This is a genomic window from Halorubrum sp. BV1 (assembly GCF_000746205.1).
Taxonomy (GTDB): domain Archaea; phylum Halobacteriota; class Halobacteria; order Halobacteriales; family Haloferacaceae; genus Halorubrum.
In genome coordinates, this window is record NZ_JQKV01000001.1 from 385403 (window position 1) to 616088 (window position 230686).

A 230686-nucleotide genomic window follows, 5' to 3' on the forward strand; every position below is an offset into this window, starting at 1 on the left:
CCGAGCACCAGCGCGTCGTCGGGTGCGTTCCACGTCGTCAGCGGTTCCGGAAGCGCGTCGAACGCCGCCGCGAACGCCGGCGCGTCGATCTCGGTCGTACGGCTGACGAGCGACGGGGACGACGTCGAACGCGCCTGTTCCATTGCCGTGAACTCCGGGCCGAGGAACCTTTATCCTGACTATCGGGGGAACCCACCGCCCGTCGAGAGGCGCACGATCCACCGTCTCATCCCGTCGACAGGCGCACGATCCACCGTCTCATCCCGTCGACAGGCGCACGATCTACCGGCTCGTCCCGTCGACACACGATTCGTGACTCGGCTCGCGACCGCTAGCTGTACCGCTCTTCTTTCCACGGGTTCGCCGTGTCGCTGTACCCGCGCTTTTCCCAGTACCCGAGCTCCTTCTCGGTGAGAAACTCGACGCCTGTGACCCATTTTGCGCCCTTGTACGCGTACTTGTGAGGGGTGACGACCCGGATCGGTCCGCCGTGGTCGGCGGGGAGGTCGCCGCCGTCGTAGCCGTACGCGAACAGCACGCCGGGCTCGGTGCACTCGCCGAGCGGAAGGTTCGTCGTGTAGCCGTCGAGCGCATGGAACACGACGTGGGAGACGTCGTCGTCGAGCCCGGCACGCGCCGCGATCTCGGCGAACTTGACCCCCGTGAACGTGCAGTCGAACGTGCTCCAGCCGGTGACACAGTGGAAGTCCTGTCGCTGCGTGACGGAAGGGAGGTCGCGGAACGTCGCAAGCGAGAACGATTGGGGCTCGTCGACGGCACCCCACACCTCGAAGGCGAACGAGTCCGCGTTCCACGCCGGCGTCTCGCCCTTCGAGAGCACCGGGAAGCGGTCGGTCTCGCGTTGTCCCGGCGGGAGCCGGTCGTCACCGTACTCCCGATAGAGGCCGGTGAGATCCGTCGTACCGTCGGCTGCGGCGTCGGTCATGCGTGCCGATCGGCGGCGTACGCACCTATCGGTGTCGCTCCAGACCGGAACCCGACACTCTCACGCAGCGGACACATACGCACACGCTCACTAATACGAATATTCTAAAACAGAGTTAAAAGAATTCAAAGTATACTTCTGAACTGTTCTACTTTTGTTTTCGTATATCCACATCCTCGACGCCACATTTATATACCCATTGCCATTACTCCCCGACAGGAAATGCCACGAGTGGAGATAACTGTGCCGGAGCATCTGGAGATGCAGATCGCCCAGATGGTGGAGCAAGGGGAGTTCCTCAACCGAGAAGAAGCGGTCGAAGAGCTTCTGTCGACGGGAATCAAGGCGTACAAGACCAGCGGCCCCCGAGACGACGAAGAGTCGAGTGGCTTCGAGGACGAGGGGATGATGGGTCACGAAGACGAGTACGTGTTCTGACTGGCGGCGGTCGGACCCGGTTTACCGCACACAGCGATCCCGACCGCTAGTACCGACGAAACCGTGCGTGCCCCCCTCAACAACGCTTAAAGGGGCAAGGACACGTATCTGCGGGTATGCACAAAGACGAGCTGCTCGAACTTCACGAACAGATGGTGACGATAATGGAGCACTTCCGCGGCCACGAGACGGTCGACGGCTCGCTTTTCGATCCGTACGACGAACTCGACGTCGACCCGTCACACGTCCACAAGTCGAAGAGCGAGCACAAACACGCCGTGTTCGTGCTCGGAAACGCCCTCGCGAACGCGATGAGCGAAGACGAGTTCTCGCCTGCGGGCCGCGTCGGAAAGCGGATGAAAGAACTCGCCGACGACGCCGAAAACAAGATCTGAACGGCGGTTTTACCGAGAATCGAGGAGACCGCCTCGCGCTTCATCGCGGGAAAGATAGCAAGCCGGTGCGCTGGCTTTCTCCGATATCCCGGCGCGTCTCTACGGTTCCAAGCGGTTCGGGTCCCGCGGGAACATGATCGCCTCTTTGATGTTCGAGAGCCCGGCGACCTTCTGGACGAGCCGGTCGATACCGAGTCCGTAGCCGCCGTGGGGCGGCGTGCCGTAGCTCAGCGCCTCGATGTAGAACTCGAAGTTGGCCGTCTCGACGCCCTCCTCCTCCATGACCTCGACCATACGATCGACGTCGTGTTCGCGCTGGCCGCCCGACGACAGCTCCTGTCCCTTATAAATCAGGTCGAACTTCCGAGACGCGATGTCGTCGTCGTCGACGTCCTGCATGTAGTAGAACTTCTCGTCTGGGTAGCCGACGACGAAGAAGGCGGGGTGTCCCTGCTCCTCGAAGTGCTCGCCGAGCAGCTTCTCTCCCTTCGTGTCGAGGTCGGTCGGATCGTCCGGGAAGTGACCGTACTCGGTTTCGAGGATGTCGAGAGCCTCCTCAAAGGTGATCCGCGGGAAGTCGTCTTCTGGCACCTCGATATCCACGTCAAGTAAGTCTAGTTCGCGCTCGGCGTCCTCGACGACCGCGCGAAGCGCGTAGCGGAGCGACTCCTCTTGGACGTCCATCACGTCGTCGTGGTCGTCGATGTACGCGAGTTCGACGTCGAACATCGCGATCTCGGAGACGTGTCGGGAGGTCGCGAAGTCCTCCGCGCGGAACGCGGTGCCGGTCTCGTAGACGGCCTCGTAGCCGGAGGCCATGAGCATCTGCTTGTACAGTTGCGGGCTCTGTGAGAGGAACGCGTCTTGGTTGTAATAGAGGATCGGGAACAGCTCTGCGCCTCCCTCGGCTCCGCCCTTCGAGATGAGCGGCGTTTTGATGTCGACGAACCCCTCGTCGTCGAACCACTCTTCCATCGCCGTGATCAGCTTCGAGCGCAGAGTGAACACGGCGAGCGTCTCCGGTTTCCGGAGGTCGAGCGCGCGGTTATCGAGCCGGGTGGAGAGGTCGACCTCGATGTCCTTCGAGATCTCGAGCGGCAGCGGCGAGCCCGCCTCGTCGATGACTTCGTACTCGGTCGGCGCGATCTCGACGCCGCCGGGTGCCTGATCGCTCTCCAGCGGCTCGCCGACGACGCGAACGACGTCTTCGGCTCCGACGTCTTGGACCGCCTCGAACAGGTCCGGCTCCCGCTCCTCTTTGAACACGATCTGGATGAGCCCTTCGCGGTCACGTACGATGAGGAAGACGAGCCCTCCCAGATCGCGGATCTCGTGGACGTGGCCGGCGATGGCGACCTCGTCCGCGTCCGGTTCGACGTCCGACGTGTGGATACGCTCGATCATGGAGAGTGAGTTACGTTCCACTGGTCGGGCGGCCATCATAGGCCTGTCGTCTCGCCGCGACAGAACCCGACGCGCTGAGTCGTCTCGTCGGCACTCTCCGTCGCGGTCACCCGTCGATCGCCGCGCGAATCTGCGCTTCCGCGCGTCGGAGCACCTCCCGCACAGCGATCCCCGTTTCCGCTGCGACCGCGGCCGCGTCGTCGTACTCGGCGCTGACGTCGTAGACCTCGCCTCCAGCGGTCGATGCGACCTTCACCGAGACCTCGTGGTCCGCGCCGTCGAGAGAGAGCGTCGCGGTTTCGAACTCCCGCTCGGCGATCCACCGGTGGCTCGCGCCCGACTGTCGGACGCCGAGCGTCCCCGTCTCGCGGGCGAGCGTCTCCGCGACCGCCTCGACGTCGTCCGGGCGACAGATCGCCTTCACGAGGTGGCCCGGCCGCGACTTCTTCATCGTCGTTGGGACGACCGTCACGTCTTTCGCCCCGGCCCGCGAGAGCGTCTCCTGGAGCCCGCCGAGCACCTCCGGCGTGGCGTCGTCGAGGTTCGTTTCGAGGACGGCGACGTCATCGCGGACGAGGCCGTCAGCGTCCCGACCCCGCTCGTCCGCGGCGGTGCGATCCTCGCCGTCGCCGACGAGGACGCGAAGCACGTTCGGGTGCTCGGGAAACGTCGCGTCGCCGGCACCGTACCCGACCTCGTCGACCGCGAGGTCCGGGACCGAATCGACACCATCGGCGACTGCACCGAGGATGGCAGCGCCCGTGGGAGTCAACAGCTCGGCGTCGATGGAACCGCCGCGGACCGCGAACTCCGCCCGAGTCGCGATCTCGGCCGTCGCCGGGGCAGGGACCGGATACACGCCGTGTGCCATCGCCACGTCTCCGCGCCCGGTAGCGACCGGCGTGGTGACGACGCGGCGCGGGTCGAGGTCGTCGAGGAGGAGCGCCGCACCGACGACGTCGGCGATCGCGTCGTCCGCGCCCACCTCGTGGAAGTGCGTCTCGTCGAGGTCCGTGCCGTGGACCGACGCCTCGGCGCGGCCGAGCAGCTCGAAGGCATCGAGCGCCGTCGATTCGACCGATTCGGGGAGATCCATCGATTCGACGAGCGCGACGACCTCGGCGTAGCTTCGGGTGACACCCGCGCCCTCGGCGAGGGTGTGAGTGTGTCCGTGGTCGTCGTGGTCGTGGGTGTGAGTGTGTCCGTGGTCGTCGTGGTCGTGGGTGTGAGTGTGATCGTTACCACCCTCGGACGGCGTGATATCGTCTTCGTCACGGTCAAGGAGCACGTCCACGGTCGTCGCGCGTATGCCGTTTCGCGTCGTCTCTCCCACCTCGTACCGGACCGGCAGCCGCTCCGAGACGGGGTCGAGCACGGCCGGGTCAGCACCGGCCGCGATCAGGGCGGCGCATATCATGTCGCCGGCGGCACCGGTTCGGCCGTCGAAGACGAGCGTTCGCATGGAGCATCGGACGCGAGCGGCGGACAAATACCTCCGGATTCGACTGTGACGGCCCACCGAATACGCCCGACCCGCGTCGCGGCTCGCTTCGCTCGTCGTTCCGTGCTACGACGTTCCGGGATCGAATCTTCCGATCGACTCCCGCTGCTCGCGGATTGCTCGCAGCAGGAGTGCGGGGGAAGGGATTCGAACCCTCGAACCTCTACAGGAGCGGATCTTAAGTCCGCCGCTTTTGGCCAGGCTCAGCCACCCCCGCTCGGATTCGGGTTCAAGCGGCGGGGTCAAACCCCTTTCGGATGACCGTGCGAAGAGACAGACCGACCGCCAATCGTCGACCGGACGACGACGTATCGCCGGTCTACCAGTCGACCGAGAGCGTCCCGTCGCCGTGCGGGTCGGGCGCGATCTCCTCGTCCGTCCGCCGGTCGACGACGTGGATCACGCCCTGTTCTTTCTTCGCGGGACACACCTCCGCAGCACGGATGTTCTCGTCGAGTTCGTCCTCGCCGATGTAGTACGACCGCGGCTTCGCCATGCCGCTCTGGATGTCCATCACCCAGTTGTCCGCGACCTCCGCGCACTTGCCCGCCCCGAAGCACTTGTTGGCCTCAAAGACGACCTTGTACGGCTTCTCCTCGACCGGCGGTCCCTCGCCGCCGATGTCGCTCGCTCGAACGACCTCGTCGCGGTCGGTCTCCGATTCGGCCTCGTCCGTGTCCGCCGGCGTCTCGTCGGCGTCGATCATACCTCCCGTCGACGCCGACGCGACTTTCGTCTGTCGATCGTTGCCACCGCATCGATGGCTTTCTCGGTCAGCTCTACCCGAGGGAGTTCCGAGCCCCGCCGTCTCACCAATGCGCGTCGAGTCCGTCCTCGGGCCCCTCGACGATCTCGTAGCTCCCCTCCGTCCAGCCGTCTTCGACGAAGACGAACACGCGCCCGCCGGCGATCTCGGGGTCAGCGATCACTTCGTTTCGCTGTCCCGTCCGACCGACGACGACGCCGGGGAACACCTCCTCGTGTTCTCCCGCTTCGACCATGACGCGACCGACGCCAGAGTCCTCCAGTATCTCGTCGTTGGTGTTGTAGTCGTTAACGTAGGTCATCACGCCCTCCGTCTCCGTCGGGTCGGTAACGAGGACGTGCGTCTCCTTGCCCGGACCGGCCGTCACCGACCCTTCCACGGACTCGGGAACGCCGCGGTAGAGGGTGGTCCGCCCGTCGAGGTACTCGACGACGACGCCCTCCTCCCGGAGGTCGATCCCGATCGACGTCGGCGGAACGTCGCTTCGCGAAGGCGCTGACATACGAACCGGTCCGAGCGCGCGCCTCAAAAGCGACGCGGGACGCGCCGACTGGCGGCGGGCGCATGTCGATAACGGCCAACAGAGCGGTAGATGAGCGAGCGGACGTCTGACGCCACCGCGGATCGCCGCCGTGAGAGACTCGCCGTGATCGCTACCTCTTTATTCGCGCTCGCGAGCCGTGAGTGCATGGAGGGACGGGCAGCGGCGCTCGGAGCCGGCACCGTGTTGAACGCGCTTGCGACCGGTACCGGCGCGGCCTTCGGTATCGACGTCGAGACGCGTGCGACGGTCGCGCTCGACCCGGACAGCGACGCCGTCGACGGGACGATCGCCGAGGACGCCGACGCCGACACCGACCTGATCGAGCGCTGCGTCGCCCTCGCGGTCGAGCGCTGGGGTGACGACGAGGGCGGCACCGTCCGCACCGACAGCGACGTGCCGCTCGCGGCGGGGCTCAAAAGCTCCAGTGCGGCCGCTAACGCGACCGTCCTCGCGACTTGTGACGCGCTCGGCCTCGAGATCGGCGACGACGCCGACGATCCGTCCGTCGACGTGACCCGACTCGAGGCCTGCCGGCTCGGCGTCCGCGCCGCCCGCGCCGCCGGCGTCACCGTCACGGGTGCGTTCGACGACGCGGCCGCCTCGATGCTCGGCGGCGTCGCCGTCACCGACAACGGGAGCGACGAACTCCGATCCCGCGATCCGGTCGACTGGAACGTGCTCGTGTGGACCCCGCCTGAACGCGCCTACACCGCCGACGCCGACGTCGGCCGCTGTGAGTCCGTCGCGCCCATGGCCGACCTCGTCGCGGACCTCGCGCTCGACGGGCGATACGCCGAGGCGATGACGGTCAACGGCCTCGCCTTCTCGGCCGCACTCGGGTTCGACGCGGACCCCGCGGTCGAGGCGATGCCGCACGCGTCGGGCGTCTCGCTGTCGGGCACCGGGCCGAGCGTCGTCGCCGTCGCGGACCCGGACGACCCCGAAACCGACCTCGACGCTGTCGCCGACGCGTGGGGCGACCGGCCCGGCGCGCTGCGACGAACGACCACCAGAAACGACGGCGCGACCGTTCTCCGAGAGTGACCCAATGAGCGAAACACCGACCCCCGAAGAGATGAGTCTGGACGAACTGCGCCGCGAGATAGAGGACATCGACCGAGAGATCGTCGAACTGATCGCCCGTCGGACCTACGTCGCCGACACCGTGGCGGCCGTGAAGGCCGACCGTGACCTCCCGACGACCGATGAGGGGCAAGAGGAGCGCGTGATGGAGCGCGCCGGCGACAACGCCGAGCGCTTCGACGTCGACGCCAACCTCGTGAAGGCGATCTTCCGACTTCTGATCGAACTGAACAAGGTCGAGCAGCGGGAGAGTCGCTAGAGTTCTCTCAGGCCGAGGCTATATTCGATCGCCTCGTCCGCTTCCTCCATACTATCCATATGGTTTTCGCTCGGAAACGAGCTGAGAGGGGACAGGTCTCCGACGATATGCGTGACTTTCGTTCAGCGTTCGACAGTATGTATCTCGGTTGCCTGAACAGGTCGAGAAACGAGGGAACCGCTAAGCGCAGGCGGCTTAGTTCACGCTCTTCGAGAGTTCTGCCCCAGCTTTGAACTTCACCGTATCAGTGGAGTTCGCCTCTGTGAAGTGAACAAGTCGTCCCTGCTGAGCAATCACCACAGGGACATCGTTCGTTCCCACCTCTTGCCGCGTCTCTCTCCCCGGCCGCTTCCGAAGGATAACGTCTTCACCATCTGCTTCTGAAAGCACACGTTCAGTAACTGCGTCCGAGAGCCCTCCATCGAACAACCGGGCTCCTCGTCGCTCTCGGTCTCCCGAAAGGCGACGGGCCATCACATCACCGTACCCATCACCATCCAAATCACCAGTGCCAACACCGATGACTTCCGTCGGTCCCGCGACAGCCACGAGTGTGACCGAGTTCTCGTAGAGACTGCCATCGTCGATGACCCACCCACCCGAGTAGATGTACTGGTCAGCATTCTCACAGCGGCGCACGTACAACACCGCAGGGAACGGCGACGGACAGTCCGGCGGCGCGACCATGACCGGACACACAAGCGTCGACGTAACCGCGCTCTCACCGCTCTCAGAACCCCACTCATCGAAGTCAGCGGGTTCTGAAGCCGCCCCATCAGCACTGACCGCGAGGGTTGGTGTCGTCTCCGTAGCCTGTGGCGGGTCGTTCTGTACGGTGACGGTGATCGTCCCGGTATTGCCTGATGCTTCGAGGTGAATGCCCGTGTCGACTGGTCCGGAGACGGCAGAGAGGAACGTGTCCGAGTTGTACAGCGAATTATCCTCGACCATGAGGCCCCTGTTGAGGACGTTTTCCCCGCCGACTGCATCCCCTTCGTAGATCGGGCTGGGGTCGTCTTTTTCATTGGAGACCCTGTTGTCCCCCCACGCGTAGACGTGTCCATCGTCGTCGGTTCTTCCAGTCACGTACTCGATGATGCGGCGCGGCGTGAGTTCGTCGACGAGTGCGACGTTTCCAGCGGAGAGTCGAGCGTCAGGGACCGTGATGGTGAACTGCTCGCTGAGTATGGGTTCACCAGCGAGGTGCGCGTAGAGAGCACCGATATCTTCGGGGCTTGCTCCAGTCAGTTCCTGTAAGTGAGAATTGCTGAGTGACTCTTCCGCGGTATCTTCCAGCGATGATTCGAGGAGTTTGATGTCTCCTTTGACGATTTCTCGTACGTCGTGAACGACTTCGTTAGCGGCCTCCCACTCGCCGTTGTCGATGTGGGCGGCTGCCTGCTGGACCAGTTTCTTTCGGCCGTCTGCGTGTTCCCGGACGGTCACACACACGTCGTCGGAACAGCGCTCTAACGTGGCTTGTATGTCTTCGATGGTGCCACCCATATCTGCGAGGCCGCGCCGTCCCGTGCGTGCGGAGCGCTTGCTGATGGAGTCGGCAGTCGCGTTCGTCTGAGAGAGGAGTGTGTTCTCCAGGTCTACTGCGTTCGAGCGGAGTTCGACGGTGTCGTCGAGTCCGTCGGCGTCTGAGTCGTCGTCGGGTCCGCGGATAATCGATTTGTTGCTCCGACTGTTGTTGTAGTTGGCCCGGTTGCGTCCAATACCGCCATCGTTGTAGTCGAAGCAACAGGTGGCTGCAGTTGCGGTTGCGGTCACCCACACTTCGAGTTCGATCTCGTCGGAGACCGGGCCGACGTCTGCGGAGAGTGTTGGCGTTAGTTTGTATACGATTGGCTCATCAATTGGCGACGGACCCGTGTACCCTCCAATACCTGCGAACGGTGCCGCGGGTGAAGCTCCGGTATCGGTCGTCGCACTCGCAACGCTGTCAAGGCAGCCGCTGAGCGCACTGATGGTCAAGAGACCGCCTGCGGTGAGTAGCTGTCGACGGCTCGTTCTCATAGCCGGGATATCCCGCTTCGAACGGTGCGCTCGTTTAGACTCCATCTCTGTGTGGTAAAGACCCTCACCCATCATAAACACTCTTATAAAAATTATATGTCAAATGTCGGGATTGTACACTCATCGAGGCGTTCTCACGCTTCGTCGGACGCGTCACTCCATTCCTCGGCGAGTGCCACCGCACTCTCGGAGGCCTCCCGATGGGCGGCCGCCAGCTCTTCGTCGTCCGGCCGGTCTGGCTCGACCTCGACGACGGCGACGGCTCCCCGGCTGTTTTATCGATTTCAGTGGCCCGCACGGCGCGGAACAGCGAGAGAGCCGGGAAGGCGAGTTCACCGCTGATACGCCGCGTTCGGCCACCGACTGATCGAGCCCCTAGAGAGCGGTTTCAGCGGGATTCACCGCCTCGCCGTCGAGACGTCCCGTTGTGAGCGTCCCCTCGCGGCGAAGCGTCACTGTTTATATCGCCTCGCCTCTGGTTGCGGCAATGAGCGTTCCATGCGTCGCGGTCGCGCGCGAGCGCGGCGAGCACGTTCGCGAGCAACTCGCCGACCGCGACGCGCTCGACGGGGACCACGAGATCACCGTCGACGGGGACACGATCTACATTCCGGTCACGGACGCGAAACGCGTTCCGGACGGCCTCAGAGACCGGATCGAGACGCGCGACGTCGCCGAACGCGATCGGCAGAAGACGCCGGCCGACATTCTCGGATTCGAGCCCTCGGTAGAGCGACTCGGCGACATCGTCATCGTCGACGAGGACGACGCCGACCGCGCCGCCGCGATCGCTGACGCGGTGATGGCCTCCGATCTTCCCTGCGAGACGGTGCTCAATCGCGCGTCACCCATCGAAGGCGAACTTCGCGTTCGACGGTGGGACGTGCTCGCCGGGGACGGCACCGAGACGGTCCACCGCGAGTACGGCCACGAGTTCGCGCTCGACGTCGCCGAGGTGTACTTTTCGCCACGGCTCGCGACCGAGCGCCACCGAGTGGTGACGCAGGTCGGCGCGGACGAGACGATCGTCGATATGTTCGCCGGAGTCGGTCCCTACGCGGTTCCGATGGGGAGTCGCGGTGCCGACGTCGTCGCCTGCGATCTGAACGAGACGGCGATCGAGTACCTCCGGGAAAACGCCGAGCGAAACGGCGTCGCCGATCGAGTGACCGCGGTCGCCGGTGACGTCCGCGAGGCGGCGACGGCGTACGCCGACACGGCCGACCGACTCGTGATGAATCTCCCGCACTCCGCCGACGAGTTCCTCGATGCGGCGATTGCGCTGGCAGGCGACGACTGCGTGCTCCACTACTACGACATCCAACACGAAGACGACCCGTTCGGTCCGGGGACGGACGCGATACGCGCCGCCGCCGGCGACGAGTACGCGGTGGACGTGGACACCGAACGGGTCGTCCGGTCGTACGCGCCCCACGAATACAACGTCTGTTTGGACGTCAGACTGACGCGGACGTGATCGGGCTAGGCCCGGTCGTCAGTGAAATGAGAGGGTCTAGAGGGGTGGCAAAGGCAGATTCGCCGCCCGCCCGGGGTATCACGGGGCGGAACGGCGTCGGGCCCGTCACATGACAAGAGTCCACGGCCCGTGACCGGTCGAAGTCAGAGGCGATTGTGCGCTTGACACGCCGGTAGCGTTGGCCACGCGGGTGCCGTGGGGATCACTCGCTGGGGAGAGTGGCACGTCGGATCGCCGTGGGGGATGCGATCGACGCGGTCGTCGACGCCCGGTACGGGCTCCGACCGGGCACACACCGACGAGGGAGTCGATCCCCGCCATCGCGGCATGCGTTCGGTGTCATCACACTTCGGTAAAACTTCGACCACATATTTATGCTTTTTCCTTATATACTACGAACAATTCTCTGAATACCTATTTGTATGTAGTGCTATATCTGTTATTCCGAAACGAATGGTTCTTGAGACGAGACCGACCGATCGGAACCACAGATCCGGTCGGCATCGACTGCCACTCACCGCCGCCACCGTTTCGGAACCCTTATTTTTCCGTTCGGGAATGGTCATATACGCGCCGGAGTAGCTCAGCTGGCAGAGCGATTCCTTCGTAAGGAATAGGCCGAGGGTTCAAATCCCTCCTCCGGCTTCAACCAATTCGTTTACAACCCCACGGCTAAACCGGGATTGTGATACTCCTCGGGGTTACGCTCGGAACTCTCTAGAGCGTCATACGGTTTATCAGCCGGCGGCTTCGGGAACGGAGGTGACCGCGTAGATGGCGGTCTCGTCCGGGGCGTTCTGCGGGGCGTTCGGTTGTACCGAGAGCGCTGAGCACGTCATCGATCATCCAGACCACGGTGAGCGTGTCGTCTGCGACGACCACGCCGACGCCGGCGAGGCGGTCGGCGATGTCTGAGGACGACCTCTCCGCACGCGACGCCCTCGCCATCGCGCAGCTCGCCGATCTCCTCGTCGACGAGGCCGATGTCGAGTTCGCTCCGACCGGGCGGGCCATCGCACTCGCCGGCGACGCCGTCTCAGAGTAGACTCCTTTTGCAGTCCTGTCGCTGCTCGGCGTGACTTCTCCGAGCGGCTGATAAAATAGCGGAGCCGGCCGCACTCAGCCGGCTAGAGGCATCAGCGGTGTTTGCTACGGATCTCGCGAGCGGCCTGCTCGTCGCTAGCACTCATTTTCCCACCGTTCATTTGCATGGTGTCTATCATGCTCTTCTTTCGAAATTAATTCGATATTTTCGGGTCTGTTATCCCATGGTATCCCGTTCTGATGATGAACATCCATGTTGTGTACCGAATCGAACCTGTATTCTGACACTGCTAACAATCTGTGAACGTAGACCTGGCTGTGGCTTCTATTGAATGAATTAGCCCAGATCTCGTACCCGCTCTTTTTAGTAGAAAACGATGCCGGACCTTCCGGAGCGCTCTACGCATTTCTGTGTCCGGGTCATGACGCTCTATACTGTGCCGATCAAGCCATCTAATAACTTGTGATCGCTGCACAGTTGAATTCATCTGCAATTGGCGATGGGCCGTTTGTTGCCATCGGAAATATATTCGATACATCGTTTGGGCAGAGCCAAGGCATCCCGACAGCAGCACTCGCTGGGGCTGGTCCCGCGGTGTACTGGGGTAATGTCCACAATGCCACGAAAAATGTCTCTCTGGAGATTAACGGAACGAACGGCCTCTCAGATGTCCGCGTTGGTGCGAATTATATTCCGAGCGGAATTGATAAGAAAAACTCGCCGTCAAACCTAATTGTCGTGAACGGGTTGGCCGACGAAAGTGCAAACCAAGAAGAGCCGACAGCCGCAAACTTTACCGCCGGTGATGTTGTGACGTTCCAAGACAGTGGCGACGGATTTGGCAATGGTGTGTATTTGCTGAAACAGGACAGTTCGACGTGGGGGAATTTGGTATAGACAGATTGTTCACATATATCCAAGATCTCGAAGCTGTTCTTCAACCCTGTCGTCTTTAATATCTTTAGATTCCCACTCAGCAACCGAATATTCAAATTCGTAATCTTCGATGTCTCGTTCACCTTGCATATCAGAATCAACAGAAAACCATGGAACCTCGCGAACAATGCGATGAGCAGAGTCCGGGTGGAAATAGCGACCTGTTTCTCCTAAGAATTCCCCATGGTCGGCAGTGATATATGTTGGACACGACAGAAACGACGCCAACCGGCTGGCCTCACTTATAGCGTAGCGGACATTGCTTCGATATGCTTGGCGCAATTCTTCGTCGGGGATCCGTCCCTCACTAACTTGGTCTGAAATTAATCTTCCTGGTGGTGTAATATTATATTTTTCTAAGTCATAAAAATCGATATCAAACGCGTCAGCGGCGGCTTCAGTCATCTTTCCTCCCTGGTTTTTTTCAAGCCAATCTTCTTTATTCAATCCTAAGATTGTATCAGATTGTTCGCTTTCCGCTCGTTTAAACGGGTCCATCTGTGTTTCTCCAATATACGGGAAATGCGGAGGAATATAGTGAACGATCATACGGGTCTCTGAAGATGATAATACGTTGTTCAGAGCTGCTTCCGTTACTGCCTCGGCCCGCATCCCTGTCAGTTTATGATCCCACTCATGTTTCCAGACGTGAATTATATCTTTGAATGTCGCTTCCGCCGACCATTCGCTGTCGCTATGAGATAGATTAGATATTTGTGGCGTTGCGGAAATATACGTCAAATCATAATAGTCAGTAAACACATCTCTAAAGAATTTTTTTGTATAGGGGACTGGGCTCCAGGCTCTGCGGCAATCACCTCTAATAAAATCGGAGTATTCTTCAGAAAAATAGTCGTAACGGCACGCATCTAAAACGATTATACAAAATTCATCTTGAGATGATGTTACTGAATGGATGAGTTGGTCAGTTTGAGAAATATTATTAGCCCGACAGTATAATTCCGACTGGAATTGCGTACGATATTCCGAAATTTTGTTCTGAACAAATCCAGGAATCTGAGAAGGATTCTCAGCTCCGTTCTTTACAAGTGATGGGATATTCATGTGTGTAAACCAGCATCCATTATAGTAGTAGTTGACGATATGATTCATAATTCGTAGTGGTGTTAAACACAACCGGGCTTGTTTCACGATAAGCGGCACTAAATGAATTACTAACTCCTGAGTGATCGGGGTTTAGTCCTCACATCCGTTTCTCTTGCGACGATAAGCCGACGCTAGAGCCGACACGATCGCCGCCGAAATCGCCGGCATCGACGCCGGTGTGACAGAAACTTAACCTACACCAGTAGCGGCAGGGTCCGCGCTGTCGGTTAAAACTGCCTTGGGTCCGGAGCATCATGTACACGCTGCTGGCGTTGACCATCGACACGCTGAGTCGTATCGCTATCGAGCACGCCGCTCTCATCGGGCCTGCGGTCGGGCTCGCGCTCCTGCTCGCGGCGCGACAGTACCTCGGCCGGTGGCCCGAACTCTGGCGATTCCGGCGCGCGGTGCTCCCGATCGTCGACCAGCTGGCCGACAGCGACTACGACGACGAGCTTGACGTCGTCGAGGTCGTCGACGCGCTTCGCCGTTTCGGCATCGAGGGCGGTCCCGCACCACATGCAGAGGTCGTTATCGGCGGGCGTCTTGCGGTCACACCGGTGACAGACGACCGGCGCGCTGACCTCGTCATCCTCATCAACGTCGACGTCGATGCCGTGCATGGCCGCGAACTTCGACTCTTGGGTTTCCCCGGAGAACTTTGCGACGTACCGAGAGATGACCGGCGAGCCACGGGCGCGCCCCTGCCGGTCCTTGATGAACGCCTGCGACTTCCTCTGCTTCGAGAGCCAGTAGGCGTTCGACTTCCGGAAGTTTGTCGGGGTCACGGGCGCGTCGACCTCGGCGCGCCCTGCTGCCTCACGGAAGATCTTCAAGAAGAGCTGGTAGCTGACCCGCTTCGGCTTGTTCAGGTGGCTCCAGACGTAGTCGTCGCCCTCGCCGGGATGTTCAGCTTGCCAGCGCGAGACCCAGGGGATCGACCGGATGAGGTGGACGTCGTGTTCACCAAGCTTCCCGTCGACGCGGACCTTGATCGAGTGCTCGGAGTCAGAGATCTGGTCGAGCGTGAGGTCGTGGAGCTCACCGCCGCGGAACCCACCCTCGAACTGGAGGGCGACGAGCGCCCGGTCGCGGTCGTTGTGACAGGCGTCGATCATCGGACGGACGTGCGCGTCCCAGTCGAGCATGTCGGCCTCGTCGGGCTCGGGCTGGTAGTCACCCGTCGTCTGGGTAGAGATCCAGTCGTGCGTGTCGGGGATCTCCTCGCCCCGGGTCGTGTGCTTCGCGAACATCCGGAAGGCGACGCGGTAGTCGCGGTTCGTCTCCTGGCTCCCCTCCTCGATGTCGTAGGTGTCGTGGATCCAGCGGACGACGACCTTCGCAGCGTCCTTCGCCGCGTCGAAGTCGTCATCCTCGCGCTCGGGGAGCACCGAGTCGACGAGGTCGACGTCAGCGTGCTCACTCGCTCGGGTGTTGTGACGGAGCATCTTCTCGTGTCGGTGCCAGCCGTACTCCTCACGGCGGAGCTTCAGTTCGTCGGAGAACGCGAGCAGCAGGTCGCGGTCGGCCTCGCTCCCACCGCGCTCGCCGGCCTGGAGCTTGTCGCGAAGCGTGTCGACGGCGTCCTTCGCAGCCATACTACCCCTGGCTGTTAAACCTCTGGTTGAAAGCCCTCCTCCGGCTCTCACTTCACTTCGTTCTGCAAGGGAGTACAAAAGACACGTACCGGCGCTGATACCCGGTTTTGTATTTGGATCTCCTTGGAGAGCGATATTTGACTCGGTCTCGCGAATGGGATTGTCGCCAACATTTGATTCGCGAACGAGGCCGCGGGCAACCTGTTGTACGGTTTCAGCAAAGGAGTGTGATCGGTCGTCGTCAGGGTGGTTAGTGAATAGGGTGCTGCGCCTTGCGATTATCCTAGAGTAAGTCGAGACCGGCGAGACGCTCTCTGTGTGAATCCTTCGATAAGCGGAGGTTCAGAACGATTAGCTAGGGACAATAGCCACCGTCTTTGAGTTAGACTGCTTTTCCCATCGACGAGCGAGCAGATAGGTTGGAAGAAGGAGTACCACAGCTAGTGTTCCGATTGAAATTCCCACCCCCACAAGCGCATCTCCAGAGAGCGAGCCCTGCGTTATCTGACTCCCGACACCGGAGAGGGTGAACAAGACGAACAAGCCGTAGCCTACGTACCGCGTTTTGGTCGCGCGCGAACGGAGTTTTTCGCCAGGATTGTGTCCACATGAGTCACAAATGACGTCATCTTTTTCAACACGAGCCCGGCAGGATTCACACACAGGTGGGCGCTGTGACCCACAGTGGGGGCACCCCTCATCATCCAATTGCTTTCCGCAATCAGGACAGTACGCTCGCGGCGCGTCACACTCGACGCAGTACCATGTGTCCGTGCCCACAAGGCCACCACATTCGCCACACTCCTCGTCCATGTGCCCACAGCTTGGGCACTTCACTCCGTCCGTCACTTCCGTTCCGCATTCTGGACAGTAGAATGACATATATGTTGAGATTAATTTCCGAGGTTACCGAGGAGCTGTGCAGCCTTGCTGAACGAATTCACTTCTTTGACCTCGTGTTTCGAGGCGACCGGACGGATGCCCTGGCCCATTACGCCGACGCTACCGCCTTCGATGTACTCGACGTTGTTTTGTGGGTAAATCCGAACAGCCCCATCTTTCAGCGTGACTGTCACCCACTCGCCGCCACCTTGGTGGTAGCGGATCCGACTGGCTCGCAATGGCGTATCTTTCCCCTCAAGATGGAGGAACACGTCTCCGTCATCCTCGGCAGTGACACCACCAGCCTCAGTTATTTCTGCACCACACTCCCGGCAAAAGTCCTGATTTGTGTTGATCGTGGAACCACACTCAGAGCAAATTGCCATACACACTGTACTCTACGGAACCCATAATAAAATTTAGTTCACATTTATGCTTCTTTATATGAGTATTGTGGTATTGACACGAAAGGCTCCACCGAGATGCGGCCGCGGAATTTCACGCGGCAATCGACAGCACTGAATTCGATATTGCGCACACAACGTCCCGACGGTGTCGTCGCCACAACACGGACGACAGGACGTTCGTCGAACGCGCGTATGTGGATGAACGCCACAGGAAGTTGTTGTGGAGACCTCGCTATTCTGTCGAAAGAATCCCGGAGATTCGATGGTACACAGTGTTAGAATCCACGAACAGAACGCCAACGTGGTGCCCATCGAGCGTTCGCGGCACGCTCGATATGGGTAGGGTTTTCCGGCGTGCGGTCTTCCCTGTGGACATGGCACGAGACGTTTCCGATCCCGACAATCCGCAGGTGACGCTTCAGACGAATCACGGCGACATCCTCGTCGAGCTGTTCGCCGACCGCGCCCCGAAGACGGTGGAGAACTTCCTCGGGCTGGCGCGTCACGACCCCGCCGCAGACGCCGACCCCGCTCGCGACACGAACACCTGGGAGGATCCCGAGACGGGCGAGACGCGGGGCGACTCGCTGTACGAGGGCGGCGTCTTCCACCGCGTCATCGACGACTTCATGATTCAGGGCGGCGACCCGCAGGAGAACGGCCGCGGCGGCCCCGGCTACCAGTTCGACGACGAGTTCCACGACGAGTTGACCCACGACGGTCCCGGTATCCTCTCGATGGCGAATTCCGGACCGAACACCAACGGCTCGCAGTTCTTCATCACGCTCGACGCCACGCCGCACCTCGACGGAAAACACGCCGTCTTCGGGCAGGTCATCGACGGGATGGACGTCGTCGAGGAGATCGGTTCCCTCCCCACCGACCGCCGCGACGAACCGCGTGACACGGTCGAGATCGAGGACGTCACCGTCGACGAGTAGCGTCGCTCATCCACCGAACGTCGGCCCGGTCTCGGTCCACCGACTGTTTCTCACACACTTGTGGCCCGGCGTCGCTGTCGCTCCGCGAGCGGCGTCACTCTCGGACAACACAGCAAAAAACGCAGAACTCAACGCGCGTCGTGCGCGGAACCCGATTACTCGAAGAGTTCGACGGCCTGTTCGTAGCGGGCGGCGGGTTCGGTCCAGTCGACGACCTCGAAGAAGTTGTCGACGAACTCGCCGCGGGCGGGGCCGTAGTCGTGGTAGTAGGAGTGTTCCCACACGTCTAGCGCGAGGATTGGGTGACCGCCCCAGATAGCGCCCTGGTCGTGTTTGTCTACGACCACGTTGCGCAGTTGGTTCGAGAACGTGTCGTACACCAACAGCGCCCAGCCGCTCGCGCCCGAGGCCGCGGCCTCGAACTCGCCTTTCCACGCCTCGTACGAGCCGAAGTCCTCCTCGATTCTATCGGCCAACTCGCCCGAGGGCTCGTCGCCGCCCTCGGGGCTCATGTTCTGCCAGAACAGGTCGTGCAGAATGTGCCCCGACGAGTTGTGCGTCACGTTCCGGATCGCGCCGGCAGACGACGAGAAGTCGCCCGCCTCGCGGTTCTCTTCGAGTGTCTCTTCAGCGGCGTTCCACCCGTTCACGTACCCCTGATGATGGGTGTCGTGATGCCATTCGAGCACCTGCTCGGAAATGTGCGGCTCCAGCGCGTCGTAGTCGTACGGCAACGGATCGAGTTCGTAGCTCATCGTTGTATCACCTGTTACCAACATGTGCCGGAAACCTGTTAAAGATAATGCGGCACCTGATACCACACGTCACTGGAGGAGAATACCACTGATTTTCCAACTGGTGAGTGGTACGCTCGCAGTTCAGGCAGAATATCGGCCCGCCGCGGGATCGTTCGTCTCAGTAGCACTGTACCATGGCGTAACCATGAATGGTTACATAAAACGCGAAACAGCGTGGACGGTCCTCTCTCGAGTCGCGAAGATGCGCCGCGTGCACTACGGTGGGACTGGGATTTGAACCCAGGAAGCCGTGAGGCTACCTGCTTTCAAGGCAGGCGCAATAGGCCGCTCTGCCATCCCACCGCGATGTGTGCTATCGCCCCAACGGTCGTGTGCCCTCGGCGGTCCGAGGGCGGGTCGGGCGGTGAGTGCCCGCCGGTTCGCGCAGACCGACTCGCGCGTGACTCGGCGATATCCTCCGCCACGGGGCGTGTGAAGACTGACTGTCGCGACAAAGTTGAAGCTATCGTTGTGTGGTCTTCCGCTTGCGATCCAGGGGAACAGAACCGTAGACAGCCGATGTTGCGCTCCGATCGACCGTCGGGGTACCGGAAACCGGCACTCTTCGCCGAACGACCACGCTTTTTATCCGCTGCAGCGAGTCCATCGCCATGAGCGAGAGCGACCCCGACGTCGTCGTGTTGCGACAGACGATCCACGGTTCGGACGCCCGCGACCTGACCGCGGCGATCCGCGAGCGCCTCCCGGAGAGCACGGTCGCGATGGCGCGGACGCCAGACGAGGAGCGCGAGCTGCTCGAAACGGCTCGGATCGCCGTCGGACTCCACATCGACGAGTCGCAGTTGGCGGCCGCCGAGAATCTCGAACTCTTCGCCTGCGTGTTCGCGGGGACGGGCCACCTTCCGCGGGACGCCCTCGCGGACCACGGCGTCGCGGTGACGAACGCCTCCGGCGTCCACGGCCCAAACATCTCCGAGTACGTCGTCGGCGCGATGGTGACCCACGCTCGGCAGTGGCAGCGGGCCCACCGCCAGCAGGCTCGCCGCGAGTGGCGGAACTACGAGACGACCGAGGTGTACGGCTCCACGGTGGCCGTCGTCGGACTCGGTGCGATCGGGCGCACCGTCGTCGATAGGCTCGACGCCTTCGACGCCGAGACGATCGGCGTCCGCTACTCCCCCGAGAAGGGGGGACCGACCGACGAGGTGTACGGCTTCGACGAGTTCCACGAGGCGATAGCCGACGCCGAGTACGTCGTGCTCGCGTGTCCGCTCACGGAGGCGACGCGCGGGCTCGTCGACGCCGAGGCGCTCCGCACGATGCGCTCGGACGCGATCCTCATCAACGTCGCACGCGGTCCGATCGTCGACACCGACGCGCTCGTCTCCGACCTCCGGAACAGCCGAATCGGCGGGGCGGCCCTCGACGTCACGGACCCCGAGCCGCTGCCCGAGGACCACCCGCTGTGGGGACTCAGCAACGTCACGATCACGCCGCACAACGCGGGCCACACACCGCACTACTACGACCGTGTGGCGGAGATCCTCGCGGAGAATGTCGACCGACTCGACGCCGGCGACGAGTTGAAAAATCGGGTCGCGTGATCGACCGGTCGGGACACGCCCGACCACCGCGAGTCCGTCAGCGTCAGCGCCGACCGCCTAGAGGTCGAAGCGGTCGAGCGTCATGACCTTGCTCCACGCGTCTGTGAAGTCCTGCACGAACTTCTCTTCGCCGTCTTCGGCACCGTAGACCTCGGCGACGGCGCGGAGACGGGAGTTCGAACCGAAGATGAGATCGAGCCGGGTCGCGGTCCAGTCGACCTCGCCGGTCTCGGGGTCGCGGAGCTCGAAGATCTGCTCATCCTCGTCGACGGGCTCCCAGTCGCGGTCGAAGTCGAGCAGGTTGACGAAGAAGTCGTTCGTCAGCGTCTCGGGCGCGTCGGTGAACACGCCGTGGTCCGAGTCGTCGTAGTTCGCGTCGAGGACGCGCATCCCGCCGAGGAGCACCGTCAGCTCGGGGACGGACAGCTGGAGTAGCTCTGCTCGGTCGACCATCTCGTGTTCCGGCTCGTGAGGCAGGTCCTCACCGAGGTAGTTGCGGAAGGCGTCGACTTCCGGTTCCAGCACCTCGAAGGACTCCTCGTCGGTCTGCTCCTGCGTGGCGTCGACGCGTCCCGGCTCGAACGGTACCTCGACGTCGTGACCGGCCTCGGCGGCGGCCTGCTCGACGGCGAGGGTGCCGCCGAGAACGATGAGGTCGGCGAGTGACACCCGGACGTCGTCGTCGCGCGAGTCGTTGAACTCGGCTTGGATCGCCTCGTAGGTCTCGATCACCGACGCCAACTGGTCGGGCTGGTTGACCTCCCAGCTCCGCTGCGGTTCGAGGCGGATGCGCGCGCCGTTCGCGCCGCCGCGCTTGTCGCTGTGACGGAACGTGGAGGCGGACGCCCACGCGGTCTTGACACGGTCTGAAATCGAGAGGTCGGACTCCGAAATTCGGTCTTCGAGGTCGGCGATCTCCGCCTCGCCGACGACCTCGTAGTCGGCCTCGGGGAGCGGGTCCTGCCAGATCATCGTCTCTTCGGGGACCTCGGGGCCGAGGAACCGCTCCGGCGGACCCATGTCGCGGTGGATGAGCTTGTACCACGCCTTCGCGAACGACTCCTGGAACTCCTCGGGGTCGTCACGGAACTCCTCTAAGACCGCTCGGAAATCGTCGTCGTGTTTCAGCGCCACGTCCGTCGTGAGCATCATCACGTCTTCCTTGTCCGAGGGGTCCTGAACGCCGGGCGCGGCGTTGTCGAGTTCGTCGTTTTTCGTGGTCCACTGCCACGCGCCGCCGGGACCCTTCTCCGGCTCCCACTCGTAGCTGAGCAGGTTGTTGACGTAGCTCAGGTCCCAGACGGTCGGCGTGGTGTTCCACGGCCCCTCGATACCGCTCGTGATCGTGTCGGGGCCGTTCCCCTCGCCGAACTCGTTGTCCCAGCCGAGCCCCTGCAGATCGATCGGGGCGTCCTCGGGTTCCGGTCCGAGGTTGTCGCCGGAGTCGGCCCCGTGGACCTTCCCGAAGGTGTGGCCGCCGGCGATGAGCGCGACCGTCTCCTTGTCGTTCATCGCCATGTGGCTGAACGTGTCGCGGATGTTGTCCGCGGACCCCTCAAGATCCGGCTCGCCGTTCGGGCCTTCCGGGTTCACGTAGATGAGGCCCATGACGGTGTTCCCGAGCGCGTCGTCGAGGCTGCCCTCCTCGGTGAACCGCTCCGCCGACATCGACTCCCACTCGTCTTCTGGCCCCCAGTCGACGGCGTCGTCGGGTTTGAAGTCGTCCTCGCGGCCGCCCGCGAAGCCGAACGTCTCGAAGCCCATCGATTCGAGGGCGACGTTCCCGGTCAAGACGATCAGGTCGGCCCACGAGAGCTTGCGACCGTACTTCTGTTTGACCGGCCAGAGCAGCCGCCGAGCCTTGTCGAGGTTGACGTTGTCCGGCCAGCTGTTGAGCGGCGGGAGACGCTGTCGTCCGCCGGACGCGCCGCCGCGACCGTCGTGCGTCCGGTAGGTCCCGGCGCTGTGCCACGCCATCCGGATGAAGAGCGGACCGTAGTGGCCGTAGTCGGCCGGCCACCAGTCCTGTGACGTCGTCATCACGTCTTCGATGTCGGCTTTCACCTCATCGAGGTCGAGTTCTTCGAACGCCTCGGCGTAGTCGAACTCCTCGTCGAGCGGTCCCGGGTTCCCGGCGTGCTCGTCGAGAAGGTCTAACTCGAGCTGGTTCGGCCACCAGTCGTTGCGGACCCCAGACATCACAGGGACTCCTCCGATCCGTTCAGATACGTGCCGCGAGTGGATTCGTGAGACATACGTCTTCGGAATAAGCTTGCCCGACCGCGAATAAAAATGTGGCTACTTACCCCGTGTGAAACGCGGCAAAAAGAACCACCATTGTGAATGTGAAAAAGTTTCTTCGCACATGTCGAATCGCTTGAGTTCACACCGCGGTTCGGCTACCCGACCATCGCGCTGCAGGAAGAGTCGATCGAGTCGTCTACCGGGGAGTTCTTCTCCGATCTCGCACACGGCAACAGGCCAGACGTAGAGGTGCACAACGGGTATCAGATCGCGGTGCGGGTCGTCCTCCCGCCGTTCCCGTTCGACGACGAGAAGACGTACGACGAGAACTCCCGGAACGCGGCCGTCGTCTTCCAGACCGAGAGTCGAGACGGGATCCACATCGAGGACGCAAAGCAGGTCGAGGGGCAGTGGCGCGTCGCGGGCGGCAACGGGATGCCGATCGTCGTGACCGGTAAGGGCGAGACGATGCAGACAGCACGGGAGCAGGCGTACGACCGGATCGACGACGTCGTGATGCCAAACATGTACTACCGCGACGACATCGGCGAGCGCTGGGTCGACGGCGACGGCGACCGGCTCCAGGCGTGGGGATACCTCGGGCCGGCCGACGCGTGAACGGTCCCCGCCGACCGCGGCCTCCACGACTTTTTAACGGTCGGGGTCTCTACGTGCGGTATGGCGAAGTACTCGACGGGCGGCGGCGGCGGCGGCGACGACGGAGACGCCTGTGAACTCTGCGGGCGCGAGACCACGGATCTCGAGCGGGCGACGGTCGCCGGCGCGAAGCTGCTCGTGTGCTCCGACTGCCGCCCGCACGACGACGCCGGGAACGCGCCCGGCGGTCGCGGCGGATCGAGCGGCAGCGGGAACACGAGCGGCAGCCCGGGCGGCGCGAGCGCCGGGACGAGTGGGACCGAGAGCCGGAAGAAGGAGTTAGCCCGCAAGCAGGCCAAGATGTACGACTCCGCGGCGGGGGATTCCAAACACTGGGAGGAGGGCGGAACCAACTACGAGTCGGATCGCCTCCCGTACCTCGTCTCCGGATACGGCGACGACGTGGCGGCGGCCCGCAGAGACGCCGGCCTGACGGTAGAGGAACTCGCGGAGGAGCTCGATGTCGACGACGACGACGTCTTCGCCGTCGAGGACGGCCGCGCCGCAACCGCCGGCGTCGGCGGCTCCGTGGTCCGCGCGCTCGAAGAGCGGCTCGGCATCGAGATCGTCGACGAGTGACCTCGATGACGGAACCCGCGGTCGGACCGGGAGACTGCTGACGGTCGAACGCGTCGACGCGGCGGGTACAGCGATCGGGTCCGGGTTTCCCGTCGCTCAGGGCTCGCTCGGTGCCGGGACGGCGATCACGGGCACGTCGGCACCGAGTATCACGTCTTGGGTCACGCTCCCGAAGACGGCCTTCCCTGAGGGGCGACGCTTCCGCCCGGAGACGCAGATCGCGTCCGCATCGATGTCCGTGGCCGCCGCGAGCAGTTCGTCGGCCGGATCGCCGCTCGCCTCGTAGTGAACGCAGTCGACCCCGGCGTCTTCCAGTGCCTCTCGCGCCCGTCTGACCGCCGCGATCTGGTGGACCGACGCCCCCTCCGGGTTGTCTCGGAACACATGACAGAGATGTGCGGTCACCGCGTCTGCGCGCGCCGGAAGGTCGGCGATGGCGTCACCCTGTGCGGTCGCGCGACCGTCGTCGGCGTTGTCGATCCCAACGAGCACGTCGTACATGGTCGACGGTTCAACGAGGTGGTTCATAAATCGTACCGGCGTCCGGTCGACGGTCGCGCGGACCTGGGTATTCCGGCGGGCTTCGTTTCGCATCGCTGGCTTCGTCTCGTATCGCTGGCTTCGTCTCGTATCGCTGGCTTCGTCTCGTGCCGCCGGTTTTTATCTAGTGCCGCCGAAGGGTGTCCCATGATCACGGTTAAAGACACCGTCCACGATCACATCGAAATCGACGGTGTCGCAGCCGACCTCCTCGATACGCCCGCGGTCCAGCGGCTTCGGCACGTCAAACAGCTCGGGACGGTCCAGCTCGTGTACCCCTCCGCGAACCACACGCGGTTCGAGCACAGCCTCGGCGTCTACCACCTCGCCAGCCGCGCGCTCGATCACCTCGGTATCGAGGGTGTGCAAGCCGACCGGATCGAGGCGGCCGCGATGCTTCACGACGTCGGACACGGACCCTTCAGTCACAACCTCGAAGCGCTTACACACCGGCGGACTGGAAAGTACCACGACGACGTCGACGAACTCCTCGCGAGCGGTGCGGTCGGCGAGGTGCTCCGCGACCACGGCCTCGACCCCGAACGGATCGCCGGGCTCGTCGCCGGCGAGGGGACGTACGGTCAGCTCGTCTCGGGCGAACTCGACGTGGACCGGATGGACTACCTCGTCCGCGACGCCTACCACACCGGCGTCCCGTACGGTACCATCGACACGGAGCGGTTCGTCCGCGAGCTGACGTTCGCGACGCTCGCGGACGAGGCGAACGGCGGAGGCCGAGACGGAGCCGATCGGAGCGGGCTCGACGATCGGGGCGTGTTCGACGGCCGGGACGACGGTGGACCGACGCTCGTGTTGGACGAGGGGAACGTGCAGACCGCAGAGAGCCTGCTTCTCGCCCGGGCACTGATGAATCCGGTCGTCTACACGCATCCGGTCGCGCGGATCTCCAAGGCGATGTTGCGCCGCGCCGCGAGCGACCTGCTCGCCGAGACGGCGACGACCGCGTCCGAGTTGCGCCGGATGGACGACCACGACTTCCTCGCCGCGATCCGCGACTGTCCGGTCACCGCGGACATCTCCCGGCGGTACGACGAGCGCGACCTGTACAAGCGCGCGGTGTGGGCCGAATACGGCGACGTCCCCGACCGGGTACACGACGCGTCTCACGGCGACGAAGTGGCGCTCGAACGCGAGATCGCCGCCGCAGCCGGCGTCGACCGCGAGCACGTCGTCCTCGACGCTCCGCCGGAACCGTCGATGCGCGAGTCGACAGCGCGGGTCACGGTCAACGGCGACGTCCGTCGGCTGGAGCGGCAGTCGCCGCTCGTGTCGGCGCTCCGAACCGCCCAGCGCAACCAGTGGCGGCTCGGCGTGTACGCGCCGGAGCCCGCGACCGATCGCGTCGGGCGCGCCGCGGCCGACGTGCTCGGACTCGATCCCGACGCGCTCGTGACAGAAGGCAGGCGGGCGATGCCGACGACGCTCGACGAGTTTTGAGACTGTCGGGCGCGTTCGAGGGCGATCCGTGCCGTGACGTTTTAATCCCGCGCTGGTCACCCTCGGGTATGCACCTCGAAGGGACGATCCTCCGCGGTCCCGACTTCGACCCCGTCGAGGGACGGGTCGTCGTCGCCGACGGCGAGATCGTCCGGATCGACGCGACGGCGGTCGACTCCGACGACGTGATCCTCCCGGCGTTCGTCAACGCGCACACGCACATCGGCGACTCCATCGCGAAGGAGGCGGGCGAGGGGCTCACGCTCGACGAACTCGTCGCGCCGCCGGACGGGCTGAAACACCGACTGCTGCGCGCTGCGACCCACGAGGAGAAGGTCGCCGCGATGGCCCGCACCCTCCGGTACATGGAGTCGACGGGGACCGGAACGTTCCTCGAATTCCGCGAGGGGGGCGTCGCGGGCGTCGCCGCGCTTCGGGGCGCGATCGCGGGCGAGGACGTCGCGTTCGGCGAGCGCGCGATCGAACCCGTCGTCTTCGGCCGCGACGATCCCGACGTGCTCAACGTGGCAGACGGCTACGGCGCGTCGGGTGCCCGCGACGCCGACTTCGACGCCGTCCGATCAGAGGCCCGCGAGGCCGGCAAGCTGTTCGGCATCCACGCCGGCGAGCGCGACGCGGACGACATCAACCCGGCGATGGATCTCGACCCCGACTTCCTCGTCCACATGGTCCACGCCGAGCCGATCCACCTCGATCGGCTCTCGGACCGGGACACCCCCGTCGTTGTCTGCCCGCGGTCGAACCTCGTGACGAACGTCGGCGTGCCGCCGATCCGCGACCTCACAGACCGGACGACCGTCGCGCTCGGGACCGACAACGTCATGTTGGACTCGCCGTCGATGTTCCGAGAGATGGAGTTCGCGGCGAAGCTCGCCGACCTCCCCGCTCGCGAGGTGCTCCGGATGGCGACGGTCAACGGCGCGGCGATCGGCGGGCTGAACTGCGGCGTGATAGCGGAGGGGAGAGACGCCGACCTGCTCGTGCTCGACGGCGACTCCGACAATCTCGCCGGCGCGCACGACCTCGTCCGCGCGATCGTCCGTCGGGCGGGCGAGGCGGACGTCTCGCGGGTCGTGATCGGCGGCGACGAGGTCGTTCCGCGGAGCGACTGACCGACGCCCGTGTCCGGCGTCCGCGGCGTCGCGGCCGCGCTCGCCTCCTCCCGGCGACGGGCTGAAACCCTCGCCGTCCGTACCGTTCGTATGGCACCGTTCTCGCTTCTCGGCGGACTCGTGGTCGGACCGGTCGTCGGACTGCTCGCCACGCTGGCGATGGACCGCGTTATGCCTCGGCTTCCCGAGGGGACGACCGCGCCGCGGGTCGCCGCGGGCGTCCTCACCGGCGTTCCGGTCGGAGACGCGCCGGGGCGGCTCGCGACGTGGGTCCACTACGTCGCCGGCGGCGGGTCCGGCATCCTGTTCGTGGGACTGGTCGCCGCAGCGCGGGCGGTCCTCGGCATCGGAACGCCCGCGGCGGCCGTCGTCGCCGCCCCAGTCATGCTCGCGCTGATGGTCGGCTTCTTCGCGCTCGTTCCGCTCCCGCGCGCGGAGGGGCTCCCGCGGCAGCGGCTCGCACCGATCCGTCGCGACTGGGCGCTCGCGGCCGCGGCGTATGTCGTCGTCGCCGCCGTCCTCATCGTCGCAGCCGCCGGGGTCTGAGGCCGACCGCGGTCTAACTCGGCCGGCGTGAGCGCGGCGAGAGCGACGGAGAGAAACGGTTTAGTCGGCGTGTCGTCCCGCTACGTGCATGCACGCCATCACTCGATCCGGGTGGATCGAGGTCATCTCGGGGTCGATGTTTTCCGGGAAGACCGAGGAGCTGCTCCGTCGTCTCCGGCGCGCCGAGATCGCCGGACGGTCTGTCGGGGTATTCACGCCGGCGGTCGACGACCGGTACGGCGAGACGACGATCGGGAGCCACGCCGGTCGACAGTGGGAGGCGACGGTGGTCGACAACGAGGGTGAGGGACCGCGCGACATCCTCGACGACAGACCGATTGCGGAGGTGATCGCGATAGACGAGGCGAACTTCTTTTCGAACGCGCTCGTCGACGTCTGCGAGACGCTGGCCGACGGTGGCAGCCGCGTGATCGTCTCGGGGACCGATCAGACGTTCCGCGGCGAGCCGTTCGAACCGCTCCCGCAGCTGATGGCGACCGCGGAGTACGTCGACAAGCTGCAGGCCGTCTGTTCGGAGTGCGGCGAGCCGGCTTCGCGGAACCAGCGGCTCATCGACGGAGCCCCCGCCCACGCCGACGATCCCACGATCCTCGTCGGCGCGGCGGAGTCCTACGAGGCGCGCTGTCGCGACTGCCACGTGCTCGTCACTGGGAGGTCGGACGACTGATCAACCAGCGGGTCGTGCGAGTCTGCCGGCGTCGCGTCTCATCCGCCGGACCGGTCGGTCACGTCCCGATAGGCCCAGAGGTGTCCGTCTCCCTCCGGCAGGTCGATCGGTCGGTAGGTCCGGCGGAGGGTCCGGCCGTCGGCCAGGTCGATCCGTTCCCCTTCGACAGGTTCGCGGTCGGCGAGGATCGCGTCGATCCGCTCGACGAACCCCTCAGGATCGGCGAAGAGTTCGCTTATCTCGATCGCGAACTGCTCGCAGTCGCGCCCCTGCGCGTCGACGGGGTCGCCCGGAATGTCGAAGATGTCGTAGAGCCTGTCGTTCACCCGGATGACTCGCCTGTCCGCGTCCTCGACCAACATTCCGACGGGGAGGGTGTCGAGGACCGTCGAGAGGACCGCGTTCGTCCGTTCTATCTCTCGTTTGCGCTCCGTCTCCTCCGTGACGTCCTCGAACTGCGAGAACACTCGGATCACCGCATCGTCGTCGTCTGTCACCACCTGATTGTGCCACGCACAGCGGATGCGTTCCCCGTCGCGTCTGACGTTCTCGTTGACGCTGCTGTATCCGCCCTTATCGGAGAGCAGGTCGCGTTCGAGCGCCGCGACGTGGCGGTGCATCTCTCGCGGGACGAACGGGAGCCACGTTCCGCCGACGAGTTCGGCCTCGTCGTACCCGAGGATCTCCTCTCCGGCGGGATTCACGCGCTCAATCTGAAACGTCTCGTTGTACTCTATCGTCCCGAGCGGCGACTGCTCGATGTACCGCGAGAGTCGCTCTTCGCTCGCGGCGAGCGCACGCCGCGCACGGTGTTGGTCCACCGCGTTCCGAACGCGGTTGGCGAGGACGGCGTACTGGTCGCTGCCGGCCTGTTTCTGGATGTAATCAGTCGCGCCAGCCGAGATCGCCTCGCTCGCGATCTCCTCTGAACCCTTTCCGGTGAACAGCACGAACGGGACCTCGAAACCGCGGTCGCGGACCCGTTCGAGGAAAGCCAGCCCGTCGGCACCCGGCATCTCGTAGTCGCTGACGATACAGTCGATCCGCTCCGTGTCGTCTCCGAGAACGTCCAAGGCGGTCTCGACGTCCGTCTCGGAGCGGACGTGGAACTCCTCGTCGAGCCGTTCGAGGTACGTCGCAGCGAGGTCGAGAAAGCTCGGCTCGTCGTCGACGTGAAGGACACGGATGCCCGGTTCGCCATCGCCGTCCGGCCGGCTGGGCGCCCCCGTCATTGCCACACACTACCACGACAGCAGGGATATACGTTCGGGTCTCCGTTCCCGCGATTCGCTGTCGCGTTCGTCGGTCGAAAGAGCCACGGGGCCCGCCGCCGAGGCGTCCGCATGGAGTACGAGGAGCCGAAGTTCTTTCATGTGATGCAGTACGCGGGCGCGGCCGACGGCGACGTCATCGACATGGTGAGCGGGAACCCCGACTGGGAGCCGCCGGCCGCGCTCAGAGAAGCGCTCCGGGACTACGCCGACCTCGCGCCGGACGCCTTCCAGTATCCGCCGAGCGAGGGGCTCAGAGAACTCCGCGAGGCGATCGCCGAGCGCCGCGCGGTCTCCCCCGACAGGGTCGTCGTCACGAACGGCACCGGCGAGGCGAACTACCTCGCGATGGCGCGGGCGTTCGACCGCGACGCCGGCGACGAGGCGCTTCTCACCGACCCCGTCTACCCGTACTACCCCGGCAAGGTCTCCATGCTCGGCGGGGAGGCGACGCTCGTTCCGACCGAGCGCGACGGCGACCTCGACGTTGCGGCGCTCGACGCGGCGGCGAGCGAGGAGACCGCGCTCTTCGTGCTCAACACGCCGAACAATCCGACCGGTGCCGTCTACGACACAGAGACGATCCGGGCGGTCGTCTCGATAGCGGACCGGGTCGACGCGCTCGTGTTGGTCGACGAGGTGTACGACCACTTCGATTTGTCCGGTCGGTTCGAGTCCGCGCTGACGCTCGACTCCGACCGGGTGATCGTCACGAGCGGCTTCTCGAAGTCGATGGCTATCACGGGGTTCCGCGTCGGCTACGGGGTGTTTCCGGCCGATCACGTCTCGGCGGCGAAGACGCGACACATGCTCGTGAACGTCGCGGGCGCGCGCCCCTCGCAGTACGCCGTGACTCACGCGCTCGCCGAGACTCCTCCCGGCTACTACGCGGACGCGCGCGAGTTGCTCGCCGACCGAGTCGACGCGTTCACCGACGCGCTCGACGCCGCCGGTGCGGAGTACACCCGCCCGGAGGGAGCGTTCTACGTGCTCGCGCGCTTCGACGAGTTCCCCGGGACGATGGCGAACGTGAAGCGACTGATAGACGAGGTCGGCGTCGCGGGGATGCCCGGCGAGGCGTTCGGCCCCGCGCGAGATGACTGGATCCGGTTCGCGCTGGTGACGCCGCGCGCGGCCGAGGCCGCGGAGCGGCTCGCCGACCACTTCGGCGGATGAGCCGTCGGAACCCGAAGGAACCGCACGAACGTCGAACACGCATATGAATCCGGTTGCGAACGCACACCTCTCCGCCGGCCCGGTCGGTCGCCCGTGCGTGTGTGTTCCTCACACGGCCCCGCATGCTGTCGGTTCTCGCTCGTTTCGGGCGTGGGTCGACCCCCGGTCGCGTCGGGTCGAATTTGCGATCGCCACAAAGGTTAAGTCCCTGACCCTCTTGTCGACAGTCGATGACAGACATCACGGAGGCTTCGTCGGACACCCCGGCGGATCGAGTTCTTCCAGGGCACGATAGCTTCTAACATCGATATCGGTCCTGTACGGATCTTCGACACGACGTTACGAGACGGTGAACAGTCACCACGGACGTCGTTCAGCTACGACGAGAAACGCCGCATAGCGGCGACGCTGGACGACATGAACACCCACGTCATCGAGGCGGGGTTCCCGGTCAACTCGGACGCGGAGTTCGAGGCCGTGAGCGATATCGCCGCCGCGACGGACACCACCGTCTGCGGGCTGGCGCGGGTCGTCGAGGGCGACATCGACGCCGCCATCGACGCCGGCGTCGAGATGGTTCATGTGTTCGTCTCCACCAGCGACGTACAACTGGAGGATTCGATGCACGCGACCCGCGAAGAGGCGAAAGAGCGCGCGGTCGACGCCGTCGAGCACGTCAAAGACGCCGGCGTCGAGTGCATGTTCTCGCCGATGGACGCCACCCGGACGGATCCGGACTACCTGATCGACATCGTCGAGGCGGTCTCCGATGCCGGCACCGACTGGATCAACATCCCCGACACCTGCGGCGTCGGGATGCCCACCAGCTTCGGCGAGACGGTGAAGGCCGTCGTCGAGGCGACCGACGCGCGCGTCGACGTTCACACCCACGACGACTTCGGGATGGCGGCGGCGAACGCCATCATGGGCTTCGAGAACGGCGCGCATCAGGCGCAGGTGTCGGTCAACGGCATCGGCGAGCGCGCCGGCAACGCGGCCTACGAGGAGGTCGTGATGGCCGTCGAGTCGGTGTACGGCGTCGACACCGGAATCGACACGACGCAGATCACGAAGCTGGCACGGATCGTCGAGGACGCCTCGGACATCCCGGTGCCGGCGAACAAACCAGTCACGGGGCGGAACGCGTTCGCTCACGAGTCCGGCATCCACGCGGCGGGCGTCATCGAGAACGCCGACACCTTCGAGACCGGCGTGATGACCCCAGAGATGGTCGGAGCCGAACGCGAGTTCGTGTTAGGCAAACACACCGGCACCCACAGCGTGCGCAAGCACATGGTGGAGGCCGGCTTTGACCCGACGGACAGTGAGGTCCGACACGTCACGAAGCGCGTCAAAGAGTACGGCGCGGGCAAGCGGCAGGTCACCGCCGGCGACGTCGAGCGGTTCGCGGAGGAGGCCAACGTCGACCGCACGGAAGAGGAGGTCAGGATCTGATGCCCGCGTCCCTGACGGGAGCGTCCGCCGAGCGGCGGCGGATCGACTACTCGCGGATCGAACGTCCGCGAACGGCTCGCAGGTCGGCGACCCGATCTGCGTGCGGCCGGTCTGCCCGACAGGGATTTATACCACGAACGCGTTGGTGCGAGCGAGATGCGACGGAACACCGACGCCCCGACGACAGCCGCCGTCGAGGGAGCCGTCGCGCGGATCATTGTAGGGGTCTGACCCCCTACACTACCCCTTCTACACCGGCGCGAGGAATCGACGAACGCCACCGGACGGGCCGCCATGCGCGCACCGTCCCGGCGCTCGGACCGACCAAATCTCACACGCGCGAGATGTTACATCGAACACCACCACGACAATGAGCGATACAGCAGCACAGCCACGAGAGGACCCGGACGGGTCAGAGGAACCGACAGAGGGATCCGGCGACGCCGCCGACACCGGCGCAGAGACGGTGTCGACGGGTGCCGACTCAGTGGTCACCGCGCTGGAGGCCGCTGGAGCCGAAACGGCGTTCGGCGTTCAGGGCGGGGCTATCATGCCGGTCTACGACGCGCTGTACACCTCGTCTATCACGCATGTGACGATGGCCCACGAACAGGGTGCCGTCCACGCGGCCGACGCCTACGGCGTCGTCACCGGCGACCCCGGACTCTGTCTGGCGACGTCGGGACCGGGCGCGACGAACCTCGTCACGGGGATCGCCGACGCCGACATGGACTCCGACGCGATGCTGGCTCTGACCGGCCAGGTGCCGACGGAGTTCGTCGGCAACGACGCGTTCCAGGAGACGGACACGATAGGCGTCACGCGTCCGATCACGAAGCACAACTACTTCGCCAGCGGGGCCGACACCGTCGGCGACACCGTCGGCGAGGCGTTCGAACTGTCGCGGTCCGGTCGCCCCGGACCGACGCTCGTCGACCTCCCCAAAGACGTCACGCAAGACGAGACCGATCGGACGCCCGGGACGGCAACCCCGCCTCCGGGGAGCGACCCGGATCCGAACGCCGACCCCGACGCGGTCGAGGAGGCCGCTCGTGCCATCGAAGCGGCGGAGCGTCCGCTCTGTCTCTTCGGTGGCGGCGTAATCAAGGCCGACGCGAGCGACGCCGCGCGCACGTTCGCCCGGACATACGATATCCCGGTTACGACGACGATGCCCGGAATCGGGAGCTTCCCCGAAGACGAGGACCTCTGCCTCTCGTGGGCGGGGATGCACGGCACGGGCTACGCCAACATGGCGATCACGCACACGGACTGTCTGATCGCGGTCGGCACCCGGTTCGACGACCGGCTGACCGGCGGGATCGACACGTTCGCTCCCGAGGCTGAGGTCGTCCATGTCGACATCGACCCGGCGGAAATAAGCAAGAACGTCCACGCGGACTACCCGCTCATCGGTGACGCCGGACACGTCCTCGATCAGCTGACTGCGGCGGTCCGGGAGGCACCCGACGCGTCGGCGTGGCGCGAGCAGTGCGCCGAGTGGAAAGAGACGTATCCGCTCACGTACACGACGCCCGAAGACGAGCCGCTGAAGCCGCAGTTCGTCGTCGAAGCGTTCGACGAGGCGACGGACGACGACACCATCGTGACGACCGGCGTCGGGCAACACCAGATGTGGGCCTCCCAGTTCTGGACGTACACGGAGCCGCGAACGTGGGTCTCCTCGCACGGACTGGGGACGATGGGGTACGGCGTGCCCGCCGCCGTCGGCGCGCGCGTCGCGGCCGATACGATGGGGGAACCTGACCGCGACGTGGTCTGTTTCGACGGCGACGGTTCCTTTTTGATGACCATGCAGGAGCTGTCGGTCGCCGTCCGCGAAGAGATGGACGTCACTATCGCCGTGCTCAACAACGAATACATCGGGATGGTGCGCCAGTGGCAGGACGCCTTCTACGAGGGTCGGCACATGGCGTCCGACTACACGTGGATGCCCGAGTTCGACAAGCTCGCCGAGGCGTTTGGCGCGTTAGGCCTCCGCGTCGACGATTACGACGAGGTCGCGCCCGCGGTCGAGGAGGCGCTCGACTACGACGGTCCCGCCGTGATCGACTTCCACGTCGATCCGGAGGAGAACGTGCTGCCGATGGTGCCGAGCGGCGGCGCAAACGGGCAGTTCGCCACCGCGGAGGACCAGCTATGAGCGGCGACTCCGCCGCCTCGGAGACCGGCGCGCGGCCCGACGCGGACGCGCGTCCGGCACCCGACGAACAGCCGGCACCGGAAGAGCGACCGCACCCCGAGGGGCGACGGAACCTCGAAGGGATCCGCATCGACCCCGTCGTGGAGGCCGAACACGAGTCGCGCCGAGCCGTCATCTCGGCGCTCGTGGAGGACGAACCGGGCGTGCTCGCCCGGGTCTCCGGGCTCGTCTCGCGTCGGCAGTTCAACATCGAGAGCCTCACCGTCGGACCGACGACCGTGGACGGTCATTCGCGGATCACGATGGTCGTCGAGGAGACGGACCCCGGCATCGACCAGATCGAAAAGCAGATGGCGAAGCTGAAACCGGTTATCTCCGTCGGGGAGGTCGCCGGAAACGCCGTCACCGCCGAGCTGGTCTTGTTGAAGGTGCAGGCAGACGACCCGGCCGCGGTCCACGCGGTCACGGAGATGTACGACGGCCGGACGCTGGACGCGGGGCCGCGGACGATCACGGTCCAGCTCACCGGCGACGAAGCTCGGATCGACGACGCGCTCGACGCGTTCAGGCAGTTCGGTATCATCGAGATCGCCCGGACGGGACAGACCGCGCTCGCGCGCGGTGACACCCCGACGGCGCCCGGAGAGAAACCCGGAACGGCCGGCGAACCGACCACACACGACGACTGACAACACACATCATACACATGAGCGACAACGACATGCAGACGGTCGAATCCAACGTATACTACGACGAAGACGCCGACGGCGAGGCCATCGCCCAGAAGACCGTGGCCGTGCTCGGCTACGGATCGCAGGGCCACGCCCACGCACAGAACCTCCAAGAAAGCGGGATCGACGTCGTCGTCGGCCTCCGCGAGAACAGTTCCTCGCGGGAGGTCGCCGAGAGCGACGGGCTCGACGTGGCGACGCCGGCGGAGGCGGCCGCGGAGGCCGACATCGTGAGCGTCCTGCTGCCAGACACGGTGCAGGCAGCCGTCTACGAGAACGCCATCGAACCGAACCTGGAAGCGGGAGACACGCTGCAGTTCGCGCACGGGTTCAACATCCACTACAACCAGATTCAGCCGCCGGAAGACGTCGACGTGACGATGATCGCGCCGAAGTCGCCCGGCCACATCGTCCGGCGGAACTACGAGGACGACCAGGGGACGCCGGGACTGCTCGCGGTGTACCAGAACGCGACGGGCGAGGCCCACGACGAGGCGCTCGCGTACGCGGCCGCGATCGGGTGTACTCGCGCCGGCGTCGTCGAGACGACGTTCCAAGAGGAGACCGAAACGGACCTCTTCGGCGAGCAGGCCGTCCTCTGTGGCGGTATCGCCTCGCTGATTAAACAGGGCTACGAGACGCTCGTCGAGGCGGGGTACTCCCCCGAGATGGCGTATTTCGAGTGCATGAACGAGATGAAGCTCATCGTCGACCTGATGTACGAAGGCGGGCTCGGCGCGATGTGGGACTCCGTGTCTCACACCGCCGAGTACGGCGGCCTCACCCGCGGCGACGAGATCATCGACGATCAGGTCCGCGCGAACATGGAAGAGGTCCTCGAAGGCGTCCAGAACGGGACCTTCGCCCGTGAGTGGATCTCGGAGAATCAGGCGGGTCGGCCGTCGTACACGCAGCTCCGCAACGCCGAGAAGAACCACGAGATCGAGGCCGTCGGCGAGGAGCTTCGCGGCCTGTTCGCGTGGCAGGAAGACGAGGAAGAAGAAAGCGAAGAGTCGGCAGAGGTGACCGCGTGATGGGCGTAGGCGGCGTCACGAAGCGAACTCGAGCGACCCAAGCCGACGCGGGTGATCCCCGATGAGCGAGGGGACGCTGTATGACAAGGTGTGGGACCGCCACAAGGTGACTGAGCTACCGACCGGACAGGACCAGCTGTTCGTCGGCCTCCACCTCGTCCACGAGGTCACCAGCCCGCAGGCGTTCGGCATGCTGAAAGAACGCGATCAGGAGGTCGCGTTCCCGGAGCGGACGCACGCGACGGTCGACCACATCGTGCCGACCGGCAACCGCGACCGACCGTACCGCGACGAGGCCGCAGAGAGCATGATGGCCGAGTTAGAAGAGAACGTCCGCGGGTCCGGCATCGACTTTTCGGACCCCGACTCCGGCGATCAGGGGATCGTCCACGTCATCGGTCCGGAGCAGGGGCTCACCCAGCCGGGTATGACGATCGTCTGTGGTGACTCGCACACGTCGACGCACGGCGCGTTCGGTGCGCTGGCGTTCGGGATCGGTACCTCGCAGATCCGCGACGTGCTGGCGACGGGCTGTGTCGCCATGGAGAAACAGAAAGTCCGAAAGATCGAGGTCACCGGTGAACTCGGCGAGGGCGTCACCGCCAAAGACATCATCCTGACTATCATCGGGAAGCTCGGCACCGACGGCGGCGTCGGCTACGTGTACGAGTACGCCGGCGAGGCCATCGAGGACCTCGGGATGGAGGGACGGATGTCGATCTGTAACATGTCGATCGAGGGCGGCGCTCGCGCGGGGTACGTCAACCCCGACGAGACCACTTACGAGTGGCTGAAAGAGACCGACGCCTTCGCCGACGACCCCGAAGAGTTCGAGCGGCTGAAGCCGTACTGGGAGTCGGTCCGCACCGACGACGACGCGGAGTACGACGACGTCGTCACCATCGACGGGTCGGCCATCGAACCGACCGTCACATGGGGGACCACGCCCGGGCAGACTGCGGGCATCACCGAGCCGATCCCGGACCCAGACGACCTCCCCGAAGAGGATCGAGACACCGCTCGCCGCGCACAAAAGCACATGCGCGTCGATCCGGGAGACACGATGGAGGGGTACGACATCGACGTGGCCTTCCTCGGGTCGTGCACGAACGCGCGCCTGAAGGACCTGCGGGAGGCCGCGGCGTTCGTCGAGGGCCGTGAGGTTGCAGACGACGTGCGCGCGATGGTCGTTCCCGGCAGTCAGCGCGTCCGCGACGCCGCCGAGGCCGAGGGCCTCGACGAGGTGTTCATCGAGGCGGGCTTCGACTGGCGAGAGCCCGGCTGTTCGATGTGTCTCGGCATGAACGACGATCAGCTTGTGGGCGACGAGGCGAGCGCCTCCTCGTCGAACCGGAACTTCGTCGGCCGACAGGGCTCGAAGGACGGGCGGACCGTGCTGATGAGTCCGATCATGGTCGCGGCCGCGGCGGTGACCGGCGAGGTCACAGACGTCCGCGAGATGGAGGAGGTGGCGACCGTATGAGTTCGCCCGAGTTCAGCGCCGGCGAGGCTCCGGCCGAGAAGGTGACCGAGGTCACGGGGACCGGAATCCCGATCCGCGGGAACGACATCGACACCGACCAGATCATCCCCGCGCGGTTCATGAAGGTCGTCACCTTCGACGGGCTGGGCCAGTTCGCCTTCTTCGACCAGCGGTTCGACGACGAGGACAACGAGAAGGACCACCCGTTCAACGAAAAGAAGTACCAGGGCGCGAACGTGCTGGTCGTCAACGCCAACTTCGGCTGCGGATCGTCTCGCGAGCACGCGCCGCAGGCGCTGATGCGCTGGGGGATCGACGCGGTCGTCGGCGAGTCCTTCGCGGAGATCTTCGCGGGCAACTGTCTCGCGCTCGGTATCCCCACTGTCACGGCCGACCAGGAAGATATCGAGGCGCTACAGGACTTCGTCGAGGAGAACCCGGACGCGGACGTCGACATCGACGTGGCCGAAGAGACGATCACCTACGACGACACGGTGATCGACGCGACGGTCCACGACGCCCAGCGGAAAGCGCTCGTCGAGGGGGTCTGGGACACGACGGCGCTGATGGGCGCGAACGCGGAGGCTGTCCGCGAGACCGCGCGCTCGCTGCCGTACGTCCCCGACGAACACATTCCCGAACCCGCGGCGGGGGACGGCGCGTGAGCTACGAGATCGCCGTCATCGAGGGCGACGGGATCGGCCACGAGGTCGTGCCTGCCGCCATCGACGTGCTCGACGCGCTCGACGTAGCGTTCGAATTCGTCGAGGCGGAAGCGGGCGACGCGGTGGCAGCGGAGACGGGCGACCCGCTCCCGCAGGCGACCTACGACCTCGCCGCCGACGCCGACGCGACGCTGTTCGGCGCGGCCGGCGAGACCGCGGCAGACGTCATCCTCCCGCTGCGGGAGGCCGTCGGCTCGTTCGTCAACGTCCGGCCGGCGAAGGCGTTTCCGGGCGTCGACGCGGTCCGACCGGAGACGGACGTCGTCTTCCTCCGTGAGAACACCGAGGGCGTGTACGCGGGCCACGAGGACCGGCTCTCCGATGACCTGTCGACGCTGACGCGTGTCGTCACTTCCTCGGCCTCCCGAGAGCTCGCCGAGTTCGCCTGCGAGTTCGTCGAGGACGGCCGCGGACCGGAGCACGGAGACGGGTTCACGGTCGCGCACAAGGCGAACGTGATGCGCGAGACCGACGGGCGGTTCCGCGAGGAGCTACTCGACGTCGCCGCAGAGCGCGGCGTCGACGCCGACGAGGAGTTGATGGACGCGTTCGCCACGAAGCTCCCGCTCGATCCGACCCAGTACGGCGTCGTCGTCTGTCCGAACCTCGCGGGCGACGTGCTCTCAGATCTGGCCGCCGGGCTGGTCGGGGGGCTCGGTCTCCTTCCGTCTGCGAACATCGGCCACGACAACGCGCTGTTCGAGCCGGTCCACGGGACCGCGCCGGACATCGCTGGCGAGGGCGTCGCGAACCCGACCGCGGCGATCCTCTCTGCCGCCATGCTGGTGGAGTTCCTCGGCCACGTCGAGGAGGGACAACAGATCCGCGACGCCGTGGAGAGGGTGCTCTCCGACGGTCCCCGAACCGGAGACCTAGGCGGGGACGCGACGACCGACGAGGTCACTGCGGCCGTCGTCGAGCGGCTGTAAGCCGGACGCGGCGCGATTTTTCACGGTCGAGGTCGGTCGGTCGCGTGCAAACCACAAGAAAGGAAACCCTGCGGCCCCTCGACTCGGGTATGAGCAACTACTCGGTCGCGATGGAAGCAGCCTGGTTGGTCCGTGACGTCGAGGAGACCGACGACGCGATCGGCGTCGCGGTCAGCGAAGCCGGCAAGCGACTCAACGAGACGGACAAGCAGTACGTCGAGGTCGAACCCGGCGTCACCGGCTGTCCGGCCTGTGGCGAGCCGTTCGACGCTGCCTTCCTCGCCGCGAACACGGCCCTGGTCGGACTCCTCTTGGAGATCGACATCTTCAACGCCGACAGCGAAGAGCACGCGGAGCGCATCGCAAAGAGCGAAGTCGGCGGCGCGTTACGCGACGTACCGCTCGAAGTCATCGAGATCGTCGAAACAGAGGGAGACGACGAAGACGCGTCGGACGAGTAACGTCGCGGTCCGCTCTTCGATCGGTCAGTCTACTTGAACCGGAACGTCTCTAGGTTCTTCGGTGCGAACGTCCGCATGTTGTAATCATGATACAGCGCGGAGGAGAGGTCCTGCACGGACCGCTCGTCGCCGTGGACACAGAGCACTTTCTCGGGACGCGGGTTCATCGTCTTCACGAAGTTCTCTAAGCCCTGTCTGTCGGCGTGGCCGGAGAAGCCGTCGACGACTTCAGTTCCCATTTCGAGGGTGAGCGTGTCGCCGCGGCCGCCGCCGCCCCAGCCGTCGACGGGGATCTCGTCCCAGCCGTTCTGGATCCTGCGGCCGAGCGTCCCCTGCGCCTGGTAGCCGACGAACACGAGGTTCGAGTCCGGGTCGGGACCGATGTGGCGGAGCCACGACATGATCGGCCCGCCCTCGATCATCCCCGACGTGGAGATGATGATGCTCTGGTCGCCGTCTGCGACCTCCTGTCGCTCGTCTTCCCCGGCGTCGATGTGGTTGAACTGGTCGGCGAGGAACGGGTTCTCGTCCTCGTGGAAGATCCGGTCGCGGAGTTCGTCGCGAAGGTACTCGGGGTAGGTGGTGTGGATCGCGGTCGCCTCCCAGATCATCCCGTCGAGGTGGACGGGCATCTCCGGGATCTCGCCCTCACGCATCGCCTCCTCCAGGACGAGCATGATCTCCTGAGAGCGCCCCACGGCGAACGCGGGGATGACGACTTTCCCGCCCTGCTCGTACGTCTCGTTGATTACTTCCTTGAGCGCCTCCTCGGAGTCGGCCTGATCGGTCTGGTAGTCGTCGCGGCCGCCGTAAGTGGACTCAAGAACGAGCGTCTCGACCCGCGGGAAGTCGTTGACCGCGCCGTTGAACAGCCGAGTGTCCTCGTAGTGAATGTCGCCGGAGAACGCGACGTTGTAGAGGCCGTCGCCGATGTGGAAGTGCGTGACTGCGCTGCCGAGGATGTGTCCCGCGTTGTGGAAGGTGAGCTTCACGTCGGGAGCGACGTCGGTGACGTCGCCGTACTCAAGCGGGATGGTGTGTTTGATCGCCTCGCGGACCTGCGCGGACTCGTACGGGGGCGTCCGGCCGTCTTTGGCGGCGACGTCGAGGTAGTCGAGCGTGAGAAGCCCCATCAGGTCGCGGGTCGGCTCGGTGGTGTAGATGGGACCGTCGTAGCCGTATTTGAACAGGAGGGGTAAAAGCGCCGAGTGGTCAAGGTGGGCGTGCGTCAGGATGACGGCGTCGAGGTTTGCCGCGCCCGCGCCGAGCGCCTCCGGAACTTGGAGGTACGGGACTTCGCCTTCTGCGCCGGGTTTGTCGCCGCAGTCGATGAGGATGCGCGTCTCCGGCGTCGAGAGGATGAACGCGGCGCGACCGACCTCGCGACAGCAGCCGAGCGTCGTGATCCGGACCCACTCGTCGTCGGACATCTCCTCGCGGTGGATCTGGCGGCCGACGCGCTCTAAGATGTCGCGGCGTTCCTCGCGTTCGTTTTTGAGGAATCCGCGCACGTTCGAGACGGTCGAGGACTCGATCGGCGGCGTTCGCACGACCTCGGGGGTCCAGCCGACTTCTTGGGTGATCTCACGGAGCGTGGAGCCGCGTCGACCGATCACCATGCCCGGCTTCTCGGCTTCGATCACGACCTCGCCGGTGTCCTCGTGAAAGTCGAGGGACGTGACGCCGGCTTCTTCCGGGATCACCTCGCGGACCTCCTCTTCGGCCCGGCGCGGGGGCGAGAGCGCACTCGGGTCCGGGCGCACCGTGATCCGCTTGCGGAGCTTAGAGGCGAGCCGCCGGATCAGGTCGCCGTCGCCGGCGAACCGCTTCGGGTCGCGCGTGTACACGACCAGCTCTGGTCCCTCGTACTTGACGTCGGTGACCGTGATGTCGTTCGGAATCTCCTGTTCGATCTCTGATTTCAGTGTATCGAGTTGCTTATCGACTTGACTCATATCTTACCGCGGGTCGTCTGGGTCGCCGCCGCCGTCGAGTCGCAAACGGTCGACCGTGACGGGATAGGCATAATGGCAGTACTGTCCGTAGGTGGTTCCGTGCGGGAACAGCCAGCCAAAAACCCGCTTGTCTCAAGGTTGTCCCGGCCGTTATAAAACCCTTCGCAAAGGGCAAGCCCCCGGAGAGTGAACCGCGTGGCATGCGTGTCACTCCCGAGACGGTCCGTGCCGAACGCGACTGGGTCCGCGACCGTGCCCCCGTCGTCGTCTCGCTGATAAACGACGCCCGAGACCGACTGGGTCGGCTCTTCGAGACGGAGGTGGATTCGGTCACCGTCGAGGCGTACCGCGGAGAGGTCGATACCGTGTTCGCCGACGGCGAGGTCTCGGTCAACGTCGCGGGGCTCGTGGGGATCCTCCGCGACCTCGACGTCGCGGACGACTACCCGGGGTTCGTCGTCGACGAGGTGCTCGGCCGCGAGCTGGCGGCGACGATCGCCGGCGGGAGACCGCTCTCGCTGCTCGCGCAGGCGACGTTTCACTTCGTCGACGTGCACGTCGACGGCGATGTCTCGGAGCGTGTAGACACCCAGGACGGCGAGCGCGCGGACGACGGGCGCGTTCCGGGCTCCGCCGGCGCGGACGACCTCGACGCCGCGCTTGCGGCAGGCTTCCAGACGCGCCTTCCGGGATGGGACTGGCGAAAGAGAGAGAGTCCGTTCGGGGTCGCGAGGGACTGATCGAGCGTCGCGACTGCCGCGGCGTCAGGAGACGAGCTTCCGGATGAAGTCGTACCCGGCGTCGAGCACCGCGTCAGGGAGGAACCGCGCGAGGACGCCGACGCGGGCGGCGGTCCCGGGCTGGACGCGCGCTGGTGGCTGCGTCGCACTCGCGGCGTTCACGACCGCGTCGGCGACAAGTTCCGGCTCGACCGACCCCGGCCCGTCGCCGCCGACGAGCGTGGCGTCTTCGAACAGGGCGTACACGTCCTCGTACGCGCCGGTTCGACCTGCTTCGGAGTCGGCGTCTTGCGCGTCGCCGCTTCGACCGCCAGCCTCGCGCTCGACGCGGTCTGCGAAGTTAGTCCGAACGGGTCCGGGCTCGACGACCACTACGTCGATCCCGTGCGTTCCGACCTCGTTTCGGAGCGCGTCCGACATCGCCTCGATCGCGAACTTCGAGCCGCTGTAGACGCCGCCGCCGGGGAACGAGACGCGGCCGGCGACCGACGAGACGTTCACGATCGTCCCGTCGCCCTCGCGCCGCATGCTCGGCAGCACGGCCCTGATCAATCGGTGCGGGCCGTACACGTTCACGTCGAACTGCTCGTGGACCTTCTCGGTCGGTACGTCCTCTATCGGACCGAACTGGCCGTAGCCGGCGTTGTTGACCAGCGCGTCGATCGATCCCGTCTCGTCGAGGACGCGGTCGACGACGCGGTCGATGTCGGACTGGTCCGTCACGTCGAGGGTCGCGATCTCACAGCCCGCCTCGCCGAGCGTCTCGATGTCCGCCGGGTTCCGCGCCGTCGCGTACACGGTCCATCCCTCGTCGGTGAAGGCGTGCGCCGCGGCGCGGCCGATACCGGAGGAACAGCCGGTGATGAGTACCGTCTTCTGCACGCCTCGGCCGTCGGTCCCCGGCGGCATAACTCTCCCGACCGGCCGGCGTACAAGCAGACAGCAGACGCGGCGGACGCCGACACGTGACAGAGGTGTTACGCGTCGTCGTCCGCGTCCTCGGCGTCGTCGTCGTCCGCATCTTCAGCGTCGGTTTCGTCTGCATCCGCTCCGTCGGCCGCCTCCTCCGCGAGCAGGTCGTGGTCGGCGAGGATCGCTTCGATCTCGTCTACCGACCGCTCGGTGTAACCATCTTCGACCGTGATCGTCGCGACGCCGACGCCATCCGGCGAGAGCTCGCCGTCGTTCGACTGCGCGAGCGTATCGAGCGCCAGCCCGACCGCCTCGTCGGTGCCGATGCCGTCCTCGTACTCCGCTTCGAGGTAGTCGCGGAGGTCGCTCCGGTTGGAGCCGATCGAGAGCGCCTGCCACTCGTAGGGGGTCCCCGAGGGATCGGTCTCGAACAGACGCGGCTCGCCGTTCTCGATTCCGCCGACGATCAGCGCAACGCCGAAGGGACGCGCGCCGCCGACCTGCGTGTACTGCTGGATGTGGTCGGTGATGTTCTTTGTCAGCGTCTCGATCCCGACCGCCTCGCCGTAGCGCAGACGGTTGACCTGCGCCTGTCGGCGCGCGAAGTCGATGAGCTGACGGGCGTCGGCGACGTGGCCCGCGCTCGCGACGCCGACGTGGTCGTCAGCCTTGTGGAGCTTCTCGATGCTCGCGGGCTCCATCAGCGGAGATCGGGCCCGTTTGTCTGCCGCGAGGACGACGCCGTCCTCGGCGCGGACGCCGACGCTCGCCGTCCCGCGCTTCACCGCCTCCCGGGCGTACTCGACCTGATAGAGTCGGCCGTCCGGAGAGAAGATGGTGATGCCTCGGTCGTACGCCTGCTGTTGGGATTGACCCTGCATGATATCACTCGATGTCGAACATCGTCGCGCCGACGTGTCCCGACTCGGTCCGCACGTCGCACGCGTCACCACGCACGACCGCGGGCCGCTCGGCGTCCTCGAACGCGACGTCTCGCTGTGTCGAAGTACCGCCCGCGCGACCCATATATCTTTCCTCACAGGCACGTACCGTCCCCGAGATCCCTCGCACTCGGATCCCGACCGGCTCGCCGTCGACCTCGCTCACGCACGCGATCGACGCCCGCGCCTCGGCGACGTGACCGTGCCGAACGCGGACGACAGCCTCGCCGCGGCCGTCGGCGTACGCGAACGAGAGCAGAGAGAGGTCGGAGTCGGCGCTGCCGGCGTCGCCGACGAGGTTGCCGGCGGCGTACCACAGCGCGCGCTGGAACGCCCGCCGACCCACGTCGGCGTCCGGCCACGTCTCGATGCCGACGGCGACGTACCGCCACCGCGGTCTGAGGTGTTTGGGGAGGTGTTTCATTCGCGAGTCACTCCGAGTCGTCTGTCGATCCGCCTCGCGCCGCGAGCGCGTCGCCGCGCTCCGCGACGATCACGGCCACCTGGTCGTGGACGCGCTCGACTGTCGTCACCGCGAACCCCTCGCTCGTGAACGCCTCGACGAGCGTGCCGACTGTCGCCGGGTCGTCGACCTCGGGGCCGTAGAAGGGGGCCGCAGGATCCGGCTCCTCGAAGAAGGCCACGTCGCCGAGCACGATCCGCCGCGCTCCGGTGTCTGCCATCACACGGATCGCCTCGCGCTTCTCGTCGTCGGCGAGGTGGTGGAGCGCGAAGTTGGAGGTGACGACGTCGACCCGCTCGTCGGGATCGACATCGGGCGAGCGGAACTCGCCGTACGCGAATTCAACGTTCGACAGTCCCGCCTCCTCCGCCTTCCGTCGCCCCTCGTTCATCATCCCCTCGCTGATGTCGCGGGCGAGCACGCGGTCGGCGTCGGGCGCGACGGCCAGCGCGATCGCACCGGTGCCCGCCCCGAGATCGAGGACGGTGTCCGTGGGCGACGGCTTGGCGTGTTCGATAACGAGGCTCGCGGACGCGTGGTACTCGTCGCTCTTCGAGTCGTCGTACTCGTCGGCCATCTCGGAGAACCGCGTCGCGTGTTCTTCAACCGTCTTCTTCATACCGTCCACGTCGGACCCCCGGCGCTATGAAGGCCTCGGAGCGTCGTTCCCGAGTCCGGGCCGCGATCTCGCCCCACGCACCGAGCCCCTCGCGGACCCATTCGGGATCGAACCCCACCGCCTCCGCGGCGGCGACGACCTCGCGCGGGGCCCGTAGTTCGAGGTGGGAGGCGGCGTTCGCGCTCACGACGTGCGGGGCGTCGTAGGCGGCCACGATCTCTCTGAGCTTCCGGAGGTCGGCGAGCGCGCGGACGCGCTTGCCGCCCGTCTCCCGGAACAGCGGCCCGAGGTCGAACTCCACGTGGACGCCGTTGTCTCGGGCGGCCTTCGCGAGGACGTGGTTGAATCCGCCCGACCCCGCCATCGGTCGGGCGAGCACGTCGACTCTGGGTTCCTCGACGGCGAACCGGTTCAGCGCGTCGTCGCCTCCGACGAGACAGACGACGGTGTGTTCCGGCCGGTAGTTGCCGACCGACCCGGAGGCGCTCGTCGGGTCGTCCGCGTCGATCTCGACCGCGTCGACGACGTCGACGCCGTACTCCTCGCCGAGAGCGACCGGGTCGCGCGCACGGTCCGGAGACGCCTGAGCGCCGTCGGCGGCGTCGGCAGTGGGGTCGACTGCGTCACCCGTCTCGCCGCGGTCGGTACCCGGATCGACTCGGACCGGATCGAGCGCCTCCCGCGTCCGGACGACGATCCCGTCGTAGCCGTACCGCGCGGCGGTGGCGGCGTGGCGCGCGACGGTCGCGTCGCCGTCGGGGTGCGCGTGAACGGCCTCGTACATGGCGTCTCCTTTCGCCTCCGCCCGTATCGTCGTTGCGCTTTCGCGGCGGGGTCGCGCGACGAACGCGTTTTTACCTCTGCCTCACGACCTCGTCGCATGGCCGCCGACCTGGAGGAGAAGACGGACCGGTACGAGCGCATGCTCGCGGACGCGCTCGCGCTCGCGGAGCCGCGACCGCCCGCGTCCACGCCGCTCGGCGCGGCCGCGGCCGACGTGACCGAGATGGCCGAGTCGTACCTTGAGGACGGCCGCCACTTTCGCGAGGCGGGCGACCCGGTCAACGCGCTCGCCTCCTACTCGTACGGCTACGGCTGGCTCGACGCCGGCGTTCGGATGGGCCTGTTCGCGGTCCCGGACGACACCGAGCTGTTCACGACCTGACCGGTCGACTGCGGCCGCGGCCGCGCAGAGTCCGGTCTCGCGCGTCGTCGTAGCGGTCACGCGTCTCCGAGCCGCGAGCGCGCCGCGTCCGGCGCGTCTCCAACGACCTTGATCGGATCGCCCTGCTCGATCGCTCCACCCGAGACGATCCGCGCCCGGAGTCCGCCCCGGTGGACGAGCGCGTCGCGGACTCCCTCGCGGGCGAGGTGACGTTCGAGGTACGAGCACGGCTCGCACAGCTCGACGCCCTCACAGACCGCGTCGCCGACGCGGAACCGCACGCCGACGAGGCGGTTGCAGCCGACGCCGGCTGTCGTGAGGTTCCGCCGGTGTTCGTCCGCGCCGACGGGGATCCCGTAGTCGCGCTCGACGGCGTCGAGCGTCTCGCGTTCGATGAGCGATATCTCCCGGCTCACGTCGCGGGACGACTGCGAGTAGGTCCCGCGGTCCAGAAAGTACCGGTCGCCGCGCAGCCCGCGGCCCGAGACGGCCTCGACGCTGTCCCGCGCCTCCATGGGCGCGCCCGACTCGGGTGCGGTGTGGACGGCCGCCACCCGCCCGGTCATGCGCTGTATCCTCCGACCATGCGTGTGTCTCACGACCACGGTGGAGAAAGCGGTTGCGCCGTGCGACTGACTGCCACAGATCTGAGCCGCCGCCCGGTCCGACTTCGCGCTCACTCTGCGTCCTCACTCTGCGTCCTCACTCTGCGCGCTCTCGGAGCGTTCGCAACAGCCCGGCAGTCCCATCCATGTACGACTCCGATAAGACGGTGTCTGCGGCGTCGCGGGCGGTCGCGTCCGCGTTGGCGACGGCGTAGGACTCGCCGGCGACGGCGAACGTGGAGGCGTCGTTCTCGCTGTCGCCGATGGCGACGAAGTCCGCGGGGGCGAGACCGAGCCCGTCGGCGACGCGACAGAGGGCTTGTCCCTTGCTCACGTCCGGCGATTTGACGTGGTAGGCGTAGCCGGTGTCGACGACCTGCACCTCGTCGCCGGCGTCGGCCGCAACCTCGCGCAACAGGCGCTCGTCGGCGTCGAGAGACAGCGCGACCTCCGTCTCGCGCCAGCGGTTCACGGTGTTGCCGTCGCCCCAGCCGATCTCGCCGCCGCGCGCCTCGAAGGCCTCGACGACGGCGCGGGGCACCGCGGGATCACCGAGGATCGACGCGTCGCCGTCGACGTACGCGACCCCGCCGTTCTCCGCGATCACGGTCTCGGCCCGGCCGAGGAAGTGCGCGAGCGCGACCGGGTACGGGAACGCCTTGCCCGTCGCGAACACGACCGGCGCGTCCCAGTCGGGAAGTAGTTCGAAGACGCGAGGGTCGATCCGGCCGCTCGGCGTCGTCAGCGTCCCGTCGATGTCTAACGCGAGGGGCGGAGCCATACCGCGGATCGGAGCGACCGAGCCAACTGTCTTGCGTTCGGCGGCGAACGGTGATCCACCGCGGTTGCGGCGGCCGACCGCAGTTGACGGAGCGTTATCGAGGGCGGTCGAACAGTTCGCGGAACACGAGCGTGGGGAACCGCGGAACGAGCCGGCTCGGCGGGCGACCCTTGCCGTCGCTCCGGGCGACGGTCACTCGGTCGAGGAGGCCGGCGTCCGCAAGCTCGTAGAGGACGCGGCGCACGGTCGAGGCCGACAGGTCGACGGTCGGCCGCGAGGCGATCGTCTCGGTCGCGGCGCTCACCGACTTCCGGTCCGACTCGGGAAGACTCACGAGTTCGTAGAGGAGGCGTATTCGGCTCTCCGAAAGCGAGAGGACGCGTCCGAGAGCGACGCCGGGTTTCGTGATCTCCGCTATGCCCGCGTCGAGGTCGCGCGGCCGGATCGTCGACGCTCCCTCGCGCTCGGCCGTGACCGCAGCCCCCGTGATCGCCGCGAGCGCGTCGTGTGCGTCCCCCTCAGCCCACTCGCTGACCTCTCGGATCTGGTCGTGGGTGACCGCGTCGCGGCCGAGACCGGTCGAACACCGGCTGGTCAACAGCTCGACGAGGACGTGCCGGCGGTACGGCTCGAAGGCGACCGACTCCGACGCCTCCCAATCGATCGCGTCCGGCGACTGTCGACCCAGACACACCGGGACGATCCCGCTACCCACCTCGTCGAGCCACTCGACGACGGTCATCGGAGCGGGCGTCTCCGGCTCGTTCACATGGTCGACCGCGACGACGAGGTCCGGCCCCGTCCGCATCGCGCTGCGGAGCTTCTCCGCGAGTCCCTCCGTGCTGACCCCGTGTTCAGGCACCGGTTCGTCGCTCACCGCGTCGAGCGTGGCGTGGTACAGTCGGAACCGCGTGGCTGCCAGCCGCGCGTCGACGTAGACGAACCCGGGAAGCGTCGGCTCGATCGCTCGGGTCGACGTCTGGATCGCCTGCCGCGGGCCGCTGTGCGCCGCGAGCCGACCGAACAACGCAGAGACGATCGCGGACTTCCCGCTCCCCTTCGGACCGTGGATGTAGGCGCTCGGCGGGAGTCTACCGGAGAAGGCCGGCTCGAAGACGTCCAGCAGCCGCTCGAAGGCCGGCCCCCGACCGACGGGAGAGTCGACGTGAGAGATCGGCGAAACGGCTTCGAGATCGACGAGGACGCCGGCACCGATGTCGTATCCGAGCCGGCGCTCGATCCGGTCGTCGATGTTCACGGATCACCGTCCCTCGGCCGGGAATAAAACCCGACCGGAGCGCTGTCGGCGTCCCCCGAAGCGTCGCTCGCGGCGCTGTCGGGCACGTCGGCTGGCGATTCTCGAACGTGGCGTCTCGGTGGGTCCTGTGGCGTAGTCATGTGCGTCTCGGTGGGTACTACACGGTTCGCGGCTCAGCGTCTCCGAGCCGCGACGGACGGCCGCGGGGACGTTCCGGCGACGCGCGCCGCGGTGGTCTCGCTCTCGGCCGTGAAACGGCCTCGCGATCGTCCTCAGAGGTAGCCCGCGTTGGGCAAGATTCCGAGGATGGAGAGGATCGCCACGGCGACCATCGCGATGGCGATAGCCATCGCGGGCGGGTCGACGTGCGTGCCGGAGTGCGAGTAGAACAGCCGCTGCGTGACCTCACCGAGGAGGCCGCTCACGGCACCGAAAGCACCGGCGGCGAGCAGCGCGACGACGCTCCCGGCGATGGGATCGACCACGACCGCGCCGACGGCACCGATCAGCGTGATGTGGTGGGTCACCGGGAAGTTCTCGACGCCGAGCTGCAAGAACAGCAGGCTCATCGCAGAGATCGCGTAGCCGAGGAAGATACTCCCCGTCTGGATCCAGATGTAGCCGCCGAGAAGGCCCCCGACGACGCCGATAACGGCGACGTTCAGCCACTTGTACTGCTGGGGGAGCCACGGCTCCGTCGCGAGCCGGCCGGCGTGTTCTTCCGGGCCGCCGTCCGCCTTCGGATGCGACTCTTCGTTCTCGAACGGCGACATATCGAGGTAGCCGGAGCCGTTCGGCGACCCGACGATCGGGTACCCGAAGGCGGCCCGAGCGATGAACGCGCTCAACACGACCGTGAGCGCGATGGAGTCGGTCACGCCCGTCCCGCTCACGACGAGCAGGCTCGCCGACAGCTGATTGATGACGACGCCGAGCACGCCGAATATCGCGCCGACGGCGAGGATGTCCGGCTTCGTGCCGAACGCGTACAGGATGTTCTTTCCGAAGTGGTAGTCCCAGCCGGCGGGCTCCATCTCGGGGTACTTCTTGCCGGCGTACGCCGAGGCGGCCACGCCGCCCGCGAACGCGATGTGCGGCCCGGTGATCGCCCCGAAGCCGATGACGCCCGTAATGCCGGCGGCGAGCTGTCCGGGTTCGATGGCACCGATCTGGCCGGTCACTTGCCGCTGCAAGATCGCGACACCCTCACCGAGGAACACGACGAAGCCCGTGAAGACGAACGCCGGCAGCGCGCCGATCGCGGCACCGAACGCGCCGCCCGCGAGCGCGGTGATGATGAGGAGCAGGAACTGCTCGACCGGCATTCCGATGACCGGGACCGTCAAGAGGAGTCCACTCATGATCTATTCCTCCTGTGCCCAGTCGAGAGACTTTTCGACGGCGTCGCCCCAGCGGTCGTACAGCGGGTCGACCTCGGACTGGCTCTTTTCGGGCGTGAACTCTCGGTCGACCTGCCAGTTGTCGCGGAGTTCGTCGACGGTGTCCCAGTAGCCGACGGCGAGCCCGGCCGCGTACGCGGATCCGAGCGCGGTCGTCTCGTCGACTTCCGGTCGCGCGATGTCCGTCTGGATGATGTCGGACTGGAGCTGACAGAGGAAGTTGTTCTTCACCGCGCCGCCGTCGACGCGGAGGCTCGTCGTCTCCACGCCGGAATCGGCCTCCATCGCCTCCGCGACGTCGCGCGTCTGGTAGGCGATCGATTCGAGCGTCGCGCGGACGATGTGCTCCTTGCTTGTGCCGCGAGTCATCCCGACGATGGTGCCGCGGGCGCGACCGTCCCAGTGAGGCGCGCCGAGCCCCGTGAACGCCGGGACCATGTAGACGCCGTCGGTCGAATCGACGGACCGCGCGAGTTCGGCGGTCTGTGCGGCGTTGTTGATCAGATCGACGTCTTCGAGCCACTCGATTGCGGCACCGGTGATGAATATCGACCCTTCGAGCGCGTACTGAACGGGCTCGCCGGACATCTGGAAGCCGATGGTCGTCAAGAGTCCGTGGTCGGACTCGACGGCGTCGGTGCCCGTGTTCATCAGGTAGAAGGAGCCGGTCCCGTAGGTGTTCTTCGCGTCGCCCTCGTCGAAGCAGGTCTGGCCGAACAGCGCGGCCTGCTGGTCGCCCAAAGCGCCGGCGACGGGGATTTCCTCGCCGAGGAAGCCGTCCGCGTCGGTGTGGCCGTAGTACTCCTCGTCTGAGGAGGGGCGTACCTCGGGCACCATCTCCTTCGGTACGTCGAACTCCGCCAGCAGTTCGTCGTCCCACTCTAAGTCCCGGATGTTGTACAGCATCGTCCGGGACGCGTTCGTGACGTCTGTGATGTGATTACCCGTGAGGTTGTAGATGAGCCACGAGTCGATCGTACCCATCACCAGTTCGCCTTCGCGGGCGCGGTCGCGGAGGTCGCCGCCGCGGGAACTCTGCATCTTGAGCGGCTCCGCGTTGTCGAGGATCCACTCGGTCTTCGTCGCAGAGAAGTACGCGTCGGCTTCGAGGCCGGTCTTCTCGCGAATCTCCTCGACCATGTCGGCCTCCTGTAGCTCCTCGACGCGGTCGGTCGTTCGGCGGTCCTGCCAGACCAAGGCATTGTGAACCGGCTTTCCGGAGTCTTTGTCCCAGACGATCGTCGTCTCGCGCTGGTTCGTGATCCCGATCGCATCAAGCTGGTCAGCTTCGAGGCCGGCGTCAGCGAGGCCGTCGAGCACGACCTGTTGTGTGTTCTCCCAGATCTCGATCGGGTCGTGTTCGACCCAGCCGGGATTGGGGTAGATCTGTTCGTGTTGTTCGTAAGCGTTCGCGACGACCTGCCCGCCGTGGTCGAACACCATAAAGCGGGTGCCAGTCGTCCCCTGGTCTATCGCACCGACGTACTGTGTCATGTGTTTGATCCCTCCTGTGGCGCTGGTCCGGTTCCGACAGCGACGGTCGCAAACGGCGTCGCGGTGGTCGTTCGGACCACCCTCGCCGTCCGGAACACGCCGCGGCGTCCCCCCTGCGGTACTCGCCGCAGACGCCGCGTTCGGCAGCGAGACCGACTCACCGGCCGAACGCGAGTACGCTCGCCGTCGCCGACGCAACATATCTTCACGGAAGCTACCACGCCGTTCGTGAACATAACGTACTACCATAATAAACTTCCCGTTAAAATCTCGATCGAGCGCCGTATGAAAAAGAGAGTATATAAGAGCCGCGGTGGGGCCACCGGACAACCCATATGAACATCTCGTATCGTTACCCGAGGTCGCAGGTAGGAGGTAAAGTAAAGTAGGCAGGGGCCAAGCGACACACATGGACAGACAGGTGGACGTCGTCGTCGTCGGTGGGGGGTCGACGGGATGCGGCGTCGTCAGGGACCTGGCGCGACGGGGGGTAGAGGTGGTCCTCGTCGAGAAGGGGAACCTGACGCACGGGACGACGGGTCGCATGCACGGACTGTTACACAGCGGGGGACGGTACGCCGTCTCGGACCAGAAGAGCGCCCGCGAGTGTATCGAGGAGAACCGGGTGCTCCGCGACATCGCGGCCCACTGCGTCGAGGAGACCGGCGGGCTGTTCGTGAAGCGTCCGGAGGACTCGGAGGAGTACTTTCAGGAGAAACTGGAGGGATGCCGCGCCTGCGACATCCCCGCCGAGGTGATAGACGGCGAGGAGGCGCGGCGGCGCGAGCCGTACCTCGCGCGCGACGTGGAGAAGGCGATCGCCTTACCCGACGGCGCGGTCGACCCCTTCCGACTCTGCGTGTCGAACGCGGCCGACGCCCGCGAGCACGGCGCGCGGATCGAGACCCACGCGCCGGTCACCGACGTGCTCGTCGAGGACGGCGAGGTCGTCGGCGTCGAGATCGAACACGAGACGGGGCCCGGCAAGCGGGTCCACCGCGAGCCGGGGACGACGGAGGAGATCCGCGCGCGCCACGTCGTCAACGCGACCGGCGCGTGGGCGGGAAACGTCGGAGAGATGGCCGGCGTCGACGTGGAGGTTCGCCCCTCGAAGGGCGTGATGACGGTGATGAACACCCGGCAGGTCGACACCGTAATCAACCGCTGTCGACCCAAGGGCGACGCCGACATCATCGTCCCTCACGAGACCGCCTGCATTCTCGGAACGACGGACGAGGAGGTCGACGACCCCGAGGACTACCCCGAGGAGGACTGGGAAGTGGATCTGATGATCGAGACCCTCTCCGAGCTCGTGCCGGAGCTCAAGAACGCCCGGACGCTCCGGTCGTTCTGGGGCGTCCGGCCGCTGTACGAGCCGCCGGGAACCGGAACCGAAGATCCGACCGACATCACGCGCGACTATTTCCTCCTCGATCACGGCGACCGCGACGACCTCCCGGGGATGACGACCATCGTCGGCGGGAAGCTCACCACGTACCGGATGATGGCGGAGTCCATCTCCGACCACGTCTGCGACGCGCTCGGCCACGAGGCGACCTGTGACACCGCCGACGCACCGCTCCCCGGCTCCGAGAGTCCGGCGCGGATGAACGAGCTGATGGACGAGTTCGGCCTCCGCTCGCCGGTCGCCCGACGGTCGGGCCAGCGGCTCGGATCCCGCGCCGACGACGTGCTGGAGGGCGTCGACCCCAACCCCGTCGTCTGCGAGTGCGAGGGCGTCACGCGCGCGGAGGTTCGAAATGCTATCGACGAGGCCGGCAGCGACCTCAACGCGGTCCGGCTCCGCACCCGCGCCTCGATGGGTAACTGTCAGGGCGGGTTCTGTTCACACCGGATCGCCGCGGAGCTGGCGCGAGAGTACCCCGAACCGGTCGTCCGCGACGCCGAAGACGAGCTGTATCAGGAACGCTGGAAGGGACAGCGGCACGCGCTGTGGGGCCGGCAGCTCTCGCAGGCGATGTTGAACCACCTGCTGCACGCGACGACGATGAACCGCGACGGCGACCCGGCGGGCCTCGACGGCGCGGTGGACTTCGACGCGTTCGACGCAGGAGCCGACGCCGACGCGGCCGGGTCGGACGCCTCCGAACCCGCCGGAACCGCCGCGGCCGACGGCGGCCGAGTCGGCGAGAACGCCGGGAGCAGCGGGGTGACCGATGGCGATCGATAGCGACGTCCTCGTCGTCGGCGGCGGGATCGCGGCGATCACGTCTGCTGTCGCGGCGGCCCGCGAGGGCGCGGACGTCCGGCTCGTCTCGCACAAATCGAGCACGCTCCGGCAGGCCTCCGGACTGATAGACGCGCTCGGGTACGTCCCGGCGACGGAGCCCGCGACGCCGCTTCGCGAGGGGCCGCCGACGGCGGGCCGCGAACTCGACCGCGACGAGTGGCCGGACCCGGAGGGGCCGCTTTCCGACCCGTTCGAGGGGATCGAACGGCTTCCCGACTCGCATCCGTACCGGATCGTCGGCGCGGAGGCGCTCCGCGAGGGGCTCGCGCTCTTCGACGACCTCGTCGGCGACGCCTACCGCGGTGGCCACACCGACCGCAACGCCCTCGTTCCGACGTTCGGCGGGAGCGTGAAGCCGACCGCGCGGTACCCCGCGGCCGCCGAGGCTGGACTCGCGAGCGACAACCGGCCGACGCTCATCGTCGGGTTCCGGTCGCTCACGGAGTACGACGCGCGGGCGTTCGCGGGGCGGCTCGAGGCGGCCGGCGTCCCGTTCGACGTCGCCGGCGCGGAAGTCGAGTTCGTGGAGGCGTTCCGCGCCGACACGAAGGTGACGCGGATCGCGAAGGCGCTCGACCACGACGAGGAGATCGACGGGACGCCCGCTCGCGAGGCGCTCGCGAAGGCGGTCGCGCCGCACCTCCACGACGCCGAAGACGAGGCGGGCGGCGTCGAGCGCGTCGACCGCGTGGGGTTCCCGGCGTTCCTCGGGGACGACCGGGGGAACGAGGTGCGCGCCGAACTCGCCGACCGGCTCGGTGCGGACGTGTTCGAGATTCCGATGGGGCCGCCGAGCCTGCCGGGGCTCCGGCTCGAAGACCGGCTGTACGACGCGCTCGCCGACGCAGGCGTCCGGTTCGAAACCGGCAACCCCGTCGTGGGGATCGACGCGGCCGCGGACGGGCGAGTCGAGGCCGTCGGCGTTGACCGGAAGGGCCGGGAGACGCCGTACGCCGCCGACGCGTTCGTGCTGGCGACTGGAGGGCTGGTCGGGAAGGGACTCGACTCCGATCGGGATGGGGTCCGCGAGCCCGTCTTCGACCTGCACGTCGACCAGCCCACGGACCGCTACGAGTGGTTCGTCGACGACGTGTTCGGCGACCAGCCGTACGCCCGGTTCGGGGTGCGCCCCGACGAGCGGTGTCGGCCGCTGGACGCGGACGGGGAGGTACAGTACGAGAACGTCTTCGCGGCCGGCGGGGTCGTCGGCGGCGCGGACGTGGCGAGAGAGAAATCCGCGAGCGGGGTGTCGCTCGCGACCGGCGTGACGGCCGGACGAGAGGCGGCGACGGAGGCGAACGAATGACACGAGACACACAACGCGGCGGTGACGACGGCGGACGGGAGACGACCGACGAACCGGGAGACACGACCGACGGATCGGAGGGTGCGACCGACGGATCGGACGAAACGCCGCACCCGGAGCCGGGTGTGCCCCGGGTCGGCCGCGACGAGCAGCCGTCGATCTTCGTCCCGGACGAGGGGGACTCGGCGGGGGGAGACGCGGCGGGGCTTTCGGACCGCGCCGCCACCGACGGCGGCGTCGAGAGCGCGACCGGCGGCTCCGACTCCGCGGACCTCGATCCCGACGCCTACGACCCGGTGGACGTGTTCCCCGGCGGCGACCTCGATCTCAGAGAGGGCGCGGACTCCTGTTACAAGTGCACGAGCTGTGACACCTCCTGTCCGGTCGCCGAGGTCGACGAGGAGTTCCCGGGGCCGAAGTTCCAAGGCCCGGAGCAGTGGCGGCTCAAGCGCAAGGACGACCACGACATCGACGAGTCGATCACGTCGTGTTCGAACTGCATGCGGTGTGACTCCGCGTGTCCCTCCTCCGTGCCGCTCTCGCAGATGCACAACGAGGCGCGCGGACAGTTCGTCGAAGAGCAGATGGAGAAGCTCTCGCGGGAGTACATTCGCAATCGGATCCTCTCGAACTACCGCTTTTTCGCCTCCATCGCGAGCAAGGTCCCGCGGCTGGCGAACGCGGCGGCGAAGATCCCGGGCGCGATGACGATAGGCGAGAAGGTTCTCGGAATCGCCGGCGAGCGCGACTTCCCCGAGTTCGCCACCCAGACGTTCCGCGAGTGGTGGCGCGAGCGCGGGGGCGCGCAGGTCGAGAACCCGGACAAGCGGGTCGCGTACTTCCACGGCTGTTACTCGAACTACAACACCCCCGAGGTCGGCAAGGCCATGGTGCGGGTGTACGAGCACTTCGGGTACGAGGTCATGGTGCCGCCCCAGAAGTGCTCCGGGACGCCGATGTTCGCGAACGGAATGCTGAAAGACGCCCGGAGACACGCGGAGACGAACGTCGAGAACCTCGTCGAGGCGATAGGCGAGGGCGCGGACGTGATCGCGTCGTGTACCTCCTGTTCGCTCTCGCTGCGACAGGAGTACCCCGAGCTGTTCGACATCCACGGGATCGAGGACGTCTCAGAGCACACCTTCGAGGCGCTCGAATACCTCCGTATCCACGAGGATCTGGATGACGAGCTGGCGGGCACCGAACTCGCGGACGAGCAGTCGTTCGCGTACCACGCGCCGTGTCACGCCCGCAACCAAGGGCTCTCCCGACAGGCCGTCGAGACGTTCCGCGACGTGGAGGGCGTCGAGATGGAAGACGTCGGCGACTCCTGTTCCGGCATCTCCGGGACCTACGGCTGGAAAGAAGAGAAATACGAGAAATCGATGGAGATCGGCGCGGAGATGTTCGAGCACATGGAGGACGCCGAAGGCGACGTGGGGATGACAGAGTGTCCGACCTGCGCGATGCAGATGGAACACGGCACGGGCTATGAGATCAAACACCCGCTCCAACTGCTCGAAGACACCGTCGCCTGAGGGAGTCGACAACCGAGAACGGGACGGTCTGTGAGCGGTTCGTCAACGCCGAAACCGTGTGATTCCGCGGACGTCTTCCGCTGTTTTTCAAACCGGATAACCACGAGCCAATACTTATGCCGGATTCACCCGGAACAACGTTTCGTGACGCTCGAACAGCTCCTCGATCGCTTCGGCAGCGTCGAGCGATCCCTCGTCGTGGTCAACCGAACCGACCCCGATCCCGTGTTGAACATGCTCGTCGACACGTTCGGGGACACCGGGGTGACCGTGGTCGACGGACGAACGGTGGGGGAGCCGGCGGACGGCGAAGAGTCGGCGGACGGCGAAGAGTCGGCGGACGGCGAAGAGTCGGCGGACGGCGAAGAGTCGGAGACCGAGAGCACGGACGTCCGGAAGCAGGCGGACGGCGCGGGAGCGGAGGGAGAGGATGCAAGAGCGGACGGCGCGGGATCGGAGGCGGGCGGCGGAACCGTCTCCACCCGGGCGACGCGCGACGGCGGCCTCGCCGCGAGCGAGTTCACCACGGTACAGACCTCTGGGGGCGCTCCCGGTTCCACGCCCGACCTCGTGATCGACGCGGAGGAGCTGCGCCGGAACGACGCGGTGTCGTTTGACGGCGAGAGTCTGGCCGACGTCGAGAACCTCGCGCTCCTCGTCGAGGGCGACGAGGTGGTGGCTGGGTCGACGCTCGGCGAACTGGGCGACGCGGTCCTTTTCGTCAACTCCGATCTGTATATCACGGGCAGCCGCCCCATCGCCGGCCTCGATCTCCCGGCCGTCATCTCCGGGCTCGACGACACGCTGTTCACGCTGCGCGGCTACCCCGAATCGAACAGGCAGAAACTGCTTCTCATCACCATCTCTCGGTTCATCGAACGCGCCGCGTGGATCGCCGGGGACGGCACGCTCCGCTCGTCGTTCCAGCGGCTCTCCCGTCTCGACGACGAGGTCGGAACCCGAGACGTGTACGAACGCGTCGCCGGCGGCGGAGTCGAGACGCACCTCTACGGTGTCCCCGACGACGTGCCGAACGGGATCGACGCGACCATCCACAGCGGCTACACGCCGGATTACACCGACAGCTGGTTCGTCGTGTATCGACCGCCCGACGGGCCGCAGCCGGTCGATCCGGAGGCGGGTGCCGATATCAAGCGCGGGGTCGAAGGCGGCGTGGCCCTCCTCGCGGTCGAGTCAGAGCCTCGCGTCTGGCGCGGACTCTGGTCGTTCGAGCCGGATCGCGTCCGCACGATTCACCGGTACGTCGAGCGAAACCTGTAGCCGACGGAGACGCGCCTCGCGACCGGTCGCGGCGAGGGGCGGGTAAATACCACGTCGTTCGCGTCGTGAATCCAACCCGTGAGTTCATATTCCCCGAGCGGTGACGGTCGGTCATGTTCACGGAGCGGTCGGACCTCCTCGCGGGCGACGACCCACTTCGCGGCTACGGAATCGCGGTGACGCCGGGCCGGGAGGGACCGCTCCTGTTCGTCGCCGGCTACGGAGAGCCGAACCGCCTGTACGCCCGCGACGGCGACCGCTTCGTCGACACCGCCTGTGGGATCGTCGCCGACGGGACCCGCCACGGGATGGGCGTCTGCGCCGCCGACCTCGACGCCGACGGCTGCGAGGAGGTGTACGTTCACAACTGTGCGAGAGGCGTCGACGGCGGCGATCCGGACCTGCTCTTGAGCCGTGTCGAATCGGACCGGTTCCGCTGGACCGACGTGTTCGCGCTCGACGTGAACGCGGACCGGCTCGACGTCCGCGCGGGCCGGTCTGTGGCCGCGCTCGACCGGCTCGGAACGGGACGGTACGGGGTCGCCGTCTCCGGGTACGCCGCGCCGCTCGCGTTCTACGAACTCGGCGACGACGGCGAGATAACGGACATGGCAGAAGCCGTCGGTCTCACGGTCGACGGCGGCTGCCGCTCGCTGCTCTCAGTTCCCGACTGCTCCGGCGAGGGCGACCTGTTCGCCGGTGTCGAACGGGGAGCGAATCGGCTGTTCCGGAACGACGGTGGTCACTACGACGGGTCCGCCGATATCCCGGCGCTCGCGGACCCGTCCGGCGACACTCGTGGTGCCGCGCTCGTCGACGAGGGCGGGACGTTCGCGTTCGCCATCGGCAACGAGGGCGGGCCGAACCGGCTCCTCCGCCGGACCGGCTCCGGATCGTTTTCGGACGTCGCGACGGATTCGCTCCGCGGTCCTCACCGCGTCCGAACGGTCGTCGCCGCCGACTTCGACAACGACGGCCGGGAGGAACTGTTCTACAACGCCGCCGGGGAGCCGAACCGGCTCTACGAGCGCGTCGGCGAGCGATGCGTCGAGCGCGCCGGCGGCCACGACACGCGCTGGCGGCGCGTCGACCCCGGACCCGCCGCCGAGCCGGACGGGTTCGGCACGGGTGCGGTCGCCGCGGACCTCGACGGCGACGGTGTCCTCGAACTGATCGTCGTCCACGGCGAGGTCGCCGCACAGCCGATCTCTGTGTATCGGCATTCTGACGCCGCAGACGCCGACTGGCTTCGGCTCCGGCCGTCGACTCGGTATGGAGCCCCCGCCCGCGGCGCGGTCGTCACCCTCGACACGACGGCCGGGACCCAGTGTCGCGCTATCGACGCCGGCGGGGGCTGTCTCTGTCAGACCGAGCCGGTGGCGCACTTCGGCCTCGGAGACGCGACGCCGGTCAGCGCGACCGTCCGCTGGCCCGACGGACGCGAGCGGACCCTGACAGACCTCCCGACGAACGCGTCGATCGGCGTCGAACACCCGTCGAACCTGGCCGTGACGCGACGGCGCGGCGGGCGAGTCGGGGGGTCGTCCGCGGGGCGGTGACCTCGAAGCGACAGTCGACCTGTCCGCCGGCGACCCGCCGCCGCTTATAATCCCGCGTCCCGATACGCCTGTATGGACGGAGACGCCACCGTCGTCGGCGGCGGGCTAAGCGGGCTCGTCGCGGCGGCCCGGCTCGCGGACGCGGGCGCAGACGTGACGCTTTTCGAACGCCGCCCGACGGTCGGCGGGCGCGTGCGGACCGAGACGGTCGACGGGTTCACGCTCGATCGCGGCTTTCAGGTGCTTTTCACCGGCTACCCCGCCGTCGAGCGCGAGCTCGGATCTGACGGGATCGACGACCTCGATCTCCGGCGGTTCGCTCCCGGCGCGACGATCTGTCGGCCGGGGTCGCGCGCGGTGCTCGCAGATCCGATTCGCGACCCCCGGCACGCGCTCGCGTCGCTGCGAAACGACGAGGTGTCGTTCTCGGATAAGCTCCGGACGCTCGCGCTCCGGTACGACCTCGACCGACGAGACGAACGCGACTTCTTCTCCGGACCGGACGCGTCAATCCGCGAGTACCTTCGGAGTTGGGGATTCGCCGACGAGTACCTCGCGAACTTCGTCGAGCCGTTCTACGGCGGGATCACCCTCGACAGAACGCTGTCGACCTCGAAGCACGTCTTCGAGTACACGTTCCGCGCGATGAGCCGCGGCTCGATCGGCGTGCCGGCCGCCGGCATGGCGGCGCTTCCGGAGGCGCTCGCCGCCCGGGCGCGGTCGGCGGGCGTCGAGATACGGACCGGCGCGGCCGTCGAGTCGGTGCGGACGGAAGAGGGCGGGCGACTCCCGTTTCGGAGCGGATCGTCCGACGCCGGACGCGCCGTCGTCGAACTCGAAGACGGCTCGACGCGCGAGAGCGACGTGGTCGTCGTGGCCGCGTCGCCGCCGGAGGCCCGGAAGCTCACCAGCGTCGACGCGATCCCCACGGAGGGCGTCCCGAATGTCACCGGCTGGTACGCGCTGCCGGCGGACGCGGCCCCAGAGTCCGGATCTCGGATCCTGCTCAACGCCGCCGGCGAATCGCCGAACGCGGTCGTGCCGATGTCGACGGTTGCACCGGAGTACGCGCCCGACGATCGGGCGCTTCTCGCGGCGACGTTCCTCGGCGACGGCCCGCTCCGCCGCCCCGCGGACGCGCTCCGCGACGACGTCCGCGACGCGCTTCACGCGTGGTTTCCGGGTGAGGACTTCTCGGCGCTGGAGACCGTCGACGTCCACCGGATCCGGTTCGCGCAGTTCGCGCAGCCGCCGGGCGTCCACGCGACGCTCCCGGGCGCAGACGACCCCGAGGGACCGGTCGTGATCGCCGGCGACTACACGGAGTGGTCGTCGATTCAGGGAGCGATGGAGAGCGGGCGGACGGCGGCGGAGGCGGCGCGGGCGTATCTGTAGGACACCGGCTAGCGCTTGCTACCCGTGTTCCCGCCTCCCGCTACTCCCGCAGGAACGCGTCTTCGCCGTGTTCATCGACGGCGGCGAGCAGTTCGTCGCGCTGGCGGCGGAGTTCCGGCGGGAGTTCGGCGTAGGCGTGATCGAACATGTCCGCGGGGTCGGCCTCGATCGACTCCGCGGCGTCGATGGCGTCGGCGACGATCTCGTCCGCCTCCTCGTGGATCGCCGCGACGCCCTCGTCGTCGATCCGGCCCGTCTCGCGGAGGAACGTCTCCATCCGATCGATCGGGTCGAGCGCGCGCCACGGCTCGACCTCGTCTTCGTCGCGGTAGACGGTCGGGTCGTCGGCGGTCGTGTGCGCGCCGAACCGGTACTCGACGAACTCGATGAGCGCGGGACGAGGGGGGGCGTCGTCGGACGCAGTGGCGTCCGAACCGTCGCCGCCCGCCCGCGCTCGCTTCGCCGCCTCACGCGTGACCGCGTAGCTCGCCAGCGGGTCCATCCCGTCGACGCGGACGCCGTCGAAGCCGTACGCGTCCGCCTTCTGTGCGAACGTCTCGCTCGCGGTCTGGTCCGCCTCGGGGATCGAGATGGCCCAGCCGTTGGCGTGACAGCAGAACAGCGTGGGGGTGTCGAACACGCCGGCGAAGTTCATCGCCTCGTGGAAGTCGCCCTCGCTCGTCGCGCCGCCTCCGAAGTGACAGGCGACGAGCCGGTCCTCGTCGCGGTAGTCGAACGCCCACGACGCGCCGACCGCGTGCGGAATGTGCGCCGCGATGCCGATGTTCAGCGGGAAGACGTTGCCCGCGGCGATGGCCTCCGTTCCGACCTCGTGGCCCATCCAGTAGGGGAGGTACTCGGTGAGCAGGTCGCGCACGACGATCGCGCCGTGCTCGCGGTACTGGTAGCTGATGAGATCGCGGTCCGCGAGCGCGTGCGTCGAGCCGACGGCGGACCCCTCCTGTCCCGCACAGGGCGCGTACGTCCCGATTCGCCCCTGCCGCTGGAGGCTGACTGCACGCTCGTCGAACCGCCGAGTGACGACCAGATCGCGGTAGATCGCGCGGAACCGGTCGTCAGTGAGGTCGGGAACGGTCGCGTCCGGGAGCGGACGTCCGTCCGCGTCGAGCACCCGAACCACATCCTCGTCGGCGAGCGGGTCGGTCCCGTGTTCGTCCATGCCGGATCGGTGTGCGCCGAGGTCAAAGGAGTTAGCGGTCGAACGGACACGGGGGACCGGTCGAACGGACCGCGTCGTCGACAGTCGGACAGACGAGCGTTTTTGCAGGATTTATACCGACCGCGCACCCTCTCCCGGTATGATATTGTCGGACGCGGACATCCTCTCCCGACTCGCGGACGGGGACCTCGCGATCGAACCCCTCGACGACATCGACCAGCAGGTCCAGCCGGCCAGCGTCGACCTCCGGCTCGGCGAGCGATTCTTAGAGTTCCAGCGGACCAACATCCCGTGTATCCACCCGACGGAGGCCGACGAGGTCGGCGAGTACGTCACGGAGACCACCGTCGATCAGGGCGACGAGTTCATCCTCCACCCCGGCGACTTCGTCCTCGGCACGACCGCAGAGCGCGTCGCGATCCCGGACGACCTCGTCGCGCACGTCGAGGGGCGCTCGTCGCTCGGCCGACTCGCGATCGTCGTGCACGCGACCGCCGGGCTCTGTGACCCCGGATACGAGGGACAGATCACCCTCGAACTCTCGAATCTCGGGACCGCCCCCGTCGCGCTCTCGCCGGGGATGCGCGTCTCACAGCTCACGTTCACGGAACTCAAGTCGCCCGCAGACAGACCGTACGGAGCGGAGCGGGGCTCGAAATACCAGAATCAGGACGGCCCGCAAGCCTCGCGGATCGGCGATGATCCGGAGTTTTCGGGCGACGGTCCGGAGGGCGACGCTCGATGAGGTTCATAGAGGAGGTCGTCGTCGACGAGTTCCTTCCGACCGTGCGCTCGATGCTCGCCGAGGACCTCCGCGAGCGGGGGTTCACGCAGCTGGAAGTCGCTGACGCGCTCGGGATCTCGCAGTCTGCGGTCTCGAAGTACGCCCACGGCGAGGTCGCCAGACACGAGCGCGTCGTCGCCGACGACCGCGTCCGCGACCTCGTCGACCGCGTCGGCGAGGGGCTCGCCGCCGGCGACCTCACGCCCGTCGGCGCGCTCGTCGAGATCGAAGTGCTGATCCGCCGACTGGAGGAGGGCGACCTCCTCGCCGACCTCCACGAGGAGGCGATGCCGGCGCTGTCGGACGCCGACGTCGAGTTCTCGGTCCACGACCCGGACAGCGGACTCCGCGAGCGCGAGCGCGTCCTCGGGTCGGTCCGGCGCGGGCTCCGCACCCTGACGAACGCGTCGGGATTCGCGGGTCTGATCCCGAACGTCGGCGCGAACGTCGTGGAGTGTCTCGACGATGCGACGACCGTCGACGACGTCGCCGCCGTCCCCGGTCGGCTCGTCGACGTGAAGGGACAGGCGATGGTCCCGGGCGAGCCGGAGTTCGGCGTGAGCGAGCACGTCGCGAGCGTCCTACTCGCCGCCCGCGAGGCCGGCTCGACCGCCCGCGGCGCGGTGAACCTCCGGTACGATCCAGAGACCGTCGAGACGCTCGCCGACTCGTACCCGACCGTCGAGTTCGACCCGGAGCGCCCGACGCACGAGGCGGTGCGGGAGGCGGTCGCGGCCGCCGATCTCCCGGCCGACAGCGACGACGGAACGCTCGTCTGCTATCAGACCGGTGCGGTCGGCATCGAGCCGATCATCTACGTCCTCGCGCCGACTGCGTCCGAGGCGGCCGCGATCGTCCGGAAAATCGTGTGAGCGAGACGCGGCGGTCCGCGGCTCTCGTCTGGGGGTAGCCCGTGATCGGTCTTCATTACCGTCCCGGTCGAAGACATCGTATGAGCGATCTCGACGCGGTTCGGATGGACGCAGACGAGCGCGACGAGTTCCTCGGACGGGCGGGAACGGGAGTCCTCTCTCTGTCGACGGCCGACGGCGATCCCCCGCACTCGGTCCCGGTCTCGTACGGGTACGACCCTGTCGAGGCGGTGTTTTATTTCCGGCTGGCCGTCGGAGAGGGAAGCGGAAAGGCGGAGCCGACGGAGCGCGACGCTACGTTCGTCACCTACGGAGAGCGCGGCGATCGGTGGGAGAGCGTGGTCGCGAGCGGCCGGTTGGTGTCGACGGCGGACGAGTCCCTCTCGACGGAGGCGCTCGCCGGGCTCGAACGGACGAGTCGGATCCCGATGGTCGACGTCTTCGGCGAACCGACGAGCCAAGTGGCGTTCGAGTTCTATCGGCTCGATCCCGACCGGCTCACCGGTCGGGCCGAACGGTCGATGGAGCCCTGACGAGCACCTCTCGGACGCCGTCGCGAGCGGTCGCGGACGGCGCTCGTCCGCGCGGCCGGGTGCGGGCTCGGCACCGATGGGGCGATCCGCCTCGATCGGACCCGGAAATCAGCGGGCTTTAGGCCCGTATCCACGATAACACGATCAGACCACATGAGCCACGACGACTTCCCCACCGACCACCCGGCGGTGGTGACCTGTGGGTTGCCGTACGCCAACGGCGACCTCCACATCGGCCACCTCCGCACCTACGTCGGCGGCGACGTGTTCAGCCGCGCGCTCAACCGCCTCGGACAGGAGACCGCGTTCGTCTCCGGCTCCGACATGCACGGCACGCCAGTCGCGGTCAACGCCGAAAAGGAGGGCGTCTCGCCCGAGTCGTTCGCGCTCGACTGGCACGAGACGTACGCCGAGACGTTCCCGAAGTTCAACGTCGAGTTCGACAACTACGGCCACACGCACGACGAGACAAACACGCAGACGACCCAAGGGCTCGTCCGCGACCTAGAGGAGGGCGGTCACCTCTACGAGAAGGATATCATGGTCGCGTACGACCCGGTCGACGACCAGTATCTCCCCGACCGGTACGTCGAGGGGACCTGCCCGTACTGCGGCGCGCACGCCCGCGGCGACGAGTGCGACGAGGGATGCCAGCGCCACCTCGAACCCGGCGAGGTCGAAGACCCCGTCTCGACTATCTCCGGGAACCCCGCCGAGTACCGCGAGCGCACGCACAAGTTCTTCGAGGTCTCGGCGTTCGCCGACTACCTCTCCGACTTTCTCGACCGGCTCGAAGGGACCTCGAACGCCCGGAACCAGCCCCGCGAGTGGATAGAGCAGGGACTCCAAGACTGGTGTATCACCCGCGACATGGACTGGGGGATCGACTACCCGGGGGGCGAGGCGACGGAGTCGCCTCGGGGAGGCGGTGAAACCGCCGACCACGACCTCGTCTTGTACGTCTGGGTCGACGCGCCGATCGAGTACATCTCCTCAACCAAACAGTACTCGGGGCGCGTCGGCGCGGACGCCTTCGACTGGGAGGCGGCGTGGAAAGAGAACGCCAGCGACGAGCACCCGGAGGGCGGCGAAATAATCCACGTGATCGGCCGCGACATCATCCAGCACCACACGATCTTCTGGCCCGCCATGCTGGAGGCGACCGGTCACGCGGAGCCGCGCGCGGTGATGGCGAGCGGGTTCGTCACGCTCGGCGGTAAGGGCTTTTCGACGAGCCGCGACCGCGCCGTCTGGGCCGACGAGTACCTGGAGGAGGGATTCCATCCCGACCCGCTGCGCTACTACCTCGCGACCAACGGCGGGTTCCAGCAGGACGTGGACTTCTCGTGGGAGAAGTTCGCAGACCGCGTGAACACCGAACTCGTCGGGACCGTCGGCAACTTCCTCTACCGCTCGCTCCTCTTTGCCCACCGCAACTACGATGAGGCACCGATCGCCGAGGCGACGAGCGACGAGGTCGAAGAGCGAATCGAGGAGGCGATAGCCGCCGTCGAGGCAGCGGTCAACGACTACTCCGTGCGCGCGCTCGGCGACGCCGTCACCGGCCTCGCGCGCTTCGGCAACGAGTACATCCAGCGGAGCGAGCCGTGGAAGCTCGTCGACGACGAGCCCGAGGAGGCCGCGCAGGTCATCCACGACTGCGTCGCGCTCGCGAAGGCGATCGCGGTCCTCTTCGAGCCGATCGCCCCCGAGAAGTGCGAGCGCCTCTGGGACCAGCTCGGTGAGGACGGCTCCGTCCACGAGGTCACCGTCGAAGCCGCTCGCGAGGGCCCCGCGGGCGACCTCGCGGAGCCGACCGAGCTGTTCGCACAGATCGAAGACGAGCGCGTCGAGGCGCTGAACGAGAAGCTCGAATCGCGCGTCGCGGAGGCCGAAAGCGACGACGGCGAACGCGATGCGGACGACGGCGGAGACAGCGACAGCACCGACGACGGCAGCGGAGACCACGACGACACCGACGACATGACCGACATCGAACCCCTCAGCGACGACCGCATCAGCTTCGACCAGTTCCAGGAACTCGACATCCGGGTGGGCCGGATCGAAGAGGCCGAAGGCATCGAGGGCGCGGACGACCTCCTCCGTCTCCGCGTCGACCTCGGGGCGGAGACGCGGACGATCGTCGCAGGGCTCAAACAGCTTCACGACGTCGACGACCTGCCCGACACGAAGGTGATCGTCCTCGCGAACATGGAGAAGGCGGAGCTGTTCGGCGTCGAGTCGAACGGGATGGTGCTCGCGGCGGGCGAGGAGGCGGACCTCCTCACGACCTACGAGGACGCCGCTCCCGGAACGAAAGTGAAGTGAGACGCGGTCCGTAGACCGATTCTCGTGCCGGGTCGCCCGCCTCAGGCGTCGAGCACTTCGATCAGGTTCCCTTCGGGGTCGACGACGAACAGGATAGTCGTGCCGCTCGACGTGGTCCGCGGCGGCGACAGCGTCTCGACGTCGTCGTCGAGGTCGGCGTAGAACGCCTCTACGTCGTCGACGGAGAGCCCGAGGTGGACCGCTCCCGGCCGGTTCAGTTCGGGGTCGGGCTCCGGCTCGCCTCGCGGGTCGTACGCCACGAGTTCGACGATCGCGCCGTCGGCGTCGAGGTGCGCGAACGACGCGGACGCCCCCTCCACGCCGACCGCCTCCGCGAAGGCATCGCCGCCCACCGGGAACTCGGCGACGACGTCGAGCCCGAACGTATCGGTGTAAAACTCGACCGCGCGGTCGAGGTCGGAGACGGTGACGCCGACGTGGTGTGCGGTCGGATCGGACGCGGACGGTGGATCGGACGCAGGCGAGGAGTCGGTCACAGATGGTGAGTCGGTCACGGATCGGCGATCGGCGACGGCGGAAAAAACGGTGTCGACCTGTCTTACATCCCCATGTCAGCGGCGGCCTCGGGGACGGGGAGGTCGCCGACCGCGACGCCGAGCAGCTCGGCGGCGTGATCGAGTGCCATGTCGAAGCCGTAGTACCGCTCCAGTTCGTCCCCGTCGGGTCCGGTCCGGACCTTCAGCATCGCGTAGCCGTCGACGTTCTGGGCGACCGTCGCAGTCCCGCCGTCTGCGAAAAAGCTGAGCAGTCGCTCGCCGTTCGTCTCCTCGTAGCGCGCGGTGATCCCGTTCGCCTCCGCGGCCGTGGTGTCTCCCATACGCGCGACACGGACCGAACGCTGTCGTATCTGTCGGTTCCACTCACGGTGGTTCCATCTGCTTTTTTCTCCGCTACGTCCGCTCCGTCGAGTGACCGTCGCCGCGCGGGTCGACGGCGACGAGGGTGCGGCCGGGGCGTCGCCGCGCGGGTCGACGGCGACGAGGGTGCGGCCGGGGCGTCGCCGCTACCGCGGGTCCCAGCCGTGAAACGACGTGCCCTCCTCTAAGTCGAGATCGAAGGCGTCGATCATCTGTCCGAGCGCACCGTAGGCACCCGCTATCGCGGCGATTCCGACAACCGCGTCGTCCTCGTACAGCGCGGCGATCTCGGCGTGGACGATCGCATCGACCTCGTTGCGGGCCACCGCCAGCGCGTACTCTAGAAGCGTTGCCTCGTCGTCGTCGAGCGAGGCGAGGTCGCCACGTCCGACCGCGGCGATGTCGTCGTCGACGATCCCCACCTCGCGAGCGATGTTGACGTGCTGGTGCCACTCGTATCGGTTTCCCGCCTCGGCGGCGACCGCGAGGATCACGAGTTCCCGTTCTCGGTCCGTGAGTCCGCTGTCCGTCCACAGCGATCCGAAGAATGACCGGAGTCCGACGAGCACGTCGGGGTTGTTGCCGATCGACTCGTAGACGTGCATGGGCTTCCCCTGCAGCGACGACTGGAGGAGGTCCTCGTGTTCGTCCGGGACGTCAGACGCGTCGGCGTATGGTACGCGGGCCATAGTCCTCTCTCACAGAGCACGGGGATAGCTGTGTGCGCCTCGGTGGCGTTGGCCGGGACTGTCGATGGCGGGTCTCACCGGGGGCGACGGAGGCGATCGCGGCCGCGCGCTGCGCGTCTCGGCGTCGGCGATGGTAACCTTAAGGGGCGAACCGACCCAACCACGCGTAATGAACGCTGAGGTATCGCGGCGGCGGGCGTGGCTGATCGCCGCGCGGCCGCAGACGCTGCCCGCGGCGGCCGCGCCCGTGATCGTCGGCGTCGGACTGGCGGTCGACGCCGGCGTGTTCGCCCCGCTTCCCGCGGTGGCGGCGCTCGTCGGTGCGGCGCTGATCCAGGTGGGGACGAACTTCGCGAACGACTACTACGACGCGATCCAGGGCGCGGACACCGACGACCGCGAGGGGTTCACCCGCGTGGTCGCTAGCGGACTCATCGAACCCCACGAAGTGAAGCGGGCGATGTGGCTCACGTTCGCGACCGCGATCGCCGTCGGGACCTACCTCGTCGCCGTCGGCGGCGTCCCGATCCTCGTGATCGGGCTCGCGTCCGTGGCCGCCGGTATCGCCTACACGGGCGGCCCGTACCCGCTGGGGTACCACGGGCTCGGCGACGTGTTCGTGTTCGTCTTCTTCGGCGTGATCGCCGTGACGGGCACCTACTACGTGCAGGCCGCGGCGCTCGCCGCCGGCGCGTTCCCGCTGTGGGTTCCGCCCGGAACCGTCACGCCCGCCGCGGTAGCCGCCAGCCTCCCGATCGCCGCGCTCTCGACGAACATCCTCGTCGTCAACAACGTCCGCGACCGCGACGAGGACGCCGAGACGGGGAAACGCACCCTCGCGGTGCGGTTCGGCTACCGATTCTCGCGCGCGCAGTTCTGCGCGCTGCTCGCGCTCGCGTACGCCGTCCCGTTCTGGTTCGTCGCGAACGGGTACGGGTTCGCCGCGCTCCTCCCGCTCGTCACGCTCCCGATCGCCGCCGCGGTCGCCCGGACCGTCCTGACGGAGACGGCCGGCGACGCGCTCAACCCGGCGCTCGAATCGACCGGCAAGCTCCTCGCGGCGTACGCCGTCGCGTTCGCCGTCGGGATCGCGCTGTGACCCGGGCGTCGCTGCGCCCGTTCGCGCTCGAACTGGCGCGCCCGCTCGACACCGCCCGCGGACCGATCCGCGAGCGCGAGGGGTACGTCGTTTCCGTCGCCCCGGACGAGACGGAATCGGCCTCCGCGACCGGGATCGGCGAAGCGACGCCGTTGTCCGGCTGGACCGAGTCGCTGTCGGCGTGTGACGCCGCGCTTCGGGACGCGGGGGCCGACGAGAGGCTCGCCTCCGATCCGCTCTCCCGCCTCGACCCGAGAGAGACGCCTGCGGCCCGCCACGGACTCGCGCTCGCGCTCGCGGACGCCGCGGCCCGCGACGCCGAGCGGTCGCTGTCGGCGGAACTCGCCGCGGACCGTGACCTCCCGTCTCCGAGCGAAACGGTGTCGGTCAACGCAACGATCGGCGACGGCGACCCGACCGCGACGGCGGCGGCCGCGAGCCGCGCCGTCGACGAGGGGTTCGACTGTCTCAAGGTGAAAGTCGGCGCGCGGTCGGTCGACGCGGACGCGGCGCGGCTCCGCGCGGTCCGCGACGCCGTCGGTGACGCGGCCGCGCTTCGGGCCGACGCGAACGGCGCGTGGGACCGGGAGACGGCCCGAGAGGCGCTCGATCGGTTCGCGCCGCTCGACCTAGCGTACGTCGAGCAGCCGCTCCCCCCCGCCGACCTCGACGGGGCAGGTCGCCTCCGGGCCGACGCACCGGTGCCGATAGCCCTCGACGAGTCGCTTGCCGACCACGACCTCGACGCGGTCCTCGACGCCCGTGCGGCCGACGTGATCGTGGTGAAACCGATGGCCTTCGGCGGACCAGATCGAGCGCTGTCCGCCGCGGTGCGAGCTCGCGCGGCCGGCGTCGATGCGGTCGTCACCACGACGATCGACGGGGTCGTCGCGAGGACCGCCGCGGTCCACGTCGCGGCCGCGATCCCCGACGTGTCGCCCTGTGGCCTCGCGACCGGGTCGCTCCTCGAAGACGACCTCGCTCCCGATCCGTGTCCGGTCGCCGACGGGACCGTCGCGGTGCCGAGCGGTCCGGGACTGGCGGGCGGGGCGTTCGACGGGCTCAGGTAGGCGGCGGGGCGCGCAAGCCGGGAGGCGATAGCCGGTCGCGCTGACCGCGCCGACGGCGACGCTCGCGCGGGAACGGACTTTTACTCGCGACCGCCGAACGGCCGCGTATGAGCGAGTGGACAGACGCGATCGTCGGCGAACGAATGACCGTCGACACCCAGTTCAACGACCGCGTGGCCGAGTCCCGATTCACTAGCCAAGAGTGGGGCCTCATCATGACCGCTGTCGAGTTCGAAATAGAGAACGCCGGCGATCCGGACGCGGCCGGCCTGGTCGCCGACACGTCGAACCTTCCGACGATCATGCCGGAGCTGGAGAACGTCAGGTCACAGGTCGCGGCGATGGGCGGCGCGCCGGGTGGGTCCGGCGGCAGCGAGTCCGGCGGAGGGGTCGTCGACTCGATCAAGGGCGCACTCGGTCTCGGCGGGAGCGGCGGCGACGGCGTGTCTGACGAGGAACTCGACGCGGCCGAACGGCTCGTTCAAGAGTACGCAGACGAACTGCAGGCGCACTTGGAGGACGTCGGGAAGTGGGAGCAGGTTCGTATCGCCTACACGGAGTGAGTCGGCGGTCGAGCGGGGAGCGCCGACCGTCAGTCGAACGGGTACCGAGCGGTCGACCCGCACTCGCGACAGCGGACGACGACGCGCCCCGGGCCGAGTCTGATCCGGCTCGTCTTCCCCGGACGCAGGTACACGTCGCAGTCGTCGCAGGTGCGCCGCGAGAACGCGGCGGGGACGCCACAGCGGTTCCGCTCCGCGATCCGGCGCGCGAGCGCCACGTACCCGCGGGCCCTGTCGTACTCGTCGTCGACGACCGCCTCGCGCGCCAGCGCGAACAGCCGCTCGATCCGTTCCGACGGGATCCCCATACGCCGTTCGGCGGGGCCGACCGTCAAAATCGTTGTCATCGGCCGCCGTCTTGGCCGGGCGACTCACTCTTCGCCGTCCCGTCCGACCCGCACGGCTTTTTACCGACGCACGCGAACCGGGTGACATGAAAGAATCTCTGATGGACGTCGTCTGTTGTCCGCTCGACAAGGCCGACCTCGACCTCGACTCCGACGAGCGGGACGGATCGGAGGTGCTGCGCGGGACCCTCACATGCACCGAGTGCGGGGAGACGTACCCGATCGAAGACGGCATCCCGAACCTCCTTCCTCCGGACATGCGAGACGAGGCGGCCGCTTGAGCCGGTGGGAAGCGAGACGCCCACCTGCGTAGACGCGCACGGTGAATCGTACTGCATCTTTTTTTAGTGTGAGTCCGTCGGCCCACATGTGCCGACACTCGTCGTCGAACTGAACGGAGATTCGGTCCACGAGATACGGGCTCCGGACCGTTTCTCGGCGAGCGGTCCGTTCCCTATCGCGTTCGAGAACCGAGGACGCTCGACACACGTCCACATTCACTTCGACGACGATCTCAATCGGGTCGCGTCGGTCGACGAGACGAACCACTTCGTCGACGACGAGGCGACGAGACACGTTCACGTGTCCGTCTCCGCCGCTGATCTCCGGGAGCCGATCCGCGGTAAGCTGAAGATCGTCACGGGGTACGGCTCGGAGACGCGGTACGTGGACGTACAGATCGACCCGCCGGCCGACGCCGAGGCCGATACCGTCGCGGTCGACGAGACGTTCACGAAGCCACCGGAACGACCGCCGGAGACGCCGACGAGACAGCGCATCGAGAACGCGCTCGACCGGTTCGTCGAACGCGGCGGCGTGCCCGCGGCCCTGCTCGCGCTCGTCGCCGTCGTCGCGGGTATCGCGGTTGCGCTCACTATCGACAGCGCGATCGTCTCGCTCGCGGTCGGCGGCGTCATCGCGGTGTCGGTGATCGCCGCGTTGCTCGCAGTGTGGTGACAGCACAGTTCACATCGCCTGCTGGGTGGTGACAGCACAGTTCACATCGCCTGCGGGGTGGGGTCTTTCTCCGGGGTCTCGACGGGGGCGTTCGGGATCCGCGCGCTTTTAACTGTTCCAGCGGAACAGACATCCATGAGCTTCGAGAAGGAAGACGAGGTCGTACTCCACGACAAACACAGCGAGTACGACGGCGAGACGGGCACGATCACGCAGGTCATGGAGACGATGTTCGGCGACGCGACCTACACCGTCAGCTTCGAGGACGGTCAGGAGACCGGCGTTCCCGAGGAGTCCCTCGACGCCGTCGAGAGCGACGAGTAACGCCCCCCACCGGTTTACTTCGTAATGCCCACAGTCCCGTTCCACTACGTCGATCTCCGCGCGTTCGCGTACGCCACCGAGGACGAAAAGCGGGTCACGGACGCCCTCCGCACGTTCCTCCCCGAAGACGCCGAGATCGACCGCGTCGAGAACGTCGGCCACCACGGCGACCGCATCGTCGTGCTCTCCGCCCGCGTCGAGAACGCCGACGGGATGCGTCACGTACTCGACGCCCTCGCCGACCTCGACGACGTCGAACGCGTGATCGACGAACTCGACGACCGCGTCGACGACAACTGCGCGCTCTTCTTGCGCGTCGACAAGCAGGCCGCCTTCCGCGGCGACGTCCGACTCGGCCCCGGGATCACCGTTCGAGCGAAGGTGGAGGCGTACCCGGCGAAACAGCCCGCAGCCGTCGAGAACGCTCGCGAAACGCTATCGCGGCTGGCCGATGGCGACGGTGACGGACCGGGTGCGACCGACCCGGACGACACCTGATCGGACGACGCCGGATCGGACGACGCCGGATCGGACGACGCCGGATCGGACGACGCCGGATCGGACGACGGGACCGTCCGACCGCCGTGGGTTTTTCACCGCACCCACCGTTCTCCGCAGCATGAGCGATCCGTTCGTTGTCGTCGGTGCGGACGCGGCCGGCCTGAGCGCCGCCAGCAAGTTCCGCCGGGAGGCACCCGATCGCGAGGTCGTCGTCTTCGAGAAGGGACAGTGGATCTCGTACGCCTACTGCGGAATGCCGTACTTCATCGAGGGGCGCGTCGAGCGCATGTCGAACCTGCTGTCGCTGTCGCCGAGCGAGGTCGACGAGCGTGGGATCGACCTCCGGCGGGGCCACGAGGTGGTCGCGGTCGACCCCGACGCGAAGGCGGTCACGGTCGCGACCGCCGACGGCGAGCGAATCGAGCAGCCGTACGGCGACCTGCTCGTGGCCACGGGCGGGCGGGCGACGACCGGTTCGTTCGATGTGCGGGGGCTCGACGGCGCGTTCACCCTCCACGATATGGACGCCGCGGCCGCGATCGACGCGTACGTCGCCGACCCCGCGGAGTACGACCCCGACCGCGCGGACGTGAGCGCCGTCGACCGCGAGCGCGTCGAGCGCAACGCCGCGATGGACGCACCGGAGACCGCCGCGATCGTCGGCGGCGGGTACGTCGGCGTCGAGATGGCGGAAGCGCTCACCGAGCGCGGGCTCGACGTGCACCTGTTCCACCGCTCCGGTCACCTCCTCTCGGACTTCGGCGCGGCCGTCGGCGAACGCGTGGAGGAGGCGCTCGCCGAGCGCGGGGTGACGGTCCACACGAACGCCCCCGTCGACGCGATCGTCGGCGACGATCTGGTCGAGGCGATCGCGTACGGTCAGGAAGGAGAAGACGGCGACAACCTGACGCTCGCGGTCGACATGGCTGTCGTCGGTGTCGGTATCCGCCCGAACACCGACCTCCTCGACGGCACCGGCGTCGACCTCGGCGAGGGCGGGGCGGTCAGGACCGACGAGTACGGTCGGACAACCCTCCCGGACGTGTACGCCGCCGGCGACTGCGCGACCGCGCGCCACGCGGTCACTGGCGAGGACGCGTGGATGCCGCTCGGGCTCACCGCGAACCGAGCGGGGCGAGCGATAGGAGCGACGGCCGCCGGCGATCCGACGCCGGTCGGCGACATCGCCGCCACCGCCGTGGTGAAAGCGTTCGACATGGAGGCCGGCCGCGCGGGGATCCTCGACGACACGGCGGCCCGCGAGGCCGGGTTCGACCCGGTCCGTGAGACGGTGACCGCGGGATCGCGGTCCGGCTACTACCCGGGCGCGGCCGCGACCGACGTGACGCTCGTCGCCGACCGCGACACCGGTCGTCTGCTCGGCGGGAGCATCTCCGGACCCGACCGCGCCGCGGTCCGGATCGACACGGTTGCGACCGCGCTCGAAGCGGACATGACGGTCGGCGAGGTGGAGCGACTGGATCTGGCGTACGCCCCGCCCTTCAGCCCCGTGTGGGACCCCATACTCGTCGCGGCGAAGGTGCTGAACGGGAGCGTGGAGTAGAGAACGCCGTCGGAGGCGGAGAACGCGACCGACACGTTCACCCGTTCGACCCGCGGTCAGTCGTCCGCGGCCGCACCCGACGCGTCCGGGCCGTCGTCGTCGGCCGACGAGGAGCCCGCAGTCTCGTCGGTATTCGATCCGATTCCGGCGATCGCGCGACCGAGAACGGATCCGACGACGCCGACCGCGACCGCGCCGGCGACGGCGGCCGCCAGCGGTTCACCGAGCGCGACCGCGAGCGAGATCCCCTCATCGACCGGCAGTGCGTACGCCGTCGGTCCGATCGTCCTGAGGAGCGCGGCCGCGAGGGGGCCGTACGCGAGCGCCGCGGCGGGGAGGACGCCGCCGCCGGTCGCGCCGAAGGCGGCGACGCCGACGACGGTCACCGCCGTGACGACGGCGGCGGCCGGCAGGGTCGTCGCGCTGGCGGCGGTCGACGATGCGACGCCGAGCGTGGCGAGGATGTCCGCTCCGAGCGCGACGACGTCAAAGGCGACGTACGAGACGCCGAAGCCGGCGGCGCTCCACACGGCGGCGCGCTCGAACCGCGCGTTTCCGAGGAGAGCACGCACGAGCCGGGAGGAGTCGGAGCCGTCTGTCATTCCGGACGCGTCGCACCCCGGCCCTCTCGGTCGGGGGTGAGGTGGCCGTGTTCGTCGATCTCGCCGGCGACGATCCGCGTCGAGGAGATGCGCTTGCCGTCGTCGGCCTCAACGTGGTCGACCACGACGACGTCGAGGGGCTCGTGTCCTCGCTCGGTGCGGATCTCGTTTATCCGTTTTCCGCCGTCTTTCGTTTCAGGCGAGACGATGAGCGCGTCGAACTCCGGTTCGACGGCGATGCCGGTCGGTTCGGTCAGTTCGCGGATCGCGTACTCGCGACCGTATTGCTCCGCGCGCGGCGCGAGTTCGGATTCGAGGTCGCGCTTCCGGCGGTCGTACGGACGGACGTACCGCTCGACGTGTCGGGTCTTCGGCGCGAGTTCGTCAGAGGTGAGCCCCACGGTGACGTCCCCCAGCTCGAACGCCCGTTCGAACAGCTTCCGGTGGCCGTCGTGAACGGGATCGAACGTACCCCCCAGCGCGACGTTCATGTCCATCCGTTGCGCGGGCAGGACTTAAATGGTCACGAAGCCGGAGTCCCGAGGTGCGTCGGCAGCGCGCTCAAAAGGCGCACTCGGATCGGCGCGTGTCGGTGTCAGCGGTCGTCCGAATCCGACTCGTCTGCCGCCTCCTCGGTGGTGGACTCGTCATCCGTGCCAGAGGCGGCGTCGCCGACGGAGATCTGGACGGGGTCTGCGTCGCCTTCGGGTGATTCTCCGCCGAGCCGCCGATCCAGGTTGAACACGGCGTTCAGCTCTCGCTGGACGTCGCCGACGACGCCGCGAACCAACTCGCTCGGCGCGATCGCTTCGTACTCGTAGGGGTTGTTGCCCGCCCCGCTCGCCTCGCGCTTGTCGCGCTCAACCGTCCCCTCGTCGTGGAGTTCGGCGAGCGCCTCTCGGACCGTGCTCGGGTAGAGTCCCGTCCCGTCGGCGACCTCGTCGCTCGTGCTCTGTGGATTGTCGCGGAGATAGACGTAGATTCGCGCGCGCGTCTCCGTGTCCAACAGCCACGAGAGGAGGTCGACGACGTTGTCGTCGAACTCTTGTACCGCCTTGTCTGCGCCCTCTCCGAGCCGTGCTTTCGTCCTTCGAAGCTCCTCGCGGGTGCGTTTCGTCGGGGACTCTTCGCCGTCGACGTCGTCCGTAGTCATATCCGGAACTGGGGTCCGCTCGCTCAAAAGGGTTTCTCGTCGTTTCTGTGACGACGGAACTCGACAGGCCGGTGGCGAAGGCTACGGTGCGACGATCAGGTCGGCACACAGCGCGTCGACGCCCGCCTCGTCTCGGAGACGTCGCTGCCGCGCCGCACCGCTCTCCGACTCGTACACGTCGCGAATGCCGGAGACGCCCAGCCGGTCGCACTCGGCGTCTACCACCTCGCCGAGCGATATCGTGGACTCGCCGTCCCGGTCGACGAACGACGCGTCGTGGCCATGGCGGATCGCCCGCCACTTGTTCTCGTCGAGGAGTTCCCGCCGGAGCGGATCTGCCGAGCGCTCCCCGTCCGCGTAGCGTTCGGCGTAGTCGACGACGAGCGCGTGGACGTACTCGACCAACGCGAGGGTGACTCCGGGGTCGCGCTGGGCGTCCGGCGCGCGAACCTCGACGGTGCCGTGACCGGTGTGCGGGCGCACGTCGAACCAGAGTTCGCCGCGGTCGGCGATGGAGTCGGTCTCGACCATCCGGCGCTCGTATCGCTGGAACGCCTCGAAGTCCGTGAACGCCGACGGAACGCCGGTGTTCGGGAGGTTCTCGAACACCTTCGCGCGAGCCGACGCGAGGCCGGTGTCGAAGTCGTACCAGTACGGGGAGTTCGCCGACAGCGCGAGCAACACGGGACAGTGCCACCGGAGCCGGTTGGCGACCCACACCGCCTTGTCGGCGTCGTCGACGCCGACGTGGACGTGTAACCCCGCGGTGAGATTCCGGTGTTGCGGGTACTGGATTCGGTCCAGCTGGGCCTGATATCGGGGTTTTTTGACGTGTTCCAGCTCTCGCCACTTCGCGGTCGGATGGAGCCCCGCGGCGGCGATCCGATAGCCGTCGTCGGCCGCGTGGTCGACGAGGGCGCGACGCACGGTCGAGAGGGCCGATTCGGCGTCACTCGGATCCTCGATGAGCGGCGTCTGCGCCTCGATGGTGCAGGTGAAAAGCTCGTGGTCGAACCCCTCGGGGATCTCCGGCGGGGGATCTCGCCCGTAGACGAGGTCGTCGGTTCCGGACGTCGGGCGGCCCTCGGCATCCACGATGTAGAACTCCTCTTCGATGCCGAGCGTCCCCATCCGAGCGAACGCGTCCCGCGAACCGAGGTCCATTACCCGTCCGTTCCGCCCCCGCGCTCTTATATCGATTGGAACCCGAAACGCGGAACCGGTGCTGTGAGGGTATCTTCCGAGAGCGTGGCCGTGCCGCCGCTCACCACGCCTCGCCGCTGGCCAGATCGACGTCGGCGTCCGGTTTCGCGGAGGGGCAGATGTCGGCGAGCACGCACTCGCCGCAGTCGGGATTCCGCGCGGTACACACCGCGCGCCCGTGGTCTATCATGAGATGTGTGAATTGTTGCCAGTCGCTCTCGGGGACGATCTCGAGGAGGTCCTGTTCGATCTTCGTCGGGCTCTCTTCGTCGGTAATTCCGAGCCGCCGGGTGAGCCGCTGGACGTGGGTGTCGACGACGATCCCCTCGACGACGTCGTGGCCGTGCTGGAGGACGACGTTCGCCGTTTTCCGTCCGACGCCCGCGAGATCCGTCAGCTCCGACATCGTGTCCGGAACCTCGCCGTCGTGTTTCTCCGCGATGTCCGCACACGCAGAGCGGATGTACGACGCCTTGTTGTTGTAGTAGGTGATGGAGTGTATCGCTTCCGCGAGTTCCTCTTGGGGCGCGTCGGCGTAGTCTTCGGGCGTCTCGTACGTCTCGAACAGGTCGGCACACACCGTGTTCACGCGCTCGTCCGTACACTGCGCCGAGAGGATCACGGCGATGAGAAGCTCCAGCCGGTTCGAGTAGTTGAGCGAGATAGTGGAGTCGGGATACTCCTCGTAGAGCCGGTCGAGGACCTCCGCGACCTGGTCTTCTCGCGAGTCGAGTGGCGTGCCCATGCTTATCACTCCGCCTGGGCGACATTGAACGATCCGGATGCGGGTCGGCCACCTTACCGCCGCCCTGTTAGGCCGCGCCGCGAACGACGGCGTTGGAGTGCGACCCGACAGATACAGGCCCGGTCCGCGACTGGATCAGTCGTGTCTCGCCCCGGTGACGCCGACTCCCGCCCGCCCGTCTACCATCGCCGCACGCGCGAGTTCTACTCGCTTTGGATCGCGGCGACGACGACGTACGGCGTCGGCGACATCGTCTCGACTATCGCGTTCCTGCGGTACGTTCCCGCCGTCGACGAGGCGAACCCGGTGGTCGCAGTCGCGGTCGACGCGTTCGGGCTCGCCGGGCTGGTCGCCCTGAAGCTCGTCGTCTATCTCGCGATGCTCCGGATTAGCGTTCAGGGCGCGCGTGAGGGCGACACCCATCTCTATTATTTTCCCCCCGTCTTTCTCACGCTCGTCGGCACGCTCCTCACCGCGAGCAACCTCCGTCTGCTCTGGATGGCGTGACGCCGCCGTCGGCGTTTTATTCGATGACGACGAACGCCCACTATGGAGACGGAGACGACCCGCCAGCGCATCGCCGAGGCGCTCCGCGAGGGCGCGTCGACCGCGAGCGACCTCGGCGCGTCGCTGTCGCTGCCGACGCCCGTGGTGTACGACCACCTCGACCACGTCTCGCGGTCGGTCGCAGAGAGCGACGGGACAGAGCAGTTCCTCGTCGCGCCACCGGAGTGCCGCGCGTGCGGGTTCGACGGCTTCGACGACCCGGTCAACGAACCGTCGCGGTGTCCCGAGTGCAAGAGCGAACGGATCGCGGAGCCACAGTTCGTGATCCGGTGACCAGACGGCGAGGGCGCTTCGACCGCCTACAGTTCGTCCAGATTCGACCGCCTACAGTTCGTCCAGAAGCGTCCGAGCGGCCGCGGACGACGACCCCGGCCCGCGGCCGGTGATCAGGTCGCCGTCGACGGTGACGCTCTCGTCCGCGTCGAGTTCGGCGTCCCAGTTTGCCCCGGCGAGCACGACCTCGTCTTCGACCCAGTAAGGGAGCTTCCGGCCGTCCGGCAGCACGTCCTCGTCGTCAACGATCCCTTCTTCCCACTCGTTCGGGAAGCCGGTGACGTCGCGTCCCTCCACGAGCGGCGTCCCGTCGGCCTCGCGGGTAAAGGCGAGGATGCCGACCGCGTGACAGACGACGAGCGCGACGCCCTCGTCGCCGGCGATCGTATCGAGCAGGAGCTGGCGGGCGTGCCGGTCCTGATTCACGTCCCAGACGGTGCCGTGGCCGCCGGGGAACACCACGGCGTCGTAGCCGTCGGCGTCGACGCTCGCGAGCGGTGCGGGGTCGGTGAGTTCCGGGTGCGTCTCGTCGACCTCGCGGAACTCGGCCGCCGCCTCTTCGCCGCCGGCCGCGTCCGGCTCCAGCGAACGCTCGTCGACGACCGGCGGCGACCCCGAGGGGGTCGCGACCGTCACGTCGACGCCTTCGCTCTCTAGGGTCGACAGCGGCTCGATGCACTCTTCAGCCCAGTACCCCTCCTCGCTCACGACGAACAGCGCGCGTGTCATGTGGTCGTGCATTCACGCGCTCGGCATAAAAGAGGCCCGCGACCGGCAGCGACGTGGGGGGTCGTGAGTCGTATATCCCGACGTCGCGTCCGGCGCGGCGCACGTTCGGTGCCGTCGAACTCGCTGTCTCCCGTCAGAACGCCGAGCTAGTACTCCTCGTACGCGAGGTTCATCATCCACTGTGAGAAGGCGTCAGCCTGCGGGTCGACTTCCTCCTCGCCGATGAACGGCGACAGCATGTCGCCGGCCATCAGAAGCGAGAAGTCCAGATCGCGGGGTGCGGGCTCCAAGTAGTAGGTGTTGTGGCCGTCGTAGACGGTCTCCTCGCGCTGGATGAGCCCGGACTCCGCCAACGCCTCCGCGATGCGGCTCCCCTTCCGCGAGGAGACGTCGAGTTCCTTCCAGAAGTCGCTCTGATGGATGCCTCCGGTCTCGCGGATGAGGTCGAGGCCGTCGCGCTCGTCAGCGGACAGGTCGGCCTCGAGTTCGGTCGCGCTCATACTCTGACAGCCGCCCGCGAGTCGCTTAAAACTGGCTTTCCGCGCCGTCGGCGTCGTCCACACCGCTCCCGCCGTCGGCGTCGGCGGTGCCGAATCCGGCCGGAAGCGACACGGCCGCCGGATCGGTCTCGCAGGGCGGGCCGTCCGCGTACGCGAACGCGGGGTCGGAGCCGGTCCGGATCCGCGTGAACGACACCGTCCCGAACCCGTCGCCGTGGAGACACGCTCCGTACTCGTGGTCGGAGAGGACCTCGCCGGCGCGGTCGAGCCACGCGGTGGCCGACTCCTCGGAGTCCGGAGCGAGCGCGTCGGCGACCAATCGCGTGCTCTCCGCGCGTTCCTCGCCGAACTCCCGCCGTCGCTCGGGGACCGCGAACCGCTCCGCCCCGTTGACCACGCCGCCGACGTTGCCGACGACGTGGACACCGGGGTCGAGTCGCGTTGCCGTGAGCGCGCCGTCGTACGCGAGCAGGAACGCCGACCGCGCGTCGGCGAGCACGAGGTTGAAGCCGTCGTACGCGCGCTCGTCTGTCTCTCGTTCGACGATGCGACGGGCGTCGTCCGCGGAGTCGGCGTCGAGGCAGTCGCGAACGAGCAGCCCGCGGGACCGGTCCCCGTCGCGGTCGGTATCGAGCCAACGGTTGGTGACGGCGACGACGAGGCCGCCCTCGGTGAGGCCGATCCACGTCCCGCCGGCTTCCGCGTCGCGCGGGGCGACGTACCGGCCAGCGCCGGCGTCGTCGGTGGGGGCGGCGGCAGCAGCGTCGGTGGGAGCGCTGCCGGAGACAGCCTCATCGTCGGTGTCGCCGACAGCACCGTCACCGGTGCCGGTCTCGCCGCCACGGATCGCGGGCGGCTCTGCGGGGCGGTTCAGGACCTCATCTCGGTTGGCGGCGAGCGCGACCGGCGCGCCGTCGAAGGCTCGCCACGCGAGCGTCAGCGTGCACACGGTACCAAGCTACGCGGGAGCGAGGGAAAATCCCGCGGTCGGTCACCGAAGCGCTCTGACAGCCGGATCGATTCTTTACTCACAATAAAAGAAATCTTTTGGTGGGTGACCGCATACGCCGGTGTATGAACGCGATCGCCGTGTATGAAGGGGCCGACGAGCCGGTCGTGACGGAGAAGCCGCGACCGGAGCCTGCGGCCGGCGAGGCGCTCGTCCGCACGCTCCGCGTCGGGGTCGACGGGACGGACCACGAGGTCATCGCCGGCGGGCACGGGGACGCGCCGGCGGGCGAAGACCACCTCGTGTTGGGCCACGAGGCGGTCGGCGTCGTGGAAGACCCGAACGACACGCCGTTCGAGGCCGGCGACGTCGTCGTGCCGACGGTCCGCCGGCCGCCGAACGGCGCGAACGAGTACTTCGCTCGCGGTGAGCCGGACATGGCACCGGACGGCGAGTACCACGAGCGCGGGATCGTCGGCGCGCACGGGTTCATGGCCGAGTACTTCACCAGCCCCGCGGCGTTCCTCGTCGAGATCCCGCCGGCGCTGGCCGAGTGGGGATTCCTCGTCGAGCCGATCTCCATCACCGAGAAGGCGATCGAACACGCCCACGCCAGCCGGTCCGCGTTCCACTGGGAGCCGGAATCTGCGCTGGTGCTCGGCAACGGGTCGCTCGGGCTGCTCACGGTCGCGACGCTCGACGAGTCGTTCGACCGAGTCCACTGTCTCGGCCGGCGCGAGCGTCCGGACCCGACGATAGACATCATCGAGTCGCTCGGCGCGACGTACGTGAACTCGAACGAGACGGCGGTACCAGACGTGCCGGACGTCTACGAGCCGATGGACTTCGTCTTCGAGGCGACCGGCTACGCCCCGCACGCCTTCGAGACGATCGAGGCGCTCGCCCCGAACGGCGTCGGCGCGCTGCTCGGCGTCCCCGGCGACTGGGAGTTCTCGGTCGACGGCGGGCGGCTCCACCGCGAGTTCGTGCTTCACAACAAGGCGCTCGTCGGCAGCGTTAACTCGGGCACCGAGCACTTCGAGGCGGCCGTCGAGTCGCTCTCCCGCTTCGATACCCGGTTCCTCGGCGACCTCGTCACCGGCGTCTACGGCCTCGACGAGTTCGAGGCCGCGTTCGCGGATGACGACACGACTATTAAAACGGCGGTCGAATTCGACGCATATGAAGAACGTTGACGACCTGATAGACAGCGCGGCGGAACTCGCGGAGCGGGGCCTCTCGAAGGGGGAGATCGCGGACGAACTGAACGTCTCGCGCGAGACGGCGAGCTGGCTCGTCGAGCGCGCCGGGGGGAACGACACCGCGGAGGCGGCGGCGTCCACGTCGACCGCCGACATCCACGTCGACTGGTCGGCGCTCGGCCGAGACTCGACCCGGCTCCGATACGCCGCGAGCGCGATGGCGGACCTGCTGGCGAAAGAGGGCGAGGAGGTGGACCTCACCGTCGGCATCGAGAAGGCGGGCGCGCCGCTCGCGACCGCGGTCGCCGGCCAGCTCGACACAGACCTCGGAACGTACGCGCCGGCGAAACACCAGTGGGAGGAGGGAGACATCGATGAGCACGGCGGCGGCTTCTCGCGAAACTTCGCCGGGATCCGCGACCGCGACTGCTACGTCGTCGACGATATCATCACTTCGGGGACGACGATGCGCGAGTCGATCGACGCGATCCGCGAGCAGGGCGGCGAGCCGGTCGCCTGCGTCGTCCTCGTCGATAAGCGCGGGTTCGACGAGATCGACGGCGTGCCGGTGTACTCGCTCGTGGACGTCGTGCGCGTCGACCGCGAGGAGTAGGCTCGCGGCGTGTGCGATCACAGCGGTGTGCCGACTGCGATCGCCTCTGCGGCGTGTGCGGAACCCATTTGCCTCGCCGTCGCGTACGGGTTCCCATGACGTTCAGTCCCGAAGCCGACGCCGACTCCGAAGAGATCGAACAGCGCGTCGAAGAGACCATCGCCGACAACGACGTGGTGCTTTTCATGAAGGGGAACCGCCTGATGCCCCAGTGCGGCTACTCACAGCGCGCGGTCGAACTCATCTCACAGCACGTCGAGGAGTTCGAGACGGTCGACGTGCTCCCCGCGCTCCCGCAGTACCGCGAGGCGCTCGAATCCCACAGCGGCTGGGAGACCATCCCGCAGACGTTCGTTGACGGCGAGTTCGTCGGCGGCAGCGACGTTCTCGGCGAACTCGAAGAGCGCGGCGAGCTGGCCGCAGAGCTCGGAGCCGAGTGACCGTCGCGCGGATTCGCGTTAGCGGGCGCGTCCGAGACGCGCCAGTGCGTCCGATCGACGATGCTCGAAGGGTAGGCCATATAAACCCACGGCACCTACGTCAGGTAGGTGCAGCCGTTGCCGCTGTCGGTCCGACGACCGGTTCGATTCCACCTCACCCACCCAACAATGACAGGCCGCGTGTTCAGACTTCATTCGACGCTCGAACTGCCCCTCGAAGACGTTGAGACGTTCTTCGAAGAAGATCCCGATCTGCCCGCGGAGATCGACGACATCGACATCACGCGTCGAAACAACACTCTCATCATCAAAGCCCTGTCCGACGACGAGTCGATAAGCAAATACACCCCGACGGCACAGCTCAAGGCGTCCGTCACGGAGACCCGCGTGTGGGAAGAAGAGCCGCCGCGCGCCGGCGGCCCGCAGTGGATGGACGACGAGGAAGAGGAGATCCCCTCCGAGCTTGTCGAGTTCGCGTGTTTCAAAGGCGACCGCGAGACCGTCCTTCAGAACACCGCGCTCCAGTATCCCATGTTCCTCGTGCTCCGCGAACTGGCGCTGCTCTCGGAGAAGGGCACGCTGACCGCGATCACGGAGGAGGGAGACGAGCTGGAGGCGACCCGCATCGTCGAGGGTGAGGCCCGCCCGGCCAGCATCGAAGTCGTCGAGAGCCCACAGGGAGCGGGCGACGGGGACGGCGGCGTCAACTGGCGCGACAACGAGTTTATTTCGGACTGACTAGCTTGTCGAGCAGTCGCGCGATTTGACGGCCGAGACCGACCGATCGGTATCTACGAGCGTGACGGGAGCATCTCGGTCGCGACGTCGGCGAGGCCCGCGGCGTCGACGCCGCGGAGGCGCTCGTCGCCGAGTTTGAGCCGGAGCCGGGGGCGACCGACGTCGATCGGGACTTTCTCCGTGTCGACGAGTCCCGCGTCTTCGAGTCGCGTCTTCGTCCGCGAGAACGTTGCCTTCGAGGCGATACCGACGTCTTCGCCCCACTTCGAGATATCATAGAGGAGCACGTCGTTTTTCGCGGCCACGAGCAGCGAGGCGGTCACCTCGTCAATGACGTCGGAACCGCGGGCAGCCTCGACCGAGGCGAGGAGCGCGTCGAAATCGTCCCGCGTGGCCTCGTCGATCTCGGCCGCCATCGTCTCGCGAACGCGGCTGATCGCCGGGGTTCGGAGGTCGTACTCCGCGGCGTCCTCGAAGGACGCGCGGTTGGTCTCGAACACCTCGGTGACGAACTCATCGTCGTCGGTCGACAGCGCCGCGACGCGCTCGTCGGCGCTCACGAGCACGACGAGCTTCGACGGCGACACGAACAGGGCGTTGTCGACGTCGTCGGGAAGCAAGCGAATTCCGAGCGTCTCGTCCGCGACGAGGTCGGCGGCCGTGGACGCGGCGAGGAAATCGTCCATCACGCTCGCGAGCTCGCTGTCGGTGGCCAGCATCGACATCGGCGGCAGGTCCTCGCGAGTTGTCGCCGCCTCGATCAGCGACGCGATCGTCTCCGCCGACGGGTCGACGACAACCACTTCCTCGTCGTTCCCGACGAAGGCCGCGTCGAGGACGCGTTCCACGTCGGCTTCTAATAAATTCGATACCATAGATGTCTTCGAATAAATGGCGTATGTATATTTAATATTAACGGGAGGTGGTGAGTGAACAATTGCGAATAGCGTCTGAGCGGGGCGAACACGGCATATCGGCGGAGTTCGTAGCGCGGCCGCAAGCCGCGTCGCCGCCGCCCGTGCGACCGGTCCCCGTCCGGCGGCGTTACGCAAGGATTAATGCGCGATCGGACCGGCGTTCGTGCATGGACACAGAGCACGTCCGGGACGTCGATCCGGCGGTCGCCGACGCGCTGGCCGGCGAACGCGACAGACAGGAGCAGACCCTCGCGATGATCGCGAGCGAGAACCACGTCAGCGAGGCGGTCTTAGAGGCGCAGGGGAGCGTCCTCACGAACAAGTACGCCGAGGGGTATCCGGGATCCCGGTACTACGCCGGCTGCGAGTACGCCGACGACGTAGAAGAGTTAGCGATCGAACGCGCGACGGAGCTGTGGGGCGCAGACCACGTCAACGTCCAGCCGCACTCGGGGACGCAGGCGAATCAGGCCGTCTACTACGCGGTGTTAGACCCCGGCGACAAGATCCTCTCGTTGGACCTCACCCACGGCGGTCACCTCTCGCACGGTCACCCGGCGAACTTTACCGGACAGATCTACGACGTGGAGCAGTACGAGGTCGACCCCGACACCGGCTACATAGACTACGAGGGGCTGCGCGCCGCCGCGGAGTCGTTCAACCCCGACATCATTGTCTCCGGATACTCCGCGTACCCGCGGACGGTCGAGTGGGACCGCATTCAGGCGGCCGCCGACGCCGTCGACGCCTACCACCTCGCGGACATCGCCCACATCACCGGGCTCGTCGCCACCGGCGTGCATCCCTCACCGGTCGGGATCGCCGACTTCGTCACAGGTTCGACCCACAAGACGATCCGCGCCGGCCGCGGCGGGATCGTGATGTGCGACGAGGAGTTCGCCGACGACATCGACAAGGCCGTCTTCCCCGGCGGGCAGGGTGGCCCGCTCATGCACAACATCGCCGGCAAGGCCGTCGGGTTCAAGGAGGCGTTAGCGCCCGAGTTCGAGGCGTACACCGAACAGGTCGTCGCGAACGCCCAAGTCCTCGCCGAGACGCTACAGGACCACGGTCTCTCTCTCGTCTCCGGCGGCACCGACAACCACCTCGTGCTCGCCGACCTCCGCGACTCGCACCCGGACCTCCCGGGCGGCGACGCGGAGGACGCGCTCGCCGCCGCGAACATCGTCCTCAACGGGAACACGGTGCCGGGCGAGACGCGGTCGCCGTTCAATCCCTCGGGGATCCGCGCCGGCACCGCCGGGCTCACGACTCGCGGGTTCGACGAGGACGCGATGGCGGAGGTCGGCGATCTCATCTACCGGGTCGTCGACAACGTCGAGAGCGACGACGTGATCTACGAGGTCGGCGAGCGCGTCGCCGAACTCTGCGAGGAGCACCCGCTGTACGAATAGGTATGTCTCAGTGATTCCCTCGACCGGATCCGTGCGTACAAAGTAGGGGCGTCCCCGACTGGTCGATATGGACGCCCCGTCGTTCCTCTCGGATCGTCTCGACCGCGCCGCCGCGCCGCTCCTGATCGGGGATCTGCTCGCGTTGATGGTCATGTTGACCATCGGTACGCTCAACCACACCTCGATCGGGTTCCTCACGGCGAACCCCCTATACCTGCCCGGAGTCTACGCGCCGTTCCTGATCGCGTGGATCCTGATCGCCCCGCTCGTGGGCGCATACTCCGCCGGGGCGGCGGAGACAGCGAAGTCGTCGGTGCCGCTCGCGGTCCGGTCGTGGATCCCGGCCGCCGTTCTCGCGCTCGCGCTCCGCGCGTTGGTCTTCCGTGGGGGCGCAGAGGTGAGCTTCGCCGTCGTCATGCTCGTGGCCGGATCGGTGTTCCTCGGCGGCTGGCGCGCGCTGTACTTCCGCGTGCGGTAGGCCCGTCGCGTCCGGTCGCTCTCCGCACCCCCTCGTTTCTCGACTCCGGACGACCCGTCCTAGAAACCGACCCCACCCTCTCCTGATGCGCTCTATAACTTATGGATCAATTTTCTGTACTCACACTCAGCGTAACGGGGAACCACGAGAAAAATTTAATAGTCATTTTGTCTTAGATCCAAGCGAGTATGAGTGGGTACTACGACTACGTCCTCGGACTCATTCCGGCCGCATTGATCGGCGTGACTGCGACGCTCTATCTGGCCGGGGTGCCGACGACGGCCGCGCTCCCCGGAGGCGCGCTCGTCGCGGGGGTGATAATGGTCCACGCGATGTTCGTCCGGGCTCCGATTCGGCCCAGTGACGTGGGCGGTGCCCGGTCAGACGGAGGGCCGCGAGAGCCGACGACCGGCCGGGCGTCAGACTGAGCACGCGGTCCCTGCAGGGTTTAGTTCCCGGGGCCCGACGGTTCGAGTATGACCGACACGCTGTTTCTCACGAGCGCCGACATCGACGACCTCGCCGAGCCGACCGACTACGTGGCGGTCGTCCGCGACGGCTACCGGCAGGTCGGCGAGGGCGCGCCCGCAGAGCCGCGGACGCTGCTTCCCAACCGCGACCCCGCCGGCATGTTGACGACGTACGCCGCGATCCTCCCGGAGACGGGCGCGATGGGCGGGTACACCTACTCGGCCGGGTTCGGTTCCCGCGACGCCTGGTTTATGACGCCGCTCTTCGACGCCGACTCGGGCGAGCCGCTCGCGCTGCTCGACGGCGCGTCGATGAACCCGTTCAAGACCGGCGCGGCCGGTGCCGTCGCCGTCGACGCGCTCGCTCGCGAGGACGCGACCGAGATCGCCGTGATCGGCAGCGGCGCGCAGGCCCGGGGTCAGCTCGCGGCGACCGCGACGGTCCGGGCCTTCGAGTCGGTCCGCGTCTTCTCCCCGACGGCGGAGAGCCGGGAGGCGTTCGCCGCCGCGTTCGATGACCGCCTCGACGCGACGGTCTCGGCGGTCGAGAGCGCCGGAGCGGCGGTCGACGGAGCGGACGTGATAATCACCGCGACGACGGCGAGCGATCCTGTGATCGAGGACACCGACGTCGCGCCCGGCGCGCACGTCACCGCGATGGGGCAGTACGATCCGGAGAAGAACGAGCTACCGCCCGAACTCGTCGCTCGGGCCACCTACGTTCCCGACATCCGCGAGCGGGCGACGCAAGACGCCGGCTCCTTCCTCGCGGCGCGGTCTGCCGGCCTGATCGGCGACGACCACGTCGCGGCAGACCTCGGTGAGGTAGTGGCCGGCCGACATCCGGGACGGACGACCGACGAGGAGGTCACGGTGTTCGACTCGGGCGGGACCGGGATCGAGACCGTCGCGGCCGCGCACATGCTCTACGAGCGGGCGACGGACGCGGGACGGGGCGAGACGATCGAGTTCGCGCCCGCGAGCGAGGCGCTCACTGGCGAGTGACGCGGGTCAGAGCACCCGCTTACCGAACGCGCTCGCGGCGAGTTCCGTCGCGAGTTCGGCCGTCTCGTTGTGCTGGTCGAGCGTGGGATTCACCTCGACGAGCTCCATCGATCTGAGGGAGGCGGTCTCGTCGACGATCTCCATCGCGCTGTGGGCCTCTCGGTAGGTGACGCCGCCGCGGACGGGCGTCCCGACCCCGGGCGCTTCGTTGGGATCGAGCCAGTCGAGATCGAGGCTGACGTGAACTCCGTCGACGTCCGCGGCGGCGGTCGCCATCGCCTCCTCCGTCACGGCCGTGATCCCGCGCTCGTCGATGTCGGACATCGTGTAGACGGTGAACTCGCGCTCGCGGAGGAGGTCGGCCTCCGCGCCGTCGACGGATCGGAGGCCGACTAAGGCAACGTTCTCCGGAGAGAGGCCCGGCGCGTTCGCCCACTCGGTGTCGGCGAACGCGCCGATCCCGAGCGCGGCCGCGAGCGGCATCCCGTGGACGTTCCCCGACGGCGTCGTCGTCGGAGTGTTGAGATCGGCGTGGGCGTCGAACCACACCGCGCCGATCTCGGCGTCGCGCGCCGACCCGACGAGCGACCCGATGGCGATCGAGTGATCCCCGCCGAGCGCAAGCGGGACGCTGCCGGCCGCGAGCGTGTCGCTCACCTCCTCGGCGAGGCGGCCACAGACATCGGCCGTCTCCCCGAGGAACTTTGCGTTCCACTCGCTCGGGGTGTCCGCGTCCGGGTCGCGCTCTTCGGCGCGGGGGACGGCGAGGTCGCCCGCGTCGACCGGGTCGATCCCCGCCCTCTCCAGTTGATCGGCGAGGCCGGCGTATCGGATAGCTGACGGCCCCATGTCGACGCCCCGCCGGTTCGCCCCGTAGTCGGTCGGCGCGCCGATGATCCTGACTGTGGTCATACCCGAACGCCGGACGCGCCGGCGCTTGAATTGTCGGGGTCGGGAAGCGAGCGTACTCTCGGCGACCGCCGTGCCCGTCTCGGCGACCGCACACCGTTTTCACGCTGGGCGTCGAACCGCGGGGCATGAGCGACGCCGGGGACGACCCCGCAAACGGCGTGGAGTCCGAGAACGAGGCGGCCGACAGCGACGCGGAACCGGACGAGTACGATCCGACCGACATCGATCCCTCGTCCATCACGCCGATGGCGGGGCTGATCGTCGTCGCGTTCACCGGTGCCGTGATCGGGCTGGTCGGGGCCGCGGTGTCGTTTTTCACCGCCGACCTCGGACTGGCGCTCGTCGGCGTCGGCGTCGTGGTCGCGCTGTCGAGTCCGATCGCGTACCTCCGGCTCCGCAGACGCTACGGAAGCTAGCGGTGCGTACGTGTTTTTATAACGGGGTTCCATCGCATTTAAGCGGTACCGACCTGTATTCGGTCGTATGTCATCGATCGAACTCACATCGAGTCAGAAGAGCATCCTCTCGGCCCTCATCAACCTGTACGGGGAACAGGAAGACGCCGTCAAAGGCGAGGCGATAGCCGAGGAGGTCGACCGCAACCCGGGCACAATCCGGAATCAGATGCAGAGCCTCAAAGCTCTCCAGCTGGTCGAGGGCGTACCGGGGCCGAAAGGCGGCTACAAGCCCACCTCGAACGCGTACGAGGCGCTCGACATCCAGCGGATGGACGAGCCCGCCGACGTGCCGATCTTTCACGAGGGCGAGGAGCAAACGGGCGTCAACGTCGACGGGATAGACCTCTCCAGCGTCCACCACCCCGAGCTGTGTCGCGCCGAGATCCACGTCCAGGGTTCCGTTCGCGAGTTCCACGACGGCGACTCCGTCACGGTCGGCCCGACGCCCCTCTCGAAACTCGTCATCGACGGCACGGTCGACGGCAAAGACGACACCGCGAACGTCCTCATCCTCCGCATCGACGACATGCGCGCGCCCGACGAGCCCGCCGAACACTGAACGCGAAGCACACTACCGTCTCCGACGCGGGTGAGCTACCCCGCTGCACGCGGCCGGAGCGTCTTCTCTCTCGCTCTCTCTCGATTTTCGCAGATCAGAACCGCCGCTCACAGTACGCGTCGACCAGAGGCGGCGGTGTCGCTGGGTCACATCGTGTAAAACACAACGGCGGAATCGGGTCAATCACCGAACATGATTCGCGTGTGTTCGACCCGAAGCGCGTTCGCCGTCTCCTACATGTCGCCGAACGCGCTGACGCCGCGTCCGGCCGAGGAAACCTTGGCGATCCAGCGCGTGGCGATGGCCTTCTTGAGGAGCTTCGCGGGCGTGCCGCCGAACGTCTGGATCGGCATCCCCATCACGTCGTGTGCGACGGCCTCCTCGCCGACGGAGATGACGGTGCCTTTGTCCTCGTGCGTCCACGACTTGAGGGGCGCGCCGCGGGCGGCGCGCGCGAGGTTCTCGCCGGCGACCTCCGCGGCCTGCCAGGCGGCCTGTGCGGTCGGCGGAGCCACGTCGTCGTCCCCCTGCTCGACTAAGGCGGTGTCGCCGATGGCGAACACGCGGTCGTCGCTGGTGGTGAAATCGGAGCCGGCGTGGACGCGATGTGAGCGCTCGTCTTTCTCGACGTCGACGTCTTCGATCTCCGGCTGTCCGGTGATGCCGCCGGTCCAGATCAGCACGTCGTAGTCCAGTTCCTCGGGCGCTTCGTCCTCGCCGCCGCCGAGGTAAACGGTGTCCTCGTCGGCCTTCGAAATGAAGTCGCCGGTGCGGATGTCGATGTCGGCGTCCTCGACTCGCTGACGCAGCGCGCCCTGTATCTGCGGGTCGTTGTTGGGGAATATCTCGTCGAGTCCCTCGACCAGCGTGACCTCGATCGGTGCGCGGTGTTTGTCGCGGTACTCGGCGATCTCGCCGGCGGTCTGGATTCCGGAGAGACCGGCACCGCCCACGATGACCTCGACCGGATCGGAACGCGTCGCCTCCGCGGCGGCCGAGCGGATGTCCTCGTGGATCGCCTTCGCGTCGTCGAGGCCCTTCAGCTGGTGGGCGTTCTCTTCGAGCCCCTCGATGCCGAAGAAGGCCGTCGTGGATCCGACGGCCAAGAGGAGGTAGTCGTAATCGACGGTCGTCCCGTCGTCGGTCTCGACGACGCGGTCGTCGACGTCGACGTCGACGACGCGGCCCTGCACGAACGTCGACTCGGGTGATTTGATCTCGTCGACCGGGATCGTGATCTTGTCTTCGACCGCGGGGTTGCGGATCGCGCGGTGGACCTCGTGGAGCACGAGGTGATAGTCGTGTTCGGATATCCAGGTGAGTTCGGCCTCGCCCTCGCCTACCTCGTCTTCGAACGCCTTCACTGCCCCGGCACCGGCGTACCCGGAGCCGACGACGACGATCTGGGTAGTCATGCCTGCCAGTCCGACGCGCGCGGGTAAAGTCGCTTTGGAACGGTCGCGATTCGATCGATTACAGCGACAATCCGGCGTGCCAGCGGTCAGCGCCGGCCTCGCGTTTGACCTCGTCCATGCGGGCGAGAAGCGCCACCGCGAGACTCGCCGTCTCGGACGCGCGCGCCTCGCCTTCCGTCCGGAACTCGCCGGTGGCCCGGTTGGCGTAGACGGAACAGACCGCCCCGGCCCGGAGTCCGTAGACGCTCGCGATCGTGAGGATCGCCGACGCCTCCATCTCGATGTTCTTCACGTTCGCCTCTCGCAGTTCCGCGACCAACTCGTCCGACCCGGCCGCCTCGAATCCCTCGAAGCCGGGACGGCCCTGCCCGGCGTAAAAGGAGTCGGCGCTCATCGTGACCCCGGTGTGGTAGTCGTACCCGAGCCGCTCGGCGGCGGCGACGAGCGCGGAGACGACCTCCCCGTCGGCCGCGGCCGGGTAGTCCTCGCGCACGTACTCATCGCTCGTCCCCTCCTGTCTGACCGCCCCGGTCGTGATGACGAGGTCGCCGACGTCCATCTCCGGCCGGATCGCGCCGCAGGAGCCGACGCGAACGAAGGTGTCGACGCCGACGCGCGCGAGTTCCTCGACGGCGATGGCGGCGGACGGCGAGCCGATTCCGGTGGAGGTCACGGAGATCCGCGTGCCGTCGTAGCTCCCGGTCGCGGTGCGGTACTCGCGGTGGGAGGCGACCTCCTCGGCGTCCTCCCACAGCGCGGTGATCGTGTCGACGCGCTCGGGATTTCCGGGAAGGAGGACGGCGTCGGCGACGTCGTCCGGTCCCACCTCGACGTGGTACTGTACCTCGTCGCTGGGATCTTCGCTGTCGCCGGGGCTCGCGCCGCGCTCGTCAGTCATGTCCCAGAACCATCGTCGAGGCATTTAAAAGGAGTTCCGGCTCGGAGAGCGGTTCCCGATCAGGGTGCCTGCGCCGATGGCCGCGCTTCGAACTCACCGGTTCCGCGCGTCGTCGAGCGTGCCCTCGTGTATCGCGTTCGGCAGCAGTTCGCCGAGCGTGTACTCGCTCGTCTCGCCGTCGCCCTCGTCACAGACGACGAGGAGGTCCGCGGCGGCGAACTCGGCGAGCGTCTGCCGACACATCCCGCAGGGGGTGACGCCGTCGCGAACCCCGGAGGAGACGGCGATCCGGTCGAACTCCCGGTGGCCGTTCTTCACCGCCTCCGCGACCGCGACCTCCTCGGCGTGGAGGCTGTTGGAGTAATTTGCGTTCTCGATGTTACAGCCCGTGTACACGGTTCCGTCCGCGGTTCGGAGCGCGGCACCGACGCGGTACTCGGAGTACGGGACGTGCGCGTCACGGAGCGCGTCGCGGGCGACTTCGATCAGGTCGTCCATGTTCGACGGAGTCGGGCGGCGGACCGATAACGGTGGTGTCCCGTCGGCGGGCTCGATCGAGCGGGCCGCCGCCGCACCGCGGCGGTCACCTGCCGGCGATCCCGAGCGCCTGTATCGTCGGGAGTTCCCAGCCGTACGCGACCGCGGCGAGCCGAGTCCCGACGGTCACCGCGGCGCACGCCGCGGCGGCGGTGCTCCCCGGAAAGCCGACGGCGGTCACGAGCCAGTACGCGCCGCCGCCCAACACCGCACAGCTCGCGTAGAAGTCGTCGAAGAGGATGAACGGGGATCGATCGAGAAGGATGTCGGCGAACGCGCCGCCGCCGACCGCGTTGATCGTCGCAACGGCGACGACGCCAAACGCCGACACGCCCGCTCCGGTCGCGACGATCGCCCCCGTCGTGGCGAACGCGCCGAGGCCGATGGCGTCCGAGACGACCGTGATCGGGTGGGTGTCCGGCGACGCGAGCACGACGCGCAACCCGACCGCGAAGCCGACGCCGAGCAGTCCGAGCCCGATCTCGATCGGCGACTGCAGCGCGAGCGGCACGCGCGTCACGAGGAGGTCACGCGTGACGCCCCCGACGAACGCCATGGCGAGCCCGACGACCGTGATCCCGAACAAATCGAACTCCTCGCGGATCGCCTTCGTCGACCCGACGAGCGCGAACGCGATCAGGCCGACCGTGTTCATCACGGCGAACGGGTCGCCGAAAAGCACCGTGAAGAGATCGGTCGTCACTGGACGCATATCGGCAGACAGGCGTCTTGAAGGCTGTGTTCGGCGTCGACCCGCGCGACGGCGGTCGACCGGCGCGACCCCGCCCGCCTCACCGCCCGGTGTCGTACTTGTACGTCGCCGAGTCGGGGTCGATGCCGAAGTCCTCCGCCGACTCTACCGTGTCGTCGTCCGCGGCGTCCGCGGGCTCAGCGGCCTTGAACGCCTCGCGGAACCGGTCAGCCATCGAGAACTCGTCGACGGCGAGTTCGAGCCCGGTGACGCCGCCGCCGAGGAACTCCCGCTTCTCCGTCAGCCGGTCGGAGAGCGCGGGCGGGAGTTCGTCGGTGTCGACGCGCTTGAAGCCGAACTGCGTCAGGTACTCGGGCTGGTCGGTGAGCACGTACACCGTCTCGAACCCCTCGGCGTCGGCGGTGTCGACGAGCCGCTCGACGACGTGCGCTCCGACGCCGCGGCCGCGCCACTCGGGGAGCACCCCGATCCCCGTGAGTTCGATCCGGTCCGCTTCGTCGTCGTCGCCGCGGTGGAGACGGAGCCGACCGAACCCCGCGCGGTCGCCGGAGTCTTGGTCGACCGCGATCACGTAGTCCCGCGACCGGAAGGCGACGTCGTCGAGCCCGAGCCGCTCGATCGCGTCCAGTAACCACGCCTCGTCACGGTTCTTGGCGTCGCGGACGTACATACTCGAACGTACGCGGGGGCACGTAAAAACGGTTCCCCGGAGCGGATCGCGGGACTGGCAGGGGATCGATCGCCGGTTGTCCGCCCAATCGGGCTCAGATTCCTTGGCCCATCAGGTGGCTCCGAAGCACATCCGGCGTCTTGAGCCCCGCGTCGCTGTTGAGGAGGACGACCGTCTCCGTGCCGTCGAAGAAGTCGTCCTCGGCGAGCGCCCACGCGCCGGCTGGCGCGGCACCGCCGGTCGCGCCCATCTCCATGACCTCATTTTGTGCGACGGCGACCGCGCTCGCGAGCACGTCCTCGTCTGCGACGCCGACCGCCGTCCCGCCGCTCTCTCGGATCGCCTCCAGCGCGGCCGCCCCGCCCGCGGGGTCTGCGATCTCCAGCTCGCCGCAGATCGTGTCTGGCGTCTCCCACGGCTCGGGCTCGTCGAGGCCGCGCTCGAACGCGGCGGCGATCGGCGCGCAGCCGGCCGCCTGCGCCGCGACGACCTTCGGCCCCGTCTCGATCGCGCCCACCCGCTCCAGCTCTCGGAAGCCTTTGTGAACCCCGGCGACGACCTCGCCGGTGCCCGTCGGGACGACGACCACGTCGGGGGCCGCACCGAGGTCGGCGACGAGTTCGAACGCGAGCGTCTTCACCCCGTCGTGGCGGTACGGCGTCGCGAACTCGCCGAGGTCGGTGTACTCCGTCTCCAGCTGGTCGTCGACCGCCTCTGCGGCGTCCGGGAACCGCCCGCCGACCACGCGCATGTCGCCGCCGTGGACGTTCGTCATCGCCTTGTTCGAGAACGCGCAGCGCGAGGGGACGAACGCGTACGACCGGAGGTCCGCCCGGCCCGCGTACGCCGCCATCGACTGCCCGGCGTTGCCGGGGCTCGCGCACGCGAGCGGCTCCACGTCCGCGCCCGCTTCCGCCCGAGCCGCGACCGCGGTGAGCGCGACCGAGAGCCCGCGGTCGAGCACGGTACCGGTGGGGTTCCGTCCCTCGTCTTTGACGTACACCGCCTCGACGCCGAGCTCGTCCGCGAGCCGCTCAGTCGGTACGAGCGGCGTGGCCCCCTCGCCCGCAGAGAGCGCCGCGTCGGCAGAGAAGGGGAGCAGGGCGTCGAAGCGCCAGTGACCGCGCCCGGCTCCGGCTGGACCGTCGCGCCCCGGCGACAGAAGCGCCTCGGGATCGACCGCGTCGTAGTCGTAGACGGGGTCGAGCCCCCGCGCCTGCTCGTCGTCCGGAACGCTCGTCGGGTCGGCCGTCTCGTGGACGCGTCCCGACGCGCGGCTCTCCAGCCCGCGGAACGCGGCCGTGGTCTCGATCGGCTCCGTCGGATCCATACTCGCACTTTCGGCGGCGGCGACTAATCGCTTCCCTCTCGACGGTGCGTCGCCGCTCTCGGCTCGCGCGACCGAAGCGGTCGCGGCCGCGCGAGCGGGTCGCCCGTAACGGACCCGACTGCCGGCCCGACGGACGCACCTTTTAGGTCGTCGGGCGTCCCGGAGTCGGTATGATAGACCGGCTGCTCGGTCGGGCCGAACTCAAAGAGCGGATCGCGGAGCTCGAAGAGGCGAACCGCCACCTCGAACGCCGCGCCGAGGCCGAAGAGGAGCGGCGCTCCGACGCCGTCGCCGACCGCCAGCGCGCCGAGGAGCGCGTGAACGAACTCGAACACCGGATCGAATCGCTGGAGGAGCGGCTGGAGCGAACGGGCGGCGACGAGGCCGCAGTCGAGTTCCGTCGCGTGAGCGACGCGCGCGGCACGCGCCTCGACGACGCACTCGGGAGGCTTCGGGCCATGGAGAGCGACAACCCCGAGGGACTTCTCACGGCGTTCGTTCCCGACGCCAACGCCGTCCCGGAGAGCGTCTCCGACTGGTTCGGAGAGCGGACCGCGCTGGTGCGGCGGGCCGCCCCCGCGGTGGTGCTCGCGGACGACACCGGTGCGGTGAGCGCCGCGATCACGCCGGCCGTCGAGCCGGCGGCGTTCGACGGCTGGGACGACCGGTTCCGGCTGGAACAGTCGTGGTTCCGGCCGACCGGCCGACTCGTCTTCGCGGTGGTCCGCTCGGACACCTTCGCGCTCGGCGTGTACGAGGACGGCGAACGCGTCGACTTCGAGGGGTTCACGTCCGAAGTGAAGTCGGCGCACTCGAAGGGCGGGTTCTCGCAAGGGCGGTTCGAGCGCCGGCGCGAGGGACAGATCGACGAGCATCTCGACGACGCCATCGACGTGATCGCCGAGTACGCGGAGGATGAGACGGTAAACGGGGACGACATAGACCGAACGATCGTCGTCGGCGAGCGGAGCGTCCTCGGTCGAGTTCGCCAGCACGCGGACGTCACCGACGTCTCCGACGCGACTGGGAGCCCGAGAGACGCGCTCGACGACGCGTTCCGGGACTTCTGGACGGCGCGGATCCACGCGATCTGAACACAGAACCAGCTAGAACGGTGCCTCGGGGCCCTCGTCGCCGTCGCCGGGGTCGGGGGTGGCCCCGGACTCGTCGTCGGGTCGCTCGCCGGAATCGCCATCGTCCGACGTGGCGACCACGTCGACGCCCTCGCGTCCCCAAGCTTCGAGCCCGCCGCGAAGGCTCTCGACGCGCGCGTCCTGCGCGTCGGCGTAGCTCCCGATCAGCTGTGCGGCCTGCTGGCTCGCGATCCCGTGGGGACAGACGGTGACGACGCGAGACGCGCCCGAGAGTTCCGTGATCCGAGTCGACAACTCCGGGAAGGGAATACACTCGCTCCCCGGAATGTGTCCGCGGTCGAACGCGCGTCGGTCGCGGATGTCGACGATCCGCATCTCGCGCCGCTCGTCGTCGGACAGCGCCGCGAGGTCGGCGGGGTCGATCTCGTCGACCATCAGGGGAGCGGACAGAGGCTCGCCGTGACCACGGCGCGCTCGTCGGTGTCGTTTCTGAGCCCGTGGACGACGCCGCGCTCGTTCGGCACCACCGCAGGGGCCGCGAGCGGCTCGGACGCGTCGCCGCGGATCACGGTCGGCTCCCCGTCGATCACATGGAAGACGTTCGTCGCGTCGCCGTGCTCGTGCGGGTCGATCGCGGCCCCGGGGCCGAGGACGAACGCCTTCACGAGCACGTCGTCGGTGACGACCAGTTCGGCCGTCTCGACCGCGCCCCGATCCGGTTGCAGGTCGTCGACCGCGTCCGCGTATCGGTCCATCGTCATGACCGCCCGTCCGCGGCGGTGACACCTAAATCATTCGCGCGCGGCGGGCGGCAGCGGGTCGGCGTGGTCGGCGATCGCCTCGGCGACGCGGTGCGGCTCCTCGTGGACGACCCAGTGAGTGGCCGTCTCCAGCGTGAGGAGCCGCCCGTCGGTGCAGTGCTCGACGCTCCGTCCGGCCATCCGTCTGGTGAGGAACCGATCTCTCGCGCCCCAGATAACGAGCGTCGGGACCTCCACCGTGGTCCGTTCGGGCGAGGGGCGCTCGCGGACGATCGCACGGTACCAGTTCACCATCGCCTCGAACGCGCCGTCGCGGTTCCACGCCCGGCGGTACCGCCTAAGATCCTCGTCGTCGAACGTTCCGGGCAGACTCGACTCGCGGAGACCGCGCACCGCGAGCCGCCAGTTCCCGGCGCGGGCGACGGCCTCTGGCACCCTCGGAAGCTGGAACGCGAGGACGTACCAGCTCTTGAGCCGCTGGTCCCACGAGCCGCGAAGCTCCCGCTCGAACACGGTCGGGTGCGGAACGTTGACGGCAACGAACTCCGAGACGCGTTCCGCGTGGTGGAGCGCGAGCCACCAGCCGACCGCCGCGCCCCAGTCGTGGCCGGCGACCGCCGCCGTCTCCCGCCCGTAGGCGTCGATCAGCCCGACCACGTCCCGCGCGAGTTCGCCGATCCGGTAGTCGCGCACGGCCGGCGGCTTCTCGGAGCAGTTGTATCCGCGCTGGTCCGGGACGACGACCCGGTAGCCCGCGTTCGCGAGCGGCGCGATCGCCTCGTGCCAGCCGTACCAGAACTCGGGGAACCCGTGGAGTAAGATTAGGAGCTTCCCGTCTTCGGGACCGGCCTCGACAACGTGGAGCCGGACCCCGTTCGTCTCCACAGCTCGCGACTCGCCGGGTACCGAATCGGGGATCTCGTCGCCCGGAACCGGCTCGGCGAGGATGTCGACATCCCGCACGGCAGATGCGTCGATTCCGTCGTTCGGGCCAGTTCCGTCGTTCGGGCCGGTCCCGTCACTCGGCTCGCCGCCGGCTTCGCGCATACCGGATGGTCGGTCGCCAGCGGCAAATAGGTACGTTCGTGTGCGGGGGTCGGTGCAATCGAAATCCTCAAGCCGCTGGCAATCGCCCGTTCGGGTAGACTAGCGATTCTGACGCTCGGCCCGGACGCGGTGGAGATGTCGCCTGCGGCGGACGGGACAGATCGGACGACACCGGATCGAACCGGGACAGCGCGGATCAGCTCGGCTCGACCGGCGAAGCGAAGTTCGGTCGGGCCGGGGGGGTCCGTCGCATCTGTCCGGGTCGGCCGACGTTTCGGCCGCGTCGGAACGCGCGGATCGCACACCATGGCATCGAACACGTCATCACCGGACGGGACAGCACCGGAGGAAACGAACGGCTCGGCGGGCGACCTCGACAGCGCCGGCGCGTCGTCGGAACCGGACGCCGACCGTCCCGACGTCTCGAACGTCCTGCTCGTCACGATCGACTCGCTCCGGGCAGACGCGATCGCGCCGTACGACGATGACCGCCACTCGCCGGTGTTGCAGGGCCTCGCCGACGGCGGCACCGTGTTCGACAACGCCTTCGCGACCGGCAACTGGACGCCCTTTTCGTTCCCCTCCATCCTCGCTTCCGAACCCGTCTTCGCCCGCAACGGCGACATCGGCGTTCGGGGTGCCGAGACGCTCGCGTCCGTGCTCTCCGACGCCGGGTTCGCGACCGCGGGATTCAACGCCGCGAACGGCTTTCTCACCTCCCATTGGGGGTATCCGGAGGGGTTCGACGAGTTCGAGCCGTTCGTCACGAGCGTCGGATCGAGCCGGTACAGCCGGTACCTCGCGGCGCATCCGACCATCGAGGCGTGGATACAGCTCGCGACCTCGCCGATCCGCCGGCTCGGCTCGAAGTTCCGCGGCGAGAGCGACGACCGACCGTTCCTCGACGCCTCGCGGATGTTCGACGTGGAGGACGCCGCGACGGGGTTCATCGACGACACCGACGACCCGTTCTTCCTCTGGGTCCACTACATGGACACCCACACGCCGTACGTGCCCGCGCCGCGATACATTCGCGAGGTGTCCGACGGGATCGTCGGAACCCATCGCATGCTGCACGCGCACACCCGAACGAGCCTCGGTTGGGAGGTCGGCGAGCGGACCCTCCACGAGCTGCGGACGCTGTATCAGGCGACGGTCCGACAGGTCGACGCCAGCGTCGGACGGTTGCTCGACGCGCTCGATGCGGCCGGCATCGCCGACGAGACCGCGATCGTCGTCGCGGGCGACCACGGCGAGGAGTTCCAAGAACACGGCCACCTCGCCCACTACCCGAAGCTGTACGACGAGCTCATCTCCGTGCCGCTCATCGTGAACGCCCCCGGTACGGACGGCGGCCGCCGCGTCACCGAACACGTCGGGCTCGACGCCGTTCCCCCGACCGTGGCCGACCTCTTGGGCGTCGACGCGCCGGACGACTGGCGCGGCGAGTCGGCCGTGCCGGCGGTTCGTGGCGAGGGATCCCTCGACGACGACCCCGTCGTCTCCGTGACGGTGCGGGGCGAGGAGGTGACGGAACAGCCGATCCCGCGGTCGATGGCCGACGGCGACCTGCTCGTGAGCGTCCGCGACGCCGAGTGGACGTACATCGAGAACGTCGACGAGAGGGACACCGAGCTGTACCACAGGCCGTCAGATCCGACACAGCAGGCGGACCTGTCCGCCGATCCGACCGAGGAGCAGCGGGCCGTCATCGAGCGCTTCGCGCCGATCGCCGCCGAACACGCCGCGGAACTCCGTGACCGAGAGGCGGAGGCCGCGGCGGCGAGAGACGACGGAGACGACGTCGACGCCGACCTCGAGGCCCGACTGGAGGCGCTCGGGTATCGGTGATGCTACGGGCGATCCTCCGCGACCTCGCGAGCGGACCGATCGCCGTTCAACTCCGTCGGTTCGTCATCGTCGGCGCGGTCACGGCCGGGATTCAGATGGCGCTCTTGTGGACGTTCGTCGACGCCGCGGGGGTGAACTACCTGATCGGCGCGACGGTCGCCATCGAGATCACGATCGTGTTGTCGTACGTGTTCAACAACGCGTGGACGTTTCAGGCGAGTCAGAACACGGGAGTCTCCGAGTACCTCTTCGGGCTTTTCAAAACGAACCTCGTGCGCGGGACCGCGATCCCGATCCAGCTCGCCGTGCTCTTCGCGCTCGTCGAGTGGGCGGGAATCCTGTATCTCGTCGGAAACGCCGCCGCCATCCTCATAAGCGGCGTCTACCGGTTCGTGCTCGACGCCCTCTGGACGTGGGGGTGACCCGTCTCCGGCGAGTCGGCCGGCTCACAGCGGAAAGGAGGAAGCCGACGACGTCACTCGGTGGTCACTGACAGCACGCACGTTTACCAGTCTGGTGGCTGTACGGGGTCGCATGCCAGACCCGACCGCGGACTTCGACCCGGAAGCGCCGGAAGAGCGCGAGGTGGCGGGCGAGGCGGCGAGCGACCGCTCCGATTTCCTCTCGCTCATGGCACACACGTACCGCGGCGAACTCGGACGAACGACGTCGTGGCGAACTCGAATCGACCGGACGACCAACTGGGCCGTCGTGTTGGTGGCGACGCTTCTCACCTGGGCCTTCTCGGGAGGCGCACGGCCGCACTACGTCCTGCTCGTCGGCGTCGCGATGGTGACCGTGTTCTTGGGGATCGAGGCCCGCCGCTACCGCGTGTACGACATCTGGCGCTCTCGGGTGCGGCTGCTCGAAGAGAACGTGTTCGCGAACGCGCTGGATCCGGAGGGAGTCAAACAGCGCAACTGGCGCGAACTCCTCAGCGATGACCTCCGCGAGCCGGCGGTGAAAACGCCGCTCGTCGAGGCGGTGTCACGGCGGCTCCAGCGCGTCTACTTCGCGTTGATCTCCGTGCTGATCGGGTCGTGGGGCGTTCGGCTGACGGTGTTCGCGGAGTCGTCGGCCGGAGTGGTCGAGGCCGCGGCGGTGGGACAGCTACCGGGCGGCGTCGTGCTCGCGAGCGCGGGGCTGTACTACGCCGCCGCGCTCGGGCTCACGTTCTGGCCGGGACGCCGGCGAGCGAAGGGCGAACTCCAGTCGCGGCCCGATACGGACGAGTGGAAGTGACTCCGGGGACAGTCCGTCGGCCGCCGGCCCGACACGGTCGGGACTCGCTCGGTCAAAACGGGAGCCGCGGTTCGAGCCGCGCGACGAGGTCCCGCACGGCCTCTTGCTTGTAGTAGCCGACGACGGACGCGAGGACGACGATCCCGATGAGCGCGAGCGCAGAGCGGAACCGCCCGCCGGCCAGTTGTCCGCCGGCGTAGACGGTTATCACGTACGCGGGGAGACGGCCGACGCTGATGACGGCGATAAACGTCGGGAGCCGCCACTTCGTGAGGCCGCTCAAGAAACAGATCGCGTCGTCGGGGAGACCGGGGATCACCACGAACGCGAACAGCCCGGGGACGCCCACGGTGTCGACGAAGCCGTCGAATCGGGCGACCACGTCCTCGTGGAGGACGTCCTCAACGAACGAGCGACCGAAGCGCTTAGCGAGCGAGAAGGCGATGGCGCTGCCCAGGAGGACGCCGATGAGACTGTAGACGGTGCCCGCGACGGAGCCGAAGAGGTACCCGGCGACCAAGGCGACGACCTGCCCCGGGATCGGCGCGACGATCACCTGGAGCGCTTGGAGGAGCACGAACACGAGCGGGGCGAGCACGCCGAACTGACGGAGCCACACGCGGAGGGCCTCGGCGTCGGTGATGAACGCCGCGTACTCGCGGACGAAGAGGTAGAGGGCGGCGAATGCGGCTGCGACGACAGCCAGCGCGAGTAGTCCCCGACGGCGGTCCGACGCCGAGGCGAAGAGTTGCATCCACGCTACCCACTGTCACGGGTCGTATTGAAGCTTGTCAAACTGCGAATCGCTCGCTCGCGCGAGTGGCCGGCCGCGATGACCGGTCACACCCGACGTACGGAAAACCCGACGTGCGGAAAACCCGACGTGCGGAAGGTACATATCGTCCGTCGCCCAACCGTGATCCATGCCATCGTCGCTCGCGGACGACCCGGTCGACCCGCCCGAGGAGAGCGCCGAGCCGCTGACCGAGACGGAGTACGCCGAGTACCTCGACGCCCTCGGCGACGCATGGGAGGTCGTCGACGGCCACCATCTCGAAGCGACCTACGAGTTCGACGACTTCGCGGCGGCGCTCGCGTTCACGAACGAGATCGGCGAACTCGCCGAAGCGGAGTGGCATCACCCCGACATCTCACTCTCGTGGGGGGAAGTCGGCGTCGAGATGTGGAGCCACGATGTCGACGGACTCGCCAAGTCGGACTTCGTGATGGCGGCGCGCATGGACCGAATCTACGAGGGTGAGTGACGAGAACGACAACGGACGGGTTTAAAACCCTCCCGTCGAAACTGGAGTGCAATGAGTGCGAACGTCTTTCTGGTTCCGATCGATCCCGAAAACTTCGATCGAACGGTCCGGTCCGCGGTCGATCTCACCGAGTACGACGACCGCCCCGACGCCCTCGATGACGTCGACGAGGCCCGCCTGTGGGCCGTCGACGACGATAGCGGCAACGGCTCGACGTTCGACCGGATGGAGTCCGGCGACCTCCTCCTGTTCTATCACGACGGCGAGTACGTCGCGACCGGCCGCGTCGGCACGACGTTCGAAGACGACGACCGCTGGGTCAGCGGCACGTTCTGGACCGCGTTCCCGACGACCCGCGTGTACACCGTCACCGACTTCACGGCCGTCTCCGCTCCCAAGCGCGCCGTCAACGCGCTCTTCGACTACTCCAAGTCGTACACTCCCGGATTCATGCGCGTCGCGGACAGCCGGGTGACCGCCGACCTCTCGTCTATCGAATCGGCGATCGACCACTACACGAAGCGGAACGCCTAGCCCACGCGCCTCGAACTGGCGCGGGTGCGACCCGAGTCTGGCTCGATTTCTACGATGCGTCAAGCCGCCTCGAACAGCGCCTCGTACGCCGGCCCGTACGCCGACGCCACGCGGTCCGGGTCGCCGCGTTCCTCGCCGCCGAGCGCCGGCAGGTCGACGGTCGCGAGCGGGTCGATCATCCCCGTCACCGCGTCCGTGTGCTCCTCGCGCGTTCCCTCGCGGGGGCTTCCCGACGCCACCGCCCGCGCCTTCGCGTATCGGCCTCCGGCGTAGATCCGCGCTCGCCCCGGATCGACGACCGCGACCGCGTCGGGGGCGACCGGACCGTCGCGCGGAAGCGGGTCGGCGACGTCCGCGTACGACTCGACGACGACGGGGACGCCGCCCGCCGCGGTCGACGCGGCCCGCTCCGCGAGGCGGTCGAACGCCGGGAGGTACGCGGCCGCCATCACGTCGTTGAACGCGCTCACGCTCTCGACGCGAGCCGCGTCCGCGACCGGGAGCCGGTCCGCAAGGTGGTCCGGGATCAGGCCCGCCGACTCGGCCGCGCCGTTGACGACGAACCGGGTCTCCGTCGCCGCCGCGGCGTCCGCCGACGTGTCGTCTCCGATCGCCGTGGGCGTGGTCACCCGGTCACAGAGGAATGTGCGGTCGGCGTCACCGAGCATCCCGGTCCGGTCCGGCGTCGGCAGCCACAGCCGGTGAACCGGGTTTATCGACTCTGGCGTGATCACGTCGGCGGCATCCGCGAGCGGTCGCGTGCTCGCGGCCGCGAGCCGTCGGGCGTCCTTGCCGTAGAGGCGTCCCGACTCCGCCGCGATCCGGTAGTCGTCGTGGTCGAACCAGAAGTCGTTGCCGGCACGGGGCTTGACGCCGACGGCGTCGCCGACGCGGTCGGCGAGGGCGCGCACGAGGCCGGTCGAGAACGTCGTCTTGCCCGCGTCGATTCGCGCTCCGCCCGCGACGAGAAACACCGGCGCGCCGTCGCCGCGCTGTTCCCCGCTCACGACTCGGCGGGGTCGGCGTCGGTCGTCTCGTCACTGTCCGGTTTGTCACTGTCCGGTTCGTCACTGTCCGTCTCGTCGTCGGTCGTCGCTTCGGACGCCGACTCGGCGGCGGCCGGATCGAGGCCGTAGTAGCCGGGGCCGTCATCCGAGAGCGGCTCCGCTATCACCATGTCGTCGGCGTGGCTCATCACCCACGGGATCGCCCAGTCGATCAGCACGGCTTCAGTGTCGGGATCGACGTCGGCGCCCGGCTCCAGCCCCTGAAGCAGCCGGCCGATCTCCGGGATCGTGTACATCAACTCGGGGTCGAACAGCTCCGCGGGCTCGTAAAACTCACACGGGAACGTCTCCTCGAACGCGTCTTTCGGTTCGGGCATGCGCGGGGCTACGGTCGCGGCTCCGTAAACGGTGCCGATAGACGTCGACGGACACGGTGATTGGCGTCGACGGACACGGTGATTGGCGTCGGGGGACGCGTCGATTGGCGTCGACAGATACAGCGATTGGCGTCGGGGGACGCGTCAGTGGGTGTCGACGGACAACCGGCCGCGTCGCCGGCGATCTCTCCCCAATTCAGAAGATGTTCGCCTGGTCGTACACGGAGATGCCGGTGTCCGTGATGTCGTACGGCTTCGTCTCCCGGGAGTGGTTCGCGTCGCGGATCTTCTGGATCTCGACGGCGAGCCGGGTCTCGCGGAAGTCCGACCCTCGGACGTACTGCAACACGAACACCGCGTCGGTCAGGTACTCGACGATGCCGTGTCGGGAGGCGTACGGCGACGCGTCGCTGGCCTCGGAGGTGAGAAGCGTGGTCACGCCGGCCTCCTTCAGCGACCGGGTGAACCCGAACACCTCGGAGCGGCGCTTCGCCGGGTGATCGTACATCATCTCCAGAAGCGAGACGGAGTCGAGCACCAGCCGGTCGGCGTCGAACTCGGCGATGAGCCGTGTGAGGTCGTTCCGGATGGAGGCGAGCGAGTTCGCCATCTCGATGGGGTCGATGGCGACGACCGCGAGCCGGTTTCCGGCGGCGTGCTCCTCGAAGGACCATCCCTTTTCCGACGCCGTCGACAGGATCGACTCGCGGGTCTGTTCGAGCGTGATGTAGACGCCCTTGCCGCCGGATTCGAGCGCGTCGTTGAGAAACTGAAGCGCGAACGTCGTCTTGCCGGTACCTGCGCCCCCGATCACCGAGATCAGTGACCGAGCGGGGATCCCCCCGAGGATCATCTCGTCGAGCCCCTCGATCCCGACGTCAACGCGCGGGATCGCCGACTCGAACTCCTCGGGGTCGACGTCGAACTCCGCGGGATCGGCGGTGTCCGCCCCGACGGGTCCGGTCGTCTCGCCCGCGCCCCCGCCACCGAAGTTCGCGAATCCGAAGTCGTCGTCCGACGAGGGTGACGTCTCTCGGTATCCTCCGAACGGATCGGTGTCGTCGGCCGTCTCGCCTTCGAAGGGATCAGGATCGTCGGCGGTTTCACCGCCGAACGGATCGGTTTCGTCGGGCGGTTCGTCGTCGAACGTCGTGCCGTCGTCACCGGAGGCGTCCCCGGCGTCGGCTGCCGTCTCGGTGGGTTCGGCGTCTCCCTCGTCGTCTCCGGACGTCGCTCGGAATCCGCCGAACGGGTCGTCTTCGACCGGTCCGTCGCCCGCATCGGCTCCGTCGGGATCCGACCCCGCCGCGGCGTGGGGGTCGCCGCCGCCGTCGCTGTCGGACCGCTCCCCGGCATTGACTCGGTCGTCGTCAGCGGTGTCGCCGGGGGCGTCGGCGCGGTCGTCGCCGTCGGACTCCTCGTCGAGATCGCTGAGCGCGCGCTCGAACCAGTCGTCCTCCTCGGTCATCGTCCCAGTCGGCCGTGAGGGGTCGACATGTGACGGGCAACGAGGGCGCACGGCTTGAAGCTTTCCGGGAGCGCGGGTCACCCGACGGGTCGGCAGTGGAGAAGTCGCCACACCGGGCGATGTCCGCACCCTTTTGTTCGCCCGGTCGAATCGGTGGCGCATGGACGTAGGCATCGTGGCGCGAAAGGGGAGCGACCGAGCGGTCGCGGTCGCCGCCGATCTCAGAGACGCCGTCACCGCGGCCGGCGCGTCAGTCTGGGTCGACGCGGAGACCGCAGACGCCCTCGACGGAGCGGCCGACGGTCGCTCTGTCGAGGCGCTTGCAGACTGCGATCTCGCAGTCGCCGTCGGCGGGGACGGGACGTTCCTCTTCGCCGCGCGCAACGCCGGCGACACGCCGATCGTCGGGATCAACCTCGGTGAGGTGGGCTTTCTCAACGCGGTGTCACCCGAAAACGCTACGGAGGCGGTCTGCAACGAGGTCGAAGCGTTCGCGCGCGGTGAGATGGCCGTCCGCGAGGTGCCGCGGCTCGCCGCCCGGTCGGGCGCGTGGACGTCGGTGCCCGCGGCGAACGAGATCGTCATTCAAGGCGGCCGCCGCGGGCCGGGAGCCGGGATCGACTACGTGGTCCACGTCGACGGCTCGCGGTACACCGGCGGCCACGCGGACGGGGTCCTGATCGCGACGCCGACCGGCTCGACCGCGTACAACCTCTCCGAACGAGGGCCGCTCGTCCACCCGAGCGTGAGCGGGCTCGTCGTCACCGAGATGGTCGCCGAAGGCGGGATGCCGCCGCTCGTGACCGACATCGACTCGACTATCTCCGTGTCAATCGAGGGCGACGAGGCCGTCGTCGTCAGCGACGGCCGGAACGTGACCGAACTCGACGCGCCCGCCGAAGTAACCGTCCAGCGGACCACGCCGCCGATGCGGATCGCGGGACCGCCGTCGGACTTCTTCGAGGCGCTCGGGAAGCTCTCGTGAATCGGCCGGGCGACCCACAAAGCGTTTATCCTCCGAAGGGAGACCCCGTCTCGTGACTCGTCGGGCCGCCACCACGGGGTACGCCGCCGCAGCCGTCGCCGTCGCCGTCTCGGTCGCGATCACGTGGACCGCGTCGCCGGCGGCGGTTACCGGCCCGCTCACTCGCCTCGCGGATCGACCGGCGTTGTTCGGCGTCGCGCTGGTGGGCCTCGCCGCGGTTCGGCCGGCGATAGCGTGGCCGACGACGCTGCTCTCCGCCGCGGTCGGCTTCGGGTACGGATGGCCCGGCGTGCCGGTCGGCGTCGTGCTCGTGACGGCGACCGCGATACCCCCGTACGGACTCGCTCGGACCGGCCGGGCACGGTCCCCCGACGGCCGCGTGGGACGCGTGACCGCCCGCGTCTGTGACGCCGGCGAGCGACTCACCGCGGTCGCCGGGAGCGCGCGCACAGTGGCCGCGGCGCGGCTACTCCCCCTCCCCTCGGACGCCGTCTCGCTGGGTGCCGGCGTCGCGGGCGTGCCGCTCCGCCCGTTCCTCGTCGGCACCGCAGTCGGTGAACTGCCGTGGGTGCTCCTCGGCGTCGCCGTCGGCGTCTCGATCGACCGGCTGGCGGCCGGCGACCTCTCAGTCGTCGACCCGGCCGCACTCGTCGCGATGGCGAGCGCGGGAGTGCTGCTGCTCGCCGGGCCAGTGTACCGAACCGTCAGCGGAGAATCCGCTGCGACGGCGTGACCGTCGCACGCGTGAGGATACGCGCGCCAACGGCGCAATTCGTCGCGTAGGTGGGACGTTCGACCGCCCGAACGCAGTCGCCTGCGTCAGCCGGTCGAACCGAATCGTGTGCCTCTGCTCGGGGACCGACGCGAGCGTGCATTCCCCTGGTCCCCTACTCCCGGGACCGCTCCCAGCCCTAACCCCGAAGTCGCCGTCATGCGAGCCGTCGCCGGCCCGGAGTCGCGCGACTTCCACGGGGGACCGAGGGGCGTGCACGCCGATCGCGAAGCGCGGACGAGACGCGCGTCGGTGCGTCTCGCCCGCACCCTGTCGTCGTTACCCGTCGGCGGCGCTGCCGTCACCGCCGTCGCCATCGTCGCCGCCGTCGGTATCACCGTACGAGACCTCGATCCCGCTCGGGACGGGACGGAGCAGGTACGAGCCGGTTCCCCGGCGGACGGGGGCGAAGTCGGCAGTGAAGGTCGTTCGGGTGTTCTCGCGCACCTCGAACGCCTCGTTGAACGTGAGCGGGGCGTTCCCCGGGAGATCGACCGTCGCCTCGTCGCCGCCGGAAAGCGTCCCGTCGACGGCCGAGACGTCGAGCTGGAGGAACTGATAGCTGCCGACCGACAGCTCTCGCTCGTCGATGAGCTGCGTTTCGCCGTCCTGTAGCCGGACGAGGTCAGCCTCCTGTGGCTCGTCGAACTCGAGGTACTCGCGGCCGGCCGGCTCGGACTCGCCACCTCCGTCGTCCGACTGGGTTCCACCGTCGCTCGTCTGATTCCCGTCAGCGTCCGAGTCTGCCGCACCATCCGCGTCGTCGGTCTGATTGCCGTCGGCACCGCTTTCTGCGCCCTCGGGACCGAGCCAGATTCCCTCGATGGTGACGACGAGCGACTCGAAGTCGGCGATGTCCGCCGGCTGGTCTGTCACCCGAGTCGCCAGCGTCCCGGTCGCCGTGCCGATGCAACCGGCGAGGCCGGCGGTCGCGAGCGCAGCGGCACCGCTGGCCTGCAGATAGCGCCGTCGACCGAGCGTGTCGGCGGCGAGCGGCCGATCGGACACGCTAGGCACCCCCATCGTCTGGTGCGTCACCGGGATTCGCGTCACCCGCGATGTCGCTCACGGTGTCACCGAGACCCTCGACATCGCCGGAGAGGAAGTCGGTGACGCCGGAGAGGATCTCACCGACGAAGTCGGGAACCGGCTCTGGGAGGTCGCTCGGCGGGCCGGCGGCGGTCGCGTCCGCCCCGCCGCCCGGTGCGTCGGATGGTCCGGGCGCGGCGGAGACGGCACCGGCCGCCGCGCCGGCTCCGATCAGTGCGGTCGCGACGAGCGCGGCGAAAAGCGTCGTTCGAATAGCGTTCATGGGCACCTCCCGCTCGGGGCGCTACCACCTTCAATACCGCAAGCCGTTCGCCCGTTTTTCGCCCAATTAATCCGATTTAACCGTCGGAAACGCGGACGAATGCAGCGTTCGAGCGGATCCCGGTTCGCATCACGTCCGTGTCGCGAGGGGACTCACCGCAGGTCATCCCGATTTGCGGAGTGAATCGCACGACTCAGAGGGGCCGTTTTCGGAACCAATTGGTCGTGTCCGTTCTTCCGCTTGGGAGGGGATTTCTCCAGCTCAGCCACTTCGTTGGAACTGCTTAGCGGTCGGTGAGACGGGCTTCAAGCCGGTCGAGAATTTCCCAGAGCAACGGTACTGGCCGGAGACTATTGAAAGAGACCGCCTCGTACTCGTATTCATCGCCCGGTGAGAGACGTTCTTGATAGTGTGTCCGTCCAGCCACATGCGGATTCGGCTCGTGGTGCCACCCACAGTCGAAGCCTGAACTTTCGCTGTAATGAAAGGCGAACTCTGGGTCTGCGTCAGCAGCCTCGCCCGCGTACCAACGAAGGGTGAGTGTTGCCTCGTCTGCGTTGCTTCCGAGAATAGCAGGGTCAAGTGTCGCAACGACACGGATGAATTGGCCGGGCGGCTCCCCACCCGCATGTTGGACGGCAGGGTGTCGCTCAATCGTGCGTCTGAGTTCGAGGAGAATCGTGTGCGATGCCTGTCCGGGGTCGTAGCCGCCGTCGAACGCGAACATCCAGTCAGGCAGGTGCCGGGGTACTTCCAGCGTAGTCAGAGTAATGCTCGATAGCGTCCTCTACAAGTTGGAGACGATACGCGATGATGTCCCAGTCGTTCGCAGTCCGGCGCATCTCTCGTGTTGCCTCGGCAGTATCGGCATGTGCCGCCCGCTCGCGAAGGTCACTCGGTGAATCCGCGTCGTACTCGGTCTGCCACTCCTCGACCTGCTCTTGTAGGTCGCCACGCAGTTCGAGAAGGTCGTCGCGAGTCCGGTCGTCGAGGAGGTTGCGGAGAGCTTGCATTCGCGTGTAGAGCGGGTCTGGTTCATACCGGGTCGCGGTCCCTCCGGTAGCGGTTCGGAGAACGTTCATCTCGACGAGGCGCTGGAGATGGTCACGCGCAGTGTTTCCCGCGACGTGGGCCTGCTCTGCAATCCAGTCGGCCGGTTTGGGCTCGGAAACTGTAACGGCGACTGCGCGCACGCGGTCGAAGGCGCTCTGGTGCTCTTTCCAGAGTTCGGTCCCTGATTCATCTGTCATACGTAGCGGTTGGCGCTAGACTACAATAATTCTATTGGGAATACAAACTATTGAACAAGAACGATGGCGGAGGTGGCGAGCTGACCGCTAGAGAGGCTGAAACGTTCTCCAGAAAGTCAATTTCCAGTAGCTTTATTATGAACTGCGGTAATATTGACTCTAGTAAATCGCACGACGGAGGAGATGGGGATGACGTGGCATAATGAACTCTACTCCAATATCGGAGGAAGGTTTAAATACACCACGTCGCCGTCTGTTGACTCCTAGGTGTTATGCGGCAGGATGGGCGCTGCAGGCTCATAGGCCCTCAGACGCTCTTAGAATTCCTCTCGTTCGGTTTGACGAACGGAGAGAAATCGCGGCGTTCAGATCGACACGTTATGGGTTCGCGACTCACGACTATGAGTCTCGAGCCAATCGATCCGGAGACAGCACTCGAGCTGTACCTCACGGACAAGGAAGCCGAACTCGCTGAGAGTTCGATCCAGTCGCACAGGTACCGCCTCAAGCACTTCCTGCGTTGGTGCGAGATGGAGGACATCGATAACCTCAACAATCTCACCGGTCGCAAGATCCAGCAGTACCGCCTCTGGCGGCGCGACGACGGTGACCTCTCTGTCGCCAGCGAGAAGACTCAGATGGACACGTTGCGCGTGTTCATCCGCTGGGCCGAGTCAGTCGACGGCGTCGAGCAAGACCTCTCGACGAAGGTCCGTTCGCCGTCGATGACGCCCGAGCAGAACACCCGCGACGAGATGCTGGAAACAGAGGAAGCCAAAGCGGTTCTCTCGTACCTTGCTAAGTACGACTACGCGTCCCGCCAGCACGTCACCGTGGCGTTGATGTGGCATACAATGATGCGTGTCAGCAGCGTCAACGCGCTCGACGTCGATGATTACAACCCCAGCGAGCAGTATCTTGAGGTGCGTCACCGTCCCCAGACGGACACCCCGATCAAGAACAAGAAAGACGGTGAGCGCCTCGTGGCGCTCTCCGACGACATCTGCATGCTGCTCGACGACTGGATCGAAGAGAAGCGACCGAACGTTACTGACGACTTCGGCCGTGAACCGCTTGTTGCATCGAGACAGGGTCGTGCGCACAAGACTACGCTCAGGAAGTACGTCTACCAGGCGACCCGGCCGTGCTTCCGTGGAGCGGAATGTCCTGAAGATCGGGATTCAGAGATGTGTGAGGCTGCTGTCGACGACCAAGAGGCGTTCAATTGTCCCGCAAATGTCAATCCCCACGCCATCCGTCGCGGCAGCATCACGCACTCGCTCAACAGCGACCTCCCGGACAACGTGGTGAGTGACCGAGCGAACGTGAGCCCCGCGGTCATCGAACAGCACTACGATCGGCGCACCGAGAAAGAGAAGATGGAACAGCGGCGCGACTACTTGGACCGGCTCTGAGAACAGGCGTTTTCCCTAATTTTTCGATGACCTGTTGAGCCTCACTCTGGGAACTGCTGGCGAGAGGATGAAGAGGTGAGAAATGAGTCCGAGTCTAAGCAGAGGAGAGCCACACATCTCCCTATGAGTTTGCTCGCAGCACTGGCAATACGCTGATGGGGAGGTGTACGAGCGCAAGACAGTCCGTTGCCCGTTTAGATCCTAGCTCGGGCCGCTATTACCGACGCCTGCATCCCACGTGCTACGTCGACCAGAGTTCGTGGATCCGCACTTCGATTTCGTCGAGAACGAACGTGAGCATTTCTCGGTAGTCCGCTGGCCAGTCAGCGTTGTCGCCAAGCATCGGTGCATCCGGTGGCGGATGGTAGTGGTCTCGTGTGTTGTGAGGGTTCGGGTGACGATCCCAGCGGCATTCCCACTCGGAGTCTTGGTGGACCTCGCGGTAGTGAATCTTACAATCGTCGTTCGTGTACCAGCGCACGAGGAGAGTGGCTTCTTCGACGTCGGTTGGATAGTAGGTATTCGAGAGTTGTACTCGAAGTACGAGATGGCCTTCAGCGTCCGTGATCGTCGCGTCTGCAACTTGAGCTGTGGTTTCGAGACGCTCTCGAAGGTACTCGAGGATCTGGCGATCTATCGGTGCAGGGCTCCCCCCATCACCGGCTGGCGGAACCATCTAACTCGGTGCCTGCTCCCGGTCTCCTGTTCCCGCGTGTCGCTGACGAGCACGTTCGTAGAGCTGGCGCTCATGTCGTGCCGTCGCCCAGTCTCCGAGGTCACCGTACACGTCGTCGATTGTTTCATGTTCGTCGCTCTCCGCGGCAGCGACCGCATCAACGTCAGCCGGGCTATCGGCGTCGTACCGCTGTTCGTACTCGTGGATGCGGTTGGTGAGTTCTCGAACTCGCGCTTGTATCTCCTCACCTGAGTGGTCGGCTGCGAGGTCGTTGACGCGACGCCACTCGAAATACGAATCGTTCCGTTCGTAGGTCGTTGGGCGCCCCTCGTGCTGGGTGACGATGCCCAGCTGCGCGAACCACCGGAGATACTTCCGTGCGGTTTTCGGATCGCAATCGACGCGCTCAGCGATTCCGCTTGCCGCTGTCGGCTCACGTGTCTGGAGGATCGTCGCGTAAATTTGCTGCTCGACATCGGTTTCTCCGAACGGATCATCGAAACTGGGTGGCCCCCCTTCCCGCTCAGAGTTGCTCATACCAGAACCCAGGCTTTCTGGGGTTATATTTCTTACTTCAAGGAATTATTTCCTCTGAGCGGTGAGAACACAGCGACAGATCCTGTTTCATTGGCCGAGTTCTACATTCAACCATCTTCAGGGCTTGAGTGCCTCAAAACCCACTCAACCTAGACGATGAGCGCGTGAAGGTCTCATCAGTATGTGCGGACCAGGATCACAGAAACCGTACCGAGACCCCATACTGTTCAGGTAGCTTGTCAATATTCACTTGGACTACCAGGGGATGTTCTCGCGTGTTTGCATTCGCTACGGCTTCCAAGATTTCCTTCTGATCTCGTTCTAACTCTGCGTACTTTTCCTGACTTTACTTCAATGGGAAAGAACGCTGATTCGGTCATCAGCTTCCACTGATCCTGAACGTGACCCTCGGGTGATCTTGTAACCTCATTTTCACGGTGTGCAGGGATCCACTTCGCAGAGAACGCTCCATCTGTCCGAGTCGAAATATAACCACCATCTCCTGTTGACAAGTTCAGGTAGGTCGCGTGCTCGTTAGGGATGCGTATGGGCGTATTCTCGGCTACTTCGTACTCCTCTTCAACGAGCGTCTCAATGGCTTCCTCAACCGGGTGTGGTATCGTTCGACCATGAAGCACGAGCGTTTCTCCGATCGACCCTTTCTAGTTCGGAGTGACGTCAATGGTATCCATGTCAACGAAACACAGCACGAGACTCTATACTATTTTGGTGATCAGCGGTTCAGAGTATGCTCCTCAGAAAGACGGTCTACTGAACACGATATTCACACTCTATGAACCTTTATTAGTTGACAGCCGGCTCTTTCCGTCGTGTCATTTCTCCGGGCTAAACCGATTGACGACCTCTACGAGGAAGTCGCCGGGTACGACCTCGTTGTGGTCCCAGACGCGCCACTGGCCAGCGCGTTGAATCGCCGTATCGACAGGCCACATCTCGGCTCGTTCGCAATTACACCCCGCCGGCTGGCCGCGGGTCGCCGCGAAGAAGCCGAGGACCGCATCGCCTTTCTCGAACTCATTGAGCAGACTGATTTGGACTGGAAGCGCGGCGCCTACGCCATCGGCAACATCCTCCAGTGCTGGGAACACCACGGCCGTCTCGAGGCGATCCTCGACTACGACGCGTACGTCGACACCGCCACACGCCAAGCCGTCGAATACATCGCCGACCTCGAGACGACATCGCGGCGACTTACTGAGTATCGTATCGACGACGACCGGGACGTCGCCATAGTTGGGTACGACCAGCTGACCCAACTGGAGCGCTCGATCCTCCCAAACGACTACGATACGTACGATACGTTCGGGGAGCAGGAGTTCAACCATCCACGGTTCCACATCTTCGACTCCTCGACGGCGATCGTCGACACAGTCGTCGACGCGGTCACCGAGGAGAACGCCGGCGACGTCGCCGTCGTGCTTGATCAGGGGAGTGAATTCTCTGCACTCATCGAGTCTGCCTTCGAGGCCGACGACATCCCATTCTACGGTGGTCCCGGCTTTGTCGACGATCCCGACAACCGCACGTTCGTTCAGTTGCTTCGTGCGGGGCACGGCGGCACCGACACCCGCGTCGGCGAGATACGACCGCTCCTCGCTCGACTCGACGTCTCGCTGGATGTCGAACACGACGAGAAACGGCTGTACGAACTCGACGACCGCGAACTGGATTGGGTTGTCGACTTCTGTGACCACATCGAGAACCGGACGTTCGCCGAGGCGCTCGACAGATTCGAAGACAGGGCAGACTGCCGACTCGACGCGTTCCGCGACGAGCTGGAGACGCTCGGCATCGCCGACACACGCGCAACCGAGCGCGCCGTCGACCAGCTCGTGTTCTACCTCCAGAGCTACGAGGTCCCCGTCGACCGCGAGAACAAGGGGGTGTTGCTCGCCGACGCGAAGTCGGCCGCATACGTCGACCGCCCGGTCGTCTTCTATCTGGGTCTAGACGAGGACTGGACGCACTCTGCCCCACGGCGACCTTGGGTCGACCAGGACGCCCAGTACACGCGCAACATCCAGCAGTTCCAGCTCCTCCTCCAGAGCGGGGCGACGCAATACTACCTCGTGCAGGACGCGAAGGGCGGCTCGCCGGTGACGCCGTGCCTGTACTTCGAGGAACTGCTCGACGAGGAGTTCGAGCGCTTCAGCGACCTGCCTTCGGAGACGCACACGCGACGGTTCGATCGTCCCGGTGGCGGCTTCGAGAAGGAACCGGTCGACGCCACCACCAGCGAAGTCTCGACGATCAGCCAGTCGAGTCTCGGCACGTACGTCAACTCGCCCCGCGACCACTTCTTCAGCAGGCTCGTCGACGGCCCCGACAAGGACTACTTCAAGGAGGGAAATCTCTTCCACGACTTCGCCGAGTTCTACATTCACCACCCGAACTTCGTCGATGAGGACGTCATCGACGACGTTGTGGAGTACATTCTCGAAGAGACGCGACCATTCGTCCGGTCGGTCGACGAAACGACTCGACGGACGAAGTACCGAGCTGGCCTTGAAACCATCGTCGCGTTCTTCGAGGAGAACACGCCGGTCGACGGCGAGTTCCTCACCACCACGAGCGACTGGGGAAGAAACGTCTTCGCCGAGCGCTTCGACAGGCCTGTCGACTCACCCATCACTGAACGGTGGTTCGAGAACGATGACCTGGGTCTGAAAGGCAAGATCGACCTGATTCACTCGCCGTCGCGGCTGGTCGACCACAAGAGTGGCCGTCGCAAGAGAGCCTCCCAGGTCGTCAAGAATTCGTCGCTTGACCCGCCCAGCGATTCCCCGAACTTCCAGGCACTGCTGTATCTCACGCACTGGCGCTCGCAGTATCCCGACCAGCAACTGGAGTTCACGTTCTTCCACTTCCTCGAGACGCTCGACGACGTCGTCGCGGGCGAGGTCGACCTCGACGACACGCTGACGACGGTCTCGTACCACCCGATGCCGTTCGACGAGTACGCTCGCTCGAAGGCCTTCTTCGACGAGTTGATCGAGGACGGCGCGAACAACTGCCAGAAGACGCTCTCGCAGGTGGACTACGAGGACTACGCTGCGGTCTTCGACGAGACTCCTCTCCCGGAAACAACTGACAGCGACGAACTCATCACGTCGGCGTTCGGCGAGGAATTGACGGCACGAATGAAGAACTGCGTCGGCGACTACAAGTACGTCGAGTCGGGCTGCAAGCAGGCGATGCGCCAGTTAACGCGCGTCCGTGGGCAGGCCTTCTTCGAGGACGACCTCGACGCGTTCGAAGCGTTCGTCGACGAGCGGCTCGAGGAGTTGAATCGCCGGCGCGCTGGAGAGGAGCGCTTCCCGGTCGAAGGACTCGGCGGCGAACCAAACTACCGCTACGTGGACAACCGCGACCTACTCTTGGAGGGCGACCGATGACTGACCTCGAACCGAACGACCAGCAACAGGAACTCATCGACAGCACGGACGGTCTCCACCTCGTCGACGCCGGCGCCGGCACGGGCAAGACGTTCACAGTGACGCGCCGCTACGCCAACATCGTCTCCCAAGATGGCGTCGATCCGGAGGACGTTCTCTTGGTGACGTTCACGAACAACGCGGCCGCCGAGATGAAAGAGCGCATCGTCGGGCACTGCCACTACGGGATGCGCGAACTCGCGGACGCGCCGATCCAGACGTTCCACTCGCTGTGCCACGACGTCCTCGAAGAGCACGGTCACGCCGCGCCAACCTACCTCGGCATCGACGACCGCATCACCGGGTCAACGCGCATCATCGAGGACGAGCTCGTCGAGCAAGCGCTGTTCGGCGAATTCATCGATCGATTCAGCGACAACCATCCCGAGTACGACGACGTCTTCCGCGCGCTCTCGAACCCGGACGAACTGCTCGATCTCATCAATCAGCTCGCAGCGAAGGGTGTGTTCCCCAACGCCGAGGGCTGGTACAGGGACGGCGAGCAGCAGCTCGACGGCGACTTCGCAGCGTTCAAACGGCAATTCGACGACCTGAACGAACCGCGGAACGGCGGGAGCAAGCAGTCGCTGCTCCGGTCGAAACTCGGCCGGTACGACCGGAACAAGACCTACCTGCCTGATGCACCCGAGAAATCGGAAATTCGCGGGAGCGGCAAGCAGGTGCCCGACGACCTCGCACGGCGAGTCTTCGAGGAGGACCGGGAGGAACTGAAGCAGTTCGTCCACGACTTCTACCACGAGTACCTGCGGTTTGCGCTGCGGCGGAACTACCTGAACTTCGGGATGCTCCAGTTGTTCGCGTTCGTCCTCCTCTGTGAGAACCACGAGCTGCGCGACGACGTCGCGTTCGACTACGTGATGATCGACGAGTTCCAGGACTCCAGCGAGATCCAATTCAAACTTGCACTCCTACTCGCGGGCACGAACAACATCTGCGTCGTCGGAGACTGGAAACAGAGCATCTACAGCTTCCAATACGCCGACGTCGACAACATCGTCGAGTTCGAAGACCGCCTCGATCGGTTCGTTGACCAGCTGAACAGCGACCACGAACGCATCTCGTTCCCGACGAGCCCCGTCACCACCATCGAACTCGTCGAGAACTACCGCTCCACCCAGGAGATTCTCGACTTCTCGGAACACGGCCTACGAGTCCCTGCGGCGAATCGCGACGATGTCGACGTTGAGGCGGTCGACGACCGGATCGTCTCGCTGGAGTCGAACGCGGACCACGAGAACACCACTATCGAGGCTGTCCAGAGCGACGAGGAGCAGGAGGCGGTGCTGGCAAAGATCCAGGAGATCGTCGACAACGAGGACTACCGCGTCGAGGACGAGGACGGTGGTCCCCGTGCGCCGCAGTACGGTGACATTGCGGTGCTGACGCGCACTCGTGACTTCGGTCGCGAGTTGCTCGGGACTGCCGAGGAGTATGGCCTTCCGATGGCGTACGAGGGTGGTATCGAGCTCTTCCGAACTGACCAGGCGAAGCTCTTGCTCGCCTGGCTGCGCATTCTCGAAGACGACATCGACCGCGGTTGGGCAGTCGTACTCGAGCGAGCGGGTTATACGCTCGACGAGATCGACACGATCCTCGAGCGCGAGGTGTACCCCGAGAACGTGGCGGCGTTCCGCGAGGAACTGCGGTCGATGGAGACGCTCGGCGGCGTCGCACGGCGCGTGTTCGCCCGCTATGGCTACAACGGACCGACCGCCGACGTTGTCCTCCACACGCTCCAGTCCGTCCACAACGCTACCACACAGACGCGTGGCGACCTCATCCGGTTCATCGAACGTGCGATCGAGGCTGGGAGTACCCATGAGGTGCACGCCGGCGCCGGCACGAACTCAGTGACTGTCCAGACGATTCACGCCACGAAGGGTCTCGAGTACCCCATAGTCATCCTCGCGAACATGAACAGCGGACGCTTCCCGCCAGGCGGCGGTGGTGGTGGAGTCATTCGCTACGACGATCCTGTCGGCTTGCGTCAGCGCAAAGTATACTCTGAGGAAGCGCACGGGATGCCACACGTCTTCGACAACTGGCAGGCCGACGTCCTCCAGAAGTGTTTACCCCGTGATTACGATGAAGAACGCCGTCTCCTCTACGTCGCCATCACGCGGGCAGAGAGTCACGTTGTCCTCACCGCTGGCGAGGACCCCAACACCTTCATCGAAGAACTCCCGGTCGAGGTAGAGACAGTCTCCCCCGACGTCGCAGAGACCACGCAAGAGGGCTCGGAACAGACTGCGCTCCAAGTCGAGATGTCGGTCCCAGAGGGCCCACGAGGACACACTCCGCACACACTCATGCGCGACGAGGTGTTCGAGGACGTCGAGGGTGGCCGAGGAACCGACTTCGGCACGAAGGTACACGACTTCGCCGAGGCTTATGCACTCGGTGAGAACGTCGAACCACGAGACGTCGACGAAACGAACGTCGCGCGGTTCATCGACAGTCTCGATGGTGAATTGTTGGTCGAAGAAGACGCGCACCTTCCGCTCACAGTTGACGGCGAGCGCGTGACTATTTCCGGCGTTGTCGACCTCGTTCACCTGACGCCGAACCGCGTCGAGATTGTCGACTACAAGACTGACCGCGGCCGGCACGGTGAAGCGGAGTACCGCAAGCAACTGAGCGTTTACTACCACGTTGCTAGCGAGGTTTACCCAGACCGTGAAATCGCAGCCAGCATCCTGTACACGGAGACAGGGAACCGTCAGGACATCGACCCTCTCTCGCTCAATGATATTCGCGATCTAGTATCAGAAACCAGAAAGTCATCGATACATGCCTTCGACCAAGGAAGTAACCGAAAACGCTAGGTCAGAAGCCGACCGTTTCAGATGGCGCTGTTCGAGATATTGGTCGTGACGTCCCATCGGTTCCGGTGTTTTCGTGTTAGGCACGCCCCTTCGGTTCCGATGTAAATCGGAATTTCAGGCCGTCTGCTGCCCAGTATCGGTGATCTATCTAAGAGGGTCGTCTCGGTGTCCTTGATTTTCGGCATTGCACATACCTCGACAATATTGGCCAGCAGCAATAGAACGTCCCACAACTTGTGGTAATATGGTGATTTCATTTCAAAGATAGAGTCATCATTTCGCGACGGTTGCTCTCTTCGAACACTTCGACGGCGGTGTGTCCGCAACCTACGCCTCTAGGAACAGCACGTCGCGAAGGTCGAACATCGGCGCAATGTCGTCGACCGCGTACTCGCTGAGCACGCGCTCGAGCTCGTCGGCGTCCGCGTCAACAAGGCCCTCCCGTGCGGCGAGGTACATCTCGCTAAGCTCGGGCACGCGCTTATTCGTCACGACCACGCAGTCCGGGCATGTCGTCTCGGGCGGTCGCTCGCCGACGGGCTCCTCGCACGCGTCCTCGAGACTCTGGCGATGACCGTGAGCGGCGACGATGTCGTTCATTAAATCGTGGTGGTCAGCGCTGTCGAACACGCGATGCACGTCCCTGGAAAGGTCGGTCGCACCGAGATTGTCGGCAAAGATCGACGCGCGCCCCGGATGTGCCTTATGTCGAACTGCACGCCGTTGTACGTCACGATCGTGTCGACGTGGCGGTCGTCGACACATGACAGAAGCTCGGATAGAAGACGATCCACGCCTCTCCGAACGACATCTCTGTGCTTCTGAGCAACAGGGCCGGTTCCCTCCGTTAGCGGCGTCATCTCTTCTCGCTCTGGAGACGTTTCTTCAACGAATTCCTCCAACCGTTCGTGATCTCGCCTGGGTGCATATGAGCAGGTGCCCACTCAAGTCGGGTCTACAACAGGGGAGAACCCCACCCCTAGTTTGGAGTGAGCTACAACGGGCGAGAACCCCACCCCTAGTTTGGAGTGAGCTACAACGGGCGAGAACCCCACCCCTAGTTTGGAGTGAGCTACAACGGGCGAGAACCCCACCCCTAGTTTGGAGTGAGCTACAACGGGCGAGAACCCCACCCCTAGTTTGGAGTGAGCTACAACAGGCGAGAACCCCACCCCTAGTTTGGTAGCATAGTTTCCAAGCAGAGCATACCCTGGCGGTATATAAATAACGGAGCCGTTGGTTCCTTCCAAAGTTATAGTCCACTGGGGTGGCTCCAATCTTGCGATTAACGACGGAACCGATGGGGTGTGTCTCGGTAAGTATCTGACTGTGGATTAAGAACGACGGAACCGATGGGGTGTGTCTGAGTGAGCATCCGGATAATAACCGGGAATGACGGAACCGATGGTTCCTTCAAAATTTATAGTCCATCGGGGTAGCTCCCATCTGCGATTAACGACCGAACCGATGGGGTCTCCCCGGTTGAATTAGACGGGACATCTGACCGGTATCTCAGTTCAATTGTCTATGGCGGACAATTGAATTACAGTCTCTGGAGAGAACCCCCTATTTATCCGCTCTGCCACAGTTGTATCCGTTATGAGCGATCCCGATGAATCGTTGCAGGAACGAACGCGACGCGTGCAACTAATCCTGGCAGCTATAGCAGAGAACCCTGCTCTCAATGAATCTCTGCGCGAGCCGACAGAAGAGACTGTAGAGAGGCTCAATGACGCATTAGTTGAGGGGGTTGAGGAGCCACCTGCCCCAAATAAATTATTTGATGAGGAGCCAATCGATCCCCCGGAGACGGATGGGCCTCGACCACTTGACGAGCTCTTTGCCGATGACTCCAACTAATGGTAAATCAAGTCATTATTTAATTTCAAAATACACTTGACAGACTTTGTCAGTAGTCCTCAGTAAGGGACAGGAACCGCTTACTGAACACGGAGGTTGGATACACCAAAATATCAAAACTTTTATGTTGGAATTATGTTATTATCCAAACACAACAATCTCTTCCACAGTCACTCATTCTCTTCGCCGGTCTGTGCAGCAATATCAAGACCAAACAGTCCGAGGAGCAACTTGCCTAACAACGATTCAAGCGCTGTAATTGCTTGTGCTACATCTGTCGCTGGTTGCGCTCCGGGCCCCACGAACGGCAAGAAGGTGCGAATACTGTATAGCAGGCCTGTACGAAGAGTTCGAACGATCGCATTCACCTCAGTTATTGAAGCTGGATATGTGACCGTTGTCCCCGATGCCACAATCCCAAGTATCGGGTAGACCAACGCGAACAGCAATATGGCCAAAAGTGAAACGGCTAGTGCTCTGAACGGATTGCGGCCATAACGGACTGCGAGGTTTTGTAACCTCAGTATCAGATACTCTCCCCACCTGCGTTCCTTCCAAGCAAGACGTTGTTCAAGACGACGTCGTCGCACCGCGTAATCTGTTGTACGATCATCAAGGAGGTTCTCCGAGTGAACACGCTCTAATCGTCGATAAACGTTGATAGCCTCAAGAAAACCTGCTTGTTGATTGGTATTATCTTCTCTGGCCGGATCACCAGGGACGTATGAATCAAACTCTGTGCCACTATTTAATCGTGCGCCAGCAAACCGCGTTCCACCAAGCCGCGATTCTCCGAAGTCAGCGTTGAATAGGTCTGCACCCCCGAGGTCAGCACGGTCAAGAAACGCGTTTCGAATATCGGCGTCCATTAGATCAACGTCTTGCAGGCTTGACCTCTGGAGGAACGCCTCTCTGACATCTGCATTGTTGAGTCGTGCATTATCAAGTCGTACTTCCTCCATCGAAGCCATAGAGATGTCGGCGTTGCTGAGGATTCCTTCTCTGAGATCTGCGTGTTGGAGATTTGTCATAGATAGTGTTGCTTTTTGTAAATTGGCATTCCGTAAGTCTGCTTGCTCAAGAATCGTCTCATCTAAATTCACGTCTCGAAGATCCGTATTCTGAAGACTTGCGTTCTTGAGGTTTGTTCTGGTCAGCGTTGCTTCCCGTAAATCTGCGTTCGAGAAGTCCGCTTGCACAAATTGTGTTTCCTGAAGATTTGCTTCTCGTAAGTCTGCGCGCCGAAAACTTGAATCACTCAAATTGCAGTGTCGGAGGTCTGCCTGCCGAAGGTCGGCCCGTCCAAAGTCACAGGTAGTAAATCGTGCGGCCGTGAGGTCAGCGTTCTGTAGACGTCCACGGCGAAAATCGGCATCAACGAATTCAACATCTGGGAAGGTGAATTCAGTAAGATCAACACCGGAAATGTCTGCCTCGTACACCGTTTGCTGCTTGCTGGCCGCTTCCTGCATAGCTGGAATAACCGTGTCGCGGGTTCGATGGAGTTCTTCCGTCGTGTGAAACGTACATCGTCCATCTTCAAGCGAGGAGAGACCACATTGGTGCGAAGTGTCGTTTCTATATACAGTATGCAGACAACCGTCTGTCATGATCTATCGTGTGCTGGAGCTATAGAATGATAAAATTGTCCAGTCTCAGTCTCTGTCACCAGTTCTGGTTGTCAGGTGTCATGTTTTGAGTTGTGATACCGATAGCTATCACAGGCAGCCACAAGATGCGCCCAGTTCATTCAGCACGATCGCTGCACCCAATCACTCAGTAAAGGTTGTAATAAGACCACTCAAACGAAATTCTGCAAATCGCGCGTTAGAATGCATCTACAACGAGGTTACGACGGAACCTATGGGGTGTGGGTGGGGTGTTTCAAGAGAAATTTGAGCGAAATTCTGCAAACCTCACGCCTCAATGCTTCTACAGCGAGGTTACGACGGAACCTATGGGGTGTGGGTGAGGTGTTTCAAGAGAAATTTGAGCGAAATTCTGCAAACCTCACGCCTCAATGCTTCTACAGCGAGGTTACGACGGAATCTATGGGGTGTGGGTAGGGTGATTCAAGAGTGATTTGAGTGAATACCTGTAAACGACAAGTTCCAGTGCTTCTACGGCATGGTTACGACGGAACCTGTGGGGGGTCTATCGATAGATTTGGTTCGATCTATGATAGGAAGCTGAGTTCACTTGTCTACGACGGACAATTGAATTACAGTCGAATCCCAATTGGAACCCTCGTTGGTCAAATAATTTAGTATCTTTTGGAGGACCCCATCTCTTGTTAGGTAGAACAATCGTCCCAAGTAGACTTTTAATGTCATAACTGCTTGTGGAGTATAATGAGCGATTCCTCGGATGATGATTATACTCTTGAGCAGGCCAAAGAGGACATTGACATCCTCCGACGGGTTGAGGACGAAACCGTCGAAGCGATTGAGAACGCCGAAGAGGAAGCAGTCATCGAATTCTTGATCGAGGACGAAGGATTGGACATCACCCACGATGGCGAACGTGGGCTGGGGAAAGTTCGTCGTGCCGTCCTCGGGTCGACCGTTGCATCGGACGAACTCAAGCGACTTGTGAGCCTTCGTGGTGATGAGACACCAGAAGACGTTCTCGTGCCTCGAGACGTCAAACGAAACGCCCAGGTTGCGCTCGAAGCCGGGAAACCGGTTGTTCTGTATGGCCCGACCGGAACCGGAAAGACAACGTTCGCAAAACAACTTGCGCGTGAGACGTGCGTCGGCTACACGCTCAATACCGCCACTCCCTCCTGGACGCCTTCAGACATCATCGGCGGAATCAGCCCTGACTATTCTGGTGAGTCGCTGAGCTACCGCACGAAGCTCGGCTGTGTGTCCGAGGCCGTCCAACGTGCCCGTCGGTTCGACGTTGAGTATGGGGTCATCCTGGACGAAATCACACGGGCAGACATCTCGAAGATTTTCGGCCCGCTTTACACAGCCATCGAGAATCCCCACCAGACTATCTTTGAGACCGACGAAGGCGAGACGATCGAGCTCGACGAGCGCGTAAACATCATCTGTACGATGAACATGTCCGACCGAACGGTCAACGAGCTCGACAACGCCATCACGCGTCGGTTCGCGATGATTGAGCTCGATGAGTACGAGGAGGACAAGCGCCGTCAACTCTTCAAAGACTGGCTCAACACCCACGTCAGCGGCCACACCGACCTTGACGAAAGCGAACTCCTTCGACTCTTCGAGCGCGACTACCAGGGGATCAACCACGGCAACGAGTCCACGTCACAGGGGTCGATTATGCGGTTCGGGCCGATGCACTACCGTGACGTCGCGATCTTCCTTGGCGTCGGCTGTCGAGAGGGCGGTGCGTACGAACACGATCAGACGAACGCCGTCGGCCAAGCGTTCCAGACCTACATTGTGCCCCGACTGCTCAACTCGGCGGCGTTCCCGCAGGTCGAACGTATCGCAGAGCACTATCGCGCCCTGAACGGTGAGTTCGAAGAATTCGACCTCGCCCCCGCTGCCGAACTGGCGGAACGGGAACTCGAACAGGAACGCCGCCAGATGGGATCCTACGAGTAATGAGCACCGTCGACGAAGTGTACGAGTTCGGGCAGGACACCTTCAACGTCCCCGAGCGGGGGGAGATTCGCATAGAGGGGTGTCCGTCCAGCATCACCGACCAACTTCGTCGTGCGTCGTTCACCCAGGAGAGTCCGGGCGTCTTCACCAAGAGCCAGGAAGCCCTCGACTCCGACCAGGAGTACGAAGTCGTTACCGTCACCGTCGACGGGGAGCACGACGAGACCCTCCACGTCGAAGCGACCGACATCATCGGTGTCGTGAGCCTCACGCCGTCGTCGAAGATACTGGTCGATCCGAAGATTGAGTGGGAGCACATCTTCGACATGCTGCTAGCCGTCTACGACCAGAATCGGTCGATCGAGTACCACGGCATCCCACTTCAGGACTTCCTGTCCGACGACATCGACCTTGACGACGTGTTCGTGGTGCTGGCGATCAATTACCTCGACGGTCTGGAAACCATCGAACGCCACGGCTTCATCCGCGACCTCATCATTCGCCGGGTGGACAGCCTGGACGGCCGCGGGGAGATTGACGTCGAGCAGACGCTCCTGAACCACGCACGCGGGAACCTCGAGCCTCACTGGATCCGTAACGAGATCGAGCACAACAACGCCGCGAACTCACTGCTACACTACGCTGGGAAGACGCTCCTGCGCCTCTTCCAGCAAAAGTCAGCAGAGAACGACCACCCGGCTTACGACCGTATCTTCTCAGAGGTGCACCGGGAGGTCGAGCGACTGGAGAGCATGGGCGTCGACAGCAGCCTGGACCGGATGGACGAGTACCGTCGCATCACTCTTGACGACCTACCCAAGCAACGGCGGTACTACCAGAAGGCGTTCGATGTCGCGAAGGCGGTCATGTCCTCGTCGCTCGGTCAGCAGCTACGCCAAGGGCCACGCGAGCTGGTGGTGGACTACGTCCTCAACATGGAGTCGCTGTTCGAGCAATACTCACAGGTGGTCATCGAACGCGAGCTCAACTACATCAAATCCTACGATCACCTTGGCGAGCTCGACGACATGACACCTGTGCGTTCCCCGTCGGTCAATCCCTTCGAGGGGGAAAACGAGGTCTACCACCAGCCAGACCACGCGCTCCAAGAAGGAGAAGAAACCATCGCGATTCTCGACTCGAAATACTACGCCGAAGGGCACGACCCAGTCAAGGAGTCGCCGTCCCGATCCCGGCTGTTCAGTTACGCCTACCTGCTCCACGCCGACCGACTGGGCTTCCTCTGTCCCCTGCTGACGCCGCGGCGTCGCCGTGTCGTCCAGACCGGGGCAGAGCTTCAAATCGTCTCACCAGAGGACGGGTTCACGCTCGACAGCTACGACGAAGTCGTCCACGAGTACCTGCACGACGTGCTCGTCGACGACTATCCAGAACTCGAGGCCTTCCGTGCAGTCGCCGAGAACCAACTCTGCCTGGACGCCGCCGACGAAGGCGACCTCAGTGAGGCGAAGGCTATGAGTGGCCCATTCGCGTTCAAGGATTCGCGGGACTTCTCGCTCCGGGTCGTTAAGGCCGCTGCTGACGAGCACTCGTGGAACGTTCGGAACCGGTACGACCTCGAACAGGACGGTGAATGGACGCGCGAACAGATCGAAACGCGGTGTGACCGGCGATACGAGCACACCACCACCTGTGTTCCTGTGTTTTGCCGAGACCACGGCCAGGAGTGGATCGACCTGTACTTCCTTCAGAACGGCACTGACGAGGTCGACAAAGAAGGTCCGTTGAAGCTGATCTAGGAGATCGACAATGTATCCAACACCGTACCTTTGGACCGCTCATAACGGACAGACCCACGTATTCTACGACAACCACCAGCCCCCCGGTGTTGGATTCGGTTGGTCGAGCCTCTGCGAGGAGTTGGACGTCCCAATCGAGGGAGAACATTTCGAGCTGGATGAGGACGTAACTGAGTCGTCCATCACCTGTCGACGGTGCCGGGAACGAATCGACCTCTCGTCTGTGAATCCCTCGGGCGACGAGACAGCGGCGTTACGAGGATGTTTGATCGAAGTACACCGTGACGAACAGGGCGGTATTGATCACGCTCGTCGTCTCTGCCGGGGAGGCCCACTCCATTACGAGATTCCGTTCGAACCAGAGTCGTTCACGGGTGACCTTCACGACCAAGTCGACGACGTCTGTGGAGACTGCTGGCAGGGCTACGTCGAACACCAGTGGAGTAGTGATGTCGAAGGTGGGCAACTCCAAGTCGAGGTCTGGACAGACGAAGGGGAGCAAACGTACTACGCGGCTTCTGCTGAGGCGATAAACACCGGCCCCAAGGCAATGTTGCGTCTAACAAGTGAGAATGGCCTCGAACGCGAGGTTCCACGCGAGGAAATCGGGTCGATTACGCTGACACCCGCTCAGATTGTTGATTACTGAACGGTGAGGCGCTTAGAACGGCGCTACGAGCCAGTCGCCCTCCTCTTTCCGGTCGAGCTGTGGACCGAATACCTCCTGTAGTGGGTAGAGTTCGTCGTTATACCGAAGGTCGTAGGTTTTCCCGCGCCGGTGGAACGAGCCTTCGACGACGAACTGTACGGTCGGACTCTGGTACTCGAGGTCGTTCGCACGACGGTCCATCGCGCGTGCGAGGTCGGTCGCCTGGTCGCCGTCCTCGAACGCCTCGCCGAGACCGACGACACTGACCTTGTCAGGCACGTCGTCGTCTTCGAGACATTCGATAAACTCTTCGACCGGGATCTGGTGATCGAACGTATCGTACTTCCCTTCGATGACGATATTGTATCGCCCGGGAATCTGACCTGGGCCTGCCATTCTTACTTGGAAGTGACCCTGCCGCGTTAAGTAATTGTACTGTCAGTCCTCTTCCTTCGAGTCGGACTCAGTAGACAGCGGCGTACCAAGTGGGCGCTGTTTGTCCTGTTGGACATCATCTTCCTGAACCATCTGGTTCATACTCATGTCCCCGAACTCAGAGACGACCTGACGAACTCGATCTCGGGTGGCGACGAATGAATCGTCTAAGTATAGCTTCGTTCGTTCGAAGCCACTCATGTATCGTTCTCCCTTCTCGGTCTCCCTGACATCACGCGACTGGCCCTCTTCGTTAGATTCGAGCATCCTCATATCGAGATACCGCTGCACCGTTTTCGACAGCCCTTCATCGAACGGTCCCCGTTCCTTGACCACGTGTTCGACGTCGGTTTCTTCAGCCTCACGCCGATACCGATCCAGTAGCTTGTGGTATTTCCCTCTTCCTTCGATCTCACCACCAGCCTCGTGCAGCAGTAGAAGTTCTGGATGGTGGTCGTCGTCACTCATAGGTATTCCTCAAGGGTCGAGTCTTCGGTTTTAATCCGTTCCAAGGAGACGATCTCAGACTCGTCATCTCTAAAGTGTGACTGAACCCGATCGAGTGGGGACGTCAGAATGACCTGAACGTCCGCATCTCGTAGGTATCGTGCGGCCGCATCCTGAATGTCCGATTCCAAGTTCGTCAGCGGCTCGTCGAGGATTAATACCTCCCAGTTATGGGCATCCTCACTCTCTTGAGCGAACCTCGCCAAAGTGAGACCAAAAGCCAGGTTTGCCAGTCGCCGTTCACCGCTACTCAGTCGATCGTACGACCGAGCCCCCTCTGAACCAGTACCTGGGAATTCCAGTTCCCCTTCGGACGTGATTCCAACGTCCGTCCCCAAATTAGGGGCGATGCTCTTGTAAACAGATGACAGGCGGTCAGTGAACTCTTCCCGGATCTCGTCAAACGCCTCCTGCTCAAGACGCTCTGCCTCTTCGTCTGCCAGTTCAGCGGACTCTTCAAATGCAGATAGTAGTTGACGTCGCTGAGTCAGTTTCTCTTCGAGTTCCTCTTCCTTGGACTTGGCCTGTTCTAGCTCCTGCCGGTGATTCTCCAGCTCACGAGTGGTTCTCTCCTGGAGTTGGTCTATGTCGTGATCAGCCTGTTTAAGCGCGGTTCTGACGAATTGGTTCAGTCCTTCCAGGTCTGGTTCAGACTCCTGTAGTTCCGTGATTTCCGCCTTCACCGAGGCCAGTTCTTCTTCCAACTCACTAATCTCATCTTTCAGCTCGTCCACCTGTGTATCTGCCTCGTCCACCTTCTCACGAAGCCGTTCACGAAGTTCTGAGAGGTCCCGTGGTCGACCGCACTGCGGGCAGTTACTCGGCAATCGATTGCGTGCCACTCGCTCCTCGACCAAGCGACCACAGACTGGGCAGGTGAACTCCTCGATCGCGTCGATGATCAGGTCGTTCACCTCCTGTGTATACCGGGAGGCATCACTGAGTTCTCGGCGCTTTTGTTTGAGAGTGTCCTCCAGCGTGCGCCGTTTGTCATATAACTCATCGAGGCGTTCAGCGACCTCGTCTTTCTTCTGAAGCCGAGCGCTGATGCTCTCGATCTCGCCAGAATCGATGAGTCTCTGTAGCTCTTCGATGTCCTCAATCCTGTTTTCGGTTTGCGAGATCGGGAGGGAGTCCAACTCCCGCTCGAGCTGATTAACGCTCGGTCGGTCTTCCCCTCGGCGTCGGATCTCTTTCAGATGCTCGGTTTCGGCTCTGGCTCTTCGGTGTCGCTCGATTTCAGACTGGTGCTCACTGCTCAGTACGCTTCGTATCCTATTCAGCAACTCTTCTCCATCCAGTCTACTGATTGGCTGGTCTGCTGGATTTGAGGGGATGAACTGCAAACGGACGGTTCTATCTGGCCCGATGAACCGTTCTACCCCCTCGTTGGCATCGAGCGTCCCGTCTTCGTGCTCGTACCGGTGGCGTCGTTCACGTAGTACCGCGTCTGAGTTATCGAAATAAGCACTCACCTCGCTACGTTGGCCCGGTGTGACCCCGAACGTTCCAGAACGACCATACAACGCGTAGAGTAGTGCGTTGAATGTGAGCGTCTTTCCAGAGCGATTTCCACCGTATAACAACAAGTCCCGGCCACCAACGGCCCTTTCGTTGATGATCGGACTTTCATCGATTGCGAAGTTCTCGATTTTGAGTCTACTGATTTTCATAGTTTTCTTCGTATGGGGTTGAGAGTTCTTTTGCCAGCCTGTTCAACTCACGATAAGACCGGACGCTCAGTCCTCTGAGTAGGATAATCGACAAGAGAAGGCCTACCACAATGCCCTGCCATCCAATTGCGAGGTATCCAGTGATTGGTGCAGCGACCGCGTTAATGACACCCGCAAGAATGGAAACGTGATGGCTGTACGCCTTCTCGTCATAGTCGTCGATTGCGTCCTGTGTTTCCTGCGAGGCGGAATGCCAGAAGTCGCTTTCTCCGGTTATCCGGGCGATGGTTTCCGTGGACCGCTTCAGGTTGCCTCCGGCCCAGTATTCGTTCAGCCTGTGGTTCAGAACAACGACCGCGAACATGACGACGATTGCAGGGACGGCAGCCGCGACCAGAGCAATGCGGTCTGAGGTGATCTGTGGGACGTCCCAATAAAGGGACACAAACAGGGAATGGAGGTAGAGAGAAAGCGCACCCCACCCACCATTCTTCACCTGTGACGGAATTCCCATTCTCCAGACAGACCAATGACCAAGATAATCATAAACGTTCTGCACGTTAACATCTTGATCCCGTCTATACAGCCGCTCGCCACTTCACGCTCGCGACGACGGCCCCGATCAACACCGTGAACCCGATACTCACCACCACTTCCTCAAATCCCGATGCAGTGAGGAACTCGTTCAATGGGAACGGTGTGAGCTTCGCGATATAGTAGTCGAGGGCAATCGACAGAGCGGCGTCTACCGACTGCTTCACGGCGAATGCATTGAGAAACTCCCACCCAGTCAAAATTCCACTTCCGAAGACGTACATCGGGAACGTATTCAGGAACACCACCCCCACGAAGTATTTCACCATCCCCGTGTTGTAGCCCATACCGCGAGAAATGGTCGAATTATCTAAGTTTTTGTGGTGGTGACGAAGCACTGCCTGCTGTATCTGGCGAAACGAAAGAAGTGAGAACGCGTTAGTAGCTCGTGATGTCGCGGTCCCCGAGCACCCGCGTGTACGTGTCATCACCGGTCACATCGGCGAGGCGACCGGCGAGCTCACGCAGATCGTCGTCGACGCCCCACTTGTCGACGTAGTTCTGGACCGACTGGCCCTTCTCGTATCGGTAGCGGAGGAACTGGAGCTTGTCGAGGTTCGAGAGGTGTTCGCCGCCGTCACCGTTGACGCGCTCCTGGATGTACGCCTGGCGCTTCTCGTTGTCCCAGGTTCCGAGTTCGAAGCCGTCGTCCTGGTTGTAGAGGCACATCTCCTTGAGGTCCTCCGGGGCAGCGTTGGTCCCGCGACAGAGCTTGTTCACGTCATCGAAGGACGGGTTCGACGTGTCTAGAAGATCGATGAAGACGTCCTCGACCCCGATGTCGCTGGCCTCCTGGATGATGCCGTAAATCTCCTGGACGACCTCCTTCGCGGACATGATCTCGCCGTCGCGCTGGACCTTCCCGTGGTGCTTCGAGTATTCGCGGAAACAATCCCCCATCTCCATGACACCAATGTCTCCTCGAGATAGTTCCCGATCACTTACTTCCAGCCGTCGTCGTGTTTGTTTCGCCGTGCGGTAGATACGTCGACGTAGCGCGTTCCAGCTAACTGGCTCTGTCTCACCAGATGGCCGTGCCACAATTATAATATCGAAAGAAACTGATTCACCCTCAGTAAGCTTGTATGAAGCACGATTAGTATCGGCCGTTACGGGATAGGTCGCAGTGACCTCGAAGTTGACATCACATATCGCCTCCAGTAATTCGCCCCAAGACTCTGAACCGCTGTGATGGTACGTGAAGACTAATGCACCATCAGGCTTGAGAGCAGTATTGATCGTCGCAAAAGCCTCCTTAAGCTCTTTCTCAAAGTCTTCTTCTGTCTTCCCTTCTGCTGGGTTCGCTACGATACTTTCCGCTCGTGGTGTTGTATCTGGCTCAAATGCGGAATAATCATCTGCCAGAAGTTGCCGAAGCCAAACATAAAAGTAATTCGAGGTCTCTGAGTATATCAAGTTATTGTAATAAGGTGGGTCGGTAAGGACAGCATCAAATTCGTCCTCATACTCCAGATCCCTTACATCACCACATGATAGTTCAAAGTCAGGGTCTATGCCTTCTCCAAATGGAGCGGTTTTCTTTGTTTCCCCATCTTCAACGTATCGCTCTACAGGATTATTAGACCATTCAACTGCCTTTGTTACCATATCCCATGACTTTTGGAAAGTACCGCGGCCATATTTTGTACCCCATACGTTGTTTTCAACAAATTCTTTCTGAGGCTTGTACGAGTTTTGTTTAAATATCCCCTCCACCTTATGACCCTGGAAATTATAGATAGTAAACATATTGTTGAACATTAGAGAGTCGGAAAATGCCAACAGGAGATATTCGCGAGCATTCTCATCCTCGATATTATCAATAGCTCGCAGAAGCTCTGAGAGACAAAGTAATTGACGCTGATTGAATAAATCTGTCCAGTTCTCATATCCATGGCGCAGAACGACATGTCCACCACCAATACTACCTTCAAAAGCGGTACTGTTGGTGAGTATTCCTAATGGTATCTCCTGCTGTGGAACGTATTCACTAAGCTCCGGCCGTGTTTCCCACTCTTCTACAGCCTGTTCATATCGATCTAGATCGCTTTCGTCAGCTGATTTATAACCCTTTACTTCACTCCGACTTAGGCCATTGTCATCACAATGTTGGCAGTAATACTCTATTGCATATAACCGAGGCTGATACCCTCCCTGCTCACGAACTGCATCAATTACACTATATTGCTGTCCGCAATCTGCACACGAATAATTTGTCCCATCTGAATTACCGTCTTTAGGAACGAACGTCTCGCCGCATTCTTGGCAAGAACACTCACTACGCCAGTCATCGATCTTGATTATCGACTCGCAGCCGGGACAGAGGACGTTATAAAGGTCGCTATCATCGTATCGTCCCTTTGCAACCCTATAATCCTTGAATAAGGATACTGTATTCCCACAGGAGACACAATCAAGTTCATTCACCCATAAATAATACATTACATCAGCCATCTCGTCACAGTTCGGACATTCTGTTTCATAATAACTAGATAGCTTCTCCTTGACTTCCGCCTTGACCTTGTTGAAAGCACTCTCAAGCTCGTCAACACTAGAGCTACCGGCTTCAAGCTCTTTCTTTGTTACAAACCAGGCAACTGGATTCAAATCATTCCCAACCACATCCGCCCCGAACCTAGCCGATTCAAGTAAGGAAGTTCCCCCACCCATGAAGGGATCTAGAACCTTCTTATCCTCAACCTGCACGTCCTTTTTGTAAAGATCCCAAAGTGAGGATGGGTCTTGTAAGTTCACCTGCTGAATTCTTTGCTCAACCGACCCATCACTCGTGTAACTACCTAGTTGTTGATTTCCGCCAGGCTCACGAATGGAAATCTTCTCGGGGTTATCAAGGAGAGTGTAGAGACATATCGTTCGGAAAACCGCACCAAGTCGACGGGCCCACCATTTATGCATCGTGTAAGGCGGACGATAGTGTCGCTTAGCTCGGTTTTCTCTATCCACGATTTCATTAACCCGCTCAATCGGATAGCCCCGCTCAATGGGTAGTTCTTGTCGACCGCTACGATCTGTAGACTCCGATGACTCCTTAGACATTAGTTCTGGAAGCTAATTTCGATTTTCAGGCTCGACGCCTCATCTGGCATGTGTTCGAACAGGTCCTGGACCTTGGTGTAGTCCTGACCGGAACGCAATGTCAGACTCACCTGTGACCGCTCGACGTCAGCGGTCCCCTGCAAGGCACTGGGTATGCCCTCTCTGTCGGGCAACATGAATGTGACGTCACCGTACTCGACTTCGCCCTCTTTGTGTTTCTTTCGCCACTCGCTGCGCATCGCTGAGACATCGTCGCCGTTGAACTCGAACCGCCAGCCACCGGGGCCAGTATCGGGCTTGCGGAACGGGTAGCCAGGCACCCAGTCGGACGCGTCGTCGGAACCGGTCGGGCCGACGACGTACGCTGGGTCCTCTTCGCGACCGAGGTTCTGCAACAGATACGTCTTCACCATGTCCTCGGTGACACTGCTGTCGAACCGATCTGCGATCTTGCTCACCGTGAACTGATCGCCCTCGTCGAGATCGTCGATGTAGTCGAGGATCTGGTCGCCGATGCGGTCGGAGACCGTCGGCACCAGCTTGACGGCCGTCGGATCGCGGTCACCGAGCGAGCCGAGATACCGTCCGCCTGCCTCAAGCACGTAGTCGTCGACGAGGTAGTCGTTCACTGCCTCGCGGGCGGCTGTCTCCGTCTCGTCCGGCGGGAGTAACACCGTTTCGTCGGCGCGAATCTCGCCGATAATCGTGTCGAGGTTCGCGTACCCCTCCTGGTCGATCGCCTCTTCGATTCTGTCGGCGATGTACGACGCACCGACGGTAGTCGCACCACCAACGTCGCGAAGCGTCGCATCTGACTGCGGCTTGTCGAGGATTTCGTTGCCGCGCACCACTATGTACTGGTCTTCCTTATTGCTCAGCCGACCGATGGCGCGCATCACGACGTCGTGGCTGTCGCCGTCGATCCAGACGTTGCCGTCTTCCAGCAAGTCGAGCTCGAAGTCACCGATGTCGATGGCGGTTGTCCCGCTCCCGAAACGCTGGCGAAGTTCCTGCTCGACGTCGTCGACGCCCCAGAGGTCTACTTTGTCTTGATGGACGAGTACCGTGTCCAGGGAACTTCCGGAAAGGTCGTCACGGAAGCCACTGGAGTCTCGGGCGAGGACAGGCTTGTCACTCAGCGCTTCGACAGTGGCGTTCAGAACGTCGTTTGCACTTCCCGGGATCGGAAGTTCGGGATCGCGAAGGAACTGCTCATAGACGTCCTCGATAGCTATCTCTCCTTTTCGGTCGAGCAGGTCCTCGACGATCGGCCAGACGTGTGACTGGAGGTCGAATGGATCGGCAGCCGCCGAGTCGGTGATGTTCGACGCGTCGAGTTCTGCGCCGTCGAGGACGAAGACGTCCAAGTCCATCGGAGCGGCAAGGTCGAACTCGTTGAGCAGATCGTCGCCGTCCAGGACTTCCCCGTAGAGCAGCTGGAGTTCCTCACGAAGCTCGTTTTCCTCCTGCTCTTTCATACCCTGGATAGAGTCGCGAATCTCCTCATCGAGCGACTCGTCGGCGAGCACCTGCCGTGCACCCTCGATGTATCTCGCCTTGTCGATGTAACGGGTGCCCGACTCGATGGCCTTGTCACCGGACGGCTGGACGAACACGAGCGTATTGCGCCACTCGCGTCCGCGGCTGTCGTTCGTGATGACCTTCTTCACTTCCTCCTGCGTCCACTGGTCGTCCTTCACCACCACCTTGACCTCGCGGTCGTCCGGGATGTTCTGAATGTCGTCGGTTCGGAAGCCAACTGGGAATGCGTTCGAACCGAAGATGTCGGTGATGTAGTCTGCGACTTCGGCCTTGGCCGACGTCTCAGAAACGTCCGTCGCGGCGTTCCGGATGAGTGCGTTGGGGTTCTGTCGGTCGCGAATCGCGTACTTGCCGTTGAGCTTGTGCAGATGCCAGGCGACGCCGTGCAAGCGCTCGAGGTTGAGGACTACGTCGGAAACGAGGTCACCCGTCTGGTAGGCTCCCATGACGATTTCCGAGGGGTTCGCTCCCTCGCCCTCGCTAGGCTTCAGGGAGTAGAGGAGAATCGTGTTCAGGATACGCCGACCGTGGGGAACCTCATCTTGGTCGATGCGGCTCTTGATGTCACCCGTCGCCGCGTTGAGGCGCTCGTAGTTGAGTTTCGCCAATTCGTCCTCGAACTCGATGGCGTCGATGTCACCGTGCGTGATGAGATCGGTCTTGTCCCGCATCTCGAGCAAGACCTTCGAGAAGAGGTAGATCATCCCGCGCGTGTTCTGGTTCCCCTCGTCGGCGTAGTACCGCGTTTCGAGGGCGTCGAGGAGTACGGGATGGAACGGGTAGAGGTCGTGCATCTCCGACAGTAAGTCGTCGGGGAGGTCGACGTGGTCAGACTGGTCGTAAGCGTCGAAGTACCCATTGACAATCTCCCGGGCAGCGCTCTCGTTGATAGAGTCGATCAGGCGGTGGCGCAACACTTCGCGCTTGTCCACCTGATTGTTCATGTTAACCTCGACCGCCTGTTCCCGATTCAGGATGTCGTGGACCTCAGATCCCTCGCGCAGAACCGAGACGATAGTGTAGAGCTCGAGGTCAGAGAGCGCCGTCGACTCGAGGAGCGATTGGAGGAACGCCTTGTTCGCACTCTTGCGGTCACCCTGGAGCGTATCGAACCAGTCTTCCAGTTCGTCGACGAAGAACGCGACTGTCTCATCGCCGACCGCGTCTTGGATCGTCTGCATGTCGGGGTAGCCACCCGACTCGTAAGTACCCGGGTCGTATTCGAGGGCCTCGAAGAACGGTTCCCAGAGATACTCGTACTGCTCGTTCTGCATCGCGACCGTGATTGGGGTCGCGGACTCAGGCAACGCATCTTCGAAGCCTTCGATGGAGTCACCAGCCCAAGTGCCGGCTGCGGTGGAGTCGTCGAAGCAGTGGTACAGCGCCACCATCTGGTGGGACTTACCACTGCCGTACGGTCCGTAGAGGATGTGCGTGCCTCGGGGGTCTTCCCCAGTCAGCGAGTCACGCAGAATCGACAGGGCTTCCCTAAGCCCCTGTGTCATCAGCGTGCGGTCGAAGAAGAGTCCGGCGTCCGACTCGAACTCGTTCTCGTCGTCCACGTTGTAGAGTTTTACTTGTCCGTCGATCTGTCCCTCCTCTCGAAGTTCACGGCTCAGGGTGACCGTGTCTGCGAGAGTCCGGGACAGGGCTTCTGATTCAGCCATAATCTGATACTTAAACTGAGCGGCACAAGCCGGCATAAACGCTGTGGTGAGTCCCCAACTACCCGACGGCGGTCAGTCTATTAGCTGGGTGTCGGCGTCCTCTAGCCATCAGACAAAATCCCCCGCTTGCTGGAGAGTCACACAACGTATATGACCGACGGTTGACTTTGCCGGCACATGGACGGCTACGACCTCGTAGACGTCGAGGTCACTCACGAGGATAATGACGATCTCTTTGACGCACTAGAAGACTCCAGTGGTGGTGACGAGCATCTCCAGACGCTTCAGGCGGTTCGTCTCCAAGCCGGCCAGCCGGATTCAGAACTGCGGTCGCTGAAGCAGCTCGACGAGGACTCGGTTAAGCTCCTCGAACACCAAGTCGACGCCGCGTATCGTGCCCTCTTCGAGATGGATGGGAAGGCGCTCCTTGCCGATGAAGTCGGCTTGGGGAAGACGATCGAGGTCGGGATGATACTGAAGGAGATGCACTTCAGGGACACCGATGACTCGGTGCTGATTCTCACGCCCGCGCAACTGGCCAAGCAGTGGCAGGGCGAGATGCTGGAGAAATTTGGTCTCGAGTTCGTGTGCAACTACGATGACGAGTTCGAGGGATTCGATGCCCATAAGCACATCATCGCGAGTATTGACACGGCAAAGAGCGAGCGTCATCGTGCGACAGTGCTCAGCCGTAACTGGGACGTGCTCGTCCTCGATGAAGCCCACTACGTCAAGAATGAGGAAACGGACCGATACGATCTCATCGACCAGATTTCCTACGACTACGCGTTCTTCCTCACCGCGACGCCGATTCAGAACGAACTTACCGACCTCTACAACATCGTCTCACTACTCCGGCCCGGACTGTTCGGGACACGCGACGTCTTCCACCACTACTTCGTCAACAGCAGTCAGGAAACCTTGGTCAATCGCGAGGAATTGCAGGATCGACTGAACAAGGTGATGATCCGCAACCGGCGGGCTGACACAGACATCGACTTCACGGATCGAACCATCGACACTCGAACCTTCGAACCGACCCGCAAAGAGCGAGAACTCTACCAGGCAGTCTCTGACTACGTGCAGGGCGCATATAGCGAAGATCAGGGCCAAAAGCTGGTGTTGATGCTCCTTCAGAAGGAAGTCGTCAGCAGTCCCGCGGCGCTGAAACACACAATCGAGAAGCGCCTACACGACCAGTCAGAACTCACGCACGCCGACGAACTGGAGTCGATACTTGACCTAATCGACGACATCGACACGGTGACGAAACAAGAGCGGCTGCTGGACATCGTTGAGGAGGCGCGGGACCACGTTGAGATGGGGCGCGTAATCGTGTTTACCCAGTTCCGTGCAACTCAGCGACAGCTGCTGGACCGACTGGCGAATGAGGGTTACACGGTTCACGCCTTCCACGGTGGCCACTCCAGCGAAGAGAAAGAGCAGATCGTCTCGAACTTCGAGGAAGAGGGCGGCGTACTCGTCTCGACAGACGCGATGAACGAGGGACGGAACCTCCAGTTCTGCAACATCATGGTGAATTACGACCTGCCATGGAACCCGATGAATGTCGAACAACGTATCGGCCGAATCCACCGCATCGGCCAGAAGCGCGAGGTCTACATCTTCAACATGGCGCTGGAAGACACCATCGAAGAGTACGTCCTCGAACGACTGTACCACAAGATCGACCTCTTCCAGCAAACCGTCGGCGAGCTCAGTTCAATCCTGACCCGACTGGAAGACACGGGAACAAGCTTCGAGGACGAAATCTTCGAGCGCCTGGTCAACGCGGATTCCGAAGTTGACCTTGAGAACGACTTCGACGCGATGGCAGTCGACCTTGAGGAACAGCGAGAACTAGCCGAGAAAGTAGAGGAGTTCAACAGCGGCGTATTCCAGGGGTTCGACTTGGGGACTAGCGATGACTGACGCAGCACTGTCAGTGACTCAACGTGCGGCCGAACAGTTTAGCGAGCGATACCTGAAGACAGTCGGGTGCGAAGTCGACAAAGACGGAAGTCAATGGAACGTGACCGTCCCAGAAGACGCAGAAACTGGCGTTGCGACTGGTGATCTCACACTGGTGTGCTCAACTGATCCTGACGAAGTAGGTGATGATGAGGCGCTCAACCCCGAGAGTTCGTTTTTTCATTCTCTGCTTGATGAAGCCGCCGAGAGGTGGCCTACCGGGAAGATCGCCATCACAGCGGCGGACACCGAGATCACACTGCCGCCCTGGATCGTCAATAGCGAGGCTTCTGTCGAGAGTGCGAATTTTACGCCCTACTACAATCGCACGGCGCTGGTGGTGCTTTTCAGAGTGAATATCGAAACGGTAAGCGACTATCAGACTGAACTGCTTCGTGCCAGTGCGGTTGACACTCATTCCGAGGAGATCCTCCCGGAACTTGCGGAGACTGTTCTCGAGCATATTGACCCAGAGACGACCATAGATCGCACACCTGCTCGGGTATCCTCTGAAGATGTGAGACAACTCGTGGGAAGTGTCCGTACTGATGTCGTGTCCGATGTCGAGCCCAAGATCGATGAGATCCATGAGGCTGCATCTCGATCTGCCGATGCTGAGATCGAGGAGTATCGGCAACTCCAGCAGCAGCGTATCGAAGAGTTGGAAGAGGAGAAACAAAACTTGGAGCGCCGTATCGACGATCTCAGCGATGCGATTGAAGCGAACAAGGGCCAAGTAGATCGGACCGAGGCTCTCAAAAAACGGCGAGACCTCCGGTCGGAACTCGAGGAAATTGAGACAGCACTAGACGACCTCCAACAACGCCGTGAGAGGGGGTTTCCGTCAAAACAGCATGAAATTCGGGACCGGCACGCTCTCGAAGTTGTGGTCGAACCCGTGACCCTGACCGAGGTCGCGTATGAACGGGGAGAAATTGAGCTCAAACTTACTAATCAAAGGCACACAAAAACGCTGACCCTGGGATACGGCAGCGGGGCCGGAGTTACTGAGGAGCTAGACTGCGATCGATGTGGAACACATCTCTCCGAAGAGAATCCTCTCCAGATGAAAGATGGGAGAGTTTGGTGCTCGAAATGTGGTGGTTCAGGATCGTCGATATAATATACGAAAGTCAATATGTTATCCGGAGGGCGTGGGTTCTCGAGAGATATAACTGTTACAGCGATGTCCAAGTGACAACTAGAGCGATCCCACCGCCTGAATGGCGTGTACCCCCATGATCTTACGGACCGAGTTAGGCCCTGAACGGGTGTGGTATCTGTGGTAGACAGTTTCTGAGCTATGGAAAGTGTGGTATCACAGTAGAGAAACCGTGAGAGTATTCAGTAGATCGCACCCGAGTCGGTCTCACGCTTTCTAATAGCACTTTAGATACCAAATACAGTTTTCTAGTCTTATTTCGATTATCTCACTCGGATACATATTTTCGAGAGTAAGAATACCCTCTCGGGATGATAATAATGTGGGCAAGCTGCACACACTATTCTAAAAATCAACAGGCAGCGCTGGACTACCAAAATCATATTAATGATATGTAGGTCATATCTTTACATATGATTTTAAATCCACAATTATTCGCCATCTATGTGTCGGTCGTAGTATGATTATGTGTGCAACATGCCCACATCGAATTGAAAATCGAAGTACAGTAGCAGGAATCCCATATCATATTTCCAGTATAGATTTATACGCCAGTATTAAAATTTTGAGTTTAATTTTGACCCGATCTGGCAATTGATCGGCTTCGAAGAAACATACACAATCTGCCATTTGTCAGTGGTCGGTTACGAGTTGATGGTGTGTGAGTCTCCAGACCATCGGAGATTACACTCCCCTATCGAAGAGGGGTGAGAGTGAGATACAGCTGCCCTTGGTCAAAGCACCCATTCGGGGCGTTCCTTGATTAGATCCAAGATCGTATCAAGAGCCTGTTCCTTATCAGACTCCTTAGAGTCGTCTCGAATCTCTTCAGACCGTGTATGTACGTCCCCCAGCGCCGAATTAGACGCGAGGCCTTGACGATAACTGAGTTGAGTCTGCCCGCTGACCACCGCTATCGAGCTGTAAGTGAGCCCTGCGGCGATCGCTGCTGCATACAATACAGGGCTTTCGAGCCCCTCCTCAGAACCCATGAGATACGGCCAAGACATCTTGCCAACGAAATACCTCGACTCCACAAAAATGGATCCTGACGGCTTGAGAGTGATCTCGATAGTTGCGACTGGATCGGAAAAGTCCGGGTATCCAGCTTTCACAAAGACCGGGTCGTGAACGTCAGGGCCGAACTCGTGGTTCGCTGCGGCAACGCTATCAAAATGCTCCTCAATTGTTTCTGAAATGCTGAACCACGTCTGTCCGACTGATGTTTCGAGTTCTCGCACGTCGACGCTCGAATCAACCGACGTGATGTCGGGTAGCTCTGGAATCTCGCGTGGCAGGTCGAACAGGACAGAATCTAACGCGTCCACTCCCGCGAAGAACTCCTCAATCGGTACTAGATCCGGGACTGAGTGTCCGACGTTCGGATTTTGAGCCATCAATCGCTTACAGGGCTTGTTGGCCCATTACTATGATTTGACTTAGAACATCATCAGTAAGTCTTGAAAACCGAACGTCTCCGCCACTAACAGTGGCTCCAGTCTCAGGAGGGTATTTAATCGAGTCTGCTAGTTCACCCCCGACCCTGGGAGAAGAACCGCGAATGAGTAAGCAACACGAAGGTTCGGACCGGGATATATCACGTTCCGCTCGTCGTCGTATCGGATTATGTCCTCCTGATGCAAGCGGTCGAGATGGCCCTGTATGAGCGACACGTAGACTCGATGCTTTTCGTTACTACTGACCGCCTCTGGGTGCTTCTCGTGCTCGATGGCCGCGACGGCCTGAGCGAGGTCACCCACATCAATTGGCGGCTCAGGCCCCTCTTCCAGTAGGTACTGCACTACGTGGAGTCGTCTACGATTGCTGAGGACTACACCGAGTGGGACCTCGTGTTCGGAACTGGTGCTACTCATCACTACCTCCACCAGTTGGACTGGTTGTGTCACTGTGCACCTGCGATCGAGCGAGATGCTTTTGTTCGCGGACTCGAATTTTCATGTGCGGTTTCACCGAACCGCGTCGGCCCGCGCCATACACGCGGGTCGTTTCGGGGAATGCCCCGAGCCAACGCGGCTATGACTGGTTGCGGGCTAATATAGTATAAGCAGTTGTATCTTTGTCTACAGCGATTAGGTCTCTATCAGTCAGAGACACCGAGGAGGTTAGGTTTGTGAGAGAGGCCTCAGCGTTATAACGAACGATACCCCACCACACCACGGATCGTATGACCGACCTTGAACAGCGAGACGACCGAGCGTTGATGAAGTTAGAAGATTCCGCCAAACGTGTCTCGATGGGCGATCTACCACCCAATCAGTTCCTCGACCCAGCTGCTCTGTACGTCGCACGGGCACCGGTCCCGTCGAGACTAACGGTTCTGAAGTCGCTGGGTCGTGCCTCGTATGGACGGAAGCACGCACACAAACCGGGAATTTCTCTCTTTGTCCCCGAGAATTCTATAGACAATTTCGAAGAACTGAAAAAAGAAAATCGTGCTGTCGCGGCGAAGCCAACTGGCTACGAACTGGATTATCGTCCCATCCCATCGGGCGAGTGGAGTAATCTGGAACCGATACTCGACCATCTCTTGGAGCACATCGGCAAGGAATCTAAAATAGCGCAGGAGACCGAAGATGTCGATGGAAAACTCTCTAACTTCCTGCTCCCAGCAGTCATCTGTGTTTTTGAAATCATCGATGAGACGTGCGTTCGTTGGAGAGGGCCAGGGTCAGAAGGAAGAGTCCAGTTCGACGAGTCGCTCGAGGAGACTCGAGGACTTTCCGCGTGGGTACCTCCCAGCTGCCTCCACTCGGGCGCACAACCCACCGAGATCGCTAGGCTTTGCGACGCAGACAAGCGCGGTCAGTCACACACAATCGGAGAAATCGACCTGTGAACGGGTTCGATCCTCACAGACGTTTCCGTAGTGAAGTGCCACATATTCGGCATCCTGGATTGGCATCTAATCATATTTTGAGGACAACCCATCAAGAGATGGATCTACGTCAAAGCCACCAAACTCATTGCCTCCAACTGGCCCATTTAGTAAGTAGCTACGTCTTCGGGATCCAAACCTAACAGTCGTTCACGAGCAGCAACCTCAGAGACGGTGGTCAGGACTATGTCAGATTCAGCGGAGAAGCGAAGGAGAATCCCAATCCCAGGTGGACCAGTCCATCCTCAGTAGTCGACTTCTTCCCCCTCTCGCATGATCCTGTCTATGAGTTCTTTGCGAGCCTCCATCTTCTCTTCGTCGTCGTTCTTGTCGTAGTAGGTCTCTAGGGTTTCGGGCGCAGCGTCCACGCGATCGCTCAGCACGCGCGGGGGTACCCCGTCACCACTGACATGGGTGATATATCCTCTTCGGACGGCGTGGGGCGACCGCGTGGATGGACAACCTGACGGCTTGTCTCGGTTCTCCGCCGTTTCACAGGTTCTGGGCTGTTTCCCGTGGGGACACGGTTTCCCGAGTTCGCAGGGCCGGGTCCACTTATAAACCATACCACGGATGGTGGACGGGTTCGCTCGACCGTGGGGCGTACCTATGAGCGGCATACGCCCGCGTTCGTCGGCAACTTCGGGGTGGTTGTACTGGAGATAGTGGTCGATGACTTCAGCTGTTTCCTCAGTAATGAAGACTCGTCGTTCTGAGTCGTTACGGTTTTTCAGCTTGGTACCTTCCCCCGGACGGTTACGCAGCTTGATGTGAGGTACCTCACCCTCGATTTCCACGTCGGATTTGTCGATCGAGTGAACGCTGCTGAGTCTCAGACCGCAGTCGACGAACAGTCGCCAGACGACTTCCTCTGCCTGTCCGCTTTCGGCTTTTGTGATGTGATTCAGGATCTCTTCTGCTCGATCATACTCGAGGATTTCATCGCTTGTTTCGTCTTCCTCGTCGATGTCTGGCACATGTACGCGATCGGCCATACCAGGAGCGACGTACTCCATCGACTCCATAGCGGTCATGAAGACTCGAATCGTCTTCATGTGCTCATGGATTGTCTTAGGAGCTAACACATCGACTTTCTGAACCGCTTCGGTCTGTCGCCACTCACGGTACTGTTCGATGTGGTGACCTCGAAGGTCGCAGACGTATTCGATTCCTTCGAGCTCACAGTATTCGACGAGGTAGTTCAGTCGCTTTCGATGAGTGTCGACGGTTCCTTGCGTGGTGCTGCTCTCAGCCTTGCGGCGACTGAGGTACGCCTCGACGGCCTCATCGACGGCGACCTGAATTGGATCGCGTGCGTTCGATGGTTGCCGTCTGTTCGGCCTACTCATCTTCTCGCTCCCGCGCGAATTTCACGAACCTGACGATTGTTTTCATGTGACTATTGACTGTCGATTTGGCGAGTGTGTCGACTTCGCTGGTTGCAGCGGTTCGTCGCCAGGACCGGTATTTGTCTGGATCGTGTGATGCCAGCTCGCTGATGGTGTTGATCCCCTGGTCGTCGCAGTAGTCCACGAGGTATGCGAGTCGTCGCTTCTCGAGGTCGACTGTGGTCTGTTTGAGACCGCAGTCGTTCTTTCGGTGATCGAGGTACTTCCTGACTGCTTCTCGGACCGTCCTGCCGGACTCGAACGCGTTGAGCCGTTTCTGTTCATTCATTGTTGTTTCCCTCCTGATCTTCGTAGCGTGAGTAGCAACTCACGACCCCGGATGCCCGCTCAAACCGGGCGCTGCTGTCGTGGGTTGCGACCACTCGTTCTGTGCGCATCATCGCGACTGAGTTTACGTCAGTCAGACCGACTTAAGGGTTAGGTCAAATTTTCTGATAAGAGTTAGGAAGAAGTGTAGATTATATCGAATAGAACGGCCGTATTCACCGAATTAGTTGATGGCAGCAAATCACGCTCTTATTTCTTGGAATATGATATGTCTCACGCAGAGTGAGCACATCTCACTGTGCGTTAGACGGACACGGGGTTGTCGCACGCTCAGTGAAGTCACCGCACGCTGCGTGCGACTAACGAACTTAGCTGAAGCCAGATGTTCTCGCGCGCGCCCTACGGAACTGTACTGAGAGTCGGATCGATTCGCGAAGATTTAACACGATTCTACACGTTTGGTATCCTGCGAACCGCATGACGGCGTCGACCCGCATCACGAAACATGATGAAATCTTCCGCGGTAAGCGGGGGGTGTTTTATAAGCAACCCGCCGCTGTCTGTGGAATCCTAAGCATCATGAAAACGGATGGGCGCTGCAGGCTTGCTTTCGACCGACGAAAGCATCGCCCTCTCGCGGTTTCCACCGCGTGACTCGCAGCCTGTGTAAGGTTCCTGGTACGTTCGGGTTCGCCACCTCGAACCATGAGTCTGGAACCAATCGAACCCGACACCGCGTTGGAACTCTACCTCGCGGACAAGGACAACGAACTCGCAGAGGCATCTCTCAAAGCTCACAAGTACCGTCTGGGCCACTTCATCCGCTGGTGCGACCAGCAAGACATCGAGAACCTCAACACCCTCAGCGGGCGGCAGCTCCAGCGCTACCGCGTTTGGAGACGCGACGAGGGCGACCTCTCGCCGGTCTCTGAGAAAACCCAGATGGACACTCTTCGCGTGTTCATTCGCTGGCTCGAAACCGTCGACGGCGTCGAACAAGACCTCAGCGAGAAAGTCCTCTCGCCGAACATCACGCCCGAACAGAATTCCCGCGACGTGATGCTGGATGACGACCGCGCCACCAACGTCCTCGCCCAGCTCGAAAAATACCACTACGCGTCGATCGAGCACGTAACGATCGCGCTCATGTGGCACACGATGATGCGCATCGGTGGTGTTCACGCGCTCGACCTTGCCGATTATTACCCCGATGAACAGTACGTCAAGGTGCGGCATCGGCCCGAGACTGGAACGTCGATCAAGAACCAGGGTGACGGCGAGCGACTGGTCGCGCTCTCCGACGACATCTGTGAACTTCTCGACGACTGGATCGAAAACCAGCGTCGCGACGTCACGGACGAATACGGCCGTGAAGCGCTACTGACGACTGCCCAAGGGCGGCCCTGCAAGTCGACGCTCAGAGTCTACGTCTACCAGTGGACACAGCCCTGCCGATACGGTGCAGAATGCCCCCATAACCGCGACCCGGATGAATGCGAGGCGACCGATCGTGACCACGTTTCGAAGTGTCCTTCGTCAGTCAGTCCTCACGCGATCCGCCGTGGGAGTATCACGCACAGTCTGAACAACGATATGCCCGACAAGGTCGTCAGCGACAGGGCCAACGTCAGCCAGGAGGTGATTGATACTCACTACGATCGGCGTACAGAGCGTGAGCGGATGGAACAGAGGAGGGACTATCTCAACAATCTATAATCTGACGGCAACCGTATAGACCATAGAATAATTTCCCCGGGAAACATATTTTACGTTGAAGCGCGAACGGTCACGTATGAGTCCTGATTCGAGCCAGCCCAACAACACTAACGAGACGATCGCAAATGCGCGAGATGACTGGAAAAACTCGACGACAGCGTTAGAGCGCGTTCAACAAGTTGTCGAACAGACGACGACGGCAAAAACAGCGGGCGAAATCGCCGACGAAGCGCTCGTGAGTGAGCCGACCGCTCGGAAGCATCTCAAGTCGTTAGTTGAGGTGGGAACAGCAGCTGCGACTGAGGAGAGTGGGGCCACGAAGTATGCCCGTAACGAAGATACGCTCCTCTACCAGCGGATTCGAGAGCTGTCGACGAAACACAGTCGCGAAGAGTTGATCAAGAGCGTTCAGGATATGAAGAGCCGCATCAAGGATTTTGAGGACGAGTACGACGCGGCATCGCCAGAAGACCTCGCAACCTCGCTGGGGAACGACGCTCCTGAAGGCGCGTGGGAAGCGGTATCTGAGTGGCAGACGACCGAACGGAATCTGCACATCGCCCAAGCCGCGATCAACTACGGGCGAGCCCGCGATCTCGGTGCGGCAACGCAGTAATCGATGCCGGACGACATCTCTAAGCCAGTTGGCCCAGTCGACTATCCGATTCTCCAGCAGATTCGCGACCTGCTCTTGGAGGAAGAACCACTCGTCGAATCCACGACGTTTGACGACCCGGTGAATCCGACCGAACTCATCGTCAAATTCTCGGCGGGATTAGACTCTCCGGGCCGCATGGAAATCACGTGGTGGAAACGTGGCGCATATCGCTATCACTATACAGAGCCTGATGGCGTGGATTTCCGCTTCGATTACCACCCGAAGGACGGCGCTCCAGATGCGCATTTTCATTCTCCACCAGACGCGGGGAACGCCGAGTCATCGTTTCTCGCCGGCGTAACCCAACCGCAGATCGTGACCCGGGCCGTGATCACTCGTTGGCGACAGGCAGTTGTCGAGGACAAAGGGCTAGGCTCCCTGAATTCAGATAGTAACTGATAGTTATAATCCCGTGTATCACACTTTTAAATACTTGATCGCCACTTGTTGTCGGTAGATGACGGGACGATTTGCGATCGATATTGAAACCGTGAGTCCATCACTGGATCACTACGAGAAACCACCCGACTTCGAAGACCCGCGATACTTCGAACTTCTTGCGGTCGTCCTCGGATACGAATCACCCGACGGTGAACGGGAAACAGAGATGCTCTTCCGAACGTCCAGCGCTCCTGAAGACGAATTTGACCTTGTCGCTCGCACACTTGGCTGGTTAGAAGAACGAGAGGGAGACACCTATCTCACGTACGGTGGCGAATCCTTTGACGTCCCACAGCTGATCGGGCGTAGCGAAGCAACAGCGGAAAATCCCGATGAGCAACAGACTACCGACCACCTTCGGCGTTTGCTTACAGAGGAATGGCAGCATCACGATCTTCAGCAGCCAGCGTGGGACGCGTTCGGTGATTACACCCGATTCGAGGAGGCCTGCGTAAACGTCGACATTGAGCCGGAAGAGACGCGCTGGGCCGAATTTGAACACGGCGTGGATCTTGATGACGTCCGCCCGTCGAAGTTCCAAGGTTTCGAGAAAGTGATCAACAAGGACATCACGGTCTTGGGCGAGCGGTATCTCGAGCTTGCTGACGTAGACGCAACCGAGACGCTAACGTTTCGATCGCTGCGCAACCTCTTGAAACACTACGGTCAGGAAGATACCGTGCACCTGTTTGATCTAGCCGAGAAGCGTCCCTTCTGACAAGATAGCGTTTCAAAAAGCTTCGGTTGCTCCGACGTCATCAGTCCAGAAACACAAAATCGAATTTTGACTGTTTGACGACATTCTCTTGTAGTTCTTCGTAGTCTGACGGTACACATGTTCGAAACCCTGCTCTCCGTCGGTACAGTTGAGTCAATAACTCTTGTTGAATCTGTTTCAGTAGAGATCACAGGCCCATTAGTCACGAGCTTTAGTGGTGGTTTAGCCCTTGGCAGCGTTTTGACAGGCGTTATCTTAGTCGTCGGGGGCGTTGCCTATGTTTTATTTATTGACAAATCTTAGGCTGTCCAAGAGAGGTACAATCGCCCCATATCGGTTAAATAGACGCGTTTGCTGCGGCCCTCAGTTTGTGTTTCTAGGAGCCCCTGTTCTGTGAGCCGATTGACGTGGTAACTAATTTTCTGGGCAGCCTCACCAAGCTCATCTCCAATTTCCCTGTAGATTACGCCTGTACGGCCTTGTTCGTCCCATCGCCCGATAGTCTTCAGTACGTCAAGCTGAAGCCCGTCAATTTCGAAGGTGAGCGGTTGTCTGGGGGTTGGAAGTTTTAGTACAAGGTCGTCAATAGACTCGTCACCTGTCTGTGGCTCCAGTACGTAGTAAGGGGTTGCGCCAACAAAGAATGCTGACGACGTTGCGCCGCCAGCTACGAGGTTAGTGCCGCCTGTAATATTGATATAAATATCTCTATCAGGATTTTCCTTGGTAATATCTACGACCGCATCTACAACATCTCGAAGATCAAATGCGTTGATTACTCGTTGATTTACATCGTAACCAAAGCGATCTAAGTCTGCGGTTAGCTCATCGCCCGTTTCAAGAAACGCGTCGCTTGTAAGCAGACAAACCGATTCTACACTACTGAATGCCCGAAGACCACGGTGGATGTGTTCAGTTGCGCGTCCGTGGGGAGTAATGTGCAAACTCACGAATTGTAGAGCCAGACCTTTTTAGCTGGTTCACCGGCTTTAGGGTTTTCCGGCGGACTTAATTTGACGATATGTCCTTCTGAGGGAAAGAAATCCAGTGGAGCCTCAAATTTAATTCTGGAGCCACCCTCTTCCCGCGAAAACGTCGTAATCCACCCGCCCTTACGATCGTTGAAAATCTCGTCTACAAATCCTACTTCGTACCCTTTCTCACCGTTCAACTCGCCGGCTTTCCCTGACTGTTCTAAGGAACCAAGTTGGAGAATACGTAGCCATAGCCCCAAAATTTGTTCAATAATTTCCCATATTAAATTAAGCATACTCGTTAGCAATGGATCCGGTTGGCCAGGTGGTGTCTTTGGTCCCTGTTCCCCTGAATGCTCGTTATCATCACGATACTTTTTGAACGGGGCGAGGACGAACTCCTGCTCAAATTCAATACGTTCCTCCAGGTAGACGCTAGCAAACAGCCGGAACCATCGAACTAGGTTCACTATGCCGTCGTTGTGTCTTTCCGGTTTCCACTCCAATTTATTATAGAATTTTTGATGCCTAATGCCTGCGCCAATTATTTGCTTGACGTTAGTATAGAGGGCCTGCCCTACAGAATTGTTGCTCGTCGCAGCTTGTGTGAGCTCCATTGCCGAGGTAAACGCGTTTTCAAAATCTTCCCTGATCTGTTCATCCTCAAGTTCGTCAATTATGATGGTTTCTGCGATGTCACGAGCATCCTCAATTTGTTCGTCTAATAGCTTGCTTGGCGTATGGGTTTCAAACACCATCCGACTCCACCTCCGGAGTAAAATCGGGTACCGGAAGCTCACGCAACGCACTGATCGTTATGTACCGGATAGCACTTCCAGTCCGGTTGGCTTCCAAAATCCTGTTCCCCAGGTCTGACTCGAAAAACTTCTGATACTGGGTTGCTAGGTGATCAGAATCGAACTTGAGTACGGCCCATCGAGATGACGGAATCACCTTGCGATTAACTCTTCTGACCACGGTATCTCCCCCCTTGATTGAGATGAGAATGTCTGTTGGTGTCGCAATTGTTGAAACCGTACTTGGCGATCTCACCGACAATTCTTCGAGCTCAATATCACGAGTTGTGTCAAGATAAGGGAGACCTGGGTCGGCTTTCTCTGGCTTCCGTGTCGTTCCGGACGCAATATCTGCAACTCGTTCTAGGGTGGTAACCGAATCAAATTTGCCATGAAGGGCTTCTAAAACGTCTTTTTCGCCCCTAATCTGGGATGGGAGAAGTGTTCGTACTTCATCAGGATCAATTTCAAGAATATCGGCATCACCATCGCGAACAATTTCGATGGCGGTACTGACATCTTCTGGCCCGGTATGATTCGGTTTAGATGAGACGTCAACAGTCGCAATCAACTGCTGATATGGGGAGTATGATTTACGAACCCGAATGACGGCACCTCTGAAGCTAACGTCGGAGAAAACACCACCACCGAACGTAATGATGGCCTCAAAAGTGACGTGGTGGAGGAGGAGATCTCGTAGCTCTTTTGACTGGTCACCTGCGAGAACGTATTCTGGGACAAGCGCAACCATCTCTCCCCCTTCTTTTAGAAGGGAAAGCGAACGTGCGATGAACGCTTCTTCAATCCTGATTTCAGATCGTGAACCACCAAGCTCAGGGATACGATCAGCAGAAATTCTTCCGCCTACGGGAGGGTTCAATACAATTTGATCGAACTGACCAATTGAGTTAACGACGCTGTCATCATCCGGGGCCCATTCAAAGAAGTCCGCACAGACGCTATCGACTTTGTCACCTTGTGTTCCAAGTTCATTAAGGAACACCGCAACAATTGTAGCCCCTTCAGTTATCTCTACTCCGGTGGCTTTGGCGTCGCGAGCGGCGATTTCCCGACATAAGACTCCGAAGCCGCTTGCAGGATCCAGCACTCTATCGCCTGCTTCTACCCCAGCAAAGTCAACCATCGGTTTTGCAACTTCTCGTGAAAGTTGCTCTGCGCCCATCTCTGCTCGGCCAGCGAGTTCGTCAAAAAAACCAGATGCTACATCAACAGACGTCTTTGACAGCTTGAAGCTCCCGAAGTAATTGAATACCGCACGAGTGATCTCTATCGTGCGGGGTTCGGTATCAACGTCGTTTAGGGTATCAAAGTATGTCTCAAGTGGATCCTGGAGACTCTTGATTTGCTTCTCAAGATCGGCAGAAGTGTCGATCTGAACCCCTTTTCGTTCAGCAGTAATCTGATAGAGTAGTGCAAGAAAAACATCCGCCTTGACGTCAAACTCATAGCTATCCAGATGATGCGTTCTCAGGTCGTCCAACAACTGCCGCAATAAGAATCTAGCTTCGGCGGCTGAGTCTAATGGACGACCTGTATCTACATCCTGAATACCCGGGAACGACGAGAGCGTTGTCGGCTCGGCGTCATCTTCTCCGTAGCTAAAGAAATAGTCAAGATCAGGCGTCATAATCGCACCATACTGTGCCTCGCTGTTTTCAAGATATTCGAACAGTTGCTCACGTCCACTCCTGAACCGAGCGTTGCTCTCGTCTCCTGTCTTAACTTCGACAACCAAGAACACCTGATCTCGATCAGGGCCCTCGTAAACGACAAAATCTGGACGGAGCGTCGTATCCGCTAATGAATGCCCCATCCCTACTCGTTCAGAACCGTAATGATGTGCAAGCCGCCGCCGCACCTTTTGGGCAAAGTCGTCTTCTTTCACTAACAATGACTGAAACAGGTGGGCCCTAATACCTTCTCCAAGACAATCAAAATCTGATTTTGATTTACTGGATATTGATCACTTCCCGATACAACAATCACATATTACAGTCGACCAGCTAATCGTGCTTCGTCACGCAGTCTGGGAGACCAATTACTTCAACCGCTTCAACGTCGGGGGCTTTCACAACGGCTTGCCCCTTACCAAATTTGGGGATGTCACGCTTGAATCCACGCGGGATTGAGGGCACTTTTTCAACGACTTCCTCCCGCAGGCCGAGGAAGATGTTCGTGTTGATTTGCTTCAGGATGTCGTCGTCGATGTCTTCTGGGTTCTGCGTGATCATCATCAGCCCCAGTTTGTCTTTGCGGCCCTGTTTGACGGCCTCTCTTGCACGCCGAACGATGTATTGTTCGCGTAGGGAATCGGGGGACGAAAAGTAGTTGTGGGCTTCGTCGACGGCGACCAGCATCGGCGTGTTCTTGATCTGGTCGACTACGTGGTGGTCATCGATCTTGTTCTCAATGATGTACGAGAGGATCGAGAGCACGGTCAGGTGTTCTTTCGCACCGCGAAGGTGGCTTGTAGGAATCACGGTTACTTGGCCCTCCCGGAACATGTCATTATCCAGGTCGGTGAGCGACGACATCCCCTGATCGAACACGTTCTCGAATGTCGGGTCCTTGATGCGGCGAATCATCGCTGACCAGGTCTGGCTCGCGATCTCGCTATCGTCTTGGAGTTCCTCGTTCGTTTGTACGTAGGATCGGAAGTCGGTGTACGTCGGCGTCTTCCCTTCAGCATCGGCATGGTCGAAGTACGAGTCGAGGGCCATTTCCAGAGCGCTACGGATGGTCTCTCGCGGCTGGTACGGCATCAACAGCTGTGGACGCGATCGGACGAGTTCGAAGGGGATGCCGAACGGTTGCTGCGTTCCCGTTCCTGGGTTCGGCACATTCCCGATGTTTGGGACGAACACTTCGAGATCGTCGACGCCACCGACCTTGATCCCCTGTCGACGTAGCTTCTGTTTAGTTTTCTCGTCGAGTTCGGGATCCTCGCCCATCTGCCAGTATTCGTTCTCGGGATCGAGGATCACGGTATTCAGCCGGCCCTGTAGCTGTTCGCCCGATTCGTGGTGTTCGATGGGATAACGCTGCCCGTCGACGAACTGCCGCAGCAGATTCTTCGTGAAGTGTGTCTTGCCTTTCCCGGTAGAGCCGGCGATGAGAGAGTGTCTGAAAATCGCTGGTTCACCAGGTTCGGGTTCCCCTGTCTCAGGATCGATCCCTGGATTCGACAGATAGTACGGGAATTTGTCGCCGTCGATGATCATCTCTTCGCCGCCGACCGAGAGGTAGCCACAGAACGGGCCCTCGTCGGGGATGCTCAGGCCGGTTCGAAGGTACTCGTCGTCGCGGGAGAGGCTTACCGGTGTGTTTGGCTTCGGAATCCGATTCACAATTCCTCTGTCCAAGTTCCCGTCCTGCGTCGGACTCAGGATCGCAATCGGATCAAGGGACGCAACCAGGACGAACTCTGACTCGTCGAGATCCTGATGACGGCTAATGTGGTTGTGCGTGTCTGATTTGTCGTCCAGATCGGTGTAGGGTTCGTAGCGAAGCTTGTCTGTGACCGCGAAGAGTTCGTCGTTACTTTTCGGGTAGGGAATTTGGACGTAATCTCCCACGCGAACTTCGTCACGCTCGGTGGTGGTAATGAACGCGTTGACGTTGTACTCGTCGCGGCCGACCATGATCTCCTCGCTCGCGAGGACGTGGCCGATTTCGCCCTCGGCGAGATCGCCGTCGGCGCTCGGGACCGAAGTCTCAGGAACGCCGTTGGTGGTGCTGGACTGGTCGGATTCACTCGGCGACTCGTCAGTAGCCGTGGTTGAGCTGTCGCCGTCGTTTTCGAGAGTCGGGTCTTCGTTCAGGAGGTCGTCGATGTCGTCAGTCATGGTTCTGGGTCAACGTCTTCGATGTCGCTCCAGCGGCCGTCCCAATTGTGGTCGAAGGACGCTTCGCTCGAGCGGATCATGTTCCGGATTGTTTCGCGGTTTTCGCTCGTGATGCGGGCGATACGATCGGCGCGGCCGACGGCACCGGGAACGTCCTGCTTCTTCGCAATTTCCTTGAGGGTCTTGTACTGGACGTCTCTCCGTCGACCTTCTTCTCTGACCATCAGATACGGGGCTTCGACACGCAGGACATCGCCTGTCTTCGGGAGTCTGACGTAGAAGAACGCCCGTCGGTAGTCGCTCGCGTCGCCATGCGAAAGTCTGGACTCAATGCTGTTGAGCAGGTCGAACGACTGGTTCCGAAGGGGGAGTTCTTCCTGTACGAACCAGGAGGAGTACGTCAAATGGTCGAGGCTGCTGTCTCGCAACACTTCGCCCATGAACTGATGGTCTCGCGTCCAAGGAACGTCGATGCGTACACCGTCGTCGTCGGTGAGATTGTGGCGCGAGATTTTCTCATCGAGTGCCGTGAGGACTTCATCCATCGTCGACGTCTTTACGACGCCGACGACGGGCAGGTCTTTCTCGAACTGTTTGTCGACGAAGTCAGCATAGTTCCCGAGGATTCGGCGAGGGACCTCCCACGAACCTGCGGGCGTCGACCGGCCGATTTCGTCTAACAGGAGCCAGTAGACAACTCCCAGAGGATAGACTGCGCCGTCGATGAAGCAGACACCGTCGATACTGTCCGCGTTATCAACGAGGTGTTCGCTTTCGGCCAAGTGCTGTGCGGCAGTTGCGACGTCCTTCGACAGGTTACGTGATCGACCAACGTCCGGGAACCGAATAACCTCCCCTTCAACGTCCCCTTCGACGGCGTCAGTATTGTGAAGCGTACTGTCGCTGTCGGCGAAGTGTACGACCGTCTTGACGGTTCCACCTTCTTCGATCGAGTGGTCTGCGCCCTGTCCAACGACCCCAATCTTTGCGTAGGCCGTGTCGACGATCAGGCCGTTGTTGAATTCAATCGGCTGGGTGGTACTTGCGTCAAGCCCATAGGTTGGCTGTTCCCACGGGTCCTCCGTCCACGTTCCGAGTTCGCTGAGCCGGGTCTTCCGATAGCTGGGCTGCTCAAGTACCTCGACTGACCCACCAGAGTGGCTGAGTTGGTCGAAGAGTTCTCTTGCGTAGGCGGCCTGCTCGTCCTGTTCACGTGGGACGTTCGCATCGATGTGGTCGAACAGACTGCGAACGACAGAGAGTGCGTTTGACTCCATCAGTCGTCCCCTATCGCGGTTTCGTTACCACCAGCGGCTCGCATCTCGACCTGACTCGTGTTGGTTTCCTCGTCGATGGTGATTCTACATTCGTGGTCAGCTCCGTGAATCAGGCTTTCCTCGTGGCTGACGACAATGACCTGTGGGACGTCCCAGCTCTTGATCGTATTGAGCATCTCCTCGAGCTGGCCGACATGGCCCTCGTCGAGGAAGGTGGTTGGTTCGTCGAGAATGAAGGGTGGGAGTTTCCCGCGGTCGCCGCCCTCAAGTTCGGCGATCAGACGGTAAATCCCGGCTCGGAGAGCGAGATTGACGATCGCTCTCTCGCCACCACTAGCGTTGCTGGGGTCCTCTAGGTCGCCGTCGTTGCGAAGTAGTTTCAAGTCGTATTGGAGGTCGCCCTTGTTTTCTACCTCGCGAATGATGACCTGCTGATAGCTGCTGTTTTTGTAGACTTCGTCGAAGATTTCGTTCGTGTACTCTCGCAGATACCCGAGATACTGCTCGCGAAGCTCTGACTTGGAACCCCGGTACGCAGCCAGCATCGTGTCGATCTCGCCGATGACCGCGTCTGCCCACTGGTACTGGCGTTCGTAGCGATCAATGTCTTCCTTCAGCTCGCGCAGACTCTCCAGGTCCTTCTCCAACGATATGCGCTCGTCGCGAAGGTCCTGAATTTCCGATTCGTAGTCTTCGACGTCCTCTTCCAACTCCTCGATGCGTTCCTCGAGTTTGTCGCGGTCGTCTTGCAGACTTTCGACATCGGTGTCGCCCAGTTCTTCCTCGAGGTCCTCTCTCTCACCTTCCAGGGTGCTAATACGTTGGTTTAGGTCCTGTATTTGCTCGTCACAGTTGCCGACAGTTAGCTCGTGGCGATCGATGGCGTTCTGGAGGTCGTCGATCTCGTCGTACTTGTCTTGGGCGTCACCGACGTGTGACTGGATTTCCTCAATCTCGTCGACGCGTTCTTCGGCCTCCTCAAGTGCCGCCTCTTTTTCCGCAACTGTCTCCTCTTGTGCTTCAATCTCTGACTCTAGTTCGTTAATCGTCTCTTCGGCGTCCTCGATTTGTTCTTCGAGATCACCGATGTCCTCCTCTAAGTCTTCAACCCCGTCTTGGAGCGTTTCGACCGTATCTCGTTGCTCTCCGACGTCGTCGAATGTATCGAGAACCGCCTCGCCAGCGTCAACCTCTGCTTCGAGTTCTTCGACCTGTTCACTCCGCTCAGACTCTTTTTCCTCAAGCGACTCGATCTTATCTTCCAACTCAGAAATCTGGCCCTCCAGTTCGCTGATGTTGGACTCTAACTCGTCGACACGCTCCTCAGCGTCGTCTACCTCGCCCTGTTTGTCGTCCCGGGCGCTTCGCTTCTCCTCGAGTACCTCGTCGCGATAGTTGATTGCGTCACGAACCTCGGCGAGGAGGCCGTCGAGGGCCGTGCGTTCGTCCTCGAGGTCGGATTTTCGGTCGCGCTTCTCGTTGAGTTCCTCCCGAACTTGAGCCAGTTCGTTCTCGTAGTCTCCGATTTCGTCTTCGACGTGGGATTCGTCGACGTCCTGGCCACATTTGGGGCACTTATCCTCGTCACTGAGATTCTGGACTTCCTCAATGTCTTCTTGGAGCTGGTCTTCCCGCGTTTCCAACCCGGCGATCGATTCACTAACCGATTCGATCTCGGACGTCAGTTCATCCTGTCTGCCAGGAATACGTTCGTCCCGAACCTCGGCCAGACTATCCGCGGAAATCTCCAGCCTGAGAGAGTCCCCCTCCTGCTGGAGCGCCTCAACCCGACTGTTGAACTCTTCTTTTGCCGCCTCAACCTCGGACTCTAACTCCTTTAACGCCTGCTCGCGCGAATACAGTTCATCATGTGCCGTTTCGAGGTCAGCCTCAGCGTCCTGAAGGTCCCCCTCTTTGTCCCCCAGTTCGTCTCGCTTTTGTTCGAGCTCTGTCCGAACTCTGGTGAGGTCTTTGTCGGCTTCCTCGCGCTCGTCATCGAGTTCGTCGACGCGTGCTTGAACTTCCTCGCGAACGCTATCGTCGACCTCGTCGATCGATGTTTCCGGGAGGAAGTCTGCTGTCTTTTCGTCACGTCGATTAACGCGGCGCTGCAACTCGTCTTCCTCGTCAGACAGCTCTTCCTGCCTTTCCTCGAGCGTGGCTTCCTCTTCAGCGAGTTCGCTTTCAAGCGACTCTAACTCGCCTTCTTCATCACTGAGGTCGCCCTCGAGGTCTTGGAGATTGCCACGAGCCGTCTCTAATTCACCGTCCCGCTTGGTGCGTTCTTGTTGCGCGTCAGTATACTCCTCTTGGACGGAATCGACAGCCTCCTCGGCGGCAGCCGCTGTACCCAAGTCGTACTCGACGGCTTCGTCCAACTCGGTGATCTCCTCTTCCAGTTCCTCGATCTCGGCGCGGTTGGCCTCGATGGCGTCTTGAGCATCTTGTTTCTCCTGCCGTTTCTCGGCCCGGGAACTCTCAGCGTCCTCGATCTGGGACTCCTTCTCTTCTACCTTCTCCAGTGTCTCCTCGTAGGACTCGATCTTCGCTTCAAGATCGCCACGTCGGTCATCCAGCTTGTCGATGAACTCCTCTACCTCTTCTTTCTCTCCCTCCGTTTCCTGAATTTCGTCAGTAAGGTCGCTAACATCGGCCTCGAACTGGGACTCGTCGCGATTGTACTTTTTCTCGAGTTGCTGTTCAGCCTTTTCGCGATAGTTCTCGTTATCGCGTCGAATGCGCTTCGCCCCGCGTTTTGCCCCCTCCATCTTCGTGATGTACTCGTCGATTACATCGAGGTTGAGGAGGCTATCAATCAGTTCAGTCCGGGTGTCGGCATCGATGAGTCGGTTGATCTCTCCTTGGCGGACGTAGACGCTCGCCGAGAAGTCGTCCTTGTCCATCCCGAGGATCTTCTGAATCTCATCTTTGACGTTGCGGACCTGACTCACTGGCTCGGAAAGCGCAGGGGACGTAAGCGTCGCGGACGGGCCTGTGCTCGTCGTGTAGAATGTCCATTCGACCGTGTAGTCTACCCCGTCAATCTCGAACACCAGTTCGATGTGGGCTTTGTCCTCTCCACGGCGAACCAAGTCGTCAAGGTTGAAACTCTGGTTGCCCGCGCTGGTAATGTCAGACAGAAACAGTCCGCCGAAGATTCCCATCAGGAGTGACGTCTTCCCAGCACCGTTTTCTCCGTGAACGAGAATCGTTCCTTCCGGGAATTCGACCGTCTGATTCTCGTAGCTGCGGATGTTCTGGAGGGTCAACTCTTTGATTCTCATTCTGCCACCTCCTCAGCAGCGTCGGTCTCATCATCGCTGAACGCACCATCCTGGGCCTGTTTGACGTCTTCCTCGATTTCGTCAGCAACGCCGTCCCTGTTGTTCGGCAGGCCCTCGTCGCCGCGAACCCGTTCGTCGATTGAGAGCGCCGTATCGCTCAAACCCTCGTTGGCGATTTGTTCGTCGATGATTTCGTCTGGATTCTGAATGTCGCCTTCGGGACCGTCACCTAGGTTGAGTTCCTGCCGGCCGCGGTCGTCTTTGATTTTGGCGACTGCGGCACCACGATCCATCACGGCGCTATAGACATCGCTCGATGTCAGGGCGGTGCGTTCGCCTCGAAGGGTCACGTGTGCGACTTTGTCTTTGAGGACGTACTGATCGAGAACATCGTTGAGACGACTGTGTGCGTCGCCCTCGCTGAACTCGATTGAGATCGGGGCGAACTCGCGCGTGTCCAGCTCGCGCTTCCGTCGTCGAACCGAGCCGTCTTCGATCTCGAGCAGACTCACGCTCCGCGGTTCTTCTTCGGTGAGGCTACAGCGCTCGGTCGAGCCAGCGTACCAGACCGGAACGTCATCGACGACATCCTCCTCTGGTTTGTGGTAGTCGCCGAGGGCAAGTGCATCCAAGTCGATCCCGACGCGATCGACCACTTCCTCGGTAGAGTGATCGGCCATGAAGTCTTCTGACCCGGGAATCGGCGGTGCGAGCAGTTGGTGCATACAGAGGAGCGTGAACGCGTCCGGGTCCTCGGGCGGTTCGAGGGTGAAGTCCTTCGAGTGCCAGGACGGTTTGGTGACAGAGTCGATACCGTAGACAGCGACGTCGCCGCCAACTATCGTCGGGGCCCGAGACAGCCGCTCGGCAGTCCCTGTTTCCCGAATGAGGTCGAGCCACTGTTCGTCCATCTTGCGGTCGTGGTTCCCCACGATTCCATAGAACGGAATGCCTGCCTCGTCGAGTTTCCGTAGTGTCTGAATACAGCGGGTGACTTCGGGCAGTGAAGGTGTTCGGCTATCGAATAAATCGCCGGTGTGAATGACCGCATCCACGTTTTCATCCACAGCGATGTCGATTGCCTGGTCGAATGCCTCAGCCATGTCGTCTTTCCGTAGGTCACTTCCGTACTGACGGTTCCCGAGATGTGTGTCGCTGACATGGAGGAGCGTCGTCATTGATATTGTACTCTCCCCAGAGACATTCGTGCGTGATAAGGATTCGCGAACCAAGGTGGAAGTAAAGTTAGAGAACGAATTTTTTGAACTCTGATTATATAATAGGCAACACCAATCGATTAATTGAAAATTTGCTCAAGAAATGTTTCTATATCATTGTTCTCGTAACTATCTAAAGACTGGAATCGACATCGTAGTTCACTGAGATTGTACTCTGACGGATTAAATTTGAGTGCAGCATCGCGTTTGTTCCCCCCACTATAAGGATAATAGTCCTCCAATTCGCCGCTTAGTAGGAGAATATTTTCTTCTAGTAGCTTTTCAACCACTGTTACACGTTCATTCTCTACCGATTCCGATGCCCATAGTCGATTAGGGGGTGACGAGATTTCCCCCTTAGCTAGAACTTTCGTAAGTAATTCCGCATCATCTTCATTCGTCTCTCTTCCGTCTTCAATTCGCTCTTTTAGCTCCTCGATCTCGCTAAAGGCATCCTCCCATGGCATCGTCCTGAATTTGATATTAAGATCATTCCCCGAATACCGGGGTCCAGAGAAAGTTTGCATAACTGCGTCTTCTAACTCTTGCAGTTTTTCTATCGCTTCTTCAGAGGAGATTACTGTTTGGCACTGGCCTTTGGCCGCGTCAATATCAAATATGACATGTGTTTCTATTCCTAAATCATCAAGAAAGCGTTTGAAACGACATACGTCCCCCTTTCCACCAGCATTGATAACCGGGATACCATGGCGAGCAAAATTCCAGTCTGAATTAAGTTGGGACGCCATCTTTTGAAAAACGATTTTGTCAGAGAGGCCTTCAACAAGAACGACTTTTTCTGCAAAGATGTATGATGAGATACTCTCGAGATCGGTTAATCGGGATTGGTTAGCGTCACTTTGCTTTTGGAGAATACTATGAAATTGGGTAACAGTCGTACCGGTTTCTTCTCCCTTACGTACTATATTGATGGTATCTAGAATGTCCCCCTGAATCATAACTGGAGAATGTGTTGAAAGAATCACTTGAGCATCGGTACTGGTTAACTCGCTTAACGTGTTCAGTAGTGTCTTCTGAAGGGAGGGGTGGAGGAACAACTCAGCCTCTTCGTATAGAATCAACAGAGGCCTAGGATTTTCCACAGGTTCACCATCCTCTGTTAAAGTAAAACGTCCAGACCGAATATCCATAAGGGTGCGTAAGAGACTGAAAATAACAGTTCGTTTCACTCCCTCTCCAACATTCTCTTTTGACAGGTCCTCAATGTAGTCTTCCTCTATCCGTATATCGGCTTCTTTGAAGAGATATTTAGTCGAAAACTCAGGAAGATCAATTTGTACTGACTGTTCCTCAAACGCGCTGCTAAGGTATCCACTTATTCGTTCTTCAACTCTCCTGATACTTTCGTGATCCCGTGGATGGAAGTCACCGACTTCCTCTTGGAATTGTTTATCGAGTTCCTCTTGAATTTCATCTTGGATATGATTAATGAGATTTCCAAATTCTCCACCTCGTTGTGTTGCTGATTCAACTTCACGAATAGCTGGAATGGAAATGACCTGTGGAAGAAAATTATTAAGGATAATTTTCTTTGTACCTTTCTTGAAATCTGTTGGTTGAAGTTCGAAATTAATACTATCTGGTCGTGATTGGATGAATTCTTCCAGTTTTGTTTCCCAGATCCCCTTCTGACGGTGTTTTGAGTCTATTAGATCAGCAACTTCAGGGAATTCTTCCTTCATATCGCGCTCATAATCATCCTTTGAATAGCTCTTATCACCGTCTTTCTGATCATCCCAGCGGGAATCCCGGTATTGCTCAAGATGTTCGATCGACAGTCGATCGTCTTCTGGTCGAAAATCAAGGAGTCTTGAAACGGGGGACCGACTTTTCGCATTAACCTTCCGACAAATAGCCAATATCTCTTCATAATCATCAGACAATCTTTCGAACCCAGCCCCTCTCAGCAATCCCGGGTCAAGAAAGGAAGCTTCTATTCTGTCCCTCTTTTCGGGATCATCTATCTGGTTTAGATCCTCCTCTCTCACTTCGAAGAACCCGTGAATTTCAACCGGCATCTCAGTCTTTTTCTGCCAAAATAGTTCGTCATCCAGATTCTTTTCTCGTTCACCAAGTAGGAATTTTACAGCGGATAGGATATTTGTCTTCCCTGCATTGTTCTTTCCAACTAAGCAGTCTAGTCCAGCGAACTCGATAGACTCGTTCCCGGACTGCCCCTTGATAGAACGATAGTGGTCAACCTCAAGATCGATAAGTCGCATACCCTGTCAGGTATTGTTAGCCGTATTAATCTAATGGACAAAACAGTTCGTCGACGAGGTTCTCATTAGAGGTTCCGTCAACAGTCATATTTTGGCAAAGGTTCGTGGACAATTCGTTAGTTGAACTCCTGCTGAGCCTGTTTCTCGTGCCGATACTGGCTCAGGAGCTTCGGTTCCCAATTGAGCAGGTCTTCGCGCGTATCGATTCCACGCTTTTCGAGATAGCGACTGACAGCGTCAGCAAACTCTATAGCCGTATGGGCGTCGGCTTGTGAATTGTGTTCCATGGCTTCAGCGTAGACCTGTCCAGGAACAACTAGCGGTTCGGCCCAGTCGTCTCGGAGCATCACTAGCCGCGCTCGGAGAGCTGTGTCGAACAGTGTTTTGTCCGGCTCCCCGATGGGTTCTCCGAGGAGCTTAGCTTCTAGCCGGACGATCTCGGCCATATCTGGCTCGAAAGAGTTCTCTTCCGAGTCATTTTCGCGGCTCATAGTTAGCCGAGATACCCGCCCTGGCTGTTGCCATAGACTTCTTCGTAAATTTCCTGACGCAGTTCGCGTCGATCGGTCTTGTCACGCTGATCGTAGTGCTTTTTAATCACTTCGGGGGTGACGTCGCAGCGATCAGCCAGAATTTCGATCGGAATGTTATTCGACCTCTCAGCCGTCAGATAGCCCTTCCTGACGGTGTGGGTTGACAGGGAAGACGGACAGTTTGAGGCGTTGTCGATGGTCTGAGCAGCCTCGCACGAGTCCGGATCACGGTCGTGGGGGCACTCCTCCCCGATCTCGCACGGACGGGTCCACTTGTAGATGTACTTGCTGATCGTCGATTTTGCAATTCGACCGTGCGTGGTCGTGATCAGGGGTTCGCGACCGTAGTCGTCGGTTGCTTCAGTCCGGTTGTGTTCGATGTAGTCGTCGATGATCTCGGCGACCTCTTCGGAGATGTTCACTTCTCGCTCTCCAGCCTTCTTGTTTTTCAGCGTCGTTCCTTCATCGATCCGGTGGTGGAATTCGATGAAGAGTTCGCTGCGGTCGGTGTGGATGTCTTTGAGATCGAGCGAGTGAACGCCACCTCGTCGGCAGCCTAAGGCCCCGAGCAGAAGCCAGATGACGTGTTCGGTCGTGGCGTACTCGTACTCTTCCAGATGCTGGATGATGTCATTCGCACGGTCTTTCGACAGGTATTCCTCTCGGACTTCGTCTTCGTAGCTGAGTTCGGGAGTCTGAACTTTGTCAGCTAATCCTGCGTCGACTCCCTCGATGTCTTCGAGGACCCGGAGGAAGTTCCTCATCAGATACATCTCGTCACGCATCGTCTTCGGACTGAGCGTCTTGTGTGACGACTTCTCTCGCCTCCAGGCTCGATATTCACGCATCGTCCGGCCGCTGAGCGCGTTGAGGTTGTTAATTCCCTTGAGCGCGCAAAACTCGACGAAGAATTCCAGACTCCGCCGGTAGTCCTGAACCGTCGATTCGACGAGATCCTCACGACGGTCCTCGAGGTACATATTCACTGCCTCTTCTGGGCCGATCGGCTGGAGGGCACTTTCCTCATCGAGTTTCTGCCGAATCGTGTCCAGCTCAGAGCGAATCGTTTCGAGGCTCTCGACGTTCTCAGATCCCCCGCGACCTGGTTGAGCACCCACGTTACGACCACCCCCGTTCCGAGTTGAGGTGTCCATCCGATACGGTGTCCGCTCCGCTGTAGATCGGAGATTTATTTACTTGCGAGCGATACGCCCTCGTAGGCGCGTACGTGGCTTTCATTGAGTGGAGTGCGCGCTTGATCGCCGGGCGTTGCACCGCCCGGCTGTACTTCACGACGACATGCCGTCGTCGGGTCGATTCAACAAGGAGTGACGGCAATAGTCGTATTAAACGCTGAGCATTTCTCCCGGAATCTCAGCCACGCTCTGAATTCACAAATGTACGTTCAATCCTTTCAGAATGCGTTTTGTGGGCCTTTTCAGTTACTTCGCACACACGAACTATATCGAATAATTTAGAACGTCTTCCGGTAGATGTTCTCAAAAATGTCTGGAGGTCGCCCACAACGAGTTGACGACGATCAAATTCTCGAACTCTTTTTTGAAGCGGACAGCCCCGTTCTTACGACGGCAGAAATCGCAAGTGATCTTCCGATAGGTCAGCGTGCAACAATAGATCGTCTCTCTTCACTAAGCCAACGAGCGATTCTAGCAGAAAAGGACGTCGGGCAAGCAGGTCGTGTTTGGTGGCTCAAAATCCTCACGTGGCATTATCCATCGGTCGACAAGGATTCCTCAATAACTGAGCAGTTAGACCCCGAGAAGCCGCGTGGCACGCGCTTGCCGACATCTGACTGGACAAACATGGACCAGTATCTCGCTGTACAACCTGACGAGCGATACGAGCCTCGAGTCCCAGAACGACAACGCGCAGTACGAGCAGCATATGAGTACCTCTCCGATAAGGGACGGCCAGTATCGAAACGAGAATTCATCTACGACGTTTGGCCCGAACAGCAAGCCGGGTACAAGACTCCAACAACGTGGTGGCAGGAATTAATCCGCCCTCATTTGTCCGCTGTCGACACAGTCCAGCTAACTGACTCTCAGGAATGGACACTCAAGAGTCGGTAGGTCGATAAATCACTGATCTTCTGGAGGTGACTGTTCAGGAGCTTCTGATTCTGTATCTATGTCGCTTATTTCGAGGTCATCGACGGCGCTGATGAGTGTCTCCCCGAGAGCTCGAATACCATCATGATCTCCACGGATGGTCGCACGCTTCTTTTCGCCGTCCCGTGCAGCTGACAGCTCGATAGCTACGCCCCGAGGATCGCTCCCGGCGGGGGCAACCACTCGTGCTTCAACAAGGGTTGGCCCCTCATTGGGAACATCGTGGTCAAATAATGTCAGTAGCTTCTGAATTTTCTCATCCGTCATACGTGAACCGTTGATTCTCATCAAGGAATAGTTTTGTAATCAGCGAGACACCCTCGGCGATTATACTCATTGTGAGGTTCGCAGGGGCGTACAATCGGACTGGTTTCACTGAATCAATTCCCATAGCGTTTTAAGAAGCAACAAGGTATGCCCCGGTGCCTGCATCAGAATAAACGACACGCTAAGAGCCTAACTGCCTGAGAACCGGGGGATCCCCGGAACCTACACCCTCTGGTTCTCGCTCGGGTATGTTAAGCCCTGGTATCTACCAGTGGCAACTCCAGAAATGCCGAGTGACGTCTTCGGGCGTCGGGCCTCACAACCAGATGTCGAACGAAAACAGCCCTCCATCCATAGACGCGTCCGATTCACTCTCTCGAACAGACATCCAGACGCACTACGAACGAATCAAACCCGCTCTCAAACCATTAGGCGAGGTACTCGACAACCCGACAGGGCTTGTCTACGATAGGAACGGTTGGTATCGGACTCGTGACAACGACGATATAGACCAGATCGAGAACGGGTTCGACAAAAAGCGCCGAATGCAGACGATTCAGCGCGACTTCGATCACGCTGTCAGCCAAGTCGATCGATCTCTGTACGTTCTGACATCCTACAAATCGCTGAGTTCGATGAACAATTGGACAGCGGCGACGCTCGATGGTACGACCTATCGATATGAACCTGGGAAGTCCCCAACGCCCGATACAGCTGATCTGCGCGCCGTCGGAACGTGGGGAGACATCGACCTAGCCGACGATCTAAAACCCAAACGCGGTAACCTCTCTGAATCCACACGTAACACAGCTGAGGAAGCCCTCCAGGCCTATGCGGACGAATTGGCGACCCTGTACGGCGGCCACGACGCAGTATTCATGCTCGACTCTGTCGGTGGAGCCTACATCCTTGGTACTCCAAGCGCTACGCTTCCGATAGCCGACCTCTTTGATGATGACCTGGAAGCTCGCGGATGGGTTTTCGAAGAGTTCATCGACCGATCGAACCACTGGCTCAGAGACGCCGAAAAACGCGTCAACGACCGTGTCCCCGGTGCAGAAGAAGTAATCCACCCAGACTGGGTTAATAACCAAAACCACCAGTACAAGGCGCCACTGTCCCTCCACGGCGACCATGATGCCGTAGTCACTCCTATCGACCCCGAAGCTGTCACGTACTCAGTTACGCCGATCGAAGACGTCGACGAAGAGTTGCTGAATGAGGTCCAAACGTGGGCTAGCGCGCTCACCAGTATCGAATATACGAGCCGAATTGGGTCTCTTGTTGAGGCCCTCTGGCCAGACTACGCCGAAGATGCTGACACCTGGAAGAAAGCTCTCAGATCGTGGGTCAAAAATAAGCGTGAACGAGAGCAGCGTCGTCAAGAACGCGTGCGTGAAGCAGAGGAACGTCAGCAAGAACTCTCCGGTGAACTCGAAGGCGTACAGTTGACTACGGATCGTAGCGTCGTCGAGGCGGCTGTCGAGAACATTGACGTGCGCGAACTCGCGAAAGAGGTTGCTGACATCTGGCACGGTGAAAAGACGCCACCTCGCTTCGGTCCGCCATGGCATGAGGATCACAATACTGGCCAGTCGACCTTTGCCGATCGCGATAAGTTCCATGATAATGCTGAGGGCTGGAACGGGAATGCAGCCGTCCTTGTCGCACTTACAGACGGGATTAGCAATGACGACGACCTGACCGGGGATGAATACCCCCGAGCAATAGATGCCCTCCGAGACCGCGGATACTCGATTCCAATCTGGGTGCCTGAAGCCGGAACGGACCGGGCCGATGGGGAGGAATACACTCGAACCCCGCTGTGGGCGCTTCGCAAAGCGGCAGTCACGCTTGGAATCTGCGAGACAGATGACTTCGTCAACAAGGAGACGTCGTCGGGAACGTATCCCGACTTCCCCGATAATGACACTCGAACCTCAGTCTTGGAGGCTCTCGAAGAACGTGACATCGATCACGGGTGGGATCTCAACCAGTCCGAGTCGCTGACTGCTCAATACCAGATTCAGTCCTGTACGCCACCAGTAGACAAGTCGGCGTCGTTCGATGTCCAAGAACGCTGGGATGCTCTTCAAGAAGACCGGTATGATGAGTTCCTTGACGCCGACTCGGTCACGATTTTCGCCGATCCGCCCGGCACTGGAAAAACTACGAACGCTGCGTTAGCGGCGGCTCAGCGAGATCGCTCATACAGCATACTGTTCAGTATGCACGAGAAGGCTCGTGAGTTCATCAAAGATGACGCATCCCCCGCCGGCGCGTACCATCTGAAAGGCGCCGAACAGAAACGAAATGACGAATGTATGGATGCGGATCATCAGGACGAGCAGTGTCCGACTCACGGAACCTCCAGCCGGTGCCCCTCAATGTGCCCGATCTATGACTGTCCGAGCGATAATCCGCTCCGCGAGCAGTTTGAGCGCGTCGTTGATGAAGTTGGCCCGGTTGAAGCGCACCTGCTACTTGACCCACATGACGGGTCTGAATGCGCGTATCTCAAGCAGTTCGACGACCTTGAGTACAAAGATGCAATTGTTGGCGTCCACGAATATCTGCAACTGAAGACCGTCGCAGATGAAAGTCGAGACGTTCTCGTAGACGAGAAGCCGCGATCACTGATTTCAGAACGGACACTCTCCGCGAATCAACTGCTTCAACTCGAAACGGTACTCTCTGAAATCGGCGACACAATCGAGAACAAGAACCCAGCCGAAAGTCGGACACTGAACGCGATCGGAGAATTCGCAGGTGAACTCGCGAGCGCTGTGAGTAACGGAAACCCGCTCGATTCTGTTCAACCGCCTCAAGTTTGCTGGACGTCTTACGAGACCTACAACGACGTGGCCGGCCATTATCGCGAATTTAAACCCCCCGCAGAGGACCAGCCCTGGCAGTATGGAGAAGTCTTCGCAAGGGCGAAAATCAAATTCAACGAGACAATCCTCTCCCGTATTGAGGACGGTACCTGGACGGGCGTTCCGCTGGCATTCGACGCGCTCATCGCCGCTGCAATTGAGGCTGGACTCCCCCGAGACCCGCTTTCCAAGGCATACGCTCTCCCCCTCAAACTGTCACACTGCCCACGCTGCAAGGACCAACTTGCGATCGATGAGCGCGGAATTCGCGTCTGTGAGAACTGCGCCTGGCAGGAAGACGAAAACAACCTCATTCAAAAGCAGACCGAACGGGCGAGAGTTAATGCCGAACATGAGGGGACAAACCTCGTTGTCCGGGCGCTTCCTCTCCTGTCCGACCTGCCGTCCTCGCCGCTCATCCTTGATGCTACGGCTACGCCCGAACGTATCGGCGCACTCTTCGGCGATCCTGACCCGCTTGTCACAGGCGATGACTCGCTTGAGAGCGATATGAAGCTGACACAGATAACCGATGGTCAATATCACGGTGGAACCATCCAAAAGTCCGAGTCACTGCGTGAGAAAATCCAAGCGGTCATTGACGAAGCCGGCTACCAGTTCGACCAGCCGCTATTCATCTTGCGTAAAGACCTCGTGAGCGAATTCGACCTTCCAGAGAACAGTGAAGTTCTCAACTATCACGGTGCTCGTGGGCTCAACCGGACGGGGTGTGACGCTGTCTTCTGTATCGGCGCCCCGCATCCATACCTCCCAGAGCTCCAAACGGAAGCTGAATTACTCGCGCAGCATCGTGATGACCTTCGGTCAGGTGGAACGGAATACAGTACCCGTCGCGAGGAGGGTACGCTCGCCGCAAACCCCCCAGTGTATCGCAAACTCAACTACGAGAATGAAAACGGCCGCGGGCGCGCAGTCCCGACGAAACACTATTCGGGCCTTGTCGGCGCGCTATTTCGTGAAACACGCGAAAAAGAGCTCGTACAGGCGGTCCATAGAATTCGGCCGCTTCTCGCGAACAAGCCGAAACACGCCTACCTGATCACAAACGTCCCGACCTCGCTGCCCGTCGACCGACTCGTTGAGCTTGATGAGCTCGCTACGCCGCTGGAACAGCGCTTCTCCTCTGACCGCGCAGTTGATCTCCTCCACCACCTGTCCGAAGCGGCCTGCGACCAGCCCCTGCCCCTCGAGCATCTCCCCTTTGAGGAGGAACACGGCGAGTTGTGCTTTACCAGAGGGGACTTGGCAGACTTCGCTGAGGAAAGGGGTATCGACGTTTCGATGAAGACGATCTCCAACTGGGTTAGCAGCTTTGAGGACCTTGGACTACTGGTGGAAGGAGACTATATCCCTAGGGAGGGCTCCCGGCTACGACTCAGGAAATCCACTTTGAAACGAGCGTTAAGAGTTATGTCTATTAACGCCTGCTTCAAAGTGGACGAGACCCCTTCCTGCGTTCCACCAGCGTCGCCCGCGGATTGGGACAGGCTCGCCCAGAGGCTGCTTGATTCCGAGTCACGCGAGAAAGTATTAGCTCTGTCTTCAGCTGATTAACTGACGCTCTGGCCTGTCACCCTGGAAATGAGCAGTTTCAGAGGTGACGGCACAGAGGGCGGTCCGAGCCGATTGCGCCCGCATCTCTTTCAGGGGCGGTTGCGAAGGCTGCGGCTGATATAAACGTGGTTTAAATCTTAGATATATCACCGCGCTTGGTTTGTTATTTTTAGTAATTTCGCACGTTTCAAGCCCGGTTTAACGTATTTACCGCAGGAGTATCGAGTTCTATCAAACGATGGAATCGACAACACTCGATCGGTATGATACAGGAACAGTCTGGACACGGATGCTCGCGCTGACCGAGTCCAGCGCAGATGGAGCGGGCACCGTGCGTCGCGAGGAGGTTCTCAAAAACGACCATGGGCAGTACCTGCTCTGGCAGGCTGAGACAGAACAGGCAGTCGACTCATGGCAAGACTGGCAGCCAGCCGAGATCGAAGTAACAGCTCTCGACGAAGACGCGCTAGCGGACTGGTACAAGACCGCCTACGAACATGACGAGTTCAACGTGCTAGCGACGGACGAGCTCATCGAAGAGATCGCGCTTGAACTCGGTGAGCCACTCAACATCCACATCGTCGAGGCAGACTCAGAATCGCCGTATCCGTCGCCAGCAGCCCGCTACCCGGATAGTCACACGATGTTCGCGTCGTGGCTGTCGGGCGAACAGGACGAGCTGGCCGAGCAACTGGACGCACTTCGCCAGCAACTACTCACAGACTCGCTCGACGAGCGGACAGTCACTGAGGCGCGGCTCTCGTTAGGGCATCTTGAGCGCGGGATCGCCAGTCTTCAACCGGATGGCGTAGACGACGGGGGGATGGGAGGCGGATGACTGACCCGCCTGCACTGGGGATCGACCTCGGGACGACGAACAGCGTCGTCGCCGTGGTGGAAGGAGAGCAGCCCGAGACGCTGGTGAACTCCGAGGGGGATCGGTTGACGCCATCGGTAGTCGCTATCTCGGACGCTGGCGAGCGGCTGGTCGGGGCAGAGGCGGCGAATCAGGCCGTAAAGAACCCAGCGGAGACGGTTGAATCGGTCAAACGACGAATGGGAGATGACGTCACCTTCGATCTTCAGGGGGACGAGTATCTGCCAGAGCAGGTTTCGGCGATGATTTTAGCGAAATTGAGGCGCGACGCTGCGGAGTACCTCGGTGGTGAGTCACAACGGGCCGTTATTACGGTGCCAGCGTATTTCTCCGAGGACCAGCGTCAAGCGACGAAGGATGCGGGCGCTATCGCCGGGTTTGACGAGGTTGCGATTTTGAGCGAGCCGGTTGCGGCCGCGGTCGCATACGGCTTGCACGACGAGGACGTCCGGACGGTCGCGGTCGTCGACCTCGGTGGTGGCACCTTCGACGTGTCGCTTATTGAGCAAGGGTCGGCGAACGACTTCCACGTCGAAGCGACAGCCGGGGATACAGACCTTGGGGGCGATGACTGGGACCGCAGGCTCGCTGACTGGGTTCACAGTCAGTTCGAGGCAGAACACGGGGTTAGGGCCGATGATTCCCCGCAAGCGGTTCAGCGTCTCCAAGAGGCAGCCGAGGAAGCGAAGCAACGGCTGTCCGCTCAATCAGAGACGACGATCAATATCCCGTTTTTCACGCAGGCGGACGGGCAACCGCTTCACGTCGACGAAACGCTATCGAGAGACCAGTTCGAGGAGCTCACCCAGTCGCTCGTTGATCGGCTTGAGCCGCCGATTGAGGATGTTCTCGATGAAGCCGGGATGTCGCAGTCGGAAATTGACGAGGTCATTCTGGTCGGGGGCGCAACCCGACTACCGGCGGTTGAGCGTCGAGTGGAGCGTGTACTCGGTCAAGAGCCGCGACGCGTCTTGCATTCCGACGAGATTGTCGCTCATGGGGCTGCGATTCGAGCAGTTGATTTGACTGATTCGCAATCGGCCACGCTCGTCCAGGATGTCACGCCGTTCGATCTTGGTGTCGAAACTCGTCATGGGCGGTTTGAGCCGGTTATTTCACGGAATACGACGGTCCCTGCCACGGAAACGAAGACATTCGCCACCTCGGAACGAAATCAAACGCGATTGCGGCTGTCGATTTATCAGGGCAATCGGCCGGTCGCTCGTGAAAACCGGCTGCTTGGCCACTGCGTCGTCAGCGGCTTACCGCCGATGCCACCCGGAGCGATCGCCCTCGATGTATCGTTTTCTCTCCGTCGCGATGGCACTCTCGACGTCTCTGTGAGCGGGCCGACTGGAGAGATCCACGAAGACGTCAGTGTCGACGACGTATCCGGGTTGTCGGACGAGGAAATCGAACGCATGCGACTAGAGGCAGAACAGCACGCTCGGGAGGACCAACGGCAAGCGAGGCTCGCAAAAGAAAAGACGCGTGCAGAACAGCTGCTGTCATTCGTCGAGCATAACCTTTCACAAGATCGTTTCCCAGCTCCTGAGCAGTCGGCCTTGGAAGAGGCACGAGTCGACCTGGTGGACGCGTTAGATAGCGCAGAATCGCCCGATGAAATAGAGGAGTATCGGAACGAACTAGAGCGCGCCATTCCCCGCCGACACCTTGGCCATGGGACCGATGACGACTGATTCGACCAGTATCGATGGTCGCCGAGCTGAATGGAGTTACCGACGGATCTACGTCGGGGCCAACAGTCCAGAGTTGGCATCGATAGTATCCGCTCTCCACCGTGCGCTTTCCACCAGTACCGCTGAGAGCGTTCGTGAACGAATTGAGGTACAGATAATTGGTCTCGACGAAACGGCGGTCCAGGTTCGACTTGGTGCTCCCAATGACGAGATACTGTCCACGCTCCTGTACGGGCTTCCCAGCAACTATCGCATCGAACAGTTAGACGAGGGGTTGCAACAGATCCTGGAGAGTTCCATAGGGGAGCCATTAGAAGCGTGTGAGCCCCGAGTCGATACATGGGTCCCGCGAGCGGAAGAGTTCTCGCGAGCGAAGACAGAAGCGCTCGAACGAGTTGCACGCGCCCGTTCCTCGACTAACGGCTCCGACGTCGATTTTGCGCTGCTGCCGGTTCTTCGGGCGGTTACGCGATCAGACCGTCCTACTGTGTTCCAGCTTCTCGTCAGCTCGGGGGCAAGCCAATCGCTCAGTAAACAGGGACAGGCAGAGACAAAATCGAGCGGGTTGCTTACGCCCGTTGCTGAAACTATTCGTGGTGGAAAGGCCGCAGAAGCGGACGGTTCCACCAGCGCCCCGAGCGATGCCCAGGTTTCGATTCGAACGCTTCAGTTTCCGTCTCCAGGCACGGGAGACCCGGGGAACAAAATAGCGGTGGCGTTTGCAAATCATCCGCTTACCGCAGCATTCGAGGCTAAGATCGTGCCCGACGGAGCACGAAATGGTGCCGTACGGCGGGCGGTTGCTGGTCGTCATTGTAGCGATGCAACATTCCAGGTAGGCATCGACGAACTCGCCGAGTTTCTGACTGGGCTTCCACCAGCCTCCACGTGGAGGCGGGAAGGAATCACAGGGTCAGCACATCCGGTGGAGGCAATTAATCAGCGAGTAGCGCAGTATCTGTATGATTCGGGCGTAGAATTGGGCCGACCAGTAAACGAAGCGCTAGAGGGGGAGCACCCGATTGTACTCCCAGAAGCGTTCTTCCCGCAAGTTTTCGCACGGCACGTGGTGGAGTCGTCTCCACCAAGGGGCCTCGCAGCAGACTTTGGCGAGTGTGTAGCTGCTCTTTCTGGGACGACCGTGCTCGTTCGGTCACGTGATTGGACCGAAGTAGCGAACTTCGATTTGATTGATACAGCTCTCCGAAGCTATCATGCCTCGTGCGACGATCGTGTAAAGACGGTTCGAGCTCCGGTCCTCCAGCGACAAGTTGCGAACGACGAACTCGCGTCACTGGTGGAAGAGATCCAAGACAGTGAGACATCTGCGTACATACTCGACCTTGCAGATATAGACTCAGAGGCAATCAGTAACTGTCTCAGCGCGTTCGTACGTGAACTTGCATCTGGACTGGAAGAGTCATCGAACAGCTTAGACAACTGCTCATCGACTCGAGTGGCACTCTTGCTTGATTCGATCAAATCGCTCTCGGTAGACGCTCGAAACAGGCTTCTGCTTGAACACCGCCCTGCGTCTGTCAGTCCAGCCGACATCGGATTGTCTCTTATAACTCGGCTCGAATTCCAACCAGGCGAACCCCCATCAGGATCCCATCGTCGCCACATAGAACACCTGCGCCGCCATGTGCACAGTTCAATTAGCGATCCGGCGATCGGAGGTGTATTCCTCAGCCGCTATGCTGGACCCTCGGAACTGCCAGATGAGTATTACCAACGGTTTGCGAATTATACTACAGAGCACCAGATTGCGATTATCGGATCGCCACATTTCGACGTGGATCCGCAACTACTCTCCATTCATCCGTCTCAAAAGAGTGCTCCAGCAGCAACCGAATTTGCTCGTCCCTGGGAAATTGAACGTCAGGACCTCACAGCTGACGTTTCCCTATCGTCTCAAACGGAGCCAGAAAAGCAGAGTCAGCCTACTCTCACAGAGATACCTTCGGAGAACGTTTCCACCGATAGACCGGAAACATGGCGCCCGCCAGCAGAGGCTCTTCCTGAACACCTTGCTCTCCGAGACGATTGTATTGCGTGTTTCAACTGCGGCCGTCAGCATGATATTCCGAGTATGGACGAGGGCGCTCACGGTCTCCGGTCGGCTCTCGAGTGCTGCGGACATGATGTCTCGGAAGCCGGTGTTGATAACTTAAAACAGCCGAGAGTTCCACAGGTCGATCGGAGGATCGTTGAGGAAAGCGACTACTCGCGAAAATTCCTCCAGTTCCTGAAACTCGTCTATTTTGCTCGCGCTGGAAAACTAGATGAGCAGCTGGAATACTCGATCACCGAGAGCATGACGACCTTGCGTGATGCCGTTTCCGTTGAAACTAGTGAGATCCAGCAGGCACTCGATGAAGATGAGCCTCTTATCCGGCGGGCTGACCGTCCACATCTGCTTTATACGACTACGAGTCGAGCTCGAGAGCTCCTCAACGTCCCATGGCGGCGTGGATCCGAATGGGGCGAGGGAATCAACGATCTCAACGTATCATCAGTCCATATCGAGGGGGTTCGACAGATTGAGCTATTTCTCGAGCACTGCCCGTGGGTAGATCGAGTCGAAACATATGTTGAACTCTCTGAGGACAAGTCTTGGCTCGATCGAGACCTTGTCCAGCAAATCGAGAGTGACGAACCGCCGCGAGTTGACGTCGTCGCGTTCACAGAAGGGAGACCAAATGTACTGGCTGAATTTGAACGAGATGCAGACCATCCAGCCGACTTGCGGGCTGACCAGCGACAGATGAGTGCCGTCGCGGCTACATTCGACGCTGAAATTCTGTACGTAGTTCCATCTCGACCTGTGGGTCAGCGAATTTTGGGGCAGCTTCGGCAGTCTACTGAGGAACTCGCCAGTCTTCCAGACTATAGCAAGAGCACGCAACTGAAGAGTGCCAATCAGCGGTTAGCTGAAATTGAGGCGTCCTGTGTGTCAGTAGTCGAAACCCGAAAGCACCTGCTACAGATGCGTCCGAATGACATTGTGGAGTCTGCAAGTAGTGTTCGAGAACAGGTACTTGAGTGGTATTGAGTACACTGTTGAAGATATAGACGCTGCTCTACTTACTCTCCTGAAATTGATAGTTCCGACCGATATGCAACAAGTTATACTCCAAGTTGGGTTAACGAGCTTGACCAACTAGAACAAAGAGATTAGAACCGATTGTCTGTTCTATAAGCGCATCTAAGATAGTGTCACATCAAACCAACTGGTGGAGAATCCCGGTAGTATTGTTGTTCTAGGCTTGTTGTTTGAAGCGAGTTGGAGATAACGCGTCTGCTTGAATTGGGAATTGTAGAATCATAGGGGAGATGAGGTTATTGGCAGTTGCGGAAGGCCAGTAGCGTCTAAGAAGAGTCGGATATTGATAATAGATATTTTATGATACTCGGGGTATGTCCCGTTGCCGTTCCCGACCAATTTAGAGGAAGCCGATGCCAGTCTCCAAGTCAGACGTCATTGGGAGGTGCCCCTTCGCCGCCGCGGTCGCGGCACGGTCCGCATAAGCCGTTGTGATTGGTAGTCGCGTCGTCGTGTTCGCGACGCCGATATGGCACTGGGCCAGGAGATACACCTGGCGCGTGAGCGTCTCGATGTCGGTCCCCCCATGCTTACGCTCAACCGTGATCGGTCGCGGCGTCCCGGTCGTTCCTTTAGCGAGTGGTTCGGGTTGGCCGTACGTCGCGATATACGCGAGATGCTGCTCGTCGTTAATGCAGGCAATCGCCTTGTCAGGGTTCGCGAGGCCGCCCTCCTGATTAACGATACGAGCGGGCGCCTGCTTGCGTACCTCGACGACGTCGTATGAGATGCCGCGCTCGTCGAGGAACCCGAGGGCCGGTTCGATCGGGTCGTTCATGAAGCCGTCACGATGGATAGCGATATGGTCGGGGGCGTCGCCACGGTGCTCTTCGTACCCTAACAGCGACTGCCTGGCAATCCGGCGGAGGGCCGATGCGGGGATGCGTTCGCCTGCCTGGGGGCCCGTGTGGGCGTACCCGAGAACTGCGCCCTCGTTCGTAATCGCGGTCACGGACGCGCCGACGCGGATGCCGTCCTGTAGGCCGTCGTCATCGTCGTCGAAATACTGGCCGACGTCGAACGCGAGATAGAGGTCGGCATCGCCCGGTAGCGAACCTTCCACGGTGAACGGGATCCCGCCAGCTGCACTGATTAGCCCCAGGGCGATATTCTGGTGGTAGCCCGTCTCCTTCATCGACTTCCGGTCGATCATCTGGGAGTGAAGCCCCTTCTCAGCAAGGACCTCTTTGAGCTCGTCATAGGGCTGGTAGAACGAGGTCAGTGCGCCCTCTTCTGGAGGGAGTACCACCAGTGCGGCGTCGTAGTCGTGGTCGCTCGCGATTTGGCGGCCAACCTGGATGTCGACATCGCCTGGCCCGTCGCTTTTGGGCGTCGGCTCGAACGTGATGTCCGACCGGCTGTCCGGTTCGGCGCCCATGGATCGGAGTTTCCGTGAGAACGTGTTCCAGAACGAATCAGCTTGATCGCCCTCCAGTTGCTGCGGGTAGACGTAGAGGACGTTGAACGGCGCTGGTGGTTCGTAGACTCCTTTCTGACCGACTTCGTTCGGGTGGTCACCGAGGCGGCCGTTAGCGAACTTGAGAACCTCGGCGTCGGTCTCGTACAGTTGTTCGACGCGGAAGTGAGAGTCGCCGGCGAACAGCGGTGCGTCAGCGGGGAAGGACAGGGTCGTCCCGTCGAACGGGACGTCACCGACTTGCCGGGCGAACTCGACGGCGTCCTCGACACGAGCGGAAGCGGAACGGCGCATCTTCGGCTGCGCTTCCGACCAGAAGTCGCCGTCGAAGTTCGCGAGGTTCGCGGTATGACCCTGAAGGGCCAGCAGTTCTTGAGGGAACGTCTGTTTTCTACCTGAACCCATGGGGTATGCGGTCACGACCCGACGGTTCGAGCTATCGATTTGCTCGACCGTCACGTCGTCGACGAGCGGGTTTTCGTCTCGATGGTAGTCGACGACACTCGTCTCAGCGTCGATCGTCGGGTCGCGAGCGCGCTCGGGCTGAACGCGACCGAGTCGATACCCGCGGCCGTTGTAGGTTGCGACGAGTCGCAGACCGGGATAGAGTCGGTGGTTCTCGACTTTGTCGAGCGTGTAGTCGGTTTGAACCCGAGTTTTCGGATTCACGTGGAGGTAAACCCTTCCCGACGAGGCGACCGTGATGGCGCAGTCGAAGCGCTCGTGCAGGCGGAAGTTCCCGGTTCCAGCCTGAATCGGGATGGGGTCTCCTTTGAGGATCTTGTGCATCCCGTGAACGACGAAATCTTGGTCGCCGACACGTTGCTTGAATGCTTCCTCTACGAGGCGCTGGATTTGGGCTCGCTCCGCTTGGTTCGACAACTCGAGTGTTCGCTCCCCTGCTTCTTTGAGCTCTCGCACGCCCTCGCTTTCGAGGATGCCATCGCCGGGAATCGGATGGAGGGCCACGACCTCGAGGTCGCCAGCGTACGCCATCGGTGGCGCACGGTCGCCGTACTCTTCGCGGATTTCACGCATAGCGACGTACGCTCGTCGACGCCGTTCGGCGGCCGACTGCGCTTGGTCTCCTGTCGCAATGAGGACGTTATAGACGTAAACAGGCACGTCGTCGATACGCTGAGCCGCGGGATACGTGGTTAATCCGTGACCGCTGGCCGATATATCGCGCGTGTCGACAAGGGCGTCTTCAATAGCTGCGTCCTCCTCATAATCAGACCCCGTACTCTCGCTGGTGGTGGCGCTCCTCTGCTCGGCTGTCGTATCGAAGTCACTCGTATTCGAATCCGATTTTCTGTCAGTTTCCTCATCTCCACCAGCGCTCTGATCGGACCTGTACTCGTCCGGGACGCTCACGTCGAACTCATCTTCGAACGCTTGGATACTCGCCGGCGTCGGCTCGATCGTCCACGCACTGACGTCTGGATTCCAGGTACGATGAGTCGTGTCCCACGAGAGCTCATTCAGCCGATTTATGATGTTCTCGTCGTACTCGAACCTGATCGCCAGTTTTTCGCCGTATTCGTCTTCGACGATGTCGTAGGAAAACTCGGTCATGCAGCACCCTCCTTCGAGACAGGAATGTACTCAGATGGCTGTTCACGTTCCTGCGAATGCTCCTCTTCGTTTTGCTGAACGCGCAGGTCGGTGTCTTCGAAGAACGGGTCGTCCGTTTCGATCGTGACCACGTGACTACTGTGTCCCTTTAGGTTAGCGACGAACGAATCGGTAGCCAACAGACCGCCGCGAATCCCCAGCACTCTGCCCTCTCGCGATTCTCCCGCGGACAGCGAGTATTGGTTGGTCGTCAGTCGCTGGTCGAGGGCCGGTGCCTCGATAGAGGGAACGTCGACGACGGCGTCACGAACGTCTTGGCGGTCGCTGTTGTCCCAGAAGTAGCAGGGCTGGAGCTTTTCCGGGATCAACGCCGCCGTAGCGAGGGCGTCGTCTGCGAGTCGATCGACGCTGTTCTCCATCGGCTGATACCACTCGTGGCGACGGCGCTGCGGCCACTCATCGCCGATGGCCTTCTCGATAATCCCAGCAGCCTTTCGGTTAGGCGCACGAGCGAGCGGGATCGCGTGGGAGGCACCTTGTTCGGCCCAGCGACAACGAACTCGAGACTCCCGACAAATACCGACCTTGATCCGGTCGGTCGCCGCGAGGTAGACGAGATGCGTATGCGAGCATGACCGCTGCTTGTAGTCTGGGTAGGGACAGCCTTTGTACTCGCAATGGGTCGCAGGGTGCATCACGCATGTCGCGTGCGGCGGTTCTCCTGTACAGTCGGCGCAGGGGGAATTATTGGTAACTTCGCCGCACTGCGTACAGTATTGGTCTTCGGAGATCGTTACTCGAACTTCTGTCCCCACGAGTTCGGATAACGGGAGGTCTGGGCGTTGGTGAATCGGGACGCCCGGTTGGGCGAATTTGAGTGCGGGTTTGTCATTATACCAGGAGACGAAGTCGATAATCCCGGTTATCGACGCGGCATCCACTGCGACCCGCGGGGAGCTATAAGAGCCGAACGTCGCCTGCGTTCCTTCCATCTACTAACTGGGGGATGGGAACAGAACCCAATAAGCACTACGCTGACAAAATAGCATTGTTACTGATATAGCGTATTGTATCGACATTACCGAAATAACCGCATTATTCATAAAATACCACGCTAAAAGACGATTATGAGCAGCGACGAGGGCACTACGCCAATGTCCGCAGACAGCCAAAATTCGCGATCAGGCGATGAATCGGTCTCTTTTGAAGGCCTGAACGTTTCCGACCGCGTCCACATCGTTCCGTTGGGTTACGAGTACGAACGCGTCACTGTCCCAGCGATTCGTATGCGTGCAGACCGCGTGTATCTCATCTACCACGAAGGGGACGATCCCGATGAACGCCCCGGCTATTATGAGGATATTCATGGAGATTTGGCGGCAGCTGGGATTAGCGTTGACGACGACAACGTCTGCAACATCTTCGACTTGTATGATACCCTGCGAACGGTCGCCGAGCTCATCCAAGCGAATCAAGAACACGAGGTCTACGTCAATCTCGCTTCGGGAGGGAAGGTCACGGCGATTGCAGGCATGATCGCCTGTATGGTTACGGGCGGCGCCGAACCGATCTACGTGAGTGCCTCTGAGTACGGGCAAGACAAGGAGGATCCAGTGGCGAAAAACGTAACGAGCATCTCGCGACTACCGACGTACCCGATTCAAGCGCCGTCTCGCGACCCTCTCCGGTTACTTCAGTATGTAGTCGAAGAAGGACCGGTGACCAAGCAAGATTGCATCGAGTTCGCTGTCGCCGCAGGAATCGATCCGCTCGCCGAGCACGAAGGAGACGACACACGCGGCTTGTACCGTTTGCTGGACTCGCACTTGCTTGACTCGCTTCGAGAGGATCGATACGTAGAGACGTACAAGAAAGGGCGGAATAAATACGTGGAGGCGACTGAGGAGGGCCAGAATACCTTCGAAGCGTTCGCATACATGCTTAACGAAAGCTGACACGAATCTAATAGCCGATGCCCATAGACTTCACCTCTCACCTAATCAGAGACAGTTGTCAGCGGTACCGCGAGGGCGAAAAAGAGCGGAGACCACTCGAATTAGACGTTGAGAATCGATGGACCGAAGAACAAGAGATGCTACGTCGGTTCCCAGTCCGATTTCAAGAAGACAGCTGTATCGACGCCCGTGACGATTTCAAACTCCTGACGCGCTGGAAATGGCCTGGCCTCTGGTCGAATTATGCGAAAAAGAATTCTCAAAACAGAGTCAGGCGTGTAACCCAAACCGCATTCGACTGGGGAACCGAGATGCCGGAAGGAGAAACGGAAACCATCCTGCGAGATCAGATTGGCGTCCTCACCTGTTTAGACGGCGTTGACGCAGCTATGGCCTCTGTGATACTCACCTTCTGGCAGCCTGACGAGCACACCGTTATGGACGAACGTGCCCTTCTGGCCCTCAAGCAATCCGCCGATGATGAGTACCGTTGGACAGAACGGGAGGAAGCCTCTCGAAAACACTACCCTGCGTACGTCGAGATTTGCAAGCGATTACGGGACGACCTAGAAGGGAGTTTCAGCCTACGCGAGATCGACCAAGCACTCTGGATTCTGGGTGACCAAGACTGAGAACTCACTGAGCCAATTTACAACCACTTTTTACGATTACCATCCTACCCTGACATAGCTCAGGGGACGCCGCCTGCTGGCGCTCGTCGTCAGTAGAAGCGGACCGGTGTAGCAGCACCGGCCCTGGGCTGGTCACCAGCCAAGGTGAAAGCCCATGCCAAGAGACGTAACAGAGATACTTGAACGGCCCGAACCCGTTCACGACTTCATCGAGAGCGACCCACCAGCGGTCGCTTCAACCGAACTACGCGTCCTCGAAGACGCGGTCGAAAACACGCACGCTCTCCCGACAAACCGGGCAATCTCGATACTCTGCCCAGACTGTAGTAGCGAAGTGAAGCGCTACGACGATGGCATTCCCGCCCACCTGTGGCGCTTCAAGGAGAGCTGCGAGAACTGCGGCGTCGACGATCTTCGGCGTTGGAGCGTCGTCTGCGTCGCCGCCGACCATGCAGAAACCATCTCGCTCAACCAACTCGCCGTCGTGACCCAGGCATACTGGGAACGCCATTACTGGCGCGGTATCCAGACGTCCGATCGCCATCCACGCAAGGACGAATTCATCTCTGAGTACAACGGCCAAGCTGACAAATTCGACTGGGACTGGTCGCTCCATTGTCCGCTCTGTCGTCGTGCCTACCACGAACTCAACAACGGCGGTCCTGACTTCCACCACTGGTGTCGCCCTCACTTCGAAACCGATGGGGGTGCTGAGGATCCAGTTGTTCAGGATGAACATGGCGTCGTGCTCTGTCGAAACTGCCACGACGCGATCTCCGGCGGGAAAACTGACTCTCGACAGGACTGGCGCGCACGCAAGCTCGGTCTCTACGGTAAGCACTGTCTCCAGCTGCCCAGGCTGGCGATTCGCGACCTAGAGGCTGACTGCCCGTCCCAGGCCGACAGCCAGATCGAACATCTGCAAGAGCGGTTCAACCTCCCCTACCGTATTGACGAGATCCAACGGATCATCAGCCAAGCCCTCTCCAACGAAGACATCCATAGCGTCATCCACGACGACACCCTGATGCGTGGGCTCAAGGACTGACGTTCCCCTCTTTCGCTCTTCAAAACAGCTTATGAGCAAAATCAACGACGATTCCAACGACCAAACAACCGGAGACAGTGCAGAGACAGAATCAACCTGCTTCCCATGGCAGTCGCCCTCGTCCAGATCGTTCGACGATGTCGGGGGACTAGACAGCATCAAAGAACAGCTCGAGCGGCTAGTCGTCCGGCCGTTAATTGAGAATCGCGAAGAGTACGCTCGCCTCAACGTCACGGTCCCGAACGTATTGCTCTACGGCCCGCCTGGAACAGGGAAGACGTACCTGACCGAAGCCCTCGTCGGTGAAATCGGGTACCCCTTTGTCAAAATCACACCCTCGATCGTTCAAAGTCGCTTCGTCAACGAGAGCGCGGAACGCGTTCGTGACCTATTCACTGAAGCTCGAGAAATCGCAGAGCAGTACGGTCACGCTGTCATCTTCATCGACGAGGTCGACGTCGTTCTCGGCTCTCGCGACATAGCAAACGCCCACCACGAGGACCAGAAGGTTGTCAACGAGTTTCTCACCTTCCTCGAGGAGTCCGGGCAGCAGAACGTCTACGTCGTCGCTGCGACGAATCGTCGCGAACGACTTGACGAAGCGGCCGTCCGAGCAGGCCGGTTCGACAGAGAGTTCCACATCGGCATCCCCGGCGCCGAAACTCGGCGTGAGATTTTCCGCACTCACCTTGAGGGCCGACCGAACACCGTGAGTGATGACGACCTCACGTGGTGCGTGGAGAACACCGAGAAGTGGAACGGGGCTGAAATCGCCATCACGATTGACGAGGCAGCGCGGCGGGCCGTCGAGCGTGGTGGTGACACCATCCAGCACGAAGACCTCGTCGACGCGATCATCGATCAAACTTCAGAACGAGTCCCGAGTAACATTCCACTGTAGACTTCTACCAACTGAATCGTAAGGATCGCTCGTCTTCGAGGCGTCACCTTATTTTGGTGTCAATCACGATTCAGTAGTATGAATAATCGACCTCCAGAGCCAGCTGCGGGCGTAACTAATCTTCACTCACAACCGGGTGTGGAGAGTGACGGGGGACTCCTCATGCTTCAGGAAACGCTCGAATCAGAGCTCCCGGTAGAAGTGTTCGATCGGCTAACACAGTATCTTCCCGAGGAAGACATTCCTGAGGAGCCGTCAGCCGAATATCGGCAGCGTGCGTTAGAGTACGTCACTGACTGTATTTCATATCGCGAGGAAATACGACCAGACTCACTCAGCGAGCACACTGAACTCCCTGAGAAGATTAATCGTGTGACTGCCGGAGGGTGGGTCCAATATTTCAGTAAGTACGATACCGAGCATGAACGACCGGAAAGTGACGCTGATACGCACGAAGCAGGTAAATACCTCTTTTTCACCCCTGATGACGTTAGAAGTCTCGAAAACATTCTGATCGAGCAGCTCAAGCAGCGTCCATACAGTATGGCAAAAGTCCCAACGAAACTCGGGAAGAAAGAAGACTGGGTGCTCTGCCTCTATCAGGAAGATAATCGGTACTGGTACGACCTTCGCGAGGAGTATCATGACCCTCCTGGTGTTCGGTTTCGCGGGTTCAAAACGAATACAAAGACCCGGCAGGGGGAGTATTCCGACAGGTTCGAGAGTTCTCAATAAGTCCGGGATCCGCTCCGGTCGACATCTGGCGGTTACCTCGAACTAACCGCTTCAACAGCATACTAGGATACATCAAAATTTTGTCTATTCCAAGTACATCGAATAGGACAGCCAAAGGTCATTTTCGAAATCAAAGTAATGATTTGGTAGGGTGTTGATTGGGTAACAGTATGGGAGGGGTTACGCGAGAGGATCTGCTTGATGCCCTTCATCGACTTGCGGAGGAACTCGGTGAAACCCCGACGAGCGTTGAGATGAATGATCAAGGGGAGTATTGGGCATCGCAGTATCAAAATGAGTTTGGGGGGTGGAATGATGCTCTTCGTGAGGCTGGGTTGGAACTGAATCAGCCGAGGAAAGTGCCGACGGATGATTTATTGAATGAGATTAGGCGGCTTGCTAGGGAACTTAATCGAACCCCGACGAAAGAACAGATGGATGACCGGGGAGAGTATTACGGTCGAAGTTATCTAAAGCGGTTCGGGAGTTGGAATGAGGCAATTCGTCAAGCGGGGTTAGAACCGAATGAGCGAATTCCGGAATCTACGTTCCGAGAACCGCCGGACGCATGCCAGCTGTGTGGCGAGCTTCCCGACGCCGGATTGGATTTTCACCATTGGCGATATGGGGAGAACAAAGCCGGGTGTTACCTCTGTCGGGAGTGTCACGATGATGTCCATGCTGGCGGTGCGCGACCAGACAAAGATCCAGGGTGGTTGATGAACGCTGTCGAGAACTTGATCGGCTGTCACGCGAAACACTCAGAAGAAATTAGTGCCCAAGCAATCACCACTCGTTACAATATTCCTTCGCAGGGGCTTGTAGAGTCCGTGATGTCGAATATGGGAGCATGATGTAAGGTGATTAGATATGCCCACCGACCATTTGCTTGATTCGGAACTTTCGGTCCCTTGCTGGCAAAAGCTCGGCTGAAATCCCATGTTCCTCCCTTCGGCTCTTAGACCGCCCGTTCCCTCCGGTAGCTCACGACCAGTAGATTAATGTATACTAACTGATACAGACCGAGTCTGCCATCAGAGCCGTACAATAATAATAATAGTTGGATAGCTATCATCCATCAAGGTCGGTTCAGGCCCCCGCAATCATGCCCTTCACAGCGACCCACAATGGCGAACGTGTCCTCCCTCACGAAGCCAAATCTGCTGATTCACTCGTCTGTCCGGTTTGCGACGACGCGATGAGTGTCGTCGCTGAACACCGGCGACGTGGCGGCTTCGTCGCCCGACACTTCCGCCATCAGACCAACGATGAGTGCCGCGGTGAGTCGATTCCGCACCTGCGAATGAAGGCAATCGCCTTCTCCAAGCTCGTAACCACTTACCCAGACGCGGACGTCAGTATCGAGAAACCAGTCGGCCCTCGTAGAGCAGATGTTCTCGTCGAATTTCCAGAGCCGCGTCAACCGCTCGGGAAGGGAATTGCCGTCGAAGTTCAGCATCGGAATAATTCGAAGGACCTCTTCGCGACTGACCAGGATTACTACGACGAGGGATTCAGCGTCCTCTGGCTTTCCGAACAGCATTATTCCGATTACGACGTCGCCATCGATCACGTTCAGCCGGTCTGGCCGAAGGCTCTTCCTCAGCTTCGTGGATACGACGGGCTTTCGTGGCCAGTCATGGATGAGCCCTCTACTCCTGAAATCCAGGTTTCGCTTCCTCCGGACTACTTAGACCACCACCAGCCGTCGATTCGTGAGGCGTTCGAACGAGGGCAGCGCCAGCGATCAAACAGGTCTTGGACGACTCATCGGCAAGTATGGCTGAGTACGCCACGTCAGCCGACGAAACGGTCCTTACAATTTGCTGAAGCGCCGGCCGGCGGGTTCTACTTGAAGCTGAGTAAAGGGAAGAAGGGAGAACGGCCTGAGTTCGTCCACGTTCCGCTTAGTGAGGGAGACGTCGACAGCCTTCAGAACGTCCCCGAAGTGGTCAGCTCAGCCCTCGAAAAAGACCAGACCGAGGGCGAATGGCAGGATCAGGAGGTCTGCTGGCTCAAAGCTTACGACGACCCCGTGACGGCGTGGCTGAAAGTCGTTTCCACTCCTGACAACGGCTATCTCTTGGAACTGGGGAAGAAGGACGCAAATGGACAATCAGATCAAGTAAAAACGTCATTCACCCCCTCAGAGAAGTTCCAGTACAATATTCGTGACTTCTTCGACGGTCTCGAACCCTACCTTTCGAAGGAGTAGTTCCCATCTCGGGAGTCAACCAGACCCTGAGTGATTATGAGATAGACACCAATCCCTGATGAATTTCTTAGGTATGTCTGACTAGGGTTTATCCTATAGGCTTCTATATATCTGAGCATATAGAGAGTCATAAATGAGCGCAAGAGTAGCCAGCTTCCTCGATAAAGGCGGTACTGGGAAAACAACTAGCATCGCTCATCTCGGCGTTGCACTCGCTGAGCAGGGGCATGAAGTCCTGCTCATTGACCTCGCCGGCAAACAGGGTGACCTCGCAAAGGCATTCGGCGTCTGGGAAGATGTACAAACCAGCATTGAGGACGACGACGCCTGGCCGAACATCTCGACAGTCTTCGACGACGCCTGGGAAACAATCGTCGAAAAGCTCGGCGATGAGGCTGTCGAGGAACTCATCGTACAGGCCGAGGAGGGCGTTGACCTGATCCCGGCGCACCCCGGATTGGATACGCTCGACGCGGAACTTGCGAACATCGACGACGCTTCCGACCGGTACTCCCGGTTCAAGCACTTCCTTGACGACTACATCGACCAGCTCGGCTACGACGCCGTACTGATCGACCTACCAGGCATGACGACGAACGTGACCTACAACGGGCTCTGGGCGGCACAGAACGTGCTTGCTCCCGTCGAGATGGGGCCGTTCGAGGCCGAACAGGTTGGCGCGTTACGTGACGATCTCGCGAAGGTCGAGGCCAACTTCGACGTCAACGTCGACTTGGCGATGGTTCTCCCGAATAGAGTCGACTCACGCACGAAACTCGCTGGCGAGTACCAGGATGCCTACCAAGAGGAGTACCCCGACGCCATCGCGCCAGAGTACGTCCCTTCTTCGCAGGACATCCGGAACGCGACTGAACAGGGGCAGTCAATCTTCGCATTAGAGAACCCAAGTGGAACGGCGCGAGAAGCACGTGAGGCATACCGGACCAATGCTGAAGCGCTCGTCGAGCGCGTCAGTGAGGACTGATCATGGACGACGAAATTGAAGAGTTGAAACAGCAGACCAGCCAGGGGGACAGATTAGACGAGGCGAGCGACGAGCAAAGCCGCCATGCCCTCAAGACCGCGATCCTCGAAGAACTCGAGAGAATCGAGGAGGGCGAAGAGCAGAAGGTCATCAGCGTTTGGGACGGCCCGATGGCAGCGCTGGTACGGGCACTGGAGAATCATCCCGACCAACTGGAAGAACTCGGTCATAGTCTCCAAGACGAACTCGGCGTGGACGAGGGGGACGTTGATCGAAGCGAAGTCATTCGGCTCGCACTTCGACTGGGACTCCGAACTGCGTCGCCGGAGGTCGTGGAGGCAACGCGCGAAGCGGTGAGTGATCAGGCGACGAAGAACCTATAGACGCTCCTAAATTGATTCCTATAGGTTTTCATATAGCCATATTGTGTGGCGTTTGAGCGCCTCTTCTGTCTGTTTCTCCCACAATCTAAATAATACTGATAACTTGTCAGTGGGCTAGGATATTTATTAAACGAACCAGTATCTCCACCTGCGATGAGCTCCCAAAACTCATCGGCCCCAGCTGACGATCGGCCCTCGCATAATGATGGAGCGGCCCTCCAGCTGCCGGTCGAGCTTGACGCTACCGAGACCGAGTACAGCCACCCGAATGCGCCACAGTACAAGATCCAGGGTCTGATCCCGGTTCAACGGGGAGACGATCTCGTCGTGGATCTGTCTGACCTCACGCAGGCCGGCGACTGGTACGTAGACACCGACGTCGACCTCTACATCAGAGGCAAGCGCTACACGCAGGGAACTCCAGACAGCCGCTACGTCAAGGTCCAAGCGATAACCACCGAACGACCGGGCGTCGCCTCAATTGGCTCGAGAACGGACCTCGTGTCCAGTACCGACCTCGAAGAGAGTCTCGAGGAAATCGAAGTGTCAACCGACATCCCGGAAGCAGCGGTCACCGACCTCGTTGATTCCTACGCGTTCAGCGCAACCGAGGTTGTTAAGCACACGCTGCTTGACAGTCATCGCGGGATTGTTGACCTTTTAGCCCACTCGGACGGCACGCGTGTCAGCGTCGATGTCCAACAGCCCTACGAGGGGTGGAAACACGACGTAAGTCGAATCAAAGACAAACATCAAATCGAAGCGCTCGATCCAGACAAAAAAGAGCACATGCGCGCGATGGTGCGGCCGGTTCTGGGTGCCGCTTGGGGAGACGGCGAGTATGAAGCGAGAGTTGAAGCACCGGATCCAGACCTTGACCGCCTGTACGAACTCGCAGACGGCGAGGGCTACACCGCCCTCACACGGGTCTGATTGCACAGTCTTTTATTCGTCCGCTACTCTCGAAAGAAGAGAGTTAATACTCCGGTTTTGAGCCGTGGAAATCTGCTCGGCTAGCCCAGCGACTGATAATCCGTTTTCAGACTGACAGACACCGTGCCGACTTCGACATCGACTTCCTCTTTTAGTGAGGATTTGACGTCGCTCCGCCACACTTCCCTCGCTTCTTCATCCTCAGCAGCTGGGAAGCTAACTAAATTCTCACCGCGCGCCTCAATGAATGCTACTGGTTCGATGTGCAGCGGTTTCGGTGACATCTCAGACGGGTAGGAGTTGCCGGACTGAATAGTGTAGAGTTCGCCTGAAACGGACGAAGTGAACGCCGGCAGGACCCGAATCACGACAGTATGGTTGAGGTCTGCCCTATCGAGATTTCGTTCGTATGCCTCTACGATTGTTTCTGAATCGACCCGAATCGTTTCGATCGCCTCGGCAGGGTGATCTCCCGCTTCTGGTTCTGACCTTTGCACAAGATGGAATATTCGGCTTGGTGCCGATAAACCCTATCCGTCTAACAATCGGGATAGAAACTATTCTCTCGATTATGTCATCCAGTTTCTTTTGAGGTACTATCGGAATTTCCCCCGGAAGACTACCAAAGAATAATACGCCGACGGAAAATGGTTCTTGTCAATGCCTGTCGATTTCCTTGAGTCGGAAACACCACGCCCATGGACATCGGACCGCGTGGGTGCCGACTGTGACCTTTATCTTGGAGAGGGATCCAACGGCCTCGAAATCGTCGTCACAGAACGTGATGATCGCCCCCAGAAGAGTTGGCTTCAGCGACTCTACACCGACCGTCGGAACCAGCGCATCAACCCGATCTTGGTTGTTGTGCTTCGAGATGGCGGCCAGACAGTCGACATCATCGGCCCTGCGGGCGAGGACCCGGATGTCAAGCGCGACCTCGAGCCCTCGCAGGTAGAGAGGATCTGTGAATCTGCACTCGACCGGCCCGACCACCACGCTGCACAGCGCTTCCTCAGCGCCGTCTTAGCCCAGATCGACGAAGAGCTGGTCGGTCTCCGTAATCAGGGTCTTCTCTCGACACACGAACTGAAAACCGGTGTGCCCGACCGTGACGACTGGAACGAAGCAGTCGGCCAAGCTGAAGGGCTGCTGGATGAAGAAGGTCGAGACTTGGTTGAGGGTCTCGGCTACGAGATTGAGCGCCTTCAGGATCATAGCTACATCCTCAAGGACACCAGCGACAGTCGAGAACAGGCGGTTGCCGTCTTCCTGAACGAGGACGAATCATTCGACCACGCACAGGACCGCTTCACTGGTCAGACGCCGATTTCGTACGCGCTCAGCGAAGCAGACAAAAAGAACCTGGACTACGTCATCGCTAGTTCAGAGAGCCGTCTACGACTCTACACGACAAACCCCGACGCTGGGTTCGGCTCTCGTGGCCGGACGGACACCTTCGTTGAGGTCAATACCGATCTCCTTACTGACGACAACGCCGGGTACCTACCACTGCTGTTCTCGTCGGGCGCTCTCCAAGACGAGGGGTCGCTCCACGAGATCATGGCCGATTCGAAGGATTATGCTGCTGAGTTGGGTCAACGCCTTCGAGAGCGAATCTACGACGACGTCATTCCCGACCTTGCTGAGGCCATCGCCGACGCTCGCGACCTCGAGGATCCGACGAAAGACGAACTAGACGAGACCTACCGGATGGCGCTGATCAAGCTCTACCGGCTTCTGTTCATCGCATACGCTGAGGACGAAGGGTTCCTCCCGCGGCATAATCCTCGGTACGAGCGCCGTTCACTGAAGGCAAAGGCGCACGAACTTCATGACCTTCGGCAGGAGGGGATTGAGTTCGATGAGCAGTCGACGGCACACTGGGACGATGTGATGGAACTCTCCCGATCTATTCACGACGGCCACTCAGAGTGGAGTCTGCCCGAGTACAACGGGCGGCTGCTCTCCTCTGACGAGGACATCTCAGAAGCGGGGGCTAAACTGGCCGAGATCGAACTGACCGACAAACAGTTCGGGCCTGTATTGGCGAACCTGCTCATCGACGAGTCCGAGGCCGACGACATTGAGGGGCCGATCGACTTCCGCAACATTGGTGTCCGGGAGTTCGGCGTCATCTACGAGGGACTGCTCGAGTCTGAACTCTCACTCGCCGATCAGGACCTAACCGTCGACGAGGAGGGACACTACACGCCGGTCGACCCCACAGGCCAGCAGCAGTTAGGCGAGAACGACGAGGACATCGTCGTCGAAGAGGGTGAAGTGTATCTCCACGGCCAGTCTGGTGAGCGGAAAGCCACCGGCACGTACTACACGAAGACTCGGTTCGTCGAGCATATTCTCGACCACTCACTCGAACCGGCGCTAGACGATCATCTCGAACGCCTGGATCGACTGCGTGAGGAGGAAGGTCGTACGGCAGCCGCGAAGGCCTTCTTCGACTTCCGAGTTTCCGACATCGCGATGGGATCGGGACACTTCCTCGTTGGTGCTGTCGACCGCATCGAGAACCGCCTGATGAAGTACCTCACTCGGGACGATGTCCACCTCCCGCAGGTCGAAGAGGAACTTGACCGTCTACGTGACGCCGCCGAGGATGCCTTCGAGAGCAGTGAGGAAATGCCCGAAGTTGAGCGTAGCCAGCTTTTGCGACGGCAGGTCGCTCGTCGGTGTATCTACGGCGTCGACGTAAACGACCTCTCTACAGAACTGGCGCGTCTCTCGCTGTGGGTACATACGTTCGTTCCGGGACTCCCGCTGGCATTCCTCGACTACAACCTTACCACGGGCGACTCTCTGGCAGGAATCGGTACACTGGACGAGGTGAGCGACATCCTCGACGTCGACCAGACAAATCTGGGGATGTTCATGGGTGGCTCCAGCGTGATGAACGACATTGAGGATGCCATTGACGAGCTGGGAAGCTTTGCGGACGCTGACGCCCAGCAGGTTGCTGAAGCTCGGGAAACGCGGGAAAAGATTCAGGAGCAGCTTGAGGAGACCCGAGCGGCATTCGATATTCTGGCAGCCTCACGAATTGACGATGAAATTGATCCCGAGGTGGTCAACGACGATGGTGTGAATCTTCTCGACAGCGACGAGTACGGAATGGCACAAGATGCTCTGGAAAGTACGAACCCACTACACTTCCCGACTGCTTTTCCCGAGGTATTCGGTAGTGAATCCGGCACAGGGTTCGACGTAGTCGTTGGAAATCCCCCTTGGGAGAAAGCAAAAGTTGAACGTCACGCATTCTGGTCTCGACACTACCCTGGATTGCGAGGCCTAACACAAAGAGAACGAGACAACCGAATTGAGGAACTGGAGGAAGAACGTCCCGATCTCGTCACCGACCTTAGACAGAGGCAGTTGGAAGCCGAGAAACGAGCCACCATCCTCACTAATGGTCCATACGAAGGGTTGGGTTCTGGAGACCCAGATATGTATCAAGCGTTCTCTTGGCGCTTCTGGGACGTTCTTTCGGAAAACGGTGAGATGGGACTAGTGCTCCCTCGTGAGGCCTTCATGGCCAAGGGATCGGAAGCATTCCGTAGAGAAACCTTAGAGAACGGGACCTTCGAGGACGTGACGTTCGTCAAGAATAAAGCACGTTGGGCGTTCCAAATGGAACCCCGCTACACTATTGGCTTGACCGCAATCCGAAAATCCAAGCCGGGTGCGGAGGAAACGGTCCCAATACGTGGCCCCTTCGCAGACCCTAAAGAGTTTGATGAAGGCGTGGAATCGGAACCATACCGGTTCACAGTCGAAGAAGTCAACTCGTGGACTGATGTTTGTGCCTTCCCATTACTTCCCCCAGAAGATGGGTCTGTCAGTGCCTTTGGCCAATTGCAGGAATCTCCTCGGCTGATAGCTGATGAGGGAGACTGGGACGTAGTCCCCTATCGGACAGGAATCACATCCAGTGATTGTCTTTCCATCGAATCACCCGAGGACACCGATAATGAGGTCTGGCCAGTCTACAAAGGAGAGTCGTTCGACGTCTGGGAACCAGACACGGGTTCCTACTATGGTTGGGGTGACCGAGATGATCTCGTCGAATACCTTGAGGACAAGCGAAGCCGAAGTCGAAAGTGGCCAGATACGAACCGTGAACTCCCGTGTTTCCGACCCACAATCGGATTCAGGCGGGTGACAAGAGCGACCGATAGTCGAACGGTCCGTGCCTCGCTCATCCCACCGAAAGTGTTCATGAGGGATGCAGATCCTATCGTTCTCTGGGCACGAGGTGAAGAACAGGACGAGGCCTATCTGATCGGGGTACTCTCCTCGATCCCGACAGACTGGTATGCTCGCCGCTTCGTCGAAAAGCACCTAGACTACTACATTTTCAACGGTATCCCCATTCCACGCCCTGGCCGCGATTCCAATCTTCGCCAGCGCGCTGTCGAACTTTCGGGTCGTCTTGCCGCCGTTGACAACCGCTACGCCGACTGGGCCGACGAGGTCGGTGTCGACTACGGTCCGCTGGACGAAGACGAGAAACAGGAGAAGATCCATGAACTCGACGCCGTCGTCGCCCACCTCTACGGCCTGAGCCGCGAGAACCTCCAGATTATCTTCGAGACGTTCCACGACAACTGGGACCACGAATCCCGGTTGGACGCGGTACTGGAACACTACGACGAGTGGGCTGAACGACTGGAGAGTGAAGAATGACCAGGCCAGAGTTTATCGACAATCGGGAGGGGAACACCCTTGCCGTGGCCATCAACGAGTACATCGACGACCTGCGGGAGAAGATGGGGCCCGAGCCCAACCTGGACATCGCGACGGGCTACTTCAATCCCCGTGGCTACTTCGAGGTAGCCGACGCCCTCGACCAGGTCGGCGAGGTCCGTCTCCTGCTTGGGGCACAGCCGGACCAGAAAGACACCGAGCGTTGGCGCCAGCCGGGCGAGCCGCGTGGTGAGGACTACAACCAGAAGCGCCTCGAGGAATCGCTCAAGACTCTGGATCGGAACCTCGACCAGGACCGGGACCTGTTAGGGTTCTCTCGACGAATCGACAGCCGTCTACAGCAACTCGTCAACTTCCTCAGGAGCGACGACGTCAAAGTCAGGCGCTACGAAGAACGGTTCCTCCACGGGAAGGCGTATCTCTTCTCGCACGACCAGGGTACTCTGGTCGGTTCCTCCAACTTCACGGGTGCGGGCCTGACGTCGAACATGGAGTTGAACGTCGGCCAGTACAGCCCCTCTGTGACAGGACAGGTCAACGAGTGGTTCGAGGACATCTGGGCCGAAGCCGAGCCCTATGACTTAGCGTCGATCTACGAGGAGCGGTTCGAACCGTATGACCCGTACCTCATCTACCTGCGCGTCCTCTACGAACGCTACGGCGACGAACTCGAGGAGGAAGCCGAGGACGACGGCGCGATCAACCTCACCAACTTCCAGCAGGACGGGGTTCGCCGAGCCGAACGGTTCCTTGACGAACACAACGGCGTGGTCGTCGCAGACGAGGTCGGCCTCGGGAAGACGTACATCGCTGGGAAGCTGCTTGAGAAGACGGTCAACGAAAACCGCCAGCGAGCGCTGGTGGTGGCACCTGCCTACCTGCGGGACGGGATGTGGGCATCGAAAGCCCCTGAGTGGGGCGTCCAGTTCGAGACGCTCTCGTACTCAGAACTCCGGAACGAGCGCCAACTCGGCGGCGACCGCGCGTACTTGGACCTGGACAAGGAAGAGTACCAGCTCGTAATCATCGACGAGGCCCACGCCTTCCGGAACCCCGGCACACAACAGGCCGACGCGCTCAGACAGCTCCTGCGCGACGACCCGCCGAAGGACATCGTGATGCTCACAGCGACGCCGGTGAACAACTCGCTGTGGGACCTCTACTACCTCCTGTACTACTTCATTAAGAACGATGCAGCGTTCGCCTCGGAAGGAATTCGGTCACTGCGTGACCGGTTCAAGCATGCGCAGTCCGAGGACCCGTCTGATCTGAGTCCTGACCTCCTGTTCGACGTCCTCGATGAGACGACCGTTCGCCGGACTCGACGGTTTATTCGGGACCACTACGAAAATGCGACCCTCCCTGACGGCGAGGGCGGTGAAGTCAGGATCACGTTCCCCGAGTCCAAACCGCGCCGTATCGATTACGACTTCAGCGACACATTCGGGGACGCGTTCTTCGACGACGTCGCAGAAGGGTTAGCAGCTGGAGATCGCGACGAGTCAGACCTCACACTCGCCCGATACCGACCGTCGTACTACCTTGAGGGCGAAGAAGACGCCTCGGAACTGTCCCTCGTCGGGCTGCTCAGAACTGGGCTACTGAAACGCTTTGAGTCCTCAAGCAAAGCGTTCGCCAACACGCTGGATCGAATGATCAACCAGAACCGCGCTGCACTGGATCTGCTCGACAACGGGATGTTCCCCAAGCCGGACGCTATAGATGAGTGGGTCGAAGCCGACAGTGACGAGGTGCTTGACGACGCCTTCGATCAAGCCGACGAGAATACAGTATACAACCTCGGTGCGACGGAAGCGGAAGTCGAAGAGTTCCGCCAAGACCTCGAAACCGACTTAGAGATCCTACAGGGCTGGTACGAGCGCGTGAGCGTCGTCACACAGGACGACGACGAAAAACTCGATACCTTAGGCGAGACGCTCATCGGCATCGCCGAGGACGCCGAAGAAGATGCCGAGACAGACCCTGAGCTCGAGAAGGAAGAAGCGTTCCGGCAGAATCGGAAGGTGGTCATCTTCTCCTACTACGCTGACACGGTCGATTGGATTCTGGACTACTTGGAAGAGCGCGTCCAGAACGACGAGACGCTCGCCTGCTACGAGGGCCGAATCGCTGGCGTCACAGGTAACGGTTCAGTACGGGGAATAACGAGAGAAGACGCGGTTCACGGCTTCGCTCCCGACTCGGCAGATGCGCCGGCAGGCGTCGAAGACCAGTACGACATCCTCGTCACGACCGACGTACTTGGCCAGGGGGTCAACCTCCAGCAGGCCCGGAACGTCATCAATTACGACCTGCCGTGGAACCCGATGCGTGTCGTCCAGCGAAACGGTCGAATCGATCGCATCAACTCCCCACACCCCGAGATATTCCCAATGACGTTCTTCCCCGAAGACCGCCTTGACGACCTGCTCGAACTCGAACTTCGGGTTCGTCAGAAGGTAACCCAGGCGGCCCGATCCGTTGGCCTTGACAGCCAGGTCATCCCGGACATGAACACGATGCAGCAGAACTTCTCTGACCGGGTCGAGGACATCGAATCGATTCGCAATGAAGACGAAGAGGTCTACGAGAAAGGTGGTGGCCAAGCAGCGGCGTACTCAGGTGAGGAGTACCGTCAGGAGCTGCGCGAAGGCCTAGAAGACAGAGAAGACCAGATCACGTCGCTCCCGTGGGCGGCAGGGTCTGGACTCCGCGGCGAGAATCCCGGCTACTTCTTCTGTGCCCGGGTGGGAGAAGAATCGTTCATGCGGTTCGTCCCGGACGACGATGAAAGCGATATAATCGACGACACGCTCACCTGCCTCCAGCGGATCGACTGCGACCGCGATACCGACCGCGAACTCCCGAACGAATTCAAAGAGGGCGTGTACGGTGCGTGGGAGGACGCGAAAGAGGACATCTGGCAGCAGTGGCAGGAACAGACCGATCCACGTGCTGTCCAGCCAGACGTTCCGAAAGCATTTCGCGAAGCAATCGAACACGTGCGGGATCACTGGCCGTCAGACCTGACCCAGAACCGGCAGGAGGAGTTAATCGACTCGCTGGGGGCACCGTGGCCACAGCAGTACGAGCGTGAGATGCGAGAGGTCGTTCGCGATGGGGGACTAGATGGCGAAGAGAAAGCACGGAGAATCGATGAGAAAGCAGACGACCTCGGACTCCAACCCTATGACGCACCCGAGCCGCTTCCACCAATCCGGGAGGAAGAGGTCAAACTCATCTGTTGGATGGCTGTTGCTCCAACACAAACAGATGAAGACGAGGGCGGTCCCTCACTAGTCTCCCAGACAACGCTCTAGTAATCAACACATGCAACAATTCGAGGTTGGCGATAGGGTGCGAATAGACATCCCGGACGAAACAGACCCAGATTATCAGTTACACGGGGAACACGGTACGGTTGCCAAGCTCCTGAGTGACGACGCTGGGGAACTGACTGGAGACACGCGTGACTCACAGATGTACCGTGTTGAGTTGGAGTCGGGACAGACTATCGATTTGCGCTGGCGTAGTCTGCGGCCGCCGATAGACGACTGAGCAGCGGTTTATCAAACTGAGGATAGCTCTCAAGCGAACTACTCAGCCTCAACCAAGGAGACATTGGGGTTCTCTTCAAGGATGCGTTTAATCCCAGACGCATGGTGTCCTCCCGTAATCAAGCACGCAGTCACGGTTTCGTGACTAACTGCGTACTGTTCAATATCTCGAGCCATCTTGGCGTTTCTTGATTGGAGGGTACCGGCAAGGAAGAGAACGAACAATCCCAGGCCGGTAAATAGAGTAAGTGTTAACAACTGCATCCAGAGGGTCGTGAACGTAAACAACCGGTCGACAAACTCGGGTATTGCAAGTGCGGCAAGCAAGACTACGATTCCGTGTCCAATAACCCACAGATGGCGGCTCTCCACGAGTAATCGGTGTACGTTCTGATCAGTATGAACGACTTCAGCCCCGTGTGCTTCTGAGAGGTGTGTCACGACCTGTTGGTCGTCTTTTCCGACCAAGGCTGCCCAAACAGTTAGAATACCGACCCAGAGATACATCGTCATCACCAGAACAGGAACAGAGAATAGATTCCACATGACTGCCTTGATACCCGGACTATCTGAGCGGGGAGCTTCAACGAACACGACATCGACGTCACCAAGAGCTTCTTCAATCGCCTCAATTCGCTTCTCGGGGCGGGTTATGTGATAACCTCCAGCGATGTAGAGACGCATTCGATGGTCACTTACTCCTCGCTCATATTTACTGAACTGCTGGGTCGGTCGGCCGTTTTACGTACTTGTCGACGAGGTAGTCTCGGATTTGCTCCTCGCGGGCCTCAACAAAGTCTGTATAATTTTCTTTGTTCGGTTCGGTGTCCGGGAAGCAATTGATGCGGCGGTACTTTTCGATCTCGGCCTCGGTGAGTTCATCGAACCATTCTAGCGGCAGTTTATCACCTTTTGAATTATTGACGTCTTTTTCGAGAAGCTGAAGATTGCCGATGCGGTGGACATCGACGGAATCGTCGACGGCAGCCTCGTAGCTGTCTTGTTTGGATTTTGGGTAAATGTGGTCGAGTTCCAAGCGGCCAACGCTCTGCTCGGTGTATGATTCTTCAAGCAGACCAAGAATTGCTGCGACCTGCTTACTCCGGAAGACGCCCGCTGAACTGGTTGATGTGTTATGTGAATCCAGAATTGCTTTCTCGATGTGCTCGATGGTCATCACCTCGCCCATCCGGTCAAGTAACTCGTCAGTGGGGAAGACTTCGAGATCGCCCTCGCTGTTATGAATCCGGGATAGTTCGACGGACATACCCCGGGCCTGTGATCCGGTCAGCGACTGCAATAATGTGACCTTCGCCAGGAATTCGAAGATAGCTCTTTGATTTGGCTCAGAAACTTCAGCGTCCTTGTTTTCGTAGTAGAATTTTGCGAAGAGAGCGACTGTGAGCATACTCGGTAGAGTCGATGCCGAGAAGCCGAGCGTTTCGACTGTCTCGAAGGCGTTGTCGACGGCTTTCTCAAACCTGCCGTGTGGGTTCCCAAGATCGCCTTTAGCGTACCACAGCTCCCGAAGTTCTTCGATTTCATCGTCCTTTTCGAACGACTCAACCGTGTTCTGGAGAAGATCCTCATTGATAAGATAGACTAAACAGCGAGTGATAAATTCAATGTCGATGGCATCCTCAAAGCCTGGATAACGACCTGTAAGTCGCTCGACGAAGTCAGCGGTTCGTTCTCGGGGGAGGAAATCGCCGTCATCAACGTACGGAGCGTGCGACATCAACAGCGACTGGACGTACTGGTAGGGTTTTGGGCGGGAGCCGTTCAGATTAATTCGCTTGAAAATTTCGTGGACGTCATCCGAGGCGTAGGTGTCCTGAGTATTCGGCAATTCGTATTCTAAGACGCTCCGTTGGAAGTCAGTGGAGACATGTGTGACAATTTGTTGGAGCATGTTTCGTTGATCTGCTGTCGCATCAATAGCGGTCTCCTTGAGTAGATTGTTCACTTTAGCTGATGCTTCCGCATCTTTGAGCGGCACGCGGTCCTCGTCAAGGAACTCGCTCAGTGGGATCCAAAGCCGGTGGGTGCCATTGGTAATGGTGTAGTTGTCTGCCTGAGTACCGTTCAGTTCTCCAGTGGGTCGGAATTCAAACTCGTAATTGCCAGCCAGGTTGAGACCCTCTGCTTCAGGATAGGACGGACTACCAAAGAGGTTCAGACACAATTCCCGTTCCTCCCAGTGGCGTAGCCGGTCTTTCTCGCCACCCCGGCCACCTGTGTACGCTGCGATGGAGCCACAGAGCCCGAGATAAGCGGAATTCACGCGCTGTTGGCCATCAATGACAAGATAGTCACAGCCGTTGTTTTCCTCGATGCGGGTGTTGGTCCGTTCGAAACCTTGGTCGCGGAGGTCATCGGGAAACCTGCCGGTCCCGCTCAGGTGCTGCTCAATGAACTGGTAGGTGGTGTATTCGTTTGTGTCGCGGACTTCCCAGAGGGTTACTTGGCCGACAGGGTAGTCCCGCATGAACGAATCGAAGAGAGCAGTGATCTGATTTTCTGTCCAAATAAATTCGCGTTGTAGGCCGGGGAGCATGACTCGGCCATTGACGCGGGAAACATAATCCGACAGCGTATTCAGCATCTCTAAAGAGTCTTATTTAGCACAGTCAAATAAGGATGGGTGCGTCGAACTATAATCGCGAACGACGTCAACACACCAGAAGTCTACTACCATATACGTTCAGTGAGGGCAAATAGGTACATTGCTCCACTACCCGCATCACGAAGCATCACTCCATCCTCCGTAAGCGCCCGGCTAGAGTTGACTGTATCATCAGCCGGCAGGACCAATTCTCGGAAAACGGGAGATATTGAACATGCCACTTGATCTCGGTAACTAAGCCAGGCCCACCCAATCTTCAACACCGCCTATACAATAACCGAAAATATGGGGACACAGGTGGGCGAACAACTCTCGACCCTCAACCAGGGTGACCTTGTCACTGTAACAGCAGCGGAGACCCACTACCGTGGTGAAGTCGTTGGGGTCAATCGCCAGCAGTGCGACCTCGTTGCAGGCTTTATGGAAGACGGCTACATTGGCGTCCAGTTACGCGTAGACAACGAGTCGCTCAACCGCAACGATCTTGCGACCGAGTATCTGCTGGTGAGCGCTACTGAGGAGGTGCCACGGTCCTGGAGTCAGGCCACGATGTCGATATACGATCCTGTTGAAGACACAGCTATCGAGGCCCTTGGGGCTGTTTCCGAGATTGAAACCCACACTGACTGAGGGTTACGATTGGTCGCTATCGCTTGGGCTGAAGTGGGCCTAGGAATTCGCCTACTGGCTCTGTTTCGAAGACTGTCTGGTAGGATTGTTCGAAAACCTCGTTCAGGACAGTCAGAAGGTCGGGGTTGTTGACGCAAAACTGTCTGAGGGCGGAGTCTAGTTGTTCAAGATACGACCCGGCTAGGTTCTGCGGGTCAAGTGGGTATTCCTTCGAACAGAGCGTGGACGCACTACCCAGGCGGGTCTTATCGATGTCTACCGCCGCGAGCGCGTCGTCAAGTCGGCTTGCATACTCAGTAGTCGCTAAGGAAGTAAACACGTCGTTGAATGACTGGCCGTCGCCCTGCGGGGTCGTGTGAACGTTTCGATGTGGAGGGAGGCGGAGTCTGAAGGTGAGGGTCTGATTCCGGAGGGAGTCAGTCGTCGGCGAGTGGCGGAAGTAGAGCCGAATCGTACTAGTTCTGTTGAGTGGGTCCTGGTCCCAATAGGCCGGGAGCAGGCCCTGCCACTTCGCATTGCTGGACGGTGAGGTGAGCCATCGAGACTCCTCGAAGTCATACGATTCGCGGAGTCTAGACTCCCAGTTGGATCGGAGGTACTTGCTGAGGTTCTCGAAATCGCTCTCGAACTGGCTGTTTGCCTTCTCCACTTGTTCAATGAGGTCGCTGTACTCGAAGTAGAGGTTGAGTCGCTTGCTAAGCTGCGATTCGTCGAATGGTGAATCCATGTTTTCGGTCTCCTTAAGTGACTGTATGAAATCGGTGAACTGCACGACGCTCCGGTGGGGGTAGTCGAACAACGAGCCCTGTTTGCGGTCGAAGGTTGCGACGATGTCTTTCCAGGCCACCGATTGGAAGCTATCGGCGGTTGCGTCCTCAGCGCTGTCACGCTTGAGGTACGCGTAGTCAGTGTTAGTCAGTCGATCGACGGCAACCTCATCGGAGTCGAACCAGCTGAAGTTCCACCGGTCGGCCTCGGCGTATGCAGGTGTCTGGTTCTGGCCTTCTGTGGCGCCTACCTTCAGTTCAAGGAAGACTGCCCATCGTGGGTGATCGCTGAGCGCGCTGCCCCCACAGATGACTAGGTCGATACGGCCATCTGAGCCGACGTCGCCGATTTGCACCTCGGTCTCCATCTCGACGTGCTGGCCCTGGATATTGTGGTAGTGAACGCCGAGACACTCCAGAAACGCCTCCAGCAGTGTTTCGTCGAATCCATGGGGTTTCTGCGGGTCCAGAAAGTACCGAAGGCTGTCCTGATACTGCTTTTCGCGAGGCCCCGAGAGGACGGAATACAAGCCCTCGGGCCGCTGAACCTTCCGATCGAGTTGTAGGTACTCCTCGATGAAGGCTTCTAGAGCCCCGGGTTCAAAATCCGGGACATTCTCGGTCATAAGCTGAGGATTTGGCGGCTGGACGCTTCAAACTATGTCGTCTAACTGAACAACACCTGCTATCGAACGATTCCTCTTATTGTTTGTTGATGGCTTGTGATATGCTACCACTTGTTTGACCTCTAGGAAAATGATCTATTTTTGGTAATTCTCGCGAGAGTCATACTGTTTTCTGGCGCGTATACGAGGTCAGAACCGAGATTTATGTCCCTGGGCTGTCCAGTAAATCCTGGCGAATCGCAGGACAGCAGGGACCCCCGTTCGATAATCGAATGAAATCAAGCGCGTGAACGACGGTCCGTTTATAAATGATGTACCGCCGTCTTGCGAATGTGATCCGTTCGAAAAACGAATGGGCGCTGCAGGATTTGAACCCGCGACAGCTTGGTCCGAAGCCAAGCACTCTATCCAGACTGAGCTAAGCGCCCCTGTATTCGGTACTTGCTGTGGTGGTGTTAAGTCCCGCGATTTTGTGTGGATTCCAGCCGAGCGGTGTCGATCGCTCCGGTCATCGCTGGCGATCAAAAAGAATATTATTCGTACTGGGGATTGTTCCTGTAGTTAGATGTGTCTTGGTCGTACGGCGTCACAGCCGAACGAGCGGCCCGAATTTCTTCAGCCGTCCCTGAGGTGCGCCCATGTATGACCTGAGGCCCCACTTCGAGGAAGAAGTGGAACTCGGCACGAATCTTCTGTTGACCGGACCGCCACTGAGCGGGAAACGGTCCTTGATGTTAGATATGTTGGCAGACGGAACCGACGCCGGCGACGGTGCCATCGTCGTCACGACCAAGGACGGAGGCGAGCGCGTGCTGAAAGACTACGCGAAGCGGACGCCCTACGAAGGCAAACCCGTCGCCGTCGTCGACTGCGTGACTCGCCAACAGGGCGTGAGCGATCCGGGTGAGTCAGACCGGATCAAATACGCGTCATCGCCCGTCGACATGACCGGGATCGGTATCAAACTCTCCGAGTTCTTACAGGCGTTCAGCGACCGCGGTATTGACCGAAACCGCGTGATGGTACACTCGCTGTCGACGCTTTTGATGTACTCGGACTTACAGACCGTGTTCCGGTTTCTTCACGTGTTCACCGGTCGAATCCAGAGCGTGAACGGACTCGGGCTCTTCAGTATCGACTCGACCGCACACGACGATCAGGCGATGAACACGATAAAACAGCTCTTCGACGGCGTCATCACGCTTTCAGAAGACAGCGAACCCGAGATCCGACTCGCCTGAAACGCGGACGCGGCGGGTTCGGAGACCGGATCGGAAGATGATTTACGGTGTCCCAGCGCGTACCCTGACGCATGCCGATCACTAACGACACCGCGCTCGATGCCGTGTTCGATGCCGACACGATCGCCGTCGTCGGCTGTTCGACGACGTCCGGTAAGGCCGCCCACGAGGTGCCGGCGTACCTCAAGCGGCACGGCTACCGCGTGATTCCGGTGAACCCCTTCGCCGACGAGGTGCTCGGCGAGACCGCCTACGACGCGATCGGCGACATCGAAGCCGAAATCGACGTCGTCGACGTGTTCCGGCCGAGCGACGAAGTGCCGGAGATCGCCGCGGCCGTCCGCGATCGGCACGCGGCGCGGGGTGACGTCGAAACGATGTGGCTCCAACTCGGTATCAGTCACGACGAGGCGGCAGCCGAGACGGAGGCAGAGGGGATCGACGTGGTGCAGGACCGCTGTATGAAAGTCGAGCACGAGCGGTTACGCGGCTAACGACCCGGTCGGCGAAACAGCGGATCGAACACACTTATGCCGTTCGTCCGGCTTCGGAGAGGTATGAGCGAGACCGATGCGGAGGCCGACGACGCGGCCGTGGTGACGGTCGTCCTCCCGGACGGATCAGAACTCGACGTGCCGGAAGAGGCGACGGTCGAAGACGTCGCCTACGAGATCGGCCCCGGACTCGGCCGCGACACCGTCGCGGGAAAGATCGACGGGGAACTCGTCGAAAAGCACGCGACGGTCCACGACGGTGCACAGATCGAGATCGTCACGGACCAGTCCGACGAGTACCTCACCGTGTTGCGCCATTCCGCCGCCCACGTGTTCGCGCAGGCGCTCCAGCGGCTCCACCCCGAGGCGACGCTCACCATCGGTCCGCCAACCGACGAGGGGTTCTACTATGACGTGACCGACGTCGACCTCGACGAGGACGACCTCGACGCGATCGAAGCCGAGATGGAGGCGATCATCGAGGCCGACTACGAGATCGAGCGCGAGGTCCGCTCGCGCGAGGACGCCAAAGCGATCTACGCCGACAACGAGTACAAACGGCAGATACTGGAGGAGGAGGCCGACGACGAGGAGGTCACCTTCTACGTGCAGGACGGCTGGCGGGACCTCTGTCAGGGGCCGCACGTCGACTCGACCGGCGAGATCGGCGCGGCGACCCTACTGGAGGTGTCGGCCGCCTACTGGCGCGGCGACGAGGACAACGACACCCTCACTCGCGTGTACGGGACCGCGTTCGCCTCCGAGTCCGACCTCGAAGAGCACTTGGAGCTGCGCGAGCAGGCCAAAGAGCGCGATCACCGGAAGATCGGACAGGAGATGAACCTCTTTTCGATCCCGACGGTGACCGGTCCCGGACTCCCGCTGTATCACCCGCCGGGGAAGACGGTGCTCCGCGAGCTGTCGAACTTCGCGAACGAGCTGAACCGCGAGAACGGCTACGAGGAGGTCGAGACGCCGCATGTGTTCCGGACGGAGCTGTGGAAAAAGTCCGGCCACTACGAGAACTACAAAGACGACATGTTCCTCCTCGACGTCAACGACGAGGAGTACGGCCTGAAGCCGATGAACTGCCCGGGTCACGCGACGATCTTCGACCAGCAGTCGTGGTCGTACCGCGACCTCCCCCAGCGCTACTTCGAGAACGGGAAGGTGTATCGGAAAGAACAGCGTGGCGAACTCTCCGGGCTCTCGCGGGTGTGGTCGTTCACCATCGACGACGGCCACCTGTTCGTGCGGCCCGACCAGATCCGTCAGGAGATCGAGTCGGTGATCGAGATGATCTTCGAGGTCGTGGAGACGCTCGATCTTGAGGTCGAGGTCGCGCTGGCGACGCGACCAGACAAGTCCGTCGGCGGTGACGAGATCTGGGAGTCCGCCGAGGACCAGCTCCGCGACGTGTTGGAGTCGGGCGGCTACGACTACGACGTCGAGCCCGGCGACGGGGCCTTCTACGGTCCGAAGATCGACTTCGGCTTCGAGGACGCCCTCGGCCGCGTCTGGGACGGGCCGACCGTCCAACTCGATTTCAACATGCCGGAGCGGTTCGACCTGACCTACACCGGCGAGGACAACGAGGAGCACCAGCCGGTGATGATTCACCGGGCGCTGTACGGCAGCTACGAACGATTCTTCATGGTGCTCATCGAGCACTTCGACGGGGACTTCCCGCTGTGGCTCGCCCCGGAGCAGGTCCGCATCCTCCCCGTCTCCGACGAGACGCTGGGGTACGCCCACCGCGTAAAAAACACGTTGGAAGACGCCGGCTTCCGCGTCGAAGTCGAGGACCGCGACTGGACGGTCGGCCGCAAGATCCGCGCGGGCCACGACGACCGGCTCCCGTACATGGTGATCGTCGGCGACGACGAGCAGGAGGCTGGAACCGTCTCCGTACGCGACCGCTTCGAGAACCAGCGCGGCGACGTCGCCCTCGACACCTTTGTCGACCATCTCGTCGACGAGCGCGATGAGAAGCGGACGGAGCCCGACTTCGTCGACGCGGACTAGCCTCGTCTCGGCCGCCCCCGTGGTCCGGTGTGCCATGGGAACGCTCGTTCCGCTGAACTTTTGGCGGTCACCGCCGCGATATCGGGTATGAGCGAAACGCCGCAGATCGACCCCTCGATCGAGGCAGCGCCCGAGGTCGACGAGCTGACGCCGCCGGACCGAACGCTTTTGGGTCCCGGCCCGAGCGACGTCCACCCCCGCGTGCTCAGAGCGATGAGCACGCCGCTCGTCGGCCACCTCGACCCGACGTTCATCGAGATCATGGACGAGGTACAAGACCTCCTCCGATACACGTTCCGGACCGACAACCGGTGGACGATCCCCGTCTCCGGTACCGGTTCCGCGTCGATGGAAGCCGCGATCGGCAACCTCGTCGAACCCGGTGACACGATGTTGGTTCCGACGAACGGGTACTTCGGCGGTCGGATGCGGTCGATGGCAGAGCGCGCCGGCGGCGACGTGGTCACGGTCGACGCGCCGTGGGGCGAGCCCCTCGACCCCGTCGACGTCGAGCGCGCGTTCGACCGCCACCAACCGGACGTGTTCGGGTTCGTCCACGCCGAGACCTCGACGGGCGTGTTACAGCCGAACGTCTCGGAACTGACCGACATCGCCCACGCCCACGACGCGTACGTCATCGCCGACTCCGTCACGTCGCTCGGCGGGGTCGAACTGCGAGTCGACGACTGGGGGATCGATGTCGCGTACTCCGGGCCGCAAAAGTGCCTCTCGTGTCCGCCCGGCGCGAGTCCGCTCACGCTCAACGACCGAGCGATGGACAAGGTGCTTGACCGCGAGGAGCCGACCAGGTCGTGGTACCTCGACCTCTCGCTTCTGGAGGGGTACTGGGGCGACGAGCGCTCGTATCACCACACCGCGCCGATCACGAACGTGTACGCGCTCCGTGAGGCGCTCCGGCTGGTCGCCGAGGAAGGCATCGAAGCGCGGTGGGACCGTCACCGTGCGGTCGCCAGCGAACTGAAAGCGGGGGTACAGGACCTCGGCTTGGAGATGAACGCGGCCGACGAGTACTGGCTCCCGAGCCTGAACGCCGTGCGCGTTCCCGACGGCGTCGATGACGCCGCGGTCATCGACCACTTACTCGCCGAGTACGACGTTGAGATCGCCTCGGGACTCGGCGACCTCGCGGGCGACATCTGGCGGATCGGCTGTATGGGACACTCCGCCCGGCGGAAAAACGTCGAGTACGCGCTGGCCGCGCTGGAGGACGCGCTCGCCGCGCAGGGACACGAGGCGTAGGGCTCTCAGGTTCCGCGCCGGCGACGCGTCCGAGCCGGAAGCTTTTGTCCGCGCGCCGCGTTCGACTCGACCATGGGTGAGTCGGCCTGTGACCGACGGTTCTGTCCGGTCTGCGATCTGGCCGTCTCGTGTGAGCGAGACGTCTGTCCGGAGTGTGACGCGCCGATTCGCGGGTGAGTCACTCCAGTCGGTCGGCCAGATCGTGGAAGTCCTCGATGACGATGTCCGGCTCGGGCCCCAGTTCTTCGGTCGGAAGCTCCTTTCCGGGACGGGACACCCACGCCGTCGACATCCCGGCGTGTTTCGCGCCCCACACGTCGCGCATTCCGCCGCCCGAGGCGTGTAAAACCGCCTCGATCGGCGTCTCCGTCCGCTCGGCGGCGTGCTCGTAGATCGCCGCGTCCGGCTTGTACGTCTCGACCTCGTGAGCGCTTATCGCGTCCGTTACGACGTCGCCGAGACCGGCGGCCGCGACCAAGTGGTCCAACATCTCGGGCGAGCCGTTCGAGATGATGTATACCTCGTAGCCCGCGTCGGTGATCCGCTCGATTCCCGCCTCGACGTCGTCGAAGATGGACAGCTCGTCCTCGTACACGGTTCGGCGGATCTCGTCGCGAGTGGCCGCCGGTACGTCGTACCCGTTCGCTTCGAGGGCGTAGCGGAGGCCCTGACCGATGAGGTCCCAGAACGGTTGGTACGCGTCGATGTCGTTCGCGATCATCGAGTACTGGAGGTACTGGGCGCGCCACAACTGCGAGACCGCCTCCGCGTCGTCCAGCCCGTCGACGTGGGCTTCGAGCACCGCCTCCTGTGATCCGATATCGACGAGCGTGCTGTACGAGTCGACCGTGACCGTCGAGATGGAATCGTAGTCCATGCGGACGCTACCGCGTCCCACATCATAACCGTGGCGTCCGCGGCTGTCGCCACGGTTTATACCTCCCGGACCCGAGGTGCGGGTATGGACTACAGACGGCTCGGGAACACGGGACTATCCGTCTCCGAACTCTGTTTCGGAACGTGGCGATTCGGACGCGAGGCGAACGGCGTCGTGGAGACGGGCCGCGAGGAGGCCCACGAACTCCTCGACGCGGCGGACTCCCACGGGATCAACTTCATCGACACGGCGAACGTCTACGGGACGCCGAACGGGACGAGCGAGGAGTACATCGGCGAGTGGCTCGGAGAGCGCGACCGCGAGGACTACGTGATCGCCTCGAAGGTGTACTTCCCGTTCGACGGCCGCGGCGATCCCGGCCCCAACGACTCGGGGCTCGGGCGCAAGCACATTCGGGCACAGATCGAGGGAACGCTCGACCGGCTCGACACCGACTACCTTGACATCTACTACATCCACCGCTTCGACGAGGAGACGCCCGTCGAGGAGACGATGCGCACCCTCGACGAGCTGGTCTCGGCGGGGAAGGTTCACCACCTCGGCGCGTCGACGATGGCGGCGTGGCAGCTGACGAAGGCGCTGTGGACCGCCGACGCCAACGACTACGCGGGGTTCGACGTGGTCCAGCCGCTTCACCACGCCGGCTACTACGAGGATGTCAAAGCGTACCTCGACGTCTGTATCGACCAAGACATCGCCGTCTGTCCGTACTCGCCGCTGGCCGGGGGGTTCCTCACCGGGAAGTACGAGCGTGCCGACCCCGACGATCCGGAGCAGGTGATCGCGCCGGACGGGTCGCGGGCGACCCTCGACGACCGGTTCGAGCGGTTCTACCTCTCCGAGCGCGGCTGGACGGTGCTCGACGCGGTCCGCGAGGTCGCCGACGAGTGCGACGCGACGCCGGCGCAGGTCGCGCTCGCGTGGCTCACCGAGTGGGACGAGTTCACCTGCGTCCCCATCGTCGGCGCGCGCACGCCGGAACAACTCGCAGAGAACGTCGCGGCGACCGATATCGACCTCTCGGACGCACAGTGGGACCGGATCATGGACGCGCGGTACAGCCCAGACGGGACCCTCTGGGGACACTGAGCCGCGGCCGACGACCGCGGTGCGGCGCGGGCTGCGGGGATCGCTACTCTCCGAAGTCCGGTAGATCGTCCGGCGCGTCGAACTCGGCCTCCCAGTCGATGTACTCCGATTTGAGCGTCTCACAGACGATCTGGCCCAGCTCCGTGAGTCCGGCGTTGATCGCAGAGACCGTCCCCCACGAGTTCAACTCGGGGTGGAGGTCGCGCTCTTTCCAGTCTTCGGGTAGCCCCGGCGCGTGGTAGCCCACGCGGTCTGCGAAGTCGTCCCAAAAGAAGTCGAACCGAGAGACTAAGCCGAGGTCGACGGCGATCCGCCAGTCGTCCTCGTCCATGTCGCTCGTCGCTGCCCACTCGCCGAACGCCTCCTCCCACGCGCCCTCACGGAGGAACGCCTCCAACTCGTCGCGGCGGTACTCGCCGCCCGCGACCTCCGCGTCTTCGTACTCGTTCGGGTCGACGGCGGCGAGTTCTGGCGGGTCCGGTGGGTCGACGTCGAGGGTCATGTACGGCGATCCGCGCCGCCGACCCAAAACGGTGCGGGTCGTCGTCGCCCCGCGCGGTCCCCGCGGTCGCCGCCGATCCGGGCCTTTTACCGCCGTGCCGGTCCGACACTTCGATATGGAGATTCGAGCAATCGCTCGCCGGACGGCGATCGCCGCCGCCGTCGTCACCGTGCTCGTGCTCGCCGCGCCGTACGCGATACTCGCGGGGTCGGGCGCTTCTGACCAGCTCGCCGCCTACTACGCGTCGGGGACTGTCGGCGGTGCTGGAATCGTGCTGTTCGCGCTCGTGAGCGCGGTCGTCGTCGGATCGGTCGAGCAGGGGAACCTCGATCCGGGAACGCTTGTCGGAGCCGCGGTGATGCTCGGCGTCGCAACGACCGCGAGCGCGGTGTTTTGGGCGCTCGCAATCGAACCCAGCCCGCTGTTCCGGGAGAACCTCTGGCTCGTGTGGCACGCCCGCGCCGTCGTCGCGGCCTCGGTGCCCGTTCCGGTCGCCGCCGCGGTGTACGCGCGCGAAGTGGTGTCGTAGCTCGAATCGGACGAACGAAAGGCCCTTAAGGTGCTGTCGTGTACTCTGAGATGGACTAGGTCGGGCGGTTAGGCCCCGCTCGTCACCCGTGAGGTAGTCTTCAGCGGGGACCGAACAGCGGGCGCGTCCGGTCAGACCGGCACGGGCCCCGAGAGCCAACGTGGAAACCTCGTCCGCCGGGGACAGCGGTCCACGACGCCCGCTCGCAGGAGCGGTCCGTCGCGGTTCGTCGGCGACACCGGGTCAGGCGCGGAAGCGAGCAGCCCACCGCCGAACGCCCGTCGCTCGTCGGGTCGCGGGGTGGAGAAGGCAACCGGGATACCCCGTGACGGAACGCCGGGCCACCCCGCCCGTCCACCATTCATACGCGTCGAGCCGACTCGAACGAGCGTAGCGTCTCGCTCGTATGCCGGCGGTACAACTATACAGATCCATCTCGACGTTCCGGTGGAGTCTACTATGGAAATCTCGGAGAAGCTCCTTTGTCTGTTCAGCGCCGATGTTCGCGAGGAAGACGGGGAATACGTGGTCGACGTGCCGCGCCGCGAGGTCGAGACCGGATCTCTCGAACCGGGTGAGACGTACCGCGTCGCGCTCGTCGCGCGGTCCGAATCCGACGAGTCCGCCGCGGCGGACGACGGAGACGGCGACATCGCCGCCTCCCGGTCGGACGACGGGCCGCAGCCGCCGGTCGAGCCCGGCGAGATGCGGTACGTCGAGATCGAAGACCTCGGGAAGCAGGGCGACGGGATCGCCAGAGTCGAGCGGGGATACGTTATCATCGTGCCCGACACGGAGGTCGGAGAGCGCGTAAAAATCGAGGTGACGGAAGTGAAACCGAACTTCGCGGTCGGCGACGTCGTCGACGACGCGGTGTAGCCGCCGGCGTCCGCGCCTCGTTCACGAGGTCGTGTCAGATGCGTCGACGGGCGGACGACCCTCTTCTCGGTCACCACCCTGCGGGATTCGCGCGTCCCAGTACGAGACCGACGCGACGTAGTCGCCGGGGATGGTGTTGCCGACGAGCCTGTCGAGCACGCGGAACGGCTTCGCGATCGGGCCGGGAAGTTCGCGGTAGAATCCGTACGGGAGCACGAAGTCGTGAGACTCGCCCGCGAGCGTGAGTCCCGCCTCTCGGAGCATGTCGGCCACTTGGTCCTCGGAGTAGAGCCGCGACCCCATCGGGAGCAGCCACGTGTACAGCGTCCGCAGGCTCCGTCCGTTGAACGTGTCGAAAAACACCTGGTCGGCGCTGACGCGGCACAGTTCTTCGAGGAACGGCGCGGGGTCGTCCATCAGATGGAAAAACCGCATCGCGATCACCGTATCGAAGTGGTCGTCCGGGAACGGGAGCCGCGAGGCGTCGCCGCGGACGAACTCGACCGTGTCGGAGAGTCCGGCTTTGGCGGCCTTCGCGCGTCCCTGTTCGAGCATCTCCCGGGAGATGTCGAGGCCGACGATGTCGGCTCCGCGGTCGGCGAGCATGGTCGTGAACCGGCCGGTTCCGCAGGCGACCTCCAGCACGCGGTGCCCCTCTTCGATCGGCCCGAGCGCGGAGAGCACCGCCGCCTTCTCGCGCCGATCGATGAGTTCGCCGCCGCCGGAGAATCGCACGTCCTCGTACTCTTCTGCGACCTCGTCGGCCTGGTACCAGTCCTGTCCCTTCACGTTGCCCGTACTGAACGCCGGACCGACAAAACCGTACTGGATGCGACCGAGACGCGGCGCGACCCGAGCGCGCCGCCACTGCCGAACGAGACGACGGCGTCCGCGAGCGACTCGCATCGTCGGAGCGACAGAATATATTAATTATTCGTGAATGATTGGAGAGCGATAGGTGATATTAACACATTATATTGTTCCAATCGGATTCCCCTATATGTAGCTAACCTTTACCACTAAGAAGGGGATTGATAGGAGACATGAGTACCAGTCACGCGGAGGCCGCCGACCAAGACCGTCTTTCGGAATCCGAGTACCGCGACCGCTTGCGCGAACTTCCGCCGAGCGCCAAGCTGGTCGCCAAGGTACTGGAGGGCGACGCGCCGCTGTCTCAGGGGGGGCTCGCCGAGGAGTCGTTGCTTCCCGACCGGACCGTCCGCTACGCTCTCAACAGGCTCGAAGAGGAAGGCCTCGTCGACTCGCGGTACAGCTTCAAGGACGCGCGCAAGCAGGTGTACTACCTGACGGTCTAGACCGGTACTGACCCGCGCCGCGCGCACCGACACGACGAATCCACGCTCTCGCACGGAGCCCTTTTTATCCCTCCGCCCGGTATCGACGGATATGGATCTCTCGGTTGTCGTACCGACCCTCAACGGGCGGGACCGGTTGGCCGCCTGTCTCGACGCGCTTTCGGCACACGCCCCCGAGGCGGAGGTGATCGTCGCCAACGGTCCCTCCGCCGACGGCACGACCGGGATGGTACGCGACCGCGACGACGTGGACGTGTTAGTCGAGATTTCCGACCGGACGGTCAACGTCGCCCGCAACGCGGGCATCGAGGTCGCGACCGGCGACGCGATCGCGGTCGTGGACTACGACCACCGGATCGGCGAGTCTTGGGCAGACGGCGTCCGGAGCGGACTCGGGGCGGCCGACGTCGTGACCGGCCCGGTGACGTCGGTGAACGCGCCGACGGCGGACGGGAACGACGACCACGACGGCGGCGTCTCGGACGCGACGGACGCTCCCGGCGCGTCGCCTGCCACCCCCGGAGAATCGCCGGACGGTCCCGAGCGGCGAACGATCGCGGGGCACGACGTGACGTACTTCGAGAGCGGCAACGTCGCCTTCCGGAGCGAGACCCTCCGCGATCTCGATGGCTTCGACGAGTACCTGCGCACCGGCGGGGCTCGCGACGCCGCACACCGGCTCGCGCGGATGGGCTGTGCGGTCGCGTGGCGCGAGGATCTCGCGGCGGTCAAGCGACTCCCGAACCCGACTGCCGCGGACGGGGGGCGGACGGCCCGCGAGTGGGGCTGGAAGTACCGCGCGCTTTCCTACCGGCTCTGTAAGAACTACGGGGTGCGCCCGACCGTGCTCGCGCGGGCCGGCTCGCACGCGCTGACGGACGCGGTCGGCGTCGCGCGCGAGGTCGTGCGCGGCGAGTCCACCCCGTCCCGGTGGATCGCCACCGGCCGCGACGTGCTCCTCGGACTCACGGGCGGAAGCTCCGACGGGCTCGTCGCCCGTCGCCGCGACCGAAGCCCCGCGCGGAATCCGAACGGGATCTCGACGCGCGCCGACCGCGCCGTCGCGCGGTACGACGGGCGAGACGCCGACGGGGAGTGAATTCCCGCGCATTTTAACCCCGGGCGACGTCAACTGCCGGCAACAGATGGGACTCACGAAGCGGATCATTCCCTGCATCGACGTCGACCTCGACGACGACGGGGACGCGGCGGTGTACACGGGCGTCAACTTCGAGAACTTGGAGTACACCGGCGACCCGGTCGAGCTGGCGAAAAAGTACAACGCCGCCGGCGCGGACGAGTTCGTCTTCCTCGACATCACCGCGAGCGCGGAGGGCCGCGAGACGATGCTCGACGTGGTGAACGCGGTCGCGGACGAGTGTTTCATCCCCCTCACGGTCGGCGGCGGCATCCGGACGAAAGCCGACATCAAGGAGACGCTGCGGGCCGGTGCCGACAAGGTCTCGATCACCACCGGCGCGCTCGACCGGCCCGAACTCATCGAGGAGGGCGCGGCCGCGTTCGGCTCCCAGTGTATCGTCATCTCCGTCGACGCGCGACGGCGGCACGACGACGCCGGCGACCACTTCTACGAGGACGCAGACGGCGAGGAGGTGTGGTTCGAGTGCACGAAGAAGGGAGGCCGAGAGGGAACCGGCATCGACGCCGTCTCGTGGGCGAAAGAGGCCGAAGAGCGCGGCGCGGGCGAGCTGTTCGTCAACTCGATCGACAAAGACGGGACGAAAGACGGCTACGACATTCCCCTGATGACGGCGATATGCGACGCCGTCTCGACGCCCGTCATCGCCTCCTCGGGCTGTGGCGGTCCGGAAGACATGTACGAGGTGTTCACCGAGGCGAACGCCGACGCCGGCCTCGCCGCGTCTATCTTCCACTTCGGCGACTACTCGATAGAGGAGACGAAGGCGTACCTCGACGAGCGCGGCGTTCCGGTTCGGCTCTGAGTCGTCGGACTGGGGCGGTGCGTACGCTCCGAGCGTCGTGGTAGTCTCGGATGGAACTCACCGTTGTCCCGCTTTTTAGTCCCGAAATCAACAGTTATTATGCGATTGCGATCGAAGTGGCACGTATGTCCACGTCACCGACGCGTGTGCGCGCCGAGCCTCCAGAGCTCGTCTGCAAGCGGACCGACGACGCCGACGCCGACGGGGAGGTGACGTTCTTCGAGCGAGAGCGCGATCCGGACGACCGGACGACGCGCTGGATCACGGTCCGGGAGTCCGACTGCGTGCCGCGGTCGGAGTGGCGGTAGACGCACGCAGCGGCGACGGCGAGGGACCGGCCGTCCTCCGTTGACCCGTTCGGCCACCCTTAAGAGCGCCCCGCCCGGATACGTCCCCATGCACCCACGGGATCTCTCCGATCACTCGCCGTACGTGCCCGGCCGGGGCGTCGAGGAGGTGGCCCGCGACCGCGGCCTCGACCCCGACGAGCTTATCAAACTCTCTTCGAACGAGAACCCCCACGGACCGAGCCCGGCGGCCGTCGAGGCGATCCGTGAGCACGCCGACCGGGTTCACCAGTACCCCAAGTCCTCGCACACGGACCTGACCGAGAAGCTCGCCGAGAAGTGGGACGTCACGGCTGAACAGGTGTGGGTCTCGCCGGGCGCGGACGGCTCTATCGATTACCTCTCGCGGGCGACGCTGTCACCCGGCGACGAGGTGCTCGTCCCGAGTCCCGGCTTCGCCTACTACGCGATGTCCGCGCGGTACCACCACGGCGAGGTCGCGGAGTACGAACTGGATCCGGCAGACGGGTTCACACAGGACGCGGAGACTGTCCTCTCCGCGTACGGCGGCGAGCGGATCGTCTACGTCACCTCGCCGCACAATCCCACGGGCTCGACGATGCCGCTCGCGGCGATAGAGACCGTCGCGGACGCGACCGCGCCGGAGACGCTCGTCGTCGTCGACGAGGCGTACGGGGAGTTCGCCGAGGTCGACAGCGCGATCCCGCTCGTCGACGAGCGCGACGACGTGGCCGTCCTCCGCACGTTCTCGAAGGCGTACGGGCTCGCCGGGCTGCGGATCGGGTACTCCGTCGTCCCCGAGGAGTGGGGCGCGGCGTACGCTCGCGTCAACACGCCGTTCGCCGCGAACGAGCTGGCGTGTCGGGCCGCGCTCGCCGCGCTCGACGACGAGAACCACGTCGCGGAGGCGGTCGAGACGGCGCGGTGGGCGCGCAGCCACATCGCGGACGAACTCGACGCGCCGACGGTCGAGTCCGCCGGGAACTTCGTACTCGCGCGCGTCGGCGACGCAGAGCGCGTCGCGGACGCGGCACAGGACCGCGGCGTGATCATCCGCGATTGCACCTCCTTTGGACTCCCCGAACACGTCCGGATCTCGACGGGCACTCGCGACGAGACGCGGGAGGCGGTCGAGACGCTCAACCGAGTCCTCGCCGACCTCGACCTCGGTGTTCGCGCGTGACGGGTGACACGGAGGGAACCGACGGAGCCGACCGCGTCGCCGTCACCGGAACGCCCGGGGTCGGGAAGTCGACGGCGACGGCGCTGCTCGAAGACGAGTACGACGTGATCCACCTCAACGAACTGATAAAGAACGACGACGACCTGTGGACCGAGCGCGACGCCGACCGCGACACGCTCGTCGCTGACATCGAGGCGGTCCGCGAGCGCCTCGGCGACTGGTCCGGCGTCCTCGACTCGCACCTGGCACACCGGTTCGACGCCGACCGAGTCGTCGTGTTACGCTGTCATCCCGAAACGATCGAGCGGCGGCTCCGCGAGCGCGGCGAGCCGCCGGCGACCGCCGAGGAAAATGCGGAGAGCGAGGCGCTCGACGTGGTTCTCACGGAGGCGATCGCCGAACACGGTATCGAGAACGTCTACGAGGTCGACGTGACCGACGCCGATCCGGAGTCGGTCGCCGCGGCGGTCCGCGCGGTGATCGACGGAGAGCGCGAGCCGAGCGCCGGCACCGTCGATTTCATCGAGTACATGGGGGACGGCGAGAGTCGGACGGACGGATGACGCTCGATAAGTACCGCTCCGTCGCGGACCGCCTGCTCGGTCCCTGGGTGACGGCGGCCGCGAAGCTCGGGCTCTCTCCCGATCAGGTGAGCGTCGTCGCGTTCGGCGTGGCGGTCGCCGCCGGCGGCGCGTTCGCGGTCGGCACGGCGACGTTCTACGTCGTCGGTGCCGCCTGCGTCTTCCTCAACGGGTGGCTCGACCTCGTCGACGGCGCGCTCGCGCGCCGGCTCGACGTCGCCTCCGACGGCGGCGACCTCCTCGACCACGTGCTCGACCGGTACGCCGATATCGCGATCATCGCGGGGTTCACCGCGGGCGTCGACGCCTACGCGCTCGGCTTCCTCGCCGTGACCGGCGTGTTAATGACCTCGTACATGGGAACGCAGATACAGGCGGTCGGCATCGGCCGCGAGTACGGCGGGCTGCTCGGCCGCGCCGACCGCCTTGCGCTGATGGGTATCGTCGGCCTCGTCGCCGCCGTCTACGCCGCGCCCGTCGTCGCCGGCACCTCTGTCGTCGGGCTCCTCCTCGCGCTGTTCGCCGCGGTGGGGCACCTGACCGCCGTCCAGCGGTTCCTCGGCGCGTGGCGCGACCTGTGAGCGGTCGCCGTCACCGGCGAGGGAATATTTAAAAGGGTCCGGCCGGAACGGGGGGTATGCCCACCTTCGAACTCAACCTCTCCGACGACGTCTACGCGGAGTTCCAACAGCTCGCAGAACAGGAGTTCGTCTCCGAAGAGCAGGCCGCGGAGGACCTCATCGCCTCCGGGATCGAGGCGTACAACGTGAGCGTCGTCGACGACGACCCCCGCGACGAGATGCTCGACGGCGCGGAGAACAACATGTTCGACACCGCACAGGACCCCGGCAGTCTCGAAGACGACACGCTCTAGCGCCACCGGCCTCCGCAGCGCTGTTTTCGGATTAGAACCGCCCGCCGAGCAGCCGGTTCGCTACCAGCGCGCTCAGTGCGAGCGCCATCACGCCGGCGAGCAGGCCGAACGCGGGTGCCCATCCCACGGTGTCTGAGACGTAGCCGACGACGACGCTTCCGGACGCGCCGAGCGTCATGTAAACGGTTCTGACGAGTCCGAACCCCGCGCCGCGTTCGGTGTCCGAGAGCAGGTCCATGAACCGCGACTGGACCGGGGCGCCCCACGACATCGCGACGCCGACGAAGCCGACGGCGGCGACCGTCGGCGCGAGGCCGAGATCGAAGCGCGCGGTCGCGACGAGCAGTCCGTAGCCGACGACGCCGGACCCCATCGTTATCATCGCGGTCGCGTCGCGACCGATCCAGTCGGACAGCGATCCCGTCACCGGCTGCGTGCTACCGTGGACGACGAAGTACAGCGAGAACAAAAGCGCGGACAGCGCCGTCGACAGCCCGCTGCCGACTTCGAGGAACGTCGGGAGGAAGGAGGCGGTGGCCTGCCACGAAAACGCGCCCATCGTCGCGAGTGCGGTGGTGTACCGTATCGACGGCCGCGAGAGAAGTTCGCGGAGGGGACCGAGCGCGAGTCGGTCGCTGACGGGCTGGTTCGGGTTGACCGGCGACGTGGGACGCACCCGCCACGCAAACAGCGCGAAGACGGGCACGGCGACGGCGGTTCCGAGGAGGATGCCAGCGCGCCACCCGTACCGCGACCCGACGAGCGCGGCGAGCGGCGGCGCGGCCAGGCCGGCTATCGGCCCGCCGGCGACGTGGACGCCGATGGCGCGCCCGATATCGTCGAACTGCCGCGTGAGGAACGTGGTCGCTACCGAGTAGTGGAGTCCCGCGCCCGCGCCGAGCGCCACCGTGAACAGTGCGAAGACGTGGATCGTCGGCGCGACCGCGATGAGCACCGAGGCGACGGCGGTGGCACCGACGGCCGTCAGGATGACCCGCCGCTCGCCGTACCGGTCGCCGAGGAGCCCAGACGGGAACTGCGCGAGCGCGTACGCGAGCCACATCCCGGAGAGCGCGAGCCCGACGGTCGCGTTCGTCACGCCGAACCGCGTCGTGATCGCCGGGACGAGCGGGCTGATGACGAGACGGGCGACCATCGTCGCGGTGAACGCGAGCGTACAGAGCGCGAGCGCCGTGTGCTTGTACCGCCAGTTCACGGTCGACGTGGGACGCCCCGCCGAAAGCCGGTTCCGATCGCGGCCGCCAGATCCGCCTTTCCGTGGACGCCGGAGCGGTCGTTTTGCGGCGGTCCGAGCCGGCCGGGACGGCGCGGCCGGTCCGACGACTCGGACGACGCCCCGGACGCCGAACCGTGCGACTGGGCGACTAGACGACGAACTCGACCGGGTAGTCGGTGCAGTTCTCGTAGCCGTCCTCGGTGACGACGACAAGGTCCTCGATCCGGACGCCGCCCACGTCGGGGTCGTAGAGACCGGGTTCGACGGTTATCACATGGCCCGGCTCCAGTTCGTCGCCGCCGCTTGCGAGCCGGGGCGACTCGTGAACGTCGAGGCCGATCCCGTGGCCCGTCGAGTGGATGAACCCCGTCTCCGTCTCGGGGTCGGTTCGGAACGTCGGCTCGCCGGCCGCCTCGTACACCTCGCAGGCCGCGGCGTGCACGTCCTCGCCGGTGACGCCCGGTTCGACGGCGTCGAGCGCGGCCGAGAGCGCGCGCTCGGTAAGGTCGTACCACTCGCGGAGCGCGGCCGGCGGCTCGCCGACGCAGAACGTCCGGGTCATGTCGGCGTTGTACTTCGTCGCCTTCGAGCGCGGGAAGATGTCGACGATGATCGCCTCGTTCGCGCGGAGCGGACCGGAGCCGCGGTCGTGGGGGTCCGCGGCCTGCGCGCCGCCGGCGACGATCGTCTCGTCGAGCGCGCAGCCGTGGCGCAACAGGGTGACCTCGATCTCCTCGGCGACGCGCTCGCTCGTGAGCGGTTCGCCCTCGTGGAGGAGCGTGCCGGGGTCGACATCGGCGGCATCCCGCGCGCCGTCGGAACCGACCGAGCCGTTCCCGCCGCCCGCCACGTCGGCCGCGGCGAGGAGGTCCTCGGCGGCTCGCATCGCGGCCTCGTTGGCGCGCTGCGCCTCGCGGATCGCCGCTATCTCGTCGTCGGTCTTCACCGCGCGGACGTCGCCGAGGCGGTCGTCGCCGTCGACGGCGACGTCGATCCCGCGCTCGCGGAGCGCGTCCGCGGTGCCGAGGGGCGCGCGCGACGGCATCGACACTGACTCCACACCCTTGTCGCGGACGAAGGCGGCGTACATGTCGAGACGCGCCTCGCGGCCGCCGTACTCGTAGTCGTAGTCGGCATGGCGCTCGACCGTGTCGGCCGCCGACTCGGACCGCGCGCGGCCGTACTCCAGCCCGGAGACGAGCAGGTGGACGTTGCCGTCGGCGTACAGCGTCAAGAACGGGTCGGGTCCGGTGAAGCCGGAGAGGTACAGCTGATTGGCGTCGTCCTGATCGGCGTCGAGGAGGTACCCGTCGGTGTCGAGGTCGGCGAGACGAGCGTCGAGTCGCGTGCGGTTCATACCGTCTTTGTTCGTCCGACCGCCAAATCGGTTGCCCCGCCGAAGGGACCGAAACGCTGCACCGCTCCGCGAAACCTATTTATATCACACCGCGGTTCTCTCAGCGAGGTCAGCGGCCAGCGAGACGGCGACTCTGTAGTGCACAAGAAATCGGACAAACGAGACGTACAGCGTGTTCTGCGGCGTATTATCGCCCGTGGTATCTCGGGCGAAGAGTTAAATGTGTCGAGTCCGTATCCGCGTGTGAGGACACCTAACCGAGACGCGTCTCTCGGTCCCCTCGTTCCCTCCACTTACCAACCCAATGAGCGAAAACGTTCGAACGTATACGGCGGAGCAGGTACGCGACGAGTCGGAAACCGAATCGGCCGACGAAGAGCTACGCTGTCCGGAGTGTGGCGGCCAGCTCGCGACCGACACGGAACACGGCGAGACGGTGTGCGTCGATTGCGGGCTCGTCGTCGAAGAAGACGAGATCGACCGCGGGCCGGAGTGGCGCGCGTTCGACTCCAAAGAGAAGGACAGCAAGTCGCGGGTCGGAGCCCCGACGACGAACATGATGCACGACAAGGGGCTCTCGACGAACATCGGCTGGCAGGACAAAGACGCCTACGGGAAGTCGCTGTCGAGCCGACAGCGCGAGAAGATGCAGCGGCTCCGCACGTGGAACGAGCGGTTCCGCACCCGCGACTCGAAAGAGCGCAACCTCAAACAGGCGCTCGGCGAGATCGACCGCATGGCGAGCGCGCTCGGCCTCCCCGACAACGTCCGTGAAACCGCGAGCGTCATCTACCGCCGCGCGCTCGACGAGGACCTGCTCCCCGGCCGCTCCATCGAAGGGGTCTCGACGGCGTCGCTGTACGCCGCCGCCCGACAGGCCGGGACGCCGCGAAGCCTCGACGAGATCGCCGCCGTCTCGCGGGTCGAGAAAGACGAGATCGCCCGGACGTACCGGTACGTCGTCCGCGAGCTGAAACTGGAGATCCAGCCCGCAGACCCCGGTAGCTACGTCCCACGGTTCGCGAGCGACCTCGGCCTCTCCGACGAGGCCGAGCGCCGAGCCCGGTCGCTCCTCGAAACCGCGAAGTCCGAGGGGATCCATTCGGGGAAATCGCCGGTCGGCCTCGCGGCCGCCGCCGTCTACGCGGCTTCCCTCCTAGTGAACGAGAAGGTGACCCAAAGCGACGTCAGCGATGTGGCGAACATCAGCGAGGTCACCATCCGGAACCGCTACCACGAACTGCTTGAGGCCGAAGACGGCGTCGCGCTGAACTGAACCGCGACGCGCTCCTCTCCGCCGTCTCTTCGCCGTCTCTTCGCCGTTTCTCGCTTTTCGGGCGTTTCAGGCGGTCCGACGTTTCCCACCCCTCGACGTTTCAGGCGTCCCGGCATTTCGGGCGTCTCGACGCTTCATCAGCGACGCGTCCGACCGAAACCGCGAAGAGCCGTCCGGCCAAGCGGGCGTATGGAGACCACGCGTCACTTCACGGCGACGACGTACGTCGTCAACGGCGGTGCGACAGCGCTCCACGCACACGATCGGCTCGGCATCCGCCTTCCGCCCGGCGGGCATGTGGACCGCGACGAACTGCCGCACGAGGCTGCGCTGCGGGAGGTGCGCGAAGAGACGGGGCTCGCGGCGGAGCTAGTCGCGGACGAGTCGTCGGTCACGGGACCCAACACCCGGGGGATCCCGGAACCGGCACACCTGTTGCTTCACGACATCAACGTACACGAGGGCGGCTCCGTGGGACACCAACACGTCGACCACCTCTACTTCGCTCGCGTCGACTCGCGGGAGATAACACCCAGCAGCGACGGCGAGGTCGACGCCGGCGAGTGGCGCTGGTACACCGCGGCGGAGCTTGCGGCGAGCGACCTCCAGCCGGACGTGGTCGACCTCGGCCGCGAGGCGATCGCGGCCGTCGAAGACGCGTAGCGGCGGCGCGATCCACCCGTTCCCGGGCGTCAGACGAGTGTCTCACGGTCCGGAAGCTATATGGGTCAAAGCGGGCGACGTACGCCCAAGATGGACGCACAGCGAAGATCGGAGATCACCGAGTGGGACGCTCGCGAGTTCTCGGACGGGTTCGCCGGGCTATCGCGTCTCGTCGACGGGGAGTTCTCCGGCGCGGCGACCGACGGTATGGCGTGGCTGTTCCTGTTCGAGGGGCGCGTGGTGGGCGTCGCCGACGGCGATCTCGACGGGTTCGCGGACGCGTCCGGGACCGTCTACGAGGCCCCACACGAGGTCCTTCCGGTCCTGTTCGCCATGCAGGAACGGGGCGGCGAGCCGCGGGCGCAGTACTACACGAACGACACGTCGCTCTCGGAGGCCGACCGCAAGCTCTCACAGGGGGGGTTCACCGGCTACGTCGAGCTGTCTGAGAACGTGCTCTCGGGCGACTACTACGTCACGTACACCGCCGGGGAGTCGATGGCCGCGGCGTACGTGGGCAACTCGCGTCGGCTCGAAACCGGCGACGACGCGTTCGAACTGGCCGACGACGAGGTCGGTATCTACACCGTCTACGAGGTCGAACTCGACGTCCGCGACCTGCCGTCGGGCGGCGACGCGTCGGGCGGCGCGTCGGCCGACGAGGTAACGGCGTCCGGGTCGGTCGGGAGCAAAGAGGAGACGACCGTCGGCGACGCTGAACCGGCCGCGGGCGACGCGGAGGCGACCGCGGCGGACGACGCGCTGAGAGACGCCGGGGTGGTCGACGACGCACCGGCGGACTCGGAAGACGCGACGCCCGATCCCGTCGTCGCCGATCCGTCGGACGAGCCGACGGGTGACGCGGGGCTCGACCCCGACGAGGCGGACGACGACGCCGACACCGGGGGCGATAGCTCCGGCGACGACGAGGACGGGCGCGACGATGGCCTCGACGGCGACGAGGACGGTCGCGACCACGTCAGTGCGGGGCCGAGACGAGCCGCGGATACGGCCAGTGACGCGTCGGCCGCGCCCCCGGAGTCAACGCGTGAATCGGACCGGAGCGCGACTGGACCGGCGCTCGACGGCCGGGAGCCGGATAACGGGTCCACGCCGGCGCGAGGCGCGTCCGCCGAGCGCGCGGAGACCACCGGCGACGCATCGGCGTCCCCGGCTGACGGCCCGGCGTCGCCCGCAGACGACGACGTCTTTTCGGAGGAAGAGCAGTGGCGCGAGCAGAAGTCGATCCCGGCACTCGACCCGGACGAGGCGAGTCCGCCGCCGGATCGCGGAGCGAAGTCCGACGAGACGAACGGGAACCGGAGCCGCTCGGCCGACCGCCGGTCGACGGACCGATCCGGACCGAACGGCGCAGCGGTGGCACAGCAGTCGGAACGCCGGGGGGCGAACGCACCGACGGCCGAACGAGCCACGGCGCGAATCCGGGAACTCGAAGCCGCGCTCGAAACGGCGACGGAAGCGCGTGAGTCGCTGGCGGAGGAACGCGACAGGCTCGCCGCCGAGCGCGACGAGATCGCGGGTGAGCGCGACGACCTCGCCGCCGAGATCGACAGGCTCGAAACCGAGGTCTCGACGCTCCGCGAGGAGCGAGACCGGCTCCGCGAGGAGCTGTCGTCCGTACGCGATCGGCTCCCAGAGAGCGACCGGAGCTTGTCGGCCGCCGAGGCGCGCAAGGGGACGAACCTCTTCGTCCGATACGACTCCAAGGGCGGCGCGACTCTCGAAGACGCGCACGACGGTGCAGTGGACCGAGACGCCCTGAGGGAGAACCTCCGGATCGAACACCACACGAGCTTCGAGACCGACGGACTCGCCGTCGAGGGACGCCCGTACGAGGAGTTCCTGCGGGAGACGATCGAGTACGGATTCACGCGGTGGCTCGTCGAGGATCTCCCGTTCGAGGTGATCGAGACCGGCAGCCAGAGCGTGCTTCGCGACCTGTACGACGCGCTTCCCGAGATCGACCGCGCCGAGATCGGCGGGTCGGTGTCGATCGCGGTCCGGGAGGGCGGCGAAGAGACCCGCGAACAGCGCTCGTTCGACCTCGTCTTACGCGATCGGATGGGGAACCCGCTTTTCGTCGCCGACCTCAACGACAGTCGCGACCCGACCGCGGAGGGAACCCTGGAGTCGATCGTGGCGAACGGCCGGGACATCGCGGAGTCGAACGACTCGTTCGCGGCGGCGTTCGCGGTGACGGAGAGCTTCTTCGAGCCGGGCGCGCTGGAGACGGCGAGCGACGCCGTCGGCGGCGGACTGTTCAGCCGGTCGAAGCGTGCGAGCTTCGTGAAGCTCTCGCGCAAGCGCGGCTACCACCTCTGTCTCGTCGAGGCGCGCGACGGCGGGTTCCACATGACCGTGCCCGACCTCTGAGACGGAGAACGAGAAAGGAGACGCCGGCGGTGACGCAGAAATCGAGACAGCGCGCGGCAGTCAGGTCAGTTTTCCAGTTCGGCGGCGTCGTCGATCCGCATGGAGCCGAGCTTCTCGACCGTTTCGTCGAGCTTCTCGTCGAGTTCGTCGACGAACTCGTGAGTCCGCTCGGTCGTGATCGCGCCCTGACTGGACGGTTCGATGAGGTTCTCCTCTTCGAGCACGCGGAGCGAGTAGCGCACCTTGTGGTGCGGGTAGCCCGTCTCGTTCGACATCTTCACGATGCCGATCGGTTCGTTTTCGATGACCATCCGCAGGACCTGGAGGTGTCGTTCCAGCATGTCTACCTCCTTCTCTAGTCGATCTATCATGGCACATGTTAACTTGTCATGCCCCCGTTTAAAAGTTGCTGTCGGGAGCCGCCGCGGACCGCTCGATCCAACGCTTTGACGTGGGGGGAGTTAACGTGTTCGGTCGCGGGGTTCGGCGAGAGGGGAGAGGCGCGTGACGTTGACGTCACATGCACTGCCTCAGGCGTGCACAAACGGGGACACAATTGGAGGTGACAGTGACTAGTGATCCACCGTTGTGCAATGCGTTCGTCCGCGGACCGTAATCGGTTTTACCCCCCGAAGGGAACACAGCGGTCGTATGACACTCACCATCGTCGGCTCCCAACTGGGTGACGAGGGCAAGGGCGCGCTCGTCGACCGGTGGGGAGGGGACGCGGACGTCGTAGTCCGTTATCAGGGCGGCGACAACGCCGGCCACACCGTCGTCGAAGGGGGCACGGAGTACAAGCTTTCGCTCGTACCGAGCGGCGCGGTCCGAGGCACGGTCGGCATCCTCGGAAACGGCTGTGTCGTCAATCCGCGCACGCTGTTCACGGAGATAGACGACCTGCGCGAGCGCGGGCTCGACCCCGACGTGCGGGTCGCCCGCCGCGCGCACGTCATCATGCCGTATCACCGCGTGCTCGACGGGATCGAAGAGGAGGTCAAAGCCGACGACGACGCCGGCGACGAGGTCGGTACGACCGGCCGCGGGATCGGCCCCACCTACGAGGACAAGGCGGGCCGACGGGGAATTCGGATCGCGGACCTCCTCGCGCCCGACGTGCTCCGCGAGAAGCTCGAATACGCCGTGCCACAGAAGCGCGCGCTCGTCGAGGACGTGTACGGACTCGACCTGGCTGAGGACGACCGCGCCGAGGCGTTCGACGTCGACGCCCTCCACGAGGAGTTCACCCGTATCGGCGAGCGCCTCGCCAACGAGGAGATGACGGTCAACTGCTCGGATTACCTCAACCGCCGCAGCGACGCCGGCGATCGCATCCTCTTCGAGGGCGCACAGGGAACGCACATCGATGTCGACCACGGCAACTACCCGTTCGTCACCTCCTCGAACCCGACGGCTGGTGGAGCCGCGGTCGGCTCGGGGCTCGGGGTCACGACCGTCGGCGGCGGCGAAGTCGTCGGCATCGTGAAGGCGTACCTCTCGCGTGTCGGCTCGGGGCCGCTCCCGACCGAACTCGACGGCGACGCCGAAGAAGAGGCGCTCGCCGACGACATCCGTGAGAAGGGCGGCGAGTTCGGGACGGTCACCGGTCGCCCGCGGCGGATCGGCTGGCTCGATCTCCCGATGTTACGGCACGCCGCGCGCGTCTCGGGGTTCACTGGCGTCGCCGTCAACCACGTCGACGTGCTGGCCGGGCTCGACGAGCTGAAAGTGTGTACGGCCTACGAGATCGACGGGGACGAACTGGACACCGTCCCCACCACGACCGAGCGGTGGGAGCGATGTGAGCCGGTCTACGAGACGCTCGACACCTGGGAGCCGTTCGACTCGGGCGCGGTCGCCGAGGCGGGATACGACGCGCTGCCCGCGGCGGCCCGCGAGTACCTCGCTTTCGTCGCCGACGAGATCGACACGCCGGTGTACGCCGTCGGCGTCGGTCCCGACCGCGAGGAGACGGTCGAACTGACGAACCCGTTCGACGAGTAGTCCACGCGGATCCGTTCTACTGCGGATCGATCCCGTTCAGCCCTATCACGTCCTCGTCCGTCAGCGCCAGCCGCGCGACTCGGAGATTCGATTCGACGTGGTCGACGCTCGACGTTCCCGGAATCGAGAGCGCCACGACAGAGCTGGCGCAGCCACGCGAGCGCGACGTGGTGCGGACCACCCGCCGTGCCGATCGGCGATGGACCACCCGCCGTGCCGATGTCGGCAACCTTTATTCGGCCGCGACCGAACGCTAACCCGACTATGGCAGACATCGAGACCACCACCGTCTCCGAGGACGGGTACGCCTGCACGAGCCAGGTCGGCGACTTCGACCTACAGATCGACGCGACCGACGAGACCGGACCGAACCCGAACGCCGCGCTCATCGCGACGTACGCCTCCTGTTACCTCCCCGCGTTCCGCGTCGGGGGCAGCCAGCGCGGCGAAGACGACCTCGGAAAGGTACAGATCGACGCCAGCGCCGACCTCGACGACGACGACGATCTGGAGGCCATCGCCTTCGACGTTCACGTCGAGGCCGACCTCGACGAGGAGACGGCCGCCGACATCGCCGAGCGCGCAGAGGGAATCTGTCACGTCCACAGCGCCCTCCGCGAGGACCTTCACGCGGAGGTCAGCGTCTACCCGAACGCGTTCTGAGCGTCGGCCGCTGATCGCGCAGACCCGCGTTGCGCTCCGATCCGGTATCTCACTTTTTCGGCCGCGAACTACGGTCGCTCCACGCCGGTGAACTCGAACCGAGCGCCGCCCGACGCAGACGTTGTCAGCGTCACCTCCCACCCGTGTGCCGCGGCGATGCTTTCGACGATCGCGAGCCCAAATCCGGTTCCCGCACCCGACGTCGAGTAGCCGCTCTCGAAGACAGCCTCCCGACGATCGTCGGGAATGCCGGGACCGTCGTCTTCGACGTAAAAACCGTCGGGGAGGTCGCCGATGACGACGCGAGATCCGCCGTGTTCGGCCGCGTTCCGCAGGAGGTTGCCGAGGAGCCGTTTGAGGCGACCGGCGTCCGCGAACAGCGTCTGGTCGGCCTCGACGGTGACGTCTATCGACACGTCGGCGTCGGTACCGGAGTCGCCGTCTGTCGCGGGTCCGTCGGCGGAGCCGTCGATCGGCGCGAACTCGTCTGCGGCGTAGCGGGTCGCCAGTTCGCCGAGGTCGATCGGCTCCGCGTCGTCGACCGCGTCACCCTGCCGCGCGAGCGTGAGCACGTCCTCTATCAGGCGCTCCATCTCGTCGAGCGCGCGCTCGCACCGCTCGTAGTAGTCGTCGTTGCCGGTCTCCATGGCGAGGTGCAGATATCCGGAGAGGACGTTGAGCGGGTTTCTGAGGTCGTGGGAGACAATGCTCGCGAACTCGTCAAGCCGCTCGTTCTCGCGCTCGATCTGCTGTTCGTACGCCTTCCGCTCGGAGATGTCGCGGCTGCTGGCGAGGAACCGCGACTCCCCCTGCACGTCGATGCGACGGACGTGGACTTCGACGGGCAGCGACGTGTCGTCGGCGCGGCGAAACGTCGTCTCTAACCGGACCGTCTCGCCGGTCTCCAGCCCGTCCCAGATCTCGAACGCCTCCGTCTGGTTCATCTGCTCGTCGACGTCCCACACCGCGAGTTCGGTGATCTCGTCGTGGTCGTAGCCGAGTTCGGTGAGCATCGCCCGGTTCGCGTCGACGATCCGCCCCTCGTCGTCGTGGATATCTATCATGTCGGGAGAGCCCTCATAAAGCGCCTCCAGCCGCGCCGAGGTGCGTTCGAGTCGCCGTTGACGGCGGCGCTCCGTGGTCACATCGCGGGAGATACTGAGGATGCCGTCGAACTCGCCGTCGATGAGGAGCCGCTGCAGCTCGTAGTCCACGATCGTTCCCGGCTGGTCCGGCAGGTCGAGTTCCACCGTTCCCGAGAGTCGATCGCGGTCGCCCGCGACGAGTTCGTCGAACGGGTCGCCGTCCGCCGTCTCGCGGATGCGGTCCACGAGGAGGCTCGGCTCGCCGGTGAGTTCGTCCGGCGACACGCCGTACTCCGATGCGACGTGATCGTTCACGAGCGAGAAGCGACCCTGTTCGTCGTACTCACACACGCTCTCGGGTAGCTCGTCGAGCAGCCGCCGGTAGCGTTCGAGCGCGCGCTCGCGCGCCTTCTCCTCGGTCACGTCGATGTGAATGCCGACGGCGCGCAGCGGCTCGCCGTCGTCGTCGCGCTCGACGACGCGCCCGCGGTCGCGGATCCACCGCCAGTCGCCCTGTTTCGATCGCATCCGGTGGTCGCACTGGTAGTACTCGGTGTCCCCGTCGAAGTGCGCTTGTAACGCCGCCCACACCCGGTCGATGTCGTCGGGATGGACGCGGTCTTCCCACTCCGAGAGATCGAACGCTATCTCCGAGGGATCGTAGCCGAGCATCGCCGCCCAGCGGTCGTCGAACTGCACCTCGCCGGTGCGGACGTTCCAGTCCCAGACGGCCACGTCGGCACCCTCGACGGCGAGCTGGAGCCGCTCTGACAGCTCTTCTAACTCGCGTTCGCGCGCTTTCCGCTCGGTCACATCTCGAAAGTACGCCGACAGACCGGTCGGCGAGGGGTATACGTCGATCTCGAGATCGGCGTCGATCAGGTCGGCGCGGTACTCGAAGGTCGTCGACTCCCCAGTCTCCATCGCGGAGCGGAGTTCCGATTCGAGAGCCGTCCCTTCGAGTCCCGGGAAACAGTCCCAGATCCGCCGGCCGAGGAGGTCGTCTGCGTCCCGACCGAGGAGTTCGATCGCGTGGTCGTTGAGATACGTGAGTCGCCAGTCGTCGTCCAGCCCGCAGAAGGCGTCGGTCATCCGGTCGAGGTGGTCGGTGAGCCGTCGTTCCGCGCGGGTCCGCGAGACGGCGTCTTCGATCCGAGAGACGAGCGTTGCAAACGGGTCCGAAAACTCCTCCTTCGGTACGTACTCGTCGACGCCCGCAGAGACGGCCTCGCTCGCGACGGTCCCCGACCCGTCCCTGACGAACAGGACGAACGGCAGATCGCCGTGCCGGTCGCGAACCGCTTCGAGGAGGTCGATACCGTGCCCCTCGGGAAGATCGTGTTCGCTGACGACGCAGTCGACCGTTCCGCTATCCAGCGTCCGGAGCACCTCGTCGCGGTCCGTCGTCGCCGTGGCCGTGACACGGGCGTTACGCCGGACGATCGCCGTGGCGATCGCGTCTGCGGCGCGGTCGTCTCCGGAAACAACGAGAACGTCGATCGGGGCTTCGGCCGCAGCCCCCGCGCCGGCTGACGATCCCGCCTCTCGTTCCGTCATTCGATAGTGCTCACGGGACTCAATATGATAATCGTTCGCATATCGCTGCCCGCGAGTGTCATCCGCCCGCGTAGGTGACCACCGCGCTGGAGGCGGCGTAGCCGATGGCGGCGACGACGCCACCCGCCGCGAGCGCGAGCACGAAGTCTCGCCCGAGCGCGTACGCCGACAGGAACCCTACCATGCCCGCACCGTTCGCGCACAGGAGGCGGAGTGTCCGGTAGTTCGGTGTCCGAGAACTCACGCGTTCGCTACGCGGCACGACGACAAAAACACCGCGCTGCGGTCTGCGGTGCGTGTCCCCGGAGGCCGCGGAGCCGGCCACCGGTCCGAGTCGGGGACCGTGACACACCGGGGATCTGTTTAGGGGGGATGCCGCGGCCACCCCGGGTATGCGACGCCAACGAAGCGCCGACCGGGACCGAGAGATCGGCGGACGGTCGGCGCGCGGCCAGCGGCGAACACGCGGCCGAGGCCGGGCGCGCGGCCGGCGGCGAACACCCGGACGACAGCGGACGACCGACCGGATGCAGTCAACCGACCGGCGACCCCGGAGCCGGCCGCGACGGTCGCGCCGGTCCGATCGCTCGCGGCCGCGAGAGAGACGGATCGGCGGCGGTCGGCGGCGTCGATTCGTCCGAACTGCGGCGGGCGCGGTCGTCGCGATCGGGGCGTCGATCCCGCCAGCCGCCGGCCTCGCTGCGGTCGCGGCCGCCGTGTTGGGAGACGGAGATGGCCTGATCGAAACGGCAGGTGGGTCGGACGCGATCGCGGTGGGGCTCGGTTCGGATGTCGTCGTCCCGGCGGCGGCCTCCGCGATCTGGACTGCCGGCGGTGAGTGGACGCTCCTCGTCGCGGCCCTCCTCGTGTTCGGCGGCTGGGTGGTGTCTGCGGCGACGGCGGTGCGGGTCGCCGCTCGGATCGCCGCGTTGCGCGCGTGAGCCCCCACCGGCGTCCGTCGCGACGGGCGCAAGCGAACGGTTTTTGCATCGACCGACGGGAGGAGGCGTATGGACGAGGACACCCCCGGCGACGGCGGGACAGAGCGCGCGGACGCCGAACCGAGCGAGGACGTCGCGCTCGACCCGTGGGGGTCGGCGTCGGTCGGCGACTACGCTGACCTGTTCGCGGAGTTCGGCATCGAGGCGTTCGACGACGTCGCCGACGACGTGACCGACCCGCACTACCTGATGCGACGCGGCGTCATCTTCGGCCACCGCGAGTACGACGCGGTCGCGGAGGCGATGGCGAACGACGAGCCGTTCGCGGCCCTTTCCGGGTTCATGCCGACGGGTGATCCGCACATCGGCCACAAACTCGTCTTCGACGAGATCATCTGGCACCAACGGCAGGGCGCGGACGCCTTCGGGCTGATCGCGGATCTGGAGGCACACTCCGCGCGCGGGATGTCGTGGGACGAGATCGACGAGCACGCCCGGAACTATCTGCTGTCGCTCTTGGCGCTCGGCTTCGACGCCGAGGAGGGCGAACTCTACCGGCAGTCCGACAACCGCGCGGTCCAAGATTTGGGGTTCGAACTCGGCTCGAAGGCGAACTTCTCCGAGTTCGAGGCGATCTACGGGTTCGACGGCGAGACGAACATCTCACACATGCAAAGCGTCGTGACCCAGACGGCCGACATCCTCTACCCCCAGCTCGTCGACGAGCCGAAACCCACGGTGATCCCGGTCGGTCCCGACCAGGACCCGCACGTCCGGCTCACTCGCGATCTGGCGACCCGGGTGCGGTACTTCAAGGTGACAGAGGCGTTCGCGAGTTTCGAGCTGGACGACGACGAACGACGGCTCGTGCGGGCGGCGTACGACGCGCTCGCCGCCGACGTCGACGACGCGGAGACCGACGTGCGGTGTGCGGAGGCCGCCGACTGGCTCGCGGAGTACGAGCCGCCCGAATCCGGAGACGACGACGCTCCCCTCGCCGACGCGAAGCCGAGCGCGCTCGACAAACTTCGCGCTGGCGGGAAAGAACCGCTCCGTCCACGAGTCCGCTTCTTCGATCGAAACGCCACCGACGAGGCGTTCGAGGCGCTCATCGAGGCCGTCGACGGTGAAAAGCGCGTCTTCGAGGGGCACGTCGACGCCTTCGGTCTCACTCGCAGCGAGGCCGAGTCGCTGGCGCGGGAAGTCGAGATCGAGACTGGCGGCTTCGGCTTTCGGCAGCCCTCCTCGA

General features: G+C 62.6%; 216 protein-coding genes, 4 tRNA genes, 1 other RNA gene and 2 pseudogenes (2 of these 223 cut by a window edge). 121 read left to right on the forward strand and 102 right to left on the reverse strand.

What is annotated here, in order from left to right:
- Together EP28_RS01935 and EP28_RS01940 are read right to left on the reverse strand one after the other, a co-directional pair.
- Positions 1–143: the 5' end (the start) of an isochorismate synthase gene (locus tag EP28_RS01935; protein ID WP_049982315.1), read on the reverse strand. Its footprint begins 1246 nt before the window's first position; 143 of the gene's 1389 nt are visible here — the first part of the coding sequence; the start codon lies at positions 141–143; its stop codon lies beyond the left edge, outside the window.
- Positions 144–331: 188 nt separating this feature from the next.
- Positions 332–946: a molybdopterin-dependent oxidoreductase gene (locus EP28_RS01940; RefSeq protein WP_049982316.1), complete on the reverse strand. Its 615-nt coding sequence runs from the start codon at positions 944–946 to the stop codon at positions 332–334.
- Positions 947–1168: 222 nt separating this feature from the next.
- On the opposite strand from EP28_RS01940, the gene EP28_RS01945 reads away from it, so the two are divergent.
- Positions 1169–1384, forward strand: a complete 216-nt coding sequence (locus EP28_RS01945) for a DUF7120 family protein (RefSeq protein ID WP_049982317.1) — start codon at positions 1169–1171, stop codon at positions 1382–1384.
- 116 nt (positions 1385–1500) lie between these two features.
- Positions 1501–1779, forward strand: coding sequence for a UPF0058 family protein (locus EP28_RS01950; protein ID WP_049982318.1), 279 nt, complete (start codon positions 1501–1503; stop codon positions 1777–1779).
- Positions 1780–1878: 99 nt separating this feature from the next.
- Here the strand turns inward: EP28_RS01950 and aspS are convergent, their stop codons facing one another.
- From aspS to EP28_RS01975, 5 genes are all read right to left on the reverse strand, one after another.
- Positions 1879–3183: an aspartate--tRNA(Asn) ligase gene (aspS, locus tag EP28_RS01955; protein WP_049982319.1), complete on the reverse strand. Its 1305-nt coding sequence runs from the start codon at positions 3181–3183 to the stop codon at positions 1879–1881.
- 106 nt (positions 3184–3289) lie between these two features.
- Positions 3290–4645, reverse strand: coding sequence for a nickel pincer cofactor biosynthesis protein LarC (larC, locus tag EP28_RS01960; protein WP_049982320.1), 1356 nt, complete (start codon positions 4643–4645; stop codon positions 3290–3292).
- A gap of 171 nt (positions 4646–4816) precedes the next feature.
- Positions 4817–4901: transfer RNA gene (locus tag EP28_RS01965), tRNA-Leu, on the reverse strand.
- 102 nt (positions 4902–5003) lie between these two features.
- Positions 5004–5390, reverse strand: a complete 387-nt coding sequence (locus tag EP28_RS01970) for a ferredoxin (RefSeq protein WP_049982321.1) — start codon at positions 5388–5390, stop codon at positions 5004–5006.
- 103 nt (positions 5391–5493) lie between these two features.
- Positions 5494–5952 (reverse strand): DUF5796 family protein, encoded by a 459-nt coding sequence (locus tag EP28_RS01975; protein ID WP_049982322.1) that lies wholly within the window; start codon positions 5950–5952, stop codon positions 5494–5496.
- Between the two features lie 186 nt (positions 5953–6138).
- Between EP28_RS01975 and EP28_RS01980 the strand changes: the two genes are divergently transcribed.
- Positions 6139–7038: a shikimate kinase gene (locus tag EP28_RS01980; protein ID WP_049982323.1), complete on the forward strand. Its 900-nt coding sequence runs from the start codon at positions 6139–6141 to the stop codon at positions 7036–7038.
- A gap of 4 nt (positions 7039–7042) precedes the next feature.
- Positions 7043–7336, forward strand: coding sequence for a chorismate mutase (locus tag EP28_RS01985; RefSeq protein ID WP_049982324.1), 294 nt, complete (start codon positions 7043–7045; stop codon positions 7334–7336).
- Positions 7337–7531: 195 nt separating this feature from the next.
- Here EP28_RS01985 and EP28_RS14510 read toward each other — a convergent pair whose 3' ends face one another.
- The gene (locus tag EP28_RS14510; RefSeq protein WP_230455244.1) at positions 7532–9403 is read right to left on the reverse strand and encodes a hypothetical protein; all 1872 of its coding nucleotides are present in this window, start codon (positions 9401–9403) and stop codon (positions 7532–7534) included.
- 442 nt (positions 9404–9845) lie between these two features.
- Here EP28_RS14510 and EP28_RS01995 point away from each other — a divergent pair, with 442 nt between their 5' ends.
- From EP28_RS01995 to EP28_RS13960, 4 genes are all read left to right on the forward strand, one after another.
- A complete protein-coding gene (locus EP28_RS01995) occupies positions 9846–10835 on the forward strand; it encodes a class I SAM-dependent methyltransferase (RefSeq protein ID WP_049982325.1) in 990 nt (329 codons plus the stop codon).
- Between the two features lie 572 nt (positions 10836–11407).
- Positions 11408–11480 (forward strand) — tRNA-Thr (locus EP28_RS02000).
- A gap of 129 nt (positions 11481–11609) precedes the next feature.
- Positions 11610–11750, forward strand: a complete 141-nt coding sequence (locus EP28_RS14315) for a hypothetical protein (RefSeq protein WP_196219585.1) — start codon at positions 11610–11612, stop codon at positions 11748–11750.
- Entirely contained in the window at positions 11743–11880 is a 138-nt protein-coding gene (locus tag EP28_RS13960; protein ID WP_155118400.1) for a hypothetical protein, read from the forward strand. Before EP28_RS14315 ends, EP28_RS13960 begins: the two co-directional genes overlap by 8 nt.
- Positions 11881–12014: 134 nt before the next feature.
- Here EP28_RS13960 and EP28_RS14730 read toward each other — a convergent pair whose 3' ends face one another.
- Positions 12015–12176, reverse strand: coding sequence for an HNH endonuclease (locus EP28_RS14730; RefSeq protein WP_394297586.1), 162 nt, complete (start codon positions 12174–12176; stop codon positions 12015–12017).
- Between the two features lie 166 nt (positions 12177–12342).
- On the opposite strand from EP28_RS14730, the gene EP28_RS13965 reads away from it, so the two are divergent.
- Positions 12343–12777: a hypothetical protein gene (locus tag EP28_RS13965; RefSeq protein WP_155118401.1), complete on the forward strand. Its 435-nt coding sequence runs from the start codon at positions 12343–12345 to the stop codon at positions 12775–12777.
- A gap of 9 nt (positions 12778–12786) precedes the next feature.
- Here the strand turns inward: EP28_RS13965 and EP28_RS13970 are convergent, their stop codons facing one another.
- The 3 genes from EP28_RS13970 to EP28_RS02010 form a co-directional block, all read right to left on the reverse strand.
- Positions 12787–13881: a hypothetical protein gene (locus tag EP28_RS13970; RefSeq protein ID WP_155118402.1), complete on the reverse strand. Its 1095-nt coding sequence runs from the start codon at positions 13879–13881 to the stop codon at positions 12787–12789.
- Between the two features lie 269 nt (positions 13882–14150).
- The gene (locus tag EP28_RS02005; RefSeq protein ID WP_230455245.1) at positions 14151–15521 is read right to left on the reverse strand and encodes a tyrosine-type recombinase/integrase; all 1371 of its coding nucleotides are present in this window, start codon (positions 15519–15521) and stop codon (positions 14151–14153) included.
- Between the two features lie 893 nt (positions 15522–16414).
- A complete protein-coding gene (locus EP28_RS02010) occupies positions 16415–16789 on the reverse strand; it encodes a zinc-ribbon domain-containing protein (RefSeq protein WP_049982326.1) in 375 nt (124 codons plus the stop codon).
- Positions 16790–17184: 395 nt separating this feature from the next.
- Here EP28_RS02010 and EP28_RS02015 point away from each other — a divergent pair, with 395 nt between their 5' ends.
- Entirely contained in the window at positions 17185–17751 is a 567-nt protein-coding gene (locus tag EP28_RS02015) for a peptidylprolyl isomerase (protein WP_049982327.1), read from the forward strand.
- Between the two features lie 155 nt (positions 17752–17906).
- Here the strand turns inward: EP28_RS02015 and sod are convergent, their stop codons facing one another.
- On the reverse strand, positions 17907–18506 hold the full coding sequence (gene sod, locus EP28_RS02020) for a superoxide dismutase (protein WP_049982328.1): 600 nt from the start codon (positions 18504–18506) through the stop codon (positions 17907–17909).
- Positions 18507–18767: 261 nt separating this feature from the next.
- Positions 18768–18851 (reverse strand) — tRNA-Ser (locus EP28_RS02025).
- 308 nt (positions 18852–19159) lie between these two features.
- Here EP28_RS02025 and EP28_RS02030 point away from each other — a divergent pair.
- A complete protein-coding gene (locus tag EP28_RS02030) occupies positions 19160–20113 on the forward strand; it encodes a D-2-hydroxyacid dehydrogenase (protein WP_049982329.1) in 954 nt (317 codons plus the stop codon).
- A 57-nt stretch (positions 20114–20170) separates the two neighbouring features.
- Here the strand turns inward: EP28_RS02030 and katG are convergent, their stop codons facing one another.
- Positions 20171–22312, reverse strand: coding sequence for a catalase/peroxidase HPI (katG, locus tag EP28_RS02035; RefSeq protein WP_049982330.1), 2142 nt, complete (start codon positions 22310–22312; stop codon positions 20171–20173).
- A gap of 177 nt (positions 22313–22489) precedes the next feature.
- Here katG and EP28_RS02040 point away from each other — a divergent pair.
- Both EP28_RS02040 and EP28_RS02045 read left to right on the forward strand, forming a co-directional pair.
- Positions 22490–22975 (forward strand): annotated as a pseudogene (locus tag EP28_RS02040) (phosphoribosylglycinamide synthetase C domain-containing protein); the annotation flags it as partial.
- 60 nt (positions 22976–23035) lie between these two features.
- Positions 23036–23593 carry a helix-turn-helix domain-containing protein gene (locus EP28_RS02045; protein WP_049982331.1) on the forward strand — a complete coding sequence of 186 codons (558 nt, stop codon included), beginning with the start codon at positions 23036–23038 and terminating at the stop codon, positions 23591–23593.
- A 96-nt stretch (positions 23594–23689) separates the two neighbouring features.
- Here EP28_RS02045 and EP28_RS02050 read toward each other — a convergent pair whose 3' ends face one another.
- Positions 23690–24094: a universal stress protein gene (locus tag EP28_RS02050; protein ID WP_049982332.1), complete on the reverse strand. Its 405-nt coding sequence runs from the start codon at positions 24092–24094 to the stop codon at positions 23690–23692.
- Positions 24095–24280: 186 nt separating this feature from the next.
- Between EP28_RS02050 and EP28_RS02055 the strand changes: the two genes are divergently transcribed.
- From EP28_RS02055 to EP28_RS02070, 4 genes are all read left to right on the forward strand, one after another.
- Positions 24281–25591, forward strand: coding sequence for an HD domain-containing protein (locus EP28_RS02055; protein WP_049982333.1), 1311 nt, complete (start codon positions 24281–24283; stop codon positions 25589–25591).
- A 68-nt stretch (positions 25592–25659) separates the two neighbouring features.
- Complete coding sequence (locus EP28_RS02060; RefSeq protein ID WP_049982334.1) at positions 25660–26724, forward strand: amidohydrolase family protein; 1065 nt, start codon at positions 25660–25662, stop codon at positions 26722–26724.
- Positions 26725–26814: 90 nt separating this feature from the next.
- Positions 26815–27270, forward strand: a complete 456-nt coding sequence (locus EP28_RS02065) for a hypothetical protein (RefSeq protein ID WP_049982807.1) — start codon at positions 26815–26817, stop codon at positions 27268–27270.
- An 88-nt stretch (positions 27271–27358) separates the two neighbouring features.
- Positions 27359–27958, forward strand: coding sequence for a thymidine kinase (locus EP28_RS02070; RefSeq protein ID WP_049982335.1), 600 nt, complete (start codon positions 27359–27361; stop codon positions 27956–27958).
- Between the two features lie 38 nt (positions 27959–27996).
- Here EP28_RS02070 and EP28_RS02075 read toward each other — a convergent pair whose 3' ends face one another.
- Positions 27997–29190 (reverse strand): PAS domain-containing response regulator, encoded by a 1194-nt coding sequence (locus EP28_RS02075; protein WP_049982336.1) that lies wholly within the window; start codon positions 29188–29190, stop codon positions 27997–27999.
- 111 nt (positions 29191–29301) lie between these two features.
- Here EP28_RS02075 and EP28_RS02080 point away from each other — a divergent pair, with 111 nt between their 5' ends.
- The 9 genes from EP28_RS02080 to EP28_RS02120 all read left to right on the forward strand — a co-directional run bounded on the left by EP28_RS02080 (position 29302) and on the right by EP28_RS02120 (position 39387).
- Complete coding sequence (locus EP28_RS02080) at positions 29302–30405, forward strand: pyridoxal phosphate-dependent aminotransferase (protein ID WP_049982337.1); 1104 nt, start codon at positions 29302–29304, stop codon at positions 30403–30405.
- A 291-nt stretch (positions 30406–30696) separates the two neighbouring features.
- Positions 30697–31860: a LeuA family protein gene (locus tag EP28_RS02085; RefSeq protein WP_196219608.1), complete on the forward strand. Its 1164-nt coding sequence runs from the start codon at positions 30697–30699 to the stop codon at positions 31858–31860.
- A 370-nt stretch (positions 31861–32230) separates the two neighbouring features.
- Positions 32231–34024: a biosynthetic-type acetolactate synthase large subunit gene (ilvB, locus tag EP28_RS02090; RefSeq protein WP_049982339.1), complete on the forward strand. Its 1794-nt coding sequence runs from the start codon at positions 32231–32233 to the stop codon at positions 34022–34024.
- Entirely contained in the window at positions 34021–34713 is a 693-nt protein-coding gene (gene ilvN, locus EP28_RS02095) for an acetolactate synthase small subunit (RefSeq protein ID WP_049982340.1), read from the forward strand. The genes ilvB and ilvN overlap by 4 nt, the downstream gene beginning before the upstream one ends.
- A gap of 17 nt (positions 34714–34730) precedes the next feature.
- Positions 34731–35789 carry a ketol-acid reductoisomerase gene (ilvC, locus tag EP28_RS02100; RefSeq protein WP_049982341.1) on the forward strand — a complete coding sequence of 353 codons (1059 nt, stop codon included), beginning with the start codon at positions 34731–34733 and terminating at the stop codon, positions 35787–35789.
- A gap of 61 nt (positions 35790–35850) precedes the next feature.
- The gene (gene leuC / locus EP28_RS02105) at positions 35851–37272 is read left to right on the forward strand and encodes a 3-isopropylmalate dehydratase large subunit (protein WP_049982342.1); all 1422 of its coding nucleotides are present in this window, start codon (positions 35851–35853) and stop codon (positions 37270–37272) included.
- Entirely contained in the window at positions 37269–37937 is a 669-nt protein-coding gene (gene leuD / locus EP28_RS02110; RefSeq protein ID WP_049982343.1) for a 3-isopropylmalate dehydratase small subunit, read from the forward strand. Before leuC ends, leuD begins: the two co-directional genes overlap by 4 nt.
- Positions 37934–38926, forward strand: coding sequence for an isocitrate/isopropylmalate family dehydrogenase (locus tag EP28_RS02115; protein WP_049982344.1), 993 nt, complete (start codon positions 37934–37936; stop codon positions 38924–38926). Before leuD ends, EP28_RS02115 begins: the two co-directional genes overlap by 4 nt.
- An 89-nt stretch (positions 38927–39015) precedes the next feature.
- On the forward strand, positions 39016–39387 hold the full coding sequence (locus tag EP28_RS02120; protein WP_049982345.1) for a DUF555 domain-containing protein: 372 nt from the start codon (positions 39016–39018) through the stop codon (positions 39385–39387).
- 29 nt (positions 39388–39416) lie between these two features.
- Here EP28_RS02120 and EP28_RS02125 read toward each other — a convergent pair whose 3' ends face one another.
- Positions 39417–41342, reverse strand: a complete 1926-nt coding sequence (locus EP28_RS02125) for a beta-CASP ribonuclease aCPSF1 (RefSeq protein ID WP_049982346.1) — start codon at positions 41340–41342, stop codon at positions 39417–39419.
- Between the two features lie 200 nt (positions 41343–41542).
- Here EP28_RS02125 and EP28_RS02130 point away from each other — a divergent pair, with 200 nt between their 5' ends.
- Entirely contained in the window at positions 41543–42082 is a 540-nt protein-coding gene (locus tag EP28_RS02130) for a DUF7984 family protein (protein ID WP_049982347.1), read from the forward strand.
- Between the two features lie 24 nt (positions 42083–42106).
- Here EP28_RS02130 and EP28_RS02135 read toward each other — a convergent pair whose 3' ends face one another.
- The 5 genes from EP28_RS02135 to EP28_RS02155 all read right to left on the reverse strand — a co-directional run bounded on the left by EP28_RS02135 (position 42107) and on the right by EP28_RS02155 (position 45801).
- A complete protein-coding gene (locus EP28_RS02135) occupies positions 42107–42991 on the reverse strand; it encodes an SDR family oxidoreductase (RefSeq protein ID WP_049982348.1) in 885 nt (294 codons plus the stop codon).
- Positions 42992–43059: 68 nt separating this feature from the next.
- Complete coding sequence (psmA, locus tag EP28_RS02140) at positions 43060–43875, reverse strand: archaeal proteasome endopeptidase complex subunit alpha (RefSeq protein ID WP_049982349.1); 816 nt, start codon at positions 43873–43875, stop codon at positions 43060–43062.
- Positions 43876–43879: 4 nt separating this feature from the next.
- Positions 43880–44359 carry an Rpp14/Pop5 family protein gene (locus EP28_RS02145; protein ID WP_049982350.1) on the reverse strand — a complete coding sequence of 160 codons (480 nt, stop codon included), beginning with the start codon at positions 44357–44359 and terminating at the stop codon, positions 43880–43882.
- A 7-nt stretch (positions 44360–44366) separates the two neighbouring features.
- On the reverse strand, positions 44367–45017 hold the full coding sequence (locus EP28_RS02150; RefSeq protein WP_049982351.1) for a class I SAM-dependent methyltransferase: 651 nt from the start codon (positions 45015–45017) through the stop codon (positions 44367–44369).
- Positions 45001–45801: an RNase P subunit p30 family protein gene (locus EP28_RS02155; RefSeq protein ID WP_049982352.1), complete on the reverse strand. Its 801-nt coding sequence runs from the start codon at positions 45799–45801 to the stop codon at positions 45001–45003. The genes EP28_RS02150 and EP28_RS02155 overlap by 17 nt, the downstream gene beginning before the upstream one ends.
- A gap of 96 nt (positions 45802–45897) precedes the next feature.
- On the opposite strand from EP28_RS02155, the gene EP28_RS02160 reads away from it, so the two are divergent.
- Positions 45898–46182, forward strand: a complete 285-nt coding sequence (locus EP28_RS02160; RefSeq protein ID WP_049982353.1) for a DUF357 domain-containing protein — start codon at positions 45898–45900, stop codon at positions 46180–46182.
- Between the two features lie 56 nt (positions 46183–46238).
- Here the strand turns inward: EP28_RS02160 and EP28_RS02165 are convergent, their stop codons facing one another.
- The 5 genes from EP28_RS02165 to glpK all read right to left on the reverse strand — a co-directional run bounded on the left by EP28_RS02165 (position 46239) and on the right by glpK (position 51720).
- Positions 46239–46748: an MOSC domain-containing protein gene (locus tag EP28_RS02165; protein WP_049982354.1), complete on the reverse strand. Its 510-nt coding sequence runs from the start codon at positions 46746–46748 to the stop codon at positions 46239–46241.
- Positions 46749–46884: 136 nt separating this feature from the next.
- Positions 46885–47568, reverse strand: coding sequence for an HAD-IIB family hydrolase (locus EP28_RS02170; protein ID WP_049982355.1), 684 nt, complete (start codon positions 47566–47568; stop codon positions 46885–46887).
- Positions 47569–47662: 94 nt separating this feature from the next.
- Positions 47663–48826 (reverse strand): Cdc6/Cdc18 family protein, encoded by a 1164-nt coding sequence (locus EP28_RS02175; protein ID WP_049982356.1) that lies wholly within the window; start codon positions 48824–48826, stop codon positions 47663–47665.
- Between the two features lie 272 nt (positions 48827–49098).
- Positions 49099–50187, reverse strand: coding sequence for a DUF7973 family transport facilitator (locus tag EP28_RS02180; protein WP_049982357.1), 1089 nt, complete (start codon positions 50185–50187; stop codon positions 49099–49101).
- A 3-nt stretch (positions 50188–50190) separates the two neighbouring features.
- A complete protein-coding gene (glpK, locus tag EP28_RS02185) occupies positions 50191–51720 on the reverse strand; it encodes a glycerol kinase GlpK (protein ID WP_049982808.1) in 1530 nt (509 codons plus the stop codon).
- A 409-nt stretch (positions 51721–52129) separates the two neighbouring features.
- Here glpK and glpA point away from each other — a divergent pair, with 409 nt between their 5' ends.
- The 6 genes from glpA (at position 52130) to EP28_RS02215 (ending at position 61050) form a co-directional block, all read left to right on the forward strand.
- Complete coding sequence (gene glpA, locus EP28_RS02190) at positions 52130–53911, forward strand: anaerobic glycerol-3-phosphate dehydrogenase subunit GlpA (RefSeq protein WP_049982358.1); 1782 nt, start codon at positions 52130–52132, stop codon at positions 53909–53911.
- Positions 53898–55277, forward strand: a complete 1380-nt coding sequence (gene glpB, locus EP28_RS02195; protein ID WP_049982359.1) for a glycerol-3-phosphate dehydrogenase subunit GlpB — start codon at positions 53898–53900, stop codon at positions 55275–55277. The genes glpA and glpB overlap by 14 nt, the downstream gene beginning before the upstream one ends.
- The gene (locus EP28_RS02200) at positions 55274–56815 is read left to right on the forward strand and encodes an anaerobic glycerol-3-phosphate dehydrogenase subunit C (protein ID WP_049982360.1); all 1542 of its coding nucleotides are present in this window, start codon (positions 55274–55276) and stop codon (positions 56813–56815) included. The genes glpB and EP28_RS02200 overlap by 4 nt, the downstream gene beginning before the upstream one ends.
- Before the next feature lie 144 nt (positions 56816–56959).
- A complete protein-coding gene (locus EP28_RS02205; protein ID WP_049982361.1) occupies positions 56960–58096 on the forward strand; it encodes a hypothetical protein in 1137 nt (378 codons plus the stop codon).
- Positions 58097–58209: 113 nt separating this feature from the next.
- The gene (locus tag EP28_RS02210) at positions 58210–59655 is read left to right on the forward strand and encodes a CRTAC1 family protein (protein ID WP_049982362.1); all 1446 of its coding nucleotides are present in this window, start codon (positions 58210–58212) and stop codon (positions 59653–59655) included.
- A 72-nt stretch (positions 59656–59727) separates the two neighbouring features.
- Positions 59728–61050 (forward strand): NAD(P)/FAD-dependent oxidoreductase, encoded by a 1323-nt coding sequence (locus tag EP28_RS02215; RefSeq protein WP_049982363.1) that lies wholly within the window; start codon positions 59728–59730, stop codon positions 61048–61050.
- A 40-nt stretch (positions 61051–61090) separates the two neighbouring features.
- Here the strand turns inward: EP28_RS02215 and EP28_RS02220 are convergent, their stop codons facing one another.
- Positions 61091–62230 carry a thiamine pyrophosphate-dependent dehydrogenase E1 component subunit alpha gene (locus EP28_RS02220; protein WP_049982364.1) on the reverse strand — a complete coding sequence of 380 codons (1140 nt, stop codon included), beginning with the start codon at positions 62228–62230 and terminating at the stop codon, positions 61091–61093.
- 139 nt (positions 62231–62369) lie between these two features.
- On the opposite strand from EP28_RS02220, the gene dcd reads away from it, so the two are divergent.
- The 4 genes from dcd to metG all read left to right on the forward strand — a co-directional run bounded on the left by dcd (position 62370) and on the right by metG (position 66747).
- A complete protein-coding gene (dcd, locus tag EP28_RS02225; protein ID WP_049982365.1) occupies positions 62370–62975 on the forward strand; it encodes a dCTP deaminase in 606 nt (201 codons plus the stop codon).
- Positions 62972–63886 (forward strand): thiamine-phosphate synthase family protein, encoded by a 915-nt coding sequence (locus EP28_RS02230; RefSeq protein ID WP_049982366.1) that lies wholly within the window; start codon positions 62972–62974, stop codon positions 63884–63886. Before dcd ends, EP28_RS02230 begins: the two co-directional genes overlap by 4 nt.
- A gap of 80 nt (positions 63887–63966) precedes the next feature.
- Positions 63967–64419, forward strand: a complete 453-nt coding sequence (locus EP28_RS02235) for a pyridoxamine 5'-phosphate oxidase family protein (RefSeq protein WP_049982367.1) — start codon at positions 63967–63969, stop codon at positions 64417–64419.
- Between the two features lie 153 nt (positions 64420–64572).
- Positions 64573–66747 carry a methionine--tRNA ligase gene (gene metG / locus EP28_RS02240; protein ID WP_049982368.1) on the forward strand — a complete coding sequence of 725 codons (2175 nt, stop codon included), beginning with the start codon at positions 64573–64575 and terminating at the stop codon, positions 66745–66747.
- Positions 66748–66788: 41 nt separating this feature from the next.
- Here metG and EP28_RS02245 read toward each other — a convergent pair whose 3' ends face one another.
- From EP28_RS02245 to EP28_RS02255, 3 genes are all read right to left on the reverse strand, one after another.
- Complete coding sequence (locus tag EP28_RS02245) at positions 66789–67262, reverse strand: VOC family protein (RefSeq protein WP_394297587.1); 474 nt, start codon at positions 67260–67262, stop codon at positions 66789–66791.
- A gap of 44 nt (positions 67263–67306) precedes the next feature.
- Complete coding sequence (locus tag EP28_RS02250; protein ID WP_049982369.1) at positions 67307–67585, reverse strand: DUF7111 family protein; 279 nt, start codon at positions 67583–67585, stop codon at positions 67307–67309.
- Positions 67586–67771: 186 nt separating this feature from the next.
- Positions 67772–68314: a carboxymuconolactone decarboxylase family protein gene (locus EP28_RS02255; RefSeq protein WP_049982370.1), complete on the reverse strand. Its 543-nt coding sequence runs from the start codon at positions 68312–68314 to the stop codon at positions 67772–67774.
- A gap of 169 nt (positions 68315–68483) precedes the next feature.
- Between EP28_RS02255 and EP28_RS02260 the strand changes: the two genes are divergently transcribed.
- The 3 genes from EP28_RS02260 (at position 68484) to EP28_RS02270 (ending at position 71046) form a co-directional block, all read left to right on the forward strand.
- On the forward strand, positions 68484–69413 hold the full coding sequence (locus EP28_RS02260; RefSeq protein ID WP_049982371.1) for a 1,4-dihydroxy-2-naphthoate polyprenyltransferase: 930 nt from the start codon (positions 68484–68486) through the stop codon (positions 69411–69413).
- Positions 69410–70483, forward strand: a complete 1074-nt coding sequence (locus tag EP28_RS02265; protein WP_049982372.1) for a mandelate racemase/muconate lactonizing enzyme family protein — start codon at positions 69410–69412, stop codon at positions 70481–70483. Before EP28_RS02260 ends, EP28_RS02265 begins: the two co-directional genes overlap by 4 nt.
- Positions 70484–70590: 107 nt before the next feature.
- The gene (locus EP28_RS02270; protein WP_049982373.1) at positions 70591–71046 is read left to right on the forward strand and encodes a DUF5799 family protein; all 456 of its coding nucleotides are present in this window, start codon (positions 70591–70593) and stop codon (positions 71044–71046) included.
- 29 nt (positions 71047–71075) lie between these two features.
- Here the strand turns inward: EP28_RS02270 and EP28_RS02275 are convergent, their stop codons facing one another.
- Positions 71076–71354 (reverse strand): ribonuclease P protein component 4, encoded by a 279-nt coding sequence (locus tag EP28_RS02275; RefSeq protein ID WP_049982374.1) that lies wholly within the window; start codon positions 71352–71354, stop codon positions 71076–71078.
- 125 nt (positions 71355–71479) lie between these two features.
- Here EP28_RS02275 and EP28_RS02280 point away from each other — a divergent pair, with 125 nt between their 5' ends.
- The 5 genes from EP28_RS02280 (at position 71480) to EP28_RS02300 (ending at position 74739) form a co-directional block, all read left to right on the forward strand.
- Positions 71480–71674, forward strand: coding sequence for a methytransferase partner Trm112 (locus EP28_RS02280; protein ID WP_049982375.1), 195 nt, complete (start codon positions 71480–71482; stop codon positions 71672–71674).
- 88 nt (positions 71675–71762) lie between these two features.
- Entirely contained in the window at positions 71763–72350 is a 588-nt protein-coding gene (locus EP28_RS02285) for a DUF7524 family protein (RefSeq protein WP_049982376.1), read from the forward strand.
- 135 nt (positions 72351–72485) lie between these two features.
- On the forward strand, positions 72486–72674 hold the full coding sequence (locus EP28_RS02290; RefSeq protein WP_049982377.1) for a hypothetical protein: 189 nt from the start codon (positions 72486–72488) through the stop codon (positions 72672–72674).
- Positions 72675–72698: 24 nt separating this feature from the next.
- On the forward strand, positions 72699–73172 hold the full coding sequence (locus EP28_RS02295; protein WP_049982378.1) for an RNA-binding protein: 474 nt from the start codon (positions 72699–72701) through the stop codon (positions 73170–73172).
- 121 nt (positions 73173–73293) lie between these two features.
- A complete protein-coding gene (locus EP28_RS02300; protein WP_049982810.1) occupies positions 73294–74739 on the forward strand; it encodes an FAD-dependent oxidoreductase in 1446 nt (481 codons plus the stop codon).
- A gap of 56 nt (positions 74740–74795) precedes the next feature.
- On the opposite strand, the gene EP28_RS02305 is transcribed toward EP28_RS02300, so the two are convergent.
- The 5 genes from EP28_RS02305 to nth form a co-directional block, all read right to left on the reverse strand.
- Entirely contained in the window at positions 74796–75341 is a 546-nt protein-coding gene (locus EP28_RS02305; RefSeq protein ID WP_049982379.1) for a hypothetical protein, read from the reverse strand.
- Positions 75338–75832: a phosphopantetheine adenylyltransferase gene (locus tag EP28_RS02310; RefSeq protein ID WP_049982380.1), complete on the reverse strand. Its 495-nt coding sequence runs from the start codon at positions 75830–75832 to the stop codon at positions 75338–75340. Before EP28_RS02310 ends, EP28_RS02305 begins: the two co-directional genes overlap by 4 nt.
- Positions 75833–75936: 104 nt before the next feature.
- Positions 75937–76494: a winged helix-turn-helix domain-containing protein gene (locus EP28_RS02315; RefSeq protein WP_049982381.1), complete on the reverse strand. Its 558-nt coding sequence runs from the start codon at positions 76492–76494 to the stop codon at positions 75937–75939.
- Positions 76495–76575: 81 nt separating this feature from the next.
- Positions 76576–77658, reverse strand: coding sequence for a glutamate--cysteine ligase (locus tag EP28_RS02320; RefSeq protein ID WP_049982382.1), 1083 nt, complete (start codon positions 77656–77658; stop codon positions 76576–76578).
- Positions 77659–77758: 100 nt separating this feature from the next.
- Positions 77759–78442: an endonuclease III gene (nth, locus tag EP28_RS02325; protein WP_049982383.1), complete on the reverse strand. Its 684-nt coding sequence runs from the start codon at positions 78440–78442 to the stop codon at positions 77759–77761.
- 141 nt (positions 78443–78583) lie between these two features.
- On the opposite strand from nth, the gene EP28_RS02330 reads away from it, so the two are divergent.
- Entirely contained in the window at positions 78584–78949 is a 366-nt protein-coding gene (locus tag EP28_RS02330) for a DUF5658 family protein (protein WP_049982384.1), read from the forward strand.
- Positions 78950–78991: 42 nt separating this feature from the next.
- Complete coding sequence (locus tag EP28_RS02335) at positions 78992–79282, forward strand: transcriptional regulator (protein ID WP_049982385.1); 291 nt, start codon at positions 78992–78994, stop codon at positions 79280–79282.
- Between the two features lie 51 nt (positions 79283–79333).
- On the opposite strand, the gene EP28_RS02340 is transcribed toward EP28_RS02335, so the two are convergent.
- The 3 genes from EP28_RS02340 to EP28_RS02350 all read right to left on the reverse strand — a co-directional run bounded on the left by EP28_RS02340 (position 79334) and on the right by EP28_RS02350 (position 81460).
- Positions 79334–80011, reverse strand: coding sequence for a type 1 glutamine amidotransferase domain-containing protein (locus EP28_RS02340; protein ID WP_049982386.1), 678 nt, complete (start codon positions 80009–80011; stop codon positions 79334–79336).
- Positions 80012–80157: 146 nt separating this feature from the next.
- On the reverse strand, positions 80158–80511 hold the full coding sequence (locus tag EP28_RS02345; RefSeq protein ID WP_049982387.1) for a helix-turn-helix transcriptional regulator: 354 nt from the start codon (positions 80509–80511) through the stop codon (positions 80158–80160).
- Positions 80512–80536: 25 nt separating this feature from the next.
- Positions 80537–81460: an NRDE family protein gene (locus EP28_RS02350; RefSeq protein ID WP_049982388.1), complete on the reverse strand. Its 924-nt coding sequence runs from the start codon at positions 81458–81460 to the stop codon at positions 80537–80539.
- Positions 81461–81585: 125 nt separating this feature from the next.
- On the opposite strand from EP28_RS02350, the gene EP28_RS02355 reads away from it, so the two are divergent.
- The 4 genes from EP28_RS02355 (at position 81586) to EP28_RS02370 (ending at position 84453) form a co-directional block, all read left to right on the forward strand.
- Positions 81586–82656: a glucose 1-dehydrogenase gene (locus EP28_RS02355; protein ID WP_049982389.1), complete on the forward strand. Its 1071-nt coding sequence runs from the start codon at positions 81586–81588 to the stop codon at positions 82654–82656.
- On the forward strand, positions 82643–83275 hold the full coding sequence (gene gfcR / locus EP28_RS02360) for a transcriptional regulator GfcR (RefSeq protein WP_049982390.1): 633 nt from the start codon (positions 82643–82645) through the stop codon (positions 83273–83275). The genes EP28_RS02355 and gfcR overlap by 14 nt, the downstream gene beginning before the upstream one ends.
- A 95-nt stretch (positions 83276–83370) precedes the next feature.
- Complete coding sequence (locus tag EP28_RS02365) at positions 83371–83715, forward strand: glutaredoxin family protein (protein WP_049982391.1); 345 nt, start codon at positions 83371–83373, stop codon at positions 83713–83715.
- Positions 83716–83883: 168 nt separating this feature from the next.
- The gene (locus EP28_RS02370) at positions 83884–84453 is read left to right on the forward strand and encodes a DUF7110 family protein (protein WP_049982392.1); all 570 of its coding nucleotides are present in this window, start codon (positions 83884–83886) and stop codon (positions 84451–84453) included.
- Between the two features lie 53 nt (positions 84454–84506).
- On the opposite strand, the gene tbsP is transcribed toward EP28_RS02370, so the two are convergent.
- On the reverse strand, positions 84507–85328 hold the full coding sequence (tbsP, locus tag EP28_RS02375; protein ID WP_049982393.1) for a transcriptional regulator TbsP: 822 nt from the start codon (positions 85326–85328) through the stop codon (positions 84507–84509).
- A gap of 209 nt (positions 85329–85537) precedes the next feature.
- Between tbsP and glyA the strand changes: the two genes are divergently transcribed.
- From glyA to EP28_RS02395, 4 genes are all read left to right on the forward strand, one after another.
- Positions 85538–86785, forward strand: a complete 1248-nt coding sequence (glyA, locus tag EP28_RS02380) for a serine hydroxymethyltransferase (protein ID WP_049982394.1) — start codon at positions 85538–85540, stop codon at positions 86783–86785.
- 67 nt (positions 86786–86852) lie between these two features.
- Positions 86853–87263, forward strand: coding sequence for a DUF3054 domain-containing protein (locus tag EP28_RS02385; RefSeq protein ID WP_049982395.1), 411 nt, complete (start codon positions 86853–86855; stop codon positions 87261–87263).
- Positions 87264–87451: 188 nt separating this feature from the next.
- Positions 87452–87691, forward strand: coding sequence for a DUF8015 family protein (locus EP28_RS02390; RefSeq protein ID WP_049982396.1), 240 nt, complete (start codon positions 87452–87454; stop codon positions 87689–87691).
- Between the two features lie 48 nt (positions 87692–87739).
- Complete coding sequence (locus EP28_RS02395; RefSeq protein WP_049982397.1) at positions 87740–88738, forward strand: ornithine cyclodeaminase family protein; 999 nt, start codon at positions 87740–87742, stop codon at positions 88736–88738.
- Positions 88739–88744: 6 nt separating this feature from the next.
- Here EP28_RS02395 and rocF read toward each other — a convergent pair whose 3' ends face one another.
- A complete protein-coding gene (rocF, locus tag EP28_RS02400) occupies positions 88745–89650 on the reverse strand; it encodes an arginase (RefSeq protein WP_049982398.1) in 906 nt (301 codons plus the stop codon).
- A 125-nt stretch (positions 89651–89775) separates the two neighbouring features.
- On the opposite strand from rocF, the gene EP28_RS02405 reads away from it, so the two are divergent.
- Positions 89776–90066 (forward strand): hypothetical protein, encoded by a 291-nt coding sequence (locus EP28_RS02405; RefSeq protein WP_049982399.1) that lies wholly within the window; start codon positions 89776–89778, stop codon positions 90064–90066.
- A 67-nt stretch (positions 90067–90133) separates the two neighbouring features.
- The gene (locus EP28_RS02410; RefSeq protein WP_049982400.1) at positions 90134–90667 is read left to right on the forward strand and encodes an Rrf2 family transcriptional regulator; all 534 of its coding nucleotides are present in this window, start codon (positions 90134–90136) and stop codon (positions 90665–90667) included.
- A gap of 233 nt (positions 90668–90900) precedes the next feature.
- On the opposite strand, the gene EP28_RS02415 is transcribed toward EP28_RS02410, so the two are convergent.
- From EP28_RS02415 to EP28_RS02440, 6 genes are all read right to left on the reverse strand, one after another.
- On the reverse strand, positions 90901–92082 hold the full coding sequence (locus tag EP28_RS02415; protein ID WP_049982401.1) for an NAD(P)/FAD-dependent oxidoreductase: 1182 nt from the start codon (positions 92080–92082) through the stop codon (positions 90901–90903).
- Positions 92083–92140: 58 nt separating this feature from the next.
- Positions 92141–92980 (reverse strand): nucleoside phosphorylase, encoded by an 840-nt coding sequence (locus EP28_RS02420; protein ID WP_049982402.1) that lies wholly within the window; start codon positions 92978–92980, stop codon positions 92141–92143.
- Positions 92981–93073: 93 nt separating this feature from the next.
- On the reverse strand, positions 93074–93478 hold the full coding sequence (gene cdd, locus EP28_RS02425; RefSeq protein ID WP_049982403.1) for a cytidine deaminase: 405 nt from the start codon (positions 93476–93478) through the stop codon (positions 93074–93076).
- Positions 93479–93563: 85 nt separating this feature from the next.
- Entirely contained in the window at positions 93564–94172 is a 609-nt protein-coding gene (locus EP28_RS02430; RefSeq protein WP_394297590.1) for a trimeric intracellular cation channel family protein, read from the reverse strand.
- 136 nt (positions 94173–94308) lie between these two features.
- Complete coding sequence (locus EP28_RS02435) at positions 94309–94899, reverse strand: GNAT family N-acetyltransferase (RefSeq protein WP_049982405.1); 591 nt, start codon at positions 94897–94899, stop codon at positions 94309–94311.
- Between the two features lie 94 nt (positions 94900–94993).
- Complete coding sequence (locus tag EP28_RS02440) at positions 94994–96229, reverse strand: pyridoxal-phosphate dependent enzyme (RefSeq protein ID WP_049982406.1); 1236 nt, start codon at positions 96227–96229, stop codon at positions 94994–94996.
- 170 nt (positions 96230–96399) lie between these two features.
- Here EP28_RS02440 and EP28_RS02445 point away from each other — a divergent pair, with 170 nt between their 5' ends.
- Positions 96400–97323 (forward strand): Vms1/Ankzf1 family peptidyl-tRNA hydrolase, encoded by a 924-nt coding sequence (locus tag EP28_RS02445; RefSeq protein ID WP_049982407.1) that lies wholly within the window; start codon positions 96400–96402, stop codon positions 97321–97323.
- A 12-nt stretch (positions 97324–97335) separates the two neighbouring features.
- On the opposite strand, the gene EP28_RS02450 is transcribed toward EP28_RS02445, so the two are convergent.
- From EP28_RS02450 to EP28_RS02460, 3 genes are read right to left on the reverse strand one after another with little or no spacing between them, the layout of a single operon-like run.
- Positions 97336–97758: a rhodanese-like domain-containing protein gene (locus EP28_RS02450; protein WP_049982408.1), complete on the reverse strand. Its 423-nt coding sequence runs from the start codon at positions 97756–97758 to the stop codon at positions 97336–97338.
- Positions 97758–98084 (reverse strand): cupin domain-containing protein, encoded by a 327-nt coding sequence (locus EP28_RS02455; RefSeq protein ID WP_049982409.1) that lies wholly within the window; start codon positions 98082–98084, stop codon positions 97758–97760. Before EP28_RS02455 ends, EP28_RS02450 begins: the two co-directional genes overlap by 1 nt.
- A 30-nt stretch (positions 98085–98114) precedes the next feature.
- Entirely contained in the window at positions 98115–99131 is a 1017-nt protein-coding gene (locus tag EP28_RS02460) for an alpha/beta fold hydrolase (RefSeq protein WP_080506025.1), read from the reverse strand.
- A 306-nt stretch (positions 99132–99437) separates the two neighbouring features.
- Between EP28_RS02460 and EP28_RS02465 the strand changes: the two genes are divergently transcribed.
- The 3 genes from EP28_RS02465 (at position 99438) to EP28_RS02475 (ending at position 102224) form a co-directional block, all read left to right on the forward strand.
- The gene (locus EP28_RS02465) at positions 99438–100982 is read left to right on the forward strand and encodes a sulfatase family protein (protein ID WP_049982410.1); all 1545 of its coding nucleotides are present in this window, start codon (positions 99438–99440) and stop codon (positions 100980–100982) included.
- Positions 100982–101404 carry a GtrA family protein gene (locus tag EP28_RS02470; protein WP_049982411.1) on the forward strand — a complete coding sequence of 141 codons (423 nt, stop codon included), beginning with the start codon at positions 100982–100984 and terminating at the stop codon, positions 101402–101404. Before EP28_RS02465 ends, EP28_RS02470 begins: the two co-directional genes overlap by 1 nt.
- A gap of 112 nt (positions 101405–101516) precedes the next feature.
- Positions 101517–102224: a DUF2270 domain-containing protein gene (locus EP28_RS02475; protein WP_049982412.1), complete on the forward strand. Its 708-nt coding sequence runs from the start codon at positions 101517–101519 to the stop codon at positions 102222–102224.
- Between the two features lie 52 nt (positions 102225–102276).
- On the opposite strand, the gene EP28_RS02480 is transcribed toward EP28_RS02475, so the two are convergent.
- Positions 102277–102978 (reverse strand): TVP38/TMEM64 family protein, encoded by a 702-nt coding sequence (locus EP28_RS02480; protein WP_049982413.1) that lies wholly within the window; start codon positions 102976–102978, stop codon positions 102277–102279.
- Between the two features lie 169 nt (positions 102979–103147).
- On the opposite strand from EP28_RS02480, the gene EP28_RS02485 reads away from it, so the two are divergent.
- Positions 103148–103489 (forward strand): 4a-hydroxytetrahydrobiopterin dehydratase, encoded by a 342-nt coding sequence (locus tag EP28_RS02485; protein ID WP_049982414.1) that lies wholly within the window; start codon positions 103148–103150, stop codon positions 103487–103489.
- Positions 103490–103540: 51 nt separating this feature from the next.
- Positions 103541–104023, forward strand: coding sequence for a hypothetical protein (locus tag EP28_RS02490; RefSeq protein WP_049982415.1), 483 nt, complete (start codon positions 103541–103543; stop codon positions 104021–104023).
- Between the two features lie 59 nt (positions 104024–104082).
- Here the strand turns inward: EP28_RS02490 and EP28_RS02495 are convergent, their stop codons facing one another.
- The 3 genes from EP28_RS02495 to EP28_RS02505 all read right to left on the reverse strand — a co-directional run bounded on the left by EP28_RS02495 (position 104083) and on the right by EP28_RS02505 (position 106875).
- On the reverse strand, positions 104083–105030 hold the full coding sequence (locus EP28_RS02495; protein WP_049982416.1) for an ATPase: 948 nt from the start codon (positions 105028–105030) through the stop codon (positions 104083–104085).
- A complete protein-coding gene (locus EP28_RS02500) occupies positions 105027–105407 on the reverse strand; it encodes a DUF5827 family protein (protein ID WP_049982417.1) in 381 nt (126 codons plus the stop codon). Before EP28_RS02500 ends, EP28_RS02495 begins: the two co-directional genes overlap by 4 nt.
- A 196-nt stretch (positions 105408–105603) precedes the next feature.
- Positions 105604–106875: a KaiC domain-containing protein gene (locus EP28_RS02505; RefSeq protein WP_049982418.1), complete on the reverse strand. Its 1272-nt coding sequence runs from the start codon at positions 106873–106875 to the stop codon at positions 105604–105606.
- 160 nt (positions 106876–107035) lie between these two features.
- On the opposite strand from EP28_RS02505, the gene EP28_RS02510 reads away from it, so the two are divergent.
- Entirely contained in the window at positions 107036–107860 is an 825-nt protein-coding gene (locus EP28_RS02510; protein WP_049982419.1) for an NAD(+)/NADH kinase, read from the forward strand.
- 52 nt (positions 107861–107912) lie between these two features.
- A complete protein-coding gene (locus tag EP28_RS02515) occupies positions 107913–108593 on the forward strand; it encodes a TVP38/TMEM64 family protein (RefSeq protein ID WP_049982420.1) in 681 nt (226 codons plus the stop codon).
- Between the two features lie 318 nt (positions 108594–108911).
- Here the strand turns inward: EP28_RS02515 and EP28_RS02520 are convergent, their stop codons facing one another.
- The 4 genes from EP28_RS02520 to EP28_RS02530 all read right to left on the reverse strand — a co-directional run bounded on the left by EP28_RS02520 (position 108912) and on the right by EP28_RS02530 (position 111194).
- Entirely contained in the window at positions 108912–109640 is a 729-nt protein-coding gene (locus EP28_RS02520) for a DUF4382 domain-containing protein (RefSeq protein WP_049982421.1), read from the reverse strand.
- Position 109641: 1 nt separating this feature from the next.
- Positions 109642–109944 (reverse strand): hypothetical protein, encoded by a 303-nt coding sequence (locus EP28_RS02525; RefSeq protein WP_049982422.1) that lies wholly within the window; start codon positions 109942–109944, stop codon positions 109642–109644.
- A 283-nt stretch (positions 109945–110227) separates the two neighbouring features.
- Entirely contained in the window at positions 110228–110671 is a 444-nt protein-coding gene (locus EP28_RS13595) for a hypothetical protein (protein WP_196219587.1), read from the reverse strand.
- A 4-nt stretch (positions 110672–110675) separates the two neighbouring features.
- Positions 110676–111194, reverse strand: a complete 519-nt coding sequence (locus tag EP28_RS02530) for a DUF7342 family protein (protein ID WP_049982423.1) — start codon at positions 111192–111194, stop codon at positions 110676–110678.
- Between the two features lie 401 nt (positions 111195–111595).
- On the opposite strand from EP28_RS02530, the gene EP28_RS02535 reads away from it, so the two are divergent.
- Positions 111596–112609, forward strand: coding sequence for a tyrosine-type recombinase/integrase (locus EP28_RS02535; protein ID WP_049982812.1), 1014 nt, complete (start codon positions 111596–111598; stop codon positions 112607–112609).
- Between the two features lie 241 nt (positions 112610–112850).
- Here the strand turns inward: EP28_RS02535 and EP28_RS14735 are convergent, their stop codons facing one another.
- Both EP28_RS14735 and EP28_RS14740 read right to left on the reverse strand, forming a co-directional pair.
- The gene (locus EP28_RS14735; RefSeq protein WP_049982424.1) at positions 112851–113285 is read right to left on the reverse strand and encodes a toxin-antitoxin system TumE family protein; all 435 of its coding nucleotides are present in this window, start codon (positions 113283–113285) and stop codon (positions 112851–112853) included.
- Positions 113286–113822: a DUF7342 family protein gene (locus EP28_RS14740; protein ID WP_049982425.1), complete on the reverse strand. Its 537-nt coding sequence runs from the start codon at positions 113820–113822 to the stop codon at positions 113286–113288.
- Between the two features lie 830 nt (positions 113823–114652).
- On the opposite strand from EP28_RS14740, the gene EP28_RS02550 reads away from it, so the two are divergent.
- Positions 114653–117238 carry a PD-(D/E)XK nuclease family protein gene (locus EP28_RS02550; RefSeq protein ID WP_049982426.1) on the forward strand — a complete coding sequence of 862 codons (2586 nt, stop codon included), beginning with the start codon at positions 114653–114655 and terminating at the stop codon, positions 117236–117238.
- Positions 117235–120123: a UvrD-helicase domain-containing protein gene (locus tag EP28_RS02555; RefSeq protein ID WP_049982427.1), complete on the forward strand. Its 2889-nt coding sequence runs from the start codon at positions 117235–117237 to the stop codon at positions 120121–120123. Before EP28_RS02550 ends, EP28_RS02555 begins: the two co-directional genes overlap by 4 nt.
- 327 nt (positions 120124–120450) lie before the next feature.
- On the opposite strand, the gene EP28_RS02560 is transcribed toward EP28_RS02555, so the two are convergent.
- Positions 120451–120723, reverse strand: a complete 273-nt coding sequence (locus EP28_RS02560) for a hypothetical protein (protein ID WP_049982428.1) — start codon at positions 120721–120723, stop codon at positions 120451–120453.
- Positions 120724–121722: 999 nt separating this feature from the next.
- Here EP28_RS02560 and EP28_RS13975 point away from each other — a divergent pair.
- Positions 121723–121983, forward strand: coding sequence for a hypothetical protein (locus EP28_RS13975; RefSeq protein ID WP_155118404.1), 261 nt, complete (start codon positions 121723–121725; stop codon positions 121981–121983).
- Positions 121984–122153: 170 nt separating this feature from the next.
- On the opposite strand, the gene EP28_RS13600 is transcribed toward EP28_RS13975, so the two are convergent.
- Positions 122154–123593: a pentapeptide repeat-containing protein gene (locus EP28_RS13600; RefSeq protein WP_080506026.1), complete on the reverse strand. Its 1440-nt coding sequence runs from the start codon at positions 123591–123593 to the stop codon at positions 122154–122156.
- A gap of 741 nt (positions 123594–124334) precedes the next feature.
- Between EP28_RS13600 and EP28_RS02565 the strand changes: the two genes are divergently transcribed.
- Genes EP28_RS02565 through EP28_RS13980 form a run of 3 tightly spaced genes read left to right on the forward strand, consistent with a single transcriptional unit; the run spans position 124335 to position 127976 of the window.
- A complete protein-coding gene (locus EP28_RS02565) occupies positions 124335–125567 on the forward strand; it encodes an AAA family ATPase (RefSeq protein ID WP_049982429.1) in 1233 nt (410 codons plus the stop codon).
- A complete protein-coding gene (locus tag EP28_RS02570; protein ID WP_049982430.1) occupies positions 125567–127327 on the forward strand; it encodes a 5-methylcytosine restriction system specificity protein McrC in 1761 nt (586 codons plus the stop codon). Before EP28_RS02565 ends, EP28_RS02570 begins: the two co-directional genes overlap by 1 nt.
- A 10-nt stretch (positions 127328–127337) precedes the next feature.
- The gene (locus tag EP28_RS13980; RefSeq protein WP_155118405.1) at positions 127338–127976 is read left to right on the forward strand and encodes a hypothetical protein; all 639 of its coding nucleotides are present in this window, start codon (positions 127338–127340) and stop codon (positions 127974–127976) included.
- Between the two features lie 12 nt (positions 127977–127988).
- On the opposite strand, the gene EP28_RS02580 is transcribed toward EP28_RS13980, so the two are convergent.
- The 7 genes from EP28_RS02580 to EP28_RS02610 form a co-directional block, all read right to left on the reverse strand.
- Positions 127989–128372 carry a DUF8076 family protein gene (locus tag EP28_RS02580; protein WP_049982432.1) on the reverse strand — a complete coding sequence of 128 codons (384 nt, stop codon included), beginning with the start codon at positions 128370–128372 and terminating at the stop codon, positions 127989–127991.
- A gap of 42 nt (positions 128373–128414) precedes the next feature.
- Complete coding sequence (locus tag EP28_RS02585) at positions 128415–128879, reverse strand: hypothetical protein (protein ID WP_049982433.1); 465 nt, start codon at positions 128877–128879, stop codon at positions 128415–128417.
- Positions 128876–130591, reverse strand: a complete 1716-nt coding sequence (locus EP28_RS02590) for an AAA family ATPase (RefSeq protein ID WP_080506027.1) — start codon at positions 130589–130591, stop codon at positions 128876–128878. Before EP28_RS02590 ends, EP28_RS02585 begins: the two co-directional genes overlap by 4 nt.
- On the reverse strand, positions 130578–131105 hold the full coding sequence (locus tag EP28_RS02595; protein WP_049982435.1) for a hypothetical protein: 528 nt from the start codon (positions 131103–131105) through the stop codon (positions 130578–130580). Before EP28_RS02595 ends, EP28_RS02590 begins: the two co-directional genes overlap by 14 nt.
- Positions 131106–131169: 64 nt before the next feature.
- Entirely contained in the window at positions 131170–131472 is a 303-nt protein-coding gene (locus EP28_RS02600) for a hypothetical protein (RefSeq protein ID WP_155118406.1), read from the reverse strand.
- A gap of 91 nt (positions 131473–131563) precedes the next feature.
- Complete coding sequence (locus tag EP28_RS02605; protein ID WP_049982437.1) at positions 131564–134242, reverse strand: DUF1156 domain-containing protein; 2679 nt, start codon at positions 134240–134242, stop codon at positions 131564–131566.
- Positions 134242–137451 carry a DUF499 domain-containing protein gene (locus EP28_RS02610; protein WP_049982438.1) on the reverse strand — a complete coding sequence of 1070 codons (3210 nt, stop codon included), beginning with the start codon at positions 137449–137451 and terminating at the stop codon, positions 134242–134244. Before EP28_RS02610 ends, EP28_RS02605 begins: the two co-directional genes overlap by 1 nt.
- A 177-nt stretch (positions 137452–137628) precedes the next feature.
- On the opposite strand from EP28_RS02610, the gene EP28_RS02615 reads away from it, so the two are divergent.
- Together EP28_RS02615 and EP28_RS13605 are read left to right on the forward strand one after the other, a co-directional pair.
- Positions 137629–139383, forward strand: coding sequence for a DEAD/DEAH box helicase (locus EP28_RS02615; protein ID WP_049982439.1), 1755 nt, complete (start codon positions 137629–137631; stop codon positions 139381–139383).
- A complete protein-coding gene (locus EP28_RS13605) occupies positions 139376–140545 on the forward strand; it encodes a coiled-coil domain-containing protein (RefSeq protein ID WP_080506028.1) in 1170 nt (389 codons plus the stop codon). The genes EP28_RS02615 and EP28_RS13605 overlap by 8 nt, the downstream gene beginning before the upstream one ends.
- Before the next feature lie 773 nt (positions 140546–141318).
- Here EP28_RS13605 and EP28_RS02625 read toward each other — a convergent pair.
- Positions 141319–141981: a hypothetical protein gene (locus EP28_RS02625; protein WP_049982441.1), complete on the reverse strand. Its 663-nt coding sequence runs from the start codon at positions 141979–141981 to the stop codon at positions 141319–141321.
- A gap of 129 nt (positions 141982–142110) precedes the next feature.
- Positions 142111–142458, reverse strand: coding sequence for a DUF7344 domain-containing protein (locus tag EP28_RS13985; RefSeq protein ID WP_155118407.1), 348 nt, complete (start codon positions 142456–142458; stop codon positions 142111–142113).
- A gap of 311 nt (positions 142459–142769) precedes the next feature.
- Between EP28_RS13985 and EP28_RS13990 the strand changes: the two genes are divergently transcribed.
- On the forward strand, positions 142770–143441 hold the full coding sequence (locus EP28_RS13990; protein ID WP_155118408.1) for a hypothetical protein: 672 nt from the start codon (positions 142770–142772) through the stop codon (positions 143439–143441).
- A gap of 284 nt (positions 143442–143725) precedes the next feature.
- On the opposite strand, the gene EP28_RS13610 is transcribed toward EP28_RS13990, so the two are convergent.
- Both EP28_RS13610 and EP28_RS02640 read right to left on the reverse strand, forming a co-directional pair.
- Positions 143726–144829, reverse strand: a complete 1104-nt coding sequence (locus EP28_RS13610; RefSeq protein WP_080506029.1) for a tyrosine-type recombinase/integrase — start codon at positions 144827–144829, stop codon at positions 143726–143728.
- The gene (locus tag EP28_RS02640) at positions 144822–145157 is read right to left on the reverse strand and encodes a hypothetical protein (RefSeq protein WP_049982444.1); all 336 of its coding nucleotides are present in this window, start codon (positions 145155–145157) and stop codon (positions 144822–144824) included. Before EP28_RS02640 ends, EP28_RS13610 begins: the two co-directional genes overlap by 8 nt.
- A 704-nt stretch (positions 145158–145861) precedes the next feature.
- Here EP28_RS02640 and EP28_RS02645 point away from each other — a divergent pair.
- The 4 genes from EP28_RS02645 to EP28_RS02660 all read left to right on the forward strand — a co-directional run bounded on the left by EP28_RS02645 (position 145862) and on the right by EP28_RS02660 (position 148689).
- Positions 145862–146872: a tyrosine-type recombinase/integrase gene (locus EP28_RS02645; protein ID WP_049982445.1), complete on the forward strand. Its 1011-nt coding sequence runs from the start codon at positions 145862–145864 to the stop codon at positions 146870–146872.
- Positions 146873–146948: 76 nt separating this feature from the next.
- The gene (locus EP28_RS02650; protein ID WP_049982446.1) at positions 146949–147488 is read left to right on the forward strand and encodes a winged helix-turn-helix domain-containing protein; all 540 of its coding nucleotides are present in this window, start codon (positions 146949–146951) and stop codon (positions 147486–147488) included.
- 3 nt (positions 147489–147491) lie between these two features.
- Positions 147492–147929, forward strand: a complete 438-nt coding sequence (locus tag EP28_RS02655; RefSeq protein ID WP_049982447.1) for a toxin-antitoxin system TumE family protein — start codon at positions 147492–147494, stop codon at positions 147927–147929.
- A 58-nt stretch (positions 147930–147987) separates the two neighbouring features.
- Positions 147988–148689 carry a hypothetical protein gene (locus tag EP28_RS02660; RefSeq protein ID WP_049982448.1) on the forward strand — a complete coding sequence of 234 codons (702 nt, stop codon included), beginning with the start codon at positions 147988–147990 and terminating at the stop codon, positions 148687–148689.
- A gap of 299 nt (positions 148690–148988) precedes the next feature.
- Here the strand turns inward: EP28_RS02660 and EP28_RS13615 are convergent, their stop codons facing one another.
- From EP28_RS13615 to EP28_RS14005, 11 genes are all read right to left on the reverse strand, one after another.
- Entirely contained in the window at positions 148989–149639 is a 651-nt protein-coding gene (locus EP28_RS13615) for an HFX_2341 family transcriptional regulator domain-containing protein (RefSeq protein ID WP_080506030.1), read from the reverse strand.
- Positions 149636–150421 carry a hypothetical protein gene (locus EP28_RS13995; protein ID WP_155118409.1) on the reverse strand — a complete coding sequence of 262 codons (786 nt, stop codon included), beginning with the start codon at positions 150419–150421 and terminating at the stop codon, positions 149636–149638. Before EP28_RS13995 ends, EP28_RS13615 begins: the two co-directional genes overlap by 4 nt.
- Positions 150411–152366 (reverse strand): Eco57I restriction-modification methylase domain-containing protein, encoded by a 1956-nt coding sequence (locus EP28_RS14000; protein WP_155118410.1) that lies wholly within the window; start codon positions 152364–152366, stop codon positions 150411–150413. The genes EP28_RS13995 and EP28_RS14000 overlap by 11 nt, the downstream gene beginning before the upstream one ends.
- A 118-nt stretch (positions 152367–152484) precedes the next feature.
- The gene (locus EP28_RS02670) at positions 152485–154326 is read right to left on the reverse strand and encodes an ATP-binding protein (RefSeq protein WP_049982450.1); all 1842 of its coding nucleotides are present in this window, start codon (positions 154324–154326) and stop codon (positions 152485–152487) included.
- Positions 154323–155603: a DNA double-strand break repair nuclease NurA gene (locus EP28_RS02675; RefSeq protein WP_049982451.1), complete on the reverse strand. Its 1281-nt coding sequence runs from the start codon at positions 155601–155603 to the stop codon at positions 154323–154325. The genes EP28_RS02670 and EP28_RS02675 overlap by 4 nt, the downstream gene beginning before the upstream one ends.
- Complete coding sequence (locus EP28_RS02680) at positions 155603–158887, reverse strand: AAA family ATPase (protein WP_049982452.1); 3285 nt, start codon at positions 158885–158887, stop codon at positions 155603–155605. The genes EP28_RS02675 and EP28_RS02680 overlap by 1 nt, the downstream gene beginning before the upstream one ends.
- Entirely contained in the window at positions 158884–160065 is a 1182-nt protein-coding gene (locus EP28_RS02685; protein ID WP_049982453.1) for a DNA repair exonuclease, read from the reverse strand. The genes EP28_RS02680 and EP28_RS02685 overlap by 4 nt, the downstream gene beginning before the upstream one ends.
- A 119-nt stretch (positions 160066–160184) precedes the next feature.
- Positions 160185–162347, reverse strand: coding sequence for an AAA family ATPase (locus tag EP28_RS13620; RefSeq protein ID WP_080506032.1), 2163 nt, complete (start codon positions 162345–162347; stop codon positions 160185–160187).
- Positions 162348–162463: 116 nt separating this feature from the next.
- Positions 162464–162793 (reverse strand): hypothetical protein, encoded by a 330-nt coding sequence (locus EP28_RS02690; RefSeq protein WP_155118411.1) that lies wholly within the window; start codon positions 162791–162793, stop codon positions 162464–162466.
- A gap of 47 nt (positions 162794–162840) precedes the next feature.
- The gene (locus EP28_RS02695; protein ID WP_196219588.1) at positions 162841–163998 is read right to left on the reverse strand and encodes a tyrosine-type recombinase/integrase; all 1158 of its coding nucleotides are present in this window, start codon (positions 163996–163998) and stop codon (positions 162841–162843) included.
- A gap of 984 nt (positions 163999–164982) precedes the next feature.
- The gene (locus EP28_RS14005) at positions 164983–165279 is read right to left on the reverse strand and encodes a hypothetical protein (protein ID WP_155118412.1); all 297 of its coding nucleotides are present in this window, start codon (positions 165277–165279) and stop codon (positions 164983–164985) included.
- 326 nt (positions 165280–165605) lie between these two features.
- On the opposite strand from EP28_RS14005, the gene EP28_RS02710 reads away from it, so the two are divergent.
- From EP28_RS02710 to EP28_RS14515, 4 genes are all read left to right on the forward strand, one after another.
- On the forward strand, positions 165606–169730 hold the full coding sequence (locus tag EP28_RS02710) for a hypothetical protein (protein WP_155118413.1): 4125 nt from the start codon (positions 165606–165608) through the stop codon (positions 169728–169730).
- A 238-nt stretch (positions 169731–169968) separates the two neighbouring features.
- Positions 169969–170568, forward strand: coding sequence for a hypothetical protein (locus EP28_RS02715; RefSeq protein ID WP_155118414.1), 600 nt, complete (start codon positions 169969–169971; stop codon positions 170566–170568).
- Positions 170565–172307 (forward strand): Hsp70 family protein, encoded by a 1743-nt coding sequence (locus EP28_RS02720; RefSeq protein ID WP_049982460.1) that lies wholly within the window; start codon positions 170565–170567, stop codon positions 172305–172307. Before EP28_RS02715 ends, EP28_RS02720 begins: the two co-directional genes overlap by 4 nt.
- A complete protein-coding gene (locus EP28_RS14515; RefSeq protein WP_155118415.1) occupies positions 172288–175362 on the forward strand; it encodes a hypothetical protein in 3075 nt (1024 codons plus the stop codon). The genes EP28_RS02720 and EP28_RS14515 overlap by 20 nt, the downstream gene beginning before the upstream one ends.
- Positions 175363–175753: 391 nt before the next feature.
- Here the strand turns inward: EP28_RS14515 and EP28_RS02735 are convergent, their stop codons facing one another.
- Entirely contained in the window at positions 175754–178405 is a 2652-nt protein-coding gene (locus EP28_RS02735; protein WP_049982463.1) for a Piwi domain-containing protein, read from the reverse strand.
- Positions 178402–179397 (reverse strand): DUF2797 domain-containing protein, encoded by a 996-nt coding sequence (locus EP28_RS13625; RefSeq protein ID WP_080506033.1) that lies wholly within the window; start codon positions 179395–179397, stop codon positions 178402–178404. The genes EP28_RS02735 and EP28_RS13625 overlap by 4 nt, the downstream gene beginning before the upstream one ends.
- Positions 179398–179559: 162 nt before the next feature.
- On the opposite strand from EP28_RS13625, the gene EP28_RS02745 reads away from it, so the two are divergent.
- From EP28_RS02745 to EP28_RS02800, 10 genes are all read left to right on the forward strand, one after another.
- Positions 179560–180360, forward strand: coding sequence for an HFX_2341 family transcriptional regulator domain-containing protein (locus tag EP28_RS02745; protein WP_049982465.1), 801 nt, complete (start codon positions 179560–179562; stop codon positions 180358–180360).
- A 17-nt stretch (positions 180361–180377) separates the two neighbouring features.
- A complete protein-coding gene (locus tag EP28_RS02750) occupies positions 180378–180992 on the forward strand; it encodes a hypothetical protein (RefSeq protein WP_049982466.1) in 615 nt (204 codons plus the stop codon).
- Between the two features lie 334 nt (positions 180993–181326).
- Entirely contained in the window at positions 181327–182040 is a 714-nt protein-coding gene (locus EP28_RS14015) for a hypothetical protein (RefSeq protein ID WP_155118416.1), read from the forward strand.
- 31 nt (positions 182041–182071) lie between these two features.
- Complete coding sequence (locus tag EP28_RS02765; protein WP_049982469.1) at positions 182072–182941, forward strand: ATP-binding protein; 870 nt, start codon at positions 182072–182074, stop codon at positions 182939–182941.
- 162 nt (positions 182942–183103) lie between these two features.
- Complete coding sequence (locus EP28_RS14020; protein WP_155118417.1) at positions 183104–183676, forward strand: hypothetical protein; 573 nt, start codon at positions 183104–183106, stop codon at positions 183674–183676.
- Between the two features lie 170 nt (positions 183677–183846).
- Entirely contained in the window at positions 183847–184530 is a 684-nt protein-coding gene (locus tag EP28_RS14520; RefSeq protein ID WP_155118418.1) for a homing endonuclease associated repeat-containing protein, read from the forward strand.
- Positions 184531–184781: 251 nt separating this feature from the next.
- Positions 184782–185891, forward strand: a complete 1110-nt coding sequence (locus EP28_RS14030; RefSeq protein ID WP_155118419.1) for a competence protein CoiA family protein — start codon at positions 184782–184784, stop codon at positions 185889–185891.
- Positions 185892–186024: 133 nt separating this feature from the next.
- Positions 186025–186876: a ParA family protein gene (locus EP28_RS02790; protein ID WP_049982474.1), complete on the forward strand. Its 852-nt coding sequence runs from the start codon at positions 186025–186027 to the stop codon at positions 186874–186876.
- A gap of 2 nt (positions 186877–186878) precedes the next feature.
- Positions 186879–187259 (forward strand): DUF8115 family protein, encoded by a 381-nt coding sequence (locus EP28_RS02795; protein ID WP_049982475.1) that lies wholly within the window; start codon positions 186879–186881, stop codon positions 187257–187259.
- Positions 187260–187412: 153 nt separating this feature from the next.
- On the forward strand, positions 187413–188192 hold the full coding sequence (locus EP28_RS02800; RefSeq protein WP_049982476.1) for a hypothetical protein: 780 nt from the start codon (positions 187413–187415) through the stop codon (positions 188190–188192).
- 80 nt (positions 188193–188272) lie between these two features.
- Here the strand turns inward: EP28_RS02800 and EP28_RS02805 are convergent, their stop codons facing one another.
- Positions 188273–188689, reverse strand: a complete 417-nt coding sequence (locus tag EP28_RS02805) for a DUF8009 family protein (RefSeq protein ID WP_049982477.1) — start codon at positions 188687–188689, stop codon at positions 188273–188275.
- Between the two features lie 163 nt (positions 188690–188852).
- On the opposite strand from EP28_RS02805, the gene EP28_RS02810 reads away from it, so the two are divergent.
- From EP28_RS02810 to EP28_RS14745, 3 genes are read left to right on the forward strand one after another with little or no spacing between them, the layout of a single operon-like run.
- Complete coding sequence (locus tag EP28_RS02810) at positions 188853–192890, forward strand: Eco57I restriction-modification methylase domain-containing protein (RefSeq protein WP_049982478.1); 4038 nt, start codon at positions 188853–188855, stop codon at positions 192888–192890.
- Positions 192887–196231 (forward strand): helicase-related protein, encoded by a 3345-nt coding sequence (locus tag EP28_RS02815; RefSeq protein ID WP_049982479.1) that lies wholly within the window; start codon positions 192887–192889, stop codon positions 196229–196231. The genes EP28_RS02810 and EP28_RS02815 overlap by 4 nt, the downstream gene beginning before the upstream one ends.
- 10 nt (positions 196232–196241) lie before the next feature.
- Positions 196242–196469, forward strand: coding sequence for a DUF8139 family protein (locus EP28_RS14745; RefSeq protein WP_049982480.1), 228 nt, complete (start codon positions 196242–196244; stop codon positions 196467–196469).
- 38 nt (positions 196470–196507) lie between these two features.
- Here EP28_RS14745 and EP28_RS02825 read toward each other — a convergent pair whose 3' ends face one another.
- The gene (locus tag EP28_RS02825; RefSeq protein ID WP_049982481.1) at positions 196508–197152 is read right to left on the reverse strand and encodes a hypothetical protein; all 645 of its coding nucleotides are present in this window, start codon (positions 197150–197152) and stop codon (positions 196508–196510) included.
- 28 nt (positions 197153–197180) lie between these two features.
- Positions 197181–199073 carry a DUF262 domain-containing protein gene (locus EP28_RS02830; RefSeq protein WP_049982482.1) on the reverse strand — a complete coding sequence of 631 codons (1893 nt, stop codon included), beginning with the start codon at positions 199071–199073 and terminating at the stop codon, positions 197181–197183.
- Between the two features lie 306 nt (positions 199074–199379).
- Between EP28_RS02830 and EP28_RS02835 the strand changes: the two genes are divergently transcribed.
- Positions 199380–199724, forward strand: a complete 345-nt coding sequence (locus tag EP28_RS02835; protein WP_049982483.1) for a hypothetical protein — start codon at positions 199380–199382, stop codon at positions 199722–199724.
- Positions 199725–199740: 16 nt separating this feature from the next.
- Here the strand turns inward: EP28_RS02835 and EP28_RS02840 are convergent, their stop codons facing one another.
- The gene (locus EP28_RS02840) at positions 199741–201117 is read right to left on the reverse strand and encodes a PD-(D/E)XK nuclease family protein (RefSeq protein WP_049982484.1); all 1377 of its coding nucleotides are present in this window, start codon (positions 201115–201117) and stop codon (positions 199741–199743) included.
- Between the two features lie 353 nt (positions 201118–201470).
- Positions 201471–201545: transfer RNA gene (locus EP28_RS02845), tRNA-Arg, on the reverse strand.
- Positions 201546–201755: 210 nt separating this feature from the next.
- On the opposite strand from EP28_RS02845, the gene EP28_RS02850 reads away from it, so the two are divergent.
- From EP28_RS02850 to EP28_RS02865, 4 genes are all read left to right on the forward strand, one after another.
- On the forward strand, positions 201756–202358 hold the full coding sequence (locus tag EP28_RS02850; RefSeq protein WP_049982485.1) for an RAD55 family ATPase: 603 nt from the start codon (positions 201756–201758) through the stop codon (positions 202356–202358).
- 71 nt (positions 202359–202429) lie between these two features.
- Positions 202430–202852 carry a CoA-binding protein gene (locus tag EP28_RS02855; protein ID WP_049982486.1) on the forward strand — a complete coding sequence of 141 codons (423 nt, stop codon included), beginning with the start codon at positions 202430–202432 and terminating at the stop codon, positions 202850–202852.
- 36 nt (positions 202853–202888) lie between these two features.
- Positions 202889–204877, forward strand: a complete 1989-nt coding sequence (thrS, locus tag EP28_RS02860) for a threonine--tRNA ligase (RefSeq protein WP_196219590.1) — start codon at positions 202889–202891, stop codon at positions 204875–204877.
- Between the two features lie 87 nt (positions 204878–204964).
- Entirely contained in the window at positions 204965–206137 is a 1173-nt protein-coding gene (locus EP28_RS02865) for a pyridoxal-phosphate-dependent aminotransferase family protein (protein ID WP_049982488.1), read from the forward strand.
- A 178-nt stretch (positions 206138–206315) separates the two neighbouring features.
- Here EP28_RS02865 and EP28_RS02870 read toward each other — a convergent pair whose 3' ends face one another.
- On the reverse strand, positions 206316–207014 hold the full coding sequence (locus EP28_RS02870) for a haloacid dehalogenase type II (protein ID WP_049982489.1): 699 nt from the start codon (positions 207012–207014) through the stop codon (positions 206316–206318).
- Between the two features lie 84 nt (positions 207015–207098).
- Here EP28_RS02870 and EP28_RS02875 point away from each other — a divergent pair, with 84 nt between their 5' ends.
- The gene (locus EP28_RS02875) at positions 207099–208124 is read left to right on the forward strand and encodes an aldo/keto reductase (RefSeq protein WP_049982490.1); all 1026 of its coding nucleotides are present in this window, start codon (positions 207099–207101) and stop codon (positions 208122–208124) included.
- 43 nt (positions 208125–208167) lie between these two features.
- On the opposite strand, the gene EP28_RS02880 is transcribed toward EP28_RS02875, so the two are convergent.
- A complete protein-coding gene (locus EP28_RS02880) occupies positions 208168–208626 on the reverse strand; it encodes a DUF7992 family protein (RefSeq protein WP_049982491.1) in 459 nt (152 codons plus the stop codon).
- A gap of 115 nt (positions 208627–208741) precedes the next feature.
- Between EP28_RS02880 and EP28_RS02885 the strand changes: the two genes are divergently transcribed.
- The 3 genes from EP28_RS02885 to EP28_RS02890 all read left to right on the forward strand — a co-directional run bounded on the left by EP28_RS02885 (position 208742) and on the right by EP28_RS02890 (position 210034).
- A complete protein-coding gene (locus EP28_RS02885) occupies positions 208742–209155 on the forward strand; it encodes a DUF7548 family protein (RefSeq protein WP_049982492.1) in 414 nt (137 codons plus the stop codon).
- A 48-nt stretch (positions 209156–209203) separates the two neighbouring features.
- An RNA gene (gene ffs / locus EP28_RS13630) (signal recognition particle sRNA) lies at positions 209204–209515 on the forward strand.
- Positions 209516–209614: 99 nt separating this feature from the next.
- Entirely contained in the window at positions 209615–210034 is a 420-nt protein-coding gene (locus EP28_RS02890; RefSeq protein WP_049982493.1) for a TRAM domain-containing protein, read from the forward strand.
- Between the two features lie 21 nt (positions 210035–210055).
- Here EP28_RS02890 and EP28_RS02895 read toward each other — a convergent pair whose 3' ends face one another.
- A complete protein-coding gene (locus tag EP28_RS02895) occupies positions 210056–210823 on the reverse strand; it encodes a class I SAM-dependent methyltransferase (RefSeq protein WP_049982494.1) in 768 nt (255 codons plus the stop codon).
- A 254-nt stretch (positions 210824–211077) separates the two neighbouring features.
- Between EP28_RS02895 and EP28_RS02900 the strand changes: the two genes are divergently transcribed.
- From EP28_RS02900 to EP28_RS02935, 8 genes are all read left to right on the forward strand, one after another.
- A complete protein-coding gene (locus EP28_RS02900; protein WP_049982495.1) occupies positions 211078–211350 on the forward strand; it encodes a MarR family transcriptional regulator in 273 nt (90 codons plus the stop codon).
- 91 nt (positions 211351–211441) lie between these two features.
- Entirely contained in the window at positions 211442–212449 is a 1008-nt protein-coding gene (locus tag EP28_RS02905; RefSeq protein WP_049982496.1) for a glycosyltransferase family 2 protein, read from the forward strand.
- A gap of 46 nt (positions 212450–212495) precedes the next feature.
- A complete protein-coding gene (hisF, locus tag EP28_RS02910; RefSeq protein ID WP_049982497.1) occupies positions 212496–213314 on the forward strand; it encodes an imidazole glycerol phosphate synthase subunit HisF in 819 nt (272 codons plus the stop codon).
- A gap of 125 nt (positions 213315–213439) precedes the next feature.
- Entirely contained in the window at positions 213440–213622 is a 183-nt protein-coding gene (locus EP28_RS02915) for a DUF7511 domain-containing protein (protein WP_049982498.1), read from the forward strand.
- A gap of 88 nt (positions 213623–213710) precedes the next feature.
- Positions 213711–214805 (forward strand): histidinol-phosphate transaminase, encoded by a 1095-nt coding sequence (gene hisC / locus EP28_RS02920; RefSeq protein ID WP_049982499.1) that lies wholly within the window; start codon positions 213711–213713, stop codon positions 214803–214805.
- Positions 214802–215368, forward strand: coding sequence for an adenylate kinase family protein (locus EP28_RS02925; RefSeq protein WP_049982500.1), 567 nt, complete (start codon positions 214802–214804; stop codon positions 215366–215368). Before hisC ends, EP28_RS02925 begins: the two co-directional genes overlap by 4 nt.
- Positions 215365–215967, forward strand: a complete 603-nt coding sequence (locus tag EP28_RS02930; RefSeq protein WP_049982501.1) for a CDP-alcohol phosphatidyltransferase family protein — start codon at positions 215365–215367, stop codon at positions 215965–215967. The genes EP28_RS02925 and EP28_RS02930 overlap by 4 nt, the downstream gene beginning before the upstream one ends.
- Before the next feature lie 56 nt (positions 215968–216023).
- Positions 216024–216260: a DUF7120 family protein gene (locus EP28_RS02935; protein ID WP_049982502.1), complete on the forward strand. Its 237-nt coding sequence runs from the start codon at positions 216024–216026 to the stop codon at positions 216258–216260.
- Between the two features lie 31 nt (positions 216261–216291).
- Here the strand turns inward: EP28_RS02935 and EP28_RS02940 are convergent, their stop codons facing one another.
- Positions 216292–217476 carry an MFS transporter gene (locus EP28_RS02940; protein WP_049982503.1) on the reverse strand — a complete coding sequence of 395 codons (1185 nt, stop codon included), beginning with the start codon at positions 217474–217476 and terminating at the stop codon, positions 216292–216294.
- 169 nt (positions 217477–217645) lie between these two features.
- Positions 217646–218854 (reverse strand): M24 family metallopeptidase, encoded by a 1209-nt coding sequence (locus EP28_RS02945; RefSeq protein ID WP_049982504.1) that lies wholly within the window; start codon positions 218852–218854, stop codon positions 217646–217648.
- A gap of 304 nt (positions 218855–219158) precedes the next feature.
- Here EP28_RS02945 and EP28_RS02950 point away from each other — a divergent pair, with 304 nt between their 5' ends.
- From EP28_RS02950 to EP28_RS02960, 3 genes are all read left to right on the forward strand, one after another.
- Positions 219159–220130, forward strand: a complete 972-nt coding sequence (locus EP28_RS02950) for a transcription initiation factor IIB (RefSeq protein ID WP_049982505.1) — start codon at positions 219159–219161, stop codon at positions 220128–220130.
- 189 nt (positions 220131–220319) lie between these two features.
- Positions 220320–220793 (forward strand): NUDIX hydrolase, encoded by a 474-nt coding sequence (locus EP28_RS02955; RefSeq protein WP_049982506.1) that lies wholly within the window; start codon positions 220320–220322, stop codon positions 220791–220793.
- A 90-nt stretch (positions 220794–220883) separates the two neighbouring features.
- Complete coding sequence (locus EP28_RS02960) at positions 220884–223187, forward strand: DUF7527 domain-containing protein (protein WP_049982507.1); 2304 nt, start codon at positions 220884–220886, stop codon at positions 223185–223187.
- Positions 223188–223252: 65 nt separating this feature from the next.
- Here EP28_RS02960 and EP28_RS02965 read toward each other — a convergent pair whose 3' ends face one another.
- The gene (locus tag EP28_RS02965) at positions 223253–223558 is read right to left on the reverse strand and encodes a hypothetical protein (RefSeq protein ID WP_004595838.1); all 306 of its coding nucleotides are present in this window, start codon (positions 223556–223558) and stop codon (positions 223253–223255) included.
- A gap of 280 nt (positions 223559–223838) precedes the next feature.
- Here EP28_RS02965 and EP28_RS02970 point away from each other — a divergent pair, with 280 nt between their 5' ends.
- Entirely contained in the window at positions 223839–225191 is a 1353-nt protein-coding gene (locus EP28_RS02970; protein WP_049982508.1) for an adenylosuccinate synthase, read from the forward strand.
- Positions 225192–225207: 16 nt separating this feature from the next.
- Here the strand turns inward: EP28_RS02970 and EP28_RS14040 are convergent.
- Positions 225208–225367, reverse strand: a pseudogene (locus tag EP28_RS14040) (aldo/keto reductase); the annotation flags it as partial.
- 88 nt (positions 225368–225455) lie between these two features.
- On the opposite strand from EP28_RS14040, the gene EP28_RS02975 reads away from it, so the two are divergent.
- A complete protein-coding gene (locus EP28_RS02975) occupies positions 225456–225854 on the forward strand; it encodes an OsmC family protein (RefSeq protein WP_049982509.1) in 399 nt (132 codons plus the stop codon).
- A gap of 68 nt (positions 225855–225922) precedes the next feature.
- Here the strand turns inward: EP28_RS02975 and EP28_RS02980 are convergent, their stop codons facing one another.
- Positions 225923–228496: a PAS domain S-box protein gene (locus EP28_RS02980; RefSeq protein WP_049982510.1), complete on the reverse strand. Its 2574-nt coding sequence runs from the start codon at positions 228494–228496 to the stop codon at positions 225923–225925.
- Between the two features lie 58 nt (positions 228497–228554).
- Positions 228555–228740 (reverse strand): hypothetical protein, encoded by a 186-nt coding sequence (locus EP28_RS02985; protein WP_049982511.1) that lies wholly within the window; start codon positions 228738–228740, stop codon positions 228555–228557.
- A 283-nt stretch (positions 228741–229023) separates the two neighbouring features.
- On the opposite strand from EP28_RS02985, the gene EP28_RS02990 reads away from it, so the two are divergent.
- Positions 229024–229437: a hypothetical protein gene (locus tag EP28_RS02990; protein WP_155118421.1), complete on the forward strand. Its 414-nt coding sequence runs from the start codon at positions 229024–229026 to the stop codon at positions 229435–229437.
- Between the two features lie 69 nt (positions 229438–229506).
- Positions 229507–230686, forward strand: the 5' portion of a protein-coding gene (locus EP28_RS02995; RefSeq protein ID WP_049982513.1) for a tryptophan--tRNA ligase. It continues 419 nt past the right edge of the window; the window shows 1180 of its 1599 coding nt (coding positions 1–1180); it begins with the start codon at positions 229507–229509; its stop codon lies beyond the right edge, outside the window.

Bases quoted from the DNA above. Each gene is read 5' to 3' on its own strand.
- EP28_RS01940 (WP_049982316.1), bottom strand. From the start codon at position 946: ATGACCGACGCCGCAGCCGACGGTACGACGGATCTCACCGGCCTCTAT.
- EP28_RS01945 (WP_049982317.1), top strand. From the start codon at position 1,169: ATGCCACGAGTGGAGATAACTGTGCCGGAGCATCTGGAGATGCAGATC.
- EP28_RS01950 (WP_049982318.1), top strand. From the start codon at position 1,501: ATGCACAAAGACGAGCTGCTCGAACTTCACGAACAGATGGTGACGATA.
- aspS (WP_049982319.1), bottom strand. From the start codon at position 3,183: ATGATCGAGCGTATCCACACGTCGGACGTCGAACCGGACGCGGACGAG.
- larC (WP_049982320.1), bottom strand. From the start codon at position 4,645: ATGCGAACGCTCGTCTTCGACGGCCGAACCGGTGCCGCCGGCGACATG.
- EP28_RS01970 (WP_049982321.1), bottom strand. From the start codon at position 5,390: ATGATCGACGCCGACGAGACGCCGGCGGACACGGACGAGGCCGAATCG.
- EP28_RS01975 (WP_049982322.1), bottom strand. From the start codon at position 5,952: ATGTCAGCGCCTTCGCGAAGCGACGTTCCGCCGACGTCGATCGGGATC.
- EP28_RS01980 (WP_049982323.1), top strand. From the start codon at position 6,139: ATGGAGGGACGGGCAGCGGCGCTCGGAGCCGGCACCGTGTTGAACGCG.
- EP28_RS01985 (WP_049982324.1), top strand. From the start codon at position 7,043: ATGAGCGAAACACCGACCCCCGAAGAGATGAGTCTGGACGAACTGCGC.
- EP28_RS14510 (WP_230455244.1), bottom strand. From the start codon at position 9,403: ATGGAGTCTAAACGAGCGCACCGTTCGAAGCGGGATATCCCGGCTATG.
- EP28_RS01995 (WP_049982325.1), top strand. From the start codon at position 9,846: ATGAGCGTTCCATGCGTCGCGGTCGCGCGCGAGCGCGGCGAGCACGTT.
- EP28_RS14315 (WP_196219585.1), top strand. From the start codon at position 11,610: ATGGCGGTCTCGTCCGGGGCGTTCTGCGGGGCGTTCGGTTGTACCGAG.
- EP28_RS13960 (WP_155118400.1), top strand. From the start codon at position 11,743: ATGTCTGAGGACGACCTCTCCGCACGCGACGCCCTCGCCATCGCGCAG.
- EP28_RS13970 (WP_155118402.1), bottom strand. From the start codon at position 13,881: ATGAATATCCCATCACTTGTAAAGAACGGAGCTGAGAATCCTTCTCAG.
- EP28_RS02005 (WP_230455245.1), bottom strand. From the start codon at position 15,521: ATGGCTGCGAAGGACGCCGTCGACACGCTTCGCGACAAGCTCCAGGCC.
- EP28_RS02010 (WP_049982326.1), bottom strand. From the start codon at position 16,789: ATGGCAATTTGCTCTGAGTGTGGTTCCACGATCAACACAAATCAGGAC.
- EP28_RS02015 (WP_049982327.1), top strand. From the start codon at position 17,185: ATGGCACGAGACGTTTCCGATCCCGACAATCCGCAGGTGACGCTTCAG.
- sod (WP_049982328.1), bottom strand. From the start codon at position 18,506: ATGAGCTACGAACTCGATCCGTTGCCGTACGACTACGACGCGCTGGAG.
- EP28_RS02030 (WP_049982329.1), top strand. From the start codon at position 19,160: ATGAGCGAGAGCGACCCCGACGTCGTCGTGTTGCGACAGACGATCCAC.
- katG (WP_049982330.1), bottom strand. From the start codon at position 22,312: ATGTCTGGGGTCCGCAACGACTGGTGGCCGAACCAGCTCGAGTTAGAC.
- EP28_RS02045 (WP_049982331.1), top strand. From the start codon at position 23,036: ATGGCGAAGTACTCGACGGGCGGCGGCGGCGGCGGCGACGACGGAGAC.
- EP28_RS02050 (WP_049982332.1), bottom strand. From the start codon at position 24,094: ATGTACGACGTGCTCGTTGGGATCGACAACGCCGACGACGGTCGCGCG.
- EP28_RS02055 (WP_049982333.1), top strand. From the start codon at position 24,281: ATGATCACGGTTAAAGACACCGTCCACGATCACATCGAAATCGACGGT.
- EP28_RS02060 (WP_049982334.1), top strand. From the start codon at position 25,660: ATGCACCTCGAAGGGACGATCCTCCGCGGTCCCGACTTCGACCCCGTC.
- EP28_RS02065 (WP_049982807.1), top strand. From the start codon at position 26,815: ATGGCACCGTTCTCGCTTCTCGGCGGACTCGTGGTCGGACCGGTCGTC.
- EP28_RS02070 (WP_049982335.1), top strand. From the start codon at position 27,359: ATGCACGCCATCACTCGATCCGGGTGGATCGAGGTCATCTCGGGGTCG.
- EP28_RS02075 (WP_049982336.1), bottom strand. From the start codon at position 29,190: ATGACGGGGGCGCCCAGCCGGCCGGACGGCGATGGCGAACCGGGCATC.
- EP28_RS02080 (WP_049982337.1), top strand. From the start codon at position 29,302: ATGGAGTACGAGGAGCCGAAGTTCTTTCATGTGATGCAGTACGCGGGC.
- ilvB (WP_049982339.1), top strand. From the start codon at position 32,231: ATGAGCGATACAGCAGCACAGCCACGAGAGGACCCGGACGGGTCAGAG.
- ilvN (WP_049982340.1), top strand. From the start codon at position 34,021: ATGAGCGGCGACTCCGCCGCCTCGGAGACCGGCGCGCGGCCCGACGCG.
- ilvC (WP_049982341.1), top strand. From the start codon at position 34,731: ATGAGCGACAACGACATGCAGACGGTCGAATCCAACGTATACTACGAC.
- leuC (WP_049982342.1), top strand. From the start codon at position 35,851: ATGAGCGAGGGGACGCTGTATGACAAGGTGTGGGACCGCCACAAGGTG.
- leuD (WP_049982343.1), top strand. From the start codon at position 37,269: ATGAGTTCGCCCGAGTTCAGCGCCGGCGAGGCTCCGGCCGAGAAGGTG.
- EP28_RS02120 (WP_049982345.1), top strand. From the start codon at position 39,016: ATGAGCAACTACTCGGTCGCGATGGAAGCAGCCTGGTTGGTCCGTGAC.
- EP28_RS02125 (WP_049982346.1), bottom strand. From the start codon at position 41,342: ATGAGTCAAGTCGATAAGCAACTCGATACACTGAAATCAGAGATCGAA.
- EP28_RS02130 (WP_049982347.1), top strand. From the start codon at position 41,543: ATGCGTGTCACTCCCGAGACGGTCCGTGCCGAACGCGACTGGGTCCGC.
- EP28_RS02135 (WP_049982348.1), bottom strand. From the start codon at position 42,991: ATGCCGCCGGGGACCGACGGCCGAGGCGTGCAGAAGACGGTACTCATC.
- psmA (WP_049982349.1), bottom strand. From the start codon at position 43,875: ATGCAGGGTCAATCCCAACAGCAGGCGTACGACCGAGGCATCACCATC.
- EP28_RS02145 (WP_049982350.1), bottom strand. From the start codon at position 44,359: ATGAAACACCTCCCCAAACACCTCAGACCGCGGTGGCGGTACGTCGCC.
- EP28_RS02150 (WP_049982351.1), bottom strand. From the start codon at position 45,017: ATGAAGAAGACGGTTGAAGAACACGCGACGCGGTTCTCCGAGATGGCC.
- EP28_RS02155 (WP_049982352.1), bottom strand. From the start codon at position 45,801: ATGTACGAGGCCGTTCACGCGCACCCCGACGGCGACGCGACCGTCGCG.
- EP28_RS02160 (WP_049982353.1), top strand. From the start codon at position 45,898: ATGGCCGCCGACCTGGAGGAGAAGACGGACCGGTACGAGCGCATGCTC.
- EP28_RS02165 (WP_049982354.1), bottom strand. From the start codon at position 46,748: ATGACCGGGCGGGTGGCGGCCGTCCACACCGCACCCGAGTCGGGCGCG.
- EP28_RS02170 (WP_049982355.1), bottom strand. From the start codon at position 47,568: ATGGCTCCGCCCCTCGCGTTAGACATCGACGGGACGCTGACGACGCCG.
- EP28_RS02180 (WP_049982357.1), bottom strand. From the start codon at position 50,187: ATGAGTGGACTCCTCTTGACGGTCCCGGTCATCGGAATGCCGGTCGAG.
- glpK (WP_049982808.1), bottom strand. From the start codon at position 51,720: ATGACACAGTACGTCGGTGCGATAGACCAGGGGACGACTGGCACCCGC.
- glpA (WP_049982358.1), top strand. From the start codon at position 52,130: ATGGACAGACAGGTGGACGTCGTCGTCGTCGGTGGGGGGTCGACGGGA.
- glpB (WP_049982359.1), top strand. From the start codon at position 53,898: ATGGCGATCGATAGCGACGTCCTCGTCGTCGGCGGCGGGATCGCGGCG.
- EP28_RS02200 (WP_049982360.1), top strand. From the start codon at position 55,274: ATGACACGAGACACACAACGCGGCGGTGACGACGGCGGACGGGAGACG.
- EP28_RS02210 (WP_049982362.1), top strand. From the start codon at position 58,210: ATGTTCACGGAGCGGTCGGACCTCCTCGCGGGCGACGACCCACTTCGC.
- EP28_RS02215 (WP_049982363.1), top strand. From the start codon at position 59,728: ATGGACGGAGACGCCACCGTCGTCGGCGGCGGGCTAAGCGGGCTCGTC.
- EP28_RS02220 (WP_049982364.1), bottom strand. From the start codon at position 62,230: ATGGACGAACACGGGACCGACCCGCTCGCCGACGAGGATGTGGTTCGG.
- dcd (WP_049982365.1), top strand. From the start codon at position 62,370: ATGATATTGTCGGACGCGGACATCCTCTCCCGACTCGCGGACGGGGAC.
- EP28_RS02230 (WP_049982366.1), top strand. From the start codon at position 62,972: ATGAGGTTCATAGAGGAGGTCGTCGTCGACGAGTTCCTTCCGACCGTG.
- EP28_RS02235 (WP_049982367.1), top strand. From the start codon at position 63,967: ATGAGCGATCTCGACGCGGTTCGGATGGACGCAGACGAGCGCGACGAG.
- metG (WP_049982368.1), top strand. From the start codon at position 64,573: ATGAGCCACGACGACTTCCCCACCGACCACCCGGCGGTGGTGACCTGT.
- EP28_RS02250 (WP_049982369.1), bottom strand. From the start codon at position 67,585: ATGGGAGACACCACGGCCGCGGAGGCGAACGGGATCACCGCGCGCTAC.
- EP28_RS02255 (WP_049982370.1), bottom strand. From the start codon at position 68,314: ATGGCCCGCGTACCATACGCCGACGCGTCTGACGTCCCGGACGAACAC.
- EP28_RS02260 (WP_049982371.1), top strand. From the start codon at position 68,484: ATGAACGCTGAGGTATCGCGGCGGCGGGCGTGGCTGATCGCCGCGCGG.
- EP28_RS02270 (WP_049982373.1), top strand. From the start codon at position 70,591: ATGAGCGAGTGGACAGACGCGATCGTCGGCGAACGAATGACCGTCGAC.
- EP28_RS02275 (WP_049982374.1), bottom strand. From the start codon at position 71,354: ATGGGGATCCCGTCGGAACGGATCGAGCGGCTGTTCGCGCTGGCGCGC.
- EP28_RS02280 (WP_049982375.1), top strand. From the start codon at position 71,480: ATGAAAGAATCTCTGATGGACGTCGTCTGTTGTCCGCTCGACAAGGCC.
- EP28_RS02290 (WP_049982377.1), top strand. From the start codon at position 72,486: ATGAGCTTCGAGAAGGAAGACGAGGTCGTACTCCACGACAAACACAGC.
- EP28_RS02295 (WP_049982378.1), top strand. From the start codon at position 72,699: ATGCCCACAGTCCCGTTCCACTACGTCGATCTCCGCGCGTTCGCGTAC.
- EP28_RS02300 (WP_049982810.1), top strand. From the start codon at position 73,294: ATGAGCGATCCGTTCGTTGTCGTCGGTGCGGACGCGGCCGGCCTGAGC.
- EP28_RS02305 (WP_049982379.1), bottom strand. From the start codon at position 75,341: ATGACAGACGGCTCCGACTCCTCCCGGCTCGTGCGTGCTCTCCTCGGA.
- EP28_RS02310 (WP_049982380.1), bottom strand. From the start codon at position 75,832: ATGAACGTCGCGCTGGGGGGTACGTTCGATCCCGTTCACGACGGCCAC.
- EP28_RS02315 (WP_049982381.1), bottom strand. From the start codon at position 76,494: ATGACTACGGACGACGTCGACGGCGAAGAGTCCCCGACGAAACGCACC.
- EP28_RS02320 (WP_049982382.1), bottom strand. From the start codon at position 77,658: ATGGACCTCGGTTCGCGGGACGCGTTCGCTCGGATGGGGACGCTCGGC.
- nth (WP_049982383.1), bottom strand. From the start codon at position 78,442: ATGGGCACGCCACTCGACTCGCGAGAAGACCAGGTCGCGGAGGTCCTC.
- EP28_RS02335 (WP_049982385.1), top strand. From the start codon at position 78,992: ATGGAGACGGAGACGACCCGCCAGCGCATCGCCGAGGCGCTCCGCGAG.
- EP28_RS02340 (WP_049982386.1), bottom strand. From the start codon at position 80,011: ATGACACGCGCGCTGTTCGTCGTGAGCGAGGAGGGGTACTGGGCTGAA.
- EP28_RS02345 (WP_049982387.1), bottom strand. From the start codon at position 80,511: ATGAGCGCGACCGAACTCGAGGCCGACCTGTCCGCTGACGAGCGCGAC.
- EP28_RS02355 (WP_049982389.1), top strand. From the start codon at position 81,586: ATGAACGCGATCGCCGTGTATGAAGGGGCCGACGAGCCGGTCGTGACG.
- gfcR (WP_049982390.1), top strand. From the start codon at position 82,643: ATGAAGAACGTTGACGACCTGATAGACAGCGCGGCGGAACTCGCGGAG.
- EP28_RS02365 (WP_049982391.1), top strand. From the start codon at position 83,371: ATGACGTTCAGTCCCGAAGCCGACGCCGACTCCGAAGAGATCGAACAG.
- EP28_RS02370 (WP_049982392.1), top strand. From the start codon at position 83,884: ATGACAGGCCGCGTGTTCAGACTTCATTCGACGCTCGAACTGCCCCTC.
- tbsP (WP_049982393.1), bottom strand. From the start codon at position 85,328: ATGGTATCGAATTTATTAGAAGCCGACGTGGAACGCGTCCTCGACGCG.
- glyA (WP_049982394.1), top strand. From the start codon at position 85,538: ATGGACACAGAGCACGTCCGGGACGTCGATCCGGCGGTCGCCGACGCG.
- EP28_RS02385 (WP_049982395.1), top strand. From the start codon at position 86,853: ATGGACGCCCCGTCGTTCCTCTCGGATCGTCTCGACCGCGCCGCCGCG.
- EP28_RS02390 (WP_049982396.1), top strand. From the start codon at position 87,452: ATGAGTGGGTACTACGACTACGTCCTCGGACTCATTCCGGCCGCATTG.
- EP28_RS02395 (WP_049982397.1), top strand. From the start codon at position 87,740: ATGACCGACACGCTGTTTCTCACGAGCGCCGACATCGACGACCTCGCC.
- rocF (WP_049982398.1), bottom strand. From the start codon at position 89,650: ATGACCACAGTCAGGATCATCGGCGCGCCGACCGACTACGGGGCGAAC.
- EP28_RS02405 (WP_049982399.1), top strand. From the start codon at position 89,776: ATGAGCGACGCCGGGGACGACCCCGCAAACGGCGTGGAGTCCGAGAAC.
- EP28_RS02410 (WP_049982400.1), top strand. From the start codon at position 90,134: ATGTCATCGATCGAACTCACATCGAGTCAGAAGAGCATCCTCTCGGCC.
- EP28_RS02415 (WP_049982401.1), bottom strand. From the start codon at position 92,082: ATGACTACCCAGATCGTCGTCGTCGGCTCCGGGTACGCCGGTGCCGGG.
- EP28_RS02420 (WP_049982402.1), bottom strand. From the start codon at position 92,980: ATGACTGACGAGCGCGGCGCGAGCCCCGGCGACAGCGAAGATCCCAGC.
- cdd (WP_049982403.1), bottom strand. From the start codon at position 93,478: ATGGACGACCTGATCGAAGTCGCCCGCGACGCGCTCCGTGACGCGCAC.
- EP28_RS02430 (WP_394297590.1), bottom strand. From the start codon at position 94,172: ATGAACACGGTCGGCCTGATCGCGTTCGCGCTCGTCGGGTCGACGAAG.
- EP28_RS02435 (WP_049982405.1), bottom strand. From the start codon at position 94,899: ATGTACGTCCGCGACGCCAAGAACCGTGACGAGGCGTGGTTACTGGAC.
- EP28_RS02440 (WP_049982406.1), bottom strand. From the start codon at position 96,229: ATGGATCCGACGGAGCCGATCGAGACCACGGCCGCGTTCCGCGGGCTG.
- EP28_RS02445 (WP_049982407.1), top strand. From the start codon at position 96,400: ATGATAGACCGGCTGCTCGGTCGGGCCGAACTCAAAGAGCGGATCGCG.
- EP28_RS02450 (WP_049982408.1), bottom strand. From the start codon at position 97,758: ATGGTCGACGAGATCGACCCCGCCGACCTCGCGGCGCTGTCCGACGAC.
- EP28_RS02455 (WP_049982409.1), bottom strand. From the start codon at position 98,084: ATGACGATGGACCGATACGCGGACGCGGTCGACGACCTGCAACCGGAT.
- EP28_RS02460 (WP_080506025.1), bottom strand. From the start codon at position 99,131: ATGCGCGAAGCCGGCGGCGAGCCGAGTGACGGGACCGGCCCGAACGAC.
- EP28_RS02465 (WP_049982410.1), top strand. From the start codon at position 99,438: ATGGCATCGAACACGTCATCACCGGACGGGACAGCACCGGAGGAAACG.
- EP28_RS02470 (WP_049982411.1), top strand. From the start codon at position 100,982: ATGCTACGGGCGATCCTCCGCGACCTCGCGAGCGGACCGATCGCCGTT.
- EP28_RS02475 (WP_049982412.1), top strand. From the start codon at position 101,517: ATGCCAGACCCGACCGCGGACTTCGACCCGGAAGCGCCGGAAGAGCGC.
- EP28_RS02480 (WP_049982413.1), bottom strand. From the start codon at position 102,978: ATGCAACTCTTCGCCTCGGCGTCGGACCGCCGTCGGGGACTACTCGCG.
- EP28_RS02485 (WP_049982414.1), top strand. From the start codon at position 103,148: ATGCCATCGTCGCTCGCGGACGACCCGGTCGACCCGCCCGAGGAGAGC.
- EP28_RS02490 (WP_049982415.1), top strand. From the start codon at position 103,541: ATGAGTGCGAACGTCTTTCTGGTTCCGATCGATCCCGAAAACTTCGAT.
- EP28_RS02500 (WP_049982417.1), bottom strand. From the start codon at position 105,407: ATGCCCGAACCGAAAGACGCGTTCGAGGAGACGTTCCCGTGTGAGTTT.
- EP28_RS02505 (WP_049982418.1), bottom strand. From the start codon at position 106,875: ATGACCGAGGAGGACGACTGGTTCGAGCGCGCGCTCAGCGATCTCGAC.
- EP28_RS02510 (WP_049982419.1), top strand. From the start codon at position 107,036: ATGGACGTAGGCATCGTGGCGCGAAAGGGGAGCGACCGAGCGGTCGCG.
- EP28_RS02525 (WP_049982422.1), bottom strand. From the start codon at position 109,944: ATGAACGCTATTCGAACGACGCTTTTCGCCGCGCTCGTCGCGACCGCA.
- EP28_RS13595 (WP_196219587.1), bottom strand. From the start codon at position 110,671: ATGTTCGCGTTCGACGGCGGCTACGACCCCGGACAGGCATCGCACACG.
- EP28_RS02530 (WP_049982423.1), bottom strand. From the start codon at position 111,194: ATGACAGATGAATCAGGGACCGAACTCTGGAAAGAGCACCAGAGCGCC.
- EP28_RS02535 (WP_049982812.1), top strand. From the start codon at position 111,596: ATGAGTCTCGAGCCAATCGATCCGGAGACAGCACTCGAGCTGTACCTC.
- EP28_RS14735 (WP_049982424.1), bottom strand. From the start codon at position 113,285: ATGGTTCCGCCAGCCGGTGATGGGGGGAGCCCTGCACCGATAGATCGC.
- EP28_RS14740 (WP_049982425.1), bottom strand. From the start codon at position 113,822: ATGAGCAACTCTGAGCGGGAAGGGGGGCCACCCAGTTTCGATGATCCG.
- EP28_RS02555 (WP_049982427.1), top strand. From the start codon at position 117,235: ATGACTGACCTCGAACCGAACGACCAGCAACAGGAACTCATCGACAGC.
- EP28_RS02560 (WP_049982428.1), bottom strand. From the start codon at position 120,723: ATGAACGACATCGTCGCCGCTCACGGTCATCGCCAGAGTCTCGAGGAC.
- EP28_RS13975 (WP_155118404.1), top strand. From the start codon at position 121,723: ATGAGCGATCCCGATGAATCGTTGCAGGAACGAACGCGACGCGTGCAA.
- EP28_RS13600 (WP_080506026.1), bottom strand. From the start codon at position 123,593: ATGACAGACGGTTGTCTGCATACTGTATATAGAAACGACACTTCGCAC.
- EP28_RS02565 (WP_049982429.1), top strand. From the start codon at position 124,335: ATGAGCGATTCCTCGGATGATGATTATACTCTTGAGCAGGCCAAAGAG.
- EP28_RS02570 (WP_049982430.1), top strand. From the start codon at position 125,567: ATGAGCACCGTCGACGAAGTGTACGAGTTCGGGCAGGACACCTTCAAC.
- EP28_RS13980 (WP_155118405.1), top strand. From the start codon at position 127,338: ATGTATCCAACACCGTACCTTTGGACCGCTCATAACGGACAGACCCAC.
- EP28_RS02580 (WP_049982432.1), bottom strand. From the start codon at position 128,372: ATGGCAGGCCCAGGTCAGATTCCCGGGCGATACAATATCGTCATCGAA.
- EP28_RS02585 (WP_049982433.1), bottom strand. From the start codon at position 128,879: ATGAGTGACGACGACCACCATCCAGAACTTCTACTGCTGCACGAGGCT.
- EP28_RS02590 (WP_080506027.1), bottom strand. From the start codon at position 130,591: ATGAAAATCAGTAGACTCAAAATCGAGAACTTCGCAATCGATGAAAGT.
- EP28_RS02595 (WP_049982435.1), bottom strand. From the start codon at position 131,105: ATGGGAATTCCGTCACAGGTGAAGAATGGTGGGTGGGGTGCGCTTTCT.
- EP28_RS02600 (WP_155118406.1), bottom strand. From the start codon at position 131,472: ATGGGCTACAACACGGGGATGGTGAAATACTTCGTGGGGGTGGTGTTC.
- EP28_RS02605 (WP_049982437.1), bottom strand. From the start codon at position 134,242: ATGTCTAAGGAGTCATCGGAGTCTACAGATCGTAGCGGTCGACAAGAA.
- EP28_RS02610 (WP_049982438.1), bottom strand. From the start codon at position 137,451: ATGGCTGAATCAGAAGCCCTGTCCCGGACTCTCGCAGACACGGTCACC.
- EP28_RS02615 (WP_049982439.1), top strand. From the start codon at position 137,629: ATGGACGGCTACGACCTCGTAGACGTCGAGGTCACTCACGAGGATAAT.
- EP28_RS13605 (WP_080506028.1), top strand. From the start codon at position 139,376: ATGACTGACGCAGCACTGTCAGTGACTCAACGTGCGGCCGAACAGTTT.
- EP28_RS02625 (WP_049982441.1), bottom strand. From the start codon at position 141,981: ATGGCTCAAAATCCGAACGTCGGACACTCAGTCCCGGATCTAGTACCG.
- EP28_RS13985 (WP_155118407.1), bottom strand. From the start codon at position 142,458: ATGAGTAGCACCAGTTCCGAACACGAGGTCCCACTCGGTGTAGTCCTC.
- EP28_RS13990 (WP_155118408.1), top strand. From the start codon at position 142,770: ATGACCGACCTTGAACAGCGAGACGACCGAGCGTTGATGAAGTTAGAA.
- EP28_RS13610 (WP_080506029.1), bottom strand. From the start codon at position 144,829: ATGAGTAGGCCGAACAGACGGCAACCATCGAACGCACGCGATCCAATT.
- EP28_RS02640 (WP_049982444.1), bottom strand. From the start codon at position 145,157: ATGAATGAACAGAAACGGCTCAACGCGTTCGAGTCCGGCAGGACGGTC.
- EP28_RS02645 (WP_049982445.1), top strand. From the start codon at position 145,862: ATGAGTCTGGAACCAATCGAACCCGACACCGCGTTGGAACTCTACCTC.
- EP28_RS02650 (WP_049982446.1), top strand. From the start codon at position 146,949: ATGAGTCCTGATTCGAGCCAGCCCAACAACACTAACGAGACGATCGCA.
- EP28_RS02655 (WP_049982447.1), top strand. From the start codon at position 147,492: ATGCCGGACGACATCTCTAAGCCAGTTGGCCCAGTCGACTATCCGATT.
- EP28_RS02660 (WP_049982448.1), top strand. From the start codon at position 147,988: ATGACGGGACGATTTGCGATCGATATTGAAACCGTGAGTCCATCACTG.
- EP28_RS13995 (WP_155118409.1), bottom strand. From the start codon at position 150,421: ATGGTGTTTGAAACCCATACGCCAAGCAAGCTATTAGACGAACAAATT.
- EP28_RS02670 (WP_049982450.1), bottom strand. From the start codon at position 154,326: ATGACTGACGACATCGACGACCTCCTGAACGAAGACCCGACTCTCGAA.
- EP28_RS02675 (WP_049982451.1), bottom strand. From the start codon at position 155,603: ATGGAGTCAAACGCACTCTCTGTCGTTCGCAGTCTGTTCGACCACATC.
- EP28_RS02680 (WP_049982452.1), bottom strand. From the start codon at position 158,887: ATGAGAATCAAAGAGTTGACCCTCCAGAACATCCGCAGCTACGAGAAT.
- EP28_RS02685 (WP_049982453.1), bottom strand. From the start codon at position 160,065: ATGACGACGCTCCTCCATGTCAGCGACACACATCTCGGGAACCGTCAG.
- EP28_RS13620 (WP_080506032.1), bottom strand. From the start codon at position 162,347: ATGCGACTTATCGATCTTGAGGTTGACCACTATCGTTCTATCAAGGGG.
- EP28_RS02690 (WP_155118411.1), bottom strand. From the start codon at position 162,793: ATGGCCGAGATCGTCCGGCTAGAAGCTAAGCTCCTCGGAGAACCCATC.
- EP28_RS14005 (WP_155118412.1), bottom strand. From the start codon at position 165,279: ATGACGGATGAGAAAATTCAGAAGCTACTGACATTATTTGACCACGAT.
- EP28_RS02710 (WP_155118413.1), top strand. From the start codon at position 165,606: ATGTCGAACGAAAACAGCCCTCCATCCATAGACGCGTCCGATTCACTC.
- EP28_RS02715 (WP_155118414.1), top strand. From the start codon at position 169,969: ATGGAATCGACAACACTCGATCGGTATGATACAGGAACAGTCTGGACA.
- EP28_RS02720 (WP_049982460.1), top strand. From the start codon at position 170,565: ATGACTGACCCGCCTGCACTGGGGATCGACCTCGGGACGACGAACAGC.
- EP28_RS14515 (WP_155118415.1), top strand. From the start codon at position 172,288: ATGGGACCGATGACGACTGATTCGACCAGTATCGATGGTCGCCGAGCT.
- EP28_RS02735 (WP_049982463.1), bottom strand. From the start codon at position 178,405: ATGACCGAGTTTTCCTACGACATCGTCGAAGACGAATACGGCGAAAAA.
- EP28_RS13625 (WP_080506033.1), bottom strand. From the start codon at position 179,397: ATGGAAGGAACGCAGGCGACGTTCGGCTCTTATAGCTCCCCGCGGGTC.
- EP28_RS02745 (WP_049982465.1), top strand. From the start codon at position 179,560: ATGTCCGCAGACAGCCAAAATTCGCGATCAGGCGATGAATCGGTCTCT.
- EP28_RS02750 (WP_049982466.1), top strand. From the start codon at position 180,378: ATGCCCATAGACTTCACCTCTCACCTAATCAGAGACAGTTGTCAGCGG.
- EP28_RS02765 (WP_049982469.1), top strand. From the start codon at position 182,072: ATGAGCAAAATCAACGACGATTCCAACGACCAAACAACCGGAGACAGT.
- EP28_RS14020 (WP_155118417.1), top strand. From the start codon at position 183,104: ATGCTTCAGGAAACGCTCGAATCAGAGCTCCCGGTAGAAGTGTTCGAT.
- EP28_RS14520 (WP_155118418.1), top strand. From the start codon at position 183,847: ATGGGAGGGGTTACGCGAGAGGATCTGCTTGATGCCCTTCATCGACTT.
- EP28_RS14030 (WP_155118419.1), top strand. From the start codon at position 184,782: ATGCCCTTCACAGCGACCCACAATGGCGAACGTGTCCTCCCTCACGAA.
- EP28_RS02790 (WP_049982474.1), top strand. From the start codon at position 186,025: ATGAGCGCAAGAGTAGCCAGCTTCCTCGATAAAGGCGGTACTGGGAAA.
- EP28_RS02795 (WP_049982475.1), top strand. From the start codon at position 186,879: ATGGACGACGAAATTGAAGAGTTGAAACAGCAGACCAGCCAGGGGGAC.
- EP28_RS02800 (WP_049982476.1), top strand. From the start codon at position 187,413: ATGAGCTCCCAAAACTCATCGGCCCCAGCTGACGATCGGCCCTCGCAT.
- EP28_RS02810 (WP_049982478.1), top strand. From the start codon at position 188,853: ATGCCTGTCGATTTCCTTGAGTCGGAAACACCACGCCCATGGACATCG.
- EP28_RS02815 (WP_049982479.1), top strand. From the start codon at position 192,887: ATGACCAGGCCAGAGTTTATCGACAATCGGGAGGGGAACACCCTTGCC.
- EP28_RS14745 (WP_049982480.1), top strand. From the start codon at position 196,242: ATGCAACAATTCGAGGTTGGCGATAGGGTGCGAATAGACATCCCGGAC.
- EP28_RS02825 (WP_049982481.1), bottom strand. From the start codon at position 197,152: ATGCGTCTCTACATCGCTGGAGGTTATCACATAACCCGCCCCGAGAAG.
- EP28_RS02830 (WP_049982482.1), bottom strand. From the start codon at position 199,073: ATGCTGAATACGCTGTCGGATTATGTTTCCCGCGTCAATGGCCGAGTC.
- EP28_RS02835 (WP_049982483.1), top strand. From the start codon at position 199,380: ATGGGGACACAGGTGGGCGAACAACTCTCGACCCTCAACCAGGGTGAC.
- EP28_RS02840 (WP_049982484.1), bottom strand. From the start codon at position 201,117: ATGACCGAGAATGTCCCGGATTTTGAACCCGGGGCTCTAGAAGCCTTC.
- EP28_RS02850 (WP_049982485.1), top strand. From the start codon at position 201,756: ATGTATGACCTGAGGCCCCACTTCGAGGAAGAAGTGGAACTCGGCACG.
- EP28_RS02855 (WP_049982486.1), top strand. From the start codon at position 202,430: ATGCCGATCACTAACGACACCGCGCTCGATGCCGTGTTCGATGCCGAC.
- thrS (WP_196219590.1), top strand. From the start codon at position 202,889: ATGCCGTTCGTCCGGCTTCGGAGAGGTATGAGCGAGACCGATGCGGAG.
- EP28_RS02865 (WP_049982488.1), top strand. From the start codon at position 204,965: ATGAGCGAAACGCCGCAGATCGACCCCTCGATCGAGGCAGCGCCCGAG.
- EP28_RS02870 (WP_049982489.1), bottom strand. From the start codon at position 207,014: ATGGACTACGATTCCATCTCGACGGTCACGGTCGACTCGTACAGCACG.
- EP28_RS02875 (WP_049982490.1), top strand. From the start codon at position 207,099: ATGGACTACAGACGGCTCGGGAACACGGGACTATCCGTCTCCGAACTC.
- EP28_RS02880 (WP_049982491.1), bottom strand. From the start codon at position 208,626: ATGACCCTCGACGTCGACCCACCGGACCCGCCAGAACTCGCCGCCGTC.
- EP28_RS02885 (WP_049982492.1), top strand. From the start codon at position 208,742: ATGGAGATTCGAGCAATCGCTCGCCGGACGGCGATCGCCGCCGCCGTC.
- EP28_RS02890 (WP_049982493.1), top strand. From the start codon at position 209,615: ATGGAAATCTCGGAGAAGCTCCTTTGTCTGTTCAGCGCCGATGTTCGC.
- EP28_RS02900 (WP_049982495.1), top strand. From the start codon at position 211,078: ATGAGTACCAGTCACGCGGAGGCCGCCGACCAAGACCGTCTTTCGGAA.
- EP28_RS02905 (WP_049982496.1), top strand. From the start codon at position 211,442: ATGGATCTCTCGGTTGTCGTACCGACCCTCAACGGGCGGGACCGGTTG.
- hisF (WP_049982497.1), top strand. From the start codon at position 212,496: ATGGGACTCACGAAGCGGATCATTCCCTGCATCGACGTCGACCTCGAC.
- EP28_RS02915 (WP_049982498.1), top strand. From the start codon at position 213,440: ATGTCCACGTCACCGACGCGTGTGCGCGCCGAGCCTCCAGAGCTCGTC.
- hisC (WP_049982499.1), top strand. From the start codon at position 213,711: ATGCACCCACGGGATCTCTCCGATCACTCGCCGTACGTGCCCGGCCGG.
- EP28_RS02930 (WP_049982501.1), top strand. From the start codon at position 215,365: ATGACGCTCGATAAGTACCGCTCCGTCGCGGACCGCCTGCTCGGTCCC.
- EP28_RS02935 (WP_049982502.1), top strand. From the start codon at position 216,024: ATGCCCACCTTCGAACTCAACCTCTCCGACGACGTCTACGCGGAGTTC.
- EP28_RS02945 (WP_049982504.1), bottom strand. From the start codon at position 218,854: ATGAACCGCACGCGACTCGACGCTCGTCTCGCCGACCTCGACACCGAC.
- EP28_RS02950 (WP_049982505.1), top strand. From the start codon at position 219,159: ATGAGCGAAAACGTTCGAACGTATACGGCGGAGCAGGTACGCGACGAG.
- EP28_RS02955 (WP_049982506.1), top strand. From the start codon at position 220,320: ATGGAGACCACGCGTCACTTCACGGCGACGACGTACGTCGTCAACGGC.
- EP28_RS02960 (WP_049982507.1), top strand. From the start codon at position 220,884: ATGGACGCACAGCGAAGATCGGAGATCACCGAGTGGGACGCTCGCGAG.
- EP28_RS02965 (WP_004595838.1), bottom strand. From the start codon at position 223,558: ATGATAGATCGACTAGAGAAGGAGGTAGACATGCTGGAACGACACCTC.
- EP28_RS02970 (WP_049982508.1), top strand. From the start codon at position 223,839: ATGACACTCACCATCGTCGGCTCCCAACTGGGTGACGAGGGCAAGGGC.
- EP28_RS02975 (WP_049982509.1), top strand. From the start codon at position 225,456: ATGGCAGACATCGAGACCACCACCGTCTCCGAGGACGGGTACGCCTGC.
- EP28_RS02980 (WP_049982510.1), bottom strand. From the start codon at position 228,496: ATGACGGAACGAGAGGCGGGATCGTCAGCCGGCGCGGGGGCTGCGGCC.
- EP28_RS02990 (WP_155118421.1), top strand. From the start codon at position 229,024: ATGCAGTCAACCGACCGGCGACCCCGGAGCCGGCCGCGACGGTCGCGC.